The 166794-nt window shown below is 64.9% G+C and carries 161 protein-coding genes and 2 pseudogenes; 100 read left to right on the top strand and 63 right to left on the bottom strand.

Features of this window, described 5'->3' with window-relative positions; all coding sequences use genetic code 11:
• Positions 1-109 precede the first annotated feature (109 nt).
• Positions 110-1945 carry a di-heme-cytochrome C peroxidase gene (locus IF803_RS13590; protein ID WP_461192472.1) on the bottom strand — a complete coding sequence of 612 codons (1836 nt, stop codon included), beginning with the start codon at positions 1943-1945 and terminating at the stop codon, positions 110-112.
• A 263-nt stretch (positions 1946-2208) separates the two neighbouring features.
• Here IF803_RS13590 and IF803_RS13595 point away from each other — a divergent pair, with 263 nt between their 5' ends.
• Both IF803_RS13595 and IF803_RS13600 read left to right on the top strand, forming a co-directional pair.
• Positions 2209-2889 carry an alpha/beta hydrolase family protein gene (locus tag IF803_RS13595; RefSeq protein WP_461192473.1) on the top strand — a complete coding sequence of 227 codons (681 nt, stop codon included), beginning with the start codon at positions 2209-2211 and terminating at the stop codon, positions 2887-2889.
• Between the two features lie 10 nt (positions 2890-2899).
• Positions 2900-3631: an aspartate/glutamate racemase family protein gene (locus tag IF803_RS13600; protein WP_461192474.1), complete on the top strand. Its 732-nt coding sequence runs from the start codon at positions 2900-2902 to the stop codon at positions 3629-3631.
• On the opposite strand, the gene IF803_RS13605 is transcribed toward IF803_RS13600, so the two are convergent.
• On the bottom strand, positions 3623-4405 hold the full coding sequence (locus tag IF803_RS13605; protein WP_461192475.1) for an SDR family oxidoreductase: 783 nt from the start codon (positions 4403-4405) through the stop codon (positions 3623-3625). The genes IF803_RS13600 and IF803_RS13605 overlap by 9 nt on opposite strands.
• Before the next feature lie 40 nt (positions 4406-4445).
• Entirely contained in the window at positions 4446-5420 is a 975-nt protein-coding gene (locus IF803_RS13610; protein ID WP_461192476.1) for a 2-dehydropantoate 2-reductase, read from the bottom strand.
• Between the two features lie 178 nt (positions 5421-5598).
• On the opposite strand from IF803_RS13610, the gene IF803_RS13615 reads away from it, so the two are divergent.
• Complete coding sequence (locus tag IF803_RS13615) at positions 5599-6396, top strand: enoyl-CoA hydratase-related protein (protein WP_461192477.1); 798 nt, start codon at positions 5599-5601, stop codon at positions 6394-6396.
• A 2-nt stretch (positions 6397-6398) separates the two neighbouring features.
• On the opposite strand, the gene IF803_RS13620 is transcribed toward IF803_RS13615, so the two are convergent.
• Both IF803_RS13620 and IF803_RS13625 read right to left on the bottom strand, forming a co-directional pair.
• Complete coding sequence (locus IF803_RS13620; RefSeq protein WP_063709675.1) at positions 6399-6662, bottom strand: hypothetical protein; 264 nt, start codon at positions 6660-6662, stop codon at positions 6399-6401.
• A 62-nt stretch (positions 6663-6724) separates the two neighbouring features.
• Positions 6725-7609 (bottom strand): LysR family transcriptional regulator, encoded by an 885-nt coding sequence (locus tag IF803_RS13625; RefSeq protein WP_461192478.1) that lies wholly within the window; start codon positions 7607-7609, stop codon positions 6725-6727.
• Between the two features lie 116 nt (positions 7610-7725).
• On the opposite strand from IF803_RS13625, the gene IF803_RS13630 reads away from it, so the two are divergent.
• The 4 genes from IF803_RS13630 (at position 7726) to IF803_RS13645 (ending at position 11857) form a co-directional block, all read left to right on the top strand.
• Positions 7726-9087: an FAD-dependent oxidoreductase gene (locus IF803_RS13630; RefSeq protein ID WP_461192573.1), complete on the top strand. Its 1362-nt coding sequence runs from the start codon at positions 7726-7728 to the stop codon at positions 9085-9087.
• A 12-nt stretch (positions 9088-9099) separates the two neighbouring features.
• Positions 9100-10104, top strand: a complete 1005-nt coding sequence (locus IF803_RS13635; protein WP_461192479.1) for an ABC transporter substrate-binding protein — start codon at positions 9100-9102, stop codon at positions 10102-10104.
• A 159-nt stretch (positions 10105-10263) separates the two neighbouring features.
• Positions 10264-11037, top strand: a complete 774-nt coding sequence (locus tag IF803_RS13640; RefSeq protein WP_461192480.1) for an ABC transporter ATP-binding protein — start codon at positions 10264-10266, stop codon at positions 11035-11037.
• Complete coding sequence (locus tag IF803_RS13645; protein WP_461192574.1) at positions 11030-11857, top strand: ABC transporter permease; 828 nt, start codon at positions 11030-11032, stop codon at positions 11855-11857. The genes IF803_RS13640 and IF803_RS13645 overlap by 8 nt, the downstream gene beginning before the upstream one ends.
• 185 nt (positions 11858-12042) lie before the next feature.
• On the opposite strand, the gene gtdA is transcribed toward IF803_RS13645, so the two are convergent.
• Positions 12043-13083, bottom strand: a complete 1041-nt coding sequence (gtdA, locus tag IF803_RS13650) for a gentisate 1,2-dioxygenase (protein ID WP_461192481.1) — start codon at positions 13081-13083, stop codon at positions 12043-12045.
• A gap of 159 nt (positions 13084-13242) precedes the next feature.
• Between gtdA and maiA the strand changes: the two genes are divergently transcribed.
• Genes maiA through IF803_RS13665 form a run of 3 tightly spaced genes read left to right on the top strand, consistent with a single transcriptional unit; the run spans position 13243 to position 15561 of the window.
• The gene (gene maiA / locus IF803_RS13655) at positions 13243-13875 is read left to right on the top strand and encodes a maleylacetoacetate isomerase (RefSeq protein ID WP_461192482.1); all 633 of its coding nucleotides are present in this window, start codon (positions 13243-13245) and stop codon (positions 13873-13875) included.
• On the top strand, positions 13865-14377 hold the full coding sequence (locus IF803_RS13660; RefSeq protein WP_026191972.1) for a MarR family winged helix-turn-helix transcriptional regulator: 513 nt from the start codon (positions 13865-13867) through the stop codon (positions 14375-14377). Before maiA ends, IF803_RS13660 begins: the two co-directional genes overlap by 11 nt.
• Positions 14377-15561, top strand: a complete 1185-nt coding sequence (locus IF803_RS13665; RefSeq protein WP_461192483.1) for a 3-hydroxybenzoate 6-monooxygenase — start codon at positions 14377-14379, stop codon at positions 15559-15561. Before IF803_RS13660 ends, IF803_RS13665 begins: the two co-directional genes overlap by 1 nt.
• Before the next feature lie 382 nt (positions 15562-15943).
• On the opposite strand, the gene IF803_RS13670 is transcribed toward IF803_RS13665, so the two are convergent.
• The 5 genes and pseudogenes from IF803_RS13670 to IF803_RS13690 form a co-directional block, all read right to left on the bottom strand.
• Positions 15944-17554 (bottom strand): benzoate-CoA ligase family protein, encoded by a 1611-nt coding sequence (locus IF803_RS13670; protein ID WP_461192484.1) that lies wholly within the window; start codon positions 17552-17554, stop codon positions 15944-15946.
• The gene (locus IF803_RS13675; protein ID WP_461192485.1) at positions 17551-18681 is read right to left on the bottom strand and encodes an FAD-dependent monooxygenase; all 1131 of its coding nucleotides are present in this window, start codon (positions 18679-18681) and stop codon (positions 17551-17553) included. The genes IF803_RS13670 and IF803_RS13675 overlap by 4 nt, the downstream gene beginning before the upstream one ends.
• Positions 18682-18796: 115 nt before the next feature.
• Positions 18797-19007 (bottom strand): annotated as a pseudogene (locus IF803_RS13680) (hypothetical protein).
• Positions 19008-19117: 110 nt separating this feature from the next.
• Positions 19118-19339, bottom strand: a complete 222-nt coding sequence (locus tag IF803_RS13685) for a cysteine rich repeat-containing protein (protein WP_028341819.1) — start codon at positions 19337-19339, stop codon at positions 19118-19120.
• 40 nt (positions 19340-19379) lie between these two features.
• Positions 19380-20168: a cysteine rich repeat-containing protein gene (locus IF803_RS13690; protein WP_461192486.1), complete on the bottom strand. Its 789-nt coding sequence runs from the start codon at positions 20166-20168 to the stop codon at positions 19380-19382.
• A gap of 204 nt (positions 20169-20372) precedes the next feature.
• On the opposite strand from IF803_RS13690, the gene IF803_RS13695 reads away from it, so the two are divergent.
• Both IF803_RS13695 and IF803_RS13700 read left to right on the top strand, forming a co-directional pair.
• A complete protein-coding gene (locus tag IF803_RS13695) occupies positions 20373-21575 on the top strand; it encodes an efflux RND transporter periplasmic adaptor subunit (RefSeq protein ID WP_461192487.1) in 1203 nt (400 codons plus the stop codon).
• Between the two features lie 12 nt (positions 21576-21587).
• A complete protein-coding gene (locus IF803_RS13700; protein ID WP_461192488.1) occupies positions 21588-24758 on the top strand; it encodes an efflux RND transporter permease subunit in 3171 nt (1056 codons plus the stop codon).
• Between the two features lie 366 nt (positions 24759-25124).
• Here IF803_RS13700 and IF803_RS13705 read toward each other — a convergent pair whose 3' ends face one another.
• Positions 25125-26126 (bottom strand): NADP-dependent oxidoreductase, encoded by a 1002-nt coding sequence (locus tag IF803_RS13705; protein WP_461192489.1) that lies wholly within the window; start codon positions 26124-26126, stop codon positions 25125-25127.
• A gap of 227 nt (positions 26127-26353) precedes the next feature.
• Between IF803_RS13705 and IF803_RS13710 the strand changes: the two genes are divergently transcribed.
• Positions 26354-27643 (top strand): dicarboxylate/amino acid:cation symporter, encoded by a 1290-nt coding sequence (locus IF803_RS13710; protein ID WP_028336266.1) that lies wholly within the window; start codon positions 26354-26356, stop codon positions 27641-27643.
• 12 nt (positions 27644-27655) lie between these two features.
• The gene (locus IF803_RS13715; RefSeq protein WP_461192490.1) at positions 27656-28612 is read left to right on the top strand and encodes an amino acid ABC transporter substrate-binding protein; all 957 of its coding nucleotides are present in this window, start codon (positions 27656-27658) and stop codon (positions 28610-28612) included.
• Positions 28613-28872: 260 nt separating this feature from the next.
• Here the strand turns inward: IF803_RS13715 and IF803_RS13720 are convergent, their stop codons facing one another.
• Complete coding sequence (locus IF803_RS13720) at positions 28873-29100, bottom strand: hypothetical protein (RefSeq protein ID WP_304497629.1); 228 nt, start codon at positions 29098-29100, stop codon at positions 28873-28875.
• Positions 29101-29166: 66 nt separating this feature from the next.
• Between IF803_RS13720 and IF803_RS13725 the strand changes: the two genes are divergently transcribed.
• Positions 29167-29331, top strand: coding sequence for a hypothetical protein (locus IF803_RS13725; RefSeq protein WP_304497628.1), 165 nt, complete (start codon positions 29167-29169; stop codon positions 29329-29331).
• A 114-nt stretch (positions 29332-29445) separates the two neighbouring features.
• Here the strand turns inward: IF803_RS13725 and IF803_RS13730 are convergent, their stop codons facing one another.
• Positions 29446-29703 carry a hypothetical protein gene (locus IF803_RS13730; RefSeq protein ID WP_304497627.1) on the bottom strand — a complete coding sequence of 86 codons (258 nt, stop codon included), beginning with the start codon at positions 29701-29703 and terminating at the stop codon, positions 29446-29448.
• 215 nt (positions 29704-29918) lie between these two features.
• Between IF803_RS13730 and IF803_RS13735 the strand changes: the two genes are divergently transcribed.
• Together IF803_RS13735 and IF803_RS13740 are read left to right on the top strand one after the other, a co-directional pair.
• Complete coding sequence (locus IF803_RS13735) at positions 29919-30275, top strand: response regulator (protein ID WP_304497626.1); 357 nt, start codon at positions 29919-29921, stop codon at positions 30273-30275.
• Between the two features lie 20 nt (positions 30276-30295).
• A complete protein-coding gene (locus IF803_RS13740; protein ID WP_028341810.1) occupies positions 30296-30496 on the top strand; it encodes a hypothetical protein in 201 nt (66 codons plus the stop codon).
• A gap of 58 nt (positions 30497-30554) precedes the next feature.
• Here IF803_RS13740 and IF803_RS13745 read toward each other — a convergent pair whose 3' ends face one another.
• Positions 30555-31490 carry an ATP-grasp domain-containing protein gene (locus IF803_RS13745; protein WP_461192491.1) on the bottom strand — a complete coding sequence of 312 codons (936 nt, stop codon included), beginning with the start codon at positions 31488-31490 and terminating at the stop codon, positions 30555-30557.
• A gap of 349 nt (positions 31491-31839) precedes the next feature.
• Here IF803_RS13745 and IF803_RS13750 point away from each other — a divergent pair, with 349 nt between their 5' ends.
• The 3 genes from IF803_RS13750 (at position 31840) to IF803_RS13760 (ending at position 35984) form a co-directional block, all read left to right on the top strand.
• On the top strand, positions 31840-32613 hold the full coding sequence (locus tag IF803_RS13750) for a ferredoxin--NADP reductase (protein ID WP_024581583.1): 774 nt from the start codon (positions 31840-31842) through the stop codon (positions 32611-32613).
• Positions 32614-32847: 234 nt separating this feature from the next.
• Positions 32848-33717, top strand: a complete 870-nt coding sequence (locus IF803_RS13755; RefSeq protein ID WP_080583354.1) for a patatin-like phospholipase family protein — start codon at positions 32848-32850, stop codon at positions 33715-33717.
• Positions 33718-34358: 641 nt separating this feature from the next.
• Positions 34359-35984 (top strand): FMN-binding glutamate synthase family protein, encoded by a 1626-nt coding sequence (locus IF803_RS13760; protein ID WP_411782245.1) that lies wholly within the window; start codon positions 34359-34361, stop codon positions 35982-35984.
• A 102-nt stretch (positions 35985-36086) separates the two neighbouring features.
• On the opposite strand, the gene IF803_RS13765 is transcribed toward IF803_RS13760, so the two are convergent.
• From IF803_RS13765 to IF803_RS13785, 5 genes are all read right to left on the bottom strand, one after another.
• The gene (locus IF803_RS13765) at positions 36087-37562 is read right to left on the bottom strand and encodes an FAD-dependent monooxygenase (protein ID WP_461192492.1); all 1476 of its coding nucleotides are present in this window, start codon (positions 37560-37562) and stop codon (positions 36087-36089) included.
• A gap of 296 nt (positions 37563-37858) precedes the next feature.
• On the bottom strand, positions 37859-39847 hold the full coding sequence (locus IF803_RS13770) for a carbohydrate porin (RefSeq protein WP_461192493.1): 1989 nt from the start codon (positions 39845-39847) through the stop codon (positions 37859-37861).
• 310 nt (positions 39848-40157) lie between these two features.
• Complete coding sequence (locus tag IF803_RS13775; RefSeq protein ID WP_155258581.1) at positions 40158-40358, bottom strand: hypothetical protein; 201 nt, start codon at positions 40356-40358, stop codon at positions 40158-40160.
• A gap of 35 nt (positions 40359-40393) precedes the next feature.
• On the bottom strand, positions 40394-42037 hold the full coding sequence (locus tag IF803_RS13780) for an NRAMP family divalent metal transporter (RefSeq protein WP_461192494.1): 1644 nt from the start codon (positions 42035-42037) through the stop codon (positions 40394-40396).
• A gap of 176 nt (positions 42038-42213) precedes the next feature.
• The gene (locus IF803_RS13785) at positions 42214-42519 is read right to left on the bottom strand and encodes a hypothetical protein (protein WP_461192495.1); all 306 of its coding nucleotides are present in this window, start codon (positions 42517-42519) and stop codon (positions 42214-42216) included.
• A 337-nt stretch (positions 42520-42856) separates the two neighbouring features.
• Between IF803_RS13785 and IF803_RS13790 the strand changes: the two genes are divergently transcribed.
• Positions 42857-43126 (top strand): metal-sensing transcriptional repressor, encoded by a 270-nt coding sequence (locus IF803_RS13790; RefSeq protein ID WP_461192496.1) that lies wholly within the window; start codon positions 42857-42859, stop codon positions 43124-43126.
• Positions 43127-43242: 116 nt separating this feature from the next.
• Here IF803_RS13790 and IF803_RS13795 read toward each other — a convergent pair whose 3' ends face one another.
• On the bottom strand, positions 43243-43509 hold the full coding sequence (locus IF803_RS13795) for a hypothetical protein (RefSeq protein ID WP_038384780.1): 267 nt from the start codon (positions 43507-43509) through the stop codon (positions 43243-43245).
• Between the two features lie 355 nt (positions 43510-43864).
• Positions 43865-44671, bottom strand: coding sequence for a creatininase family protein (locus IF803_RS13800; protein WP_461192497.1), 807 nt, complete (start codon positions 44669-44671; stop codon positions 43865-43867).
• A 144-nt stretch (positions 44672-44815) separates the two neighbouring features.
• Here IF803_RS13800 and IF803_RS13805 point away from each other — a divergent pair, with 144 nt between their 5' ends.
• The 11 genes from IF803_RS13805 to IF803_RS13855 all read left to right on the top strand — a co-directional run bounded on the left by IF803_RS13805 (position 44816) and on the right by IF803_RS13855 (position 54732).
• Entirely contained in the window at positions 44816-45859 is a 1044-nt protein-coding gene (locus IF803_RS13805) for an ABC transporter substrate-binding protein (RefSeq protein ID WP_461192498.1), read from the top strand.
• Between the two features lie 328 nt (positions 45860-46187).
• A complete protein-coding gene (locus IF803_RS13810) occupies positions 46188-46994 on the top strand; it encodes an ABC transporter ATP-binding protein (RefSeq protein ID WP_461192499.1) in 807 nt (268 codons plus the stop codon).
• Entirely contained in the window at positions 46991-47779 is a 789-nt protein-coding gene (locus IF803_RS13815) for an ABC transporter permease (RefSeq protein WP_253594168.1), read from the top strand. The genes IF803_RS13810 and IF803_RS13815 overlap by 4 nt, the downstream gene beginning before the upstream one ends.
• A complete protein-coding gene (locus IF803_RS13820) occupies positions 47779-48762 on the top strand; it encodes a 2-hydroxyacid dehydrogenase (protein ID WP_461192500.1) in 984 nt (327 codons plus the stop codon). Before IF803_RS13815 ends, IF803_RS13820 begins: the two co-directional genes overlap by 1 nt.
• Positions 48762-49457 carry an AprI/Inh family metalloprotease inhibitor gene (locus IF803_RS13825; RefSeq protein WP_461192501.1) on the top strand — a complete coding sequence of 232 codons (696 nt, stop codon included), beginning with the start codon at positions 48762-48764 and terminating at the stop codon, positions 49455-49457. The genes IF803_RS13820 and IF803_RS13825 overlap by 1 nt, the downstream gene beginning before the upstream one ends.
• A 397-nt stretch (positions 49458-49854) precedes the next feature.
• Positions 49855-50226, top strand: coding sequence for a YciI family protein (locus IF803_RS13830; RefSeq protein WP_461192502.1), 372 nt, complete (start codon positions 49855-49857; stop codon positions 50224-50226).
• A gap of 13 nt (positions 50227-50239) precedes the next feature.
• Positions 50240-50590 carry a YciI family protein gene (locus tag IF803_RS13835; RefSeq protein WP_028341793.1) on the top strand — a complete coding sequence of 117 codons (351 nt, stop codon included), beginning with the start codon at positions 50240-50242 and terminating at the stop codon, positions 50588-50590.
• Positions 50591-50606: 16 nt separating this feature from the next.
• A complete protein-coding gene (locus IF803_RS13840) occupies positions 50607-51905 on the top strand; it encodes an RNA polymerase sigma factor (RefSeq protein WP_461192503.1) in 1299 nt (432 codons plus the stop codon).
• 195 nt (positions 51906-52100) lie between these two features.
• On the top strand, positions 52101-52478 hold the full coding sequence (locus tag IF803_RS13845; protein ID WP_461192504.1) for a hypothetical protein: 378 nt from the start codon (positions 52101-52103) through the stop codon (positions 52476-52478).
• Between the two features lie 194 nt (positions 52479-52672).
• Positions 52673-53701: a putative zinc-binding metallopeptidase gene (locus IF803_RS13850; RefSeq protein ID WP_018269137.1), complete on the top strand. Its 1029-nt coding sequence runs from the start codon at positions 52673-52675 to the stop codon at positions 53699-53701.
• Complete coding sequence (locus IF803_RS13855) at positions 53698-54732, top strand: D-alanine--D-alanine ligase family protein (protein WP_028341789.1); 1035 nt, start codon at positions 53698-53700, stop codon at positions 54730-54732. Before IF803_RS13850 ends, IF803_RS13855 begins: the two co-directional genes overlap by 4 nt.
• Positions 54733-54742: 10 nt before the next feature.
• Here IF803_RS13855 and IF803_RS13860 read toward each other — a convergent pair whose 3' ends face one another.
• The 3 genes from IF803_RS13860 to IF803_RS13870 all read right to left on the bottom strand — a co-directional run bounded on the left by IF803_RS13860 (position 54743) and on the right by IF803_RS13870 (position 57113).
• Positions 54743-55015 (bottom strand): hypothetical protein, encoded by a 273-nt coding sequence (locus IF803_RS13860; RefSeq protein WP_461192505.1) that lies wholly within the window; start codon positions 55013-55015, stop codon positions 54743-54745.
• 361 nt (positions 55016-55376) lie between these two features.
• Entirely contained in the window at positions 55377-56003 is a 627-nt protein-coding gene (locus IF803_RS13865) for a Crp/Fnr family transcriptional regulator (protein WP_461192506.1), read from the bottom strand.
• Positions 56004-56138: 135 nt separating this feature from the next.
• Positions 56139-57113, bottom strand: coding sequence for a lytic transglycosylase domain-containing protein (locus tag IF803_RS13870; RefSeq protein ID WP_461192507.1), 975 nt, complete (start codon positions 57111-57113; stop codon positions 56139-56141).
• Between the two features lie 187 nt (positions 57114-57300).
• Here IF803_RS13870 and IF803_RS13875 point away from each other — a divergent pair, with 187 nt between their 5' ends.
• The 8 genes from IF803_RS13875 to IF803_RS13910 all read left to right on the top strand — a co-directional run bounded on the left by IF803_RS13875 (position 57301) and on the right by IF803_RS13910 (position 64775).
• Positions 57301-58320, top strand: a complete 1020-nt coding sequence (locus tag IF803_RS13875; RefSeq protein ID WP_461192508.1) for a L,D-transpeptidase family protein — start codon at positions 57301-57303, stop codon at positions 58318-58320.
• A 189-nt stretch (positions 58321-58509) separates the two neighbouring features.
• A complete protein-coding gene (locus IF803_RS13880) occupies positions 58510-59313 on the top strand; it encodes a dienelactone hydrolase family protein (protein ID WP_245288771.1) in 804 nt (267 codons plus the stop codon).
• Between the two features lie 213 nt (positions 59314-59526).
• Entirely contained in the window at positions 59527-61191 is a 1665-nt protein-coding gene (locus tag IF803_RS13885) for a thiamine pyrophosphate-binding protein (protein WP_461192509.1), read from the top strand.
• A 143-nt stretch (positions 61192-61334) separates the two neighbouring features.
• The gene (locus IF803_RS13890) at positions 61335-62105 is read left to right on the top strand and encodes an SDR family NAD(P)-dependent oxidoreductase (RefSeq protein WP_461192510.1); all 771 of its coding nucleotides are present in this window, start codon (positions 61335-61337) and stop codon (positions 62103-62105) included.
• A 447-nt stretch (positions 62106-62552) separates the two neighbouring features.
• The gene (locus IF803_RS13895) at positions 62553-62819 is read left to right on the top strand and encodes a hypothetical protein (protein WP_155258580.1); all 267 of its coding nucleotides are present in this window, start codon (positions 62553-62555) and stop codon (positions 62817-62819) included.
• A gap of 195 nt (positions 62820-63014) precedes the next feature.
• Entirely contained in the window at positions 63015-63932 is a 918-nt protein-coding gene (locus IF803_RS13900) for a DMT family transporter (protein ID WP_461192511.1), read from the top strand.
• Positions 63933-64161: 229 nt separating this feature from the next.
• Complete coding sequence (locus IF803_RS13905; protein WP_461192512.1) at positions 64162-64455, top strand: hypothetical protein; 294 nt, start codon at positions 64162-64164, stop codon at positions 64453-64455.
• On the top strand, positions 64443-64775 hold the full coding sequence (locus tag IF803_RS13910; RefSeq protein ID WP_461192513.1) for a hypothetical protein: 333 nt from the start codon (positions 64443-64445) through the stop codon (positions 64773-64775). Before IF803_RS13905 ends, IF803_RS13910 begins: the two co-directional genes overlap by 13 nt.
• Before the next feature lie 285 nt (positions 64776-65060).
• Here IF803_RS13910 and IF803_RS13915 read toward each other — a convergent pair whose 3' ends face one another.
• Positions 65061-65237, bottom strand: coding sequence for a hypothetical protein (locus IF803_RS13915; protein WP_461192514.1), 177 nt, complete (start codon positions 65235-65237; stop codon positions 65061-65063).
• 387 nt (positions 65238-65624) lie between these two features.
• Here IF803_RS13915 and IF803_RS13920 point away from each other — a divergent pair, with 387 nt between their 5' ends.
• Positions 65625-65753, top strand: coding sequence for a hypothetical protein (locus IF803_RS13920; RefSeq protein WP_016847287.1), 129 nt, complete (start codon positions 65625-65627; stop codon positions 65751-65753).
• On the opposite strand, the gene IF803_RS13925 is transcribed toward IF803_RS13920, so the two are convergent.
• From IF803_RS13925 to IF803_RS13940, 4 genes are read right to left on the bottom strand one after another with little or no spacing between them, the layout of a single operon-like run.
• Entirely contained in the window at positions 65750-66505 is a 756-nt protein-coding gene (locus IF803_RS13925) for a GntR family transcriptional regulator (protein WP_018269133.1), read from the bottom strand. The two genes, IF803_RS13920 and IF803_RS13925, sit on opposite strands and share 4 nt — an antisense overlap.
• A 6-nt stretch (positions 66506-66511) precedes the next feature.
• On the bottom strand, positions 66512-67492 hold the full coding sequence (locus IF803_RS13930) for a Gfo/Idh/MocA family protein (RefSeq protein WP_461192515.1): 981 nt from the start codon (positions 67490-67492) through the stop codon (positions 66512-66514).
• Positions 67489-68376 carry an NAD(P)-dependent oxidoreductase gene (locus IF803_RS13935; RefSeq protein ID WP_461192516.1) on the bottom strand — a complete coding sequence of 296 codons (888 nt, stop codon included), beginning with the start codon at positions 68374-68376 and terminating at the stop codon, positions 67489-67491. The genes IF803_RS13930 and IF803_RS13935 overlap by 4 nt, the downstream gene beginning before the upstream one ends.
• A 19-nt stretch (positions 68377-68395) precedes the next feature.
• A complete protein-coding gene (locus IF803_RS13940; RefSeq protein WP_028339167.1) occupies positions 68396-69355 on the bottom strand; it encodes a Bug family tripartite tricarboxylate transporter substrate binding protein in 960 nt (319 codons plus the stop codon).
• A gap of 136 nt (positions 69356-69491) precedes the next feature.
• On the opposite strand from IF803_RS13940, the gene IF803_RS13945 reads away from it, so the two are divergent.
• The 3 genes from IF803_RS13945 (at position 69492) to IF803_RS13955 (ending at position 72674) form a co-directional block, all read left to right on the top strand.
• Positions 69492-69881 (top strand): carboxymuconolactone decarboxylase family protein, encoded by a 390-nt coding sequence (locus IF803_RS13945; RefSeq protein ID WP_461192517.1) that lies wholly within the window; start codon positions 69492-69494, stop codon positions 69879-69881.
• A 60-nt stretch (positions 69882-69941) separates the two neighbouring features.
• Entirely contained in the window at positions 69942-71303 is a 1362-nt protein-coding gene (gene pcaB, locus IF803_RS13950) for a 3-carboxy-cis,cis-muconate cycloisomerase (RefSeq protein WP_461192518.1), read from the top strand.
• A 114-nt stretch (positions 71304-71417) separates the two neighbouring features.
• The gene (locus IF803_RS13955; protein ID WP_461192519.1) at positions 71418-72674 is read left to right on the top strand and encodes an aminopeptidase; all 1257 of its coding nucleotides are present in this window, start codon (positions 71418-71420) and stop codon (positions 72672-72674) included.
• A gap of 185 nt (positions 72675-72859) precedes the next feature.
• On the opposite strand, the gene IF803_RS13960 is transcribed toward IF803_RS13955, so the two are convergent.
• The 3 genes from IF803_RS13960 to IF803_RS13970 are packed head-to-tail and all read right to left on the bottom strand — an operon-like array spanning position 72860 to position 75717.
• Positions 72860-73792, bottom strand: coding sequence for a GNAT family N-acetyltransferase (locus tag IF803_RS13960; RefSeq protein WP_461192520.1), 933 nt, complete (start codon positions 73790-73792; stop codon positions 72860-72862).
• An 11-nt stretch (positions 73793-73803) separates the two neighbouring features.
• Positions 73804-74856 carry an amidohydrolase family protein gene (locus IF803_RS13965; protein ID WP_461192521.1) on the bottom strand — a complete coding sequence of 351 codons (1053 nt, stop codon included), beginning with the start codon at positions 74854-74856 and terminating at the stop codon, positions 73804-73806.
• Positions 74857-74901: 45 nt separating this feature from the next.
• Positions 74902-75717: an MBL fold metallo-hydrolase gene (locus tag IF803_RS13970; RefSeq protein WP_461192522.1), complete on the bottom strand. Its 816-nt coding sequence runs from the start codon at positions 75715-75717 to the stop codon at positions 74902-74904.
• Positions 75718-75887: 170 nt separating this feature from the next.
• On the opposite strand from IF803_RS13970, the gene IF803_RS13975 reads away from it, so the two are divergent.
• The gene (locus IF803_RS13975; RefSeq protein ID WP_461192523.1) at positions 75888-76826 is read left to right on the top strand and encodes an alpha/beta fold hydrolase; all 939 of its coding nucleotides are present in this window, start codon (positions 75888-75890) and stop codon (positions 76824-76826) included.
• A 174-nt stretch (positions 76827-77000) separates the two neighbouring features.
• On the opposite strand, the gene IF803_RS13980 is transcribed toward IF803_RS13975, so the two are convergent.
• Both IF803_RS13980 and IF803_RS13985 read right to left on the bottom strand, forming a co-directional pair.
• On the bottom strand, positions 77001-78518 hold the full coding sequence (locus IF803_RS13980; protein WP_461192524.1) for a permease: 1518 nt from the start codon (positions 78516-78518) through the stop codon (positions 77001-77003).
• Positions 78515-79267, bottom strand: coding sequence for an ABC transporter ATP-binding protein (locus tag IF803_RS13985; RefSeq protein WP_304497591.1), 753 nt, complete (start codon positions 79265-79267; stop codon positions 78515-78517). Before IF803_RS13985 ends, IF803_RS13980 begins: the two co-directional genes overlap by 4 nt.
• A 295-nt stretch (positions 79268-79562) precedes the next feature.
• Between IF803_RS13985 and IF803_RS13990 the strand changes: the two genes are divergently transcribed.
• The 6 genes from IF803_RS13990 (at position 79563) to IF803_RS14015 (ending at position 86410) form a co-directional block, all read left to right on the top strand.
• Positions 79563-80438, top strand: a complete 876-nt coding sequence (locus tag IF803_RS13990) for a branched-chain amino acid ABC transporter permease (protein WP_461192525.1) — start codon at positions 79563-79565, stop codon at positions 80436-80438.
• A gap of 10 nt (positions 80439-80448) precedes the next feature.
• Positions 80449-81600, top strand: a complete 1152-nt coding sequence (locus IF803_RS13995; protein WP_461192526.1) for a branched-chain amino acid ABC transporter permease — start codon at positions 80449-80451, stop codon at positions 81598-81600.
• Positions 81597-82355 (top strand): ABC transporter ATP-binding protein, encoded by a 759-nt coding sequence (locus IF803_RS14000; protein ID WP_028336610.1) that lies wholly within the window; start codon positions 81597-81599, stop codon positions 82353-82355. The genes IF803_RS13995 and IF803_RS14000 overlap by 4 nt, the downstream gene beginning before the upstream one ends.
• A gap of 10 nt (positions 82356-82365) precedes the next feature.
• Positions 82366-83145, top strand: coding sequence for an ABC transporter ATP-binding protein (locus IF803_RS14005; protein WP_018269124.1), 780 nt, complete (start codon positions 82366-82368; stop codon positions 83143-83145).
• Positions 83146-83292: 147 nt separating this feature from the next.
• On the top strand, positions 83293-85131 hold the full coding sequence (locus IF803_RS14010) for an AMP-dependent synthetase/ligase (protein WP_461192527.1): 1839 nt from the start codon (positions 83293-83295) through the stop codon (positions 85129-85131).
• Between the two features lie 79 nt (positions 85132-85210).
• The gene (locus tag IF803_RS14015) at positions 85211-86410 is read left to right on the top strand and encodes an ABC transporter substrate-binding protein (RefSeq protein ID WP_225163332.1); all 1200 of its coding nucleotides are present in this window, start codon (positions 85211-85213) and stop codon (positions 86408-86410) included.
• A 97-nt stretch (positions 86411-86507) separates the two neighbouring features.
• Here IF803_RS14015 and IF803_RS14020 read toward each other — a convergent pair whose 3' ends face one another.
• Positions 86508-87257: a transglutaminase-like cysteine peptidase gene (locus tag IF803_RS14020; protein WP_461192528.1), complete on the bottom strand. Its 750-nt coding sequence runs from the start codon at positions 87255-87257 to the stop codon at positions 86508-86510.
• 595 nt (positions 87258-87852) lie between these two features.
• Between IF803_RS14020 and IF803_RS14025 the strand changes: the two genes are divergently transcribed.
• Entirely contained in the window at positions 87853-92001 is a 4149-nt protein-coding gene (locus tag IF803_RS14025) for a VCBS domain-containing protein (protein ID WP_461192529.1), read from the top strand.
• 98 nt (positions 92002-92099) lie between these two features.
• Positions 92100-94334 (top strand): CHASE2 domain-containing protein, encoded by a 2235-nt coding sequence (locus IF803_RS14030; RefSeq protein WP_461192530.1) that lies wholly within the window; start codon positions 92100-92102, stop codon positions 94332-94334.
• A 144-nt stretch (positions 94335-94478) separates the two neighbouring features.
• Here IF803_RS14030 and IF803_RS14035 read toward each other — a convergent pair.
• Positions 94479-95985, bottom strand: a pseudogene (locus IF803_RS14035) (ABC transporter substrate-binding protein).
• 209 nt (positions 95986-96194) lie between these two features.
• Here IF803_RS14035 and IF803_RS14040 point away from each other — a divergent pair.
• The 7 genes from IF803_RS14040 (at position 96195) to IF803_RS14070 (ending at position 103554) form a co-directional block, all read left to right on the top strand.
• Complete coding sequence (locus tag IF803_RS14040) at positions 96195-97847, top strand: ABC transporter substrate-binding protein (protein WP_461192531.1); 1653 nt, start codon at positions 96195-96197, stop codon at positions 97845-97847.
• 197 nt (positions 97848-98044) lie between these two features.
• Positions 98045-98998, top strand: coding sequence for an ABC transporter permease (locus IF803_RS14045; RefSeq protein WP_028339148.1), 954 nt, complete (start codon positions 98045-98047; stop codon positions 98996-98998).
• A 2-nt stretch (positions 98999-99000) separates the two neighbouring features.
• Positions 99001-99888: an ABC transporter permease gene (locus IF803_RS14050; protein ID WP_461192532.1), complete on the top strand. Its 888-nt coding sequence runs from the start codon at positions 99001-99003 to the stop codon at positions 99886-99888.
• A 3-nt stretch (positions 99889-99891) separates the two neighbouring features.
• The gene (locus IF803_RS14055) at positions 99892-100965 is read left to right on the top strand and encodes an ABC transporter ATP-binding protein (protein ID WP_461192533.1); all 1074 of its coding nucleotides are present in this window, start codon (positions 99892-99894) and stop codon (positions 100963-100965) included.
• Positions 100962-101171 (top strand): hypothetical protein, encoded by a 210-nt coding sequence (locus IF803_RS14060; protein WP_028339145.1) that lies wholly within the window; start codon positions 100962-100964, stop codon positions 101169-101171. The genes IF803_RS14055 and IF803_RS14060 overlap by 4 nt, the downstream gene beginning before the upstream one ends.
• Positions 101168-102580: an amidase gene (locus tag IF803_RS14065; RefSeq protein WP_461192534.1), complete on the top strand. Its 1413-nt coding sequence runs from the start codon at positions 101168-101170 to the stop codon at positions 102578-102580. Before IF803_RS14060 ends, IF803_RS14065 begins: the two co-directional genes overlap by 4 nt.
• A complete protein-coding gene (locus IF803_RS14070; protein WP_304497581.1) occupies positions 102577-103554 on the top strand; it encodes an ABC transporter ATP-binding protein in 978 nt (325 codons plus the stop codon). The genes IF803_RS14065 and IF803_RS14070 overlap by 4 nt, the downstream gene beginning before the upstream one ends.
• Here the strand turns inward: IF803_RS14070 and IF803_RS14075 are convergent.
• Complete coding sequence (locus IF803_RS14075) at positions 103551-104459, bottom strand: LysR substrate-binding domain-containing protein (protein ID WP_461192535.1); 909 nt, start codon at positions 104457-104459, stop codon at positions 103551-103553. The two genes, IF803_RS14070 and IF803_RS14075, sit on opposite strands and share 4 nt — an antisense overlap.
• Before the next feature lie 109 nt (positions 104460-104568).
• Here IF803_RS14075 and IF803_RS14080 point away from each other — a divergent pair, with 109 nt between their 5' ends.
• From IF803_RS14080 to IF803_RS14090, 3 genes are all read left to right on the top strand, one after another.
• Positions 104569-105369, top strand: coding sequence for an acyl-CoA thioesterase domain-containing protein (locus IF803_RS14080; RefSeq protein WP_461192536.1), 801 nt, complete (start codon positions 104569-104571; stop codon positions 105367-105369).
• Between the two features lie 150 nt (positions 105370-105519).
• A complete protein-coding gene (locus tag IF803_RS14085) occupies positions 105520-107271 on the top strand; it encodes a type I secretion system permease/ATPase (RefSeq protein WP_461192537.1) in 1752 nt (583 codons plus the stop codon).
• A complete protein-coding gene (locus tag IF803_RS14090; protein ID WP_304497577.1) occupies positions 107268-108578 on the top strand; it encodes an HlyD family type I secretion periplasmic adaptor subunit in 1311 nt (436 codons plus the stop codon). Before IF803_RS14085 ends, IF803_RS14090 begins: the two co-directional genes overlap by 4 nt.
• 284 nt (positions 108579-108862) lie before the next feature.
• On the opposite strand, the gene IF803_RS14095 is transcribed toward IF803_RS14090, so the two are convergent.
• The gene (locus tag IF803_RS14095) at positions 108863-109345 is read right to left on the bottom strand and encodes a CinA family protein (RefSeq protein WP_461192538.1); all 483 of its coding nucleotides are present in this window, start codon (positions 109343-109345) and stop codon (positions 108863-108865) included.
• Positions 109346-109518: 173 nt separating this feature from the next.
• On the opposite strand from IF803_RS14095, the gene IF803_RS14100 reads away from it, so the two are divergent.
• From IF803_RS14100 to IF803_RS14115, 4 genes are all read left to right on the top strand, one after another.
• Positions 109519-110595, top strand: coding sequence for an amidohydrolase family protein (locus tag IF803_RS14100; RefSeq protein WP_461192539.1), 1077 nt, complete (start codon positions 109519-109521; stop codon positions 110593-110595).
• Positions 110592-111701 (top strand): amidohydrolase family protein, encoded by a 1110-nt coding sequence (locus IF803_RS14105; protein ID WP_461192540.1) that lies wholly within the window; start codon positions 110592-110594, stop codon positions 111699-111701. Before IF803_RS14100 ends, IF803_RS14105 begins: the two co-directional genes overlap by 4 nt.
• A 53-nt stretch (positions 111702-111754) precedes the next feature.
• On the top strand, positions 111755-112168 hold the full coding sequence (locus IF803_RS14110) for a Rieske (2Fe-2S) protein (protein WP_016846808.1): 414 nt from the start codon (positions 111755-111757) through the stop codon (positions 112166-112168).
• Between the two features lie 114 nt (positions 112169-112282).
• On the top strand, positions 112283-112795 hold the full coding sequence (locus IF803_RS14115) for a class I SAM-dependent methyltransferase (protein WP_304497573.1): 513 nt from the start codon (positions 112283-112285) through the stop codon (positions 112793-112795).
• Between the two features lie 39 nt (positions 112796-112834).
• Here the strand turns inward: IF803_RS14115 and tcuB are convergent, their stop codons facing one another.
• The 4 genes from tcuB to IF803_RS14135 all read right to left on the bottom strand — a co-directional run bounded on the left by tcuB (position 112835) and on the right by IF803_RS14135 (position 117971).
• Positions 112835-113938, bottom strand: a complete 1104-nt coding sequence (gene tcuB, locus IF803_RS14120) for a tricarballylate utilization 4Fe-4S protein TcuB (protein WP_461192541.1) — start codon at positions 113936-113938, stop codon at positions 112835-112837.
• Positions 113939-113954: 16 nt separating this feature from the next.
• Positions 113955-115355 (bottom strand): FAD-dependent tricarballylate dehydrogenase TcuA, encoded by a 1401-nt coding sequence (gene tcuA, locus IF803_RS14125; protein WP_461192542.1) that lies wholly within the window; start codon positions 115353-115355, stop codon positions 113955-113957.
• Positions 115356-115484: 129 nt separating this feature from the next.
• Entirely contained in the window at positions 115485-116795 is a 1311-nt protein-coding gene (tcuC, locus tag IF803_RS14130) for a tricarballylate/proton symporter TcuC (RefSeq protein WP_461192543.1), read from the bottom strand.
• Positions 116796-117071: 276 nt separating this feature from the next.
• Positions 117072-117971 (bottom strand): transcriptional regulator GcvA, encoded by a 900-nt coding sequence (locus tag IF803_RS14135; RefSeq protein ID WP_304497570.1) that lies wholly within the window; start codon positions 117969-117971, stop codon positions 117072-117074.
• 118 nt (positions 117972-118089) lie between these two features.
• Between IF803_RS14135 and IF803_RS14140 the strand changes: the two genes are divergently transcribed.
• The gene (locus IF803_RS14140) at positions 118090-118293 is read left to right on the top strand and encodes a DUF1127 domain-containing protein (RefSeq protein ID WP_304497569.1); all 204 of its coding nucleotides are present in this window, start codon (positions 118090-118092) and stop codon (positions 118291-118293) included.
• A gap of 70 nt (positions 118294-118363) precedes the next feature.
• Positions 118364-118987, top strand: coding sequence for a GNAT family N-acetyltransferase (locus IF803_RS14145; RefSeq protein ID WP_461192544.1), 624 nt, complete (start codon positions 118364-118366; stop codon positions 118985-118987).
• 292 nt (positions 118988-119279) lie between these two features.
• Here the strand turns inward: IF803_RS14145 and IF803_RS14150 are convergent, their stop codons facing one another.
• Together IF803_RS14150 and IF803_RS14155 are read right to left on the bottom strand one after the other, a co-directional pair.
• Positions 119280-120110 carry an enoyl-CoA hydratase gene (locus IF803_RS14150; RefSeq protein WP_028339128.1) on the bottom strand — a complete coding sequence of 277 codons (831 nt, stop codon included), beginning with the start codon at positions 120108-120110 and terminating at the stop codon, positions 119280-119282.
• 195 nt (positions 120111-120305) lie between these two features.
• A complete protein-coding gene (locus tag IF803_RS14155) occupies positions 120306-121007 on the bottom strand; it encodes an SDR family NAD(P)-dependent oxidoreductase (protein ID WP_461192545.1) in 702 nt (233 codons plus the stop codon).
• Between the two features lie 71 nt (positions 121008-121078).
• On the opposite strand from IF803_RS14155, the gene IF803_RS14160 reads away from it, so the two are divergent.
• Both IF803_RS14160 and IF803_RS14165 read left to right on the top strand, forming a co-directional pair.
• The gene (locus tag IF803_RS14160; RefSeq protein ID WP_461192575.1) at positions 121079-122863 is read left to right on the top strand and encodes an acyl-CoA dehydrogenase family protein; all 1785 of its coding nucleotides are present in this window, start codon (positions 121079-121081) and stop codon (positions 122861-122863) included.
• Between the two features lie 53 nt (positions 122864-122916).
• Positions 122917-124005: a Zn-dependent alcohol dehydrogenase gene (locus IF803_RS14165; protein ID WP_018269116.1), complete on the top strand. Its 1089-nt coding sequence runs from the start codon at positions 122917-122919 to the stop codon at positions 124003-124005.
• 142 nt (positions 124006-124147) lie between these two features.
• Here IF803_RS14165 and IF803_RS14170 read toward each other — a convergent pair whose 3' ends face one another.
• From IF803_RS14170 to IF803_RS14185, 4 genes are all read right to left on the bottom strand, one after another.
• Positions 124148-124501, bottom strand: coding sequence for a nuclear transport factor 2 family protein (locus IF803_RS14170; protein WP_375763802.1), 354 nt, complete (start codon positions 124499-124501; stop codon positions 124148-124150).
• Positions 124502-124619: 118 nt separating this feature from the next.
• Entirely contained in the window at positions 124620-126092 is a 1473-nt protein-coding gene (locus IF803_RS14175; RefSeq protein ID WP_461192546.1) for an amidase, read from the bottom strand.
• A 99-nt stretch (positions 126093-126191) separates the two neighbouring features.
• On the bottom strand, positions 126192-127163 hold the full coding sequence (gene mbfA / locus IF803_RS14180; protein WP_028339122.1) for an iron exporter MbfA: 972 nt from the start codon (positions 127161-127163) through the stop codon (positions 126192-126194).
• A 177-nt stretch (positions 127164-127340) separates the two neighbouring features.
• Positions 127341-128495, bottom strand: coding sequence for an alpha/beta fold hydrolase (locus tag IF803_RS14185; protein WP_461192547.1), 1155 nt, complete (start codon positions 128493-128495; stop codon positions 127341-127343).
• Between the two features lie 104 nt (positions 128496-128599).
• Here IF803_RS14185 and IF803_RS14190 point away from each other — a divergent pair, with 104 nt between their 5' ends.
• Positions 128600-129106 carry a hypothetical protein gene (locus tag IF803_RS14190; protein WP_411780874.1) on the top strand — a complete coding sequence of 169 codons (507 nt, stop codon included), beginning with the start codon at positions 128600-128602 and terminating at the stop codon, positions 129104-129106.
• A gap of 85 nt (positions 129107-129191) precedes the next feature.
• Here the strand turns inward: IF803_RS14190 and IF803_RS14195 are convergent, their stop codons facing one another.
• Positions 129192-130736 carry an acyl-CoA synthetase gene (locus IF803_RS14195; protein ID WP_461192548.1) on the bottom strand — a complete coding sequence of 515 codons (1545 nt, stop codon included), beginning with the start codon at positions 130734-130736 and terminating at the stop codon, positions 129192-129194.
• A 188-nt stretch (positions 130737-130924) separates the two neighbouring features.
• Positions 130925-132097 (bottom strand): acetyl-CoA C-acetyltransferase, encoded by a 1173-nt coding sequence (locus tag IF803_RS14200; RefSeq protein ID WP_097677133.1) that lies wholly within the window; start codon positions 132095-132097, stop codon positions 130925-130927.
• A 111-nt stretch (positions 132098-132208) separates the two neighbouring features.
• Here IF803_RS14200 and IF803_RS14205 point away from each other — a divergent pair, with 111 nt between their 5' ends.
• The 9 genes from IF803_RS14205 (at position 132209) to IF803_RS14245 (ending at position 141935) form a co-directional block, all read left to right on the top strand.
• Positions 132209-132937: a TetR family transcriptional regulator gene (locus tag IF803_RS14205; protein ID WP_461192549.1), complete on the top strand. Its 729-nt coding sequence runs from the start codon at positions 132209-132211 to the stop codon at positions 132935-132937.
• A 46-nt stretch (positions 132938-132983) separates the two neighbouring features.
• A complete protein-coding gene (locus IF803_RS14210) occupies positions 132984-133742 on the top strand; it encodes an SDR family NAD(P)-dependent oxidoreductase (protein WP_016847447.1) in 759 nt (252 codons plus the stop codon).
• Between the two features lie 186 nt (positions 133743-133928).
• Positions 133929-134735, top strand: coding sequence for an enoyl-CoA hydratase/isomerase family protein (locus IF803_RS14215; protein WP_461192550.1), 807 nt, complete (start codon positions 133929-133931; stop codon positions 134733-134735).
• Between the two features lie 41 nt (positions 134736-134776).
• Complete coding sequence (locus tag IF803_RS14220; protein ID WP_461192551.1) at positions 134777-136645, top strand: AMP-binding protein; 1869 nt, start codon at positions 134777-134779, stop codon at positions 136643-136645.
• Between the two features lie 132 nt (positions 136646-136777).
• The gene (locus tag IF803_RS14225) at positions 136778-137905 is read left to right on the top strand and encodes an acyl-CoA dehydrogenase family protein (protein ID WP_461192552.1); all 1128 of its coding nucleotides are present in this window, start codon (positions 136778-136780) and stop codon (positions 137903-137905) included.
• Positions 137906-138022: 117 nt separating this feature from the next.
• Positions 138023-139270 carry an acyl-CoA dehydrogenase gene (locus IF803_RS14230; protein WP_304497559.1) on the top strand — a complete coding sequence of 416 codons (1248 nt, stop codon included), beginning with the start codon at positions 138023-138025 and terminating at the stop codon, positions 139268-139270.
• A gap of 116 nt (positions 139271-139386) precedes the next feature.
• Positions 139387-140637 carry an acyl-CoA dehydrogenase gene (locus IF803_RS14235; protein ID WP_461192553.1) on the top strand — a complete coding sequence of 417 codons (1251 nt, stop codon included), beginning with the start codon at positions 139387-139389 and terminating at the stop codon, positions 140635-140637.
• Positions 140638-140735: 98 nt separating this feature from the next.
• Complete coding sequence (locus IF803_RS14240; protein ID WP_051447730.1) at positions 140736-141449, top strand: nitroreductase; 714 nt, start codon at positions 140736-140738, stop codon at positions 141447-141449.
• Between the two features lie 75 nt (positions 141450-141524).
• A complete protein-coding gene (locus IF803_RS14245; protein ID WP_028339111.1) occupies positions 141525-141935 on the top strand; it encodes a hypothetical protein in 411 nt (136 codons plus the stop codon).
• A gap of 88 nt (positions 141936-142023) precedes the next feature.
• On the opposite strand, the gene IF803_RS14250 is transcribed toward IF803_RS14245, so the two are convergent.
• Positions 142024-143031, bottom strand: a complete 1008-nt coding sequence (locus tag IF803_RS14250; RefSeq protein ID WP_304497557.1) for a helix-turn-helix transcriptional regulator — start codon at positions 143029-143031, stop codon at positions 142024-142026.
• Between the two features lie 80 nt (positions 143032-143111).
• Between IF803_RS14250 and IF803_RS14255 the strand changes: the two genes are divergently transcribed.
• A complete protein-coding gene (locus tag IF803_RS14255; protein ID WP_461192554.1) occupies positions 143112-143756 on the top strand; it encodes a glutathione S-transferase family protein in 645 nt (214 codons plus the stop codon).
• Between the two features lie 14 nt (positions 143757-143770).
• Positions 143771-144205 carry a DUF6157 family protein gene (locus tag IF803_RS14260; RefSeq protein WP_461192555.1) on the top strand — a complete coding sequence of 145 codons (435 nt, stop codon included), beginning with the start codon at positions 143771-143773 and terminating at the stop codon, positions 144203-144205.
• A 169-nt stretch (positions 144206-144374) separates the two neighbouring features.
• Here the strand turns inward: IF803_RS14260 and IF803_RS14265 are convergent, their stop codons facing one another.
• Together IF803_RS14265 and IF803_RS14270 are read right to left on the bottom strand one after the other, a co-directional pair.
• Positions 144375-145160, bottom strand: coding sequence for an enoyl-CoA hydratase/isomerase family protein (locus IF803_RS14265; RefSeq protein WP_461192556.1), 786 nt, complete (start codon positions 145158-145160; stop codon positions 144375-144377).
• A gap of 11 nt (positions 145161-145171) precedes the next feature.
• Positions 145172-146284: a cyclic nucleotide-gated ion channel gene (locus tag IF803_RS14270; RefSeq protein ID WP_461192557.1), complete on the bottom strand. Its 1113-nt coding sequence runs from the start codon at positions 146282-146284 to the stop codon at positions 145172-145174.
• Positions 146285-146604: 320 nt separating this feature from the next.
• Here IF803_RS14270 and IF803_RS14275 point away from each other — a divergent pair, with 320 nt between their 5' ends.
• The gene (locus IF803_RS14275) at positions 146605-147273 is read left to right on the top strand and encodes a Crp/Fnr family transcriptional regulator (protein WP_304497553.1); all 669 of its coding nucleotides are present in this window, start codon (positions 146605-146607) and stop codon (positions 147271-147273) included.
• A 29-nt stretch (positions 147274-147302) separates the two neighbouring features.
• Positions 147303-148178 (top strand): DUF6537 domain-containing protein, encoded by an 876-nt coding sequence (locus IF803_RS14280; RefSeq protein ID WP_461192558.1) that lies wholly within the window; start codon positions 147303-147305, stop codon positions 148176-148178.
• Between the two features lie 150 nt (positions 148179-148328).
• On the opposite strand, the gene IF803_RS14285 is transcribed toward IF803_RS14280, so the two are convergent.
• The 3 genes from IF803_RS14285 to IF803_RS14295 are packed head-to-tail and all read right to left on the bottom strand — an operon-like array spanning position 148329 to position 149029.
• Positions 148329-148547: a hypothetical protein gene (locus tag IF803_RS14285; protein WP_461192559.1), complete on the bottom strand. Its 219-nt coding sequence runs from the start codon at positions 148545-148547 to the stop codon at positions 148329-148331.
• 49 nt (positions 148548-148596) lie between these two features.
• A complete protein-coding gene (locus IF803_RS14290; protein ID WP_028339102.1) occupies positions 148597-148812 on the bottom strand; it encodes a hypothetical protein in 216 nt (71 codons plus the stop codon).
• Between the two features lie 25 nt (positions 148813-148837).
• Positions 148838-149029 carry a hypothetical protein gene (locus IF803_RS14295; RefSeq protein WP_038384855.1) on the bottom strand — a complete coding sequence of 64 codons (192 nt, stop codon included), beginning with the start codon at positions 149027-149029 and terminating at the stop codon, positions 148838-148840.
• A gap of 324 nt (positions 149030-149353) precedes the next feature.
• On the opposite strand from IF803_RS14295, the gene IF803_RS14300 reads away from it, so the two are divergent.
• From IF803_RS14300 to IF803_RS14310, 3 genes are all read left to right on the top strand, one after another.
• On the top strand, positions 149354-149560 hold the full coding sequence (locus IF803_RS14300) for a hypothetical protein (protein WP_028339101.1): 207 nt from the start codon (positions 149354-149356) through the stop codon (positions 149558-149560).
• 91 nt (positions 149561-149651) lie between these two features.
• Complete coding sequence (locus IF803_RS14305; RefSeq protein WP_375763783.1) at positions 149652-150014, top strand: PRC-barrel domain-containing protein; 363 nt, start codon at positions 149652-149654, stop codon at positions 150012-150014.
• Positions 150015-150200: 186 nt separating this feature from the next.
• Positions 150201-150962: a Crp/Fnr family transcriptional regulator gene (locus tag IF803_RS14310; protein ID WP_051002993.1), complete on the top strand. Its 762-nt coding sequence runs from the start codon at positions 150201-150203 to the stop codon at positions 150960-150962.
• A 257-nt stretch (positions 150963-151219) separates the two neighbouring features.
• On the opposite strand, the gene IF803_RS14315 is transcribed toward IF803_RS14310, so the two are convergent.
• Positions 151220-152626 carry a TAXI family TRAP transporter solute-binding subunit gene (locus IF803_RS14315; RefSeq protein ID WP_461192560.1) on the bottom strand — a complete coding sequence of 469 codons (1407 nt, stop codon included), beginning with the start codon at positions 152624-152626 and terminating at the stop codon, positions 151220-151222.
• Here IF803_RS14315 and IF803_RS14320 point away from each other — a divergent pair.
• From IF803_RS14320 to IF803_RS14330, 3 genes are all read left to right on the top strand, one after another.
• Positions 152625-152867 (top strand): hypothetical protein, encoded by a 243-nt coding sequence (locus IF803_RS14320; protein WP_461192561.1) that lies wholly within the window; start codon positions 152625-152627, stop codon positions 152865-152867. The two genes, IF803_RS14315 and IF803_RS14320, sit on opposite strands and share 2 nt — an antisense overlap.
• Before the next feature lie 187 nt (positions 152868-153054).
• Positions 153055-153408 carry a DUF3307 domain-containing protein gene (locus IF803_RS14325; RefSeq protein ID WP_080686645.1) on the top strand — a complete coding sequence of 118 codons (354 nt, stop codon included), beginning with the start codon at positions 153055-153057 and terminating at the stop codon, positions 153406-153408.
• A gap of 171 nt (positions 153409-153579) precedes the next feature.
• Entirely contained in the window at positions 153580-153987 is a 408-nt protein-coding gene (locus tag IF803_RS14330) for a hypothetical protein (RefSeq protein ID WP_028339096.1), read from the top strand.
• A 91-nt stretch (positions 153988-154078) separates the two neighbouring features.
• Here IF803_RS14330 and IF803_RS14335 read toward each other — a convergent pair whose 3' ends face one another.
• Together IF803_RS14335 and IF803_RS14340 are read right to left on the bottom strand one after the other, a co-directional pair.
• Complete coding sequence (locus IF803_RS14335; RefSeq protein ID WP_461192562.1) at positions 154079-154405, bottom strand: YkgJ family cysteine cluster protein; 327 nt, start codon at positions 154403-154405, stop codon at positions 154079-154081.
• Positions 154405-155103, bottom strand: a complete 699-nt coding sequence (locus IF803_RS14340; RefSeq protein ID WP_016847472.1) for a helix-turn-helix transcriptional regulator — start codon at positions 155101-155103, stop codon at positions 154405-154407. Before IF803_RS14340 ends, IF803_RS14335 begins: the two co-directional genes overlap by 1 nt.
• Before the next feature lie 191 nt (positions 155104-155294).
• Between IF803_RS14340 and IF803_RS14345 the strand changes: the two genes are divergently transcribed.
• Entirely contained in the window at positions 155295-155528 is a 234-nt protein-coding gene (locus IF803_RS14345; RefSeq protein WP_028336548.1) for a hypothetical protein, read from the top strand.
• Positions 155529-155592: 64 nt separating this feature from the next.
• The gene (locus IF803_RS14350; RefSeq protein WP_461192563.1) at positions 155593-156324 is read left to right on the top strand and encodes a glutathione S-transferase family protein; all 732 of its coding nucleotides are present in this window, start codon (positions 155593-155595) and stop codon (positions 156322-156324) included.
• Here the strand turns inward: IF803_RS14350 and IF803_RS14355 are convergent.
• On the bottom strand, positions 156321-156956 hold the full coding sequence (locus IF803_RS14355; RefSeq protein ID WP_461192564.1) for a pyridoxamine 5'-phosphate oxidase family protein: 636 nt from the start codon (positions 156954-156956) through the stop codon (positions 156321-156323). The genes IF803_RS14350 and IF803_RS14355 overlap by 4 nt on opposite strands.
• A 119-nt stretch (positions 156957-157075) precedes the next feature.
• Between IF803_RS14355 and IF803_RS14360 the strand changes: the two genes are divergently transcribed.
• Positions 157076-157969 (top strand): LysR family transcriptional regulator, encoded by an 894-nt coding sequence (locus IF803_RS14360; protein WP_016847476.1) that lies wholly within the window; start codon positions 157076-157078, stop codon positions 157967-157969.
• Here IF803_RS14360 and IF803_RS14365 read toward each other — a convergent pair.
• Together IF803_RS14365 and pobA are read right to left on the bottom strand one after the other, a co-directional pair.
• Positions 157966-158421 (bottom strand): PaaI family thioesterase, encoded by a 456-nt coding sequence (locus IF803_RS14365; RefSeq protein ID WP_461192565.1) that lies wholly within the window; start codon positions 158419-158421, stop codon positions 157966-157968. The two genes, IF803_RS14360 and IF803_RS14365, sit on opposite strands and share 4 nt — an antisense overlap.
• Positions 158422-158709: 288 nt before the next feature.
• Entirely contained in the window at positions 158710-159879 is a 1170-nt protein-coding gene (gene pobA / locus IF803_RS14370; protein WP_461192566.1) for a 4-hydroxybenzoate 3-monooxygenase, read from the bottom strand.
• A gap of 277 nt (positions 159880-160156) precedes the next feature.
• Here pobA and IF803_RS14375 point away from each other — a divergent pair, with 277 nt between their 5' ends.
• The 6 genes from IF803_RS14375 (at position 160157) to IF803_RS14400 (ending at position 166721) form a co-directional block, all read left to right on the top strand.
• Entirely contained in the window at positions 160157-161179 is a 1023-nt protein-coding gene (locus tag IF803_RS14375) for a TRAP transporter substrate-binding protein (protein WP_461192567.1), read from the top strand.
• 129 nt (positions 161180-161308) lie between these two features.
• Positions 161309-161875: a TRAP transporter small permease gene (locus IF803_RS14380; protein WP_461192568.1), complete on the top strand. Its 567-nt coding sequence runs from the start codon at positions 161309-161311 to the stop codon at positions 161873-161875.
• Between the two features lie 6 nt (positions 161876-161881).
• Positions 161882-163198, top strand: coding sequence for a TRAP transporter large permease (locus IF803_RS14385; RefSeq protein WP_461192569.1), 1317 nt, complete (start codon positions 161882-161884; stop codon positions 163196-163198).
• A gap of 4 nt (positions 163199-163202) precedes the next feature.
• A complete protein-coding gene (locus IF803_RS14390; RefSeq protein ID WP_461192570.1) occupies positions 163203-163664 on the top strand; it encodes a DUF3237 domain-containing protein in 462 nt (153 codons plus the stop codon).
• Positions 163665-164058: 394 nt separating this feature from the next.
• Positions 164059-164853 (top strand): crotonase/enoyl-CoA hydratase family protein, encoded by a 795-nt coding sequence (locus tag IF803_RS14395; protein WP_461192571.1) that lies wholly within the window; start codon positions 164059-164061, stop codon positions 164851-164853.
• A complete protein-coding gene (locus IF803_RS14400; protein WP_461192572.1) occupies positions 164850-166721 on the top strand; it encodes a feruloyl-CoA synthase in 1872 nt (623 codons plus the stop codon). Before IF803_RS14395 ends, IF803_RS14400 begins: the two co-directional genes overlap by 4 nt.
• The last annotated feature ends 73 nt before the right edge of the window (positions 166722-166794 follow it).

Consider the following 166794-nt stretch of genomic DNA (forward strand, 5'->3'; position numbering starts at 1 on the left):
CGCTTGCGGCGCGTCTCGAACCACGAGGCCAAGCACTTGCGCGGTCGCCAAGGGGCATATGCGATAGCCCTGCCCGCTCGCGGGAGAGGGGGCGCAGCCCGTTCGGGGCCTACAGCGTCTTGATGAACTCGATCAGGGCGCGGCGCTCGTCTTCCTTCAGCTCCGGCCCGATCACGCCGGTGCGCTTCTCGTTGGAGAATTCGTGTCCGGAATTGCTGTTGCCGCGCTTGGTGGTGTCGAGCATGAAGGCGTTCTTGATCTTGTCCTTCCAGACATAGCCGAGATCCTTGGGATCATACTCCCGGCTGCCGAGATAGAAGGTTGCGGGACGATCCTTCACCGGCGACAGCAGTGCGTAGATGGTCGGGACCGAGCCGTTGTGCAGATAGGGCGGGGTCGCCCAGATGCCGTTGAGCGGCCGGACCTTGTAGGCGAGCGGCGCCTGGATCTCGTTCGGCCGGTAGCCGTTGATGCGCTTGCGATCTTCCGGCGGGGTCTTGTTCTGGTCGTACCAATAATCGACGGTCTTCTCGACGAGGTCGCCGAGCGCCGGACCGAAACTGCCGTCCTTGATGTTGAGATTGGCCGGCGTCTCGACGGTGCGGTGCGCGAGGCCCTCGGCTTGCGCGCTGTCGGTGCCGATATGGCTGATCGGAATCATCTCGACATCGAGCAGCGGCTGGCCGGCCTCGTTCTTGATCCAGCGCTTCTTGTCCTTGAACAGCGCAAAGGCTTCGCTCGCGGGCAGCGCCTTGCTGTCGATCGCCGGGCCGTGGCAGCCCTGGCAATGCGTCTTGTAGAGCTCGCCGCCCTTCTTCGCGAGATCCATGTTGATTGGCGGCAGGATGGTCTCCGGCCATTTCGGCGACGCCAGTCCGCCAAAGCCCTTGTCCTCGCTGGGCGGCTCGCCGGCGATCATCCGCTCCATCTCGTGCAGCACGTCTATCCGCGCGCTCGATTTGTAAAGTCCCTTGGACTCGTCGAGCAGGTTGAGCTCGGCGCTGACGCCGAGCGCCTCGCCGGCGTTGCGCACCATCGGCTGCATGATCGAGCCGTCATATTGCACCCAGCTGAACCACGGTGCGTTCCAGATTCGCGGGAAATGCACCGGCGCCGAATGCGAGGCGTAGTTGTTCGGGTTGTTCAGGTCGATCGAGAACACCTGGTTGCCGATCCGGTTCAGCGCGTCGAGCCGCGCATAGCCTTCCTCGACGCTGTTGGCGGCGACCTTGTTCTCCAGCGAATTGATGTTGGCGTATTGCTTCAGCACGAGGTCGAGCTGGCCGCGCAGCGCCATGCGCTCGTCGAGGCTGGCATCCTTGCCGAGGATCTCGTCGGCAAAGCGCGAGAAGCGCCCCGGCCAGAACCGCGTCAGCAGCAGCGAGACGCCGACGCTCTTCTGGAATTCGAACAGATTAGTGTTGGCCGGCCCGCCGTCGATCACGATCTCGGTGCCGCGATAGCTGAAGCTTCCGGTGTGGCAGGCGGCGCAGGTGAGGCCTACGCCAGTCATGTCGGCCTTGCTGTGCGGGTTGCGCCATGGCGCGCCGTTGGCATCGGCCATCGGGCCGCCCTGCGCGAAACCGATCGGCAGCGCATCGGGTTTGCCCGGAATCACCGTGTCGGGAATAAAGCCGAAGCGGCCGAGATAATTGGTCTCGCTGAGTCGCGGCGCCGCGGTGAACAGCGGCCAGACCGTCGGTTGCTCCAGCGCCATGAACCATTCATGGGGAATGCCGAAGGTTCGCGTGCCCTGGTCGGCGTGGTAGAACCAGCGCAGCCGCTCCGCGCTGACATTCTGATCCAGCCACACGGTCTTTGCCGGCGGCTGGTAGTCGACGACCTTGACGCGGAAGCCGCTCGCGACCGTCTCGATATCGTCCTTGAAATAGAGGACGCCGGCGACAATCAACAGTCCGATGACGAATATCGTCTTGCGAGGCATGCCCCGTTCCCCCAATTCGCGGTACCCGCGCCTCATATGGACGAGATGTTAAAATTCGCCGAAAAACGAGTTCTCGTTAAGCGTGTGATGCGGTGTGCGCCATCCTACAGTGGCGGCGCTTGGTCTAACAACGGAAATGTTGCAAAGGAAACGTTGGCTGGCTGTGAGCCAGTTCACTTGCGGCGTGCCGGTTGCGGCGGCATTTGCGCGCATCGAGGCCTGCGACTAGAAGTAACGGAGCAACAATTCTTCGAGATGTCATCTTGAACGCGTCAGCTGCACAACAGCTTTCGATCACTGTCTCGGACGACAGCACGGTGTCCGCGCTGCTGCTGCGGCCGGCGCAGGCCCGTAGCGCCTATGTGTTTGCCCATGGCGCCGGCGCCGGCATGACGCATCCGTCGATGGCCGTGATCGCGGAGGGCCTGGCGGAGCGCGGCATCGCGACATTGCGCTATCAGTTTCCCTACATGGAGAAGGGCAGCAAGCGGCCCGATCCGCCCGCCGTCGCGCAGGCAACGGTGCGCGCCGCGGTGGCGGAAGCCGTGCGTCATTGCGGCGAACTGCCGCTGTTCGCCGGCGGCAAGTCGTTCGGCGGACGCATGACGTCGCAGGCGCAGGCCAGGGCGCCGCTCGCCGGCGTGCGCGGGCTGGTGTTCCTCGGCTTTCCGCTGCATCCCGCCGGCAAGCCGTCGAGCGAGCGGGCCAAGCATCTCGCCGAGGTCAAGGTCCCGATGCTGTTCCTGCAGGGCACGCGCGATGCGCTGGCCGAGCTCGACCTGCTCGAGCCGGTGGTGAAGGGATTGGGCGCGCGCGCGACGCTGCATCTCGTGCAGGAGGCCGACCACTCCTTCCATGTCCTCAAGCGCTCCGGCCGCAACGACCGCGAGGTGATGACCGAGGTGCTCGATGCCTTCGCGGGCTGGGTCGCGAAGCATTCGTGAGTCGAAACACATGACCAGGATCCTGATCGTCAATCCCAACACCACCGTGTCGATGACCGCGACCATCGCGGCCGCTGCGCAAGCGGTGGCCGCACCTAGCACCGAGATCGTCGCCGTCACATCTGCGATGGGACCGGCCTCGATCGAGGGCTTCTATGACGAAGCGTTCGCCGTTCCCGGGCTGATCGAGGCGCTGCTGAAGACGCCCGATGCCGATGCCGGCATCATCGCCTGCTTCGACGATACCGGGCTCGATGCCGCGCGGTCGGCGGCGCGCTATCCGGTGGTCGGGATCTGCGAGGCGGCGCTGGTCACCGCTGGTCAGATCGCCAAGCGCATCGGCATCGTCACCACGCTGCCGCGCTCGATCGTCCCGCTGGAGGAACTGGTCCGCCGCTACGGCTTTACCGACCGCGCGGTGGTCACCGCCTGCGATGTCGCGGTGCTCGATCTCGAGAAGCCGGGCTCGGGCGCCAGACCGAGGCTGGAGGCGGAGGTCGCCCGCGCGCTGGATAAGGGTGCGGACGCCATCGTGCTCGGCTGCGCCGGCATGGCCGATCTTGCCCATGAGCTGTCGGTGCAGTTCGGCGCGCCTGTGGTCGACGGCGTGGCCGCCGCGGTGAAGCAGGCGGAGGCGCTTGCCGGCCTCAAGCTCACGACGTCGCGCCGCGGTGCTTACGCGTCGCCCGCGGCCAAAGCCTATTCCGGCCTGCTGGAGAAATTTGCGCCGCCGTCAGGCTGACGCAACCCCGCCATAGATCCGGTCGCGCAGGCGGCGCATGCCGGACAGCCAGCGCTCGCGATTGGTGGCCTTGCGCTGCATGTATTCCTGCACCTGCGGATGGGAGAGAATCAGGAAACGTTCTTCGGCCATCGCCTCGATCACCATGCGCGCGACCTCGCCCGGCTGCAGCACGCCGTCAACGCGCGCGGCACTCGGGCCCGGCGTGGTCATCCCCGTCTGCACCGATTGCGGACAGAGCACGGAGACGCGGATGCCGCGATCGCCATACTGGATGGCGAGGTGTTCGGCGAGCGCGACCGCGGCGTTCTTGGTCACGCCGTATGGCATCGAGTTCAGCGAGGCCAACAGCCCCGCGGCGGATGCAGTGTTGATGAGATAGCCGGAGCCGCGCGCGAGCATGCCGGGCACCAGCGCGCGCGCCGCGAACACGTGGCTCATCACATGCACGCGCCAGCTCACATCCCAGTCGGCATCGGACGCGGTTTCTTGTCCCTTGCGCGACAGCCCGGCATTGGAGAAGAACACGTCGACCGGGCCATATTTGTCCTCGGCCGCGGCGATCAACGCCTTGATGTCCTCCTCGAGCCCGACATCGGCGGTGACCGCCAGACCGTCGATATCGCCGGCGACGCTGGCGAGCCTGTCGCGCGAGGTCTTGAGATCGGCGACCACGACGCCGCGCGCACCGGCGTCCGCATAGGCCCGCGCCACCGCTTCGCCGATCCCGCCCGCGCCGCCGGTGACGACGCAGACCTTGTCCTTGACTTGCATGGTTCGATGTCCCTGCTTGTTATCGTGGTGGGTCGGATTGTCAGCCCTGATACAGGCCCTTGTCACGCGCCTTCTGGATTGCGAGCGCGGCCATCAGGTCGAGCATCGGGGTCGAAATGTCGGCTGCGCGGGCAAACGCCGCCGGTGCGCGCACCAGCACGTCGATCTCCATGGCGCGCCCGAGTTCGTAATCCTGCAGGATCGACGGCTTGTGGTCCGGCGCTGGCCCTGAGCGGGTGACGCGCTTGACGGCGGGGATATAGCGTGTCGCCACCGCATTGGCTTCGTCGAGCAGGCGCGGGATCACGTCCTGCATGTCAGGATCGTCGCGGACGCCGCGCGCGGTCAGCCCGGTCAACAGGCAGAGCACCGACATCGACATGTTGGTCAAGAGCTTCGACCAGATCGTCTCGCGGATCTGCTTGACCTCGGGCGATTCGATCGCGGCGTCGTTGAGCGCCGCGCGCAGGCGGGCGATGCGCTCGCTCTGCCGATCGTCGCATTCACCGATCAAGAGGCGGTTGCGGTCCGGCGACAGGTTCGCGACGACGCCAGGCGCGACCACCTCGTTGGAGGAAAAGATCACGCCGCCGATGATGCGCTCCTTCTGGATGACGCTGCGCAAATGCCCGCCGGGATCGAGGAAGCCGAGGTCGGGGATGGCGGGATGCTGCGGCGGCAGGCCGAGATCGTACCACCAGGGAATGCCGTTCTGCGCGAACACGATTGCTGTGTCGCGCCGAAGCAGCGGCGGGAGCCCGGTTGCGAGCGCGCCGATGCCGGTCGCCTTCAGTGTGCTGATGACGATGTCTTGCGGCCCCAGATCGGCAGGATCGGCTGAGGCCTTCACCTTCGCGGTGACGCTGCTATCGCCGACCTTCAGCGTCAGTCCGCCGGTCCTGACCGCGTCGAGATGCGGCCCGCGCATCACGCACGCCACATCGTGACCGGCGCGCGCGAGCCGGACCGCGAAGTGGCTGCCGACGGCGCCCGCGCCGAAAATGCAAATACGCATGAGTGGAACAATTCTCCGCAATGTGCCCGTCAGTTTCCACAAGCGCGAGGCATCGCGCAACCCGTCATGCGCGTGGCGCGGTCGCGCGCGCTCGAAAGTGATGGATCAAGGCATCTGCTCTCGCCATAGTGCAAGGCTAGTACGAGACAACAGCAATGCCGAACGAGGGAGCAACGTCATGTCGGCCAGCCCAGTCCTGTGGAGCCTCGATGCGCGCGGGGTCGCGACCGTCACGCTGAATCGTCCCGAGGTCAACAATGCCTATGACGGCGCGCTGATTGCAGGCGTGCTGGCCGCGATCGACGATCTCTCGACCAAACCGGTGCGCGTCGTCGTGCTGAAGGGCAACGGCAAGCATTTCCAGGCCGGCGCCGACCTGAAATGGATCAACGGCGTACGGCCGAAATCGTTCGAGGAGAACGAGGCGGCATCGCGCGCCACCTTCGAGGCGGTGCAGCGCCTCAACACGCTGCCGGTCCCGACCGTAGCGCTGGTGCAGGGCGGCTGCTTCGGCGGCGGCACTGGCGTGATCTCGGCCTGCGATATTGTGATCGCGGCCGACAATGCGCTGTTCTCGATCACCGAGGTGCGCTGGGGCCTGACCGCGGCGATCATCATCCCGCAGCTCTGCGACGCGATCGGCGTCCGCCAGGTGCGCCGCTATGCGCTGACCGGCGAGCGGTTCGGCGCCGAGGATGCCCGCCGCATCGGCCTCGTCCATGAGGTCGTGCCATCAGCCGATCTCGAAAGCGCCGGCGCCAAGGTCGTCGAGCAACTGCTCGGCAATGCGCCGGATGCGATGGCCGAGACCAAGAAGCTCGCGATGGAGAGCTCGTTCGGCGGCATGGCGGTGGACGATGAGGCCTACAAGCGCCTCGTTCATCTGCATTCGGCCAAGCGGCAGACCGCGGAAGCTGCCGAAGGGCTTGCATCCTTCGCCGAGAAGCGCGCGGGCCGCTGGGGCGGCGGCGCGTAAGCTCAGCAGCCGCGGCAGATGCCGCGCATGCTGCGATAGACCTCTTCGTCGTCGCGGCGCATCTGCTGCAGCTGATCGAACGTCTTCGATTCGCTCGACCGCGTCACCGGCGGCTCGGGCTTGCGCTTCGCCGCAAGGTCCTGCTCTTGCCGATGGTAGCAGGCCTCGCGCTCCGCCTTGGCCTCAATGAAGCGGCAGGTCTCGATTGCCGCCGCGGGCCCAGCGACGATGATGAGACCGAACGACATTGAGATCAGGAGTTTCAAGCGGGCGATCCTTTCGCGTCCTTGTCTCAGCTCGGCACGCCAACGGCAAGGCCGGCGTCGCATCACAGCGGCTGCGATAGCGATTTTTTCAATGTCTTCAGCAGCGCCTGCACCGCGGCGGCATCGATGCGGCGCTCGGGAACGGCGGCCTTGACCCACAATTCCGGAATCGGAAAGTCGGTGAGTACCGGCTGCAAGGCGCCGTCGCGCAGCGCGTCCGCGACGAGATAATGCGAGAGCAACGCAATGCCGTTGCCGGCGATCGCGCTTTGCGTCAGCACGCGGCCTTCGTTCGAAGAGAGAATCGGGCGGACCTGGATATTGATGCGGCCGCGCGGTCCCTCGAATGGCCATTCCGGTCCGGTCGGCAGAAAGCTGAGGCAGCGATGATCGACCAGGTCGCGCGGATGCTTCGGTATGCCGTGCTTCTTCAGATAAGCCGGCGAGGCGCATACGAGGCGCGGCAGCCGGCACAAAGGTTCGTCGACGACGCCGCCAAAGGAATGCGGGAAGGCGCCGATCGCGAGGTCGAAACCTTCGGTCACGGGATCGACCGGGCGATCGATCATCACGATCTCGAGCTTCACGCTTCCGTTCTGCTTCTGGAAGATCGTGAAGGCATCGGCGAGCCGCGCCACCGTCAGCGAGGTCGGCGCCTTGACGCGCAGATGATCGGAGAGGTCGCGCTGCTTCTCGCCCATCCGCGACAAGAGATCGCCGACATCGGCAACCACGCCGCGGGCGCGATGCACATATTGCTGGCCGGCCTCGGTCAGCCGCAACTGGCGGGTCGAGCGGTGGAACAGCGCGGTGCCGATCCGCTCCTCGAGCTGGGTGACGCGCTTGGCGACGACGGATGTCGCGATATTGAGCTTGCGCGCCGCGGCGGAAAAGCCGCCGGCATCGGCGGTGGCGAGGAAGGCTTCGAGATTGACCAGCGTATCCATCTGCCTTGCTTGGGCCTTTCTCGATTCGCGAAAGCTGATTACATAATTTGGTGGATTGTACTGCAATCTGCATCAATTCATAGTTGGCCCAATCAACTTTGTTCAGGGCGGAAATGATGCGAGCGAGCACGATCGAAGAACCTGCGCGGCAGGTCCCAGTCTATGGCGAATATGACGTGGTGGTGCTCGGCGGCGGACCGGCCGGCATCGCGGCAGCGGTCGGCGCGGCACGTGCCGGACGGCGGACCTTGCTGATCGAGCGTTACGGATTTCTCGGCGGCATGGGCACCGCGGCCGGCGTGACCAATTTCTGCGGCCTGCACGCCAACATCTTCGGCGAGATGCACCGCGTGGTGCAGGGTATCGCCTCCGACCTGCTGGCGCGGATCGACCGGCTCGGCGGGCTGAACGCGCCGCATCTGATCCTCGGCAAGATATTCGCGCAGGCTTACGACACCGCGGCCTACAAGATCGCGGCCGACGATCTGCTGGCGCATCACAAGGTCGACATCCTGTTCCACGCGCTCGGCGCCGGCGTCGTCATGGATGGTTCGCACATCCGTGCGCTGATGGTCGAAACCAAGGCCGGCCGGCAGGCCGTGCGCGCCAGCATCTTCATCGATTGCTCCGGTGACGGCGACCTCGCGGTGTGGGCGGGGGCGCCCCATGAAGTCGGCGACAACCAGGGCGGCATGCTCTACCCCTCGATGATGTTCCGCCTCAACGGCATCGATCCCGCGAAAGCCGGCGATGCATGGCGCACCATCCCGGAGCGGATGGCACAGGCCGAGGCCGCCGGCACCCACACATTCCCGCGCAAATCCGCCATCGTGCGGCCGCAGAAATCGCAGATCGAATGGCGGGTGAATTTCACGCAGGTGACGCGGAGCGACGGCGGCGCCATTTCCGGCATCGATCCCGACGACATGACGCGCGGCGAGATCGAGGGCCGCCGCCAGGCGGTCGAAGCGTTCAAGTTCCTGCGCACGGTGCCGGGCTTCGAGAATTCCTACATCGTCGATCTGCCGCCGCAGCTCGGCATCCGCGAGACGCGGCGTGTGATCGGCGGCTACCTGCTGTCAGGCGAGGATGTGCTGGGCTGCGCCTCGTTCGAGGATTCGATCGGCGTCAATGGCTGGCCGAAGGAATCCCATGTGCCGGGCGATGTGATCTTCGAGTTTCCGCCGATCCCGGAGAGCCGCGGCTATAACGAGTTGCCGTACCGCATGCTGGTACCGGAAGGCGTCGACAATCTCCTGGTCGCCGGCCGCTGCGCGTCGATGACCCATGAAGGGCAATCGGCGGCGCGGGTCTCCGGTGCCTGCTTTGTGATGGGTGAGGCGGCGGGAACCGCGGCCGCGCTCGCGCTGTCGGGCAATACGATTCCGCGCGACATTTCCGTCGAAAAGTTGCAACAACAGCTCGGCACACAGGGCGCGTTCATAGGCCGCGATCAGGCCGTGCCTGAAGGATTATGAGTGGAGACGGCAATGAGAGGTTGGGTGCGGCTCGCACTCGCGGGCATGCTGGTGTGGACCGCGAGCGGCATCGCGCGGGCCGACGATCTGCTGAAGGCGAAGATCGGCGTGTTGCGGCTGTCGTCTTCGGCGCCGGTGTTCATCGCGCAGGACAAGGGCTATTTCCGCGACGCCGGGCTCGACGTCGAGCTCAAATTCTTCGACGCGGCGCAGCCGATCGCGGTTGCGACCGCGTCGGGCGATGTCGATTTCGGGATCACCGCCGTCACCGCCGGCCTCTACAATCTCGCCGGCAAGGGCACGCTGAAGGTGATCGGCGGCATGAGCCGCGAGAAGGCCGGCTATCCCCTGATCGGCTACTTCGCCAGCAACAACGCCTATGCGAGCGGCCTCAAGACGCCGAAGGATCTGGCGGGCAAGCGCGTCGCGGTGACCCAGGTCGGCTCCAGCTTCCATTATTCGCTCGGCCTGCTCGCCGACAAATACGGCTTCAAGCTGTCCGAGGTGAAGGTGGTGCCGCTGCAGTCGCTGTCGAACGCGGCCGCGGCGCTGAAGGGCGAAACCGTCGACGCCGCGCTGCTGCCGGTCTCGACCGCGCGGACGCTGATGGATTCCAACGGCGCGAAATTGCTCGGCTGGGTCGGCGACGAGACGCCGTGGCAGTTAGGGGCCATCTTCGCGTCGCCGAAGGCGCTGACCAACGCACCGCTGGTGACCAGGCTGCTCACCGCGCTCACCCGTGCCGACCACGAATATCACGACGTGATCCTGACTGCGATCAAGGACGGCGTGGCGCCGATCAACGACAAAACCAGGCCGCTGCTCGAGATCATCGCCAAATACACCAACCTGCCGGTCGCGCAGGTGGTCGGCAATTGCGCCTATATCGATCCCGACGGCAAGCTCGACGTGAAGAACCTCGACAACCAGATCAAATGGCTGCAGGGGCAGGGCTTTGTGGATAAGGGCTTTGACGCGAATGCAATCATCGCCAAGGACTATGTGAAGGCGGATTGATGTCGCGACGTGTGCACCACTCTGACCCCGTCACCCTGAGGAGCCGCGCAGCGGCGTCTCGAAGGGTCGACGGCCGAACTGCTGCATCGGGGCCGTTCATCCTTCGAGACGCGCTTCGCGCTCCTCAGGATGACGGATCGACACGGAGATCACGGTGACATGGACCTGATCGCCGACCATATCAGCCATCGCTTCGGCGCGCTCGACGTGCTCGACGATGTCTCCTTCACGGTGCGCGCCGGCGAGATCGTCGCGATCGTCGGTCCGTCCGGCTGCGGCAAGAGCACGCTGCTGTCGATCCTTGGCGGCCTGCTGCGGCCAGCTACAGGCGCCGCCGAGCTGCGCGGCGCGGCGCCGGCTGATAGCCTCAATCCGCTGACCTTCGTGTTCCAGGATTTTGCGCTGCTGCCGTGGAACACGGTCGAGGAGAACGTCGCGTTTCCGCTGCTGCATACGGGCTTGAGCGCCGGCGAGCGCCGCGCCGTGGTCGACGATGCGCTGCGCCGCACCGGGCTCTCGGATTTTCGCGCCGCCTATCCGAAGCAGCTGTCCGGCGGTATGCGCCAGCGCGTCGGCATTGCGCGCGCACTGGCGGTTCGCCCGGCGATCCTGCTGATGGACGAGCCGCTGTCGGCGCTGGATTCGCAGACGCGCGAGCTCCTGATGGAGGACTTCGTGCGTCTGCTCGCCGACGGCGCGATGGGCGCGGTCTATGTCACGCATAATCTCGAGGAAGCGGTGCGGCTCGCCGATCGCATCGTGGTGCTGTCGCGCCGCCCTGGCCGCATCCGGGAAATCGTGACCATCCCGATGACGCGCGCCGAGCGCGGCACGATCGACGCGCGCGGGCCGATGGCCGCGCTGCAGAGTGAGCTGTGGTCGCTGATCCGGAAGGAGGCGATCGATGCCGAGCGCGAGGTCCAGCATGCTTGACCGCGCGCTGCAGGAAGCGAAAGACCAATCGGCGGAGGCGGCGCGCCCGGTCGCCTTTCGCGGCGCCGGCTTCACGCCTGGCGGCAGCCGCCATGCCGGCTGGATCGCGCTCGCGCTTGTGATCGCGATCTGGCAGTTCGCTGGCAGCGCAGGATGGGTCAATCCGCTGTTCCTTCCGGCGCCGTCGGCGATCGCGGTTGCGATCTACAAGCTCGCGATGTCGGGCGCACTGTGGCAGCACCTGTCGTGGTCGATCATGCGGATCGGCACCGGCTGGCTCATCGGCACGGCCGCCGGCGTCATGGTCGGCTTCGCGATCGGGTTGTCGACCATGGCGCGCGGCGTCGGCATCACCTTCATCTCGGCGCTGTTTCCGATTCCGAAGATCGCGCTGCTGCCGCTCCTGATCCTCTGGCTCGGGATCGGCGAGGAGCCGAAGATCGCAACCATCGCGCTTGGCGTGTTCTTCTCGACCGCGATCTCGGTCTATAGCGGCGTCGATGCGGTGCCGCGCAACCTGATCCGGATGGCGCAGAGCTTCAACGTGCCGTTCCACGCCATCGTGCGCCGCGTGATCTGGCCCGGCGCGCTGCCCTCGATCCTCGCCGGCTTCCGCATCACCGCGTCGGTAGCGCTGCTGCTCGTGGTCAGCGCCGAGATGATCGGCGCGCAATACGGCATCGGCGCCTTCGTGCTGCAGGCCGGCAATCTGATGCAGACCGATCAGCTGCTCGCCGGCGTCGTGATCCTGTCGCTGTTCGGGCTTGCGGTGGGGAAGCTGATCAATTTGCTCGAGACGCGCCTGCTGCACTGGCGGTGAGGGCACGCTGCCGCCACAACCCCCGCTGTCGTCCCTGCGAAAGCAGGGACCCATAACCACAGGGCGTGGTTGTTGGAAAAAGGCTGGGGCCCCAACGCGTTCAACCAATCGAGATTGGTGGTAATGGGCCCGGCCTTCGCCGGGACGACGTGGGGTGGGCGCTGCGTGCCTTGCGCAGACGATCGTTACGCGTTGCCCCTGTCCTCGCGGAACAGGTCGAGCTTCTGTTGCACCGGGCGGTCGGAGAACGAGAACAGCACGGAGTCGGCATCGGCCTCGTGGGTGACCCAGTGCCAGCTCGGCACCACGAACAAATCGCGCGGTCCCCACTCGAAGGTCTGGTCGCCGACCCTTGTGCGGCCCTTGCCCTCGATCGCGGCGAACACGGTCGCATCGGTTGCGCGATAGCGTGCGGTCTTGAAACCCTTTGGCAGCAGCTGGATGAAGGTGCCGATGGTCGGCATCGCGAAATCGCCGGTCTCGGGATTGGAGAACTTCAGCTTCAGGCCGTGGCAGGCATCCCACTCGTCGCCGACCTTGGCCTTCTCGAGCGCCTCGCGGGTGTATTCATAGGGATAGTTGAAGATCGGCGAGGTCTTCGAGGTCCGCTTCTGGTCGATCGGCAGCAGATTGTGTCCGTAGCGCGCGAAGCTTGCGCCGGCCGGCTTGGAGATCGACTGCTGGTCCTCCTTGGCGCCTTCGGCAAACGAGCAGTCGAAGAACTGCACCATCGGGATGTCGAGCCCGTCGAGCCAGAACATCGGCTCATTGGTTTCGTTGGAATGGTCGTGCCAGGTCATCGACGGGGTGATGACGAAATCGCCCGGCGACATCGCGGTGCGCTCGCCGTCGACGGCGGTGAAGGCGCCCTTGCCCTCGAGCACGAAGCGCAGTGCCGATTGGGCATGGCGATGGGCGGGGGCGATGTCGCCCGGCACCACCATCTGCACGCCCGCGAACAGCGAGGTCGTGATCCTGGACTGGCCGCGCAGGCCTGGATTTTCCAGCACCAGCACGCGGCGCTCGGCCTCCTTGGCCGTGATCAGCTTGCCGGCCTCGTTCATGTAGTCGCGGATCTGGTCGAACTTCCATAAGTGAGGACGGCAGGCGCTTTTCGGCTCCGGCGTGATCAGATCGTTCATCACGTTCCACAGCGCCGAGAGGTTCTGGCCGTCGATCTTCTTGTAGAACGCCTCGCGCTCGGGGGTCTTCTGCACGGCTTCCATGGCAAGCCTCCCATCATTCTTGTTGGTGCAATTTAATTGACAGTATACTGACAATATGGCTAGCGTCAATCAAACAAGCCCATAGCGCTTTCGAGCGAAGTGGATACCGGTTCGCGTGAAGAAAACGCGTCAAAACCAGATGATGCAGGGGAGGTTCCGATGAAGCTGCATGGCTATTTCCGGAGCAGCGCGTCCTACCGGGTCCGGATCGCCCTCAATCTGAAGGGGCTCACCTCAGAGCATCTGCCGCATCATCTGCGCAAGGGCGAGCAGTGCGCGCCGGCCTATCTTGCGATCAATCCGCAGGGGCTGGTGCCGACGCTGGAGAGCGACGCCGGCGCGATCCTCACCCAGTCGCTCGCGATCATCGAATGGCTCGACGAGACCAATCCCAACCCGCCGCTCTTGCCGAAGGATCCGCTGCGGCGCGCAAAGGTGCGGGCGTTTGCGCAGGCGATCGCCTGTGACACGCATCCGGTGCAGAATTTGAAGGTGCTGGCGCGGCTGCGTCAGCTCGGCCTGCCCGAGGCGCAGGTGACGGAATGGGCGGCTTGGGCCAACCGCGAGGGACTGTCGGCCTGCGAGACCCTGATCGCGGCGGAGTCCGGGCCGTTCTGCTTTGGCGATGCGCCGACGCTTGCCGATCTCTGCCTGGTGCCGCAGCTCGCCAATGCGCGGCGCTTCGGTGTCGACGTCTCGGCCTATCCGCGCCTGCTCAAGGCCGAGGCCGCGGCCAAACAGGTCAAGGCGTTTGCCGACGCTGCCCCGGACAAGCAGCCCGATGCCGAATAACAAGCCAACGCCCGTCACGATGGACGCGGTCTACACCGCGCCCGGCTACCTGTTCCGGCGGATGCAGCAGATCGCGGTCGCGCTGTTCATCGAGGAGTGCAAGGCGTTCGACTTGACGCCGGTGCAATATGCCGCGCTGGTCACGATCTCGACCCATCCCGGCATCGACGCCACAAGGCTCTCCGCGGTGATCGCGTTCGACCGCTCCACGCTCGGCAACGTGATCGAGCGGCTGCAGGCCAAGGAGTTCATCGTGCGCAAGCCTGCGCCCGAGGACAAGCGGGTCAAGCTGCTTTATCTTACCAAGGCCGGCGCGGCGGTGCTGAGCGATATCATGCCCTCGGTCGACAAGGCACAGGCGCGGATGCTGCAGCCGCTGAAGCCGGCCGACCGCAAGACGTTGCTGGCGTTGTTGACCCAGCTGGTCGACCTCAACAACGAGGCGTCGCGCGTACCGCTGCGCGCCGAGGACGCGCTCGAACATCTCGGGAGGTCGGGCTGATGGCGGAGACGAGACCTGTCCTGATCGCGGGCGGCGGCATCGGCGGCCTCGCCGTGGCGCTCGGCCTCGCGCAGAAGGGCATCCGCTCCATCTTGCTGGAGAAGGCTGCCGCGCTCGGCGAGATCGGCGCCGGCATCCAGCTCGGCCCGAACGCGTTCCACGCTTTCGACTATCTCGGCGTCGGTGAGGCCGCGCGCAACATGGCCGTCTATATCGATCAGCTCCGGCTGATGGATGCGCTGACCGCCGACGAGATCACCCATATCGATCTCGGCGATGCCTTTCGCGCGCGGTTCGGCAATCCCTATGCCGTGGTGCATCGCGGCGATCTGCACGGGGTGTTCCTGCGCGCGTGCCAGAATCACGAGCTGATCGAACTGCGCGTGTCCAGCGAGGTGACAGGCTACGAGCAGGACGGCTCGTCGGTGACCGCAAAGCTCGCGAGTGGCGAGCGCATCGGCGGCCGCCTCCTGATCGGCGCCGATGGCTTGTGGTCGAACATCCGCAAGCAGGTGACGGCGGACGGCCCGCCGCGCGTCTCCGGCCACACCACCTATCGCTCGGTCATCCCGACCGAGCAGATGCCGGAGGATCTGCGCTGGAACGCGGCGACGCTGTGGGCCGGCCCGAAATGCCACATCGTGCATTATCCGCTGTCGGGCTGGAAGGTGTTCAACCTCGTCGTCACCTATCACAACAACGCGCCGGAGCCGGTCGCGGGCAAGCCGGTGTCCGAGGAAGAGGTGATGAAGGGTTTTACCCATGTCCACGAGCGGGCGCAGAACATCATCCGCCACGGCACCAACTGGAAGCTTTGGGTGCTGTGCGACCGCGATCCCACCGGGCGCTGGATCGACGGCCGCGTGGTGCTGCTCGGCGACGCCGCGCATCCGATGCTGCAATATTTCGCGCAGGGCGCCTGCCAGGCGATGGAGGACGCGGTCTGCCTGTCGCACATGCTGGCCAGTCACGATGACCAGACAGCGGCGCTCGAAGCCTACAGCGCGCAACGCTTCCCGCGCACGGCGCGCGTGCAACTGATGTCACGCGCGATCGGCGAACACGTCTACCATCCCTCAGGCGAGCACGCCCGCTTCCGCAACGCGATCATGAGCGCGAAGTCGCAAGCCGAGTGGTGCGACGATATCGCGTGGCTGTACGGCGGGACGGGGCTAAAGGCGTAACTGCCCGGCAGTCGATACACGCGGCGCTCGCCGCATTCTCCCTCGTCGTCCCGGACAAGCGAAGCGCGATCCGGGACCCATAACCACGAATGGTTGTTGTTGAGGTGAGCTGGAGCCCCAGCTTTCGCGCCACAAATATTTGTGGTTATGGGTCCCGGCTTTCGCCGGGACGACATCGAATGTGTGGCCGGATGGTGGAACAGCTAATTGTTCGTCGTCCCGGACAAGCGAAGCGCGATCCGGGACCCATAACCACGAATGGTTGTTGTTGAGGTGAGCTGGGGCCCCAGCCTTTGCGCCACACACATTTGTGGTTATGGGTCCCGGCTTTCGCCGGGACGACATCGAATCTGTGGCGGCAGTGTTGCGCAGTCAGGCGCACTCACATCCGCATCACCGCCTGCCGGTCGATTTTGCCGGTGCCGGTCTTCGGCAGCTCGTCGATGAATTTGACCTCGCGCGGATATTTGTACGGCAACAGCTTTGTCTTGACGTAATCCTGCAGCCGCCGCGCCGCTTCGGCCGTGTCGAAGCCGGCCTTGTTCATGACAACCACGGCGCGCAGCGTCATGCGCCGGTCAGGCAATTCGGCGGCGTAGACGGCGCATTCGCGGACGTCGGGGTGATCGGCGAGGCAAAGCTCGACTTCGAGCGGATAGACCCACTGGCCGGAGATCTTGATCAGATCGTCGGCGCGGCCGCGGAAGAAGTGGAAGCCGTCGCTGTCGCGCATGAAGCGGTCGCCGGTGTAGATCCAGCCGTCCTCGCGCACGGTCTCGGCGGTCTTGTCCGGCCGGTTCCAGTACAGTGGCGTCGCGGAATCGCCGCGCACCCACAAGATGCCTTCCTCATTGTCGCCGACCTCGCGGCCGTCGCTGTCGCGCAGCATGACCTCGTAGCCAGGCACGCGCAGGCCGGCGGCGCCGAGCTTCTTTCGCTCCGCGCGGTTGCTGAGATAGACGTGCAGCACTTCGGTCGAGCCGAGGCCTTCGATGATCTCGAGCCCGGTGAGCCGCTTCCAGCCGTTGAACACATCGGCCGACAGCACCTCGGCAGCCGAGACCGCCATCCGCAGCGAGGAGAAATCGGTTTGCCCGGCGCCCTCGGCCTTGGTCAGCGAGATGTAGAGCGTCGGCAGGCCGAAGAACACGGTCGGGCGATATTGTCCGATCGCCGCGAAGATCGCAGCCGGCTTCGGCTGGCCGGGCAGCAGCAGCGTCGCAGCGCCGACCGAAAATGGAAACGTGATCGAATTGCCGAAACCATAGGCGAAGAAGATCTTCGGCACCGAGAAGCAGATATCACCGGGCTCTAGCTTCAGCACATTGCGGGCAAAGGCGCGCTCGCTATAGGCCATGTCGTGCTGCAGATGCACGATGCCCTTGGGACGGCCGGTCGAGCCCGACGAATACATCCAGAACGCCATCTCGTTGCGGTGGGTGTCGGCCGCGTCGAGCTCGATCGGAAATCCTTGCAGCCAGTCGCCGGCGTTGCGCGCCTCGGCGACGGCGTGATCGCCGGCGGAGCCGTTGACCACGACCAGCGTGCGTAGCGGCGTGTCCTTGCAGGCTTCCGCGTTGAAGCGCGCACAGAATTCCGCATCGGTGACCGCGACCTGTGCGCCGGCGTCGGACAGATAGAATTGCAGCAGCTCGGGCGTGGTCAGCGTGTTGATCAAGAGCGGCACGAAGCCGGCGCGCACCGCGCCGAAAAATGCCGCGGGATAGGCCGGGGTGTCGTCGAGAAACAGCAGGACGCGGTCGCCGCGCTGCAGTCCAAGCGACCGGAAGGCGTGGCCCCAGCGTGCGGCCTCAGTGCAGAGCTCGCGATAGGTCCGCGTGCCGGCCGGGCCGGTCAGCGCCAGGCGCTCGGCATTCCCGTTGCCGAGATTGTCGAACAGGATGCAGCTCGCATTGTAGCGCTCGGGGATCGTAAAGCCGATCTCGCGCGCACCGGGATTGTCCAGCGGAACCTGGTCGGAGATTCCGGTCATGATTGTCCCTTTGCGGCTGCGTAGCGGGCCATGAAGGCGGGCGACATCGTGCGCAGCCGCGCGTCGTCGATCCGGCCGGAGCGGGTGATGTAGCTGTAGGCGAAATCCATCAGATCGAGCGTCATGTGCGCGGGGAAATGCTCGTACCAGTCGGCACTGGTCCGCGCCGCGGTGACGAGCTTCTTCACGATCGGCTTGCGCTCGCTCTCGTAGCGGGCAAGCGCGGCGGCGATGCCGCTCTCGGTCTCCAGCGCCTTGGTCAGCGCGATCGCATCCTCGATCGCAAGCCGCGTGCCCGAGCCGATCGAGAAATGCGCCGAATGCAAGGCGTCGCCGATCAGCACCATGTTGCCGTGCGACCAGCGCTCGTTCCAGATCCACGGGAAATTGCGCCACACCGATTTGTTCGAGATCAGCCGGTGGCCGTCCAGCGTCGCGGCGAATACGTCTTCGCAAATCGCCTGCGACTCCTCGATGCTCTTGTCGGCGAAGCCGTAGGCCGCCCAGGTCGCCGCATCGCACTCGACCAGGAAGGTGCTCATGTCCTTCGCATAGCGATAGTGATGGGCGTTGAAGCTGCCGCGCTCGGTCGCCACGAAGGTCTGCGACAGCGTCGCGAAGGTTTTCGTGGTGCCGTACCAGGCGAACTTGTTTGAGGAATGCGAGACCGACGCGCCGAAGGTGGCCTCATAGCCGCGGCGGACCATTGAATTCAGCCCGTCGGCGGCGACGATCAGGTCGTAACCCCTGAGCTCATCGACCGATTGCACCACGGTGTCGAAGCGCGGCGTGACGCCTGTGCTGCGGACGCGCTCTTGCAGGATCGTCAGCAGCGCCAGCCGCCCGATCGAGGAGAACCCGACGCCGTCGATCTCGACGCTCTCGCCGCGCAGATTGAGCGTGATGTTCTTCCAGCTCTCCATAAGCGGGGCGATGGCGTCGACCGTCTCGGGGTCGTCGGCGCGCAGGAAGTCCAGCGCCTGCTCGGAGAACACCACGCCGAAGCCCCAGGTGGCGCCGGCGGCGTTCTGCTCGAACAGGTCGATCTCGGCGTCGGGATGACGCTTCTTCCAGAGATAGGCGAAATAGAGCCCGCCGGGCCCTCCGCCGATCACGGCGATCCGCAACGTCTGCCTCCCAGATTGACAGTGTACTTACAATTTGGGTCCAGACTAATCGCCCTCCGGCGGGAACACCAGAGGGAAAATGCGCGCGGCGACTAGCCGCCTGGGGCTGAAAGTCTCAGTAGCAGCGGCGGACCTTGACCCCGCCGACCCACACCCAGCGGCAACCGGCGGCGACGGGTTTGCGGGCGACGACCGCACCGTTGGGACCGGCGCAGCCGGCGCGATAGACGCCGCGCGCAAACGACCGCGTTGGCGTCGGAGGACTCAAAGGTCATGGTCGCGGCAAAGGACAGCAGGGCTGCGGTGATCGGCAATATTGAACGCATGAAATTCCCTCTTCCGGGGTGAGGTATGCTTGGCCCGTAGGTGACAACAAGGTGCTACGGCTCCGTGCCCCGGCGATCGCCGGGCACATGTCGTCTCACCGCCTACTCGGCTATTTCTTTTCCGCTTCCGCCAGCACCTTCTTGCAGGCGGGCGCCAGCTTGTCGCTCTGCTTGGCGAGACAGGCGATGATGCGGCCGCCGCCGGGCGTCACGCTTTTGCAAAACTTCTCGTAATCGCCCATGCAGGCGTCGCGTTGTGCTGATGTCAGCTCCTGGGCGTAGACGGCGGTTGCGCCGCAGAGCAGCGCGGCGGTCAGGATAATGCGCAGCATTGTTGGCTCCCCTTTTCCGGTCGATCGCGTGACAACAGGATTACCGCGCCGCGAACGGCGCCAGCACGTCGCGGCACGCCGGCGACAGCGAGCCCGCATTGGTCGCGAGGCACTGCACGATCCGCCCGCCGCCCGGCTGGACGCCGCCACAGATCGAGCGGACGTCGGCGCCGCAGGCCGAGCGCAGCACGAGCAGCTCTTCGCGCGGCCGCAGCGGCCGCAACGCGATCACGGCCGGCGCCGCGGCTGGTGCTGCCGTCGTCGCTGCAGCGCCCGCGGCCGGCGCGGCGGCACCGCCACCAGCGGCGGCCACGGCCTTCTCGCAGGCCGGCGAAAGCTTGCCCTTGTTCTTTTCGAGGCACTGCAGCGCCGGCGCGCCGCCGGTCGGCACGCCCGCGCAGACCTTGGGATAATCGGAGCGGCATGCGCTGCGGATCGCGGAGATCTGCGCGTTGGACGGCGTCCCGGCCGCCTTCGGTGCGGCGGCCTCGGTGGCAGGCTTGGCCGTTGCCGCGGGAGCAGCTTCGGTCTTGGCCGCCGCGGGCGCGGTGTCTGCCTTCGGTGCGGCGGCCGGCGCTTCGACGGCCTTCACCGCGCTGGCGCAGCCCGGGCCGAGGCTTGCCATGTTCTTCTGCAGACATTGCAGCGAGGCTTCGCCGCCCGGCGGTACGCTGGAGCAGTGGGCGATGTAGTCGTTGCGGCATTGCGACTTGATGGCGTCGCGCTGCGCCTGGGTCGGCGCCTGCGACAAGGCCGGTGCGGTGCTCATGAATGCCGCAAGCGCAAGCCATGCGGACAGCTTCGTTGCTCGTGTCAACGCATTGATCATCTGAATTAATCCTCTGGTCGCGCCGGATGCGTCCGGCTCAACTGAACTGAGTTCTGAAAAAGTCTTGTTGTAACAACCTCGGCGAGCGGCATCATTTTCGCTTTCGAGTTCCGCTGCAAGCGGATTGTTGCTATGGATGAAGCAGGCGGATTTTTTGCCCGTCACGAGATCATTAAATTAAGTCATTTGAATCGAGGCTCGGAAATGAGGCATGCGCGCGTGTCGGCACATTTCGGTCAGAGCAATTTTGTGCGGGTGCGAAATACACCGCTTGCGCGCGTCGCGTTCGTCGTATCGGCCTTCGTCAGTTTAAGTGCCTGCGAGCAAAACAGTTTTGTTGCGCCGCCGCCGCCCAAGGTCGAGGTTGCGCCGCCGGTGCAGCGCGCCATCACGCGTTATCTGGACGCCACCGGAAACACCGCGCCGATCCAGACCGTCGATCTGGTCGCGCGCGTGCAGGGCTTCCTGCAGGCGATCAACTATCAGGACGGCTCCTTCGTGAAGGCGGGGACCACGCTGTTCACGATCGAGCCGGAGACCTACAAGCTGAAGCTGGAACAGGCGCAGGCCGCAGAGGTCGGCGCGCAGGCGACGCTGAAGCAGGCCGATCTCGACTTCAAGCGGCAGACCGATCTGGTGCAGCGGCAGGCGGTCTCGCAGGCGACCCTTGATACCTCGACGTCCACCCGGGACAACGCCCAGGCCAGTCTGCAGCAGGCCCAGGTCAACACCAAGATCGCGGCGGTCAACTACGGCTACACCAACGTGGCCGCGCCGTTCGACGGCATCGTCAGCAATCACCTGGTCTCGGTCGGCGAGCTGGTCGGCGTGGCGTCGCCGACCCAGCTTGCGACCATCGTGCAGCTCAACCCGATCTATGTGAATTTCAACGTCAACGAACAGGACGTGCAGCGGGTGCGGGATGAAGCGCGCCGTCGTGGTCTGTCGGTCAACGAGCTCAGGCAGTTGCCGGTCGAGGTCGGCCTGCAGACCGAGACCGGCTATCCGCACAAGGGCAAGCTTGATTACATCTCGCCGACCCTCAACCAGTCGACCGGCACGCTTGCGGTCCGCGGCGTGTTCGCAAATCCGGACCGGACCTTGCTGCCCGGCTTCTATGTCCGCGTTCGCGTGCCGTTCGAAAAGCAGGACAACGCGCTGCTGGTGCCTGACGTCGCGATCGGCAGCGACCAGGCCGGCCGCTACGTGCTGGTCGTCAATGCCGAGAATGTGGTCGAGCAGCGCAAGGTGACGACCGGCCCGCTCGATGAGGGGCTGCGCGTCATCGAGAGCGGCCTGAAGGGCGATGACCGCATCGTGACCGCCGGATTGCTGCGTGCGATCCCCGGGCAGAAGGTCGATCCGCAGGTGCAGAAGGCCGACGCGGCGCCGACAGCCGCCAAATAGGACGCACGCGCCATGATCTCGAAATTCTTCATCGAGCGCCCGGTCCTTTCCAACGTCATCGCGATCCTGATGATCCTGATCGGCGGCGTGGCGCTGTACAATCTCGCGGTCGCGCAATATCCCGACGTGGTGCCGCCGACGGTGCAGGTGACGACGCGCTACCCCGGCGCCTCGGCCAAGACGGTGGTCGACACCGTGGCGCTGCCGATCGAGCAGCAGGTCAACGGCGTCGAGGACATGCTGTACATGCAGTCCTACAGCGGCGCCGACGGCACCTATACGCTGACGGTGACCTTCAAGATCGGCACCGATCTCAATTTCGCGCAGGTGCTGGTGCAGAACCGTGTCTCCAGCGCGCTGTCGCAGCTGCCGACCTCGGTGCAGAACCAGGGCGTCACGGTCCAGAAGCGGTCGACCTCGATCCTGCTGTTCGTGACGCTGACCTCGCCGAACAATACCTATGACAGCCTGTTCCTGTCGAACTACGCTACCATCAACATCCGGGACGAGCTGTCGCGCCTTCCGGGTGTCGGCAACGTCACGGTGTTCGGCGCCGGGCAATATTCGATGCGGGTCTGGCTCGATCCGAACAAGCTGCAGGTGCGCGGGCTGGTGCCGCAGGACGTCATCCAGGCGATCCAGCAGCAGAGCCAGCAGGTCACCGCCGGCCAGGTCGGCGCGCCGCCGACGCCGGCGGGCCAGGCGTTCCAGTACACGCTGAACGTCAACGGCCGGCTCGACGACAAGAGCCAGTTCGAGGACATCATCGTCAAGTCAGGCAATGTCGGCGACGTCACCCGGGTCCGCGACGTCGGCTGGGTCGAACTCGGCGCGCAGACCTACAGCCAGATCTTCTCGCTGAACCAGAAGCCCGCGACCGGCATCGGCGTGTTCCAGTCGCCGGGCGCCAATGCCTTGCAGGTCGAGAAGGCCGTCGAGAAGAAGATGGCGGAACTCGCCAAGCAGTTCCCGCAGGACATCAAATACGACACGCCGTTCGACACCACCAAATTCGTCAACGCCTCGATCGAGGAGGTTTACAAGACCCTGTTCGAGGCCGGCCTCCTGGTGCTGGTCGTGATCCTGGTCTTCCTGCAGGACTGGCGGGCGATGCTGGTGCCGGCGACCACCGTGCCGGTCACGATCATCGGCGCGTTCGCGGCCATGGCGGCGCTCGGCTTCACCATCAACCTGTCGACGCTGTTTGCGATCGTGCTGGCGATCGGCATTGTGGTCGACGACGCCATCGTCGTGGTCGAGGGCGCGGCGCACAATATCGAGCGCGGCATGTCGGGCCACGACGCCGCGATCAAGGCGATGGACGAATTGTTCGCGCCGATCGTCGGCATCACGCTGGTCTTGATCTCGGTGTTCCTGCCGGCGGCGTTCCTGCCCGGGCTGACCGGGCGGATGTACGCGCAATTCGCGCTGGTGATCGCCGCCACCGCGCTGCTCAGCGCCGTCAACGCCGCGACGCTGAAGCCGACACAGTGCGCGCTATGGCTGCGTCCTCCCGCTCCGCCCGAGCAGCGCAATTTCTTCTATCGCGGCTTCAACGCGGTCTATGACCGGCTGGAGCGCGGCTACACACGGCTGGTCAGCGGCATCGCCGGGCATGCCAAGACCTCGGTCGCCGTTGCGCTCGTCATTATCGGGCTTGCCGGCTACGGCCTGTCGCGGGTGCCGACCGGCTTCATTCCGATCGAGGACCAGGGCTATCTGCTCGCCGCGGTGCAATTGCCCGACGGCGCGGCCCTCGACCGCACCCAGCACGTGCTCGACGAGGTCACCAGGATCGCCGGCAAGACCCCCGGCGTCGACCAGGTGATCAGCATCGCCGGCATCTCCGCGCTCGACAACTCCTCGAGCCTCGCCAATGCCGGCGTCGCCTATCTGATCCTGAAGGATTGGGGCGCGCGCGGGCCGGGCGAGGATCTGCGTTCGCTGGTCTACGGGCTCAACGACAAGCTCGCGGTGATCCCGGAGGCGCGCATCCTGGTGATCCCGCCGCCACCGATCCAGGGCATCGGCAACGCCGCCGGCTTTGCCATGCAGGTCGAGCTGCGCGACGGCAATGCCGACTACAGCAAGCTGCAGGCGGTCACCGGGGCGATCGTGGCCAATGCACAGACCCAGAGCGCGCTGCAGCGGGTCCAGTCGTCGTTCCGCTCGATGGTGCCGCAGTTCGACGTCGACGTCGATCGCATCAAGACGCAGACCCTGCACGTCACCCCCGACCAGATCTTCGCGGCGCTGTCGACCTATCTCGGCGCCAGCTACGTCAACCAGTTCACCAAGTTCGGCCGCACCTTCCAGGTCTATACCCAGGCCGAGGCACAGTACCGCCTGAGCCTGCGCGATATCGAGAACATGATGGTGCGCAACAGCAACGGCGACATGATCCCGCTTGGCACGGTCGCCAAGATCACGCCCTCGATCGGACCGTCGCTGATCAGCCTCTACAACCTCTATCCGTCCGCCTCCATCATCGGGCTGCCGGCGCAGGGTTACTCGTCCGGCCAGTCGATGGCGTTGATGGAGGAGATCGCGACAAAGACGCTGCCGCCCGGCTCGGGTTTCGAGTGGACGGCGATGTCGTACCAGGAGAAGGAGGTCGGCAGCCAGATCTACTATGTGTTCGCGCTGGCGCTGCTCCTGGTCTATCTCGTGCTCGCCGGGCAGTATGAGAGCTGGTACGCGCCGATCTCGGTGATCTTAGCGGTGCCGCTGTCGCTGCTCGGCCCGACGCTGGTGCTGCTGAGCCTGAATATCGAGAACAACCTCTACACCCAGATCGGCACCATCCTGTTGATCGCGCTGTCGGCCAAGAACGCGATCCTGATCGTCGAGGTCGCGCTGGAACGTCATCTGCGCGACGGACGGTCGGTGCTGGATTCGGCCATCGACGCGGCGCGCGCGAGATTCCGGCCGATCCTGATGACGTCGTTTGCCTTCATCCTCGGCGTGCTGCCGCTGGTGATCGCGACCGGCGCCGGCGCCAACGCCCGCAAGTCGATCGGCATCACCGTGTTCTCCGGCATGATCGCCTCGACCTGCCTCGCCGTGCTGTTCGTGCCGGCGTTCTTCGTCGTGGTGCAGAGTTTCGAGAACTGGCGCAAGGCGAAGAAGGGCAAGACCGCCGCGCCGCAAGCCGCATCGCAGGCGTCGGGCACGCTGCATTAGGACCGCGCCGAGTGCATTCAGATCTCTCCCCGTCATCCTGAGAGAATGTGAATGTATTCACCGTCGTCCTGGCGAAAGCCAGGACCCATTACCCCAACCGCTTGTTTTTGTGTGACGCTGGGGCCACTATCGCACTCTCAATCGAATTCGGTGGTTATGGGTCCTGGCTTTCGCCAGGACGACGACGTTGGGAAGCCACTCGCTACAACTCTCACACCGTCACCCTGAGGAGGCCGCGAAGCGGCCGTCTCGAAGGGTCGACGGCCACCAGCCGGGCCGTGCATCCTTCGAGACGCGCTACGCGCTCCTCCAGCGACAAAGGCGAAGCCTTTGCGCGGGGATGACGGGTTCGGAGATGTTCCCCGCCTACACCTTCACCATGCGCTTGCCGCGGTTTTCGCCGGCCAGGAGCCCGATCAGTGCCTGCGGCGTGTTCTCGAGGCCGTCGATGACGTCCTCCTGCACCTTGAGCTTGCCCGAGGCGACCCAGGACTGCAGGTCGGCGAGCGCGGCGTCGCGCTGGTCCATGTAGTCCATCACGATGAAGCCCTGCATGATCAGCCGCTTCACCACGATCAGGCCGGGCACGCCGCGCGGGCCGTGCGCGGAGGGGACGCCGTCATATTGCGAGATCGCGCCGCAGCAGGCGATCCGGCCGCGATTGTTCATCTGCGCCAGGCAGGCCTCCAGAATGTCGCCGCCGACATTGTCGAAATAGACGTCGATGCCCTTGGGCGCGGCCGCGCGCAGCGCCTTGTAGGTGGCGCCGTCCTTGTAGTCGACCGCGGCGTCGAAGCCGAGCTCGCTCGTCAGCCAATGGCACTTGTCCTTGCCGCCGGCGATGCCGACGACACGGCAGCCCTTGATCCTGGCGATCTGGCCGACGATCGAGCCGACCGAGCCGGCGGCCGCCGACACCACTACGGTCTCGCCCTCCGTGGGCTTGCCGACGTGGAGCAGGCCGAAATAGGCGGTTAGGCCGGCGATGCCGTAGACGCTGAGCAGATGCGTCATCGGCTCGAGCTTCGGCATTTTGGCGAGATGCTTGGCGGGTACGGCGGCGTAGTCCTGCCAGCCGGTGTCGCCGAACACGATGTCGCCCGGCTTCAAGCTCGGGTCATTCGACGACACCACCTCGGCGATGCTGCCGCCAGCCATCACGGTGTTGGCTTCCACCGCAGCGCGGTAAGTGGCGCCGTGCATCCAGGCGCGGTTGGCGGCATCGAGCGAGATGTAGCGCGTCCGCACCAGCGCCTCGCCGTCCTTCGGTGCGGGGATCGTCCCCTTGGTCAGGCGAAAATGCTCGGGGCCAAGCTTGCCGGTCGGCTTTTCGACAAGCAGGATCTGGCGATTGACGGTGTCGTTCATTGGTGTCTCCCCCTTTTGCCTTCCCTTGGCGTTGGTCGTTTCGCATGCAAATTGACTACGACGCGCGCAGCGCCTTGCACAGATTGTGCGCTGCATGAACGCTAATCCGCGCGCTGGCATTCCACAACGGGAACGTTTCGGCAAAGTCGCGCTGGACGCCAAGCGTGTTGCGTAGCTGCGTAAATCTGCCACACTTGCCCTCCGCCGGGAACTACGGGGGTAAGAGAATGTCCAGCAGGTTTACGCAGTATATCCTGATTGCGATGGTCCTTGGCATCGCGATGGGGACGATTGTCTTCAACTACTTTCCTGACAGCCGTGCCGAGATCGCAGCAGACGTCAACCTGATCGCGATGCTGTTCCTGCGCCTGATCAAGATGATCATCGCGCCGCTGGTTTTCGCGACCCTCGTCGGTGGCATCGCCCATATGGGAAGCGGTGCCAAGCTCGGCCGCATCTTCGCCAAGACCATGGGCTGGTTCGTCTCCGCCTCCTTCGTCTCGCTGCTGCTCGGCCTCGTGATGGTCAACCTGCTGCAGCCCGGCGCCAACTTCCCCGGCACGCTGCCCGACAAGGCCCAGTCGACCGGGCTGCCGGTGTCCGCGTTCTCGATCGAAAAATTCCTCACCCATCTGATCCCGACCTCGATCGCGGACGCGATGGCGCAGAACGAGATTCTGCAGATCGTCGTGTTCGCGGTGTTCTTCGCGGTTGCGCTCGGTGCGATGCCTGAACGGGCCAAGCCGATCATGAGCCTGATCGACGACCTCGCGCACATCATGCTCAAGGTCACCGGCTATGTGATGCTGTTCGCGCCGCTCGCGGTGTGGGCCGCGATCATGGCGACCGTCTCGAAGAACGGCCTCGGCGTGCTCTGGAAGCTCATCGTCTTCATGGGCGGCTTCTATCTCTCGCTCCTGATCCTATGGGGCATCCTGGTCGTCGTCGGGTTCATCGTGATCGGGCCGCGCTACAGCCATCTCTTGCGGCTGATCCGCGAGCCGCTGATGATCGCGTTCTCGACCGCCTCGTCGGAGGCGGCCTATCCGAAGACGCTGGAGGGGCTGAACAGGTTCGGCGCCTCCTCGCGCATCTCGGCCTTCGTGCTGCCGCTCGGCTATTCCTTCAACCTCGACGGCACGATGATGTACTGCACCTTCGCGAGCATTTTCATCGCGCAGACCTACCACATCGAAATGTCGGTCGGCACGCAGCTCGCGATGCTGGCGACGCTGATGATCACCTCGAAGGGCGTTGCCGGTGTGCCGCGCGCCTCGCTGGTGGTGATCGCCTCGACGCTGGCGCAGTTCAACATCCCCGAGGCGGGCCTGCTGATGATCATGGGCATCGACACCTTCCTCGACATGGGCCGCAGCGCCACCAACGTGATCGGCAACTCGCTGGCGACCGCCGTGGTCGCGAAGTGGGAGGGCGAGCTGAAGGCCGAGCACGAGCTCGGGCCCGACGACGCGGTGCCGCAGGATGCGGTGCCGGGCGCCGTGATGGCCGGCCATTGAGGGGAGGGATGCATGCATCGCGCCCGCTGGAGGCCGATACGGGCTGAGGCGCCTCTACTGTCGACATGCCTGCTGTCAGCGTGTCTGCTGGCGGCAAGCCTGCTCGCCGCACCGGCGTCCGCACAGCCGGCGGGCGAGGGGCTCAGCCCCACGCTCGCCAACATCAAGGCCACGCACACGGTGCGGATCGGCTATCGCGAAAGCTCGCTGCCGTTCTCGTTCCTCGACCACTCCAACCGGCCGATCGGCTACAGCCTCGAGCTGTGCGATGCGATCGTCGAGGAGATCGGGACCGAGGTCGACGACGCCAATCTCAAGGTCGACTACGTCAAGGTCACCTCCGACGACCGCATTCCGGCGGTCGTCGACAAGAAGATCGACCTCGAATGCGGATCGACCACGGCGAATGCCGAGCGCGGCAAGCAGGTCGCATTCTCGCCGCTGATGTTCGTGGCCGGCACCAAGCTGATGGTGCCGAAGGCCTCCGGCGTCACCCAGGTTGCCGACCTCAAGGGCAAGACGGTGGTGGTGACCAAGGGCACCACCAATGAGCAGGCGATGCACAATGTCGACGCCAAGCAAAAGCTCGGCCTCAACATCGTCACCGCCCCCGACCACGAGCAGTCCTACCAGATGCTGGCGGACGGCAAGGCGGACGCGTTCGCGACCGACGACATCCTGCTTTACGGCCTGATCGCGCGGCACAAGTCGCGGGACAAATTCCGCGTCACCGGCGACTACCTGTCCTACGATCCCTACGGCATCATGTACCGCAAGGGCGAGCCGCAGATGAAGGACGTGGTCGAGCGCGCGTTCCGCAGGCTCGCCTCGAACCGCGACATCGTCCCGCTCTACAACAAATGGTTCGTCGCCCGGCTGCCGACCGGCGAGAAGCTCAACGTCGCGCTGTCGCCGCAGCTCGAAGAGGCGTTCAAGGCGCTCGACGATTCACCGGGCGGGTCGAACTAGCCGCGAGGTTCGACCTCTCCCCTTGCGGCAGGGCAATCGCATTTCGTGGCGGTGCCCTCGTGGCCATCCTTCGAGACGCCCGCCTTCGGCGGGCTCCTCAGGATGAGGTCTTGTTTTGCGGCACAATAGTAGACCCTCATGGTGAGGAGCGCCACTTGCGGCGCGTCTCGAACCACGAGGCCCAGCACTTGCGCGGTCGCCAAGGGGCATATGCGATAACCCTGCCCCTTGCGGGGAGAGGTCGGGAAGTCTGGCGCGCGTCACCGCCAATAGCGGCGCGACAAATCCAGGCACTGCCGGACCCAGTATCCGTTCACATGGATCAGCTGGCATGTGCTCGGAGGCGGCTCCTTGATGATCGGGTAGCCGTGGATGTCGATGTTCGTCGGGGCCGTGACGCCGCGCCAGAACACGGCGTTGGCGGCCGGAGGATTGAAGGCGGCGGCGAACGCCGCGATTGCGAGTAGGCCCAAAAGAAGTTTGCGCATAATCTGTGTCCGGATCAATCAATGCGCGGAAGCGTACTCCCTTGCGCGGGATGAGCAAGGCGCTGAATGGATCAAAATGACGGCCAGAGCTTCGGTGCCAGCCGCACCACCGCCCCCGCGTCAGCCGCCGCGAACCGCCATACATGCGAGGGCAACGATGCCGACCGCCGCCAGAACAACCATGACCTGGAAAATCGCGCGCCCAAGAATCGCTCCAATCGCACCCATTAAAGCTCCGTCGATCCGGCGGGATCTTTCTTCGAGTGTCCACGCGCCGCGATCTCTGGAGCATCATCGGCAGGCAAGATTCGGTTGTTGAAGTCGGCGAGCTCGTCGCTTCACCGGCTAATGTCGTTCGGCGACAAGTCGATCGACCTGTTGCTTCAGCTCTGCTTCCATTTCGGAGATGACGTCGTGCGGCAGGCGAGCGCGAAGCGGATCGGTCGTTTCGTGCGGCTTCCCGGGCGGCTTGACGAGCGCGGGTCGTTCAAGGGCCTGATCCTCAATCAATCGTCGAGAGGACACATAGCCTGTCGCGCCAGCCGTCACGTCAGTTCCGTGGGGTTCGCAAGAATCCTGATCCGGCTGCACCGCGTTCTTCATGAGCTTTGCCTCCTGGCACTATGTCGCAAGAATTCCCTTGCTCAGGCCCGAACCATTCGGCTCGTCCGGCTCGTCGCCCATCAATGACGCCGAAACCTCCAAAGTTGTTCCGCTCGGAACCTGCAAAGGTCCGCCGGAGCAGTCCCTCATGAAGCGGGAACCAGAACCATAAACATCCTCATTCGTTAACTCTGGTTGGTTGTTTGGAGGTTGCCATGGGTCACGCGAGGCCAATTCGACAAATAGCCGTTGTCGTTGAAGACGACACGATCCAGCGCGACATGATTGCGCTGTTGTTGCAGGAAGGTCATTTCGACGTCATCCAGTGCGAAGACGCCGAGACGGCAGCGCTGGCCATCAAGATGCGTCATCCGTCGCTGGTGGTCACCGACATCAAGCTCACGGGCAAAATGGATGGCGTCGAACTTGCTCGTTTGGCCCTCGATTGCGACCCGGGCGTGCGCGTCCTTGTCATCTCGGGCCGGCCCCCGGACAGCGCGCTGCCCGAGGGCGTCAAGTTTTTCGAGAAGCCGGTTTATCCACCCATGCTGCTGCGAGAGCTGGCGTCGTAGGTCTCGCCGATGGGTGGCCCATGCAAGACGATCCTGAAATCGATTGGCACCGGGAGCAGATTGCGAAGAACCGGGAGCTGATCGCGGAATTGCAATCCGGAAATACGGCGGGGGCTGACGTGTTTCCAGAGACGCAAGCCGAGATCGACCGTCTCACGGCACAGATCGAGCAATCGGAACTGATCGTCGCCGCCTATGAAAAGGAGCACCCGCAAGGCTGATTGGGCGCCCACAGTGCAGGATAGCGCCGTCGAGCCCGCGTCATCGGGCCGGGAGACGTTACGCGAACACTTCGTCCAGCGCCGCCGAATAGGCCGCCTCGACCAGCGCCGGATGCCGGTGCCCCAGCGCTTCCATCTTCACCCCGGAATTCACCTCAAGGATTTTCCACACGCCCTCCGTGCGCACGACGTCGATCGAGGCGAAGCGGATGCCGACGGCTTGCGCGGCCTTGATCGCGAGCGCGACGCAGGCCTCGCGCGTCGCGTCATCGGCGAGCAGCACGGGCTCCGCGCCGGCATCGAGGTTGTGCCGCCAGTTGAGCAGAAGCCGTTCGCCGGCGGGCGGAACGGCGTCGAGCGCGGCGGCATCGAACTCCTCGGCGATGGTCTTGAGTTGCTCGTCCGTCGCGTTCGCCTGCGCCAGTGCGCGCAGCGACTGGATGCCGTCGCCAACCACCGACGGGCGCGTCTTGCCGTAGACGATCAGCGCGCGCGCATCGAGCAGCACCACGCGCACCTCGTCCGCGATCTCGGCGTAGGGCGAGATGGCAAGACTTGGATGCGCGGCAAGGATGCGCGCAACCGCCGTCTCCAGCTGCGCTCGCGTCGTCACGCGGAAGACAAGCTCGCCGGAGGTCCCCTCATTGGGCTTCACGACCAGCCCCCGCGGATGCTGTTCGAGCAGACGCTGCATCGCGTCCAGCGAGTCCGATCCCGGAATGTGCTTGCTGAACTTCGCACCCAAAAACAGCGTGTGCGGAATGGCGGGAACGCCGGCCGATGCCAGCACGTCCGCGCAGGCCGATTTGTCATTGGCGACCTGATGCGCGACCGCGCTGTTCAGCCCGACGTCGTAGCCGATCGCGAGCCGCCGCGCGTTGCCCTTGGTCATGGTGACCAGCCAGCCGCCGGACTGCACCTCGACGGCAATCGCGTGCGCCAAACAATATTTTTTGATGGTTTCCAGGAAGATTCGCTGGCTGATCAGGACCACGAGATCATTTTCCCTTCACCGCGGTTTTCGTAGCAATTAATTGCCAGATCGATGCCGATCTCAGCAAGTAAATTACGTGCAGTCCCACGTGTTAACGATGACGCGGTTGAACCTCTGCGCGAAATCGAACGACTGCCATTCTGAGATCGCAATTGCACGCCAGTTGATCTTGACTATCTCCTGCATTGGCGCAATGGACACGCGAGATCTTCAGTGATTTCGGCCACTTCCGCGCCGTCGCGAGCAGTCTAAGCATGACCCGGAAAAGTGGGCACCGGTTTTCCGAACAGGTCATGCGCCAATAGAGTCAAATCATTCTAATTCTGGTCAGTCGAGAAAACGAAACCCCATGAGCGCGTTCTATCGAGAGAAAGTTCTTTCCGTTCAGCACTGGACCGATACGCTTTTCAGCTTCCGGGCGACCCGCGATTCCGGTTTCCGCTTCCAGAACGGGCAGTTTGCCATGATCGGCCTCGAGGTCGACGGAAGGCCGCTGCTGCGCGCCTATTCGATGGCGAGCGCCAATCACGAGGAAGAGCTCGAGTTCTTCTCGATCAAGGTGCAGGACGGCCCGCTCACCTCCAAGCTGCAGAAGATCCGCGAGGGCGACACCATCCTGGTCGGCCGCAAGGCGACCGGCACGCTGATCACCGACAACCTGATTCCCGGCAAGCGGCTGATGCTGCTGTCGACCGGCACCGGCCTCGCGCCGTTCGCCAGCCTGATCAAGGACCCCGAGGTCTATGATCGCTACGATCAGATCCTGCTGGTGCATGGCTGCCGCCAGGTCTCCGAGCTCGCCTATGGCGAGGAGCTGGTCGCCAAGCTGCGCGACGACGAATTGTTCGGGCCGCTGCTGTCCGAGAAGCTCTCGTACTATCCGACCGTGACGCGCGAGCCGTTCCGCAACCGCGGCCGCATCACCGACCTGATCACCTCCAACCAGCTGTTCACCGATCTGCATCAGGGTCCGCTCGACATCGAGACCGACCGCATCATGATGTGCGGCAGCCCGGCGATGCTGGAAGAGCTGAAGCAGCTGTTCGAGACGCGCGGCTTCAAGGAAGGCAGCGGCAATACCCCCGGTCACTTCGTGATCGAGAAGGCGTTCGTCGAGCGCTAGGGCCGTGAGCTTTTAAGATTGTCGTCCTGGCGAAAGCCAGGACCCATAACCACCGCTCTTTGTTTGTCGAAGGCTGGGGCCCCATCGGGCTCCAGCCTTTTGCATTTGTGGTAATGGGTCCTGGCTTTCGCCAGGACGACCCGTGAGTATGTGGCGCCGTCCATTCCCCCACTGCTATAACTGCCCCAACGCCGCGCAGCCGTTTCCCGAACGCGGCGATCAGGGAGTAGCACCTTGTCCATCACCGATCCGGATGCACCGAAGACCGCCTTTGTGTTCGCCGGCGGCGGCAGCTTTGGCGCGATCCAGGTCGGCATGCTGCAGGCGCTGGCCGCGCATGGCGTGGTCGCCGACATGGTGGTCGGCTCCAGCGTCGGTGCACTGAACGGCGCGTTCTATGCCGGCGACCCGACGGTCTCGGGCGTCGCGCGGCTGGCCGAGATCTGGCGCGGCCTCAACCGGCAGGACGTGTTTCCGGTGACCTGGCGGACGCTGGTGAGCTTCCTGTGGCGGCGCGACTTCCTGATCCCGCATGACGGCGTCCGCAAGCTGATCGACGACTACATCCCGTTCCGCAATCTCGAGGACGCGCGGATCCCGATCCACATCGTCACCACAGACATCATCAGCGGCGACAGCGTGGTGCTGTCGGAAGGCTCGACAGCCGAGGCGATCGTCGCATCGACCGCGATCCCGGGTGCATTCACGCCGGTGCATTACCGCGATCGTTTCCTGGCCGATGGCGCGATCTCCAGCAACACGCCCGTCCGCGTCGCGGTCAGGCACGGCGCCAAACGCCTGATCGTGCTGCCGACCGGGCATGCCTGCGCCAACCAGGCGCCGCCGGTCGGCGCGCTCGCCAATGCGCTGCATGCGCTGACGCTCCTGATCGCGCGGCAGCTCGTCAACGAGCTCGAGAACATCGCGCCCGATGTCGAGTATTTCGTGGTGCCGCCGCTCTGCCCGCTGGTCGGCTCGCCCTACGATTTCTCCCGGACCGCAGATCACATCACCCGGGCGCTGGACACCACCAACGCCTGGCTTGACGGCGACGGCCTGAAGCCCGGGCATATCCCGCACGAATTGCAGCCGCACGAGCATTGATGCGGACGACCGCGCAGGTGGTGACGCCGCGTCGTGTGACGCTTCAAAACGGAAACCATCCTCATCGTCGTCCCTGCGAAAGCAGGGACCCATACGCCGCCGCGGACTTTGTTGCAGGGACTCGTCGTTCCAGCATCGCCCGACAATTGGCAGTTTGTGGTTATGGGTCCCTGCTTTCGCAGGGACGACGTGCTGGAGGGGCCGCGGCGGGCGTCTCGAAGGATGGCCGCAGGGAAGTACCGTGCCAGGTTTTCCCATATGTGGTGCGACCTCGCCCGCAAGCGCATGGCGCAGCTTCCGGGCGAGAGGCGTCTCTACGATTTCTGGATAATGGAAAAGTACCGCTGATTTGCCCGACGTGTCAAGTCGCCCTGTCGAGCGCCGGCCGCAGCCGGCTCCTTTGCATGGGGTTGTTTTCGATATTTTGGCAGCGCGCTCCTGCGACGGCAGATTATCGCATCCGCTGCGCTCCGTTGCAGTGCAAAAGGCGATACCGTTTCAATTTGACCGGTATCCGCACCCGCCCATTCGGGCGGTTGTCACATCTGTGACTGCTCGGCCGTATAACCGTAGTGCACTTGTTCCGCGAGTTGGATTAGGCTCGCGGCCGACAGGGCATTTGGCCAGACCGGAGGAATTTCATGGATACGATGCTGCTTCCGTTCTCGCCACGCTTCATCGTGCTGACCATCTGCGCCGTCGTCACCGCACTGCTGCTGCTGGTTGGAATTTTCGATCACAAGGTCTTCAAGATCGTTCTGATTCCGCTGGTTATCTTCGGCGCGCTGACATTGCTCGGCATCCGCGACCTCACCCAGAAGAACCACGCGGTGCTGCGCAACTACCCGATCTCGGCGCATATGCGCTTCCTGCTCGAGGAAATCCGCCCGGAGATGCGGCAATATTTCTTCGAGAGCGAGAAGGACGGCATGCCGTTCTCCCGCGACACCCGCGCGCTGGTCTATCAGCGCGCCAAGATGGTGCTCGACAAGCGGCCGTTCGGCACCCAGGAGGACGTCTACCGCGAGGGCTATGAGTGGATGCATCATTCCGTGGCGCCGAAGCCGCGTGCCGAGGAGAAATTCCGCATCACCGTCGGCGGCCCCGACTGCACCAGGCCCTATTCGGCGTCGGTCTTCAACATCTCGGCGATGAGCTTTGGCGCGCTGAGCCCGAACGCGGTGCGGGCGCTCAATGCCGGCGCCAAGAAGGGCGGCTTCGCCCACGACACCGGCGAGGGCGGCGTCAGCCCGTACCATCGTGAGATGGGCGGCGACATCATCTGGGAGATCGGCTCCGGCTATTTCGGCTGCCGCAATCGCGACGGCACCTTCAATCCGGATCTCTTCGCAAGCGTCGCGGGCGACGACCAGATCAAGATGGTCGAGCTCAAGATCAGCCAGGGTGCCAAGCCCGGCCACGGCGGCGTGCTGCCGGCGGCGAAGGTTTCCGAGGAGATTTCCAAGATCCGGGGCGTGCCGATGGGCGAGGACTGCATCTCGCCGGCCTATCACAAGGCGTTCTCGACGCCGCTGCAGATGATGGAATTCGTCGCCCGGATGCGCAAGCTGTCCGGCGGCAAGCCGGCCGGCTTCAAGATGTGCATCGGCCATCCCTGGGAATTCCTGGCGATCTGCAAGGCGATGCACGAGAGCGGGCTCTATCCCGACTTCATCGTGGTCGATGGCAATGAAGGCGGCACCGGCGCCGCGCCGCTCGAGTTCATGGACCATCTCGGCATGCCGATGCGCGAGGGCGTCAATTTCGTCCACAACGCGCTGGTCGGCATCGGCGCGCGCGATCGCATCAAGATCGGCGCCTCCGGCAAGATCGCGACCGCTTTCGATATGGCGCGCGCGATGGCGATCGGGGCCGATTGGTGCAATTCGGCGCGCGGCTTCATGTTCGCGCTCGGCTGCATCCAGTCCCTGAGCTGCCACACCGATCGCTGCCCGACCGGCGTCACTTCGCAGGACCCGATCCGCAACCGCGCGCTCTATGTGCCCGACAAGATCGACCGCGTGTACAACTACCACCACTCGACCCTGCACGCGCTGACCGAGCTGCTCGCCGCCGCCGGCCTCGAGCACACCAAGGAGCTGCGCCCGATCCACTTCTCGCAGCGCAGTTCGACCACCGAGGTCTCTTCCTTCGCCGAGCTCTATCCGACGCTGCGCCCCGGCGAACTGCTCGCAGGCACCCAGGACCGCCGCTTCCGCGACGCCTGGGCGATGGCGCGCGCGGATTCGTTCCAGCCGGCGGGGTAGGGGACGGCAAATCCGTAGCCCGGATGAAGTAGCGTAATCCGGGGCCACGCTCTATGCGGATCGACCGATCCCGGATTACGCTTCGCTCCATCCGGGCTACGCTCACGACGTACCAGCGGACGCGCCGAACCATTTGGTCAGCGCCTCGGTTAGCCCGACCTGCGTTCGCTCGCCGACCCACGCCACGTAGCCATCGGGCCGCACCAGCACTGCGGTCGGGGCCGAAACCGTGCCCTGCGCAGGAAGCTCCCATGCGCCGCGATACGCGGCATCGACCAGCTGAACCCGGTCGGTCCATCCCGCGATGGCGATGCCGCGGGGCGCGCCGAAATTCAGCAGCACCGGCCGCGCGCGGTGCAGCAGCGCGAAGACCCGCATCGGGCCGTCGGCGGTGACGAGATCGAGATCGGGCATGCGGCGTCCGAGCAGCGGATGGCCCTCGCCAAGATCATAGTGAAGGTCGAGGCCGGACATCATCGCGGCGAAGCATCTGCGCGGCTCGTCCATGCGCAGCAGGTCGGAGACGATCTCGTTCAGCGCCCTGGTGCGTGGATCGGTGCGGTTGAGCGCGACATGGGCCATGGTGTTGCGCAGCACGCGGGCCGCCACCGGACGCCGTTCGGCCTCGTAGGTCTCGAGCAGGTTGTCCGGCGCGAGCTGCTTGACCACCTGGGCAAGCTTCCAGCCCAGATTCACCGCGTCCTGCACGCCGATATTGAGGCCCTGGCCGCCCATCGGTGGATGCACATGGGCAGCGTCGCCGGCCAGCAGCACGCGCCCTTTGCGGTAGGTCACGGCCTGCCGGGTCATGTCGGTGAAGCGCGAGATCCAGACCGGACTGTGGATGCCGAAATCGGTGCCGTACGCGGCGACCAGCGCCTCGCTGACGTCGCGCAAGGTCGGCTCCCGGTCGGTGCCGAGTTGCCGCTCGGTCAGCACCAGCCGCACCCGCCCGCCATCTTCCGCCTTGCCGATCGCTGAGGTGCCGGCGTCGTGCTGGCGAAAGCCCCATTCCGGCTCGCCCGACATCTCGGCCTCGGCGATCAGCCAGCTCATGGTCGGATCCCACCCGGCGAATTCGATGCCGGCGGCTTTGCGGACGACGCTCCGGCCGCCGTCGCAGCCGACGAGATATTGCGCCCGGAGCAATTGGCCATCCGACAGCTCGACGTCGACGCCGCCGTCGTCCTGCGCGAAGCCGGTCACCTCGCGCCCGCGATGGATCGGCACAGCGAGTTCTTCGACCCATTCGCCGAGCAGGCGCTCGATATGGTTCTGCCGGAGCCCCAGCGTGAAATTGCGCCGGGTCGGAAAGTCGGTGATCTCCAGTGGCACCAGATGCGAATGGAACAGCACCGCGGGATGGCGCGTTCCCAGCGCGACGAAGCGATCGCCGATGCCGCGCTGATCGAGCACCTCGATGGTGCGCGCGTGCAGGCCGCCGGCCCGCGTGCCGATCAGGTCCTCTCTGGCGCGCCGCTCGACAATCGCAACATCTATTCCCGCCAGCGCCAACTCGCCCGCCAGCATCAGCCCGGTCGGACCTCCGCCTACAATCACGACAGCATGTTCCCGCATCCCGCACTCCTCCGTTCGATTGGGCGCGCGTTCTACGGGATGACCCCCGGCTTGCGGCAAGCCCGGGGGGTCTACATATATCTGAGTGGGGAGAGGGCGTTTGCTGCCCAAACCAATTCAGAAGCTGCGCGCTGGCGATGCAAACTCGCCGTCGTCCCGGCGAAAGCCGGGACGCATAACCACAGGACCTTGTGGTTGGATTCGCTGTCGCCCCAGCTCGCTCTAACGACAATCAGCGGTGGTTATGGGTCTTGGGTCGCGCTTCGCTTGCCCGGGACGACGGGGCGTATCGCGCCTCAGAACTCGCCGTGGATGCGGCCGGAGAAGATGTGCACCGGGCCGCGGTCGGCGTTGTAGGCGGGGTTGGTGATGAACTGATAGTCCGCGGTCAGCGTCAGGTTCTTGTTCACCTGATAGGCGTAGTAGGTCTCGAAGATCCGCTCCGGGCTGTAGTTCAGCGCGCCGTCGCCGATCAGCAGGCCGAGGCCGCCGGCGGCGAGATAGTCGCGATGCGCTGATGACAGCCCGTTGATCGCGCCGCCGATACCGATCGTGTCGCTCGCCCGTCCCCACCTGCTGCCCTTGATCGACACGCCGCCCGAGACGCTGCGGTCGACATCGGTGAACGACAGGATCTCGGTCCGGCCGTCGTTCCAGCTGAGGCGGCCGAACAGGCCGACATCGGTCGCGATCTGCTGCTCGCCGTTCAGATAGAAGCCGTATTTCAGATTGTCCTTGCGGATGCCGGCCATCACGTCGTTGATGTCGAGCCCCGGATTGGCGTCCTCGATCGCGAGCGCTTGGGTGTAATTGCCGGTGTTGCCGCGGTTGCCGAACACGCCGACGCGCAGCTTGCCGGGCTGATCGAAGATCGAATAGCGGCCCTCGAACTCGACCACCGCGCCACCGGTGTTGAACACCAAGACGTCGCTGTTCGGTGCGTTCGGCACCTGGAACACGCCGGCGCGCACGGCCCAATCCTTGCGGTTGAGCTCGACCACCGCGCCGCGGGTATAGCCGGGCAGGTCGGCCGGGAAGTCGTAGGCGGCGGACGCCCACATCGCCCAGTTCATGAAATCGGCGCGCGGATCCTTGGCGTAGGAATTGCCGTCGAAGAAATCGCCGACCGCAAAGCGCCCGACCACGAGCGTGAGGCGATCGATGTCGCGCTTGCCGGCGATCTGGTTGGGACCGTCGGCGACGTCTTCCTGCTCGCCGCCGAAGCCGAAGGTCTGCTTGAAGTAGTAGCGCTGCGGCCGGATTTTCGGAAACGGCGCGCCGGCCTTCTGGGCTTCGCCGTTCGAGAAGCCGGCAAGGCCGAGCGTGCCGTTGAGGCCAAAGCCCTGCGCGGTTTCCGGGTTGAAGTAGAACTCGCCGCCTTCCCAGAGCCGCACGCCGAGAAACGCCGTCGTGGTCCAGGTCTGCTGCAACTGCCCCGCGCCGGGAAGGCTGTTGGTGCCGGCATAGGGCGAGCGGAAGGACGGATAGATCTGCGGCAGCAGCGTCGTCTGGCCGTGCACGCTCCAGTCGCTCGATTCGGGCAGCGCGGTGCGCGTCGGCGTCGCCGACCATGGCGAGTCGCCGAGCTGATAGTTGAGGCCGAATTTCAGCAAATGGATGCGCGGGTCGATGCTGACGCCGGGCATGCCGAAATCATTGAGCCCGAGCGTGCGGCGCGACAGGTCGACGTAGTCGTATTCGACCTTGGCGGTCCAATTGCCGCTCACCGCGAATTCGGCGCCGGCGCCGACGGTCCAGCCGGTCTGGTACTGGCCGGGCTCCGAGATCACCTCGCCCGCGGCGTCGTTGACCCGAACCTGGCTGTGGCCCCAGGCGAAACCGCCGGTCACGTAAGGCATCCAGGTGCCGAAAGAGTAGCCGGCGCGGCCGCGCAGCGTGCCGACATAGTCGATCGACGAATTGAAGGGGCCGAGCACCCGCCGCGGCAGATCGGTCGGGCCGGTGAAGGTCGCATCCGCCTCGACGCCGAGCACGAAGCGGTTGGCGAATTCCTTGTTGTATCCAACCTGGAAGCCGCCGATCCCGCCGGTGATGGTGGGCGGAAAGAACACGCCCTGTTCCAGGATCGGATTGGTGCCGGGACCCAGCGTGCCGTCGCCATAGCCGACATGGGCGCCGACATAGAACCCGGTCCAGCTGTAAACCGCTCTGGCGGCGGGAGATTTGAGGGCCAGATCGGCCGCGGTCGCCGGCGCGCCGAAGGTTGCCGCACCGAGCGCGGCGCCGGCGGCAATCTGGACCCGGAAGAGGCGGACGCAGGTCATGACGCGGCTTTCCGCGAACAAGTGGCGATTTCGCCCGGCATCACTGCAGATTTGGCGGCCGCTTGCCACCCGAGATTTGAAATCATCGCCCGCCGTCCCCGGTCCGATCTGTGTCGTCCCATCCAAAGCCAGATCAGCACCTAGCATCCCCGGTTGCTTATTGCAAATAATTCGCAATAGCAACTGAGGTGCGCCCAATACCGTTCCGATTTGCACGCCACCGTGACAGTCGCGTAACAGCGCGAGGCGGCAGGCCACATCGGCTGCGATCGACCACGTGTCTGTGGCAAATCGGTCGAGACCCGACCGTTCAATCGACGCCACCATTGTCCTTGTCCCTTGTCCTGATGAATGCCCGCTGCGATGTCCTGCCGAGCACGACCCGCGCGCCGGCCCGTTCAACACACCGCGCCATCGACAGCGCCGTCCGCAGCCCGGCGCCCGAGACCACACGCCTCTGATGGAGCGCGGCCGCGCCGCGCAGGATGGCGCTCGCCAGCTTGAACAGCATGATCGCGCCCCATCGCCGGCTGCGACTGAGCGCAGTCACGCCCCCACCGTGGCAAGCTGCACGATCCGCAGCAGCACGAGGCCGGCGGCAACGACGAGATAGCCGCGCAGCACGATCATCCAGATCCGGCTCAGCGGGCTGAGCCGCGCCGCCGGCAACCGATCAAGCGGCGGCATCCGCCAGCTGTCTCGGTTGACCAGCGGTGGTTTGCGCTTGAAGCGGAACGACGCGTTTCCGCGCGCCGACATCTCGTACAGCTTGACGGCCGCGGTGACTGCGAGTGCGAGCAGGCTGCCTCCGACGAGGATGCCGATGATCCAGGCTTCGCCGAGATCGGGGAACAGCACCGCCGCGGTCAGGATCACCGACAGCATCACCAGCCCCGCGACCACCGCGCCGGTGAACAGGTTGAGTTTGGTGGAATTGACCCATGGCCCGAGGATGTGGCGGTCGTTGCACAGCAGCAGCAGGAACACGGTCGCGCTCGGCAGCAGCACGCCGGCCAGCGTCTGCACCGCATTTGTGAGCAGCCCGAGCGGCGTGCCCGGCGTCAGCACCAGCACGGCGGCGAGCACGATCAGTCCGCAATAGACGCTGTAGAAGCCCTTCGCATCCCACGGCTTGCGGTGCAGCGAGTGCTTGACCGCGAACACGTCGCCGATCGCATAAGCGGTCGCGAGCGAAACTGCCGCAGCGCCGATGATGCAGGCATCGAGCAGCGCGAGGGCGAACAGCACCGCCGGCAGCCGGCCGGCATATGTCTCGAGGCCCATGGCGGTCCCCAGCGCATCGGTGTAATTGCCGAATTCGGGCTTTCCGGCGAACACTGCCGCGCAGAACGAGATCATCGCCACCGCGCCGACCACGACCAGCACGATGCCGATGCACAGATCCATCCGCTCATAGCGGATGAAACGCGGCGTGATCCGCTTGTCGACGATGTAGCTCTGCTGGAAGAACAATTGCCACGGCGCCACCGTGGTGCCGACGATGGCGACGATCAGCAGCAGCACCTCGCCGAGCTTGGCGTCTTGCGGCATCTTCGGCACGAAGAAGTCCGCCGAGATCTGCCCAATCGGCGGATGCACCATCAAGATCACGGGCACCAGCAGCAGGCTGCCTGCGACCAGCACGATGCCGAAGCGTTCGAAGCGGCGGAAGTCGCCGGTCGAGACCGCCAGCATCACGATAACAGCCGAGGCCAACACGCCCCAGAACTGCGAGACGCCGAGAAAGTGAAGTGCAAACGTGATGCCGATGAACTCGGTGACGATGGTCAGCGCGTTCAATACCAGGAGGTCGATGACGCTGAAGGCGCCCCAGAACTTGCCGAAGCGCTCGAAAATCAGCCGCGCATGGCCGACGCCGGTGACCGCGCCGAGCCGCACCACCATTTCCTGGTTGACGTAGAGCACCGGGATCAGCAGCAGCAGCGTCCACAGCAGCGTGGTGCCGTAATTCTGTCCGGCCTGGGTATAGGTGCCGAACGCGCCGGCGTCGTTGTCGCCGACCATCACGATCAGGCCGGGGCCGACGATCGCCAGCAGCGTCTTCAGGCGGGCCAGCAAGGTCGCGCGCGGCGCGATGTCGTCGCGAGCGATGCTGCCGAGCGCGCCGTGGATGTCGCCAGCATGCGCGCTATCGAGAATGGCGGTTTGTGTGGTCTTGCTTTCGGTCATTTCGCGTCTCCTCGCCGCCTTTCGGCACGGCGGGAGGGACGCGGGCCCCGTCAGGCGCGCACGTCTCCGCTGCCGTGAGCAGCGGCATTTCCAGATGTGATGCGGTTCAATGGTCCCGCTGACGCGCCGCGATGGCGCGCAACGGGACGACTAGGTCCTTCGTCCATGTCGGCCTCCTAGGCGCACAGCCGCGGCTTTGCCGCGGCGTGGCGCGTGGCTGTTGCGCGCGGGCCGAAACGCCGGCCCGCGCGTCGCTGCTGATCGAGATCACCGCCGGTATCATCGACGATCCAACGGCATTCCAGGCGGCCGTCGATCAGGACCCAATGACAGGCCGGGGTTGGACGCCGGCGGCGGCCGGCCAGGCGGCGAAAGCCCGGCAGGTTGTCATTGCAATGAACGGCGGCCGGCGGCGGCATGCGCCGCGGCTCGACAACGCGCCGCGGGCTTGCTTGCCGGAATTTTGCGAGCTTTTCGAACATCGCTCACCTCCACTTCCGCTGGTCGCGGTAGGCCGGTGAGGAGCAGTGGTCAGCTTGGGCGCGACCACCCGTCCACGCAGGCGAGATCTGCGCGATCAGTCTTGCTGTGTTGCGGCGTCACCAGTCCCGGCATCGCCGGTCTACTGTCGCCTGAGTTGCTACTGCCCATGTGCCTCTGTGCTGGCTCGTGGATCGACTTGTCTCCGGGCTAGAGCCCCGGTGCGGAACGAACGTCCCGGTCATCGGGCACTACGCCCGCGACAATCGCCTGTCAAGCCGATTCCACTATCCTCCAGGGAGGATCATGATTATCCTCCGGGGAGGATAGGAGAGCCAGATGTCCGACGACCATCCACACGCTGCGATCGCCCGGCGCCTGAAGCGCGCCAACGGCCATCTCGACACCATCGTCGAGATGATCGAGCAGGGCCGGCCCTGTGCGCAGATCGCCCAGCAATTGCAGGCGGTGGAGAACGCGATCGAGAGTGCCAAGAAGGCGCTGATCCACGATCACATCGGCCACAGCCTGGAAGAGACGCTGAAGGCGTCGGGGCCGAAGGGGCGCGCCGTGCTGCGCGATTTCCGGCTGGTCGCGAAGTATCTGTGATCGCCGCGTTCAAGAATTGACCCGCCCGGGGGGATCACCGGACGGGTCGGTTGCGACACGGGGTGGATGAGGACCCGTGCCGAACGCAGGATCCGCAGTCCTAAAGAACCAGTCGATCAGTAGCAGCTGCGCACGCGGCCGATGTAATTGCCGTAGGCGTCGAACTGGCGCACCCAGCCGCAGCGCCGATAGCCGCCGCCGTAATAATAGCCGTCGCTGGCCGCGATCGCGCTGCCGACAACGGCGGCGCCGACGAGGCCTGCGCCAACGCCCCAGCCCCAGCCGTAGGGCTTCGCTTCAGCCTGCGACGTCGTGGACGCGATGGTGCCGGTCACGGCGAGCGCGGTGAGGGCGAGGGCGGCGAGCTTGGTCTTGATCGACATGGAATACTCCATCCTGTATGGGGCGGCGCCGGTGTGGTCCGCATGCCCGTTGGACGGAGACTGTCCGGTTCCGGTTCGAAGATCGGGGCGGAAATATGGTTTCGCGAATTGTTTCGTCGCGTCTGCCGCGGGGCCATCATATGCGGGAATCTGGTGGACGGTGCCCCTGCGGCCCATCCTTCGAGACGCCCGCCTTTGGCGGGCTCCTCAGGATGAGGTCTTTTTTCGCGGCAAAATCCTGGACCCTCATGGTGAGGAGCGCCGCTCGCGGCGCGTCTCGAACCACGAGGCCGGGCGCGTGCGGCCGCTGAAGGCCATATGCGATAGTGCTGTGACCGCGCGAAGCAATGCCGGGTCAGCTGCCGCGAAATACGCTGGGATCGAACCTGTCGACGTCGGCGAGCAGCTCGCAGAACCCGCGCGCGCCGTGCTCGATCAGCTTCTCGCCCTTCTCGGCCGAGGCCTTGGTCGCATCGCCGATCGCACCGCTCGGATTGAGGTCCTGCGCCTGCCAGGCGAACGGCGCCGGCCGCTGCGTCGACAGAAAGCGATGATCCTTCTCGATCTGCACGCTGGCCGGCTTGAAGTCCGCGATCGCTTCCTTGCGCACGGCGTGCGGATATTTCGCCAGCACGATCGAGGTCTCGACCGCGCCGCCATGGATGCCGTGGCGCAATTCGCCGGCGTCGAACAGCCCGTCCGGCGCGCCGAAGCGCGACCAGCTCGTGGTCACCACCAGCATCTGATGGTGCGCGCGCAGATCCTGCGCGACCAGCTGCATCGCGGCGGAATTGCCGCCATGGCTGGTCACGATCACGAGCTTCCTGACGCCTGCGCGTGCCACGCTCTCGCCGAGCGCCATCCAGCTCTTCAGCGCCACGTTGGTCGGCAAGGTCAAGGTGCCTGGAAAATCGATGTGCTCGGTTGAGATGCCGACCGGCTGCAACGGCAGGAACGTGGCGGGAGTGGTTGCCGGCAGCAACTCTCGCACCCGCGAAAGATATGCCTCGCCGATCAAGACGTCGGTTCCGAGCGGCAGATGCGGCCCGTGCTGCTCGGTCGCGGCCAGCGGCAGCACCGCGATCCAGCGCGCGGCCGCGCCCTTGGCGATATCGGGCCAGTGGATGGCGGTCCAGTCGCGGGGCGGAAGCTGAGAAGTCATCAAGCCGGTCGTTTCAATACAAGCGTTTCACAGGATGGATTTGCAGGCTAGTTTGTTTAACATCATAACGGGTTCGCGTCTCCGGGCGCGGTCCACGTCTTCCCGCCTTCCATCATGGGCCACAATGATCGACGGAGTCCAACCATGATCCCGGCCTTTTTGCTGCGAGCGTTAACCACAAGCCTTCTGACCGCCGCGCTTTGCGTTGCTGCGGCGCTTGCCCCGGCGCGGGCGCAGACCTCAGACAAGACCTTGGACAAGGTCTCGTTCGGCACCAATTGGGTCGCCGAGGGCGAGCATGGCGGGTTCTTCCAGGCGCTCGCCGACGGCACCTACAAGAAATACGGCCTCGACGTCACCATCGTGCCCGGCGGCCCCAACGAGAACAACCGCATGCTGCTGATCGCGGGCAAGCTCGACTTCTTCATGAGCGCGAACTCGCTGCAGACCTTCGACGCCGTCACCAACAACGTGCCGCTGGTCGCCGTCGCCGCCATGTTCCAGAAGGACCCGCAGGTCTTCCTCACCCATCCCGAGGTCAAGGCCACGAAGATCGAGGATCTGAAGCCGCTTACGCTTTTGATCTCGAAGGAGGGCATAACCAGCTACTTCCAGTGGCTGAAGTCCGAATACGGTTTCGACGAGAACAAGGTGAAGCCTTACACCTTCAACCCGCAGCCCTTCATCGTGAACAAGCAGACTGCGATGCAGGGCTATGTCACCTCGGAGCCCTTCGCCGTCGAGAAGGCCGCCGGTTTCAAGCCGAACGTGCTGCTGCTCGCCGATTACGGCTTCAACTCCTACTCGACGCTGATCGAGACCCGCCGCGACCTGATCGACAAGAAGCCTGACCTGGTGCAGCGCTTCGTCGATGCTTCGATCGTCGGCTGGTACCACTACGTCTACGGCGACAACTCGGCCGGCAATGCGATGATCAAGAAGCTCAATCCCGAGATGAACGACGAGCTGCTCGCCTATTGCGTCGCCAAGATGCGCGAGCACGGCATCGTCGATTCCGGGGATTCCATCAAGAACGGCATCGGCGCCATGACCGATGAGCGGATGGCGAGCTTCTTCGACAAGATGGTGCGTGCCGGCGTGGTCAAGAGCGCCATCGACTACCGCCAGGGCTACACGCTGCGCTTCGTCAACAAGGCGGTCGGCGCCGAGCTCAGGCCGAAGAACTGACTATGATCCGATCTGTTTCAGCATCGGCAGTCGACCTCTCCGTTGATAGGAGAAAGCAATCGCGCATGAGGCCCGCGAAGCTCGCCCGCGGGCTTCCTTCGCCTCTCCCGCTTGCGGGGGAGGCCGGCGCGCGCGTAGCGCGGGCCGGGTGGGGGCTCTTTCCCCGATACGACTCGCGGAGAGAGCCCCCACCCCAGCCCTCCCCCGCAAGCGGGAGAGGGAGCCGACCGCCGCTGCCTCCCGAGTCTCCTATGCGATCGTCACGTTGTTCGCCGCGTAGAGAGGTGTCTTTCTCAGCTCGGCTGCGCTCACCACTATTCCGCCGTCGATGGTAGAGAGCACCGTGCTGGAAACCGATGCTGGTAACCTCGCCGTGCGCCTGCGCGGCGTCAGCAAGACCTATGACAGCGGCGTGAGGGCGCTCGGGCCGCTCGACCTCGATGTGAGGCGAGGCGAGTTCGTCTCGCTGCTCGGGCCCTCCGGTTGCGGCAAATCCACCGCGCTGCGGCTGATTGCAGGTCTCGCCACGCCAAGCGCCGGCACGGTCGAGGTCTCGCATCATGGCGCGGAGCAGCGCGGTAGCCACCGCATCGGCTTCGTGTTTCAGGAGCCGACCCTGATGCCGTGGGCCACGGTGCGCGACAATGTCCGCCTGCCGCTGAAGCTCGCCCGTGCGCCCGCGACGGACGCCGATGCGCGCGTCGATGCGGCACTGGATCAGGTCGGGCTCGCGGAGTTCGCGAGGGCCTATCCGCGCGAATTGTCCGGCGGCATGAAGATGCGGGTGTCGCTGGCGCGCGCGCTGGTCACAGATCCCGATGTCCTCTTGATGGACGAGCCGTTCGCGGCGCTCGACGAGATCACGCGATTTCGCCTCAACAACGACCTGCTGTCGCTGTGGCGCAGCCTGCACAAGACCGTCATCTTCGTGACGCACTCCGTGTTCGAGTCGGTCTATCTTTCGGAGCGCGTGATCGTGATGACCGCGCGCCCGGGCCGGATCGGCGCCGAGTTTCGCATCAACTCGCCGGAGCCGCGCGGTGAGGAGTTCCGCACCTCGGCCGAATACGCCGCGTTCTGCCGCGAGGTCTCCAGCGCGCTGGCGCCATCCTATGCAGGGCAGGCGGGCGCATGAAATCTCCGCAGGACCTCGTCCGCTTTCTGCTGCCGCTTGCGGTGTTCGCCGCTGGCCTCGTGCTCTGGGAAGCCATCGTCCGCGGCTATGGCATCCAACCTTACGTGCTGCCGAGTCCGCTGTTGGTGCTGAAGACGCTGGTCGCGGACTGGCCGGTGCTGTCGCAATCGCTCGGCGTCACGCTGCTGACCACGCTCGAAGGCTTCGTTGCCGCCGCAATCGGCGGCGTCGTGCTGGCGCTATTGTTCAACCAGTCGAAATGGCTTGAATATTCGCTGTTTCCCTATGCCGTGGTGCTGCAGGTCACGCCTGTCATCGCGATCGCGCCGCTGCTGCTGATTTATCTGCAGCAGCAGACCGCGGTGATCGTCTGCGCCTGGATCGTGGCGTTCTTTCCGGTGCTGTCGAACACGACGCTCGGCCTCAATTCGGTCGATCGCAACCTCGCCGGATTGTTTCAACTTTATGGCGCCTCACAGCTGCAGACGCTGCTGTTCCTGAAGCTGCCCGCGGCGCTGCCCTATATCCTCGGCGGCCTGCGCATCGCCGGCGGGCTGTCGCTGATCGGCGCCGTGGTCGCGGAGATCGCGGCGGGCAGCGCCGGCGCCGGCTCGGGCCTCGCCTTCCGGATCGCTGAATCGGGCTACCGGCTGAATATTCCCCGCATGTTCGCAGCACTTCTGCTGCTATCGCTGGCCGGGATTGTCATCTATGGGTTGCTGGCGCTAGTTTCGCACCTGTTGTTGCGGCGTTGGCACGAAAGCGCGTTAGGAAAGGACAGTTGATGGCCCCGATTTCTTCCGAAAAGATCGATCTGTTGATCTATGGACCGATCAGGCCAATCCTCGAAAACGGCTTTCCCGATCAATACGTGCTGCACCGCGCCGAGAGCCGCGGCGACCTCGAGCGGCTGACGCCCGATACGAAGGCCAAGATCCGCGGCATCGCCGTCACCTATCACACGATGGCGACCGACAAGACCGCGCTGGCGCTGTTTCCCAGGCTGGAAATCGTCGGTAGCTTCGGCGTCGGCTACGACCACGTCGATTCCGCCTATGCGCGCGATCACAATATCGTGGTCACCAATACGCCCGACGTGCTGACCGAGGAGGTCGCTGACGTCGCGATGGGCCTCTTGATCGCGACGTTGCGCGAATTCGTCAAGGCCGACCGCTATGTGCGCTCCGGGCTCTGGCAGACCCAGAATTATCCGCTCAGCGTCGGCTCGCTGCGCGACCGCAAGATCGGCATCGTCGGCATGGGCCGGATCGGCCAGGCGATCGGGCGCCGCCTTGAAGCCTCGCGGGTGCCGGTGTCCTATCACTCGCGTAATCCGTCCAAGGACGTCTCCTACAAGCACTATCCCGATCTGATCGAGATGGCGAAGGCGGTCGATACCTTGATCGTCATCGTGCCGGGCGGCGCCTCAACCGCGAAGATGATCAATGCCGACGTCTTGAAGGCGCTCGGTCCGCGCGGCGTGCTGATCAATGTCGCGCGCGGCTCGGTGGTCGACGAGCCGGCGCTGGTCGCGGCGCTGAAGTCCGGCACCATCCTGGCTGCCGGTCTCGACGTGTTCGCGGCCGAGCCGAACGTGCCGGACGAATTGAAGGCGATGCAGAACGTCGTGCTGCTGCCACATATCGGTTCGGCCTCGGTGGTCACACGCAACGCGATGGACCAGCTCGTGGTCGACAACATCAAGAACTGGTTCGCCGGCAAGCCGCCGCTGACGCCGGTTGCCGAAACGCCGGTCAAGGATCGCTGATGCCGTTGTCCCGCTTCAATGCCGTGCTGTGTCTGCTGCTGGCCGCGTGCGGTCCGGCAGCCGCGCAGGACGTCACGACGTTGAAGAGGGACATGATCGGGCAGTGGGAGCTCGCCACCACCGAGCGCAGCAAGACCTGCGTCGTGACGCTGAAGGGCGATACGGCGCCGCAAGGCTTCAAGCTCGAGCTCGAGCCCGCTTGCGCCGCCGCGCTGCCCTTCACCAAGGACATCACCGGCTGGAGCATCAGGGGCCTCGGCGACATCGTGCGGCTGCAGAACGCGGCCGGCGAGGCCGTGATCGATTTCACCGAGGTCGAGACCGGCATCTTCGAAGGCATGCGCACCAATGAGGGCGTCTATATCCTGCAAAACCTTGCCGCGGCGCGCTCGCTCGCCAAGTCGATGGACCAGATGATCGGCGACTGGTCGATGGTGCGCGGCAACGGCCAGGCGATCTGTACGCTGGTGCTGACCAACACCGACGCCGGCAACGACAATTTCCAGGTGTTCCTGAAGGGAAAATGCGATCCGGCGGTCGCTTCCTTCAACCCGACCATGTGGCGGCTCGATCACGGCCAGATGATCCTGATGTCGGCCAAGGGCGAGACCTGGCAGTTCGAGGCGGACGACAACGCCCAGTGGCGCCGCGTCCCGGACAGCGCCGACCCGCTGATCATGCTGCGGGAGCAGTAGGTCGGGTGCTGGCTTCGTAGCCCGCATGAGCGCAAGCGATATGCGAGATTTCGCCGATGCATTCCCCGGGTGTCGCTTCGCTCACCCGGGCTACGGGACTGTCACAAGCTCCGTGTCGTCCCTGCCTAGTGCGCAATTGCGCACGGGAGCAGGCACCCATAGCCACGATGCCGATTGGTTTTGCGCGGCTGTGGCCACGGCTCGCTTCAGCAACTCAACCCAGTGGTTATGGGTCCCTGCTTGCGCAGGGACGACGGTGAGGCCGGTATGATCTGCTTTTGCCCGAAAAAATAATTCCCTAGCCCGTGTCGATTCGTCCCCTCCCGGATCGTCGTTCCCCATAGCGAGCCGGTCTTGCGGCGATCATCGCCGCGTCTCGCCCAACAGGAGTTTTCCGATGCGCTTCATGTATATCGTCACCTCGCCCCAGCCCCCGGGCCCGCCGACGCCGGCTCTGATGGAGGCGATGGGCAGGCTTGCCGAGCGGGAAATCAAGGCGGGCCGCATGATCGACACCGGCGGGCTGCTGCCGGTCGCGATGGGCGCCCAGGTCCGCATCACCGACGGCAAGCTCACCGTCGTCGACGGGCCCTTCGTCGAGACCAAGGAGATGATCGGCGGCTACGCGATCTTCGAGCTGCGCAACAAGGAGGAGGCGGTCGCCGCCGCGGTGGAGTTCATGCAGCTGCACAAGGAGCACATGCCGGGCTGGGAGGGCACCTGCGAGGTTCGCCCCTTCGCTGGCCTTGCCGGCCAGTGCGGCGCGTAAAAGGAGCAGCACGATGCGCTTCATGTATGTCCTCGTGGCCGAGAAGCCGATGTTGCCGAATCCGCCGTTGCGCGAGGCAATCGGCAAGCTCGCCGAACGCGAGATCGCAGCCGGCCGGATGCTCGACACCGGCGCGCTGTTGCCGCGCACCGCGGGCGCGGAGGTGAAGATCAAGGATCGCAAGCTCACCGTCACCGACGGCCCCTTCATGGAGGCCAAGGAGGTGGTCGGCGGCTACGCCGTGTTCGAGCTGAAGGACAAGGAGGAGGCCGTGGCGCGCGCGGTCGAGTTCATGCAGCTTCATCTTGACCACATGCCGGACTGGGAATTGTCATGCGAGGTTCGCCCCTTCATGGAGTGTTGACGGTCGCCTCGATCGCATGCCGGAGGCCAGCGTGACGGAGGACGACGTCAAGCGCACCATCCTCGGTGTGTGGCGCATCGAGCAGCCGCGGCTGATCACCAGCCTGTCGCGGATGCTGCGCGATGTGCCGCTCGCCGAGGACCTGACCCAGGAGGCGCTGGTCGCTGCGCTCGAGCACTGGCCGCTCAGTGGCGTGCCGGAAAAGCCCGGCGCCTGGCTGATGGCAACCGCCAAGCGGCGCGCCCTCGATCAGATCAGGCGCAACCGCATGCTGACCGAAAAGCACGGCATGCTTGCGCATGATCTTGCGCGGGAGCAGGACACCATGCCCGATTTCGATTCCGCGCTCGACGACGATATCGGTGACGAATTGCTGCGGTTGATCTTCACCGCCTGCCATCCGCGCCTGTCGCGGGAGGCGCGCGCCGCGCTGGCGCTTCGGATGATCTGCGGCCTCACCACCGAGGAGATCGCACGCGCCTTCCTGCAGGCGGAGGCGACCATCGCCCAGCGCATCGTGCGCGCCAAGCGCACGCTGTCGGAGTCGGGGCTTGCCTACGAGACGCCGCGCGGCGAGGAGCTGTCGCAGCGGCTCGCCTCCGTGCTCGAGGTCGTCTATCTCATCTTCAACGAGGGCTATACCGCGGCAAGCGGCGACGAATGGCTGCGGCCGCAGCTCTGCAACGAGGCGCTGCGCATGGGCCGCGTGCTGACCTCGATCGCACCATCGGAGCCGGAGGCGCATGGCCTGCTGGCGCTGATGGAGTTCAATGCCTCGCGGATGGCGGCGCGCACCGATGCGTCCGGCGAACCGATCCTGCTGATGGACCAGAACCGCGCGCGGTGGGATCGCCTGCAGATCCGCCGCGGGCAGCTCGCGTTGGCGCGCGCCCGCGAGCTCGGCGGCGCCGGCGGCTTCTATGCGTTGCAGGCCGCGATCGCCGCCTGCCACGCCGAGGCCGGCACGCCTGACGCGACCGACTGGCGCCGCATCGCCGCGCTGTACGGCGACCTCGCCGCGCTCCTGGATTCTCCCGTTATCGAGCTCAACCGCGCGGTTGCGATCGGCATGGCCGAGGGGCCGCTTGCCGCGCTCGCGATCGTCGACGGCCTCGCGGATGAGCCGGCGCTGCAATCCTATCATCTGCTGCCGAGCGTGCGCGGCGATCTGCTGCATAAGCTGAGCCGTTTCGCGGAGGCGCATGCCGCGTTCGAGGCCGCCGCCGCGCTGGCCGGCAATTCGCGCGAGCGTGAGTTCCTCAAACGCCGCGCCGCGATCGCCGCGCGTGCCGCGCAGGATCATGCCTGCCGCTGACGGCTCCGCGATTTCGACGGAACGAAACCACGTAGCCCGTATGAGCGAAGCGACATGCGGGTCTTTGCCACGAGCGACCCCGGGTGTCGCTTCGCTCACCCGGGCTACAAGGTTGCTGCGGGTCGTCGTGTCCGCGATTTCGACTCAAACGTCTGGCATGTTCGGACACGATGGAGCGGAATGGGAACTGCCATTATGACGAAGCAATCCGTGCTGGCGATCGGCCTCGACCCGACCTTCGTCGATCTGTCCGTCATGCAGCAGTTCACGCCCGAACTGGTGCGCAGCTATCTCGACGCGCAGATCGAGGGCCTGCGGACGCTCGGCTATCACGTCGAGAGCTGCCTGATCGACCTCGGCGATACGGCGGAAGCCGTGACGGCGGCGGCCCTCAACGCGCGCCGTTACGACTGCGTTGTGATCGGTGCCGGGCTGCGCGAGCCGCCGGAGCGGCTCTTGCTGTTCGAGACGATCCTCAATCTGGTGCACCGGCTCGCCCCCGATGCCGCCATCTGCTTCAACACCAGGCCGGCCGACACCGCCGCTGCCGTGCAACGCTGGGTCAAGCCTTAGGACGCAAGATGAGCGTCGCCTCGAGCCGGCGGATCGGGCCCGGCGCGCTGCCCGCCGCCCAAGGCGGACACTCGGGCCGGGTCCGGCCCGATGCCGGCATTGGCCGGGGGCCCGGCGCGAAGGCCCGGCGGTTGTTGCCGGCGGCAACCTATGACACCATTCAGAGTCCGATTTGTTTTAGACTTTGGAAGCCTATGCCGCGCCGCAAATTTGACTGGGAAAAGCTGACGGACGAGCAGTTGCTCGCGCAACCGCTCAGCCGTCTGAGGGTTGCCGTCGAGGGCACCTGGCTCGCCGATTGTGTGAATACGCTCTATGAAGAGCTCGAGGAGCGCGGCGTCCGGTTGCGGCCGCACACATGGATCTCGAGCGAATGGTTCAGCCCGGCGGATGTGCCCGGCATCGCGATCCCGTTCTACCTCGCCCATCCCCGCCTGATGAAGCTCGAGAAGAAGATGATGCTCGACGTCGAGGGCGCCTCGTGGTCCGAGTGCATGGCCATTCTCCGCCACGAGGCGGGCCACGCCGTGCAGCACGGCTACCAGCTGCAGCGCCGCCGGCGCTGGCAGCAGCTGTTCGGCCCGTCGTCGCAGCACTACCCGCGTTACTACCGACCCAATCCGGCCAGCCGCAATTATGTGCAGCATCTTCGGCTCTGGTACGCACAGAGCCATCCGGACGAGGACTTCGCCGAGACCTTCGCGGTGTGGCTGCGGCCGCGCTCGAACTGGCGGACGCGCTATGCCGGCTGGCCCGCACTGAAGAAGCTCGAATATGTCGACGAACTGATGGGCGAGATCGCCGGCAAGCGGCCGCTGCTCGCGACGCGCGAACGGGTCGATCCGCTGCATACGCTCAAGCAAACGCTCGCCGAGCACTACAGGAAGAAGCAGGCATTCTACGCCTTCACGCCGCCGAAGACCTACGACCGCGATCTCTCCAAGCTGTTCTCCGCCGATCCGCGGCATTATCGGCGTCCGCCGGCCGCGGCCTTCATCAGGCGGCACCGCGCCCAGATCAGGCAGCTGGTGGCGCGGTGGACGGGCGAGAACCAGTTGACGCTCGATGCCGTGCTCGACGACATGATCTCGCGCTGCCGCGAGCTCAATCTGCGTGCCGTCGGCCCCGAGCAGAAGCTCGTGACGAACTTCACCATTCTGCTGACCGCCAAGACCATGCACGCGCTGTTCGGCCCGTCGCGCCGGAAATGGATCGCGCTATGAAACAGCTTCGCATTCTGGTGCTGATGCACCCGGACTGTGTGCCGCCCGACTCCAGCGATGGATACAGCGCGCGCGAGATCAACGAGTGGAAGACGGAATACGACGTCGTGAGCACCCTGCGCGCGGCCGGCCATGAGGTTCGTCCGCTCGGCGTGCAGGAGGAAATAAAGCCGGTGCGCGACGAGATCGAGGGCTTCAAGCCGCACGTCGTGTTCACGCTGCTGGAAGAGTTTCACTACGACGTCGTGTACGATCAGCACATCGCGAGCTATCTCGAGCTGATGAAGATCGCCTATACCGGGTGCAACCCGCGCGGCCTGATCCTGGCGCGCGGCAAGGATCTGTCCAAGACGCTGGTGCACCATCGCCGGATCCCGGTGCCGGCCTTCGCCGTGTTTCCGATGCGCCGCAAGGTCAAGCGGCCGCCGCGTCTCGAGCTGCCGCTGATCGTCAAGAGTCTGAGCAGCGATGGATCGCTGGGTATCTCGCAGGCGTCGATCGTCGATACCGACGAGAAGCTCGCCGAGCGCGTCGCCTTCATCCATGAGCGGATCGGAACGGCCGCGATCGCCGAGCAGTTCATCGAGGGACGCGAGCTCTATGTCGGCGTGCTCGGCAACAACCGGCTGCGGGTGCTGCCGGTGTGGGAACTGAAATTCGGCAGCATGGGCGGCCCTGCTGCGCGCCAGATCGCCACCGAAAAGGTCAAGCACGATACCAGCTATCAGGAGCGGGTGGGGATTGTCGACGGCCCGGCCGAGGACCTCACGCCGGAGCTATCCGCCCATATTCAACGGCTGGCGAAGCGCATCTACCGGACCTTGGGGCTCGACGGCTATGCGCGCATCGACTTCCGCCTGTCCACCAATGGCGTTCCGTATTTCATCGAAGCCAATCCCAATCCCGAGATCGCCAAGAGCCAGGAGTTCGCGACGGCCGCCGGACATGACGGGCTCAACTATCCGGATCTCCTGCAGCGCATCGTGACGCTTGGAATAAGCCGCGCCAAGGCCGGCGCATCGCTGGGCTGACTCGTGGCCGTTAAAGGCTGCGCTGCATCGGATGGCGTCGCGCATCTTTGGGGATGAACATCGCAAACGTTTCCCTAACGCGCGCGGCCGGCGTCACGTTGCCGGCGGCCACGGAAACAGGGGCTGCCGTCGGATGAAACGCGTCCGGTTCCGGCCAGCGCCGTGCAAGGACTTCGTTTACCGAAACCGGCATCGAGAGCCCATCACTGCGGCAGCTGTCGTAGACGTACAAACCGGCAAGAAAAATCGATACGACAACAAGGATCGTCCTGAAAATCGGCATTGTGCTTGCGCCTTCTTGATTGAGGCGAACAATGCCCGGCGACGGTGAACCGCGCGTTTAGCGCTGTGGCCGATCGGCCGATACGGTTCCCAACTCATGAACAGAGGCTTGCGTAAACGGCTCGCTTACCAATGCCTTCAAGGTTGCGGCAACCAGCTTTCCTCACCGGCGGGAAAGAAGTCTCTGGCATTGAGAGACCAACGACAAGACTGAGGAGGCACCATGTTCGTCGCCATTCGAGTCATGATTCTGATCGCCAGTGCATACGCCGGCTCGGCCGTTGCAGAGATGCAGTTTGCGCCGCTGCCGAGCCTTGCGGCGTCGTCCGCGCCGTAGCGCCGGCAAAGCGAGGCGGCGCGCATCACGCCGGATTGGGCGCCACCGCGCCGACCCCGATTGCACGGGCTGCGTTTTCCGTCATCCTCGTCGCCGTCAAGCGCAGGAAATACAGCGATAGTCCCGGGTTGCGCTCGCACAGCTTCCTCAGCGCGCCGTCACTGATCCAGAGCAGATCCACATCGGTGGCAGCGAGCGCCGTTTGCGTGCGGCGGCGCTCGAGCGAAAACAGCCCGATCTCGCCGAACAGTTCGCCCGCCGATACCCCGCGATCGATCTCGGGAAACCTGACCTCGCCCGATACGACCATGTACAGGAGGTCGGCGTCGTCGCCCTTCCGGAAGATCGTTTCTCCCGCCCTCAGATGCTTCGGCTGCATGAACGGCTGCAGCCAGTTCGGAGAAAGGTCCGTCGCCGCAGCGCGCTTCGCTTTCCGAAGCAGCCGAACCATCTGGAACAGCAACACTACGTTCAGCGGCAGCAGAATGATATGCAGGATGAGCACCGGGTAGATCCCGTCGCCCAATCCATAGCTGATGAACGCCAGATTGCTGAATATCGCGACAGCGCGCAGGCTCAACATCGTACTCATGCAGAACGTCAGCAACACAAGCGCCGACGCCAGATAACCCAAACCATCGATCAACGTCATGACAACGCCCACTGGAAAATGAATTGCAAGCAACCGATCTGAAAACGACCGGCAACATACACCAGTGCGCTCAGTTTCCTGAGCGGAAATGTGGCCGGCCCGCATTTGCGGCGGTGCACGCGTCGTGACGCGGCCTCAGCTCGACGAACGTGCGCGCGAGGCGACGTGAACGGCCCGGCCCTTCGCCGGTTTTGCCCGGGCGGCGACAACGGTCCGGCGCGCCTTGCCGAGCCGGGCCGCGCCCGGCGAGCTCTTCCCGAGCACGAGCGCGAGCCGCTTGCGCGCGCGGCCGGCGACCGACCTTGCTGCCTCTCGCGCGGCCTCGGCCTTGCGGATGATCGTCGTCACCGCGGACGCCGGCGACGCCGCGACGAAGGCGACATCCTTCGCCTTCGAGAGGCCGCCGATGCCTTCACACGGCGCTTCGCCCGGCAAGTCGATGCGGATGGCGAGCGTGTCGGCTTGCTCGATCCAGTCCTCCGCCTTGGTGCCGGTGATGATCCGGACATAGTCGCGGGTCTCGCGCGGCAGCTCACTCTGCCGGGCGAGCCATTTCTGGACGCGGCCGCTGCCGGCATTGTAGGCGGCCGCCGCCAGGCCGAGATTGCCGAAATCGTCGCGCAGCTTGCGCAGCAGTCTTGCGGATGCGGGCAACGCCTTCAGCGGATCGAAGGGATCGTCGAGCCCGACTTCGGCCGCTGTCTCCGGCATGAACTGCGCAACGCCCTGCGCACCGGCATGGCTGATTTCGTTCGAGCGAAAGCGGCTCTCCTGCCAGATCAGTCGCGCAAAGAACGCGACAGGAATTTCGCTCGCCTGCGCCGCGTCCTTCAGGCTGTGGCAGAATTTGTCGATCGCAGACAGCTGCGACTCGGCCGCGGCGTCGCTCGGCTGCGCCGCAGGCGCGGGCGTCTTGTCCGCGTCCGTCGTAGCGGGCGCCTCGCTGGCATCAGCGCTTTCGATAAAGCGCGCGGCGAACGGAACGGCGTCGGATATCGCGTCGCGCGAGAATGTCGGGGCTTGGGTTGAGGCATTGATCGAGCCGGGCGAACGATCGAAATCGAGCATCAAGACAAGGAACGCGGCAAGCGCCGCGATGACAAATCGCATTTGCTTCCAGAGACCTGAATTGTGATGTGGGTTGCGCGCAAATGCACTTCGGATCGCGACTTTTTGGCGAGTCGATTGCGGCGAAGCCGCGATATCAGCTGTTCCGCCGCGGAACTTCGCTGCTACTCGCATTGGAACTTCGAGGCTTTCCGTAGCTTTACGGAAGGTAGCCACGTTGGGATACGCGATGTTCCGACCGTTTTCCGTTGCGCGTTTTGCTCTTGTCCTTTTGCTTGTGTCGGCCGCGCCGACGGTGGCCGCGGGTCTTGATGCCGCCGCGATCAACGACGAGGCGGCGCCGCCGGTAAAATTGCCGGACCGTCGTCTGCTCAGCGCCTTCGTTGCCAGGCTCGAGATCCTGCTCGACCGCGCGCATTTTTCTCCCGGCGAGATCGACGGCAAGCTTGGCGACAACGCGCAGAAGGCGCTCAGGGCGTTTGCCGAGGCGAATGGATTGTCCTTCGACAAGGCGACAACGCCGGAGCTCTGGAGCAGCCTCACCGCCGCCAGCGACGGGCCTGCGATCGTCAGCTACACGATCATCGATGCCGACGTGAAGGGGCCGTTCGTGAAGAGGATTCCCGCGAAGATGGAAAGCATGAAGAGCCTGCCGGCGCTGGGCTACACCAGTCCGCGCGAAGCGCTCGCGGAGAAATTCCACATGAGCGAGGCGCTGCTTCAGGCGCTCAATCCGGGCCGGAAGTTCGACAAGGCCGGCGAGACCATTGCGGTTGCGAACGTCGTCGATACCGCAAAGCCGCCGCCGATCGCGCGCGTGGAGGTCGACAAGACGCGGCAGACGCTCAGCACGTTCGATGCAGCAGGCAAGCTCCTCGGCTTCTATCCCGCGACGGTCGGCAGCGCGGATAAGCCGACGCCGAGCGGAACGCTGAAGGTGACGGCGATCAACAAGAACCCGACCTATCGCTACAATCCAAAATACGCATTCAAGGGCGTCAGATCGAAGACGCCGTTCACGATCAGGCCCGGTCCGAACAACCCGGTCGGTGTGGTCTGGATCAACCTCTCGGGAGAAGGCTATGGCATTCACGGCACCCCCGATCCCGGCAAGGTCTCCAAGGCGGAGTCCCACGGCTGCGTCCGGCTCACCAACTGGGACGCGCAGCGCGTCGCGGCCGGTGTCGCGAAGGGAACGCCGGTTGCGTTCGTCGATAGCGCGACAAGCGCAGCAACGGCGACGCGCTGAGCTTGACGCAACGTCGTTCACACATCAGCAACCGACAGAAATGTCGGCGCGCTCGGCCGCGGGCCGGGCGCACGCGCGCTCGAGAGATGATGCGCAGCCTGCGGAGCAAAGCGGCTCCGCTTTCCAAGCCTAGCGCGGGATTCGCTGGTATGCCAATGTCGCGTCGTGCCAAACCCGCAGGAGGTCAGCATGCGAACGATCATAACGAACATAGTGGGAGCACTCTGCGCCATCGCGATGGTCGCGAGCGCACACGCAGCGGTCAAGGAAGAGCCGGTCACCTACAGCGACGGCGAGACCACGATGAAGGGCTTCGTTGTCTATGACGACGCGACCCAGGCCAAGCGGCCCGGCATCGTCATGGTGCATGAATGGTGGGGCATCACCCCGCATATCCATAACGAGGCGCGGAAGTTCGCGGAGCAGGGCTACGTGGCCTTCATCGCGGACATGTACGGCGACGCCAAGACTGCCGACAACCCGAAGGATGCCGGCGCGCTCTCGGGCTCGGTGATGAAGAACCCGAAGGTAATGGAGCAGCGCTTCAACGCCGCACGCGAGCAACTTGCCAAGCAGGCCTCGGTCAATCCGCAGCGGATCGGCGCCGTCGGTTACTGCTTCGGCGGCGCGGTGGTGCTGAACATGGCGCGCACTGGCGCCGATCTCGCCGCCGTCGCGGGCTTCCACGCCTCGCTCGGTCTCAACACCCCCGCACCGGCGCCGGGCACCGTCAAGGCGAAGATCCTGATCCTGAACGGCGCCGACGACCCGTTCGTGAAGCGCGAGCAGTACGATGCGCTGAAGAAGGATTTCGACGCGGCGAAGGCCGATTACCGCATCATCGAATATCCCGGCGCGGTACACGCATTCACCAATCCCGAGGCTACCGAGCTCGGCAAGAAGTTTAATTTGCCGCTCAGATACGACGCCAAGGCCGATCAGGAATCCAAGGCCGAAGCCGCCAAGCTGTTTGTCGCCAACCTCAAGAAATAAGCAACAAGGGCCACCCGAACGGTGGCCCTTTCCATTCGTGGCTGCTTTGGCCGCGGAAGTGGCGGGGCTGCGGCCTCGCTGGCGCGTTCGCGCCTTGAAGCCATGCGGAAGACGCAGCCGGCCGCGCGGATGCCAACCGTCTCGCGCGGTTGCCATGGGCCGCTCCCCGGCCGATGATGCGCAAAACGGATCAGAACAATCGAGAGGGAGCGAATGCGCGGGCGTCGTGTGCTGATGGAATCGTTCGTGTCGCACGGCGTGCGTCATATCTTCGGCAATCCCGGCACGACCGAAACGCCGCTGCTCGACAGCCTGTCGGCATTTCCGCAACTCGAATACATCATGGCGCTGCATGAAGGTGTCGCGGTCAGCGCCGCCAGCTTTTACGCGCAGGCGTCGAGGCGCGTCACCGTCGCCAACCTGCATGTCGCTCCCGGCCTCGGCAACGGCATCGGCTCGCTGTACGGCGCGCTGAAGGCAGGTTCGCCCGTGGTCGTCACGGCCGGCCAGCAGGATACCCGGATGCGGCTCAACAACCCGCTGCTCGGCCACGACCTTGTTGCGATGGCGGCGCCGGTGACGAAGTGGAGCGTGCAGATCGAGCGTGCCGACGAGATCGCGCCGATCATGCGACGCGCGTTCAAGGTGGCGACCGATGCGCCGCAGGGGCCGGTGTTCGTGTCGCTGCCAATCGACGTCATGGAACAGGAGACGGCGGTCGATGCTCTGCCGCCGGATAATTTGTGGCGCTCGACGCGCCCCGATCCGGCCGGCATCGAAGCGCTTGTCGCGCTGCTTCTGAAGTCGAAAAAGCCGGCCATCATCGCCGGCGACGACGTGGCACGTTCGGGCGGCGAGCAGGCGCTGGTGGCGCTCACGGAAGCGGTCGGCGCCACCGTGTGGTTCGAGGGGCTCCGCCACCACGCGCCGTTCCCGACCAGCCATCCGAGCTATCGTCAGTCGCTTCCCGGCGACGCCCGGCAGGTGCGCAAGGCGCTCGCCGATGCCGATCTCGTGCTGCTGATCGGCGGTCCGTTCTTTGAGGACATCTGGTTTGTGCCTGGTGGCCACATTCCCGACGGCGCGTCCGTGCTGCAGATCGAAGCCTCGGCCGAGCGCCTCGCGCTCAACAATCGGCTCGATGCCGGCATCGTCGGCGACATCGCCGTCAGCGTCAGTGCCTTGACGGAGGCGGTGCGTGCAAAGGCGAGCGCGGACTTCAGGCAGGCCGCGCAGAACCGCAATGCCGCGCTCGCCGAATTGCAGGTGAAGGAGAAGGAGGCCTACCGCGCGCGCGTCGAGAAAAGCTGGGACCGCCAGCCGACCGCGATGCCGCGCGTCACGGCGGAGCTGCGTCGCGGCCTGCCCGACGATGTCGTCATCGTCGATGAAAGCATCACGGCAAGCCTCGATCTCGCGCGCGCCTTCGACTATCGCGGCTTCGGCGATTATTTCGGCGGCCGCGGCGGCGGCATCGGCCAGGGCCTCGCCGGGGCAATCGGCGTCAAGGTCGCGATGCCGGACCGTCCGGTGGTCGCCATCTCCGGTGATGGCTCGGCGATGTATGCGATCCAGGCGCTGTGGACTGCCGCGCACCACAAGCTTGCGATCGTGTTCGTGGTGCTGGCGAACCGCGAGTACCGCATCCTCAAGCACAATGTGGACGTCTGGCGCCAGAATTTCGAAGCCGGCACCCAGCATCCCTATCAGAACATGGATATCAACGGCCCCGCGCTCGACTTCGTGCATCTCGCGGCCGGCATGGGCGTCGAGGCGGTCAGGGTCGAGAAGGCCGACGACATTGCCGGTGCCGTTGCAAAGGCTGTCGCGGCGCAGCGGCCGTACCTCGTCGAGATCGCAATCGAAGGCAAGCGCTAGAGCATGATCCGGAAAAGTGCGAAGCGGTTTTCCCTCGCGACAAACGGGGTACCGCGTTTGCGCGGAGATCATGCTCAAACAAGGAACAAAAAACGCGCGATGACGATTCGATTCGGTCGCGTCGCGCTTTAGAGGAGTTTCTCATGGCAGGCATTCTGGACGGCAAGGCTGCATTGGTGACGGGCGGCGGCTCCGGCATCGGCCGGGCGACGGCGATCGCAATGGCGCGTGAAGGTGCGCGTGTGGCGGTGTCGGACCTCTCGAAGGATGGCATCGACGAGACGGTCGCCTTGATCAATGCCGCCGGCGGCCAGTCGATCGCGATCCAGGGCGATGTCACCGACGAGGCCGATGTCGCGAACATGGTGGCGCGCACGGTTTCGGCGTTCGGGCGCATCGATTGCGCGTTCAACAATGCCGGCGTTGCCGGGCGCTCCGTCGGCCCGTCCGGCCAGCGCATTCATGAACTCACGCAAGCCTCGGTGGCCAAGATGTTTTCGGTGAATCTGATGGGCGTGTTCCTGTGCCTGAAATACGAGATCGCGCAAATGCTCAAACAGGGCGGTGGCGGCGCCATCGTCAACACGGCCTCGATCGCAGGCCTGGTCGGCCTCGCCACGTCGGGCCACTATGTCGCGACCAAGCATGGTGTCGTCGGGCTGACCAAGTCTGCTGCGATCGAATATGCCCAGGACGGCATCCGCGTGAACTGCGTCAATCCCGGATACATCAAGACGCCGATGACCAGGGAGACGATGGACGAACGTTACGACGAGATCATCGCCAAGGTGCCGGTCCGTCGCCTCGGCGTGCCCGAGGAAATCGCCGAAGCCGTGGTCTGGATGTGCTCGGACAAGGCGTCGTTCATGACAGGCGCATCGCACGTGATCGACGGCGGCTACAGCGCCGCCTGATCTCTGAAGGCCTTGTTTACGTTAGTGGCCCATTTGCACAAAGCCACGTTGATCTTCGCGGCTTCAACGCTCTTGCTGTGAGTGGTGCATCTCAGCCAATATCGCGTTTGGCAACGAAGAGCTTCGAGGTTAGGTGTTCAAACTCAATCGCATCGTCGGTTTCATCATTCTAGCAGCGCTCGTCTACGGCGTGCTCCAGGCTTACGGGTTACTTCCTGAGGGCGCACCTCGTCTGTTTCCTCAACGCAGCGGCTCGCCCGCGGCTTAAGATTGATGCCGCACATCCGAGCGCCAGCTCCTGGCTCAAGATGGAATTCGCGGCGGCGCGGAATGATGTCGGCCTTTAACCCGTAGCGGACATCGTCTGTCGCCAGTTCTGCCGCCTCCTTCGGCAAGGAACTGAAGCCGCTCCAGCCGGTTTGCTACGATCAGCCAAGGGAGGTCCGAATGCGGATCATTCTGATGACGACGATTGGCTGGGCGTTGTCGTGTGGATTTGCGATAGCCCAGCCCGATCCCGAGAAGGACGTGAACACGGCAACTGGACGCTCGGCACCGGAAGAAAAAGGTCAATTGCAGCCACAAGGATGGACCGGGCCGCTTGAAACAAGATCGGGTGGTGCGCCGCCGGAAAGCCCGCAAGGTCAAAGCCCGCCGGGAATGCAGGCAGCGCCGGACGGATCGACAAAGACGGTGGTCGAGCCGCGGAAGTAAGTCGCACTTCTTGTCTGTGAAGGTCAGCTTCGCCTAGAGCGACCGGCCGCAAGGTCGCCCTTTGGCCAGAGCGGACATCGCGGCAGCGCGGAGTGACGTCACCGCGCAGCCCAAGCGGACGCCGGCAGCGTTGCGCCAATCAGCCCTGCACCTCAATGGGTTGATCCGTCTCGGCAGCTCACGTAGTCGTTCGCGATGAACGAACGTCCGGCCAATGCCAAGGCTAAAACCCTTCCGGATCCGAAAGCCATTCTGCTCGGGGTCGCCTGCGGCCTCGGCGCGGCGCTGTGCTGGGCGCTCGGCTTCGTGGCGACGCGGCACGGCCTGAAGGTCGGGTTCACGCCCGTCGACCTGCTGATGCATCGCTTCCTGTGGTCGGGCATTGCCTTCCTGCCGCTCGTTGTGCGCGCCGGCCTCCGCGACCTCTGCGGCATCGGTTGGGGGCGCGGCATGGCGCTGATGCTGCTGGGCGGGCCGGTGATGTCGCTGATCAGCTATGCCGGCTTCATGTTCGTGCCGCTGGGGCATGGCAGCGTGATCCAGCCGTCTTGCGCGACGCTGGGCGGATTGTTTCTCGCGGTCGTCTTGCTGAAGGAATCGGTCTCGCTCTCGCGCGCAGCCGGCGCTGTCGTCATCGTCGTCGGACTTGCCGTGATCGGCAGCGAGTCGATCGGCCATATGGGGCCGAGCGCCGTGATGGGCGACTTGATCTTCGTTGCGACCGGCTTGATGTTCGCGGGCTTCGCCACGCTGGTGCGCCATTGGCGTGTCTCGGCGTTCTCCGTGGCCAGCGTCATCAGCGTGCTGTCGCTCTCGCTGTTTCCCCTGTATGCCGCCTCGGGTGGGCTCGCTCGCGATGCTTCCATCGGCCTGCATGAAAACGCGCTACAAGCCATCGCCCAGGGGATCCTGGCCGGGCCCGTTGCGATGTATTTGTTCGCGGTGTCGATCCAGCGCCTAGGCGTTGCCCGCGCAGCCGTGTTTCCTGCGACCGTGCCGGTGTTGACCCTGCTGTTGGGATGGCTCCTGATCGGCGAGCCACCGACCACGCTGCAGGCGGCCGGATTGGCCGCCGTGTTGGCCGGATTCTATCTCGCGCAGCGGCAGCGCTAAACGGCTTGCCGCTGTCCCGATTGGCGGCGGCGGGCTTCAGCTCGCGCCGCGCGACGCGGCCAGGATCGGCCTGCTCTATCTGCATGACGGTGAATGGGACGGGCAGCGGCTGCTGCCGACCGGCTGGGTCGACCGCATCAGGCATGCGGCGACGGACATGCACGCCTCGTTCGATCCATCGTTACGCTACGCCAATTTCTTCTGGGTGATGCCGCAGCGGCAGGTTGTCATGGCGGTCGGCGACCGCTGCCAGCTCGTCATGCTGTTTCCCGCGCTCGACATCGTCACGGTCGTGACCGCGCGCGACTACTGCTCGTTCGGCAGAATGGCCGACGAGATTTCAGGCGCGGTCAAATCCGACACGGCGCTGCCGGTGAACTCCGTCGGCGGCAACCGACTCGCGAGCGCGCTGCGCGATATCGCAACCGAAAAGCCGTTGGCCGTTGGTGCCGTGCCGGAGACGGCCGCCGCCATCTCCGGCAAGACCTGGCGCTTCCCAATGGCTTCAACTTGCGGGCGCTGACGCTGCATCTGACGGATCAGCCCGCGCACTACGAACTGGAAACGGCGACGCCGGATCCGGCGAGGCCGGTGACGACACTTGCGGGACCGATCGGGCTCGACGGTGCCTACCGTCTCGGTCAGCCAACGGCGCTCGGCGTGATGGCGCTGAAAGGGACGTGGCAGGACAACCAGACATTCTCGATCGACCTGCGTCTGGTCGGCGGCGATACCGACCGCCGATGGCTGCTGTCGTTCGATGGCGGCAAGGCCAGACTCAGCGGCAAGGATCGCTTCGGCCGCGACGTGAAGGCCGATGCTGAAGCGCCGGGCGCGCAATAGCTCGAGCGCGGCCGCGTCTCTATCCATTTCGGTCACGTGAAGCTCGGCTTCCTTCGCGTCGTCCCGGCGAAGGCCGGGACCCATACGCCGCGGCGGACGTTGTAGCTGGGACTGGTCGTTGCAATAGTGCAGAAGGCGTCGTGCCCGCGCAGCGACCTCGCCGGCATGGCTGCAGGAAATCACAACCGGCGTACGCCAACACGCACGCCTGCCATGGCAGACGGCCGCGCGAATCGACAGTGCTATGAAAACTGTGCGCCCGAGGCTCTCAGCGCGGCGGCGACCTTATTGGTCCACCTTCGGCGTCTTGCCCGCAATGTCGAGGCCGAACCGGAGCGCGCGCTCCTGGCGCTCTTCCGTCAGCAGCTTCAATTCCCGTTCCAGCGACCGCGCGACCTCGTCCTGGGTTTCCTTGGAGCGGCGACGGGAGTCGCCTTGCGATTTGGCCGGTTCGGCAGTCACGGGAGAAGCCCTTGTCATCACAGCGTCACAGGTCCTGATGGCACGGCGGGAGTCGGGGCGACAATCAAAAAGAATTTAGTGGGCGCATCTTTGGAAGGTTTGCGGTGCGTCTGATTCAAATTTGGGCAGAAAATTCTCTTAAGTGTTGCCTCGAATGGAGCCGAACCGCTTCGGCCCGCCGTCTCATCAATTCGGATGAGAGAGCCCGGTTCCGACGAAATCATTTCCGGATTCGCACGAAGGCGTCCTGAAACCGACAAGGTCTAACCTTAGTAGCGTTGTGAAGGACGGCTGCCTGGTGAGACGCTGAGGACCGCGGTGGTGAGATTCACGACCTGGGTCGAGAGGTCAGTCGGTCCTCCTGAGACGTTGGGGATGATCCCGGAAATGAAGAAGTTGAATGCTGTGCCTTATGTCTGGGCGGCCGCGCTGATCGCGGTCGCGATCTGGGGCGTGAGCGGCACCCCGCAGACGGCACATACCTCTGCCAGCACCCATCTGGCCCGGGTGCGCTAGAGCTTCGGCCGCAGCGAGCGCTGCATATCCATCGTGTAGGTGTAGCGCCCTTCGGGGTGCGTGGTGATGGTGACCTCGAACAGTTCCTCGCGCTGCCCGTAGTAGCGGCGTACCACGGTGAGCGCCGGCGAGCCGGTCTTGACGCCGAGCGCCCTGGCGATCGGCGCCGGCATGCCCCGCACGAAGATTTCCATCTGCGCGCGCTCGGTGACCTGGCCGTACATCCTGGCGATCTGCTCATGCACCGGGGTGCGGCCGTGGTCGCTGCGGGTCACGACATCGGCGAACCGGCGCAGCACATAGATCTCGGCCCAGCCGAGCGGCGCGGCGAACTGGTCGGAGCGGCGCACCGCCTCGATCAGGAACCAGCTCTTGCCGGGCTCGCATTTCAAAAGCCCGGCCAGCTTGCGGTCAGCCACGATGTCGCTGCTGGCCACGACCTCGCGATAGGTCTCGTTGGAATAGCGCAGCCACTCGCCGAGCGACTTGACGCTGTGGGTGAACAGCACCGGCGGCTCGGAGGCGATCACCACCGAGCCGAGGCCGGCGCGGCGCACGATCAGGCCCTGGTCGATCAGGATGCGCAGCGCCTCGCGCACGGTCTGCCGGCTGGCCTGGTAGCTCGCCATCAGTTCGGTCTCGGTCGGCAGCAGATTGCCGACCGCGTAGGTGCCGAGCCGGATGTCCTTCTGCAGCCCGGTGGCGATGTCGCGGTAGCGGGACGATCTCGCCCTGTCCGGTTGTTCAGACATGGCAGATCACTGGCATGCCATATGGCAGGCAACCGGATGTCCGGATGACATCGACTGCAGCGCGGCCTCGAACGCGGCGAGCGTCGCCAGCACGTCCGCTTCAGGCACCGGGAACGGCTGCTTGCCTTCGACAGCGTCGGCAAAGGCCGCAAGTTCCGCGGTCAGGGTGTCGATCGCCGGATAGCGCGTGATCGCAGGCGCCTCGCCGGATTTCCGCAGCACCATCGTCAGTTCGTCGAGCACCTCGGCCGATCCTTCCGTGCCGAACACATGAATTCGCCAATAGAACGGTGTTGCGCGGATCGTCGCAAGTGTACCGCTGACGTGATTCACAAATTCAATCGTCAAGGTTGTAGTGTCGAGCGGCGGCGGTCCCGCCTCGCGCGCACTCAACCGGGCATAGACCTGGCGCGCGGGGCCGAGCAGGCTGACGAAGCCGTCGAGCACATGCAGCCCCGCGCCGGTCAGGCCGCCGCCCGGCGATTCCTCGGGCGACAGCCGCCAGCCCTGCGTGATGCTCTGCGAGTTCTCGTTGCTGTTGTGGCCCTCGACATGCAGGATGGTGCCGAGCTCGCCGCTGGCCGTGACCGCGCGCAGCGCCTGCATCGACGGCCAGAACCGGCGGTTATGCCCGACCGCGAGCACCACGCCGGCGCTGCGGCACGCCGTGAACATCTCTGCGGCATCGGCGCGCCGAAGTGCCAGCGGCTTCTCGCAAAACACCTGCTTACCGGCGCCGGCTGCCGCGCTCACCTGGCCCTTGTGCAGCGAATGCGGCGTCGCCAGCAGCACGGCATCGACGCGAGGGTCGGCGAGGACATCGTCCAGGCTCGCCGTGACGGAGAGGCCGTGCGTCTCGCAAAAGCTGGCGGCGCCGTTGGCGTCGGGTTCCACCGCGCGGACGATCCTGAGCCGCGGCTCGTTGCGCGCGGCCCCGACCAGTGCGCGGCCCCATCGACCGAGGCCCGCGATCGCACAGTTGATCATGACTGTCCCTCACCGTGGCCGCGGCCGGCCCGGATCGCCTCGATGACCGCGGCGCTGTCGTTGTCCGGCCCTTGAAGCGCGATCGCCGCGCGCAGCAGTTCGGCCTGCACCGAGGTCAGCGGCAAGGGCAGGCCGTGCCGACCGGCCTCCAGCAGGATCAGTTCGGCATCCTTCAAGGTCTGCGCGATGTGCGATTGCGGCGAGAAATCCCGCGCCAGCATCTTCGGCCCCTTGCTGTCCATCACCTTGGAATATGCCGCCGATTGCCGCGCGGTCGCAAGGAACACCGCGCCGTCGAGGCCGAGGCTCTCGGCAAAGGCGATGCCCTCGGCCAGCGCGGCGCGGTTGTTCTGCAGGATGAGGTTGATGGCGAGCTTGGTGCGGCTGGCATTGCCGACCGCGCCGACATTGATCCGCTGCGGGCAGAGGATATCGAGCGTCGCCGCGGCGGCGTCGATGACGTCGGCATCGCCGGCGACCAGCGCGGTGGCGGTGCCCGCACGCACCTCGGCGCTGGTCCCCGAGATCGGCGCTTCGATAAAGGCGAGGTGCGAGCGGGAGGCGAATTCGGCGATTGCCACGATCTCACCCGGCGCGCAGGTGGTGGTGCAGATGACGCGCGGCGGCGGCGTCGCGTTGGCGAGGTCCGGCAGCAACGTCCTGACCTGGGCCGCGTCATACACCGCGATGACGATGGTCCGGCAGCGCGCCGCGACGTCGGCGGCGAACGCCGCGAACTCGGCGCCGCTGGCTCTCAGACCATCCGTCTTTGCGGCGTCGATGTCGAAGCCGATCACCCCGATGCCGGCGTCGATCAGCCGCGCGGAGAGCGCCGATCCCATCAGCCCCAGGCCAATCATGCCAACAGGTGTCTCGCGAGCCATGATGCGACGCCGCCTCGCTTTATTGCGGCTGGATACCGGCCGCCTTGACCTCCGCCGACCAGCGCACGACCTCGCTCCTGACGAAGGCGCCGAACTCGGCCGGCGCCAGCGGCGCCACCATCACGCCGACATCGGCGAGCTTCTTCCTCGTCTCCGGCATCGCGAGGTATTTCGCACACTCGGCGTAGAGCTTGCTAACCACCGGTTCCGGCGTGCCGGCGGGCGCGAACAGGCCGTACCAGATCGTGGCCTCGAAGCCTGGCATCGCTTCGGCGAGCGCGGGCAGGTCCGGCGTCAGCTCGTTGCGGGCCGCCGACGTCACGGCGATGCCGCGCAAGGTGCCGCCCTGCATCTGCGGGATCGCGACCGAGAAGTCGCCGAAGGTGAGATCGATCACCCCCGCCATCACGTCGGTCATTGCCTGCGGCACGCCGCGATAGGACGCCGCGATCAGCGACAGGCCGCCGCGCGATTGCAGCTGGGCGATCGAGATCTGCGAGGCGCCGGAGCCATAGCCCGCGGTCAAATTGGGATTGGCCTTGGCGTAGCTGAGGAACTGCGGCAGGTCCCTGGCCGCGAGCTTCGGATTGACCAGCAGCACCATCGCCGTCGTGGTGGTGCGGATCACGGGTGCAAAGTCCTTCACCGGGTCGTAGGGCAGGCTCTTCAGCGTCGCGACGTTGCTGGCATGGGTGGTGTTGGTGCCCATCAACAGCGTGTAGCCGTCGGGCGCGCTGCGGGCGACTTCCTGGGCGCCGATGCTGCCGAGCGCGCCGGCGCGGTTCTCGATCAGCACGGTCTGGCCGAAGGCGTCCTGCAGATGCTGGCCGACCAGCCGCGCGACATTGTCGGGACCGGCGCCGGCCGGGAAGGGCACGATGATCTTGAGCGGCCGTTGCGGGAAATCGTCGGCCGCGAAAGCCGGCAGGACCGGAAGCGTCGCAAGCAGGACGACGAGCAGTCCCAGCCGTAACTTCATCCCGGTCCCCTCCCGTGTCTGCTTTTGCAAATTTATACGGACAAATACATCAGAAAGGCAAGCGTCAGGCCTCCCGGAATGTTGAGGTGCGTCGTATTTATCCGTATAAATAGTCCATTCAGGGAGCCCGACGACGATGGTGGACATCAGCGATCTCCATGCGCGCGGACTGCGCCGGCGGCAAAAGATGTTCGGCGAGGGCGATGTCGCCAAGCGGATGGCCGCTGCCGGCGATTTCGGCACGCCGCTGCAAGACATCATCAATGCCTATGTCTACGGGGACATCTGGGAGCGCAGCGGGCTGTCCGACCAGATCCGCAGCCTCGTGATGCTCGGCATCACCGCGGCGAGCAGCAAGCCGGCCGAGTTCCGCGTCCATGCCAAGGGCGCGCTGGCCAATGGGTGCACCGCCGCGCAGGTGCAGGACGTGCTGCTGCTGGTCGCGATGTATTGCGGCATTCCGGCCGCGATCGAGACCAGCAAGATCGCAGCCGAGGTGTTCGGCGAGGTGCCGCCTGAGGGGTAGGGCACCGGCCTCTGCCGTGATAGGGACGTTGCCGACCGCGACCGGCAACAGGATCTGCCCATGTCCGCCTTCCCGACCTCGACCACCGTGCTCGATTCCGTATTGTTTCGCGATGCCTTCGGCACGCGCGAGATGCGCGAGGTGTTTTCCGACCTGCGGCTGATCGAGCGTTACGCCGAAGTCGAAGTCGCGCTGGCAAGGGCCGAAGCGCGCTGCGGTGTGATCCCGGCAGAAGCGGCCGAGGAGATCGCAAAACGGACCGATGTCGCCACATTCGATTTCGATCTGCTGCGGCAGGAGACCGACGTGGTCGGCTATCCGATCCTGCCGCTGGTGCATCAGATGGCGAAGCAATGCCGCGAGGCCGGCCGCTATGTCCATTGGGGCGCGACCACGCAGGACATCATGGACACCGCCGTGGTGCTGCAGCTGCGCGATGGCCTGAAGATCATCGAGGACGACATCGCCGCGCTGCGCGGCATCCTGGCTGATCTCTCGAAGCGATACCGCGACACGCCGATGGCCGGGCGCACCCATCTGCAGCAGGCGCTGCCGGTGACCTTCGGCTACAAGACCGCGATCTGGCTCGCCGCCTTCGATCGCCACGCTGCGCGGCTCGTGGAGCTGAAGCCGCGCGTGCTGGTCGGCCAGTTCGCCGGCGCCGCCGGCACGCTGGCCTCGTTGGGTGACAAGGGTTTCGAGGTCCAGCAGGCGCTGTGCGAAGAGCTCGGCCTCGGCGTGCCCGTCTCCACCTGGCATGTTGCCCGCGACGGTCTGGCGGAAGTGGTGAATTTCCTCGCGCTGGTCACGGGAACGCTCGGCAAGATCGCGCTCGACATCATGATCATGGCGTCGACCGAGTTCGCCGAGGTCTACGAGCCGTTCGTGAAGGGGCGCGGCGCGTCCTCGACCATGCCGCAGAAGCGCAACCCGATCTCGTCGGAGTTGATGCTCGCCGCCGCCAAGGCGGTGCGCCAGCATGCCGGCCTGATGCTGGATGCGATGGTGCAGGATTTCGAGCGCGCCACCGGTCCGTGGCACGCCGAATGGATGGCGATCCCGGAAAGCTTCGTGCTGACCGCGGGCGCGCTGCATCAGGCGAGGTTCGCGCTTGGCGGCCTGATCGTCGACGAGCGGCGGATGGCCGACAATCTCGACATCAGCCGCGGGCTGATCGTGGCCGAAGCCGTGATGATGGGCCTCGCGCCCGCGATCGGCCGGCAGGAGGCGCATGACGTGGTCTATGACGCCTGCCGCGTCGCCAACGACAAGGGCCTGACGCTGGCCGAGGCGCTGGCCGCGGATGATCGCGTTGCCAGCCGGATCGATCGGGCGACGATCGACCGCCTCACCGCGCCGAAAAACTATCTCGGCCTCGCGCCCGAGATGGTCGACCGCGTGCTGGCCTCGGTGAAGCGGTAAAATTCGAGGCAATTGCTCGCCGTCGCGTGATCGAGCGCGGTGGCCGGGAACCTTGCGGATGCGGATCGAATTGGACTACGAATCCCGAGAGTTCCTCAAACGACACGGCGCTTCATGACCGCACATCAACGCAACCTTTCCGCCTCGATCGATCCCGTGAAACTTGATCGGCTCGCCGAAGTCGCCATCAAGGTCGGCCTGCAGCTGCAGCCGGGCCAGGATCTCTTGCTGACGGCGCCTGCCGCGGCGATGCCGCTGGTGCGGCGGGTGGTGGAGCATGCCTACAAGGCCGGTGCTGGTCTCGTGACCCCGTTCTTCTCGGACGAAGAGCTCACGCTGGCGCGCTACCGTTACGCCAGCGATGCGAGTTTCGATCGTGCCGCAAGCTGGCTCTATGAGGGCATGGCGAAGGCGTTCGGCGCCAACACCGCGCGGCTTGCGATCGTCGGCGACAATCCGATGCTGTTGTCGGGCGAAGACCCGGCCAAGGTGGCGCGCGCCAGCAAGGCCAATTCGATCGCCTACCAGCCGGCACTGGAGAAGATCGTCAATTTCGACACCAACTGGAACATCATCGCCTATCCGAGCACGTCCTGGGCCAAGCAGGTGTTCCCCGACGATGCCGAGGACGTCGCGGTGGCCAAGCTTGCGGATGCGATCTTCTCCGCCTCCCGGGTCGATCAGGACGGCGCCGTCGCCGCCTGGGCACAGCACAATGCGAAGCTCCGCGAGCGCACCGAATGGCTGAACGGCCAGCGCTTCCACGCGCTGAAATATTCCGGACCCGGCATGGACCTCACGATCGGCCTCGCCGACGGTCATGAATGGGAGGGTGGTGCGTCGACCGCCAAGAACGGCATCGTCTGCAATGCCAACATCCCGACCGAGGAAGTCTTCACCACCCCGCACTGCCGCCGCGTCTCAGGCCACGTCGTCAGCTCCAAGCCGCTGTCCTATCAGGGCACGCTGATCGACAATATCTCGGTCAAGTTCGAGGAAGGCCGCATCGTCGAGGCCAAGGCCTCGCGCGGCGAGGAAGTGCTGAAGAAGGTGCTCGACACCGACGAGGGCGCGCGCCGCCTCGGCGAGGTCGCGCTGGTGCCGCACTCCTCGCCGATTTCGAAGAGTGGGCTGCTGTTCTTCAACACGCTGTTCGACGAGAACGCCGCCTCGCACATCGCGCTCGGCCAGTGCTACTCGAAATGCTTCGTTGGCGGCGACAAGCTGACGCCGCAGCAGATCGCCGAGCAGGGCGGCAACAAGAGCCTGATCCATATCGACTGGATGATCGGCTCCGCCCACACCGACATCGACGGCATCCACGCCGACGGCCGCAGCGTGCCGGTGTTCCGCAAGGGCGAGTGGGCTTAAGGGCGCGGCTCACCTGCCTAATCCCGTCATCCTGAGGTGCGCGCCCTTGCGCGCCTCGAAGGATGGACGGCCCGGATATCGCGTGCGCGGAGAGACTTCGGCCGTTCGCCCTTCGAGGCTCGCTTCGCGAGCACCTCAGGGTGACGGGGTTAAACCTGTGTCACCGCATCAACAATGAGGGCAAACTAGCGAAACCTGCGCTCCCGCGCGGCGATCAGTTCGCCTCGCGGGGCGCTGAAGCGGCAGGTCTCGTGCTGCGGCTTGAAGCCGAGCCGGCGATAGATCTTCAGCGCGGGAGCGTTGCGGCTCGAGACGTTGAGCCAACAGGGGTGCTCGGTCGAGACATCGTGGGCGGCCAGCACGCGATAGACCAGCAACTGGCCGAGCCCGCGTCCCTGCCGCACCGGGTCGACGGCGACCGACTCGATCCACATTGAGTTCCGTTCCGGCTCGGTCAGGCAGAAGCCCGACATTTGTCCATCCTCCGACGCGATCCAGACTTCGCTCTCGGTCAAAACCTGCGCCATCTCCTCCGGCGAATACAGGCGGAAGGCGGCGTCCGAGGCATAGGCGGCATTGTGGATGCGCGCGACCTCGCCCGCGCAGGCGGTGACGTCGCTGACCTGCTCGATGGTGGCGTGCGCGGCCGCGAGCGTGCGCGCCGGCTGCAGCGGCTCGACGCACTTCATCCCGATCTCGGACTCGACATGAACAAAGCCGAAGGCAGCCACGAAGGCCATTCCGGCCGGCCAGTCGCTGCTCACCAGCGTCTGTACGGCGAGATTGGAATCGGTGTCGATCGCAAGCACGTGGTCGAACAGTGCGAGGCCAATCCGGTGGCGCCGCATCTCGGGCGCCACGACGATCTTGAGGAACCGGGAATGATGCGCGCCCTGGTCGCGCAACGACGACTCGGCGAGGCCGCAGGGCACGCCATTGCGCTCGGCAACGCGAAAGTCGCGCCCGCCGCGGTTCTGCGGCAGCTTCAGGAACTGATCCCATTGCGGCAGCGTGACAGGGCCTAGCCGCGGTTCCACCGCGGCTGCCTTTGCGTAAAGTTCGACCACCGCTTCCGCATCAGCCTCTCGAAGCGGCCGGATGGTGATGCCGTCATCCATGAGTCGAGAGTTTACCCGATATCGAGCCGATAGACATCCTTTGCCGTCTTCAAGAACAACGCCGTCTTTTCGGCTTCGCTATATTGTGATGCAAGCCGTTTAAAGGTGTTGAAGATGAGCTGGTAGCTGCATTGCCCCTTATCAGGTGGGAAGTTGCTCTCGAACATGCAACGGTCCGGACCGAACGCCTCGATGCAGGTCTCGATATAAGGCCGCCAGGCGGCGGCGAGTTCCTCCGACGAGGGTGGCCTGGGGCGGAGGTGGAAGTCGTAGCCGAGCAGGCACATCGCCAGCCCGCCGAGCTTGACGACGACATTCGGGCATTGGGCGATCTCCTGGATCGACGCCTTCCAGACCGGAAAGGTCTCCGCGCGCTTGCCGGCGAAGCGGCCGGTGCCGACCGGGCCGCCGCAATGGTCGAGCACGATCCTGGTATCGGGAAAGGCGCGGGCGAGGTCGGTCAGTTCGCCGATCTGCGGGTGAAACAACCAGGCATCGAAGCTGAGGCCGAGCGGTGCCAGGCAGGCGAACCCCCTACGAAAGGTGGAGTCCAGCAGAATGCCCTTCGGCCGGTTCGCGTACATGTGGGCGACGTTGGGATCCTCGTCCCAGGCCGAGGAGTGGCGGATGCCGCGGAACCGGCCGTTGCCGGCGGCAATCTGCGCCTCCAGCACCGCCTTGGCCTGATCGCCGATCAGAAGATTAACGTGGCTGACGATGCCGGCGCAGATCGCCGCCTTGCCGTAGCCGCCGCTCGCCGCCATCGCCGCGACGCCGTTGGCAAACTCGACCTCGCCGACCGGGCGGAACGCCTCCGGCCCATCGGCGCGGTACATCGACCGGCAGTCGACATAGACGGTGGCAACGATGTTGTGGCCCGAGGCTATGTCGTCGCGCATCTCCTCGATCAGATAGCGAAGCCCGCCGCGATCCCAGAGATGGTGATGCGGATCGACGATCGGCCGGGCCGGATCGATGATCTCTTCAGTGTATTGGGCGAGCCAGTCTTCGCGCGGGTTGGCATAGAGCCCGCTGGCGGAGGCGGGCAGAGTGCTGGCAACCATCGATTTTCACTCCCGTTTGGTTTTGCTTCTTCTTGAACAGAGACGTCACACGCCGTCGAGAATGATCACCGTCGGTGTCGCCGGCAGGGTGTCGCGCGAAATCCGCAAGGTGCGCTCGCCGCCGCGGCGATCGATCTCGAACTGCTGGCCGATCAGGCGCATGAACTCGTCGAGCGGGGTAGCGAAGCGGTGCATCGGCAGCACGACGGCGGCGCGCAATCGCCTGGTGATCTCGGAGATGCCGTCGAGCGACATCGTATAGGTGCCGTCGATCGGCACCATCACGATGTCGAGTCGGCCGATCGCGGCGAAATGGCTGTCGTCGAGCTTGACGTGGAGGTGGCCGAGATGGCCGATGCAGAGGCCGGCGACCTCGAAGATGAAGATCGAATTGCCGTCCTTGATCATCTCGCCGCCGGAGTCTTCGCCCCAGTAGCGGCGGATGTCGGTGGTGACATTGCGGATATAGACGTCGCCGATGCGCTCAGCGTAATGCGCGGCCTGGCCGTTCTCTCCCCAGCCATGCAGCACGTGGGGAATCTTGGGATCGGGAAACAGCGTGTAATGGGTCGCGTGAGCCCGGTTCATGGTCGCGACGTCGGGCAGCCGCCCGGTCCGATAGACGCCGTTATAGTCGGTCGCGATCCGGATGCCGCCCGGCGTGTCGATGTAATAGGTCGAATGGCCGGCATAGGTGATCGCGACCTCGTCGGCTTTGGCTGCGACGCGCCGGTAGTTCACCGGGACGGCGCGCGGCGGCGCATTGGCCATCGCCAGGCATTCGCTGCGCTGGGCATCCTGCGCGAAGGCGTGGCTGGTGAACGTTCCCAGCAACACGAGCGCGGCGAGCAATCTCAGCATGACTGTTCCGTCTGCGGCGGCATCCGCGGACGATAAGACTAGCGCGCAATTGGCGCGCCGTCATGATGAGGCCCGTGCATCGCTCCATGGCGCGGGCTGCAATACGAGCCGGCGATTATTGCGTCGGGACACGCTAGGATGCCGCGCAAACCGAGATCAGGGAGTTCTGCGTGACTGATAACGTCTCATCGCAGCGCGCGCCTTCGACCAAACGGCTCGAGCCGTTACGGCAGGTCGACGCCGGTGTGCTCAGCATCGCCTATTACGAAGCGGGCCCATCCGATGGGCCGGCCGTGATACTGATGCACGGCTTCCCCTACGACATCCACTCCTATGTGGACGTCGCGCCCCTGCTGGCGGCGCAAGGCTGTCGGGTCATCGTGCCCTATCTGCGCGGCTACGGACCGACGGCGTTCCGCGACAAGTCAACGCCACGCTCGGGCGAGCAGGCGGCGGTCGGCGCCGACTTGATGGCGCTGATGGACGCGCTCGGCATCGAGCGCGCGGTGTTCGCCGGCTACGACTGGGGCGGCCGCGCCGCATCTATCGGTGCGGCGCTGTGGCCGGAAAGATGCATCGGACTCGTCTGCACCAACGGCTACATGATCCAGGACATCGCGCATGCAATGGTGCCGGCGCCGCCGGATCGCGAGGTGGCGCTGTGGTATCAGTACTACTTCCAGCTCGAGCGGGGGCGGGCGGGGCTCGCCGCCAACCGGCGCGGCATCGCCAAAATCCTGTGGTCGCAATGGTCACCGAGCTGGGCGTTCCACGACGCCTGCTTCGAGCGGACTGCGGTTGCGTTCGACAATCCTGATTATGTCGACGTCGTGATCCACAGTTATCGGCACCGCTACGGCGTTGTCGATGGGGATCCGCAATATGCGGATTTGCAGCGGCGGCTCGACACATTGCCTGTCATCAGGGTCCCCGCCATCTCGCTCGACGGCGCCGACGACGGCGTGACGTTCGCGACCGACGGCAGTCGTACCGCGGCAAAGTACACTGGCCGCCTGGCCCATCGCCTGATTCCGCATGCCGGCCACAATCTGCCGCAGGAAGCGCCGGAGGCGTTTGCCGCCGCAGTGCTGGAGGTGATGAGGATCTAAGTCGGTTCACCTCTCCCCATCGGGGAGAGGTCGGATTGCGAAGCAATCCGGGTGAGGGCTCTTGCTCTCTGGATAGACCGTAACCCCTCACCCGATTTGCTGTGCAAATCGACCTCTCCCGAGGGAGAGGTGAACTTTCGACGCCGTTCCAGCTGAACCTAATCTCATCATGCTTTAGCGCCGCGGGCTGATCTTCCAGGCGATGGCAAGCGTCAGCAGCGTCAGAATGCCGCTGACCAGCGCGGCCGTCGGGATTGTCAGGGCCAGCGCCGCGGTTGCGGCCCAGCCGATCGAGGAGAAGGCTTCCGCGAAAGTGGCGATGCGGGAGGAGGTCTGACGCCGGCGGAATTGGCTGCGCTTGGCCTGCGCGCGGAACCAGAGCTGGACGGCGGCGGCGGATGCGGTCGCGATGATGATCGCGATCGCCGTGACCGCGGCCTGCCCTGGCGAGGCAAACGCCAGCGCGGCCACCAGCGGGGCGAAGACCACGGCGATGGCGAACAGGACCACCTCGACCTTGGCGCGGGTCACGCGTGACGGCGGCAGCGGTGCGGTCGCCACCAGATCGGGCGCGTCCTCGCCGGAGATGGTCAGCCATGCGAGCCCGCCGGCGAGCTGGCCTGCGGCCATGACGATGACGGGCGTGATCAGCACGATCGCAGTCGATGTGCCGGAGAAGCTGCGCCACAGCATCAACGCCGGCGGCAGCAGATAGAGCATCTGCATCAGGCTCTGCGACAGCAGCCAGGGATCGCGGCGCAGCAGCAAGAATTCCTTGCGCCGCAGCGCCTGCTGCCGCGAGCCCGCCCGGAACGCGCGGGCGCGCCCCCGCGTCACCGCAGCCGGATTGGCGGCGACGCTGGCGACCGTATCCGCGAACCGGTGTGCGAATATCGCCATCACGCCGCCGAGCATCACCAGCGCCGCGGCGAGCAGCAGCATCATGATTTCGAGCTCGCCGAGCGATGCCCGTGCCGGCCACCACAGCAGGCTGTCGGGGGCGGGGGCAATTCGCGCCGCGGTTTCCGAGGTCAGAAAGGCAAAGCGCGACAGCGTGCCATAGGACAGCACGGCCACGACCTGCAGCGCGATGACGAAGCCCGCACCGATCACGGCGGAGACGACCTGCGCCACCAGCCGCGTCCGGCTCGGCCCGATCAGACGGAACAGGAACGCGGTGACGGCGATCGCGGTGGCTGCCGCCGACAGCCCGATCGCAAGGACTACGCCGAAGCCGGCGAGCCAGCGCGGGCCGCCGAGATAGACCAGCACGTCGATGAACGGCGTCGACAGCAAGAGCGCCATGCTGCTCACCGTCAGCGCGATCGCGGCGATCCGGATCGAGAAGATGTTGGTAAGCTTCGCCGGTGACGACATGATCAAATCGAGATCGGCGCGGGCGTAGAACACGCGCGTCACCGACTCGATCGCCTGCGAGAGCATCAGCGCCCAGGCCAGGAAGATCGTCGCGGTCAGCACGATCAGCGACGACGGGTCGAGCGGAAACCGCAGGTCGGCATAGCGGCTGACCACGGCATAAGCCGGCAGATGCAGGATCGCCGCGAAGATCAAGAGGCCGATCACGGCGCGATTGCGCCGGCGCCGGCCGCCGGTCATCATCGCCAGCCATTCGCGCCACGCCAGGCGGAATTCGTGGCGCGCGAACCAGGTGAGGTGGGCGACCGAGCTCACGCGGCCGCCGCTTCGGTATCGACCAGCGCGATGAACATGTCCTCGAGGGTGGTGTCGTTGCGGCCGTTCTGCTCGCGCAGCTCGGCCAGCGTGCCCTCGGCGATCAGCCTGCCGGCCGCGATCACGCCGATCCGATCGGCCATCCGCTCGGCGACTTCGAGAATGTGGGTCGTCATGATCACGGTGCAGCCGGCGCGGACGCGCTCCTGCAGCAGTCCCTTGACGTGACGCGCCGACAGCGCGTCGAGGCCGGTCAGCGGTTCGTCGAGAATGATCAGGCGGGGATCGTGCACCAGCGCGCCGGCGAGCGCCACCTTCTGGCGCATGCCCTTGGAGAAGCCTTCGCAGCGCTCGTTGAGATGCGGCTCGAGCCCGAGCGACATCAGGAGATCGCGCGCCGAACCCTCCGAGGTGCGCGGATCGATGCCCCACAGGCCGGCGACGAATTCGAGATATTCCAGCGGCGTCAGCTTGTCGTAGATCATCGGCTCGTCGGACACCCAGGCCATGACCTGCTTGGCGGCGACCGGATCGGCGAGCGCGTCGATGCCGAGGATCGACACCGAGCCGGCATCGGGCCGCAATAGCCCCGCCACCATGCGCAGCGTCGTGGTCTTGCCGGCGCCGTTCGGCCCGAGCAGCGCATAGAATTCGCCGACACGGATCGTGAGATCGAGCGCGTCGACCGCCGGGCGGTCAAAACGCTTGGTTAACCCTCGCACGGCGAGTGCGGACAGTTCAGGTGTCATGGCGTGGTGGCGATCCGGAAGTTCGCTCGTCGGTTGCGCAAGCTTTGGACAAAAACCGTTTCGGTGCAGTGAATCGCACGGGGCAAATCAAAGGCGATACCCGTATTAGTCCGTGCTGCGGCAAATCTCCGCAAATGTGATGATACAGCGACATCAGCGGTTTGTTGACAGGGATCGAGCCTTTTGGCTCAATCGGGGCGGACATAGGCGGCTTTCAGCGCTCCAGACACAAGGGCGTGAGGGCGGGATGCAACGAGCGATCGGATAAGAATCGCCGGGCATCGGGGAGGGAACGATGCTGGACTTTGTTCAGCAGCTCGTCAGCGGCATCGCGCTCGGCTGCGTTTACGGCCTGATCGCGCTCGGCTTCGTGCTGGTCTACAAGGCAACCGAGGTCGTCAATTTCGCGCAAGGCGATTTGATGATGCTGGGCGGCTTTTTCGCCTTCACCTTCATCGGCATGCTCGGGCTGAATTACTGGGTCGGGTTCGCCGGCGCGGTGATCTGCATGGCGCTGTTCGGCATGCTGGCCGAGCGGCTCGTGGTGCGGCCGATCCTCGGCTATCCGCAGTTCTCCATCATCATGGCGACGATCGGGCTCGGCTATTTCCTGCGCTCGATCTCCGGCATGATCTGGGGCACCGACGACTTCAAGATCGAGACGCCGTTCAGCCAGGGCGTCCTGAGGATCGGCAGCCTGGTGCTCGCCTACGACAAGCTGTCGGTGATCGCGGCGACCGTCATCCTGTGTGCGCTGCTCTATCTGTTCTTCAATCGCACCACGCTCGGCACCGCGATGCGCGCCAGCTCCGAGAACATGCTGGCTGCCTATTACATGGGCATTCCGGTCAAGCGGGTGGTCTCGATCGTCTGGGCGATCTCGGCCGCGGTCGCGACCTGCGCCGGCGTGCTGCTGGCGCCGATCACCTTCATTCATTCCAATGTCGGCCTGGTGCTGGGGTTGAAGGCGTTTCCGGCTGCGGTGCTCGGCGGCTTCGGCTCGATCCCGGGCGCCGTGGTCGGCGGTGTCCTGATCGGTGTGATCGAGAGCATGGCCGGCTTCTATTTGCCGCAGGGATGGAAGGACGTCGCGCCCTACATCGTGCTGCTCGCGGTGCTGCTGCTCAAGCCCGAAGGCCTGTTCGGCCTTCATGTCCGCAAGAAGGTCTGAGGAGCGACACATGCGGTTTCTCTTCAAGACCGATTACGAAGACGACATCAAGCTGTTCCCGCACTCGGGCTACATCTATTCCTACGGCCTGTTGCTGGCGGTGCTGCTGATCGCGCCCTACACGCTCTCAAGCTATCTGATGAGCCAGCTCGTCTTCGTCTGCATCTACGCGACCGTCGGCGTCGGGCTCTTGATCCTGACCGGCTTCACCGGACAGGCCTCGCTCGGCCATGCCGCGTTTCTTGCGATCGGCGCCTACACCGCGGCCTATCTGCAGCAGTTCAATGTGCCGTTCCCGGTCTACTTCCTCGCCGCGGGGCTGTTGACCGGCGTGGTCGGCGCGCTGGTCGGATTTCCGGCGCTGCGGCTGCAGGGCATCTATCTGGTGATCGCGACGATCTCCTTTGCGTTCATCGTCGAGGAGATCCTGGCGCGCTGGGAAAGCGTCACCAACGGCAATGAGGGCATGCGGGTCAAGACCATGCAGCTGCTCGGCTCCACGGTGTCGCGCGACGGCCCGACCTTCTATTATCTCTGTCTTGCGGTGCTGGTGCTGACCATCGTCGGCACGCTCAATCTGCTGCGCTCGCCGACCGGGCGCGCCTTCGTCGCGATCCGCGACAGCGAGACCGCGGCGCGCAGCATGGGCATCAATGTCGCGCTCTACAAGGTGAAGTCGTTCGCGATCTCGGCGGCGATCACCGGCTTTGCCGGCGTGCTGTTCGCGCACAAGCTGTCCTTCATCTCGCCCGAGATGTTCACGCTGCAGCTCTCGATCGAGTTCATCATCGTGATCCTGATCGGCGGCACGTTCAGCCTGCACGGCGCGGTGCTGGGCGCGATCTTCCTGGTCATGATCGATCCGTTCCTGACCTATCTGAAGGACGATATGCCCGGCGTGATCGGCGGCATTGCTGCGACCCTCGGTGCCGGCTCCGAGCGCGCGGGCCACATCCAGGACGCGGTCGCAGCCTTCGCCTCCGCCAACGGACTGAAGGGTGCGATCTACGGCATCATCATCGTGCTGTTCGTGCTGTTTGAGCCGCTCGGACTCTACGGCCGCTGGCTCAAGATCAAGCTCTTCTTCCAGCTGTTCCCGCTCTACAAGCGCGCGACCTTCAAACGGCAGAAGATCTACGTGAAATCGGAGCGGAACAGATGAGCTATTTCCGCGCCGAGAACCTGTCGCTGCATTTCGGGGGCCTCAAGGCGGTCGATGCGGTCAGCTTCGCGGTCGAGAAGGGCGAGATCCTCTCGATCATCGGGCCCAATGGCGCCGGCAAAAGCTCGATCTTCAACCTGATCTCGCGGATCTACCCGCCGACCTCCGGCAAGATCTTCTTCGAGGATCAGGACATCACCCAGGAGCCGGCCTACGATATCGCGAAACTCGGCATCGCCCGCACCTTCCAGAACATCGAGCTGTTCGAGAACGCGACCGTGCTGAGCAATCTCCTGGTCGGCCGCCATCGCCATTCCACCACCCGGCTCTGGCAGGAGCTGTTGTTCCTGCCGAGCGTCCGCGCCGGCGAGAAGGCACATCGCCGCCGCGTCGAGCAGGTGATCGAGTTCCTCGATCTCGAGCCCTACCGCGACAAGCTGATCTCGGGACTGCCTTACGGTGTGCGCAAGGTGATCGAACTGGCGCGGGCGCTGTGCTCGGAGCCGAAGCTGATCCTGCTCGACGAGCCGTCCTCCGGACTCAATGTCGAGGAGACAGACGACATGTCGTTCTGGATCCGCGACATGAAGAGCGAGCTCGGCATCACCGTGCTGATGGTCGAGCACGACATGACGCTGGTCAACCGCGTCTCCGACCGCGTCATCGCGCTGAACTACGGCCGCGTGCTGGCGATGGGTTCGCCGTCCGAGGTGCAGCACCATCCCGACGTCGTCGCAGCGTATCTCGGCGCATGAGGATGATGCCATGAGCACAGCGGACATCATCCTGAAGCTCTCCAACATCGAAAGCTATTACGGGCCGATCATGGCGATCCGCGGCATCAGCCTTGAGGTGCCGCGCGGCCGGATCGTGACGCTGCTCGGCGCCAACGGCGCCGGCAAGACCACGGTCCTGAAGACGATCTCCGGCATCCTCGACCCGCAGAAGGGCTCGATCGAATTCCTCGGCAAGCCGATCCAGCGCATGGAGGCCGACCGGATCGTGCGGCTCGGCCTCAGCCACGTGCCGGAGGGGCGCGAGGTGTTTCCGTTCCTGTCGGTACGCGAAAACCTGATGATGGGCGCCTATCTGCGCAAGGACCGCGACGGTGTGGCGCAGGACCTCGAGCGCGTCTACGGCTATTTTCCACGGCTGAGGGAGCGGCTCGGCCAGCCGGCCGGGCAGCTTTCGGGCGGCGAGCAGCAGATGCTGGCGATCGGGCGGGCGCTGATGAACCGGCCGACGCTGCTGCTGCTCGATGAGCCGTCGCTCGGGCTGTCGCCGATCCTGGTGAAGGAGATCTTCACCATCATCCGCCGCGTCAATGAGGAGCAGGGCATGTCGATCCTGCTGGTCGAGCAGAATGCCAAGATCGCGCTGGAGACGGCGCATTACGGCTATGTGCTGGAGATCGGCCGCGTCGTCATGAACGATACCTGCGAGCGGCTGATGAATTCACCCGATATCCAGGAATTCTATCTCGGCGCCAAGGAAGCGGGCGCGCGGGGCGAGCGGCGCTGGAAAAAGAAGAAGACGTGGCGTTGAGAAGGACTTGGCGCTGAAGAAGGCTCGCGTCGACGAAAGTCGACGCTGCGTTGAGAGAGGGTTGGAGCTAGATTTCAGGCTTGGCTCGCAAACAAGACCGGCACAACAACCCGGCGCGCGAGGCAGGCGGCAGAGGAGGGAGCGCGCATGGCAGGATCAGCGGTGCTGACGGTTGCCGACACGATCGCGAGGAGCTTTCTGCTCGCGGTTCAGACGCGTGGCGACAGGCCCGCGATCCGCGAGAAGAAGTTCGGCATCTGGCAGCCGACCAGCTGGCGCGAATGGCTGCAGATTTCCAAGGACATCGCCTTCGGCCTGCATGCCACCGGCTTCCGCCCCGGCGACGTCGGCTCGATCATCGCCAATGCGGTGCCGGAATGGGTCTATGCCGACATGGGCATCCTGTGCGCCGGCGGCGTCTCGTCCGGGATTTATCCAACTGATTCGGCGGCGCAGGTCGAATACCTCATCAATGATTCCCGCACGCGGGTGATCTTCGTCGAGGACGAGGAGCAGCTCGACAAGGTGCTGACCTGCCGCTCGCGCTGTCCGACGCTGGAGAAGATCGTCGTGTTCGACATGGAGGGCCTCTCCGGCTTCTCCGATCCGATGGTGCTGTCGCTTGCCGAATTCACCGCGCTCGGCCGCAACCATGCCCAGGGCAACGATGCCTTGTGGGACGAGATGACCGGCAGCCGCACCGCCTCCGACCTCGCGATCCTGGTCTACACCTCCGGCACCACGGGCCCGCCCAAGGGCGCGATGCACTCCAATCGCAGCGTGACGCACCAGATGCGCCACGCCAACGATCTCTACCCCTCGACCGACAGCGAGGAGCGGCTGGTGTTCCTGCCGCTCTGCCATGTCGCCGAGCGGGTCGGCGGCTATTACATCTCGCTCGCGCTGGGGTCGGTGATGAATTTCGCCGAGAGCCCGGAGACGGTGCCGGACAATCTGCGCGAGGTGCAGCCGACTGCGTTCCTCGCGGTGCCCCGGATCTGGGAGAAGTTCTATTCCGGCATCACCATCGCGCTGAAAGATGCGACCCCGTTCCAGAACTGGATGTACGCCCGTGCGCTCGCGATCGGCAACCGGATGACCGAGTGCCGGCTGCAGGGCGAGACGCCGCCGCTGTCGTTGCGGCTCGCCAACCGCGCGGCCTATTGGCTGGTGTTCCGCAACATCCGCCGCATGCTCGGGCTCGACCGCTGCCGGATCGCATTGACCGGCGCCGCGCCGATCTCGCCGGATCTGATCCGCTGGTATCTCGCGCTCGGCATCGACATGCGCGAGGTCTACGGCCAGACCGAGAATTGCGGCGTCGCGACCATGATGCCGGCGGACCGCATCAAGCTCGGCTCGGTTGGCAAGGCCGCGCCCTGGGGCGAGGTGATGATCTGCCCGAAGGGCGAGATCCTGATCAAGGGCGACTTCCTGTTCATGGGCTATCTCAACCAGCCGGAGAGGACCGCCGAGACGATCGACGCGAAGGGCTGGCTGCACACCGGTGACGTCGGCACGATCGACAATGAAGGCTATGTCAAGATCACCGACCGGATGAAGGACATTATCATCACCTCCGGCGGCAAGAACATCACGCCGTCCGAGATCGAGAACCAGCTCAAATTCTCGCCTTACGTCTCGGACGCGGTCGTGATCGGCGACAAGCGGCCGTATCTGACCTGCCTGATCATGATCGACCAGGAGAATGTCGAGAAATACGCCCAGGATCACGACATCCCCTTCACCAATTACGCGAGCCTGTGCCGCGCCCGCGAAATCCAGGATCTGATCCAGCGCGAGGTCGAGGCGGTCAACGTGAAGTTCGCGCGCGTCGAGACCGTCAAGAAATTCTATCTGATCGAGCGCCAGCTCACGCCCGAGGACGAGGAGCTGACGCCGACCATGAAGCTGAAGCGGAGCTTCGTGAACAAGCGCTACGCCGCCGAGATCGACGCGATGTATGGCGAACGGGCGGTGGCATAGCCGAAGAGAAGGAAATTGGCGAAGGAGCGAGCCGGCCCGACCCTTCGCTCAACATGGGCCATGTAAGGAGGAGACTGCAATGTCGAAATCGCTGAAGGCGCTGGGCCTTGCGGTGAGCGCGCTGGCGCTGACCTGTCTGCCGGCCGCAGCCCAGACCAAGGTCACCAATGAAGGCATATCGCCGACCGAGATCGTGATCGGAACGCATCAGGACTTGTCCGGCCCGATCAAGGTCTGGGGCGTTCCGGTGTCCAACGGCATGAAGATGGCGGTCGAGGAGATCAACGCCGGCGGCGGCATCAACGGCCGCAAGATCAAGATGATCCTGGAGGATAACGGCTACGATCCGAAGAAGGCGGTGCTGGCCTCGCAGAAGATGGTCGAGCGCGACAAGGTGTTCGCGATGATCGGACCGATGGGTTCGCCGACCGTGCTTGCCGCGCAGGACGTCCTGTTCGATGCCGGCGTGCTGCAGCTGTTCCCGCTGACGGCTGCCGAATTCACCTTCAAGTTCGATCCCGCCAAGCCGCAGGAGCGGCTGAAGTTCAACAACCTCCTGCCCTATGTCGAGAGCACGCGCGCCGCGCTCAAATACATGATGGAGTGGAAGAACTTCAAGAAGCCCTGCATCATGCATCAGGATGACGAGTACGGCAAAAACGTGCTCGACGGCTTCACCCAGCAGCTTGGCGCGATGAAGGTACAGCCGGCCTCGGTCACGAGCTACAAGCGCGGCGCCTCCGACTTCTCGGCGCAGGTCGCCAAGATGAAGGCCGACGGCTGCGACCTCGTCGTGCTCGGCACCGTGATCCGCGAGACCATCGGCGCGATGAACGAGGCCAAGAAGCTCGGCTGGGACGTGACCTTCCTCGGCGCCACCCCGACCAACGTGCTCGAAGTGCCGGCGCTCGGCAAGGAAGCCGTCGAAGGGCTCTATGCGGCGTCGGGCTTCGAGATACCTTACGAGGACACGGCCAAGGGCAAGGTGAAGGACTGGCTGGTGAACTACAAGAAGATGTTCAACACCGACGCCAACACCCAGGCGATCATCGGCTACAACGCGGTGATGACCTTCGCCTTCTACGCGCAGAAGGCGGGCAAGGACCTCTCCGGCCAGAAGATGCTGGACTCGCTGGAGTCAGGCGACAAGTTCCTCGACATCTTCAGCTCGCCGCCGACCAAGTTCTCCAAGACGGATCATCTCGCCAACACCATCACCCAGGTGCAGCAGGTCAAGGGCGGCCGCTGGGTGCTGGTGAAGGATAATCTGATGTTCTGAGCGGACCCTCGGGTCGTTCCGGGATGGTGCGTGAGCACCAGACCCGGAACCTCGAGCTTCCGGGTTCGATGCTCCGCATCGCCCCGGAATGACGCAGTCAGTTCACCAGCGCCGGCCGCCACGCGGCCTCGGCGACGAGCGGGGCATCGACATAGCGGCTGACGCCATGCTGGTCGATCACGAAGGTCGGCCGAAAACTCCTGATGTCGCTATCCTCGATCATCGCCATGCGGCGGTTGTCGAGCGTCAGCCAGCGGCCGTCGAGCCGCGCCGCGACCACCGCATGGTCCTCGCCGCCGACGAGGTCATGCAGGACGACGATCCGCAAATCTTCCGGCGCGACGCCGGCCTTGCGCAGCGCCACCAATTTCGCGATCGCATAGTCCTCGCAATCGCCGCTGCCGCTGGCGAATGTGGCGAGCGGCGTCGCCCAGACGTCGGGCTCGCCATAGGCCGCAAGATCGCTGCCCGGACGGATCGCAAGGTTGATCGCGCGGTTGATCTCGCCGAGCCGGGCGCGACCCTGACGCGCCCGTCCGGCATCGACGATCGCCAGGAATCGCAGCGCCGCCGGCGACGCACAGCCGGCGCGGTCGCTCTCGCAGACTGCCAATTGCTCCAATTCGTCGGCGAGCTGGCGCTGCACGCCGAGCCATTTGTCGTGCAGGCCACCGTCGGCAAGCAGGCTGGTCGTCAGGCCGAACGGCTCGGTCGACTTTCTGATCAGCGTCGCCGGACCGGGCGAGAGCAGCGAAGCGGCATTGAGCTCGGCAACCGGCGCGGCCAGCGCCAGGCCAAAGCCCAGCATGACGGCGCACAGCGCAAGCGGGCGAAGCGAGAATCTCATCCGACACCCCCTGTCCGCTCATCGGCGGGTGGATATTGCACCGCGCACGCGACCGGATCGTTTCATGCCGGGCAGCATGGCGAACGATCCCTTCGAATCGACTTAAGATGTGGGGAATCAGGGGAAGAGGCTAAAGGGCGCCTGCTTGGGGTCCCGAAAACTTTACCGGTTTGTGAAAGGAAGCGGCGAACCTTTTTCCACTGCTTTGCAACTCATCCTTGCCTTCTGGTTAACCCGGCCGGTCCGCGCACGGGACCGCTGTGATTTGTAAGCTAAGTCACAGCTTTGGCCAGGAAATTGGGGTCAAATGCCCGCTCTGGGCTATGGGGAAATAGAGGCAAGTACAGAAATGCCAATCAATACCACGAATACGTGGCTCAGTACGTATCTTGGCTTAAATCCCACCTTATGGTACCGTCAAGCGAACCCAAACTACACGGCTCTTCACAGCGTGAGCCAAGTCACATCCAGTCAAACCGCACTACAGGACCACCTTGCGCAAGCACAGCGTGGTTTCGCCAAGCTTTATCCGATGATATGCAGGCATAATCATTCGGATATTTTAACAATATTAACTCTCGTGCGGTGATCCGCAGTGAACTTTGTCGAGAAATTCGACGGCCTGTTGCCGAACACGGACGCTTATGCCCGTGGATACGTGCACGTCGACAGTGTTTCCACGCATGCTCCGCCCGGCGCGATCATCGTCGACGATGGGCAATTGCTGTTCACCGGCGACTTCAAGCGGACCGGGCTCGATCTCGTCATCGCGAAGGACGATCGGGAACTCGTCCTGCACGACTACTTCAAGGGCGAAAAGCGCGCGCCGCTGGCGTCGCCTGACGGCGCGCATCTCACCGGCGATCTTGTCAACGCACTCACCGGCTATACCCAATATGCCCAGGCCGGCGGCGCGGCGGAGCCGGCCAAGGTCATCGGCCATGTCACCAAGCTGACCGGGAACGCCACTGCCATCCGCAATGGCGTCGCCATCGTCCTGAACCAGGGCGACAACGTCAACAAGGGTGACGTTGTGCAATCCGGCGGCGACTCGACGCTCGGCATCACCTTCATCGACGGCACCGTGTTCGGTCTCGGCCCGAACGCCAAGATGGTGCTGAACGAAATGATCTACGACCCGAACGGGTCGAGCAATTCGTCGCTGATGAGTCTGGTCTCGGGCACGATCTCCTTCGTTGCCGGCGCGACCGCCAAGCACGGCGACATGAAGGTCGATACGCCGGTCGCGACCATGGGCATTCGCGGTACCGCGGTGCTGGTCGAGATCGATTTCGACGTGCAGGGCACCGGCGGCGTGCCGCCGGCCAAATTCCAGGTGCTGGTCGAGCCCGATGGCACCACCGGCTCCTACATCCTGTTCGACAAGACGACGCTCAATCCGATCGCGACCGTCGATCAGGCCGGCACCCAGACCATCGTCAACGGCCAGGGCAGCGTCAGCTTCGTCTCGTCGGCGCAACTATCGACCGATGCGCAGAAGCTCATCTCCGATGTGTTCGCGCTGAAGTTCACCGACAACAACAATCCTAACACCAAGCTCACGACGAACTTCACGGACAGCGTCGTCCCGGTGTCGACCAGCTTCAAGCTCACCAGCAGCGACGGTGGCGCGCCGATCATCATTCTGCTGACCTTCGTCAACACGACCGGACCTCAGGCCGGCGGCGCTCCCAACAGCAGGCTCGATCACATCCCGGGGCCGCCGCAAGTCGTGACCCAGGACGCGGTGTTTACCGAGCGGTCGGGGCTGACCCAGAGCGGGCTGTTCGACACCGCGACGGGCCAGATCAAATGGCTGGACCTCAATGTCGGTGACACGCCGAGTGCGAAGGTCGACTATTCCGCGTTCAGCTACCGGGGCGCCAACGGCAGCGACGTCACCTCATCGCTGACCGCTGCGCAGCTTGCAGCCATCAAGGCCGTCGAGATCCCGTTGCTGCTCGAGCCCAATCCGAACAACAAGAATGCCGGTTCGGCGACCTGGACCTACAGCCTTGCCGACAGCGCGTTCGACTTCCTGGCCGCCGGGGAAACGCTGACGCTGACCTATATCGCACGCGTCGATAACAATTTCGCGCCGAACAACGAGACCACGTTCAAGACCTTCACCATCACGATCACCGGCACCAACGACACGCCGGTGGTGACGTCCTCGGCGCAGGCCGGTTCGATCACCGAACTCGCCGCAACGACGAATTCCGCCCAGCCCGATACGGCGCACGGCACGCTGACGTTTACCGACGCGGATCTGAGCGACACGCATATGGTCACCATCACCGGCGTCACCGAGGCCGGCGTGACCAGCGGACTTGCCAGCCATGCCACTGTGCTGAGCTGGCTGTCGCTGGGCGCGCTGACCGATTCGACCGATGGCGTGACGGGATCGCGCTCCTGGACGTTCTCGGCCGCCGACAGGAGCTTCGACTATCTCGCCACCGGCGAGACGCTGACGTTGACCTACACGATCCAGATCGACGACCATCAGGGCGGCGTCGTCACGTTGCCGGTCACCATCATGATCGTCGGCACCGACGACAGGCCGGTGATCACCTCGCCGACCCAGGCGGCCGCCATCACTGAAGCCGAGGAGACGACCGGCTCGGTCGTGCCGGATACCGCATCCGGTACCGTGACCTTCGTCGATGTCGATCTCAGCGACACCCACAGCGTCACCGTCGCCGGCGTCACCGAAACGGGCGTTATCACAGGGCTTCCCGATCAGGCGACGATACTGGGCTGGATGTCGCTCGGCACGCTGACGGATTCGACCGGCGGCGTAACCGGATCGCGCGCCTGGACCTTCTCGGCCGCCGACGAGAGTTTCGACTATCTCGCGGCCGGCGAGAAGCTGACCTTGACCTATCTGATCCAGGTCGACGACCATCACGGCGGTGTCGTCACCCAGCCCGTCACCATCACCATCACGGGCACCAACGACGCGCCAGTGGTCGCGGCCGACGTCTCCGGCAAAGCCGGCGTGCACGAGATCACCGAGCTTCCTGAGACGACCGGTGACACCGCTGATTCTGACAACGCAGTTGGTTCGTTGGCCTTCACCGATGTCGATCTGAGTGATCGTCATACGGTCAGCAATTCCGCACCGAGCTTCAGCTGGTCGGATGCTGGCCAGCAGCTGACCTTGACCGCGGATCAGCGGGACGCGTTGACGGCGGCGAGCCACCTTACCCTGACGCTCAGCGACAGCACAGGCAGCGGTCATGGCGCGGTGGACTTCAATTATAGCGCTGTCGATGCAAGCTTCGATTTCCTCGCTCTGGGCGAGACGCTGACGGTCACCTACGACATCACGGTCACCGACAACAACCACGTGTCCTCGACCCGGCCGGTGACGATCACGATCATCGGGTCCAACGACGCGCCGACGCTCGCCAGTGTCAATGCCGGTGCGCTCACCGATACCGCGGCCGACGACAGCTTCGGCCCGCTCACCGGCACGCTGCATGGCAACGATGTCGATCACGGCGAGACCGCGACGCTGACCTATGCGGCCGTGAACAATGACGTCCCGACCCTGGACGTCGCGATCAAGGGCCTGTACGGCTCGCTCACCGTCCATGCCGACGGTACCTACACCTATGTTCCGGACGCGATCGCGATCAATGCGCTCGCCAAAGGCACCTATGCCGACACCTTCGATATCGAGACCGTCGATGTGCATGGCGCCGTCGGCGCAGCACAGCTGACAATCGACGTTGTAGGGGCAAACGATGCGCCCGTGACGACGGACGACGTGGCCACGACTTTCGGGAGCTCCGGCAGCGTCACCGGAAACCTGCTCAGCAACGACAGCGATGCCGAGCACGATACGCTCTCGATTGCCGGCGTCGGGCACGATGCGGCGGTGGACCATCAGTTCATGGTCGACGGCCTTTATGGCGAACTGGTCGTCGATCCGGTGACCGGCGCTTATACCTACACGCTGGGGGTCACGGCCGCGCAGATTGCGGCGATCGCTGCCCTGCCTCACGGCACCAGCGCGGTGGACCAGTTCACCTATACGGCCTTTGACGGCGCGCTCGGAACTGCCGGGCATCTGACGGTGACGGTCAATGGCGACGACGCACCCGTGATCCAGACCGACAATATCGGCGTGCTGCACAATTCCGACGGGACCGACACGATTACTGGCCTGACGGTGACGGATGCCGATGCAGGCGCCGATGAGATTTTCAACCTGACAGCGGCAACTGATGGCAAGAGCAGCAGTACGGTCGCTCCCTCGTCCCACGCTGGCGACCTGGCCGGTATCAATGCCACGCTCTCAGCGGGCCTTACCTATGATCCGGGCGAATTCGCGCCCTCCACCGATATGGTCACGCTCACAGTGGCCGACGGGTACGGCGCGACCGACAAGGTCAATCTGATCTTCAACGTCCAACAGGATCGGCCAGAGCCCGTGATGCTGACCGGGACCGGCGACAAGGACATATTCTTTGGGTCGGACTACCAGGACAAGTTCGTGTTTGCGCCGAACTTTAACCACGACACGATCCTGAACTTCACGCCAGGCCAGGACCAGATCGACCTGTCCACGGTCGTCTCGGCAAGCACCTTTAGTACCTGGTTCGATCAGCATGTTGCGACATCGCCGACGAACTCGGCGGATACGCTGATCACGGTCGACGGCGCAGACACGATCACATTGCACAATGTCGCCAAGGCGAGCCTGTCCCAGAACGACTTCATCATTCATTTTACGTGACAGACGCGCGGCCGTGCCGCCGCGGGTCTGGTCCGGCTGATTGTGCACTGCGTGCTTGCTCGATTGGAACAATCCTGCGCGCGTGATATCCAGATGGCATGAAACGGCTGAAGGCGATACGCAGGTGGTTCGCACGGCGCTTCGGCTATGCGCGGCTGGTCTGCGTGGCGCTGTTGATCGGCATTGCCGCGCTGCGGATCGTGGATCCGGCTCCGGTCCAGGAGCTTCGCGTCAGGACGTTTGACACATTCCAGGCGCTGCAACCGCGCCAGAAGACCGCGCGGCCCGTCACCATCGTCGACATCGACGAGAAGAGCCTCGCCGATCCCCGGCTCGGACAGTGGCCGTGGCCACGGACGCGGCTCGCCGATATCGTCACCAATCTCACCCGGCTCGGCGCCGTGGTGATCGCGTTCGACGCGGTGTTCTCCGAACCGGACCGTCTCAACCCCGATATCGCCGCCGATACCTTCAGCAGCCTTGATGAGGAGATGCGCGCCAGGCTCCGGCAGCTGCCGAGCAACGACAGCATCATGGCCGAAGCCATCAAGAACTCGCGCGTGGTGCTCGGCGAATCCGGCGGGCCCAACGTGCGCGCCGACCTCAACGAAAAGCTTCCGGTCACCGGACTTGCGATGCTCGGCGAGGAGCCGCAGCCTTTCATGTTCATGTTTCCGGGGTTGCTGCGCAACGTGCCGGTGCTCGAGGAGGCGGCTGCCGGGCGCGGCCTCTTCACGATCAGGCCGGAGCGCGACGGCATCGTCAGGCGCGTGCCGATGATCATGGTGGCGCAGGGCATCACCATGCCGTCGCTGAGCTTCGAGATGCTGCGGGTGGCGAGCGGCTCGGGCACGATCCTGATCAAGGCCGACAAGGCCGGTATCAAGAGCCTGGGTCTCAAGGGCTTTGCGATCCCGACCGATCTCCACGGCCAACTCTGGATCCACTACGCCCGCCGCGATCCCTCGATCTATGTCTCGGCCGTCGATGTGCTGGACGGGCGCGTCTCACCGGACCGAATTGCCGGCAAGCTGATCGTGATCGGCACTTCAGCGATCGGGCTGAACGACATCAAGACGACGCCGGTGACGCCGGCGATGCCCGGTGTCGAGGTCCACGCCCAGGTGCTGGAGAGCGCGCTGACCGGCGACGTCGTTTCGCAGCCGAACTACGGCATCGGCATCGAGTTCTTTGCCGCGCTGATCATGGGGCTCCTTGTTATCGCCTTCGCGCCGAAGTTCGGTCCGATCACGCTGGTTGCCGTCGGCGGGATGTTCGCCTCCGTGCTGATCGGCACGTCCTGGTATTTCTATTCCCAGCACCGGTTGCTGATCGACTTCACCTATCCGCTGATGTCGACCACGGCGATCTATCTCACGCTGATCTTCTCCGCCTTCGTGCGCGAGCAGCAGCAGCGCCGACAGATCAGGTCGCAATTCGTGCAGTACATGTCGCCCGCGCTGGTCGAGCAGCTGGCGCAGTCGCCGGAGCGGCTGGTGCTCGGCGGCGAGGAACGCGAGATGACCATCATGTTCTCGGACATGCGCGGTTTCACCTCGATCTCGGAAACCTACAAGAGCAATCCGCAGGGCCTCACGGCGCTGATGAACCGCTTCCTTACCCCGCTTTCCAACGCGATCCTTGCCCGCAAGGGCACCATCGACAAATATATGGGCGACGCCATCATGGCGTTCTGGAACGCACCGCTCGACGACAAGCAGCACCAGCTCAACGCCTGCGATGCGGCGCTCGACATGCTGGAGCGCGTCGACCACCTCAACCGTGAGCGCGAGCAGGAGGCGAAGGACGGTGGCCACGTCTATGTGCCGCTCAACATCGGTGTCGGTCTCAACACCGGCTCCTGCGTGGTCGGCAATATGGGCTCCGATGTGCGTTTCGACTATTCGGTGTTCGGCGACAGCGTCAATCTGGCCTCGCGGCTCGAGGGGCAGTCCAAGGAGTACGGCTTCCCGATCATCGTGGGATCGAAGACCGCGCTCGCGGTGAAGGAGAAGTTCGCGATCCTCGAGCTCGATTTCATCATGGTTAAGGGCAAGAAGGAGCCCGAGGTGATCTACGCGATTGCCGGCCGCGAGGATGTCGCGAACTCCGGCCGCTTCCAGCGGCTGCGCAACCTGACCATCGAGATGCTCGCCTGCTACCGCGGCCGCGATTGGGACGGCGCGCTCGCCGCGATCGAGCGCGGCCGCAAGACCGACGAGGCGCAGACGCTGCAATATCTCTACCGACTCTACGAGGCGCGCATCCGCGCGTTTCAGAAGGAGCCGCCGCCGCACGACTGGGACGGCGCGTTTGCGTTGACGACGAAATAGGCGACGCACATTCGACGTCGTCCCGGCGAAGGCCGGGACCCATAACCACAGATGGGTGTTGTTAGAAAGCCGTCTGGCCGCTTGCCTATTGCGCCGGCCGCGGCGTATGGGTCCCGGCCTTCGCCGGGACGACGGTCCAGAGATTTACTCCAGCCCGATCTGGGTCAGATCCTGGAACCAGTGCTGCGCCTGCACGAAGGTCTTCACCTTCGGCGACAGCGCGTGCGGATTGGTGTCGTGCACCACCCACACCAGCGCGGCGTCGTCGACGATCAGCGCATGGGCCTGCGCCAGCAGTTCATCCTGCTTGGCGGTATCGAAGGTCTGCTTGGCCTCGTCGATCAGCGCATCGACCTTCGGGCTGTCTCTTATACACATGTTCGTCGGCAGCGTCAGATGTGTATAAGAGACAGGTATATAATGTCTCGAGCTCGACCACCTTGAAGTCGATGTCGATGCCGATCTCCTTGAAGCTCTGCTGCAGGAATTCGTTCATCGGCAGCGACAGCATCTGCCCGGTGCCGCCCTGGGCGATGATGAAGGTCGCCTTCAGCGGCTTGTCCTTCGAATAGCCGGCTTCCTCCACCAGCTTCCTGGCGGCTGCGACGTCGTATTTCAGTTCGAACGTCGGCTTGCCGAACCACGGGCTCGACGGATCGACCTGGCCCTTGGCGGGCTTGGCGAGGCCGTTCATCAGGCCAACTACCGCGTCGCGGTCGATCGCGAGGTTGAGCGCCTTGCGCAGGCGGATGTCGGTCCATGGCGAGCCCGGCAGCACGCTCAAGTGATAGTTCCAGACATGCGGTGTCACGTTGTCGACGATCCTCATGCCGGCGGCCTTGAGCTGCGGCACGGCGTCGGGCGCCGGCGTTTCGATCAGGTCGACCTGGCCGGCCAGCAGCGCGTTGGTGCGGGTCAGCGCTTCCGGCATCGGAATCAGGATCATCTTGTCGACCTTCGCAAGCCGCTTCTTGTCCCAATAGTCCGGGTTCTTCGTCAGCTCGGCGAGCTCGCGCGGCACCAGCTTGGTCAGCTTGAACGGACCGGTGCCGGAGGGCTGAGTGGCGAACTTGTCCCAGTCCTTGCCGAGCTTTTCATATTGCGCGGGGCTCGAGACCAGGAACCAGAGCATCTGATAGGGGAAGAAGGAGTCGACCGTCTTGGTGGTGATCTCGATGGTGAAATCGTCGATCTTGGCGTAGCTCGCGACCGAGGGCAGGCGGGTCTTGACCTGCGCGCTCTGCCGCTTGTCGAATTGAAGTGCCTTGTCGTTCAGCACCTTGTCGAGATTCCAGATCACCGCGTCGGCATTGAAGTCGCTGCCGTCGTGGAACTTGACGCCCTTGCGCAGCGCGAAGCGCCATTTGGTCTTGTCGTTGTCGTCGACCTTCCATTCGGTCGCAAGCCCGGGCACCAGTTTGCCCGGCCGGTCGGCAACGTCCATCTCCCAGGCCACCAGCGGATCGTAGATCGTGTAGGCGGTGAACTGATAGGCGCCGGCGCCGCGATCGGGCTGGCCGGTGGTCAGCGGGATGTCGGCCATCGAGATGCCGTAGCGCACAATGGACTCTGCTTGCGCGGATTTCCCCGGCCAGCACGCGGTCAGGGCAAGCGCCATTGCCGCCATCAGGATCGAATTGCGCGCACGCATATGAAGGCTCCGTTGGAAAGATGTCGGAGCCAAATCCTGCAAGCATGATGCCAGAATAGGCATCTTCGCTCCGTTCAGGCGCGAGGTGGGAAGAAATGACGCGCCCGGCGGTTATTTGCTGATGAACTATTCCCCTTGGCACAGGCATTGCATACGCTTGCCCAAGAAATAATCACCAAAACGTCACCAGACTCGAAGGGGCTGCTCAGATGCGTAACAGGAAAACCAATGCGACGGCGATCATGCTGGCGCTTGCGATAGCCACAGGCGTGCCGGCGATCGCCAGCGCGGAGAGCGTGCTGCGCATTGGCATGACTGCTGCCGATATTCCGCGCACGCTCGGTCAGCCCGACCAGGGGTTTGAGGGCAATCGCTTCACTGGGCTTACGATGTATGACGCGCTGACGATGTGGGACCTGTCCTCGTCGGACAAGGCAAGCGCGATGATCCCCGGCCTCGCCACCGAGTGGAAGGTCGACGATGCCGACAAGACCAAGTGGATTTTCAAGCTGCGCCCCGGCGTCACCTTTCATGACGGATCGCCGTTCAACGCCGACGCCGTGGTCTGGAACGTCGACAAGGTGCTGAAGCAGGATGCGCCGCAATACGATGCGAGCCAGGTCGGCGTCACCGCCTCGCGCATGCCGACGCTGGTCTCGGCGCGCAAGATCGACGACATGACGGTGGAGCTGACCACCAAGGAGCCGGACAGCTTCCTGCCGATCAACCTCACCAATTTGTTCATGGCGAGCCCGGCCAAGTGGCAGAAATTCTACGACAGGGCCGAAGGCGCCGACGCCAAGGCGAAGTCGCAGGCCGCGTGGGCCGCGTTCGCCAAGGACGCGTCGGGCACCGGACCCTGGAAGATGTCGAGCTTCACCCCGCGCGAGCGGCTCGAGCTGGTGAAGAACGAGAACTACTGGGACAAGGCACGGGTGCCCAAGGCTGACAAGATGGTGCTGTTGCCGATGCCGGAGGCCAATGCCCGGACGGCGGCGCTGCTGTCGGGGCAGGTCAACTGGATCGAGGCGCCGGCGCCGGACGCGCTGCCCGAGATCAAGCAGCGTGGTTTCAACCTCTATTCCAACGAGGAGCCGCATGTCTGGCCGTGGCAGTTCTCGCGCGTCGAGGGCTCGCCGTGGAACGACATCCGCGTCCGCAAGGCTGCCAATCTCTGCGTCGATCGCGAAGGGCTGCGCGACGGCCTGCTTGCCGGCCTGATGGTGCCGGCGACCGGCACGTTCGAGCCCGGCCACCCCTGGCGCGGCAGCCCGACCTTCCAGATCAAATACGACAAGCCGGCCGCGCAGAAGCTGATGCAGGAGGCGGGCTTCGGTCCGAACAAGAAGCTGACGGTCAAGATCCAGACCTCGGCGTCGGGCTCCGGCCAGATGCTGCCGCTGCCGATGAACGAATATCTGCAACAGGCGTTGGCCGAGTGCTACTTCGATGTGCAGCTCGACGTCATCGAGTGGAATACGCTGTTCACCAACTGGCGGCGCGGCACCAAGGATCCGACCGCCAACGGCTCGAACGCCATCAACGTCACCTATGCGGCGATGGATCCGTTCTTCGCGCTGGTGCGTTTCCTGCAGTCGGGCATGGCGCCGCCGGTGTCGAACAATTGGGGCTTCAACAACAACCCGAAGTTCGACGAGCTGGTGAAGAAGGCCCGCCAGACCTTCGAGCCGGCGGCGCGCGATGCCGCGCTCGCCGAGCTGCATGCGGCCTCGGTTGACGACGCGGCCTTCCTTTATGTCGCCCACGACGTCGCACCGCGGGCGATGAGCCCGAAGATCAAGGGCTTTGTGCAGCCAAAGAGCTGGTTCGTCGACTTCTCGCCGGTCACGGTCGCGCCGTGAGGCGCTAGCCGCGCAACAGGTGCACCCTTTCCCCTTGCGGGAGAGGGTGGCTTCGCGAGAGCGAAGCCGGGTGAGGGGTTGTCTCCGCGGACACGCCTCTCTGAGATGAAATGATTGTATCCGCGGATAGAAACCCTCATCCGGCGCGCTCCGCGCGCCACCTTCTCCCGCAAGGGAGAAGGAAGAAAGAACGAAACGTGTTCGCCTATACGTCCAGACGGATCGTCTACGTCATTCCGATCGTGCTCAGCGTGGCGCTGGTGTGCTTCCTCTTGGTGCACATCACGCCCGGCGACCCCCTGGTCGCGGTGCTGCCGGCCGATGCCTCGCAGGAGCTTGCTGCGCAGTTGCGCACGGCCTACGGCTTCGATCGTCCGTTGCCGGTGCAATTCGGCCTGTGGCTGTGGCGCGCGATCCATGGCGATCTCGGCAATTCGATCGCGACCGGGCGGCCCGTCCTGACCGAGGTGATGCGCGCCGTCGGCAACACCGTGATGCTGGCGATCGCGGCCGCGATGATCGGCTTTACGCTCGGCCTGCTGTTCGGCCTGATCGCCGGCTATTTCCGCGACACCTGGGTCGACAAGGTCGCGACCTCGGTGGCGATAGCCGGCGTGTCGCTGCCGCATTATTGGCTCGGCATGGTGCTGGTCATCATCTTCTCGGTGCAGCTCAACTGGCTGCCCGCGGTCGGCGCAGGTCCCGGCGGCTCCGGCGCCTGGGCGTGGGACTGGGAGCATCTGCGCTATCTGGTGCTGCCGGCGATCACCACCTCGGTGATCCCGATGGGCATCGTCACCCGCACGGTGCGCGCGCTGACCGGCGACATCCTGAGCCAGGATTTCGTCGAGGCGCTGCGCGCCAAGGGCCTGCGTGAGACCGAGGTGTTCCGCCACGTCGTCAAGAACGCGGCGCCGACCGCGCTCGCGGTGATGGGGCTGCAGCTTGGCTACATGCTGGGCGGCTCGATCCTGATCGAGACCGTGTTCTCGTGGCCGGGTTCAGGCCTGCTGTTGAACTCGGCGATCTTCCAGCGCGATCTGCCGCTGCTGCAGGGCACGATTCTGGTGCTGGCGCTGTTCTTCGTGCTGCTCAATCTCCTGGTCGACATCGCGCAGGCCGCGATCGATCCGCGCATCAAGCGGAGCTAACCATGAGTGCGATGTCAGATACTGCATTACAGGCCGCTCCCGCGAGCAAAGCGCGCGGCTATTGGGCGACGGTTGCCCGCCGCATCAGGCGCGACAAGGTCAGCATGGCCTGCGCCATCATCCTGGTGCTGATCTTTGCCTCGGCGCTGCTGGCACCATGGCTGCATCTCGCCGATCCCTATCAGGGCTCGATGATCCGCCGTCTCCGCCATATCGGCACGCCGGGCTATCCGCTCGGCACCGACGAGCTCGGCCGCGACATGCTGGCGCGGCTGATCTATGGCGGACGGCTGTCGCTGGTCATCGGCATCCTGCCGGTGATCTTCGCGTTCATGATCGGCACCTCGCTCGGCCTCGTCGCCGGCTATGTCGGCGGCAAGCTCAATACCGCGATCATGCGCACGGTCGACGTGTTCTACGCCTTCCCCTCGGTGCTGCTGGCGATCGCGATCTCGGGTGCGCTCGGCGCCGGCATCACCAATTCGATCGTGTCGCTGACCATCGTGTTCGTGCCGCAGATCACCCGCGTCGCGGAAAGCGTCACCACCGGCGTCCGCAACATGGATTTCGTCGAGGCGGCGCGCGCGTCCGGCGCCGGCCCCTTCACCATCATGCGCGTGCACATGCTCGGCAATGTGCTGGGCCCGATCTTCGTCTACGCCACCGGCCTGATCTCGGTGTCGATGATCCTTGCGGCCGGTCTTTCGTTCCTGGGGCTCGGCACCAAGCCGCCGGAGCCGGAATGGGGTTTGATGCTGAATACGCTGCGCACTGCGATCTACGTCAATCCGTGGGTCGCGGCGCTGCCGGGTGCGATGATCTTCGCGGTCTCGATCTGCTTCAATCTGCTGAGCGACGGCATGCGCAGCGCCATGGACATCAGGAACTAAAGCATGAGCGACGCCAATCTCTCCGTCGATATGCTGGAGCCGGTCGCCGACCTCGGCGGCGCCGCGCAGCCGCTGCTGCAGGTCAAGGGACTGACCAAGCACTTCCCGGTGCGCGGCGGCCTGTTCAGTCCGCGCAAGACCGTGCGCGCCGTCGACGACGTTACCTTCGCGGTCATGAAGGGCGAGACCGTCGGCATTGTCGGCGAATCCGGCTGCGGCAAATCGACCACCGCGCGGCTGTTGATGCATCTGATGGCGCGCGATGCCGGCGATATCATCTATGACGGGCGGCAGGTCGGCCCGTCGCTCTCGCTGCGCGATCTGCGGCGCGGGGTGCAGATGGTGTTCCAGGACAGCTACGCCTCGCTCAACCCGCGCCTCACCATCGAGGAATCGATCGCCTTCGGGCCAAAGGTCCACGGCATGGCCGACGACACGGCGCGGACGCTGGCGCGCGAGCTGCTCGGCAAGGTCGGCTTGCGGCCGGAGATCTTCGCCAACCGCTATCCGCACGAGGTGTCGGGTGGTCAGCGTCAGCGCGTCAATATCGCCCGCGCGCTCGCTCTGTCGCCGCGGCTCGTGATCCTCGATGAAGCGGTCTCCGCGCTCGACAAATCGGTCGAGGCGCAGGTGCTCAATCTGCTCGCCGACCTCAAACGCGAATTCGGCCTCACGTACCTGTTCATCAGCCACGATCTCAACGTCGTCCGCTACATCTCCGACCGCGTGCTGGTGATGTATCTCGGCGAGGTCGTCGAACTCGGCCCGGTCGATGCGGTGTGGGACGCGCCGGCGCATCCCTATACCCGCGCGCTGCTGGCGGCGATGCCGTCATCCGATCCCGACAGGCGCACCGAGGTGCCGCCGATCTCGGGCGATCCGCCCAATCCGATCGATCCGCCATCGGGCTGCCGGTTTCACACCCGTTGTCCGTTTGCGGAGCCGCTCTGCGCAAACGACACGCCAAAACTCAGCGATCTCGATACAATGGGCCATCAAGCGGCGTGCTACATGGCCATTCCTGGCTCGGGGCACAGCCGCGCGCCGGCAAAAGCAAAAGGAGAAAACGCGGCATGACCAGACCCACTCCCAAGGATGTCAAGGTGATCGCGCACGTCGCCGACGTGCCCGCCGACGACGACGTCGCCACCCGGATCGCCAATTCGATCGGGCCGGCATTCGACGGCTTCGCACCGATCTCCGGCACGCTGCCCTTCGATCTCGAACCCGCGAGCTTCCTGCTGGCGCAGATCGCGCAGAAGATCGAGAAGGTGTCGAAATGAGCTCTGAACCGGCCCTGATGACGCTGACCGCGGTCGCCAAGGCGATTGCCGACAAGAAAGTTTCCTCGCATGAGGTGACGCGCGCCGTGCTGCATCGCATTGCGGAATGGCAGCGGCGCCTCAACGCCTATATGGCTGTTGAATCCGAGCTGGCGCTGGCCGCAGCCACCGAGGCCGATGCCGCGCTCGCCAAGGGCAATAGTCGCGGTGCGCTGCATGGCGTGCCGCTGGCGCACAAGGACATGTATTACGACGCCGGCAAGGTCGTGACCTGCGGCTCGCTGATTCGCCGCGACTTCGTGCCGAAGACGACTGCGACCGCCCTGCAGCGGCTGAAGGATGCTGGACAGGTCCGCCTCGGCTCGTTGCAGATGGTCGAGTTCGCCTATGGGCCGACCGGCCACAACGTGCATTACGGCGCGGTGCGCAATCCCTGGAACACCGAGCACATTACCGGCGGCTCGTCGTCGGGCTCGGGCTCGGCGGTCGCCGCGCGGCTCACCTTCGCGGCGCTCGGCTCCGACACCGGCGGTTCGGTGCGCATGCCCGCGCATTTCTGCGGCGTCACCGGCCTGAAGACGACGGTCGGCCGCGTTAGCCGCGCCGGCGCGATGCCGCTGTCGCAGTCGCTCGATACGGTCGGCCCACTGGCGCAGACCGCGGAGGACTGCGCGCTGCTGCTCGGCCTGATGGCTGGGGCGGACCCGGAGGACCTGACAGCGTCGACGCAGCCGGTGCCCGACTACTTGGCCGCGACCAAGCAGTCGCTGAAGGGTCTGAAGATCGGTGTCCCGACGGCGTTCTATGTCGACGACCTCGATCCTGAGGTGGCGCGTATCCTCGACGAGACCATCGCCACCTTGAAGAAAGAGGGCGCCGAGATCGTCAAGGTCGAACTGCCCGATCAGCGCCAGCTCTCTTCGGCATCGCAGCTGGTGCTCGCGGTCGAGGCTGCCGCCTTCCACAAGCGCTGGATGATCGAGCGGCCGCAGGATTACGGCGCGCAGGTCTTGATGCGGCTGCAGAACGGGCTGACCATTCCGGCGGTCACCTATCTCGAGGCGATGCGCTGGCGCGGCCCCGCGCTCGCCGCGCACAACGCGGCGGTCAATGGGGTCGATGCGGTCATTGCGCCGTCGTCGCCGGTGCCGGCGCCGACGATTGCCGAAAGCGATGTCGGCAATGGTCCCGGCGCCGACGCGGTGCTGCAGCGGCTGACGCGGTTCACCCGCCCGGTCAACTATCTCGGCCTGCCGTCGCTCTCGATTCCCTCCGGCTTCACCAAGGCGGGCCTACCGGTCGGCATGCAGCTGATCGGCCGCTCCTTCGAGGAAGCGGTTCTGCTCCGGATTGGCGCCGCCTTCCAGCGCGCGACCGATTTCCACGCCAGGATACCCAAGCTCGCATGACCAACCTCGTCGAGATCAACAACCTCAACATCCGTTTCACCGGCGATCGCACGGTCCATGCCGTGAACGATCTCAGCCTGTCGCTCGGCGAGGGCGAGGTGTTGGGGCTGCTCGGCGAGTCCGGCTCGGGCAAGAGCGTGACGCTGCGCGCGTTGATGCGGCTGTTGCCGAAGAAGCGCACACAGATCTCCGGCAGCGTCAAGGTGCTGGGCCAGCAGGTGCTGGCGATGGACGACGAGGCGCTGTCAGCATTCCGCGGCCAGACCGTCTCGATGATCTTCCAGGAGCCGGCGCTGGCGCTCGATCCGGTCTACACCATCGGCCGCCAGATTGCGGAGACGGTGATGCGCCACGAGGGCAAGAGCGAGCGCGAGGCCACGGCCCGCGCGCTTGAAATGCTCGAGGTGGTGCGGATCCCCTCCGCGAAGCGGCGGCTGGACTCCTATCCGCACGAGATGTCGGGCGGCATGCGCCAGCGTGCGATGATCGCGCTGGCGCTAGCCTGCAAGCCGAAGATCCTGCTCGCGGACGAGCCGACCACGGCGCTCGATGCCACCGTGCAGATCCAGATCCTGCTGCTGCTGCGCGAGCTGCAGCGCGAGTTCGGCATGTCGGTGATTTTCGTCACCCACGACATTGGCGTCGCGATCGAGATCTGTGATCGCGTCGCGGTGATGTATGCCGGCCAGATCGTGGAGCAGGGCGCCTTGCGCGACATCGTGCGCTCGCCGGTGCATCCCTATGCAAAGGGTTTGCTGGCCTCGACCATTCACGGCGCGATGCGCGGCCAGCGGCTGGAAACCATTCCGGGCACGCCGCCCTCGCTCGATCACGCGCCGTCCAGTTGCTCCTTCGCACCGCGTTGCAAGTTCGCCGAGCCGCGCTGCAGCGAGCGCTTGCCGCCGGTCGTGCAGGTCGCGCCCGGCCGTTTGGCACGGTGCATCCTGGCCGAGCCGGCGCCCGCCACGGTTTAGCTCGCGCGCGCGACCGCGTCCGTGATCCAGCGTCGCACCGCGGCGATGCGGCGGTCCCGCGCCTGCTCGGTGCGGGAGACCAGGTAGATCGTCTCGCTGTATGCGGCCTCGAACGCAAACGGAGCCACCAGCCGCTTGCCGAAGCCCGGCCGCGCCTTGATCAGGGGCGCGATCGCGATCGCGACGCCGAGCCCGTGTTCGGCGGCCTCCAGCATCGCCGGCACGCTGTCGAGCCACAGATGTCCGCGCGGAGCGAGATTCGGCAGCCCGGCCTCCTTCAGCCAGGCCGGCCACGCCCGCGGCTGCGTCGTGACATGGATCAGCACCTCGCGCGACAGGTCTGCAGGGGTCCGAAGACCTGCCTTGACCAGTGCCGGCGTACAGACCGGCATTCCTTTGACCTGCACCAGCGGCTCGACCTTCAGTCCAGCGGCGTGTTCCCGTCCGTAGCGGATCGCGACATCGACGCGCGAACCGTTGAAGTCGGCATATTGGTGGGTGGCCTCGATCCGCAGCGTCAGTTGCGGATGGCGCCGCTTGAACTCCGGCAGCGCCGGCAGCAGCACGGCGCTGGTGAAGAACGGCAATGAGCTGATCCAGAGCTCGCCGCTGGCCTCGCCGCGTTGCCGCAACATGTCACGGCTCGCCTCCTGCAGCGTCGCCAGCGCGGCCGACACTTTTGCAAGGTAGCGCTCGCCGTCGTCGGTCAATCGCACCGAGCGCGCGCCGCGGACGAACAGCCTGGTGCCGAACTGCTCTTCCAGCCCGCGGATCTGATGGCTGATCGCCGACGGGCTCAGCGACAGGTCTCGCGCGGCGCGCCGGAAGCTGAGTTGCGTGGCCGCGCGCTCGAAGGCGAGCAGCGCCGGCAGCGGCGGGATCACCCGCGGATCGGGGGCATCCAATGGATGAATCCTGCTCACCTGAAGTGATGAATGGCCTTTTGTCATGGCCGCTATTCTTGGATCAGATTGGCCGAACGCTCAATCCTGCTCATCTCAGGGATTATCCGCCTTGGCCATCTTCGAACCGCTCGCCACGCCCCATCACTGGAAGCCCGCGGCGCTGGCGGCCGGGCCGTTCACCGGCCTTCAGGGTGGGGCGGTCGCAAGCCTGTTGACCGGCGAGGTCGAGGCCATGGCCGGCGCGCACAATTGGGGCACCGCGATCTCGGCGGCGGCCTGGTTCCTGCGGCCGACGCCAATGGCGGAACTGCGCACGCAGGTTACCGTGGTGACCGAAGGCGGCCGGGTCAGTGTGGTCGACAACACGCTCTGGCCGGCCGGTGAGGAGCAACCCTGCGCGACGGTGCGCGTGACGCTGTCGCGCGAGCGGGCTGTCGAGGTCCCGGGGTTTTACGGGAGCGCGGCCGATCCGGTGGATCCCACGGTATTTCCGTTGCGCAACCTCCGCGCCGTCCATGGCCAGGACCGCAGCTGGTTCATGGATGCGATGGAAGCCCGCGCCGGCGGCGATACCGCCTGGTTTCGCTTGCATCACGCCGTAATTGCGGACGCCGGTCCGCTGGCACGGGTGCTCGGCCCGGCTGACTGGACCCATGGCATCGCGCGTCCGGTCCAGAACGTGGTGGCCGACCCCAATCCGAACCTCGCGGTGCAGCTGTTCAGGCCACCGCGGGGCGCGTGGATCGGCGTTCGCGCCGAGGCCCGCTGGCGGCCGGAGGCCGGGCTCGGCGTCGGCGGCGGGGTATTGCTCGATGTGGATGGTGAGATCGGCCGGGTCTCGATGTCGGTCATTCTCGTGCCGTTTCCGAGAAGCGCGCCCGCGCAGGGCCAGGGTTCCGCGGCCGGTTAACCCTAATTTATTCCGTCAACTGTCGGCGCGATCACAAAATTAGGCCGCAAACCATGCTTTGGTTCACGCGACTTAAAATGGACGGTGGTCGCAAACGTCTATACAACGTGGTGATCACGTAACTCTTTTGTTTTGCAGAGATCAGTTTTTATGGCAGCCGCGCCCGCTGTCCGGCGTTCCGAACTGGCTGAGGCGCTGCGCGCTTGCCGCAGCGCTTTTATCGGCGTCGGCCTCATCAGTTGCATGATCAACCTGCTCTATCTGACAGGTTCGATGTTCATGCTGCAAGTCTACGACCGGGTGCTGCCGAGCCGCAGCGTTCCCACCCTGGTCGGCCTCGTGGTCATCGCCGCGGTCCTCTACATCGCCCAGGGCGTGCTCGACCTGCTGCGCGGACGGATCCTCGGCCGCGTCGGCACCTCACTCGACGAAGCGCTCAACGCACGGGTGTTCGACACCGTCGTGCGGCTGCCGCTGATGGCCGGCAATCGCAGCGAGGGCCTGCAGCCGCTACGCGACCTCGACAATGTGCGCTCCTTCCTCGGCAGCATGGGTCCCGGCGCGTTCTTCGATCTGCCCTGGCTGCCGTTCTACATGGTGATCTGCTTCGCATTCCATTGGCTGCTTGGCGTCACGGCGCTGGTCGGCGCGATCATCCTGGTGACGCTGACGCTGATCACCGAATATTTGTCGCGCACGCCGGCCAAGGAAGCGATGACGCTCGCGGCGCGGCGCAACGATCTCGCCGCCTCCAGCCGCCGCAATGCCGAGGTGCTGGTGGCGATGGGCATGGCCGGCCGCATGAACAGACGCTGGAACGAGGCCAACGAGGAATATCTGTCCGGCAACCAGCATGCGAGCGACGTCACCGGCGGGCTCGGTGCGGTCGCCAAGGTGCTGCGCATGATGCTGCAGTCCGCCGTGCTCGCGGTCGGTGCCTATCTCGTGATCCATCAGGAGGCCACCGGCGGCATCATCATCGCCGGCTCGATCCTGAGCGCGCGAGCGCTGGCGCCGGTCGATCTTGCGATCGCGCATTGGAAGGGCTTCGTCGCCGCGCGGCAGAGCTGGCATCGGCTCAACCGCCTGCTGCAGCAGATGCCGGCGCGCCCCGAGCAGACCCTGTTGCAGGCGCCGGAGAAGAAGCTCTCGGTCGAAGCCGTGACCATGGTCGCGCCGGGCGATCAGCGCGCCATCGTGCAGGACATCACCTTCGCCGTCGAGGCCGGCAGCGGCGTCGGCGTGATCGGCCCGAGCGGCTCCGGCAAGTCGTCGCTGATCCGGGCGCTGGTCGGCGTCTGGATGCCGGCGCGGGGCAAGGTACGGCTCGACGGCGCCGCGCTCGACCAGTGGTCGTCGGACCAGCTCGGCCGTCATGTCGGCTATTTGCCGCAGGACGTCGAACTGTTCGCCGGTACGGTCGCGCAGAACATCTGCCGGTTCGATCCCGACGCCAAGTCCGACGGCATCATCGCGGCGGCCAAGGAGGCCGGCGTGCATGAGATGATCATCAAGATGCGCGAGGGCTACGACACCCAGGTCGGCGAACAGGGCACCGCGCTCTCCGCGGGCCAGGCGCAACGCGTGGCGCTGGCGCGTGCGCTGTACGGCAATCCGTTCCTGATCGTGCTGGATGAGCCGAACTCCAATCTCGACAGCGAAGGCGACGAGGCGCTGACCCGCGCGGTGCGCGGCGCCCGTGAGCGCGGCGCGGTCGTCATTGTGGTTGCGCACCGGCCGATCGGCATCGAGGGCGTCGATCATCTGCTGGTGCTGAAGGACGGACGCATGCAGACCTTCGGGCCGAAGGAAGCCGTGCTCGCGCAGGTGCTGCAGCGCGCCGCGCCGCCGGTGCCGACGCCGATCAAGATCGTCGCGGATGCGGGAGCCGCCAAATCATGACCGATCAACCGCGCAACGCACATCGCTCGATCCGCAAGCATCTGATCGTCGGCCTCGTCGTGGTTCTGGTCCTGGGCGGCGGCGTTGGCGGCTGGGCCGCGACGGTGCCGATCTCCGGCGCGCTGATCGCGCCGGGCTCCGTGGTGGTCGAATCCAACGTCAAGAAGGTGCAGCATCCGACCGGCGGCGTCGTCGGCGAAGTCCGGGTGCGTGACGGCGACGTGGTCAAGGCGGGCGACATCGTCGTGCGCCTCGACGAGACCGTCGTGAAGGCCAGCCTTGCGATCGTGGTCAAGACGCTGAACGGTCTTTATGCGCGCGCGGCCCGGCTCGAGGCCGAGCAGCAGGGCCGCGACAAGATCGCCTTTCCGCCGCAACTCACCGAGCAGGCCAAGGATCCCGACGTTCGCGACATCATGGCGAGCGAAACCAAGCTATTCGAGGTGCGGGTCAATGGCCGCACCGGTCAAAAAGCGCAGCTGCGCGAGCGCGTCACCCAGCTTAACGAGGAGATCTCGGGGCTCGAGGCGCAGGAGAAGTCCAAGGACAAGGAAATCGAGCTGGTGAAAACCGAACTAGTCGGTGTTCGCCAGCTTTACGAGCAGCATCTGGTGCAGCTCACCCGCCTGACCACGCTGGAGCGCGACGCGGCGCGGCTCGCCGGCGAGCGCGCGCAATACATCGCCTCGCGCGCGCAGGCCAAGGGCAAGATCACCGAGACCGAGCTGCAGATCATCCAGGTCGACAAGGACATGGTCTCGGAGGTCTCGAAGGACCTGCGCGAGGCCAACGACAAGATCGGCGAGTTCGTCGAGCGCAAGGTGACCGCCGAGGACCAGCTCCGCCGTATCGATATCCGCGCACCACAGGACGGCGTGGTGCTGCAGTCGACCGTGCACACCGTCGGCGGCGTCATTACCGCGGGCGACGCCATCATGATGATCGTGCCGAAGGCCGATGATCTGTCGGTCGAGGCCAAGGTCAATCCGCAGGACATCGACAAGCTGCAGGTCGGACAGAAGACCGTGCTGCGGCTCTCCGCCTTCAACCAGCGCACCACGCCGGAGCTGAACGGCGTCGTCACCCGCGTCTCCGCCGACGTCACCACCGACCAGCGCACCGGGCAGAGCTACTACACCATCCGCGTCTCGATGCCGCCGGAAGAAGTCGCGCGCCTCGGCAGCGAGGTGAAGATCATCCCGGGCATGCCGGTGGAAGCCTTCGTCCAGACCGGCGACCGCACCATGCTGTCCTATCTGATGAAGCCGATGAGCGACCAGTTCATGCGCTCGTTCCGCGAGAAGTAGGTTCTCGCGTTACCGCTTTCGTAGCCCGGATGGAGCGAAGCGAAATCCGGGAACAGTCGTGCGGCGGATATAGCCGCCCCGGATTGCGCTTCGCTTCATCCGGGCTACGGTGACTTCGTCAGGTTGCAGGCTCTTTCCTTGCGTCGTCCCTGCGAAAGCAGGGACCCATAACCACAGGATCGAGTTGTTGAAGCAGGCTGTGGCTCGAGCGGACCATCGTCAATGGCCATCGGTGGTTATGGGTCCCGGGTCGCGCTTCGCTTGCCCGGGACGACAGCGTAGATTTATTGCGACAAGTTCTTCAGCAACAACTCCAGCGCCGCCTTCGCAAATGCCTGCATGTTCGCCTGCCGGTCGCCGCTGGCGGTCTCCAGCGTGATCACCTGCTGCCGGGGGCCGGCGACCGCCATGCAGCTGTGACCGGCGGCATCGCCGTAGCGGTTGCCGGTCGGGCCGGCGGCACCGGTCTCCGACAATCCCCAATCGGTTGCGAGGCGCTCGCGGATCTGCCGCGCCAGCAATTGCGCGTAGGGTTCCGACGACGAACGGAGCCCGCGCATGGCATCGTCGGGAATGTCCATCAGCGCGCGCCGCGCGTCGCGCGTGTAGATCACGCCGCCGCCGAGGAAATAGGCCGACGCGCCGGGAACCGCGAGCAGCGATGCGGAGATCAGTCCGCCGGTTGAGGATTCCGCGACCGCAATCGTCTGCTTGTTCGCGATCAGCTTTGCGGCGACCTGTTCGGCGATGGATGTGAGCGCGTTCATCGGCCTTCTTCCTCGTTGCTTGCCATGAAAATCCCGTGGGGCGTTCTGCCTTCCTAGCACAGCACGCAGGCCCTTGCCGAGTTGCAGGCCGCGGCATGGCCTGCTTGAATGCGAGCCAAGAACCAAGCGCCGCCCGACAAGCTTGTCGTAAGAGCGTGCGCGGAGGAAACATCATGACGTCGCCGATCGCGGGCGGCGTGGATTGCGATCTGCATCCCGCCGTACCTCACCTCACCAGCCTGCTGCCGTACATGAACGACTACTGGCGCGACCAGGTGACGACGCGCGGCATGACCGACCTGATCTCGCAATCCTATCCGACCAATTCGCCGATCGCGTCGCGGCCGGACTGGCGTCCCGCGCAAGGCAAGCCGGGCTCGAGCCTTGCGGACATGCAGCGCCAGGCGCTCGACCGGTTCGGCACGGCCTACGGCATCTGCAATCCGCTTTACGGCGTGCAGATGGTGTTCTCCGAGGACATGGCCGATGCGTTCTGCCGCGCGCTGAACGACTGGCTGGTCAAGGAATGGCTCGACAAGGACGATCGCCTGCGCGGCTCGATCGTGATCCCGGTGCAGAGCATCGAAAAGGCGGTCGCCGAGATCGAGCGCTGTGCGCAGGACGAGCGCTTCGTGCAGGTGCTGATGCTCGTGATGGGCGACATGCCGCTCGGCAAGCGCCACTATTGGCCGATCTACGCCGCGGCCGAACGGCTCGGCCTGCCGGTCGGCATCCATGCCGGCAGCGCCTATCACAATCCGCCGACCTCGGTCGGCTGGGGCTCCTATCACATTGAGGACTATGTCGCGCAGGCGCAGGCGTTCCAGACCCAGCTCACCAGCCTGGTCGTCGAGGGCGTGTTCGCGCGCCATCCGAACCTGAAAATGGTGATGCTGGAGTCCGGCTTCACCTGGCTGCCGTCATTCCTGTGGCGGCTGCACAAGTTCTGGCGAGGCGTGCGCATGGAGACGCCGTGGGTCGACCGCGCGCCGCTGGAGATTGTGCGCAGCAACATCCGCTTCTCGCTGCAGCCGGTCGATGCGCCGCCGGACGGAGACACGCTGAACCACCTGTTCGACCATATGCAGTCGGACGAATTGATCCTATTCTCGTCAGATTACCCGCATTGGCAGTTCGATGGTGACGAGGTGCTGCCGCAGGGGTTGTCGCAGGATCTGGTGCGCAAGATCATGGTCGATAATCCGCATGCGACCTATGGCCGGCTCAAGGTGAAGGAGATGACGCCATGAACATCCAGCTTCGCGAGCGCCCCGAAACAGCGTCGCCGACGAGCATCAAGACCGCGATCGCCGACTGCGACATCCACCCGGCCCGCGCCACCAAGGACGAGCTGTATCCTTATCTCGAAAAGCGCTGGCATGCGCATCTCGAGACCTTCGGCGTCCATGCCTATCAGGGCATGATGGAAGGTCCGCCCTATCCGAAGGCGCAGCCAAATGCGTCGCGCCGCGATGCCTATCCGCCGGAAGGCGGCCCGCAGGGCTCGTCGCTGTCCTTCATGCAGAAGCAACACCTCGATCCCAACAATGTCGCGCTCGGCGTGCTCAACCCGCTCAACACCGGGCAGGGTATCCGCAACCAGGATCTCGCCGGCGCGATCTGCTCGGCCATCAACGACTGGCAGATCGAGAAATGGACCAGCAAGGATTCCCGGCTGAAAGGCTCGGTCGTCGTCGCCAATGAGGATGGCATGTCGGCCGCGGCCGAAATCCGCAAGCGCGCGGGCGACGCAAATTTCGTCCAGGTGCTGCTGCTGAGCCGCAATGTCGAGCCGCTCGGCCAGCGCCGTTACTGGCCGATCTATGAGGCGGCACAGGAAGCCGGCCTTCCGATCGGCGTGCACGCCTTCGGCTTCGGCGGCAACCCGATCACCGCGTCGGGATGGCCGAGCTACTATATCGAGGAGATGGTCGGGCATTCGCAGTGCCAGCAGACCGCGCTGGCGAGCCTCGTGCTTGAGGGCGTGTTCGAGCGCTTCCCGAAATTGAAGATGGTGATGGTGGAGGCCGGGTTCGGCTGGGCCCCATCGCTGGCCTGGCGCCTCGACAAGGTGTTTGCGCGGCTGCATGCCGAAGTGCCGCATCTGAAGCGCAAGCCGTCGGAATATATCCGCGATCACATCTGGTGGACGACGCAGCCGATGGAGGATCCGGAGAGCCGCGACCATCTGTTCCAGACCATCGAGTGGATCGGCTGGGACAGATTGTTGTTCGCGACCGATTACCCGCATTGGGATTACGACGAGCCGTCGCGCGTGCTGCCGGCCGGCGTCAGCGATGCCAATCGCCAGGCGTTCTATCTCGACAACGCCAGGCAGCTGTACGGTATCGCTTGATCCGAAAAAGTGGGAACCGGTTTTTCGAATCAGATCATGCGTGAGAACGATTGATGGCGCGTCATGTGATCGCCCCGGTTGACGAACTGCCGCCGGGTTCGCGAAAATTCCTCGAGATCGACGGACGGCCGATCGCCGTCTTCAACGTCAAGGGCGAGTTCTTCGGCCTGCTGAACCGCTGCCCGCATCAGGGCGCGGCGCTGTGCGAGGGGCCGCTGATCGGGCTCGCCTCATCGTCCGATCCCGGCGAGATCGAATACACCAAACTCGGCGAGATCCTGCGCTGCCCCTGGCACGGCTGGGAGTTCGATATCCGCACCGGTCAGTCCTATTGCGACCCGCGCCGCTTCCGCGTGCGCGCCTATCCGGTCAGCGTCGAGCCGGGCACCAATGTGGTGAAGGGGCCGTATGTCGCCGAGACCATCAAGGTCGCGGTGGAGAGCGACTACGTGGTGGTGGATCTGTAGCCGCGACCGTCCCGAAATCCTGTTCACCGGAGATGGCAATCGGTGAGCGCCGTGCAAAGCATCCTCTTGCGTGCGTTTGGCCGTCCTCGGGGTCTCCTGGGGAGGCTCGGCGGCATGATCATGGCGCGCACCAATGCAGATTGCGGCGCGTGGGTCGCAGATCGCCTCGAGGTCGGACCGGACGACAGCGTGCTCGAAGTCGGGTTTGGTCCGGGCGTCGTCCTTCAACGCCTGTCGACATTGGTGCCGGCGGGACGCGTCGCGGGCATCGATCCGTCGCAGGAGATGGTCGGGCAAGCTCGCGCCCGGAACGCGGCCGCGATCGAGGATGGTCGTGTCGAGCTTCGGCTTGGCCCCGTGGAGCGCATGCCATTCGATGCGGATAGCTTCGACAAGGTGCTGGCGATCAACTCGATGCAAGTCTGGCCGGACGCCATCGCCGGGCTACGGGAGGTCCGGCGCGTCATGAAGCCGAGCGGCAGGATCGCGCTCGGCTTTACGCGCTATTCCGGACAGCCCAAGGAAGGGGTCGCGGAAAAGCTGGCAGCAGCCGGCTTCACGCAGGCTCAGCTGGTCGAGACAAATGAGTGGTTCTGTGCCCTGGCGACAAAGCCCGATGCAGGATGAGTTCGTAAGCCGGGTTACGCTGCGCTAACCCACCACCATTCATTCCGCCATCATCTGCCGTTCGCGCGCATAGCGCACCAGCGCGACGAAGCGGTAGATGCCGTGCACGAATTTGCCGTAGGGCATGGTGATGAACAGCGCGAACACCACGCCGAGATGCAGCGCCAGCAACGGACCCATCGCGGCGGTCTCACGCCACAGCAGCAGGGCGAGGCCGGTAATGCTGGTCAGGAACAGCATCAGGATGAACGCGGTATCCATGCCCATGCGCTGCTCATCGACCAGCACGCGGTCGCGCTTCCATTTCTCCGACAGGAGCCCGAGCGGGCCGACCACGAGCCCGATGCCGCCGAGCGTACCGAGCACGACGGGCAGGTCCCACCACGCATAGGGCGCCTCGCGCGCCAAGAGGTAATGATACAGCGTGCCGACGCAGGTCGCGGCGAAGCACAGGATGAAGCCGTAGAACGTGAAGTGGTGATACAGCTTGCGGCGGTCGGTCGGCTGGTCGTCCTCGTTGAAGCAGCCGACACCGCCGCCGTCGAGATAGCGCAGCTCGCCGGCGTCGCGGCCCGCCTGCAACAGCGCCTTCGCATCCGTCGTCATGCCGACCGGCTCGCCGATGTCGCGCCAGAACGCGCGCACGCCCATCACCAGCGCCAGGATCGCGTAGAGCAGGGCCAAGCCGAACAGCAGCGCCATCGCGTTGTGCGGCATCAATTTATAGAACGCGCCGGGACCGGTGTGGATGCCGGTGAGCACGCCGCGATCATTGATCGCGGCGAAGCCGAAGATGAAGGCGGCGACGCTGAGCGCTGCGATCAGGCTGATGACGAGGCCGTTGCGCGCGAACGCGCCGGCAAAGGCGCGCGGCCAAGCATAGGCGGCATAGGATTCGGCGCGCGCGACCGCAAGCGTCTTCGGTACATTGACGTTGAATTCGTGCGGCGGCGAGAACTGGCAGTCGGTGTAGCAGGCGCCGCAGCCATGGCAGAGGTTGGCGAGGTAGTTGAGATCGCCGTCGGAGAAGGCGCGGCGCATCTCCATCGCGGGAAACACCGCGCACAGGCCCTCGCAATAGCGGCAGGAATTGCACACCGTCATCAGACGGTCGGCTTCCTGCAAGATCCTCGTCCCGTGCATCGCGTCAGTCCCGCCTTCAGTTCCGCGCATTCTTGGCTGCTTCCCGGCCGGCGACGCGGCCGAACACGCTGCCGATGGTCATGCCGATGCCGGCGGCATAGCCCTTGCCGAGCACGTTGCCGGCCATGATCTCGCCGGCGGCGAACATGTTGGCGGACGGCTTGCCGTCCTTCATCAGCATCCGCGCCTCTCTGTTCACGCGGGTGCCGAGATAGGTGAAGGTGATGCCCGGCCGCACCGGATAGGCGAGATAGGGCGGCGTCTCGATCCGGCGCGCCCAATGCGTCTTCGGTGGCGTGATGCCTTGGGTAGCGCAGTCGTCGAGGATGGTGTGGTCGAAGGTGCCGGGCTGCACTGCGGCGTTGAACTCGGTGATGGTCTTTTCCAGCGCGGCCGCGTCGAGCTCGAGCTTGCCGGCGAGTTCGGCAATCGTCGCGCCCGCGATCGGCGGAAACAGCGTCGGCATGAAGCTCGTCACCACGGTCGAGTCGAAGATGATGTAGGCGATCTGGTCCGGCTGCGCGGCGACCAGCCGGCCCCAGATCGCATAGCGCTTCGGCCAGATGTCCTCGCCCTCGTCGTAGAAGCGCTCGGCATGCTTGTTGACGACGATGCCGAACACGACCGAGTCATGGCGCGTGATGATGCCGCCGTCGAATTTCGGCGCGCGCGCGTCGATCGCCACCGCATGGCATTGCGTCGGATCGCCGATCTCCTGCACGCCCTTGGCGAGCAGCATCTTGAGGATCGCGCCGCGATTATAGGGCGTGCCGCGGATCAGGAAATTGTCGGCCGCATCGCCCCAGGACTCCTTCAGCCATTCGATGTTGGCCTCGAAGCCGCCGGCGGCCGCGACCAGGGTCGAGGCGCGGACTTCGGTCTTGCCGCCGACCGGCTGCTTCAGCTGCGCCGAAAGGAACATGCCGTCCTCGATCGTAAGGTCGATGACCTCGGCATCGTAGAGGATGTCGACACCGAGCTCCTCGGCGGTGCGATAGAGCGCGTTCAGCATCGCGCGGCCGCCGCCGAGGAAGAACGAGTTGGTGCGGCCAAGGCTCAGCGTGCCGCCGAGCGAGGGCTGCCAGCGCACGCCCTGTTCGACGATCCAGTTCAGAATGTCCTTGGATTCGTGGATCATGAAGCGGGCCAGTTCCTCGTCGGTCTGGCCGCCGGTCACCAGCAGCAAATCGTTCCAGAACTCGTCCTCGGTGTAGGGACCGGTGAGGATTGCGGTCGCCGCGTCATGGGCGCAGCGCATATTGCGGGTGTGGCGGGTGTTGCCGCCGCGATAGAATTTCGGGGCGCCTTCCAGCACCAGCACGGAGGCGCCGGCGCGCCGTGCGCTGATCGCAGCGCACAGCGCGGCGTTGCCGCCGCCGATCACCAGGACGTCGAACCTGCGCGTCAGATCAACCATGCGCTCTTGTTATCGTTGTTGGCATGGAAAGCAACACGGGCCGGGCGCATGAGCATGATCCGGAAAAGCGTGTCGCGATTTTCCGAAGAAGTCATGCCCAGCGAGCCCGCCCGGCCGCGAAGTGGAATATCAGGCCGCAACCGTCTCGCGCTGCTCGATGGTCTGGCCGCCACGATAGACGATCAGCGTGGCGACGACGCCGAGAGCTGCCGCGCACATCAGCCAGTAGCCGGGCGAAGCCTTGTCGCCGGTCTGCTGGATCAGCCAGGTCGAGGCGAACGGCGTGAAGGTGCCGAACAGCCCGGCCGCCAGCGCAAAGGCCAGCGAGAAGCAGGTGGTGCGGACATGCGCCGGCACGATCTCGACCAGAGAGCCCAGCATGGTGCCGCTGTAGACGCCGAAATAGAACGAGAACATCATCTCGACCGCCAGCATCTTGCCGAACGACGGATTGGTCACCAGCCAGTGCAGCGCCGGATAGGCCGTGATGAGGGACAGGCCGGCGATCGCCAGCAGCACCGGCTTGCGGCCGATCCGGTCGGACACCGCGCCGCCGACCGGATTCCAGATGAAGTTGGTCACCGCAACCAGCAGCGTCACCAGCAGCGCGTCCTGGGTCGAGAGCTTCAGCACGGTCTTGCCGAAGGTCGGCGTGTAGACGGTGACGAAGTAGAAGGTGGTGGTGGTCAGCACCGCGATCATCATGCCGAGCACGACGATGCGCCAGTTCGCGATCGCCGAGGCAAACACCTCGCTCGCGGTCGGATGCTTCTTCATCGCGAGGAACGCCGGGGTCTCCTCCAGCGTCCGGCGCAGGAAGAAGATCACCGGGATGATCAGGCAGCCGACGAAGAACGGGATGCGCCAGCCCCAGGAGGCAACGGTCGCCGCCGGCATGCTCTCGCTGAGGACGAAGCCGAGGATCGAGGCGACGAAGATCGCGACCTGCTGGCTCGCCGACTGGAACGAGGTGTAGAAGCCGCGATTGCCGGGCGTGGCGATCTCCGCGAGATAGACCGAGACGCCGCCGAGCTCGACGCCGGCGGAGAAGCCCTGCAGCAGGCGCGCGATCAGCACGATGATCGGCGCCGCAATGCCGATGGTCGCATAGCTCGGGCAGAGCGCGATCACCACGGTGCCGATAGCCATGATCGACAGCGTCACGATCAGGCCCTTGCGGCGGCCGATGCGATCGATATAGGCGCCGAGCACGACGGCGCCGACCGGGCGCATCAAGGCGCCGAGCCAGAACACGCCGAACGCGTTGAGCAGCGCCGCCGTCTCGTTCTCGGAGGGGAAGAAGGCCTTCGCAATCGCCTGCGCATAAAAGCCGAACAGGAAGAAGTCGAACTGCTCGAGGAAATTGCCGCTGGTCGCGCGCAGGATGGCGCCAAGACGCGATTTGATCTGCGGGACTTGCGATGAACTCGACTGCGACATAACGCCCTTTCCTCCCCGTGACGAAACGGCCGGCGCAAATTGTTTCGCCGGCCAAAGCAGTTAACTGCCATGTGCGGCAATTTGGCACGCCTGTCTGGCGCGACCAACCCGAAATCACGCGGGGGGCTATGGGAAAAAAGCCGTAGGTGGACATTGCAGGGAGCGTCTCGAGCGAAAAGGATATCGGTTCGCGCGAAGAAAGCTCGTCAAAACAACAATCTAGCACCTCGGCTCTGGTTCAATCAGAACGAAGCTCCGGCCGTCGCGTGCGCCGCATCAAGGCGCAGCGTGCGCCGTTGTGCCGAGCCAGTTCCGGAACGCGGACAGCTTTGGCGTATCGGCGCGTCCCTGCGGCGACACCAGGTAGAAGCCGGCGTCGGCAGGCAGCGCGATCTTGAAGGGAACCACGAGGCGGCCCTTGGCGATGTCGTCCTGCACATAGGAGGTGCGGCCCATCGCGACGCCGATGCCATCGATCGCGGCCTGGATCGTCACGAACAGCAGGTCGAAGGTGACGCCCGGCTGCTTGGAAATATCGGTCGGCAATCCCGCCGCGGTCAGCCACAGCCGCCAGTCGTCGCTGTTGGCGTTGCTGGTGTGCAGGAGCGTGTGATCCCTGAGGTCTTCAGGGCATTTCAGCGGCCTGGTTCCCTGCAGCAGCGACGGGCTGCACACCGGAAACAGCTCATCCGCCATCAGCCAGTCGGCACGCAGGCCCGCCCATTGGCCGCGGCCATAGCGGATCGCCGCGTCGACCTTGTCGCGCTGGAAGTCGACCAGGCTGGTCGAGGTGGTGATACGAACGTCGATACCGGAATGCGCCTCCTGGAAGGCCGACAGCCGCGGCAGCAGCCACTTGGCGGCAAGCGACGCCAGCGTCGAGACGGTCAGCACGTGATCGTCGTCCCGGCGCAATAGGCGATCAGTCGCGAGCCTGAGGTCATTGAAGGCGGCGCGGACGCCGGGAAGGTATTCGGTAGCCTCCGGTGTCAGGCTCAGCGAGCGGTTCTGGCGGATAAACAGGCGGACGCCGAGCTCCTCCTCGAGCCGCCGGATCTGATGGCTGATCGCAGTCTGCGTCACGTTCAGTTCGGACGCCGCCAGCGTGAAGCTCATATGCCGTGCGGCGGCCTCGAACGCCCTTAGACCATTCAGCGAAGGCAGGCGGCTGGTCATCTCTTGTGCGTCTCCAAATACATGACTTTAATTCATGCGAAACGGTACAAAGTGTCGTTTGTGAGTGGACCAAATAGCTCCGATATTCCTGCCAACAGGTTACCGATAGGAGCCGCAGATGTCCATTTTCACCCATGAATCGATGACAAATCATCATACGTCCGGATTGCTGAACCAGGTCGGCGAGACGCTGCATGTCTGGTGGGAGCGTTACGAGCGCCGCCGCGAGCTGTCGCAGTGGACCGAGCGCGATCTGCACGACATCGGCATGTCCCGCAGCGACATCGTGTTCGAGACCGAGAAGCCGTTCTGGCGGGCCTGAGAAGGACGCCACCGCTGGCGTCGCCTCGATCGAGGGGCGCCGGCCAATTTCTTCACCCGAGGAGCGTGTCATGGTTGCGCTGCATCTCGACGATCTCAAGCAATACTCTGACGTGCTGCGCGCCAAGAACGGCAGCGAGGTCAAGGTGCGCTTCGTCGAGCCGCGCGACCGCGAAGAGCTGCAGAGCTACATCCGCTCGCTCTCCGCGGGGTCCCGTTACAACCGCTTCCTGGGCGCGTTGAGCGAGCTGCCGAAGACAGAGCTCGAGCGTTTCATCCATGTCGGCGAGGCTGACCGGTTCACGGTGGTCGCGACGATGCTGGTCGATGGCTTTGAGACCATCGTCGGCGAAGCCCGCTACGCCTTCCATGCCGATAATTCGAGCGTCGAGTTCGGCCTGTCGATCGATGACCGGTGGCAGGGCCACGGCATTGGCAAGGCGCTGCTGAAGAATCTCGAATGCCGCGCGGCGTCCTTCGGAGCCGAGCGCATCTTCGGCGACACGCTGCGTTCCAATGCGACGATGATCGGCCTCGCCCGCAAGTCGGGCTACGCCTTCACCCAGAGCCCCGGCGACTGGAAGCTGGTGCGCTTCGTGAAAGAGATCTACGTCGAACCGCAAGACATTCCCTGTGCCAGCTGGCGGCTTGCTGCCACTTCCCGCTTGGCCGCGATGTCCTCGCTTGCGGTTTGACTGACTAGGCCCGGTTCTGGCCCCTCCAGAACCGGGCCCTTTTCTTTTTGATTGCTCCGACTCCGTAGCCCGGATGAAGCGCAGCGTAATCCGGGGTCGTACCGCCGCGAGACTTGTCCCGGATTTCGCTTCGCTTCATCCGGGCTACGAGCTCTCACCTCCCCTTGAAAAGGGGAGGTCGCTTTGCTCGCCAGAGCAAAGCGGGTGGGGATCAGCGCTCTCCCCGGCAATGGCGCGTGTGGCTGACCCCCATCCCGACCTTCCCCCTTTCAGGGGGAAGGAGAGATCGCGCTCAACTCCCCCGGAACACCGGCTTCCTCTTCTCGATGAAGGCCTGCACCGCCTCCTTGTGATCGGCCGTCGTGGTGAGGCGGATCAGCCGCTCGGCCTCGTGGTCGCGCGCGGTGGCGAAGTCGAATTGCAGCGCCTCGTCGAGATTGTCCTTCATGTAGCGCAGCGCGAGGGTCGGGCCCTCGGCGATCGACTTCGCCAGCGCAAAGGCTTCGTCCTGCAGCGTTTCGTCCGGCACCACGCGGTTGACGAGGCCGATCTGCTCGCACCTCGCGGCGTCAACCTTCTCCGAAGTGAACATCAGCTCGCGGGCGCGCGAGGTGCCGATCAGCCGCGTCAACAGCCAGGCCATGCCGTAATCGCCGCTCAGCGCCACGCGCAGGTAACCGGTCGAGATGAAGGCGGATTGTGCGGCGATCCGGATGTCGCAGGCCATCGCGATCGCAAGGCCGGCGCCGACCGCAGGGCCGGGAAGGGCGGCAATCGTCGGCTTGCGCACCGAGGCGAGCGCGCCGGTGAGCAGGCGCTGACGCTCCTGCAAATCCGCGACCTTGTCTTCATAGGACATTTCGAGCTTCTTTTTGTCGCGGTGCGCGCCCATGCCCTTGACGTTGCCGCCGGCGCAGAACGCCTTGCCGGCGCCGGTGACGAGCAGCACGCCGACCTCGGGGTTCTCGCCGCAGGTCCTGATCATCGTGCGCAGCGCCGGCGTCAGCGTGTCCGACAGCGAGTTGCGGGCGTCCGGGCGGTTCAGCGTGATGACGGCGACGCGGTCGCGGATCACGCAGAGCAGTTCGTCGGTGCCGGTCTCGATCTTGATTTCGTTCGACATGTTTTCCTTCCCCAGTTCCGTCCGTCATTGCGAGCCACCCGGTCGGCGCGCAGCGCCGCCGGATGACAGGCTCCGCGAAGCAATCCATGCCGCCGCTAGTGGAGGAATGGATTGCTTCGTCGCTTCGCTCCTCGCAATGACGAATGTGGCGGCGGTTTGCGTCCAGCCTACGCCGCTTGCATGATCTCCGTCATCTCAAAACTTCTCAACCCAGGGCCGCAATTCCAGCTCCCAGGTCCAGGCGCTGCGCGGCTGTTGCAGCACGTTCCAGTAGCTCAATGCAATCGCGTCGGGATCGAGCATCGAGTCCGGCCGGTCGGCGGGCTCGGTGCGGGCGGCGCTGCGGATGCCGCCGTCGATCACGAAATGCGCGACGTGGATGCCCTGCGGCAACAGTTCGCGTGCCATGCTCTGCGCGAGGCCGCGCAAGGCGAACTTGCCCATCGCGAACGGTGCCGACTGCGCATAGCCCTTCACGCTGGCAGAGGCGCCGGTGAACAAGATCGCGCCCTTCTTGTTGGGCAGCATGCGCTTCGCCGCCTCCTGCGCCACCAGGAAGCCGCCGAACGCGGAGACTGCGATTGCCTGCTCGACCTCTGAGGGCACGAGTTCAACGAACGGCCCGCGCGAGCGGCCGCTGGCGTTATAGACCACGAGATCAGGTGTTCCGATCTCACGCTCGACCAGGCCAAAAAGCCGTTCGACATCCTCGGCCTTGGTGGTATCGCAGGCATAGGCGCGTGCGCCGGTTTCGGTGCAGAGCGCGCCGAGTTTCTCGATGCTGCGGGCGCCCAGTGCCACGCGAATTCCCTCTCGCGAAAATAGCCGCGTCAAGGAGGCGCTGAGGCCCGCGCCGGCACCGACGATCAGGGCGATCTTGTATTTTGGAATATCCATTGGGCTTTCCTTTGCTCGGCCGGAGGAGGATAGTCGTGCCCAAACAAATGAGCACCGAAGCCGGGAATTCAATGCAGCCGCACAAGCAGGATCCGAAAACGTCAGCCGCCACCAACCAGCCGGGGCTGCTGGCGCCCGACACGACGGGAATGAATTTCTATCGGGCCGATCCGGCGCTGACCGATCTTCTGAAGCTGCATCTGCCCGAGGCATTGTTCCGCCATATCGAGCCGCATCTCGACCGCCTAGGTGGGTTAGCCGGAGGCTATCTCGACGAATGCGCGCGACTTGCCGACCGGCATACGCCGGTGTTGCATCAGCGCGACAAGTTCGGCCGCGATGTGCAGCACATCGAATATCATCCGGCCTATCGCGAGATCGAGAACGCCGCGTTCGGCGAGTTCGGCATCCATGCGCTGTCGCTCCGTAAGGGCATCATGGGCTGGCCCGACAAATACCCTGTGGTGGCCAAGCACGCCTTCACCTTCCTGTTCAACCAGACCGAATTCGGCATGGGCTGCCCGATCAACGTCACCGACGGGTGTGCAAAGCTGCTGGCAAATTTTGGCAGCGAGGCGCTGAAGGCGAAATATCTCGACGGCCTGACCCAGACCGACATGAGCAAGCTGACACAGGGCGGTCAGTTCATGACCGAGAAGGAGGGCGGCTCCGATGTCGGCACGTTGACCACGCGCGCCGTGCAGGAGGGCGATCACTGGCGGCTCTATGGCGAGAAGTGGTTCTGCTCCAACGCCGATGCCAAGGTGGTGATGCTGCTGGCGCGGCCGGAAGGCGCCGGGCCGGGCACCCGCGGCGTCGGCCTGTTCCTGATGCCGCGTTTCCTCGACGACGGCTCGCAGAACCATTACCGGATCGTGCGGTTGAAGGACAAGCTCGGCACCCGCTCGATGGCCTCGGGCGAGATCAAGCTCGACGGCGCGATTGCTTATGCTGTCGGCAAGCTCGATCGCGGCTTCGTGCAGATGGCCGAGATGGTGAACTCGTCGCGGCTCTCCAACGGCGTGAAATCGACTGCGCTGATGCGGCGAGCCTGGCACGACGCGATCACCGTGGCGAAGGGCCGCGTGGTGTTTGGCCAGCGCATCATCGACCTGCCGCTGGCGCGGCGCCAACTGACGAAGATCATGCTGCCGACCGAGCAGGCGTTGTCGATGAGCTTTTTGACCGCTGACGCGCTCGACCGCGCCGAGGCCGGCAGCCAGGACGCCGCGGCGCTGCTCCGCATCCTGACGCCGACGCTTAAATTCCGCGCTACCCGCGACGCCCGAAAAGTCTGCGGCGATGCGATGGAGATGCGCGGCGGCATCGGCTACATCGAGGAATTCGTCACGCCGCGGCTGCTGCGCGACGCGCATCTCGGCTCGATCTGGGAGGGCACCGGCAACATCGTCGCGATCGATGCGCTGAAGCGCGCGGTCGGCCGCCATGGCGCCGACAATGCGCTCGCCGCCGATCTGCATGCGCGGCTCGATGACAGCGCGAATGTGCCGCGGGCCTGGCGCAACCGGTTGCGCGATCTCAGCGACCGTGCGGTCGCGTTTGCGCGCGAGGTGGCGAGCCGCGTCGACAATGAGGGCGACGCGCGGCGTGCCACCAGCCTGCTCTATCACGTTGCAAGCGCCGTGGCGCTGGCATGGGAGGGCGGACGCATCCATGAGATGCGCGGTGATGCGCGCCGGCTGTTGCTGTCGCGGATGGTGGTCGATCATCGCGTGTTGCCGGGCGATCCGTTCCGGCTAACGGAGAATACCGTTCAGCGCAGGATGACCGAGCACCTGCTCGGCGATCGCGCGGTCGGCATGGCCGAGGTTGGCGAATTGCTTGACGCAGCGTAGGCTGCCGCGCGAGCGAACTTTTCAAGCAATCAAAAACGTCAAGGGAGACCCCGATGAAGGCCGCCGTTCTGCATGAAGTCAATCAGCCGCTGGTGATCGAGGATGTCAGCGTGCCCAATCCGGGGCCGCGCGAGGTCCTGATCCGCACCGCGGTCGCGGGCCTCTGCCATTCCGACCTGCACTTCATGGAAGGCCTGTATCCGCACCCGCTGCCGGCGGTGCTCGGGCATGAATCGGCCGGCGTGGTTGAGAAGGTCGGCTCCGACGTCAATTACGTGAAGCCCGGCGATCACGTCGTCACCTGTCTGTCGGTGTTCTGCGGCACCTGCGACAACTGCACCACCGGGCGCACCGTGCTGTGCACCGACACCACCGTGAAGATGCTGCCCGGCGCCTCCAACCGCCTGTCATGGGGCAGGAAGGAGAAGCTGAATCAGTTTCTCAATCTGTCGTCGTTCGCCGAGCAGATGCTGGTGCACGAGAACGCCATCGTGAAGATCAAGAAGGAGATGCCGCTCGATCTCGCCGCGCTGATCGGCTGCGGCGTCATCACCGGTTATGGCGCCGTGGTGAACACCGCGAAGGTGACCGCCGGCGAGACCGTGGCTGTGATCGGCTGCGGCGGCGTCGGCATGGCCGCGATCAACGGCGCTCAGATCGCCGGCGCCGGCCGCATCATCGCGATCGACACCAATCCGGCCAAGCTGCAGCTTGCGACCAAGCTCGGCGCAACCGACATCGTCGATCCGGCCCGCGGCGACGTCGTCCAGCAGGTGCGCGAGCTCACCGGCGGCGGCGTGCAGCATTCTTTCGAGGTGCTCGGACGCAAGGACACCGCCGAGCAGGCCTTTGCCATGCTGGCGGCGGGCGGCACCGCGACCATCGTCGGCATGATCCCGTTCGGCCAGAAGATCGAGCTGCACGGCTTCGACTTCCTGCGCGAGCGCCGCATCCAGGGCTCGTCGATGGGCTCCAATCACTTCCGCGTCGACATGCCGCGCCTCGTCGACTTCTACATGCGCGGCAAGCTGCATCTGGAAGACTGGATCTCGGCCAAGCTGAAGCTCTCCGAGATCAACGAGGGCTTCGCCAACATGAAAGCCGGCAAGACGCTGCGCAGCGTGATCATGTTCGACAGTTGACGAACTTGTCGTCGCCCGGCTTGACCGGGCGACCCAGTACGCCGCGGCGGAAGTTGTGTGAAATCAACTGCGGCCGCGGAGTACTGGATGCCCCGCATGAAGCGGGCCATGACAGCGGAGGGTGACGCTGCGAACGTTGCCCTCACCGCGCGACGTGCGCGGAGACCGCGAGCCATTTTCCGTTCTGCCGCGCCCAGCAATCGGTGTAGCGGCCATGCGCCGGCTCTCCGTCCGCGTTGGTGTAGCTGGTCTGGGCGTGGATGATGGCGAAATCGCCGAGGATGCGGATTTTGACGTCCTCTGCCTTCAGGCCCTTGATCTTCACCGGGATCGCCGTCTGCTTCAGGAAGGCAGCGCGGTCGACCAGGCTCTTGTCGGGATTGGTGCAGTAGAAGTCCTGCGCCAGGATTTCGTCGAAGCGCTTGACGTCGCAGTTCTGAACTGAATCAACGTAATCCTTGTTGAGCCTTGTCAGCTCCTCGAGATCGTTGCTCATTGGTTTCCTCCCGGTTTCCCCTCGTCATTGCGAGGCGCGAAGCGACGACGCAATCCACGCCTCCGCGCAGACGGATATATGGATTGCTTCGCTTCGCTCGCAATGACGATGGCAAGTATCAATCATCGAACATCTTCGGCGGCACGAAGCCGCCGAATTCGCGCTCGATCAGCTCGGCGAGCTTGAGCGGCGTGCGGTCCTCGAGCCATGGACCGACGATCTGCACGCCGACTGGCAATCCGTCGGGCGCAAAGCCGGTCGGGATCGCAGTCGAAGGCAGGCCGGGCAGGGTCGCGATGCCGGGCCAGGCGAGCTGGTCGGTGTAGACGTGCGGCACACCGTCGATCAAAATCCGCCGCTGCTCCTGGTCGGGCGCATGATCGTGCGGATAGGCCGGCGTTGGCATGATCGGGCAGATCACCGCGTCGAACGATTTGAACAGCTCGCGCCATTGCGCGCGCAGCCGCGAGCGGGCGACCGTCGCCTGCACCCAGTCGCGGTGGCTGAGCGCGATGCCGCGCAGCCGCTCGGCCTGCAGGCTGTTGTTGCTGGCCGGCAGCGCGGCCGCCGCCGCGCAGGCGCCGGCATAGACCTCCGGCGGGAAGGTCGCGGCGAGGAACGACAGCAGCATCCGCATATAGAGCCGCGAGGACGCCGCGAAATCCGGCAGCAACGGGCTCGAACGCGATATCTTCGCGCCGGCCTTGTCAAGGTGGCTCGCGAGCTTGTCGATGCTGCCGCGAACCGCCTTGTCGGTCGGCAACACCGGATCGGTGTCGATCACGAGGATGCGGAAATCCTTCAGGCTGGCGTGGCGCGCCGCCGGCAGGTCGAGGCGATAGGCCTTGCCGGCATCGAGCGGATCGGGTGCCGCCATCACGTCGAGCAGCAGCGACAGGTCGGCCGCGCCGCGCGCCATCGGGCCGGTCACCGCAAGGTCGCGCTCATAGATGATGGGCGGCGCCGGCGGCGCGGTGTGGCCGCGCGACGGCAGCAGCGCGAAGGTCGGCTTGTGCGCATAGATGCCGCAATGAAACGCCGGCACGCGGAGCGAGCCGCCGATGTCGGAGCCGAGCGACAGCGCGCCATAGCCCGCGGCGAGCGCCGCCGACGATCCGCCGGACGAGCCTCCCGGCGTGCGGCCGAGGTCGTAGGGGTTGTTGGTGGTGCCGTAGATCTCGTTGTAGCTCTGCCAGTCGGCAAGCCCGACCGGCACATTGGTCTTGCCGAGGATGACGCCGCCGGCGTCCTTCACCCGCTGAATCGACAGCGCGTCCTCGGTCGGGACAAAATCCTTTTGCGGCAGGAAGCCCCAGGTGGTCGGCAATCCCGCGACGTTGAAGGATTCCTTCACCGTCATGGGAATGCCGAGCAGCGGCCTGTGCTCGCCGCGCGCGATCGCGGCATCCGCGGCGCCGGCAGCGGCGAGACCGCGCTCGAAGTCGCGCACGCAGACCGCGTTGACCCTGCCGTCGTGGCGCTCGATGCGGCCGATCGCGTCCTGTGCGAGCTCGACCGCCGAGACCTCTTTGTTGCGCAGCGCTTCCGACAGGTCGACGGCGGTCTTGAAACTGTATTGCGATTTGGCCACGGCGTGCTCCCGGTTTGTTGTTGGCGCGATGATGGGCAGTTTGGCTGCCGCCCGCAAGCGCTGTAGCCGTGACGTCGTCGCCGTGTTTGATCGGAATTGCTACGCCGCGCCGATCAGGATGCCGACCGCGAGCACGATCGCGCCGCCGAGCACGATCTGGAACACCGCCTGCAGGAACGGCGTGTCCATGTAGCGCGCGCGGATGAAGGCGATCGCCCACAATTCGAAGAACACCACGATCCCGGCGATCGCGGTCGCGATCCAGAATGCGTTCGGCCAGGCGTCGGGCACCAGATAGGGAATGGTGTGGCCGAGCCCGCCGAGCGTCGTCATCAAGCCGCAGGTCAGGCCGCGCAGCCAGGGCGAGCCGCGCCCGGTCAGCGAGCCGTCGTCGGACAGCGCCTCGGCAAAGCCCATGCTGATACCGGCGCCGATCGAAGCGGCAAGTCCGACCAGGAATGTTTGCCAGTTATGATGCGTGGCGAAAGCGGCGGCGAACAGCGGCGCCAGGGTCGAGACCGAGCCGTCCATCAATCCGGCAAGGCCCGGCTGCACATATTGCAGCACGAACATCCGCCGACGCGTGCGGTCTTCCTCCGCGCGCACGTCGGGCTTGAGGATCTCGCCGGTCAGCTTCACCGCGAGCTTCTCGTGGCCCTTCTCCTCCTCGGCGAGATCGCCGAGCAGGCGGCGCACGCCGACATCCTCGGCCTTCTCGGCGGCTTTGGCATAGAAGCGCTCGGCCTCCAATTCCATGGTCTCGACTTCCTTGCGGATGGTGTCGAGCGGCAGATTCTTGGTGAGCCAGATCGGGCGCCGGCGCAAAAAGCCTTTGACGTCCTCGCGCCGGATCGGCGGCAGATGCGCCCCGAAGCGCTGCTCGTAGGTTTCCAGCAGCCGGTGGCGATGGCCGCGTTCCTCATCGGCCATCTCCTCGAAAATCTTGGCGGTGTCGGGATAGCGCTCGGCGAGATCCTCCGCGAACGTCATGTAGATGCGGCTGTCCTCCTCCTCGGAGGCGATCGCGACCGCCAGCACCTCGCGCTCGGTCAGATCGGCAAAGTTCTTCACGGCAACGCCTTCTTCACGGAGTTTAGAATTAGAATAGTTCTAAACTATAAAGTTGCACTGGCGCCGGGTCAAATCCGGATCGGCCGGGTTCGCTGCCGCAGCACCGGCAAGCCGCGCGGGTTGGGCGAAGAAAACGCGTGAGATCAACGGGATGCGATGCGACGGCCGAACGGGCGCTTAGCGCTGCGCGCCCGCCTCTCGCAGGAATGTGAGCAGAAGCCGGCTCACCTCATCGGGCTGTTCCTGCTGCACCCAATGGCCGGCGCCGTCGACCAGATGGCAGCCGATCATGTTGGTGCAGGCTTTCGTCCGCATCGCCTCGAACACGCCGGGCCGCTGGTAGGTGCCCCAATCCTGCTTGCCGGAAATGAAGGCCGACGGCTGGTCGATCGTGCGGCCGCTCCAGGTCTGCAGTTCCGGGACGAACGCGCCCGAAGTGCCGCAGCGATACCACTGCAGCCCGCCCTGGAATCCCGTGCGCTGATATTCGCTGCTGTAATAGGCGAGCTCGCTATCCGGCAGCCATGTGTTGGCGGCGATCGCCTCGCGTGACGGCATCTCCTCGGCGACGGTCGCGGCCATGTCCTTGGCGAGATCCATCACGTAATAGGTCGGCAGTTTTGCCAGTTCGCCCGCCGACCAGGATTGCAGCGGATACGGCTTGTTGTCTTTCCAGTCCGCGCTCTTGTGGTGGTAATAGGCGCGCAGGAAGTCGTGCACGCCTTGCGGCGCGCGATGCATGTCGTCATTGGCCGGACGCGTCGAATAGTACCATTGGTAATGCTTGCGCGGCCGCGGCAACGCGGCGAGCTCGCGATGCACGGGGTCTTCGGTCGCGGGCTTTGCCGGCGCGCTCGCGGTGTTGAACGGCAGCGACGGCGGCCCCGAAAACGGCGCGCTCATCATCACGACCGCACGGAACACGTCGGGCCGGATCAGCGCGCACCACGCCGCGACCGACGAACCGAAATCATGCCCGATCACGGCATCGACGTGCTTGTAGCCGAACGCCGCAACCAGCCCGAGCGCGTCGCGCACCAGATTGGGCAGGCGGAATGACGCGAGGTCGCCGTCATAATCCGCGCTCCAGCCTGACGTGCGGCCATAGCCGCGCTGGTCCGGTGCGATGACGTGATAGCCGGCATCGGCGAGCTTCGGCATCACCTTGCGCCAGGAAAACGCCAGCTCCGGAAAGCCGTGCAGCAGCAACAGGCAGGGCCGGCCGGATGTTTCAAAGCCCGCTTCCAGCACGTGCATGCGCAGGCCGTTGATCCCGTCGACATAACGCGAGCGGATGGTGGAGGGGAGCGGAACGTCGGGGAGGGCTTCCATTGTGCAGATCACCTGTTGGGCATCGCCGCAGAACCAGCGCATTTCACTGTATGCTGACGGTCATTGTTGAACGATAGCAATATTGCCCAGGGGATGCATACCGCATGCGCCACGCGAAGATTGCAGAGCAGCCCGGCTGGACGTCGCTTCTGGGTCTCATGATTGTGGCCGCAAGCCTGCTGCTGATCTCGGCGGTGCGTGCCGCCGATATCAAGCAGCTGACCGAAAAGCTGCCGCACGCTTATATCGGCGAATTCCTGTGGGACGGCGACAACACGGTGCAGAACATCGTCATCACTTTCGACAAGGTGAAGGCCTTGAACGAGCAGAACGCGGAAGCGCTCGGCTGCGGTTCATACGAGGTCGGCCGTCGCGTGACCAAGATCGGCGTGCAGATGTTCATCCGGCTGTCCGATCTCGAGGTCGAGATATTCGAACGGTCCCCTGACGGCAACGGGGCGTTCGAAACCGACGGCAGCCATCGCGGCAAGCTGTCGGAGGATTTTCAGCAGATCGATGCGCAGTGGACCACCACAGCGACAGGCAAACACGGCCAGCTGCATCTGCGTGCCGTGGTGTCTGCTGCGTGTGAGCCAGCGGCGGAGTTGTAGGAGTGGGTCAGCAGCGCCGGCGGGCTGGGCTGCGTGCGCTCTTCATCCTCCCCTGGAGGGGCCTCCAGGGGAGGGTGAAGCGCGGCTATGCCTTGACTGGAGCCTTCGGCCAATAGCGGTCGCGCAAATGCCGCTTCACCAGTTTTCCGGTCGGCGTACGCGGCAGCTCCTGCTCGAAGTCGATGCTCTTGGGGCATTTGATCGGCGACAGATGTTGCCGGCAGAACGCGATCAGCTCGGCCTCGAGGTCCTTGCCGGCCCTGGTGATGTCGTGCGGCTGCACCACGGCCTTGACCTCTTCGCCCATCTCCTCGTTCGGCACGCCGAACACCGCGACGTCGGACACCGCGGGATGCGTGATCAGCACGTCCTCGGTCTCCTGCGGGTAGATGTTCACGCCGCCGGAGATGATCATGTAGCTCTTGCGGTCGGTGAGATAGAGGAAGCCCTCTTCGTCGAGGTAGCCGACATCGCCGAGCGTCGACCAGCCCTTGGCGTTGTAGGCCTTCTTCGTCTTCTCGGGATCGTTGTGATAGGAGAACGCCGGGGCGTCGGCAAAAAAGACCTGACCGATCTGGCCGGTCGGCGCCTCCTCGTCGTTCTCGTCGAGGATCTTGACCTTGCCGACCACCGCGCGGCCGACCGTGCCGCGGTGGGTGAGCCATTGCTGCGAGGTCGAGACCGTGACGCCGTTGCCTTCGGAGCCGGCGTAATACTCGATCAGGATCGGTCCCCACCACTCGATCATCTTGGCCTTGACGTCGACCGGGCAGGGCGCCGCGGCGTGGATCGCGCCCTTCAGCGAGGAGACCTTGTAGCGGCTCCGCACTTCGTCGGGCAGCTTCAGCATGCGCACGAACATGGTCGGCACCAGCTGCGACTGCGTCACCTTGTGCTTCTCGACCTGCTTCAGAAATTCCTCGGCGTCGAAATGCTCCATGATGACGGAGGTGCCCCCTAACACGGTCGCCATCATGTTGAAGCGCAGCGGGGCCGCGTGATAGAGCGGCGCCGGCGACAGATAGATGCTGTCGGCATTCATGCCGCACATATCGGCGGTGAGAATCCGCAGGAACGGGTTCGGCACGTCGATCCGGTTGCCTTCGAACTCCTTCTTGATGCCCTTGGGCCGGCCGGTGGTGCCAGAGGAATACAGCATGTCATAGCCCGCGACCTCGTCGGCAACCGGCGTGGTCGGCTGCGCGCCGGCCTCCTTGTCATAGGAGCGGAAGCCCGGGGCGGGCTCGTCCATCATGTAGAACAGCGGCTCGCCCGCCTCGCCCTTGATCAGGCCCTTCACCTTGTCGGCGCATTGCGGGGTGGTGATGAACACCTTCGCGCCGCAGTCCTTGATGATGTAGGCGATCTCTTCTTCCGTCAGGTAGCGGCTGATCGCCGTGTAATAGAGACCCGAGCGCTGCGCGGCCCAGCAGATCTCCATGAAGGCGAGGCGGTTTTCCATCAGCAGCGCGATGTGGTCGCCGGCCTTCAGACCGAGCGAGCGGAACAGATGCGCGCCCTGGTTCGAGAGCTCGTCGAGCTCGCGATAGGTGATGGCCTTGCCGCTACCCGCCATCTGGTAGGCGATCTTGTTCGGATGGGTACGCGCGTGGATCGACGGATGGGTCATTGTGTTTCCTCAGGGCATCAAAAGTGGTCGTCCCCGCGAACGCGGGGACCCATAACCACCAATTTTTCTTGTTGGACTGAGTTGTGGCCCCAGCCGCGCCTAACCACGGGCATTTGTGGTTATGGGTCCCTGCTTTCGCAGGGACGACACCTATTGCGTGGAGGCTGCGTGCCTCGTTTCTCGCGACGTTACAATCGCTCGACAATCGTGACGTTGGCCATGCCGCCGCCTTCGCACATGGTCTGCAGGCCGTAGCGCTTGTTGCGCTGCTTGAGGGCATGCAGCAGCGTCGTCATCAGCTTGGTGCCGCTGCCGCCGAGCGGATGGCCGAGCGCGATCGCGCCACCATTGACGTTGAGCCGGGCCGGATCGGCGCCGGTGGTCTTCAGCCACGCGGTCGGCACCGAAGCGAAGGCCTCGTTGACCTCGAAGAGGTCAATGTCGTCGATCTTCATGCCGGCCTTCTGCAGCGCGCGCTGGGTTGCCGGCAGCGGCGCTTCCAGCATGATCACGGGGTCGCCGCCCATCATCGTGAGGTGATGGATGCGTGCCATCGGCTTGACGCCGAGCGCCTTCAGGCCCTTCTCGTTGACGACCATGACGCCGGAGGCGCCGTCGCAGATCTGGCTGGCGCTCGCCGCGGTCAGCTTGCCGTTTTCGGCGATCAGCTTGACGCCCTTGATACCGTCGAGGCTGGCGTCGAAGCGAATGCCTTCGTCGATGTGATGGGTGTCGGTCGAGCCGTCGGCGCGGGTGATCTTGACCGGCACGATCTCGTCCTTGAAGTGGCCGGCCTGCGTGGCCGCGATCGCGCGCTGATGGCTGTTATAGGAGTATTCGTCGAGCTCATCCTTCGACAGGCCGTACTTCTCGGCCATCATCTCCGCACCGGTGAACTGGCTGAAGACGATGTTGGGATACTTCGCCTCGATGCCCGGGCTCTTGTAGTGGCCGAAGCCGTTCTTTGCGGGCAGCGAAGAGGCGAGGCCCATCGGCACGCGGGTCATCGATTCCACGCCGGCGGCGATCACGCAGTCCATCGTGCCAGACATCACCGCCTGCGCCGCGAAGTGCAGCGCCTGCTGCGAGGAACCGCACTGGCGGTCGATCGAGGTCGCGGGCACGCTCTCCGGCAGCTTCGAGGCCATCACCGCGTTGCGCGCGATGTTGGTGGACTGCTCGCCGGTCTGCATCACGCAGCCCATGATCACGTCCTCGACCTGCGCGGGGTCGGCACCGGATCGTTCGACCAGCGCATCGAGCACGGTCGCGGCCAGATCGGCCGGATGCCAACCGGCGAGACGCCCTCCCTTGCGGCCGCCCGCGGTGCGAGCGGCGGCGACGATATATGCCTCGGCCATGTCTGATCTACCTGATGTTTCCGGATTGGGCGGTCTGAAAGTTGGGCCGGATTTAAGGGGCGGCTCAGCATTTAGTCAATCAATCAATTAACTCTTGAGTGCGGCCCCGCCATGGGCTTATGTGCGGCCTCGATTTACCGTCGAACCCTGACACTGAGCGGGACCAGAGCGCAGTTGAATACCAGCGTACCGACGAAACTTCCGGCCGGCAAAAACGCCACTGCCGACAAGCTATTGGTCGCAGCCAGCGAGCTGATGATCGAGCGCGCCTCCATCGAGGTCTCGCTGTCCGACATCGCGCAGAAGTCGGGCGTTAACGCCGCCCTGGTGAAATATCATTTCGGCAACAAGGACGGGCTGTTGCTGGCGCTGTTGGCGCGCGACGCCGCCACCGAGATATCGCAGCTCGAATATCTCATCAGCCAGCCGATCACGCCGTCCGCGAAACTGCGGCTGCATATCGGCGGCATCATCCGCGCCTATCACCAGTTCCCCTATATGAACCGGCTGATTCATTATCTCCTGCACGAGAGCTCGCCAGCCGCCGCGAACGAGGTGTCGAAATTCTTCGTCGCGCCGCTGTTGGATTTTCACCGCCGGCTGCTCGCAGAAGGGATCAAGGCCGGCGAATTCCGCAAGATCGATCCGGTGCTGTTCTACACCAGCCTGATCGGCGCCTGCGATCATCTGTTCTTCGGCCGCCACGCGATGTCGCGCGCGGTCGGCGTCGGTCCGGTCACCGACGAGGTCTGCCGCGACTACATCAAGCATATGGAAGCCTTGATCTTCGGCGGCGTGCTCAATCCCGACAAGGAAACGGCAGCGGTTGGCGCCGGATAACAAGTTCGAAGTCTAGAGAAGAAACGCCCAAGGAAAGGTTGTATCCATGCAGTTGAAAGACGTTGCCGTTCTCATCACCGGCGGTGGCTCCGGCCTTGGTGCCGCAACCGCGCGCGCCATGGCCGCCAAGGGCGCCAAGATCGGCGTGATCGACCAGAACAAGGAAAATGCCGAGAAGGTCGCCGCCGAAGTCAAGGGCGTTGCGCTGCATGCCGACGTCACCGACGAGGACGCGATCAAGGCGGCGATCGCCAAGGCCGAGGCCGCGCACGGCATCGCGCGCGTGCTGATGAACTGCGCCGGCATCGGCGGCTCGCAGCGCATCGTCGGCAAGGACGGCGTCTATCCGCTGGCGAAGTTCGTCCGCATCATCAACGTCAATTTGATCGGCACCTTCAACGTGCTGCGGCTGTTCGCCGAGCGGCTGGCGACCGAAGCCCCGATCGGCGAGGAGCGCGGCGTCGCGATCAACACCGCATCGGTCGCGGCCTATGAAGGCCAGATCGGCCAGATCGCCTATTCCGCCTCGAAGGGCGGCGTCGTCGGCCTCACGCTGCCGGCCGCACGTGACCTCGCCAGCCTGAAGATCCGCGTCAACACCATCGCGCCGGGCCTGTTCCTGACGCCGCTGCTGATGGGTCTGAACGAGGAAGCGCGCAAGAGTCTCGGCGCCCAGGTGCCGCATCCGGCCCGCCTCGGCGATGCCTCGGAGTACGGCAACCTCGCCGTCCACATCGTCGAGAACCCGATGCTCAACGGCGAAACCATCCGCCTCGACGGCGCCATCCGCATGGCGCCGCGCTAACGGCGAATTCCGCCTCTTACCCTCCCCCCTTGCGGGGGAGGGCGGCAGCGAAGGCTGCCGGGAGAGGGGTTCTCTCCGCGGCCACCCCTCTCCGAAGCGAGCACGTGGCACCGCCGCGCTTGCCCTCTCCCGCAAGGGGAGAGGGCGCAATAACAGGCACCGCATCCGCAAATGCAGGAGTAACGCGTGTCTCAGCCGCTGCTGATCGAACATCACGACGGAACAGATTGGGTCACGCTCAATCGCCCGGAAAGCCTCAACGCACTCGATCCTTCGCTGATCGACGCGCTCAACGTCTATTTCCAGGGCCTGCAGCGCAATCGCGACACCCGCGTCGTGGTGCTGAAGGGCGCCGGTGCGAATTTTTGCGCCGGGCTCGATCTCAAGCACGCGATGGCGCGCCGCGGCGGGCAGGCCGAGCCGCCCGGCGTCACGGAGTCGCTGGACTCGCAGCGCCGCATTGCCGACATCGTGATGCTGATGCGGCGCGCTCCGCAGCCGATCATCGCGCTGGTGCAGGGCGCGGCCGCCGGCGGCGGCTTCGCGCTGGCGCTCGCGGCCGACATCCGCATCGCGGCGAAGAACGCGCGGATGAATTGCGCCTTCATCAAGCTCGGTCTCGGCGGCTGCGATATCGGCACCAGCTATTTCCTGCCGCGCCTCGTCGGCGTGTCGGTTGCTTCCGAACTGATCCTGACCGGGCGATTCATCCATGCCGACCGCGCGCTTGCGGTCGGCCTGGTGTCCGAGGTGGTCGAGGCCGGCGATCTCGATGCTGCGGCCAATCCTTATGTCGAGGCGATGATGACGGCCTCGCCGGTCGGTCTCCGCCTCTCGAAGGAGTGCATCAACATGAGCGTCGATGCCGGCTCGATCGAGGCCGTGATTGCGATGGAAGATCGCAATCAGGTGCTGTGCAGCCGCTCGGAAGATTTCCAGGAAGGCATCAGGGCCTTTCTCGAGAAACGAAAGCCTGTCTATATCAGGCGCTGAGAACAGATCCTCTAAAGGACAAGAATTCCGGGAGACGCAAAATGGATGGAGACGCGGCGATGCTGACGAAACCTGCCTTTCGCAAGGTGGATTGGCTCGCACGTGACATCGCGGTCGAGCGGCGCGGTGACGGTACCGTCGTCCTGAAGTCGCGGATTCCGCTCCAGGCCTACGAGACGCATATTCCGGCCTATCTCGCCAAATGGGCGGCGCAGGCGCCGGAGCGGATCTGGCTCGCGCAACGCGGCGGTCCCGACCGGCAGTGGCGCAAGGTCTCCTATGGTGTAGCCAAGCGCACTGTCGATGCGCTGACGCAAGGCCTGCTCGATCTCGGCGTTGGCGACGGCCGGCCCGTCGCGATCCTCTCTGGCAATTCGATCGAGCACGCGCTGATGACGCAGGCTGCGATGCAGGCGCGGCTGCCGGCCGCGCCGGTGTCGCCGGCCTATTCGCTGATGAGCCAGGATCATCTCAAGCTCAAATACCTGTTCAACCTGATCAAGCCAGCCGTCGTGATGGTGCAGGACGGCCCGACCTTCGAGAAGGCGCTGAAGGCGATCGATCTCACCGGCATCACGGTCGTCCACGTCCTGCGTCCCTGCGAGGGCATCAAGAGTGTGGCCTTTGCTGACCTCGCGGCAACGAAGGTGACGGCTGACGTCGACGCGTCCATCGCGAAGATCACGCCTGACACCACGGGCAAGCTGCTGTTCACCTCGGGCTCGACCGGCATGCCCAAGGCCGTCATCAACACCCAGGAGATGATGTGCGCCAATGCGGCGATGATGATGCAGGTGCGCCCGCGTGAAACGGAGGGACCGATCCCGACGGTGCTCGACTGGATGCCGTGGAATCACACCATGGGCGGCAACGCCGCGTTCAATCCGGTGCTGGTCGACGGCGGCACGCTCTATATCGACGACGGCCGGCCGATGCCGGGCCAGCTCGAGGAGACCATCAGGAACCTGCGCGAGGTGTCGCCGACCTATTACGCCAACGTGCCGGCCGGCTATGCCGCGCTCGCCGCCGCGATGGAGAAGGACGCGGCGCTGTGCGCGAGCTTCTTCAAGAACCTCTCGATCATGGCCTATGGCGGCGCCCGGCTGCCCGACGATCTCTATGACCGTATGCAGGCGCTGGCGGTGAAGACCACGGGCGAGCGGATCGTGTTCTACACCGGCTGGGGCTCGACCGAGACCGCGCCGACCTCGACCGGCACCTATTGGGACACCGAGCGTGTCGGCCTGATCGGCCTGCCGTTCCCCGGCGTCGAGCTGAAGATGGTGCCGTGCGGCTCGAAATACGAATTGCGGCTGCGCGGCGTCAACGTCACGCCCGGCTATTTCGGCCAGCCGGACCTCACGGCGAAGATGTTCGACGAGGAAGGCTTCTACTGCATCGGCGATGCCGGCGTGTTCGTGAACTCCGACGACCCGCTGCAGGGCATCATCTTTGCCGGCCGCGTGGTCGAGGATTTCAAGCTGACCACCGGAACGTTCGTGCATGTCGGCTCGCTGCGCACCGATGCAATCGCTGCCGCGACGCCGGTCGTGCACGACGCGCTGGTCGCGGGGCAGGACCGGGAGTTCATCGGCCTGTTGTGCTGGCCGAACCTGCATGCCTGTCGCCAGCTCGTCGGCAATGCGGACGCGAGCTATGAGGACGTGATCCGGCATCCCGAGGTGGTCGCGTGCCTGAAGAAGGGTTTGCAGGCGCACAACGCTTCCACCACCGGCAGCAGCATGCGCATCGCGCGTGCGATGCTGATGGTCGAGCCGCCGTCGATCGACGGCAACGAACTCACCGACAAGGGCTACATCAACCAGCGCGCCGGCCTCGAACGCCGCGCCGCGCTGGTGGAGAAGCTGTATGCCGGCAAGCCCGGCGACGACGTGATCATCTTGAACTGATCCTACGAAAGCAAACGCGTCATTCCGGGGCACGCGAAGCGTGAACCCGGAATCCAGAGGTTCCTTACGTCGAGATTCCGGGTTCGATGCTGCGCATCGCCCCGGAATGACAGCAAGAAAAAGGTAAGTGCCATGAATTTCGATTTCTCCGACGAACAGAAGCAGATGCGCGATGAGGCGCGGAAATTCCTCAGCGAACAGTGCCCGCCGAAAGCCGTGCGCGAGGTGCTCGACGGCAAGGCGGCTTACGACAAGGCGCTGTGGAAGGGCCTCGCCGAGATGGGCTTCCTCGGCGTTGCGATTCCGGAACAGTTCGGCGGCGCGGGTGCCGGCCATCTCGAGCTCTGCGTGATCGCGGAGGAAATGGGCCGCGCGCTGGCGCCGGTGCCGTTCTCCTCCACGGTCTATCTCGCCGCCGAAGCGATCCTGATCGCAGGCAGTGACGCGCAGAAGCAGAAGTGGCTGCCTAAGATCGCCGCGGGCGAAGCCATCGGCACGCTGGCGCTGTTCGAGGGCAAGGGCAACCCGTCGCCGAAGGCGATCAACGTGACGGCCAATGGCGGCGTGCTCAACGGCGTCAAGAAGCCTGTGCCGGATGGTGCGATCGCCGATTTCGTCGTGGTCGCCGCGCGCACCGGCTCGAGCGGACGCGAGTCCGACATCTCGTTGTTCATCGTTGACCTCAAGGGCAGCGATGTCGAGGTCAAGTCGCTGACCAACATCGACCTCACCCGCGGTCAGGCCGAGATCACCTTCAAGGACGCCAAGGCCGAGCCGCTCGGCGCCACCGGCGAAGGCTGGAGCGTGATCACCCAGGTGCTGGATCGCGCCGCCGTGCTGATGGCGTTCGAGCAGGTCGGCGGCGCCGACCGCGCGCTGGAGATGGGCCGCGACTATGCACTCGACCGTATCGCGTTCGGCCGTCCGATCGGCTCGTTCCAGGCAGTCAAGCACATGCTGGCCGATATGTATGTGTCGGCGACCCTGGCGCGCTCGAATTGCTACTACGGCGCCTGGGCGCTCTCGACCAATGCCGGCGAATTGCCGGAAGCCGCCGCCGCCGCACGCATCAGCGCGACGCAGGCGTTCCAGCACTGCGCCAAGAACAATATCCAGGTCCATGGCGGCATGGGCTTCACCTGGGAGTTCGACTGCCACATGTACTATCGCCGCGCCAATGCGGTGGCGCTCGGCCTCGGCAGCCCGTCCTATTGGGAAGACGCGCTGATCGATCGCATGCGCAAGAAGAACGCGGCGTAACGCTACGATTCGTCATTCCGGGGCGCGCGTTGCGCGAACCCGGAATCCAGAGGTTGGGAATCGAGATTCCGGGTTCGATGCTCCGCATCGCCCCGGAATGACGGAAAGAAAGCCACCATGAATTTCGACGACACCCCGCAGGAGGCCGCATTCCGCGCCGAGGCGAAAGCCTGGATCGCGGCCAATGCGCCCAAGCAATACGAGGACGAGCTGCGCAAGGCCTCGCTCGGCCGCGTTGCGCTCAAGGGCGCCAACATTCTCGAGGTCGCAAAGGCCTGGCAGAAGAAAAAGGCCGATGCCGGCTGGGCCTGCCTGCACTGGCCGAAGGAGTATGGCGGCCGCGGCGCCACCCCGATCGAGCGCGTGATCTGGCAGCAGGAGGAGGGGCCGTTCGGCCGCCTCAGCTCGATGTTCATCATCGGCCACGGCATGTGCGGCCCGACCATGATGGCGTTCGCCGGCGAGGAGCAGAAGCGCAACTATCTGCCGCCGCTCGCCTCCGGCGAGAAAATCTGGTGCCAGCTGTTCTCCGAGCCGGCCGGCGGCTCCGACGTCGCCGGCCTGCGCACCCGCGCCGAGAAGCACGGCGACGAATGGGTGATCAACGGCCAGAAGATCTGGACCTCAGGCGCGCATTATTCCGACTACGGCATCTTGCTCACCCGCACCGATCCGACCGTGCCCAAGCACAAGGGCCTCACCATGTTCTTCCTGGACATGAAGAGCCCGGGCGTTGAGGTCCGGCCGATCAAGCAGGCGAGCGGCGCCTCCGACTTCAACGAGGTCTATTTCACCGACGTGCGCATTCCGGACTCGCAGCGGCTCGGCAATGTCAATGACGGCTGGAACGTGTCGCTGACGACGCTGATGAATGAGCGGATGTCGATCGGCGCCGGCGTCGCCACCGGCTTCCCCGAGCTGTTCGACTATTGCGGCAGCCTGATGCTGGAGGATGGCCCCGCGATCGAGAATCGCGCGGTGCGCTCCAAACTTGCGAACTGGGCGGTGAAGGCGAGCGGGCTGAAATACACCAGCATGCGCGCGGTCTCGGCGCTGTCGAAGGGCGAGCGTCCGGGACCGGAGAATTCGATCGGCAAGCTGGTCGCCGGTTCGATGATCCAGGACGTCGCGACCTACGCGCTCGACCTGCAGGGCGCCGCGGGTGCCTTGAGCGGACCCGAGGATGCCGAGGTCGCCGGCAAATTCCAGGCGATGCTGCTGCGTGCGCCGGGCACCCGCGTCGAGGGCGGCACCGACGAGATCATGCGCAACATCATCGCCGAGCGCGTGCTGGGCCTGCCCGGCGACATCAGGGTCGACAAGGACGTTCCCTTCAACAAGATCCCGACCAAGGGAAGAGCGTAACCGTCGTTCCGGGGCGGCGCGAAGCGGCGAACCCGGAACCTCGAGCCGCACCACTCATCTCCAGATTCCGGGTTCGCGCTGTGCGCGCCCCGGAATGACAAGAAAAAGGAGCCGCCATGAATTTCGATGACACGCCGCAGGAAGCCGAGTTCCGCGCTATCGCCCGCAAGTGGATCGCGGCCAACGCGCCGAAGGAGTTCGAGGAGGAGCTCTCGAAGTCGTCGCTCGGCCGCATCCGGCTCGCCAGGCACGACATGGTCGAGGTCGGCAAGGCCTGGCAGAAGAAGAAGGCAGAGGGCGGCTGGGCCTGCCTGCATTGGCCGAAGGAATATGGCGGCCGCGGCGCCACCCCGATCGAGCGCGTGATCTGGCAGCAGGAAGAGGGCATCTACGGCAAGCTGACCCAGCCGTTCCAGATCGGCGAGGGCATGTGCGGCCCGACCGTGATGGCCTGGGGCAGCGAAGAGGCCAAGCGCCGCTATCTGCCGAAACTCGCCTCCGGTGAGGAGATCTGGTGCCAGCTGTTCTCGGAGCCGTCGGCCGGCTCCGACGTCGCGGGGCTGCGCACCCGCGCCGAGAAGAAGGGCGACAATTGGGTCGTCAACGGCCAGAAGATCTGGACCTCAGGCGCGCATTACTCCGACTACGGCCTGTTGATCGCGCGCACCGATCCGAATGTGCCGAAGCACAAGGGCCTCACGATGTTCTTCCTCGACATGAAGAGCCCCGGCGTCGAGGTCAGGCCGATCAAGCAAGCCAACGGCATGCAGGAGTTCAACGAGGTCTATTTCACCGACGTGGTGATCCCGGACAGCCAGCGCTTAGGGGCGGTCGGCGAGGGCTGGAGCGTGTCGCTGACCACGCTGATGAACGAGCGCATGTCGATCGGTGCGCGGCTCGCCACCGGCGTGCCCGAGATGTTCGAGTTCTGCTCCAATTTGATGCTGGAAGACGGTCTTGCGATCGACGATCCGGCGGTGCGCTCCAAACTTGCGAGCTGGGCGGTGAAGGCGAGCGGGCTGAAATACACCAGCTACCGCGCCATCTCGGCGCTGTCGAAGGGTGAGCGTCCGGGGCCGGAAAACTCCATCGGCAAGCTCGTCTCCGGCCTGATGCTGCAGGATATCGCGACCTATGCGATGGACCTCGAGGGTGCGGCGGGCAGCCTCACCGGCACCGATGAGGAGCAGGCCAACGGCCAGTTCCAGCAGATGCTGCTGTCGTCGCCCTCGATGCGCATCGCCGGCGGCACCGACGAGATCCTGCGCAACATCATCGCCGAGCGCGTGCTGGGCCTGCCCGGCGACATCCGCGTCGACAAGGACGTGCCCTACAACAAGATCCCGACCAAGGGGCGGGGTGGTTAGTCGTCATTCCGGGGCGATGCGAAGCATCGAACCCGGAATCTCGAGATTCCGGGTTCACGCTTCGCGTGCCCCGGAATGACGAAAAAAGAGGATATATCATGGACGCGAAGACACCGAACCCGCGTTACGCGACCGAGGACCGCATCGGCGCGCTCGAGGAATTGCTCAACGAGCGCTACTCGGTGCGCGCGTTCCAGCCGCGCGAGGTGCCGCGCGAGGTCATCGAGCACATTCTGTCGACCGCGCAGCGCACCGCGTCCTGGTGCAACAGCCAGCCCTGGCAGGTGCTCATCGTCTCCGGCGAGGCCAAGGAGCGGTTTCGCAAGGCGATCTATGCCGAAGCCTCGCGCGGCCTCGCCGAGGATTACGACTTCACGCCGCCGCGCGAATATGTCGGGGTCTACCTGGAGCGCCGCCGCGAAAGCGGCTTCCAGCTCTACAACACGCTCGGCATCGCGCGCGGCGATAAGGCGGCCTACGCAAAACAGGCGCTGGAGAACTACAATTTTTTCGGTGCGCCGCACATTGCCGTGATCCACACCAATGAGCCGCTCGGCATCTATGGTGCGATCGACTGCGGCGGCTATGTCTCGAATTTCATGCTGGCGGCGCAGGCGCTCGGGCTCGGCACCATCCCGCAGGCGGCGATCGCGCGCCATTCCGGGCTGATCCGCCGTCATTTTAACCTGGCCGACGATCGCCGGGTTGTCTGCGGTATCTCGTTCGGCTATGCCGATCATGAGCAAAAGGTGAACAGCTACCGCACGTCGCGTGCAACCGTGGAAGACACTGTCACATTCGTCGATGTATAGTTTCCTGAAGGCGGGAAGGTCGGTTCACCCCCCGCCGAGGACAAGAAAAGCTACAAAGAAACGACAAGAACAAAAATGGCGAATAACGCCTCCCTGACGCCGGCTGAGATCAGCTGGCAGCTGCACCGTCTGCCTGCGCTTGAGCGTGACGCGTTCATCGCCGCGCATTATCTGGGCCAGCAGGTCGCCTGGAAGACCCGCTTCTTCGACGCGATCGACTGGGGCGCAGGCTCGGTGCTGCAATTCAGTTTCCTGCAGCGCGGCTGGCATCGCCATTCGCGGCTCGACAATCCGATCTATGCCTATCTCGACATCGAGCAACATCCGGAAACGCGCGGCCTGCGTCGCGGCCGCCGGATCGATCTTGAGGGCACGATCAAGGGTGTCGACTTCGTGACCGGGATTACGCTGACGCTGGACCGGTTCGAGATCCTGCCGGTGAATTTTTTCGACCGCTTCGTCATCAGCTCCGACAGCCGCTACTAGCAAGCAGCGAACCGCAGACTCTGCTCCACCTCGCCCCGTAAGAACGGGGCGAGGGAGCGCTGCTCCTGCGGCTCCATTCAACCCAATCTCATCGCGCTTTAGCGCCCGCCACTGCGCGGCGTGGCGGCGCCTCGGCATAGCGGGCGGCCATCGCGCCGGTCAGCTCGGCCATCTTCTCGCGCAACTCCCCCGGCGCGATCACTTCGGCCTCGGCGCCGAGCCGTAGCAACTCGGTCGCCGCATGCCACACCGTCTTGCCGACCGGCATGGTGGCGAGCCGCCAGCCATCGGCGTCGGTGCCATCAGTGAGCTGCATCCGCGCCTTCACGTAAGGGTGCGCAAGCGCGTCGAACAGTTTCAGCCCGAGCGGCGACAGCCGCACCGTGGCCTCGTTCGGATGCAGCTCGGCCTCCAGCCGCTCGATCGAGGCGCCCCAATAGGTGGCGAGGTCGAACTCCGCGGGCCGCGCGAACGGCGTCTCCAGCGTCGCGCAGTCCAGCACGCGTGCGACGCGATAGGTGCGCACATTGCCGTCGACAAGGCCGGCGAGATACCAGCTGCCGCCCTTCAGCACGAGGCCGAGCGGTGCCACGCGCCGCCGCTTCTCGGCCTTCCAGCTCTGGTAGCGGATCTCGATCAAATGCTCGCGCAGCACGGCGCCGGCGATGGCGCGCAGATGCTTCGGCTCCTCGGTCTCGCCGAACCAGCCGGGCGCATCGAGATGGAAGCGCTGCTGCATCCCTCTCGCGTTGGGCCGCAGGTTCTCCGGCAGCGCCGCCATCAGCTTGGTCTGCGCCGCCGCCATCGCGGCATCGAGGCCGAGCGCGGCGGCGGGCCCCGGAAGTCCGGCCATGAACAGCGCCTCGGCCTCGCCCTGCGACAGGCCGTTGAGCCGCACGCGATAGCCGTCGAGCAGGCGATAGCCGCCCTCGGCGCCGCGGTCGGCATAGACGGGAACGCCGGCGGCGGCGAGCGCGTCGATGTCACGATAGATCGTGCGCACCGAAACCTCGCAGGCTTCCGCCAGCTCAGGCGCGGTGACCTGCCCCCGCGCCTGCAGGGTGGTGAGGATGGAAAACAGCCGGCTCGCGCGCATGGCCAGATCATACCTGACACAAGATGTCAGGTATAGGCGGACATAAGGAGCCATGCCCCTAACGGCTCAAGGAGACCCCCATGACCATCACCGACCGCGTCACGCTGTATTATTCGCCGCAGAGCCGCGCCACCGGCACCCGCGTGCTGCTGGAGGAACTCGGCGCGCCCTATGATCTGCACGTTCTCAACATGAAGGCGGGCGAGCAGCGCAAGGACGCCTATCTCGCCATCAATCCGCTCGGCAAGGTGCCGGCGATCCGCCATGGCGACGCGCTGGTGACCGAACAGGTCGCGATCTTCATCTATCTCGCCGATCTGTTTCCGCAGGCCGGCCTGACGCCGGCGCTGACCGATCCGCGCCGCGGCCCGTATCTGCGCTGGATCGCCTATTACGGCTCATCGTTCGAGCCGGCCGTGATCGACCATTTCATGAAGCGCGAGCCCGCGCCGATCACGCAGTCGCCCTATGCTGATTACGACACCATGCTGGGCGCGCTGGAGACGCAGCTGGCTAAGGGGCCCTATCTGCTCGGCGAACAGATCACGGCGGCCGACATCCTCTGGGGCATCGCGCTCTCTTGGACCATGATGTTCGGTATCGTGCCGAAAAGGGACGTGTTCGTCCGCTATGCCGAACGCATCGCCGCGCGCCCGGCTTTCCAGCGGATATCGAAGGCCGACGACGAGATGGCGGCGCAGCATGCGGCGGCCGCCGGAGTGTGATACGGATCGGGCCGATGGCGAAAGTCCTGCACAGCACCAACTGCTTCAACACCCTGATCCGCGTCGCGGACGACTGCCCGGCGCAGCGCGGCGAGGAGCCGCAGCTGCGCGGCGGCCAGCCGACAGTTGCCGTGCTGCAGTACCGGATGATCGTGGGGGCGCCCTACAAGTACACCTCCGACGACGTGGTGTTCGCGACGTCGGCGGCCGGCCGCGCGCTCGATGCGAAAGCGGCGAAGAAGGCGCGCAGCCTCGCCCGCGAGACGTTCTTCTCACGCGGCCAGGCCTGCATGCGCGCCTCGCCGCTCGGCAAGCGGTTCGGCTGGGGTGTCCATGCCGATGCCGAGGGCCGCATCGCGCTCTACGCCGTCGACAGCAAGCGCTACCAGGCACTCGCCGCGGACCCGGAGATCGCGCAGGTCCGCGCGATGCGGTCGAAGCGGGCGTAGCGGGCTGCAGCGAGAGTTTGCGATCAATCGCGCACTGTCGAACCCGTCATCCTGAGGAGCGCGTAGCGCGTCTCGAAGGATGAATCGGCCACCAGTCGGGCCGTCGACCCTTCGAGACGCCGCTACGCGGCTCCTCAGGGTGACGGGATAAAGGAGGCGGGCCGCCGAGCTAAAACCGCGGCGCACGCTTCTCGGCGAATGCCTTGATGCCTTCCTTGATCTCGTCGCCGCGCATGCTGTCGCGGTGACGGGCATCGGCGGCGGCCTCGTCCAGCTCGCCGCGGGCGAATTCGTTGATCGCGCGCTTCATGCCGGCCATCGCCTTGGGCGCGTTGCCGGCCAGGATCGTCGCGAGCTTGTCGACCTCCTCGTCGAGCAGGTCGAGCGGCACCATCGCGGTGAGGTAGCCGATCCGCAGCATCTCCGGTGCCGTGATCCTTTGCGCGGTCAGGAACAGCATCTTGGCGTTGTCGACGCCGAGCCGCGTGACGTAGCGCTGGATGCCGCTCTTGTAATAGTGCAGCCCGAGCCGCGCCGCCGGCATGAACATCTCGGCGCTATCGACGCCGATGCGAAAGTCGCAGGCGAGCGCGAGGTCGGTCGAGCCGCCATAGACGCCGCCATTGAGCCGGCAGATCGTCGGCACGCTCAAATCCTCGAGGCGGTTGACCACGACCTCGAACGCCGAGCCCGCGCTCTGCTGCTCGCTCGCGCTCACCGCGCGCTCGGCCACCGAGTTGAGGTCGTAGCCGGCGGAAAACGCGCGGCCGGTTCCGGTCAGCACCAGCACGCGGATCGCAGGATCGGCCTCGATCCGGTCGAACAATTTCAGCAGCTCGCCGAGGTCCTCGGCCTGCAGGCGGTTGAGATGCTTCGGCCGGTTGAGGCGGATCGTTGCGCGCGCGCCCGCGATTTCGAGCACGGGTCCGCTGGCGGTGTCGGCCGCGTCAGCCATCTTGGTCTCCATCATTGATTCTCACGTTCGCGCCGCTTCGCCTCGGCATCGATGGTCTCGGCGAGATCGGGATGCCTTGCCATCAACAGGCGGAAATCGACCAGGTCAAGCACCAACAGCCTGGTCACCTTGCTGGTCGAGACGCTGGCGCCGCGCTTGGCGTTGCCGAGCAACGCCATCTCGCCGAAGAACTCGCCTTCGCCGAGCTTCACCTTGCGCCCGGGCAGGTCGACCTCGACCTCGCCGGCGGCGACGAAATACATGCAGTCGCCATTGGTGTCCTTGCGGATGATCATGGTGCGCGGCGGCAGGTCCATGGTCCGCAGCATTTGGGTGACGTCGGCGATCGCGGCCGGGCCGAGATGCGCGAAGAACGGCACCTTGCTGACGGTTTCCCAGGTTCTCAAGAAATTGTCGCGGCGCGTTTCGGCGGCAAAGCCGGTCGCCAGAATACCGGTCCACAGCCCGAACACGCCGAGGCCCGAGATCATCACCATGGCGGCGACCACGCGGCCGAGCGGGGTGATCGGCACCACGTCGCCATAGCCGGTCGTGGTCAGCGTCACCACCGCCCACCACAGCGCCGCCGGCACGCTGCCGAAGGTCTGCGGCTGGACGTCCCGCTCCAGGAAATATTCCGCGACGGAGGCCAGGAACACCACCATCAGGAAGATCACGAGCACGCTGAGCAGCGGCCCGGACTCCACCACCAGGACGCGCCGGAGCTGGCGCAGGCCGGGAATGCCCGGCACCACCTTGAGCACCCAGAGCACCCCGAGCAGCCAGGCGGTTTTCGGCTCGACGCCGGACAGCAAGGCCAGCGGCACGGCCAGCGCGCCGATCGCGTCGACCACGCCGGCGCTCGACAGCGCGTAGAACCAGAACTTGCCCTGCCGGCCCATGTGGCGCAGCCGAACCAGCCATTCGAACACGAAATAGGCAAGGCAGGCCCACAGCAGCGCATCGACCCAGCCCGGCGCCGCGTCATGGGCCGGCGCGACCGTCAGCAGCGTCATCGTGGCGACGCCGGCCGCGACCGCGACATAGGCTGCCGTGGTCATGTTGCGGCCGGCGGTGGCGGAAACGAAGCGCGTCAAGGCCGGAAGGACGAGCCGCTTGGACATCGGAACGGAGCTTGCCTGTCGGTGAACTGCTGGAATTGAGGCCCTGTGAACGGCGGAGCCGATGGCACAACGTGCCTCTCCCGGTTGAGGCCGTCAACGCGCAGGCCGTGGCGGCATGATCGCTGGGGAAGACGACCGCATCAGTTGGACGAAAGGCCTAACCATGTTGGCCCGATTTTGCGCCCGCGAATGTGAGAAATCGGACAAATCGTCGCTTTTTCCCCGTATATCAGGGATGCTGGTCGCTGATGCGACCCGGGCCGGAATGAAGCGACTAATAAGACGATCTTATTCACTTCTTGAGCATTGGCTGGTTTCCGATGGATACCTCACATCTCGCGCAGCACGCCGGCGCTGCCGGCAGTCTCTTCGCTTCGATCTTCGTGGTCGCCACGCTGTCAATGCGCACCATGATCCCGTTGCGCGTCTTCGCCATCCTGACCAACATCATCCTGATCGCGACCGCCGTCCCGACGCACAATTATGCGACGCTGATTCTGCATGCCGTGCTGCTGCCGGTGAACACCTATCGGCTGCACCAGATGCTGCAACTGGTCCGCAACGTGAAGAAATCGGTCAACAGCGATCTGTCGATGGAATGGCTGAAGCCGTTCACGACGGAACGCAAATGCACCGCGGGCGAAGTCCTGTTCTACAAGGACGAGAAGGCCGACAGCATGTTCTACATTGTCAGCGGCCGCTTCCGCCTGGTCGAATCGGGCATCGAGCTGCCGGTCGGCGCCCTCGTCGGCGAGTTCGGCATGCTGTCGCCGTCGAACACGCGAACCCAGACGCTGGAGTGCGTCGAGACCGGCATGGTGCTGTCAGTGACCTATGACCAAGTCGAGCAGCTTTACGTCCAGAACCCGGCCTTCGGCTTCTACTTTCTGCGCCTCGCCAGCGCCCGTCTGTTCCAGAATATCTCGACGCTCGAGCAGCAACTTGCGCAGCACACGACCCCACAGGTTGCGGAGCCAAAACCTGCATGAGCCCCGTGACGAGTTCTGGAGGCGCCGCAGTGCCGGATGACGACGGTCTCCTGGCTTCGCTCCGTTACCTCTTTGCCGACATCATCGGCGATGAGGACGAGGGGCCGCCGGTGCTGCCCGACGCCTGCCCGGACCATCTCGGGCCGGCCGTCACCAAGGCCATCGATCTGTTGATCGCCTATCAGAGTACGAGCTACGCTCAGCTCTATATCGACCGGCTCAAGCGCTTCGCCGGCCGCCGCGGCGTCGACGACGCCCTGCTTGCCGAGATCGCCCGCCTGATGGCGGAGCGCATGGCCTATGAGGACGCGATCCGCATCGCGCAGCTCAAGCTTGGCGAAGTCAATGCGGTGGGCGGCCTTGCGGCGCGCTCGGCCGACGACGTCAAGAAGTTTCGCCTTGACGAGTTGATCGACGCCTTGCCGGCGGTGGTCGCCGATCCGGTGCTCGGCGTGCTGGATCAATTCGGCTGGCGGCGTCGCCGGGTCTCGATTCGCTTCAGCGCCAACAACCGCTTCAGCGTTCGCCGGCTCAGGATCGAGGCGGGCCTGAAGCGCTGGCGGCTGTTCTCGGGACGCTATGCCAGGGAGCGCGTCTGGGTCGAGCGCTGGCTGCACATGATCGACCGCAGCCTAACCAAGCAGCCGAGCGCCGCCCCGGCGGTCGTGCAGACCGCGACCATGATCCAGGGCTACGGCGATCCCTACCGCCAGGGCATCGCGGACTGGCACGTGATCATCGACGGGCTCGCCAAGCCGACCTTCGACGGCGTGCTCGTGCTTCCCGATCTTGCCGACGCCATTGCGGAAGCGCGCGCCGCCATCCTGCCCGATCCGCGGCAGGCAGCGCTGAAGCGCAAGATCGCGGAGATTCGCGCGCGGGCGCCGGCGGTTGAGTCGCATTGAACGAGAGTGCTTGACCCGTCATCCTGAGGTGCGAGCATCGCGAGCCTCGAAGGATGCACGGCCACAGGCGGGCCGTCGATCCTTCGAGACGCGCGTTCCGCGCTCCTCAGGATGACGGTGACGGGCTCGAGTGCGTTGCATTCCCGCTCTCTACCGCTTCACGTGCGGCGGCTCGTCGTAGCCGCGGCGGCTGGAATAGAACAACAGCCCCATCAGGCCGATGCAAACCGCAACCAGAACCGCAATGCCGATCGTGAACACCACAATGCCGTAGGTCGGCACCGGAGCGTCCACAGTCAGGCCTTCATAGGCGTAGGCGCCGACGGCGGCCAGAAAGGCCAGCAGACCGATGCTGATTGCAATGCGCATGCGTAGCTGCCTCTGCTGAGGGCCGAGGGCAACAGGGCAATTGCGCCGGTTATCCCGCCGCGGCGGTGGCCTTGGCCAGCGCCTGCTGTCCGGCTTCGGTTAGCTCGGAGAGCGTCGTCCTGCCGTTCTTGGCGCATTTGATGATGTATCTGGCAACGCGGCGGCGGGTGTCATGTTCCTCGCCGTGAGGTGCGTCTGCGCAAACGCGATCGAGCGCAGCGTTCATGGCGAAGAGCGTGCGTGAGTCAAACCGTTCCTCGATCATCGCAGCTCTCCTTTGCGACTCGCGGCTACTTGCGGAACGTCAGCCACTCGCTGACTTCCATCACAGTCTCGGTTTGTCTGGCCTTCTTCATCAGCGTTTCGCGTTCCCGTCCCGGCGGCAGCTTGCGTGCCGCAATGCGCGAATCTTCGGCGAATTTTTGCAAGCGGTTTTCAAACGATCCGGGAGGCCGCGACCTGTTGCGCTTCTTCTTGATCATGCCGTCTCCGAGCTGGAACCAGCAATACTAGGCTTGTTCCCAGGATGCCGTCGTTAACCCATGACATCGGGCGAATTGAAAAAACACGCGCCCAAAGTCGCGACCAAAAATCGCGACCAAGGATCGGGACCAAGGATCGCGCAGGACCGCAGGAACGATCTTCGGCGCTCTGCGTAACACCCGTGCGTTCGCTGCTTTGCTCCCCGAAAGGCGGTGGACCACTCCGGTGACGGGCCTCGGCGAATTTGATCGCCGAGGCCCGCATGTCTTCAAGCAAAGCGGCCAAGGAAACAAGAAGGACATAAGCCAAGAAGGACATCATCAATGGCACATTCCAATCAGGGTATCGTGAAGGACAATAAGGGGCAGGAACAGCCGGCCGACAAGCAGCGCGCGCAAACCGCGCACAAGACCGACCCGCGAAAGTCGAATGCGCGCGAAGCGACGCGTGATCCGAAATTGAACGATGCCGACAAGACGCCGGGATCCGGCATGACATCAGACGACCGCGGCGATCCTCCAACAGGCTGAACGGCGTTCCGCTCTGCAGCAATCGCGGCAATGCGGCAGGAACGATGACCCGGGTCGACGGTTGGCGTCGAGGGATCAATGGAGAACTGACATGGCGATGGACGAGAAGGAGGTCGGAAACCTGATCGGCAGCGACAAGGTCGAGGGCACCGCGGTCTATGGCTCCGACGAGCGCAAGATCGGCTCGATCGAACGGGTGATGATCGACAAGAAGAGCGGGCGGGTGTCTTACGCCGTGCTCGGCTTCGGCGGCATTCTTGGTCTCGGCAACGACCATTATCCGCTGCCCTGGCAGTCGCTCAAATACGACACGAGGCTGGGCGGCTATGTCACCGGCGTCACCGAGAGCCAGCTGCGCGGCGCGCCGAAATACGGCAGCGAGCGGGATTGGAATTGGTCGGATATCGGCGCCACGCGCGCGGTGAACGAATATTACGGCGTGCCGCTCGTCTGAGCGGCGCCGGCCCGCACTTCACTGTTGCCCCACCGGAGCTGCCTGTATGGCGGTTGACGACGTTACCGTCGCATCCTTGGGGCGTCTGTACACTAGTGAACATACGTCAAAAGCTGTGCAATGTAACATACGTAATTGAAGTCGGTCCTGCAGTTGCCCGATTGAACATGCGGGAGACCAATGTCGTTGGCGTCGCTAATCCGGAAATTGGAGCAGTTTGCACGGCTTTCGCCGGTAGACCACGTCCTTCTCAATCGCGCGTCCACCGAGCGCGTCCGGCATTTCGGTCCGCGGGTCGACATCGTCCGCGAGGGCGAGAAGCCGAAGGACGTCCATCTGATCCTGTCCGGCTGGGCCTATCGCTACAAGCAACTCGAGGACGGCCGGCGTCAGATCGTGGCTTTCTTCCTGCCCGGCGACATTTGCGATGTGAACGTCTTCATCCTGCGCGAGATGGATCATTCGATCGGTACCGTCACCTCAGTGTCGATCGCCGACCTCTCCCGCGAATTCTTCGACAAGGTCGCAGCCGGACATCCGCGCATCGTGACCGCGTTCTGGTGGGAAACCCTGGTCAACGCGGCGATCCAGCGCGAATGGACCATGAGCCTCGGCCAGCGAACGGCGCTGGAGCGGATGGCCCATCTGCTGTGCGAGATCTGGCTCCGGCTGCGTGCCGCTGGCCTGACTCAGGGCGACAGCTGTGATTTCCCGCTGACCCAGGGCGATCTCGCCGATGCCACCGGGCTCTCCAAGGTTCACGTCAACCGAACGCTGCAGGAATTGCGCGCCGGCGGCCTGATCGTACTGAAGGGAAAGACCCTGGTCGTCCCCAATCTCGAGCGGCTGATGCAGGCCGGCCTGTTCAACCCGAACTACCTGCACATGGATCACGAGGGACGGCAGCTCGATGCCGCCGCGACGCCGACGGACGCGGCGGCCGGGTGATAGCGCTGTGCTCCGCTGCATGTCGAGAGCGCCCAGTTGTATGGTTCACCCGGCCGTTCAACATACGCGATGTCGTCCTGGCGAAAGCCAGGACCCATTACCCCAAGTCTCAATTGTTGCGCGATGCTGGGGCCGCGATCCCGTTCATCAGCGAAAGCGGTGGTAATGGGTCCTGGCTTTCGCCAGGACGACAGTGGTGCATGTGGCGCGACCGCAAAGACGACAGTTGTATTTGTGGCGTAACCAACGGCCTGGCTTCACCCATTCGCCGCCTTCACCACCACGAGGTTCTCGTCCGGCGTCGCCGGGTGGCGCTTGAGGTGGTCGCGGCGCAGTGCGATCTCGTCGCGGACCAATTCGTAGCCGAGCTTGAACGTGTCCATTCCGTCGCCGGAAACGGTGCCGTCGCGCAAGCCGATCACCGCGCCGCGCAGGATCGCCTCGAGCTCGTCCTGCAATTCGTCGAGATGCTCGGCGCAAGTGGCGTGCTCGACGCGCTCGCCGATGTCGAGGATCCTGCCCGCCAGCTCGCTGGCTTTCTCCGGTGCGACGCGGGTAATCTTGGTGTAGATCGCAGCGAAGATCGAGCCGATGATGCTGAGCGCGGCGGCACCGAGATACATCACGTCGCTATAGCGATCCATGAACGACTTGGTATCGTCGTTGATGTATTCGGCGGCGCCCTGATGGGCGACGATGAAGGCGTCCTTGTCGGTCGCCGCCGGCTCGATCTTGGAGGCGAAGCCGTCGTCGAGCGCGAGTTCCGACTTGTTCTCATAGATGATGCGCGCGAGCTCGGCGGCTGTCGTCGTGGACATCGAGGATTGCGCGACCAGCAGCCATTCCAGTCCGATGGTGTCGACCTCGTCATCGGGGATCGCCGGCGAGGACGACAGCATGCCGGTCGAGACCGTCTCCTCCGAAATCGCCGGGTATTTGCGCGCCAGCGCCTTGGCCGCATCGATCGCATTCAGCGTGAAGCCGCCGGCGCGCTTGGCATATTGTTCGTAGGCCTTGTCCTTCACGATCTTCGAGGCATGCTCGATCGCGAGCACGGCGGCAAAGCCAGAGGCGAACAGCTTGTCGAAAGGTGTGTTCGGCGGCGCCTGCTGTACCCGCTGCGCCGCGTCGGGGCTGTCGGCAATCTCGAGCGCGCTGCGGACGAAATTGACGTTGCTCTCGCCGTCGCCGACGACCGCGATCCGCTTCTTCTTGAGCTCGCTCAGCGATTTGATCTTCTTGCCGCCGGGGCTGAGCACCAGCACCACGTCATGCTCGAGGATCGCGATGGCGCGGGCACGCGGCGGCACCCTTGCGTCGGTGCGCAGGATGGCCAGCGAGGCGTCGCGGCGATCGAATTGCGCCAGCGCCTTGGCGTTGTCGGGGTTCGGCGCGATCTTCAGCCGCAGCCGCGACGAATTGTTCTTCAGCACGGTGGCGAGCTTGGCGGCGAATTTCGCCTCCGGGCCATTGGCATCGCCGACCGCGAACACCAGCGTTTCGGAATTGCGCAGCCAGAGGCGGCCGCCGATCACGGTGACCGCGCTCAGCAGCAGCGTCAGCAGGGTGAAGACGATGATCTGTGCGCGGTTGGTCTTGACGACCGGTTTGGCGACCGGAGGGCGCGGCGGCGTCGGCGCAGGCGAGGGGGCTTCGGCACTCATGGCTGATCACCTGGCTCATCACCCGTCCGGGACGGCCCGTTACCGCAACAACCCGATCGGCGCGGCGCTGCCCGGTGAATCCGTAAATGACTATAAAAGAAAGAAAATTTCCTATGTTGCCGACGATATACCTCTCCGGGGGGAATGCAAACCGGCCGCCGGCCGTAACCTTAATCCCGGCCGACCTGCGCCGCGATGCCACATGACCATTGCCACTATCGACGCCCGGACCGAGATGTGATTTTCGAGCAGGCGCAGGTGCATTCCGGCGCCGGAGATGTCATAAATGAGACACGCTTCGGTTTGCGGAATTGTGCTGACGGCCTGACCCGGATTTCTTGCAATCACATTCATCGAAGTAAAAGGGCGTCAGCTTGTTGTTTCCCTCCATGTCATCGTCGGTGTCGGTTGGTGCCCTGGTGGGATGGATGTTGCTTCTCACCGCAAAGCACATCATCGCCGACTTCATGCTGCAGAACGCCTGGATGGCGATCGGCAAGGACCAGAAGACCGGCTGGGCCATGCCGCTGCTGGCGCATTGCCTGGTCCATCTCGCGGTCGCGCTGGCGCTGATCCTGGTGGTGGCGCCGCGGTTCTGGTACGTCGCCTTCATTGACTTCGTGATCCACATCATCGTCGATCGTTGCAAGGGAATCTGCGCCTCGCATTTCGGCGTGACGCTGGAGTCCGGCCATCCCTGGTTCTGGACCCTGATCGGGGTCGACCAGGCGCTGCACCACCTCACCGGCTTCGCGCTGTCGATCTACATGGCCGCGAACTGAGCGGTTCGCGCGCACCTTTCCTCACATCCTGGACCAGGAATCCAGCCGGGCCGCGGCGGGCGGATGTGATTCGCGCGCAACGGGCAAGACCCTCCGGAAGCGACCGGAGGCCGTGGTTAACCTTTCGTTAGAGGATTACGCGGCATCTTCCCGATCGAGGGGGATTTGCAAATGTTTTCAAGCCGCGACGCCTTCGAGAACGATGCCTGCCCGGTTGCCGACGACCTGCTCGGCCAGATGTATCGCGCCAATCCGAACGGGCTCTCGTTGCTGGTTGCCAATGTCGCGCCCGATGTCAGGGCGCAGCTCGCGCTGTTCTGCTATCGCCGCAGCCATCTGCACGCACTCGCGGTCGCGATCGCGTCGAGCTGCAGCGAATGGGAGCTGGTGAATTCCGGTGGTCGTGTCGGCTCGACGCTCTACGCGCTGTCGCGCGAGCCGGTCCGCGCCGCGACCGTTTCGCATGGCGGCCGCAAGCCGATCACGCTGTCGACCAAGCCGCTGTCGACCTTCGCGCCTGTCGTCGATGACGACCTCGACGACGAGGACGTCAGCGAGACGGTGACCGTGACGGCTTAAGCATGATCCGGAAAAGTGGAAACCGGTTTTCCCTCGCGACAAACGCGGAACGCGTTTGCGCGGAGATCATGCGCAAATAAAAGAGCCGTGCTCAACCCGGCTGCACGCTCGGGACGAGCGGCAGCCCGTGCCGGCGCCGCGCCATCGCGCATTCCGCGTCGCCCGGCTGGCAGGTCCGGCATACCTCCGGCCGCACCGCATAGACCTCGCAGCGCGTTGCCTCTCCGACCCGGCCCGCTAGCGCCGAGCAGCGGTCGCCCTCGCAGCGCATGCCTGATTGTTGCGCGTTGACGAATTGCGCCGGGATCAGATCGAGCTGCGCGTCGTCCTCGGTGGTGAAGCGCGGCCAGTTCTCCGAATAACTGCAGCAGGCACCGCAGGACTGGCAGGGGCTTGCGTCGATCGCGTTGTCGGCCATCAGGTGTCCCTCGGCGCTTCCCAGACCAGGCTGCGCCGCCAGCGCGCCCTGAGCAGGTCGCGCCGCTCCGGATATTTCTCGTCGTGATAGACCGCCGTGACCACGCGGTCGGTGCGGAAGCTGCGGAAATCCCTGCGCAACTCGCACCAGGCGGCGAGCAGCCGCACCGCCTCGTGATAGCCGACCGCAATCGGCCAGATCGTGCGCTCGCTATCGCGGCCATGCTCGTCGCGATAGTTCAGCGTGATCTTCTTGCCCTCATGGATCTGGCTGCGGGTCCTGACCATGTCGATGCGGTCGGGCTCCCGGTTCCAGGCCGAGCGGGCCCGGCTTGCCGGCTCCAGCACGAACGGCCGCAGCCGGTCGGGCACGGTCTCGGCGATCTTGGCCATCAGGTCCTCGGCCGCGCGTGCCAGCGCGGGATCGGCGTGGCCGACCACCCATTGCGCGCCGAGCACGCAGGCCTCGATCTCGTCGGGTGTCAGCATCAAGGGCGGCAGGTCGAATCCCTTCTCCAGGATGTAGCCCATGCCGGCCTCGCCGCGGATCGGCACCCGCTGCTCGATCAGGCTGGCGATGTCGCGATAGATCGTCCGCTTCGATGTCTCGAGCTCGGCGGCGATTGCATCGGCGGTCAAAGGCTTACGGGTGCGGCGGAGCACCTGGATGATCTGAAACAGCCGGTCGGCGCGTCTCATGGCAACTCTCTCGATCGCTCTCTTGGCACGTGTCTTGTCGAGTGTCTTGTCAGCTCGGCAGCTGTCTTGACGGGGCTCGTGGTCTCTCGGTGCGCAGACTTTTCTGGGTCCCGTCCGGCTGCTGCTGACAGCATGTTGGCAGCAGGTGGGGGCTATATCAGGACAACACCTCAAGTGAAGGGAATTTGTCCATGACGAATCTTGACGAACTCGGTTTCCGGCAGGCGCAAGGCTTTGCGCTGGAACAGCTGGTCACGGTCTACTCCACCTCCGGCGACCTGCGCTGGGCCCTGGTCGCGCTGATCGCACAGTCGATCAGCACGGTTTGGTCCTACGGGCGGGCACGGCTGGTCAAGCGCGTTCGCGAGGCGGTTCGCCGCCTCGCGCCCGTCGGCCCGTTCGACAGTGAATGCCACTACTGCTGACACCATGCTGGCAGCAGGGGACGGCTAGCCTCAATTCACGACCACAGGCGATCGGGAGCTTCATATGATTACGCTTTTTGGCTTTGGCACGGGCTTCGGCTTGCCGGAAATCAGCCCCTTCGTGACCAAAACCGAGGTCCAGCTCAAGATGGCCGGGCTCGACTATCGCAAGGAGAAGGCGATGCCGCCGGCCTCTCCCAAGGGCCAGCTGCCGTTCATCGCCGACGACGGCGAGACGATCGCCGATTCGACCTTCATCCGCGCCCATATTGAGGGCAAATACGCTTTCGATTTCGACGCGCCGCTCAGCCTGCAGGCGCGCGCCCAGGCCTGGGCCTTCGAGCGCATGATCGAGCATCACGTCTACTGGGCGCTGGTCGGCGCGCGCTGGGTCGACGACATCAATTTCGCCAAGGGGCCCGCGCATTTCTTCGACGGCGCGCCCGACCATATGCGCGACAAGATGCGCGAGGACGCCCAGTTCCGCGTTGCCGAGAATTATCTGCTGAGCGGGCTCGGCCGCCACGGGCCGGACGAAGACGTCGATCTCGCGATCCGCTCGCTGTTCGCGCTGTCGGTGCAACTCGGCGACAAGCCGTATCTGATGGGCGATGCGCCGTGCGGCACCGATGCCACCGCGTTCGGCGCGCTGGCGGGAATCCTCACCCCGTTCTTCGATTCGCCGCTGCGCGAGCGCACCGAGAAGTTCGACAATCTCACCGCCTATGTCGGCCGGATGATGCGGCAATATTATCCGGAATTCAGCTGGGCGCCGCTGCAGCAGCAGGCGGCCTAAGCCGGCGCCACAGCAGCGGGCTCGCCCTTCAATGCGGCGAGCTCCGCCTCGAGCTCGGCGATGCGCTGGTCGCGCGAGGCCAGCGCTGCCGCCACATCGGCCGAGTCGAACTTCTGCGGAATGTGCTGCGGGCAGTTGGTGTCCCACGCTGTGACCTTGAACAGGATCACCTGCTCGGGCCGCGCGCGGTATCCCTGCGGCATCAGCGCGCGCGTCAGCGCCGGATCGTCCTCCACCACCTTCGCCTCGCCCCACAGCTTGACGCGGCGGCGGTGCGCATAATCCATCACGAAGATATACGCCCTGGCATTCTCCGACAGATTGCCCTGGGTGATGAACTGCCGGTTGCCGCTGTAATCGGCGAACGCGATGGTGTGCTTGTCGAGCACATTGATAAAGCCCTTCGGCCCGCCGCGATGCTGGATGTAGGGCTGGCCGTCGGCCGACGCGGTCGCGAGATAGAAGCTGTTCACCTCGCCGAGGAAGCCGGCGAGGTTCTCGTCGATCTCGCTGCGCCAGCCGCCATGTGCCTCGACCTCGGCGTAGGTGGCGCGCGAGCCCTTGCGGGTCTGGATCGCCTTCACCGCCGGACTGAATGCGACGTCGCTCGCATAGCTGTGACCATCTGACATCGGAGCCTCCCGTGACGGGCGCCTGAAGCGGTTGTCCTCGACGCCTAAAATGGACATTCCCGGATCGTAAGCAATCTTGTGCATTGACACTTCACTGTTGCCGATTATGCAATAGTGCTATGGACCGGATCGACGCCATGCAGGCCTTCGTCGCGGTGGCGGACCTTGAGGGTTTCGCCCCCGCCGCCCGCAAGCTCGGGCTGTCGCCGTCCGCCATCACGCGGCTGATCGCGGCGCTGGAGGAGCGGCTCGGCGCGCGGCTGCTGCAGCGGACCACGCGGCAGGTGACGTTGACCGACGCCGGCTCGCGCTATCTGGAGCGGGCGCGCCGGATCCTCGCCGATGTCGAGGAAGCTGAGGACGCGGTCGAGAGCGAGCGCACCCGCCCCGAGGGCCGCCTCGTGATCTCGGCGCCGTTCGGCTTCGGGCGGCTGCATGTCAGCCCGGTGGTGAGCGCTTACCTGAAGCGCTATCCCGATGTCGGCGTCGACCTGCGGCTGTCGGATCGCAGGATCAATCTGGTCGAGGACGGCGTCGACCTCGCGGTCAGGATCGGGCACCTGCCGGATTCGACGCTCGTGGCGCGGCATGTCGGCCGGATGCGCCGCATCGTGGTGGCGTCCGCCGGCTATCTCAAGCTTCGCGGCAGGCCGAAGCGGCCGGCGGACCTCACCGCCCATGACACGATCCAGTTCGGCGCCATGACCGCGACGCCGGATTGGCGCTTCATGGAGGATGGCCGCGAAATCCGCATTACTCCTACGCCGCGCTTCACCAGCAACAGTTCGGACGCCGCGATCCAGTATGCCGAGCAGGACGGCGGACTGACGAGGGTGATGGCCTACCAGGCCGCCGAATCGCTGAAGGCGCGACGGCTCCAAATCGTGCTCGCCGAGTTCGAGCAGCCGGCGGTGCCGATCCACGTCGTCTATCCGACGACGCGGCTGTTGTCGGCCAAGGTGCGGACCTTCATCGATCTCGTGACCGAGATCACCGACTGGTACTTCGATTAGCTCACCGGCGGCTTCTTCGGCACCACGCGGAAGGTGCCGTTGGCGCGTGCGATGGTCACGCCGTCGGCCTTGATCAGGCTCTGCGCGAAGCAGATCGTGCTGCCGGTCTTGATCACGTCGCTCTCGATTGCGAGCCATTGTCCGACATTGGCGGAGCCTACGAAATCGACCGCGAGCGAGATCGTCACGAACGAGGTGGTCCAGCCGGTCGCCTGGCCGCAGCTATAGCCCATCGCGTTGTCGGCAAGCGCGGCGATCAGGCCGCCATGGATCAGGCCGCGGCCGTTGGTGTGCGGCCTCGCCAGCCGCAGGCCGATGATGACGGCCCGCTCGGTCTTCTTCTGGTAAAGCGGCTCCCAGGGCTCGGTGAGCGGGCTCTTGCGGAACAGCGGCTCGAAGCCTTGAGGGACGTCCTGGGGAGTATCGGGGACGACTTGCGTATCGGTGCTCATCTGAAAGCTCGCATATGACGTTGGGTTGACGCCATTGAACGCGATGTCGATGACGGTTTCACCGCCTACAAAGTTTTAAACGGGATTTGCGCAGGTGTTTGAATGTAGCGCGGGCCTGTCGCCACATCTCCTGCTGTCATCGCACGGCTTGACCGGGCGATCCAGTATTCCAGAGACCGCACGGCATGAATCGAGAAGCCGCGGCGTACTGGATACCCCGCATGCGCGGGGTATGACGGCTGAGTGTGTAACGGAGAGGTTGCTCGACGAAAGAAACAGCGAGCTCGCCTAGAACGGCAGCCCCACATAGTTCTCCGACAGCGAGGTCGAGGCCGCCTTCGAGCTGACGAGGTAGTCGAGCTCGGCGATCTGGATGCGCGCGGCGAATTCGCCCTCGTCGGGGAATTTGTGCAGCATCGAGGTCATCCACCAGGAGAAGCGCACCGCCTTCCAGACCCGCGCCAGCGCGCGTCCCGAATAGCCATCGATGCCAGCGGAGGACTTCTCGTCGTAATATTCGCGCAGCGCCTGCGACAGATAATGCACGTCGCTGGCGGCAAGGTTGAGGCCCTTGGCGCCGGTCGGCGGCACGATGTGCGAGGCGTCGCCGGCCAGGAACATGCGACCGAACCGCATCGGTTCGGCGACGAAGCTGCGCAGCGGCGCGATGCTCTTTTCGATCGAGGGGCCGGTGACGATCTCGTCGGCGGCCTTCTGGTCGAGGCGCCGCTTCAATTCGTCCCAGAACCGATCGTCCGACCATTGGTCGACATGATCGTCGAGCGGGCACTGCACGTAATAGCGGCTGCGGTGGGACGAGCGCATCGTGCACAGCGCAAAGCCGCGCTCGTGGTTGTTGTAGATCAGCTCCGGCGAGACCGGCGGCGTCTCCGAGAGGATGCCGAGCCAGCCGAACGGATACACCCGCTCGTAGCTGGTGATCGCCGAAGCCGGCACGCTGGCGCGGCTGATGCCGTGGAAGCCGTCGCAGCCGGCGATGAAATCGCAGGCGATTTCGTGGGTGACGCCGTCCTTGACGTAGCTGACGCGCGGATGATCGGTGTCGAAATCGAGCGGCTTGACGTCGGCCGCCGAGTAGATCGAGGCCAGGCCGGCGGCCTTGCGGGCATTCATCAGGTCGAGCGTGACCTCGGTCTGGCCGTAGATGGTCACGGTCTTGCCGGTCGAGCCATGCAGGTCGATACGGTGCCGCGCGCCGCCGAACGCCAGCTCGAGACCGTGATGGACCAGGCCCTCCTGGTGCAGCCGGGCAGCGGCGCCGACGCTCTCAAGCAGCGACACGGTGCCTTCCTCGAGCAGCCCGGCGCGAATCCGCCCCAGCACATAGTCGGGGGTCTGTCGCTCAAGAATGATGTTGTCTACGCCGAAAGTATGAAGTAGTTGCCCAAGCAACAGTCCGGCCGGACCTGCGCCAATGATTGCTACTTTTGTCCGCAATACCTTGTCCTCCCGATCGGATAGGCTTTTAGCCGGCGCCCGCGCCGCGGCGCGCGCCGTCAACTTGCCAAGGCAACTATATCATATAACGGTTTTGGCAAGGCGGATTTGCGAGGGACGCACGTTCACCGCAGCGCAAGATGCGGCGGGACGGGACCGGCGGAGGGTGCGACGAGGCGTCCGCCCGGCGGATTTCGTCTTGAATATCCGTCTGAATTAGATAACATGTTAAGTAATGAGACCGGGCAGCAAGCCCGCCTGGAGAGGAGGAGACGTGATGAGGAAAACAGTGTTGGCGGTGCTGATGGCCGCCGCCATCGTGCCGGCCGCGGGACCCGCGATGGCGCAGGACAAGACCGTCAATCTCAAAGTGTCGCTATGGGTGCCGCCGGCGCATCCGCTGGTGCCGGCGACGCAGGCCTGGGCCGCCGACATCGAGAAGGCATCGGGCGGCACCATCAAGGTCACCGTGTTTCCGTCCGAGCAGCTCGGCAAGGCGTTCGACCATTACGACATGGCGCGCGACGGCATCGCCGACGTCACCTATGTCAATCCCGGCTATCAGCCCGGCCGTTTCCCGATCGCGGCCGCCGGCCAGCTTCCGTTCACCTTCTCCGACGGCAAGAAGGGCACGCTGGCGCTGAACGAGTGGTATCACAAATATGCGCCGACCGAGATGAAGGACACCAAGCTGTGCTTCGCCTTCATCCACGATCCCGGCGCGCTGCACGGTAAGAAGAAGATCGTGCTGCCGAGCGATCTCTCCGGCGTCAAGGTCCGGCCTGCGCAGAGCACCATCGGCGAGATGGTCAAGATGTTCGGCGGCACCAATGTGCAGGCCTCCGCGCCGGAATCGCGCGACGCGATCGAGCGCGGCGTGGCCGACGAGATCACCTTCCCCTGGGGCTCGATCTTCCTGTTCGGCATCGACAAGGTGGTGAAGTACCATATGGACGTGCCGCTCTATTCGACGGTGTTCACCTACAACATGAACCTCGCCAAATATAATTCGATGTCGGCTGCCCAGAAGAAGGTGATCGACGATCACTGCACGCCGGAATGGGCCTCCAAGGTCACCGACCCCTGGACCGATTTCGAAGCCAATGGCCGCACCAAGATGAAGGCGCTGGAAGGCCACGAGGTCTATCCGCTGACATCGGATCAACTCGCCGAGTGGAAGAAGGCGGTCAAGCCGCTGCGCGACAGCTGGGCCGAGGCGGTGAAGAAGGCCGGCGGCGATGCGGCAAAGATCGACGCCGATCTGCAGGCCACGCTGAAGAAGTACGAGGCGGGGATCTAGCCGACTTCGTCATTCCGGGGCGCGCGTCAGCGCGAACCCAGAATCTCGCGCCACAATCCCCGGATTCCGGGTTCGCTCGCGTGGCGAGCGCCCCGGAATGACGGTTCCTGACAGCGATAGTCCGACATCATGGCTGCCAACTCCGAAGTCTCCCCAGACGGCGCGATCACCGGCCCACCCGAGCCGGCGCGCAAGAATTTCATGGACCGCTTCATCGATTCGATCGAATGGGTGGCGGCCTTCTTCGTCGGCGTCGTCGCGCTCAACACCTTCACTGCGGTGTTCATGCGAAAATTCTTCGCGGTGACCATCCCCGACTACTACAATTTCGGCCAGTTTCTGCTCGGCATCCTGATCTTCTGGGGCATTGCGGCGACCAGCTATCGCGGCACCCACATCACCGTGGATCTGGTCTGGGCCAACGCCTCGCTGCGCCACCAGCGCTGGATCGACATCTTCGCGACGCTGGTGCTGCTGTTCGTGGTGAGCGTGCAGACCTACACGCTGGTCGACAAGGTGATCGACACCAGGAACAGCCATATCGTCACCATGGATCTCGGCGTTCCGGTCTGGCCGTTCTTCCTGGTGTCGTGGATCGGCGATGTCTCCGCGGTGCTGCTGATCGCGATCCGCACCTACCGCCTGATCTTCCATCCGGAAGATATCCATGATGCCAAGATCAAGACCGCGGAGTAGACGGCCATGAGTCTCGACCTCAGTCCCGAGACCGTCGCCGTCATCGGCTTTGTCAGCCTGTTCGTGCTGATGCTGCTCCGTGTCCCCGTCGGCATGGCGATGGGCCTCGTCGGCATCACCGGCTTCGGCTATCTCACCGGCTTCGCGCCGGCGCTCAAGCTGGTCGGCCAGACCACGATGCGCACGGTGACGGATTATTCCTTCGGCGTGATCCCGATGTTCCTGTTGATGGGCGCCTTCGTGTCGGTCTCGGGCATCAGCCGCGAGCTGTTCCGCGCCGCCAACACCTTTGTCGGCCATTGGAAGGGCGGGCTCGGCATCGCGACGATCGCCGCCTGCGGCGGCTTTGCCGCGATCTCGGGCTCGTCGGTCGCGACCGCCGCGACCTTCTCGGCCGTCGCCTATCCCGAGATGCGCCGCTTCGGCTATCCGCAGTCATTCGCCGCCGGCGTGATCGCGGTCGGCGGCACGCTCGGGGCGATGCTGCCGCCGTCCACCGTGCTCGCGGTCTACGGCATCATCACCCAGCAGGATATCGGCAAGCTGTTTATCGCGGGCGTGGTGCCGGGCCTGCTCGCGATCCTGATGCACATGATTACGATCGGCATCATCGGCGTGACGCGGCCCGGCTTCCTGCCGGCGGGAAAGAAAGCGTCATGGCACGAACGCTTGGTCGCGCTGCGCGACGTCTGGTCGCCGCTGCTGCTGTTCCTGTTCGTGATCGGCGGGCTCTATGGCGGCTTCTTTGTTCCGACCGAAGCCGGCGCGGTCGGCGCGGTGGGCGCCTTCATCATCGGTATCCTCCGTGGCAAGCTGACGAGGGAAGGCATTCTGCAATCGCTGCTGCAGGCGACGCGCACCGCGGCCGCTGTGTTCACGGTGCTGATCGGCGCGCTCTGCTTCGGCTATTTCCTCACCATCACCCAGACGCCGCAGCACGTCACCGAATTGCTCACCGGGCTCGGCATCGGCCCCTATGGCGTGCTGGCGCTGATCCTGCTGATGTATCTGGTACTCGGCTGCCTGATGGACGCGATGGCGATGGTGATCCTCACCGTGCCGATCGTGTTTCCGGTGGTGACCGCGCTCGGCTTCGATCCGATCTGGTTCGGCATCATCATCGTCATGACGGTCGAGCTCGGCCTGATCCATCCGCCGGTCGGCATGAACGTGTTCGTGATCAAGAGCGTGATCAAGGACGTCAACATGTCGACGATCTTTGTCGGCGTGCTGCCGTTCGTGATCACCGATTTGATCCGGCTGGTGATCCTGATCCTGTTCCCGCTGCTTGCGACCTGGCTGCCGCAGCGCATGATTGGTTAGGCCTATGAATCCCGAGCTTGAGACCAAATACGTCTTCACCATCACTGCGCGGATCGCGGAGGTAACGTCCGCCGGCGACATCGGTATCGGCGTCCGCCGCATCATTCCGATCATCGGCGGCGAGGTGAGGGGCGAGAAGGTCAACGGCAAGGTGCTTTCGTTCGGTGCGGACTTCCAGATCATCCGGCCCAATGAGCTGATCGAGCTGGAGGCGAAATACGCGTTCGAGACCGACGACGGCGCCGTCGTCTATGTCGAGAACAAGGGCATCCGCTTCGGGCCGGTCGAGTTGTTGCAGAAACTGAAGCGCGGCGAGGTCGTCGACCCGAAGCTGATCTATTTCCGCACCGTGCCGAAATTCGAAACCGGCGCCGAAAACTACCGCTGGCTGATGCAGCACATCTTCATAGGCTCCGCCGCCCGCCACGCCGACCGCGTCGTGATCGACGTGCATCAGGTGCTTTAGCTTCGCACGCTTGCCGTCTCACCTGCCGGGATCCGCCAACATTCGGTGTCGTCCCAGCGAAAGCAGGGACCCATAATCCGCGGCCTGTATCGTGAACGAGACTCGTCGTTCCGCCGTCGCGCAGCAATAATCATTGGTGGTTATGGGTCCCTGCTTTCGCAGGGACGACGGGTGGTGGGGGAGTTGCGCGTATCAACTCCATCACCGTCACCCTGAGGAGGCTGCACAGCGGCCGTCTCGAAGGGTCGACGGCCACCAGCCGGGCCGTGCATCCTTCGAGGCCCGCTTGCGCGTGCACCTCAGGATGACGGAATCGACAGTGGTGCGCGCCCATATTGACTCTCCCGCTAATCGTTATAGAACATAACTATTCTGAACAGGAAACAATAACGCCATGGGAAACGCTGCCGGCGGGGGAGACGCCTCGCTGCTCAGGATCGAGACGCGGGGGGCGGTGCTGACGGTCGGGCTGAACCGTCCCGCCAAGCGCAACGCGCTCAATGACGGCATCATCCTGGCGCTGCGGGACTGCTTCTCCGCGATACCGGATGCGGTCGGCGCCGTCGTCATTCATGGTGTCGGCGACCACTTCTCGTCCGGCCTCGACCTCTCCGAACTGACCGAGCGCGACGCCACCGAGGGTCTGGTGCATTCCCAGATGTGGCACCGCGTGTTCGACCGCATCCAGTATTGCCGCGTGCCTGTCATCGCCGCACTGAAGGGCGCCGTGATCGGCGGCGGGCTGGAGCTGGCCTGCGCCGCGCATATCCGGGTCGCCGAGCCGTCGGCCTATTTCGCGTTGCCCGAGGGCCAGCGCGGCATCTTCGTCGGCGGCGGCGGATCGGTGCGGCTGCCGCGCCTGATCGGCGTGCCGCGGATGGCCGACATGATGCTGACCGGCCGGGTCTATTCGGCGACCGAGGGCGCCGCCTACGGCTTCTCGCAATACCTCACCGAGGCGGACGGCGCGCTGCCGAAGGCGCTGGAGCTTGCCGAGCGCGTCGCCGCCAATGCGCCGCTGACCAACTTCGCCGTGCTGCAGGCGCTGCCGATGATCGCCGAGGCCAATCCGCAGACCGGCCTCTTGATGGAATCGCTGATGGCGACGGTGGCGCAGAGCGACAAGGAAGCCAAGAAACGCATCCGCGCGTTCCTGGATCGCAAGACCGCCAAGGTGAAGCCGACATGAGCGCCGCGCCGTCTGCAACCGCCAGCACCGCGCATCCGCTGCGCCCGATCTCGTTCGGCAATCCCGACGTCACCGTCGAGCGCCGCGACGACGGCACGATCTATCTTCGCCCCAAGCTCAGCCTCGCGGATTTTCCGGTTCGCCTCACCGATCGCCTGCATCACTGGGCAGAGGCCGAGCCGAACCGCGTGTTCATGGCCGAACGTGCCGCCGGCGGCGGCTGGCGGCAGATCACCTACGCGCAATTGCTCGAGGCTATCAGGCGCATTGCGTCCGCGTTGATCGCGCGCGGGCTGTCGGCCGAGCGGCCGATCGTGATCCTGTCGGGCAATTCGATCGATCATGCCTTGATGGCACTCGGCGCGCTCTATGCCGGCGTTCCGTTCTGCCCGGTGTCGCCGGCCTATTCGCTGGTGTCGCGCGACTACGGCAAGCTCAGCTTCGTCATCAAGCTTCTGACGCCCGGCCTCATCTTCGTCGACGACGCCGACAAGTTTGCCGATGCGCTGCGTGCCAATGTCGGATCCGATGTCGAGATCGCCGCGAGCCGCGGCACCGTACCCGGCCGTGAGGTGACGCGCCTCGCCGCTCTCTTGGCAACGCCGGAAGACCCGCGCCTCGATGCGACCCATGCGGCAATCGGTCCGGACACGATCGCGAAATTCCTGCTGACGTCGGGGTCGACCGGCAATCCCAAGGCCGTCATCAACACCCAGCGCATGATCTGCGCCAACCAGGTGATGCTGCGCGAGACGCTGGCGTTCCTCAAGGACGAGCCGCCGGTCATCGTCGACTGGCTGCCGTGGAATCACACCTTCGGCGGCAATCACAATGTCGGGCTGACGCTCTACAACGGCGGCTCGATGTATCTCGATGAGGGCAAGCCGATGCCCGGCGGCATCGAGGAGACCGTGCGCAACCTGCGCGAGATCTCGCCGACGGTCTATTTCAACGTGCCCAAGGGCTATGAATCGCTGCTGCCCTATCTGCGCGACGACGCCGGTCTGCGGGCAAAATTCTTCGACCGGCTACATGCGATGTTCTTCTCGGGCGCCGCGCTGTCGCCGTTCATCTGGAACAGCCTCGATGCGCTCGCCGTGCAGGAGAAGGGCTATCGCGTGCCCATGCTGACCGGGCTCGGCGCCACCGAGACCTCGCCGTTCTTCATGTCGGTGCGCCCCGATACCAGCCGCTCCGGCCATGTCGGGCTTCCGGTGTCGGGCAATGATGCGAAGCTCGTTCCGAACAACGGCAAACTCGAGGTCCGCGCCAAAGGCCCGAACGTGACCCCCGGCTACTGGCGGCAGCCCGAGCTGACCGCCAAGGCGTTCGACGAGGAAGGCTTTTACAAATTTGGCGACGCGCTGAAGCCCGCTAACGCGAGCGATCTCGATGCCGGTTTCGATTTCGACGGCCGCATCGCCGAGGATTTCAAGTTGGCGAGCGGCACCTGGGTCAGCGTCGGCCCGTTGCGGGCGCGCTTCGTTGGCACCTGCGCGCCGCTGGTGCGCGACGTCGTGATCGCGGGGCTCAATCGCGACGAGCTTGCCGCAATCGTGATCCTCGATCTCGACGGCTGTCGCCTGATCAATCCGGCGCTGGTCGCCAATGACGTCGCGGCCGCGGCCAATGATCCGCTGGTGCGCGCTGCCTTTCGCGAACGCTTCGCGCGTGTTCTCGCCGGCGCCACCGGCTCGTCGAACCGGATCGCGCGCGCGATCCTGCTCGACACGCCGCTGTCGATCGATCGCGGCGAGGTCACCGACAAGGGCTCGATCAACCAGCGCGCGGTGCTGGAGCATCGCACGGACATCATCGAAGCGCTTTATGCGCCGGTGCCGCCGGCATCGGTGATCACGTCAGTCTAAAGCGTGATGGCATTAAGTTCGATAGCCTGAATTTTTGAGGTAGTTGGCACATTCCTCGGAGGTGAAGGCGTCG

Source organism: Bradyrhizobium sp. UFLA06-06 (genome assembly GCF_054820065.1).

Bases quoted from the DNA above. Each gene is read 5' to 3' on its own strand.
- IF803_RS13590 (WP_461192472.1), bottom strand. From the start codon at position 1,945: ATGCCTCGCAAGACGATATTCGTCATCGGACTGTTGATTGTCGCCGGC.
- IF803_RS13600 (WP_461192474.1), top strand. From the start codon at position 2,900: ATGACCAGGATCCTGATCGTCAATCCCAACACCACCGTGTCGATGACC.
- IF803_RS13605 (WP_461192475.1), bottom strand. From the start codon at position 4,405: ATGCAAGTCAAGGACAAGGTCTGCGTCGTCACCGGCGGCGCGGGCGGG.
- IF803_RS13610 (WP_461192476.1), bottom strand. From the start codon at position 5,420: ATGCGTATTTGCATTTTCGGCGCGGGCGCCGTCGGCAGCCACTTCGCG.
- IF803_RS13615 (WP_461192477.1), top strand. From the start codon at position 5,599: ATGTCGGCCAGCCCAGTCCTGTGGAGCCTCGATGCGCGCGGGGTCGCG.
- IF803_RS13625 (WP_461192478.1), bottom strand. From the start codon at position 7,609: ATGGATACGCTGGTCAATCTCGAAGCCTTCCTCGCCACCGCCGATGCC.
- IF803_RS13630 (WP_461192573.1), top strand. From the start codon at position 7,726: ATGCGAGCGAGCACGATCGAAGAACCTGCGCGGCAGGTCCCAGTCTAT.
- IF803_RS13635 (WP_461192479.1), top strand. From the start codon at position 9,100: ATGAGAGGTTGGGTGCGGCTCGCACTCGCGGGCATGCTGGTGTGGACC.
- IF803_RS13640 (WP_461192480.1), top strand. From the start codon at position 10,264: ATGGACCTGATCGCCGACCATATCAGCCATCGCTTCGGCGCGCTCGAC.
- IF803_RS13645 (WP_461192574.1), top strand. From the start codon at position 11,030: ATGCTTGACCGCGCGCTGCAGGAAGCGAAAGACCAATCGGCGGAGGCG.
- gtdA (WP_461192481.1), bottom strand. From the start codon at position 13,083: ATGGAAGCCGTGCAGAAGACCCCCGAGCGCGAGGCGTTCTACAAGAAG.
- maiA (WP_461192482.1), top strand. From the start codon at position 13,243: ATGAAGCTGCATGGCTATTTCCGGAGCAGCGCGTCCTACCGGGTCCGG.
- IF803_RS13660 (WP_026191972.1), top strand. From the start codon at position 13,865: ATGCCGAATAACAAGCCAACGCCCGTCACGATGGACGCGGTCTACACC.
- IF803_RS13665 (WP_461192483.1), top strand. From the start codon at position 14,377: ATGGCGGAGACGAGACCTGTCCTGATCGCGGGCGGCGGCATCGGCGGC.
- IF803_RS13670 (WP_461192484.1), bottom strand. From the start codon at position 17,554: ATGACCGGAATCTCCGACCAGGTTCCGCTGGACAATCCCGGTGCGCGC.
- IF803_RS13685 (WP_028341819.1), bottom strand. From the start codon at position 19,339: ATGCTGCGCATTATCCTGACCGCCGCGCTGCTCTGCGGCGCAACCGCC.
- IF803_RS13690 (WP_461192486.1), bottom strand. From the start codon at position 20,168: ATGATCAATGCGTTGACACGAGCAACGAAGCTGTCCGCATGGCTTGCG.
- IF803_RS13695 (WP_461192487.1), top strand. From the start codon at position 20,373: ATGAGGCATGCGCGCGTGTCGGCACATTTCGGTCAGAGCAATTTTGTG.
- IF803_RS13700 (WP_461192488.1), top strand. From the start codon at position 21,588: ATGATCTCGAAATTCTTCATCGAGCGCCCGGTCCTTTCCAACGTCATC.
- IF803_RS13705 (WP_461192489.1), bottom strand. From the start codon at position 26,126: ATGAACGACACCGTCAATCGCCAGATCCTGCTTGTCGAAAAGCCGACC.
- IF803_RS13710 (WP_028336266.1), top strand. From the start codon at position 26,354: ATGTCCAGCAGGTTTACGCAGTATATCCTGATTGCGATGGTCCTTGGC.
- IF803_RS13715 (WP_461192490.1), top strand. From the start codon at position 27,656: ATGCATCGCGCCCGCTGGAGGCCGATACGGGCTGAGGCGCCTCTACTG.
- IF803_RS13720 (WP_304497629.1), bottom strand. From the start codon at position 29,100: ATGCGCAAACTTCTTTTGGGCCTACTCGCAATCGCGGCGTTCGCCGCC.
- IF803_RS13725 (WP_304497628.1), top strand. From the start codon at position 29,167: ATGGATCAAAATGACGGCCAGAGCTTCGGTGCCAGCCGCACCACCGCC.
- IF803_RS13730 (WP_304497627.1), bottom strand. From the start codon at position 29,703: ATGAAGAACGCGGTGCAGCCGGATCAGGATTCTTGCGAACCCCACGGA.
- IF803_RS13735 (WP_304497626.1), top strand. From the start codon at position 29,919: ATGGGTCACGCGAGGCCAATTCGACAAATAGCCGTTGTCGTTGAAGAC.
- IF803_RS13740 (WP_028341810.1), top strand. From the start codon at position 30,296: ATGCAAGACGATCCTGAAATCGATTGGCACCGGGAGCAGATTGCGAAG.
- IF803_RS13750 (WP_024581583.1), top strand. From the start codon at position 31,840: ATGAGCGCGTTCTATCGAGAGAAAGTTCTTTCCGTTCAGCACTGGACC.
- IF803_RS13760 (WP_411782245.1), top strand. From the start codon at position 34,359: ATGGATACGATGCTGCTTCCGTTCTCGCCACGCTTCATCGTGCTGACC.
- IF803_RS13765 (WP_461192492.1), bottom strand. From the start codon at position 37,562: ATGCGGGAACATGCTGTCGTGATTGTAGGCGGAGGTCCGACCGGGCTG.
- IF803_RS13770 (WP_461192493.1), bottom strand. From the start codon at position 39,847: ATGACCTGCGTCCGCCTCTTCCGGGTCCAGATTGCCGCCGGCGCCGCG.
- IF803_RS13775 (WP_155258581.1), bottom strand. From the start codon at position 40,358: ATGCTGTTCAAGCTGGCGAGCGCCATCCTGCGCGGCGCGGCCGCGCTC.
- IF803_RS13780 (WP_461192494.1), bottom strand. From the start codon at position 42,037: ATGACCGAAAGCAAGACCACACAAACCGCCATTCTCGATAGCGCGCAT.
- IF803_RS13785 (WP_461192495.1), bottom strand. From the start codon at position 42,519: ATGTTCGAAAAGCTCGCAAAATTCCGGCAAGCAAGCCCGCGGCGCGTT.
- IF803_RS13790 (WP_461192496.1), top strand. From the start codon at position 42,857: ATGTCCGACGACCATCCACACGCTGCGATCGCCCGGCGCCTGAAGCGC.
- IF803_RS13795 (WP_038384780.1), bottom strand. From the start codon at position 43,509: ATGTCGATCAAGACCAAGCTCGCCGCCCTCGCCCTCACCGCGCTCGCC.
- IF803_RS13800 (WP_461192497.1), bottom strand. From the start codon at position 44,671: ATGACTTCTCAGCTTCCGCCCCGCGACTGGACCGCCATCCACTGGCCC.
- IF803_RS13805 (WP_461192498.1), top strand. From the start codon at position 44,816: ATGATCCCGGCCTTTTTGCTGCGAGCGTTAACCACAAGCCTTCTGACC.
- IF803_RS13810 (WP_461192499.1), top strand. From the start codon at position 46,188: ATGGTAGAGAGCACCGTGCTGGAAACCGATGCTGGTAACCTCGCCGTG.
- IF803_RS13815 (WP_253594168.1), top strand. From the start codon at position 46,991: ATGAAATCTCCGCAGGACCTCGTCCGCTTTCTGCTGCCGCTTGCGGTG.
- IF803_RS13820 (WP_461192500.1), top strand. From the start codon at position 47,779: ATGGCCCCGATTTCTTCCGAAAAGATCGATCTGTTGATCTATGGACCG.
- IF803_RS13825 (WP_461192501.1), top strand. From the start codon at position 48,762: ATGCCGTTGTCCCGCTTCAATGCCGTGCTGTGTCTGCTGCTGGCCGCG.
- IF803_RS13830 (WP_461192502.1), top strand. From the start codon at position 49,855: ATGCGCTTCATGTATATCGTCACCTCGCCCCAGCCCCCGGGCCCGCCG.
- IF803_RS13835 (WP_028341793.1), top strand. From the start codon at position 50,240: ATGCGCTTCATGTATGTCCTCGTGGCCGAGAAGCCGATGTTGCCGAAT.
- IF803_RS13840 (WP_461192503.1), top strand. From the start codon at position 50,607: ATGCCGGAGGCCAGCGTGACGGAGGACGACGTCAAGCGCACCATCCTC.
- IF803_RS13845 (WP_461192504.1), top strand. From the start codon at position 52,101: ATGACGAAGCAATCCGTGCTGGCGATCGGCCTCGACCCGACCTTCGTC.
- IF803_RS13850 (WP_018269137.1), top strand. From the start codon at position 52,673: ATGCCGCGCCGCAAATTTGACTGGGAAAAGCTGACGGACGAGCAGTTG.
- IF803_RS13855 (WP_028341789.1), top strand. From the start codon at position 53,698: ATGAAACAGCTTCGCATTCTGGTGCTGATGCACCCGGACTGTGTGCCG.
- IF803_RS13860 (WP_461192505.1), bottom strand. From the start codon at position 55,015: ATGCCGATTTTCAGGACGATCCTTGTTGTCGTATCGATTTTTCTTGCC.
- IF803_RS13865 (WP_461192506.1), bottom strand. From the start codon at position 56,003: ATGACGTTGATCGATGGTTTGGGTTATCTGGCGTCGGCGCTTGTGTTG.
- IF803_RS13870 (WP_461192507.1), bottom strand. From the start codon at position 57,113: ATGCGATTTGTCATCGCGGCGCTTGCCGCGTTCCTTGTCTTGATGCTC.
- IF803_RS13875 (WP_461192508.1), top strand. From the start codon at position 57,301: ATGTTCCGACCGTTTTCCGTTGCGCGTTTTGCTCTTGTCCTTTTGCTT.
- IF803_RS13880 (WP_245288771.1), top strand. From the start codon at position 58,510: ATGCGAACGATCATAACGAACATAGTGGGAGCACTCTGCGCCATCGCG.
- IF803_RS13885 (WP_461192509.1), top strand. From the start codon at position 59,527: ATGCGCGGGCGTCGTGTGCTGATGGAATCGTTCGTGTCGCACGGCGTG.
- IF803_RS13890 (WP_461192510.1), top strand. From the start codon at position 61,335: ATGGCAGGCATTCTGGACGGCAAGGCTGCATTGGTGACGGGCGGCGGC.
- IF803_RS13895 (WP_155258580.1), top strand. From the start codon at position 62,553: ATGCGGATCATTCTGATGACGACGATTGGCTGGGCGTTGTCGTGTGGA.
- IF803_RS13900 (WP_461192511.1), top strand. From the start codon at position 63,015: ATGAACGAACGTCCGGCCAATGCCAAGGCTAAAACCCTTCCGGATCCG.
- IF803_RS13905 (WP_461192512.1), top strand. From the start codon at position 64,162: ATGGCGGTCGGCGACCGCTGCCAGCTCGTCATGCTGTTTCCCGCGCTC.
- IF803_RS13920 (WP_016847287.1), top strand. From the start codon at position 65,625: ATGAAGAAGTTGAATGCTGTGCCTTATGTCTGGGCGGCCGCGCTGATC.
- IF803_RS13925 (WP_018269133.1), bottom strand. From the start codon at position 66,505: ATGTCTGAACAACCGGACAGGGCGAGATCGTCCCGCTACCGCGACATC.
- IF803_RS13930 (WP_461192515.1), bottom strand. From the start codon at position 67,492: ATGATCAACTGTGCGATCGCGGGCCTCGGTCGATGGGGCCGCGCACTG.
- IF803_RS13935 (WP_461192516.1), bottom strand. From the start codon at position 68,376: ATGGCTCGCGAGACACCTGTTGGCATGATTGGCCTGGGGCTGATGGGA.
- IF803_RS13940 (WP_028339167.1), bottom strand. From the start codon at position 69,355: ATGAAGTTACGGCTGGGACTGCTCGTCGTCCTGCTTGCGACGCTTCCG.
- IF803_RS13945 (WP_461192517.1), top strand. From the start codon at position 69,492: ATGGTGGACATCAGCGATCTCCATGCGCGCGGACTGCGCCGGCGGCAA.
- pcaB (WP_461192518.1), top strand. From the start codon at position 69,942: ATGTCCGCCTTCCCGACCTCGACCACCGTGCTCGATTCCGTATTGTTT.
- IF803_RS13955 (WP_461192519.1), top strand. From the start codon at position 71,418: ATGACCGCACATCAACGCAACCTTTCCGCCTCGATCGATCCCGTGAAA.
- IF803_RS13960 (WP_461192520.1), bottom strand. From the start codon at position 73,792: ATGGATGACGGCATCACCATCCGGCCGCTTCGAGAGGCTGATGCGGAA.
- IF803_RS13965 (WP_461192521.1), bottom strand. From the start codon at position 74,856: ATGGTTGCCAGCACTCTGCCCGCCTCCGCCAGCGGGCTCTATGCCAAC.
- IF803_RS13970 (WP_461192522.1), bottom strand. From the start codon at position 75,717: ATGCTGAGATTGCTCGCCGCGCTCGTGTTGCTGGGAACGTTCACCAGC.
- IF803_RS13985 (WP_304497591.1), bottom strand. From the start codon at position 79,267: ATGACACCTGAACTGTCCGCACTCGCCGTGCGAGGGTTAACCAAGCGT.
- IF803_RS13990 (WP_461192525.1), top strand. From the start codon at position 79,563: ATGCTGGACTTTGTTCAGCAGCTCGTCAGCGGCATCGCGCTCGGCTGC.
- IF803_RS13995 (WP_461192526.1), top strand. From the start codon at position 80,449: ATGCGGTTTCTCTTCAAGACCGATTACGAAGACGACATCAAGCTGTTC.
- IF803_RS14000 (WP_028336610.1), top strand. From the start codon at position 81,597: ATGAGCTATTTCCGCGCCGAGAACCTGTCGCTGCATTTCGGGGGCCTC.
- IF803_RS14005 (WP_018269124.1), top strand. From the start codon at position 82,366: ATGAGCACAGCGGACATCATCCTGAAGCTCTCCAACATCGAAAGCTAT.
- IF803_RS14010 (WP_461192527.1), top strand. From the start codon at position 83,293: ATGGCAGGATCAGCGGTGCTGACGGTTGCCGACACGATCGCGAGGAGC.
- IF803_RS14015 (WP_225163332.1), top strand. From the start codon at position 85,211: ATGTCGAAATCGCTGAAGGCGCTGGGCCTTGCGGTGAGCGCGCTGGCG.
- IF803_RS14020 (WP_461192528.1), bottom strand. From the start codon at position 87,257: ATGAGATTCTCGCTTCGCCCGCTTGCGCTGTGCGCCGTCATGCTGGGC.
- IF803_RS14030 (WP_461192530.1), top strand. From the start codon at position 92,100: ATGAAACGGCTGAAGGCGATACGCAGGTGGTTCGCACGGCGCTTCGGC.
- IF803_RS14040 (WP_461192531.1), top strand. From the start codon at position 96,195: ATGCGTAACAGGAAAACCAATGCGACGGCGATCATGCTGGCGCTTGCG.
- IF803_RS14050 (WP_461192532.1), top strand. From the start codon at position 99,001: ATGAGTGCGATGTCAGATACTGCATTACAGGCCGCTCCCGCGAGCAAA.
- IF803_RS14055 (WP_461192533.1), top strand. From the start codon at position 99,892: ATGAGCGACGCCAATCTCTCCGTCGATATGCTGGAGCCGGTCGCCGAC.
- IF803_RS14060 (WP_028339145.1), top strand. From the start codon at position 100,962: ATGACCAGACCCACTCCCAAGGATGTCAAGGTGATCGCGCACGTCGCC.
- IF803_RS14065 (WP_461192534.1), top strand. From the start codon at position 101,168: ATGAGCTCTGAACCGGCCCTGATGACGCTGACCGCGGTCGCCAAGGCG.
- IF803_RS14070 (WP_304497581.1), top strand. From the start codon at position 102,577: ATGACCAACCTCGTCGAGATCAACAACCTCAACATCCGTTTCACCGGC.
- IF803_RS14085 (WP_461192537.1), top strand. From the start codon at position 105,520: ATGGCAGCCGCGCCCGCTGTCCGGCGTTCCGAACTGGCTGAGGCGCTG.
- IF803_RS14090 (WP_304497577.1), top strand. From the start codon at position 107,268: ATGACCGATCAACCGCGCAACGCACATCGCTCGATCCGCAAGCATCTG.
- IF803_RS14095 (WP_461192538.1), bottom strand. From the start codon at position 109,345: ATGAACGCGCTCACATCCATCGCCGAACAGGTCGCCGCAAAGCTGATC.
- IF803_RS14100 (WP_461192539.1), top strand. From the start codon at position 109,519: ATGACGTCGCCGATCGCGGGCGGCGTGGATTGCGATCTGCATCCCGCC.
- IF803_RS14105 (WP_461192540.1), top strand. From the start codon at position 110,592: ATGAACATCCAGCTTCGCGAGCGCCCCGAAACAGCGTCGCCGACGAGC.
- IF803_RS14110 (WP_016846808.1), top strand. From the start codon at position 111,755: ATGGCGCGTCATGTGATCGCCCCGGTTGACGAACTGCCGCCGGGTTCG.
- IF803_RS14115 (WP_304497573.1), top strand. From the start codon at position 112,283: ATGATCATGGCGCGCACCAATGCAGATTGCGGCGCGTGGGTCGCAGAT.
- tcuB (WP_461192541.1), bottom strand. From the start codon at position 113,938: ATGCACGGGACGAGGATCTTGCAGGAAGCCGACCGTCTGATGACGGTG.
- tcuA (WP_461192542.1), bottom strand. From the start codon at position 115,355: ATGGTTGATCTGACGCGCAGGTTCGACGTCCTGGTGATCGGCGGCGGC.
- tcuC (WP_461192543.1), bottom strand. From the start codon at position 116,795: ATGTCGCAGTCGAGTTCATCGCAAGTCCCGCAGATCAAATCGCGTCTT.
- IF803_RS14135 (WP_304497570.1), bottom strand. From the start codon at position 117,971: ATGACCAGCCGCCTGCCTTCGCTGAATGGTCTAAGGGCGTTCGAGGCC.
- IF803_RS14140 (WP_304497569.1), top strand. From the start codon at position 118,090: ATGTCCATTTTCACCCATGAATCGATGACAAATCATCATACGTCCGGA.
- IF803_RS14145 (WP_461192544.1), top strand. From the start codon at position 118,364: ATGGTTGCGCTGCATCTCGACGATCTCAAGCAATACTCTGACGTGCTG.
- IF803_RS14150 (WP_028339128.1), bottom strand. From the start codon at position 120,110: ATGTCGAACGAAATCAAGATCGAGACCGGCACCGACGAACTGCTCTGC.
- IF803_RS14155 (WP_461192545.1), bottom strand. From the start codon at position 121,007: ATGGATATTCCAAAATACAAGATCGCCCTGATCGTCGGTGCCGGCGCG.
- IF803_RS14160 (WP_461192575.1), top strand. From the start codon at position 121,079: ATGCAGCCGCACAAGCAGGATCCGAAAACGTCAGCCGCCACCAACCAG.
- IF803_RS14165 (WP_018269116.1), top strand. From the start codon at position 122,917: ATGAAGGCCGCCGTTCTGCATGAAGTCAATCAGCCGCTGGTGATCGAG.
- IF803_RS14170 (WP_375763802.1), bottom strand. From the start codon at position 124,501: ATGAGCAACGATCTCGAGGAGCTGACAAGGCTCAACAAGGATTACGTT.
- IF803_RS14185 (WP_461192547.1), bottom strand. From the start codon at position 128,495: ATGGAAGCCCTCCCCGACGTTCCGCTCCCCTCCACCATCCGCTCGCGT.
- IF803_RS14190 (WP_411780874.1), top strand. From the start codon at position 128,600: ATGCGCCACGCGAAGATTGCAGAGCAGCCCGGCTGGACGTCGCTTCTG.
- IF803_RS14195 (WP_461192548.1), bottom strand. From the start codon at position 130,736: ATGACCCATCCGTCGATCCACGCGCGTACCCATCCGAACAAGATCGCC.
- IF803_RS14200 (WP_097677133.1), bottom strand. From the start codon at position 132,097: ATGGCCGAGGCATATATCGTCGCCGCCGCTCGCACCGCGGGCGGCCGC.
- IF803_RS14205 (WP_461192549.1), top strand. From the start codon at position 132,209: ATGGGCTTATGTGCGGCCTCGATTTACCGTCGAACCCTGACACTGAGC.
- IF803_RS14210 (WP_016847447.1), top strand. From the start codon at position 132,984: ATGCAGTTGAAAGACGTTGCCGTTCTCATCACCGGCGGTGGCTCCGGC.
- IF803_RS14220 (WP_461192551.1), top strand. From the start codon at position 134,777: ATGGATGGAGACGCGGCGATGCTGACGAAACCTGCCTTTCGCAAGGTG.
- IF803_RS14225 (WP_461192552.1), top strand. From the start codon at position 136,778: ATGAATTTCGATTTCTCCGACGAACAGAAGCAGATGCGCGATGAGGCG.
- IF803_RS14230 (WP_304497559.1), top strand. From the start codon at position 138,023: ATGAATTTCGACGACACCCCGCAGGAGGCCGCATTCCGCGCCGAGGCG.
- IF803_RS14235 (WP_461192553.1), top strand. From the start codon at position 139,387: ATGAATTTCGATGACACGCCGCAGGAAGCCGAGTTCCGCGCTATCGCC.
- IF803_RS14240 (WP_051447730.1), top strand. From the start codon at position 140,736: ATGGACGCGAAGACACCGAACCCGCGTTACGCGACCGAGGACCGCATC.
- IF803_RS14245 (WP_028339111.1), top strand. From the start codon at position 141,525: ATGGCGAATAACGCCTCCCTGACGCCGGCTGAGATCAGCTGGCAGCTG.
- IF803_RS14250 (WP_304497557.1), bottom strand. From the start codon at position 143,031: ATGCGCGCGAGCCGGCTGTTTTCCATCCTCACCACCCTGCAGGCGCGG.
- IF803_RS14255 (WP_461192554.1), top strand. From the start codon at position 143,112: ATGACCATCACCGACCGCGTCACGCTGTATTATTCGCCGCAGAGCCGC.
- IF803_RS14260 (WP_461192555.1), top strand. From the start codon at position 143,771: ATGGCGAAAGTCCTGCACAGCACCAACTGCTTCAACACCCTGATCCGC.
- IF803_RS14265 (WP_461192556.1), bottom strand. From the start codon at position 145,160: ATGGCTGACGCGGCCGACACCGCCAGCGGACCCGTGCTCGAAATCGCG.
- IF803_RS14270 (WP_461192557.1), bottom strand. From the start codon at position 146,284: ATGTCCAAGCGGCTCGTCCTTCCGGCCTTGACGCGCTTCGTTTCCGCC.
- IF803_RS14275 (WP_304497553.1), top strand. From the start codon at position 146,605: ATGGATACCTCACATCTCGCGCAGCACGCCGGCGCTGCCGGCAGTCTC.
- IF803_RS14285 (WP_461192559.1), bottom strand. From the start codon at position 148,547: ATGCGCATTGCAATCAGCATCGGTCTGCTGGCCTTTCTGGCCGCCGTC.
- IF803_RS14290 (WP_028339102.1), bottom strand. From the start codon at position 148,812: ATGATCGAGGAACGGTTTGACTCACGCACGCTCTTCGCCATGAACGCT.
- IF803_RS14295 (WP_038384855.1), bottom strand. From the start codon at position 149,029: ATGATCAAGAAGAAGCGCAACAGGTCGCGGCCTCCCGGATCGTTTGAA.
- IF803_RS14300 (WP_028339101.1), top strand. From the start codon at position 149,354: ATGGCACATTCCAATCAGGGTATCGTGAAGGACAATAAGGGGCAGGAA.
- IF803_RS14305 (WP_375763783.1), top strand. From the start codon at position 149,652: ATGGCGATGGACGAGAAGGAGGTCGGAAACCTGATCGGCAGCGACAAG.
- IF803_RS14320 (WP_461192561.1), top strand. From the start codon at position 152,625: ATGGCTGATCACCTGGCTCATCACCCGTCCGGGACGGCCCGTTACCGC.
- IF803_RS14315 (WP_461192560.1), bottom strand. From the start codon at position 152,626: ATGAGTGCCGAAGCCCCCTCGCCTGCGCCGACGCCGCCGCGCCCTCCG.
- IF803_RS14325 (WP_080686645.1), top strand. From the start codon at position 153,055: ATGTTGCTTCTCACCGCAAAGCACATCATCGCCGACTTCATGCTGCAG.
- IF803_RS14330 (WP_028339096.1), top strand. From the start codon at position 153,580: ATGTTTTCAAGCCGCGACGCCTTCGAGAACGATGCCTGCCCGGTTGCC.
- IF803_RS14335 (WP_461192562.1), bottom strand. From the start codon at position 154,405: ATGGCCGACAACGCGATCGACGCAAGCCCCTGCCAGTCCTGCGGTGCC.
- IF803_RS14340 (WP_016847472.1), bottom strand. From the start codon at position 155,103: ATGAGACGCGCCGACCGGCTGTTTCAGATCATCCAGGTGCTCCGCCGC.
- IF803_RS14345 (WP_028336548.1), top strand. From the start codon at position 155,295: ATGACGAATCTTGACGAACTCGGTTTCCGGCAGGCGCAAGGCTTTGCG.
- IF803_RS14350 (WP_461192563.1), top strand. From the start codon at position 155,593: ATGATTACGCTTTTTGGCTTTGGCACGGGCTTCGGCTTGCCGGAAATC.
- IF803_RS14355 (WP_461192564.1), bottom strand. From the start codon at position 156,956: ATGTCAGATGGTCACAGCTATGCGAGCGACGTCGCATTCAGTCCGGCG.
- IF803_RS14360 (WP_016847476.1), top strand. From the start codon at position 157,076: ATGGACCGGATCGACGCCATGCAGGCCTTCGTCGCGGTGGCGGACCTT.
- IF803_RS14365 (WP_461192565.1), bottom strand. From the start codon at position 158,421: ATGAGCACCGATACGCAAGTCGTCCCCGATACTCCCCAGGACGTCCCT.
- IF803_RS14375 (WP_461192567.1), top strand. From the start codon at position 160,157: ATGAGGAAAACAGTGTTGGCGGTGCTGATGGCCGCCGCCATCGTGCCG.
- IF803_RS14380 (WP_461192568.1), top strand. From the start codon at position 161,309: ATGGCTGCCAACTCCGAAGTCTCCCCAGACGGCGCGATCACCGGCCCA.
- IF803_RS14385 (WP_461192569.1), top strand. From the start codon at position 161,882: ATGAGTCTCGACCTCAGTCCCGAGACCGTCGCCGTCATCGGCTTTGTC.
- IF803_RS14390 (WP_461192570.1), top strand. From the start codon at position 163,203: ATGAATCCCGAGCTTGAGACCAAATACGTCTTCACCATCACTGCGCGG.
- IF803_RS14395 (WP_461192571.1), top strand. From the start codon at position 164,059: ATGGGAAACGCTGCCGGCGGGGGAGACGCCTCGCTGCTCAGGATCGAG.
- IF803_RS14400 (WP_461192572.1), top strand. From the start codon at position 164,850: ATGAGCGCCGCGCCGTCTGCAACCGCCAGCACCGCGCATCCGCTGCGC.